Annotated in this window: 218 protein-coding genes, 2 tRNA genes, 11 pseudogenes and 1 riboswitch (2 of these 232 only partly in view); of the genes and pseudogenes, 57 read left to right on the top strand and 174 right to left on the bottom strand. The window is 40.2% G+C overall.

Annotated elements, in window-relative coordinates; translation table 11 throughout:
- Together DVW06_RS02430 and DVW06_RS02425 are read left to right on the top strand one after the other, a co-directional pair.
- On the top strand, positions 1 to 347 hold the end of the coding sequence (locus DVW06_RS02430; RefSeq protein WP_029486610.1) for a helix-turn-helix domain-containing protein. Its footprint begins 1,123 nt before the window's first position; 347 of the gene's 1,470 nt are visible here — the last part of the coding sequence; the start codon falls outside the window, past its left edge; its stop codon occupies positions 345 to 347.
- A 159-nt stretch (positions 348 to 506) separates the two neighbouring features.
- Positions 507 to 1,453 (top strand): annotated as a pseudogene (locus DVW06_RS02425) (L-lactate dehydrogenase).
- A 106-nt stretch (positions 1,454 to 1,559) separates the two neighbouring features.
- Here DVW06_RS02425 and DVW06_RS02420 read toward each other — a convergent pair.
- The 3 genes from DVW06_RS02420 to DVW06_RS02410 form a co-directional block, all read right to left on the bottom strand.
- On the bottom strand, positions 1,560 to 2,753 hold the full coding sequence (locus DVW06_RS02420) for a 3D domain-containing protein (protein WP_124019053.1): 1,194 nt from the start codon (positions 2,751 to 2,753) through the stop codon (positions 1,560 to 1,562).
- Positions 2,754 to 2,956: 203 nt separating this feature from the next.
- Positions 2,957 to 3,727, bottom strand: coding sequence for a putative ABC transporter permease (locus DVW06_RS02415; RefSeq protein WP_005470945.1), 771 nt, complete (start codon positions 3,725 to 3,727; stop codon positions 2,957 to 2,959).
- 144 nt (positions 3,728 to 3,871) lie between these two features.
- The gene (locus tag DVW06_RS02410; protein WP_225585844.1) at positions 3,872 to 4,258 is read right to left on the bottom strand and encodes a DUF7006 family protein; all 387 of its coding nucleotides are present in this window, start codon (positions 4,256 to 4,258) and stop codon (positions 3,872 to 3,874) included.
- A 368-nt stretch (positions 4,259 to 4,626) separates the two neighbouring features.
- Between DVW06_RS02410 and DVW06_RS02405 the strand changes: the two genes are divergently transcribed.
- Complete coding sequence (locus DVW06_RS02405) at positions 4,627 to 5,250, top strand: hypothetical protein (RefSeq protein ID WP_137264372.1); 624 nt, start codon at positions 4,627 to 4,629, stop codon at positions 5,248 to 5,250.
- Between the two features lie 218 nt (positions 5,251 to 5,468).
- Here the strand turns inward: DVW06_RS02405 and DVW06_RS02400 are convergent, their stop codons facing one another.
- The 3 genes and pseudogenes from DVW06_RS02400 to DVW06_RS02385 all read right to left on the bottom strand — a co-directional run bounded on the left by DVW06_RS02400 (position 5,469) and on the right by DVW06_RS02385 (position 9,777).
- Entirely contained in the window at positions 5,469 to 7,310 is a 1,842-nt protein-coding gene (locus tag DVW06_RS02400) for a glucosaminidase domain-containing protein (protein WP_137264371.1), read from the bottom strand.
- Between the two features lie 92 nt (positions 7,311 to 7,402).
- Positions 7,403 to 8,765, bottom strand: a pseudogene (locus DVW06_RS17365) (C40 family peptidase).
- 415 nt (positions 8,766 to 9,180) lie between these two features.
- Entirely contained in the window at positions 9,181 to 9,777 is a 597-nt protein-coding gene (locus tag DVW06_RS02385; protein ID WP_137264369.1) for a TetR/AcrR family transcriptional regulator, read from the bottom strand.
- Between the two features lie 103 nt (positions 9,778 to 9,880).
- On the opposite strand from DVW06_RS02385, the gene DVW06_RS02380 reads away from it, so the two are divergent.
- Positions 9,881 to 10,483, top strand: a complete 603-nt coding sequence (locus DVW06_RS02380; RefSeq protein WP_005470924.1) for an ECF transporter S component — start codon at positions 9,881 to 9,883, stop codon at positions 10,481 to 10,483.
- A 181-nt stretch (positions 10,484 to 10,664) separates the two neighbouring features.
- Here DVW06_RS02380 and DVW06_RS02375 read toward each other — a convergent pair whose 3' ends face one another.
- The 13 genes from DVW06_RS02375 to DVW06_RS02315 all read right to left on the bottom strand — a co-directional run bounded on the left by DVW06_RS02375 (position 10,665) and on the right by DVW06_RS02315 (position 25,911).
- Positions 10,665 to 11,024: a DUF1304 domain-containing protein gene (locus DVW06_RS02375; protein ID WP_003126026.1), complete on the bottom strand. Its 360-nt coding sequence runs from the start codon at positions 11,022 to 11,024 to the stop codon at positions 10,665 to 10,667.
- Positions 11,025 to 11,148: 124 nt separating this feature from the next.
- Positions 11,149 to 11,787, bottom strand: coding sequence for a nitroreductase family protein (locus tag DVW06_RS02370; protein WP_021150054.1), 639 nt, complete (start codon positions 11,785 to 11,787; stop codon positions 11,149 to 11,151).
- Between the two features lie 14 nt (positions 11,788 to 11,801).
- A complete protein-coding gene (locus tag DVW06_RS02365) occupies positions 11,802 to 12,203 on the bottom strand; it encodes a MarR family winged helix-turn-helix transcriptional regulator (protein ID WP_021150055.1) in 402 nt (133 codons plus the stop codon).
- Between the two features lie 144 nt (positions 12,204 to 12,347).
- Complete coding sequence (locus DVW06_RS02360) at positions 12,348 to 15,002, bottom strand: cation-translocating P-type ATPase (protein ID WP_029486600.1); 2,655 nt, start codon at positions 15,000 to 15,002, stop codon at positions 12,348 to 12,350.
- 807 nt (positions 15,003 to 15,809) lie between these two features.
- On the bottom strand, positions 15,810 to 16,754 hold the full coding sequence (locus tag DVW06_RS02355; RefSeq protein WP_137264368.1) for a cation diffusion facilitator family transporter: 945 nt from the start codon (positions 16,752 to 16,754) through the stop codon (positions 15,810 to 15,812).
- Between the two features lie 346 nt (positions 16,755 to 17,100).
- A complete protein-coding gene (locus DVW06_RS02350; RefSeq protein ID WP_225585845.1) occupies positions 17,101 to 17,562 on the bottom strand; it encodes an arginine repressor in 462 nt (153 codons plus the stop codon).
- A gap of 184 nt (positions 17,563 to 17,746) precedes the next feature.
- The gene (locus DVW06_RS02345) at positions 17,747 to 18,436 is read right to left on the bottom strand and encodes a Crp/Fnr family transcriptional regulator (RefSeq protein WP_227760601.1); all 690 of its coding nucleotides are present in this window, start codon (positions 18,434 to 18,436) and stop codon (positions 17,747 to 17,749) included.
- Positions 18,437 to 18,459: 23 nt separating this feature from the next.
- Positions 18,460 to 19,395: a carbamate kinase gene (arcC, locus tag DVW06_RS02340; RefSeq protein ID WP_137264367.1), complete on the bottom strand. Its 936-nt coding sequence runs from the start codon at positions 19,393 to 19,395 to the stop codon at positions 18,460 to 18,462.
- Positions 19,396 to 19,411: 16 nt separating this feature from the next.
- The gene (gene argF, locus DVW06_RS02335) at positions 19,412 to 20,434 is read right to left on the bottom strand and encodes an ornithine carbamoyltransferase (protein WP_171917423.1); all 1,023 of its coding nucleotides are present in this window, start codon (positions 20,432 to 20,434) and stop codon (positions 19,412 to 19,414) included.
- 51 nt (positions 20,435 to 20,485) lie between these two features.
- A complete protein-coding gene (gene arcA, locus DVW06_RS02330) occupies positions 20,486 to 21,709 on the bottom strand; it encodes an arginine deiminase (RefSeq protein WP_029486596.1) in 1,224 nt (407 codons plus the stop codon).
- 42 nt (positions 21,710 to 21,751) lie between these two features.
- Positions 21,752 to 22,867 (bottom strand): aminotransferase, encoded by a 1,116-nt coding sequence (locus DVW06_RS02325; RefSeq protein WP_021150069.1) that lies wholly within the window; start codon positions 22,865 to 22,867, stop codon positions 21,752 to 21,754.
- An 11-nt stretch (positions 22,868 to 22,878) separates the two neighbouring features.
- Positions 22,879 to 24,291: an arginine-ornithine antiporter gene (arcD, locus tag DVW06_RS02320; RefSeq protein ID WP_003126013.1), complete on the bottom strand. Its 1,413-nt coding sequence runs from the start codon at positions 24,289 to 24,291 to the stop codon at positions 22,879 to 22,881.
- A gap of 558 nt (positions 24,292 to 24,849) precedes the next feature.
- Entirely contained in the window at positions 24,850 to 25,911 is a 1,062-nt protein-coding gene (locus DVW06_RS02315) for an LCP family protein (RefSeq protein WP_137264366.1), read from the bottom strand.
- A gap of 414 nt (positions 25,912 to 26,325) precedes the next feature.
- Between DVW06_RS02315 and DVW06_RS02310 the strand changes: the two genes are divergently transcribed.
- Both DVW06_RS02310 and DVW06_RS02305 read left to right on the top strand, forming a co-directional pair.
- Positions 26,326 to 28,050, top strand: a complete 1,725-nt coding sequence (locus DVW06_RS02310) for an ABC transporter ATP-binding protein (RefSeq protein ID WP_003126011.1) — start codon at positions 26,326 to 26,328, stop codon at positions 28,048 to 28,050.
- On the top strand, positions 28,047 to 29,801 hold the full coding sequence (locus tag DVW06_RS02305; RefSeq protein ID WP_005470912.1) for an ABC transporter ATP-binding protein: 1,755 nt from the start codon (positions 28,047 to 28,049) through the stop codon (positions 29,799 to 29,801). Before DVW06_RS02310 ends, DVW06_RS02305 begins: the two co-directional genes overlap by 4 nt.
- A 78-nt stretch (positions 29,802 to 29,879) precedes the next feature.
- Here DVW06_RS02305 and DVW06_RS02300 read toward each other — a convergent pair whose 3' ends face one another.
- From DVW06_RS02300 to DVW06_RS02275, 6 genes and pseudogenes are all read right to left on the bottom strand, one after another.
- The gene (locus DVW06_RS02300; RefSeq protein WP_003126008.1) at positions 29,880 to 30,152 is read right to left on the bottom strand and encodes a GNAT family N-acetyltransferase; all 273 of its coding nucleotides are present in this window, start codon (positions 30,150 to 30,152) and stop codon (positions 29,880 to 29,882) included.
- A pseudogene (locus tag DVW06_RS02295) lies at positions 30,152 to 30,379 on the bottom strand ((4Fe-4S)-binding protein). The gene DVW06_RS02300 and the pseudogene DVW06_RS02295 overlap by 1 nt, the downstream one beginning before the upstream one ends.
- A 355-nt stretch (positions 30,380 to 30,734) precedes the next feature.
- Entirely contained in the window at positions 30,735 to 32,924 is a 2,190-nt protein-coding gene (locus tag DVW06_RS02290; RefSeq protein WP_131732058.1) for an alpha-galactosidase, read from the bottom strand.
- A gap of 25 nt (positions 32,925 to 32,949) precedes the next feature.
- Positions 32,950 to 33,771 (bottom strand): carbohydrate ABC transporter permease, encoded by an 822-nt coding sequence (locus DVW06_RS02285; protein WP_137264365.1) that lies wholly within the window; start codon positions 33,769 to 33,771, stop codon positions 32,950 to 32,952.
- Positions 33,768 to 34,643: a carbohydrate ABC transporter permease gene (locus tag DVW06_RS02280; RefSeq protein ID WP_021150076.1), complete on the bottom strand. Its 876-nt coding sequence runs from the start codon at positions 34,641 to 34,643 to the stop codon at positions 33,768 to 33,770. The genes DVW06_RS02285 and DVW06_RS02280 overlap by 4 nt, the downstream gene beginning before the upstream one ends.
- 154 nt (positions 34,644 to 34,797) lie before the next feature.
- Positions 34,798 to 36,084, bottom strand: coding sequence for an ABC transporter substrate-binding protein (locus DVW06_RS02275; protein WP_005470908.1), 1,287 nt, complete (start codon positions 36,082 to 36,084; stop codon positions 34,798 to 34,800).
- 168 nt (positions 36,085 to 36,252) lie between these two features.
- Here DVW06_RS02275 and DVW06_RS17360 point away from each other — a divergent pair, with 168 nt between their 5' ends.
- Genes DVW06_RS17360 through DVW06_RS02265 form a run of 3 tightly spaced genes read left to right on the top strand, consistent with a single transcriptional unit; the run spans position 36,253 to position 39,451 of the window.
- Positions 36,253 to 36,933, top strand: a complete 681-nt coding sequence (locus tag DVW06_RS17360) for a response regulator (protein ID WP_238696161.1) — start codon at positions 36,253 to 36,255, stop codon at positions 36,931 to 36,933.
- Complete coding sequence (locus tag DVW06_RS17355; protein ID WP_238696160.1) at positions 36,930 to 37,769, top strand: helix-turn-helix domain-containing protein; 840 nt, start codon at positions 36,930 to 36,932, stop codon at positions 37,767 to 37,769. The genes DVW06_RS17360 and DVW06_RS17355 overlap by 4 nt, the downstream gene beginning before the upstream one ends.
- Positions 37,766 to 39,451, top strand: a complete 1,686-nt coding sequence (locus tag DVW06_RS02265) for a sensor histidine kinase (RefSeq protein WP_003126001.1) — start codon at positions 37,766 to 37,768, stop codon at positions 39,449 to 39,451. The genes DVW06_RS17355 and DVW06_RS02265 overlap by 4 nt, the downstream gene beginning before the upstream one ends.
- Positions 39,452 to 39,697: 246 nt before the next feature.
- Here DVW06_RS02265 and DVW06_RS02260 read toward each other — a convergent pair whose 3' ends face one another.
- Entirely contained in the window at positions 39,698 to 40,744 is a 1,047-nt protein-coding gene (locus DVW06_RS02260; protein WP_005470903.1) for a hypothetical protein, read from the bottom strand.
- A gap of 777 nt (positions 40,745 to 41,521) precedes the next feature.
- Between DVW06_RS02260 and DVW06_RS02255 the strand changes: the two genes are divergently transcribed.
- On the top strand, positions 41,522 to 43,003 hold the full coding sequence (locus tag DVW06_RS02255; protein ID WP_238696159.1) for a helix-turn-helix domain-containing protein: 1,482 nt from the start codon (positions 41,522 to 41,524) through the stop codon (positions 43,001 to 43,003).
- Between the two features lie 457 nt (positions 43,004 to 43,460).
- On the top strand, positions 43,461 to 44,348 hold the full coding sequence (locus DVW06_RS02250) for an Rgg/GadR/MutR family transcriptional regulator (protein WP_042620363.1): 888 nt from the start codon (positions 43,461 to 43,463) through the stop codon (positions 44,346 to 44,348).
- Between the two features lie 104 nt (positions 44,349 to 44,452).
- Here DVW06_RS02250 and DVW06_RS02245 read toward each other — a convergent pair whose 3' ends face one another.
- The 4 genes from DVW06_RS02245 to DVW06_RS02230 all read right to left on the bottom strand — a co-directional run bounded on the left by DVW06_RS02245 (position 44,453) and on the right by DVW06_RS02230 (position 48,054).
- Positions 44,453 to 45,637, bottom strand: coding sequence for a glycoside hydrolase family 3 N-terminal domain-containing protein (locus DVW06_RS02245; RefSeq protein WP_137264363.1), 1,185 nt, complete (start codon positions 45,635 to 45,637; stop codon positions 44,453 to 44,455).
- Between the two features lie 152 nt (positions 45,638 to 45,789).
- Positions 45,790 to 46,320, bottom strand: coding sequence for a folate family ECF transporter S component (locus tag DVW06_RS02240; protein ID WP_029486579.1), 531 nt, complete (start codon positions 46,318 to 46,320; stop codon positions 45,790 to 45,792).
- Between the two features lie 26 nt (positions 46,321 to 46,346).
- A riboswitch (THF riboswitch) is annotated at positions 46,347 to 46,445 on the bottom strand.
- A 182-nt stretch (positions 46,446 to 46,627) separates the two neighbouring features.
- Entirely contained in the window at positions 46,628 to 46,810 is a 183-nt protein-coding gene (locus tag DVW06_RS02235) for a hypothetical protein (protein ID WP_003125992.1), read from the bottom strand.
- A 20-nt stretch (positions 46,811 to 46,830) separates the two neighbouring features.
- Positions 46,831 to 48,054, bottom strand: coding sequence for an MFS transporter (locus DVW06_RS02230; RefSeq protein WP_003125991.1), 1,224 nt, complete (start codon positions 48,052 to 48,054; stop codon positions 46,831 to 46,833).
- A gap of 258 nt (positions 48,055 to 48,312) precedes the next feature.
- Here DVW06_RS02230 and DVW06_RS02225 point away from each other — a divergent pair, with 258 nt between their 5' ends.
- Positions 48,313 to 48,969, top strand: coding sequence for a Crp/Fnr family transcriptional regulator (locus tag DVW06_RS02225; protein ID WP_003125990.1), 657 nt, complete (start codon positions 48,313 to 48,315; stop codon positions 48,967 to 48,969).
- Positions 48,970 to 49,037: 68 nt separating this feature from the next.
- On the opposite strand, the gene DVW06_RS02220 is transcribed toward DVW06_RS02225, so the two are convergent.
- The 14 genes from DVW06_RS02220 to DVW06_RS02155 all read right to left on the bottom strand — a co-directional run bounded on the left by DVW06_RS02220 (position 49,038) and on the right by DVW06_RS02155 (position 63,172).
- Positions 49,038 to 49,430: an OsmC family protein gene (locus DVW06_RS02220; protein WP_003125989.1), complete on the bottom strand. Its 393-nt coding sequence runs from the start codon at positions 49,428 to 49,430 to the stop codon at positions 49,038 to 49,040.
- Positions 49,420 to 50,316: an ATP-binding cassette domain-containing protein gene (locus DVW06_RS02215; protein WP_137264362.1), complete on the bottom strand. Its 897-nt coding sequence runs from the start codon at positions 50,314 to 50,316 to the stop codon at positions 49,420 to 49,422. The genes DVW06_RS02220 and DVW06_RS02215 overlap by 11 nt, the downstream gene beginning before the upstream one ends.
- The gene (locus DVW06_RS02210; protein WP_005470890.1) at positions 50,313 to 51,185 is read right to left on the bottom strand and encodes an ABC transporter ATP-binding protein; all 873 of its coding nucleotides are present in this window, start codon (positions 51,183 to 51,185) and stop codon (positions 50,313 to 50,315) included. The genes DVW06_RS02215 and DVW06_RS02210 overlap by 4 nt, the downstream gene beginning before the upstream one ends.
- A 5-nt stretch (positions 51,186 to 51,190) precedes the next feature.
- A complete protein-coding gene (locus DVW06_RS02205) occupies positions 51,191 to 52,021 on the bottom strand; it encodes an ABC transporter permease (protein WP_003125985.1) in 831 nt (276 codons plus the stop codon).
- Entirely contained in the window at positions 52,018 to 52,980 is a 963-nt protein-coding gene (locus DVW06_RS02200; RefSeq protein WP_005470889.1) for an ABC transporter permease, read from the bottom strand. Before DVW06_RS02200 ends, DVW06_RS02205 begins: the two co-directional genes overlap by 4 nt.
- A gap of 310 nt (positions 52,981 to 53,290) precedes the next feature.
- Positions 53,291 to 54,871, bottom strand: coding sequence for an ABC transporter substrate-binding protein (locus tag DVW06_RS02195; RefSeq protein WP_003125983.1), 1,581 nt, complete (start codon positions 54,869 to 54,871; stop codon positions 53,291 to 53,293).
- 15 nt (positions 54,872 to 54,886) lie between these two features.
- Positions 54,887 to 55,702: a MetQ/NlpA family ABC transporter substrate-binding protein gene (locus tag DVW06_RS02190; protein ID WP_003125982.1), complete on the bottom strand. Its 816-nt coding sequence runs from the start codon at positions 55,700 to 55,702 to the stop codon at positions 54,887 to 54,889.
- A 266-nt stretch (positions 55,703 to 55,968) separates the two neighbouring features.
- Entirely contained in the window at positions 55,969 to 57,060 is a 1,092-nt protein-coding gene (locus DVW06_RS02185) for an aminotransferase class I/II-fold pyridoxal phosphate-dependent enzyme (protein ID WP_005470887.1), read from the bottom strand.
- A 321-nt stretch (positions 57,061 to 57,381) separates the two neighbouring features.
- Entirely contained in the window at positions 57,382 to 58,335 is a 954-nt protein-coding gene (locus tag DVW06_RS02180) for a homoserine O-succinyltransferase (RefSeq protein ID WP_005470886.1), read from the bottom strand.
- Positions 58,336 to 59,079: 744 nt separating this feature from the next.
- Positions 59,080 to 59,850, bottom strand: coding sequence for a C39 family peptidase (locus tag DVW06_RS02175; protein ID WP_005470884.1), 771 nt, complete (start codon positions 59,848 to 59,850; stop codon positions 59,080 to 59,082).
- 215 nt (positions 59,851 to 60,065) lie between these two features.
- The gene (locus DVW06_RS02170; protein WP_003125974.1) at positions 60,066 to 60,680 is read right to left on the bottom strand and encodes a hypothetical protein; all 615 of its coding nucleotides are present in this window, start codon (positions 60,678 to 60,680) and stop codon (positions 60,066 to 60,068) included.
- A gap of 254 nt (positions 60,681 to 60,934) precedes the next feature.
- Positions 60,935 to 61,837, bottom strand: coding sequence for a 16S rRNA (adenine(1518)-N(6)/adenine(1519)-N(6))-dimethyltransferase RsmA (rsmA, locus tag DVW06_RS02165; protein ID WP_003125972.1), 903 nt, complete (start codon positions 61,835 to 61,837; stop codon positions 60,935 to 60,937).
- Positions 61,834 to 62,409, bottom strand: coding sequence for a ribonuclease M5 (gene rnmV / locus DVW06_RS02160; RefSeq protein ID WP_005470883.1), 576 nt, complete (start codon positions 62,407 to 62,409; stop codon positions 61,834 to 61,836). Before rnmV ends, rsmA begins: the two co-directional genes overlap by 4 nt.
- Positions 62,399 to 63,172 (bottom strand): TatD family hydrolase, encoded by a 774-nt coding sequence (locus tag DVW06_RS02155; protein ID WP_003125970.1) that lies wholly within the window; start codon positions 63,170 to 63,172, stop codon positions 62,399 to 62,401. Before DVW06_RS02155 ends, rnmV begins: the two co-directional genes overlap by 11 nt.
- A gap of 187 nt (positions 63,173 to 63,359) precedes the next feature.
- Between DVW06_RS02155 and DVW06_RS02150 the strand changes: the two genes are divergently transcribed.
- Positions 63,360 to 64,040 (top strand): hypothetical protein, encoded by a 681-nt coding sequence (locus tag DVW06_RS02150; RefSeq protein ID WP_005470882.1) that lies wholly within the window; start codon positions 63,360 to 63,362, stop codon positions 64,038 to 64,040.
- Between the two features lie 359 nt (positions 64,041 to 64,399).
- Positions 64,400 to 65,260 carry a metallophosphoesterase gene (locus DVW06_RS02145; RefSeq protein ID WP_005470881.1) on the top strand — a complete coding sequence of 287 codons (861 nt, stop codon included), beginning with the start codon at positions 64,400 to 64,402 and terminating at the stop codon, positions 65,258 to 65,260.
- A gap of 65 nt (positions 65,261 to 65,325) precedes the next feature.
- Here the strand turns inward: DVW06_RS02145 and DVW06_RS17640 are convergent, their stop codons facing one another.
- The 15 genes from DVW06_RS17640 to DVW06_RS02070 all read right to left on the bottom strand — a co-directional run bounded on the left by DVW06_RS17640 (position 65,326) and on the right by DVW06_RS02070 (position 85,282).
- A complete protein-coding gene (locus tag DVW06_RS17640) occupies positions 65,326 to 67,083 on the bottom strand; it encodes a metal ABC transporter solute-binding protein, Zn/Mn family (RefSeq protein WP_081842086.1) in 1,758 nt (585 codons plus the stop codon).
- Between the two features lies 1 nt (position 67,084).
- Positions 67,085 to 67,807, bottom strand: a complete 723-nt coding sequence (locus DVW06_RS02135) for a metal ABC transporter ATP-binding protein (RefSeq protein ID WP_137264361.1) — start codon at positions 67,805 to 67,807, stop codon at positions 67,085 to 67,087.
- Positions 67,808 to 68,148: 341 nt separating this feature from the next.
- Positions 68,149 to 69,114, bottom strand: a complete 966-nt coding sequence (locus DVW06_RS02130; protein WP_021150098.1) for a D-2-hydroxyacid dehydrogenase — start codon at positions 69,112 to 69,114, stop codon at positions 68,149 to 68,151.
- Positions 69,111 to 70,430, bottom strand: coding sequence for an APC family permease (locus DVW06_RS02125; RefSeq protein WP_003125964.1), 1,320 nt, complete (start codon positions 70,428 to 70,430; stop codon positions 69,111 to 69,113). Before DVW06_RS02125 ends, DVW06_RS02130 begins: the two co-directional genes overlap by 4 nt.
- A gap of 113 nt (positions 70,431 to 70,543) precedes the next feature.
- Positions 70,544 to 71,755, bottom strand: coding sequence for an MFS transporter (locus DVW06_RS02120; RefSeq protein WP_137264360.1), 1,212 nt, complete (start codon positions 71,753 to 71,755; stop codon positions 70,544 to 70,546).
- Positions 71,756 to 72,122: 367 nt separating this feature from the next.
- Positions 72,123 to 72,707, bottom strand: a complete 585-nt coding sequence (locus DVW06_RS02115) for a YczE/YyaS/YitT family protein (protein WP_021150101.1) — start codon at positions 72,705 to 72,707, stop codon at positions 72,123 to 72,125.
- Between the two features lie 107 nt (positions 72,708 to 72,814).
- Positions 72,815 to 74,305 carry a response regulator transcription factor gene (locus tag DVW06_RS02110; RefSeq protein ID WP_131732053.1) on the bottom strand — a complete coding sequence of 497 codons (1,491 nt, stop codon included), beginning with the start codon at positions 74,303 to 74,305 and terminating at the stop codon, positions 72,815 to 72,817.
- Positions 74,289 to 76,034 carry a sensor histidine kinase gene (locus DVW06_RS02105; protein WP_137264359.1) on the bottom strand — a complete coding sequence of 582 codons (1,746 nt, stop codon included), beginning with the start codon at positions 76,032 to 76,034 and terminating at the stop codon, positions 74,289 to 74,291. The genes DVW06_RS02110 and DVW06_RS02105 overlap by 17 nt, the downstream gene beginning before the upstream one ends.
- Entirely contained in the window at positions 76,027 to 76,647 is a 621-nt protein-coding gene (locus DVW06_RS02100) for a YesL family protein (protein WP_021150107.1), read from the bottom strand. Before DVW06_RS02100 ends, DVW06_RS02105 begins: the two co-directional genes overlap by 8 nt.
- Before the next feature lie 206 nt (positions 76,648 to 76,853).
- The gene (locus DVW06_RS02095) at positions 76,854 to 78,326 is read right to left on the bottom strand and encodes an ABC transporter substrate-binding protein (RefSeq protein ID WP_003125956.1); all 1,473 of its coding nucleotides are present in this window, start codon (positions 78,324 to 78,326) and stop codon (positions 76,854 to 76,856) included.
- A 22-nt stretch (positions 78,327 to 78,348) separates the two neighbouring features.
- The gene (locus tag DVW06_RS02090; RefSeq protein WP_003125954.1) at positions 78,349 to 79,269 is read right to left on the bottom strand and encodes a carbohydrate ABC transporter permease; all 921 of its coding nucleotides are present in this window, start codon (positions 79,267 to 79,269) and stop codon (positions 78,349 to 78,351) included.
- 13 nt (positions 79,270 to 79,282) lie between these two features.
- Positions 79,283 to 80,164: an ABC transporter permease gene (locus DVW06_RS02085; RefSeq protein WP_086269301.1), complete on the bottom strand. Its 882-nt coding sequence runs from the start codon at positions 80,162 to 80,164 to the stop codon at positions 79,283 to 79,285.
- A 248-nt stretch (positions 80,165 to 80,412) separates the two neighbouring features.
- Entirely contained in the window at positions 80,413 to 81,270 is an 858-nt protein-coding gene (locus DVW06_RS02080) for an ROK family protein (protein ID WP_005470873.1), read from the bottom strand.
- Between the two features lie 5 nt (positions 81,271 to 81,275).
- Positions 81,276 to 83,960, bottom strand: coding sequence for an alpha-mannosidase (locus tag DVW06_RS02075; protein WP_005470872.1), 2,685 nt, complete (start codon positions 83,958 to 83,960; stop codon positions 81,276 to 81,278).
- 32 nt (positions 83,961 to 83,992) lie between these two features.
- Complete coding sequence (locus DVW06_RS02070) at positions 83,993 to 85,282, bottom strand: glycoside hydrolase family 125 protein (RefSeq protein ID WP_003125950.1); 1,290 nt, start codon at positions 85,280 to 85,282, stop codon at positions 83,993 to 83,995.
- A gap of 154 nt (positions 85,283 to 85,436) precedes the next feature.
- On the opposite strand from DVW06_RS02070, the gene DVW06_RS02065 reads away from it, so the two are divergent.
- The 3 genes from DVW06_RS02065 to DVW06_RS17020 all read left to right on the top strand — a co-directional run bounded on the left by DVW06_RS02065 (position 85,437) and on the right by DVW06_RS17020 (position 88,937).
- On the top strand, positions 85,437 to 86,507 hold the full coding sequence (locus DVW06_RS02065; RefSeq protein ID WP_137264358.1) for a GntR family transcriptional regulator: 1,071 nt from the start codon (positions 85,437 to 85,439) through the stop codon (positions 86,505 to 86,507).
- 18 nt (positions 86,508 to 86,525) lie between these two features.
- The gene (locus DVW06_RS02060) at positions 86,526 to 88,703 is read left to right on the top strand and encodes a GH92 family glycosyl hydrolase (RefSeq protein WP_137264357.1); all 2,178 of its coding nucleotides are present in this window, start codon (positions 86,526 to 86,528) and stop codon (positions 88,701 to 88,703) included.
- Positions 88,704 to 88,781: 78 nt separating this feature from the next.
- Positions 88,782 to 88,937 carry a hypothetical protein gene (locus DVW06_RS17020; protein ID WP_021150114.1) on the top strand — a complete coding sequence of 52 codons (156 nt, stop codon included), beginning with the start codon at positions 88,782 to 88,784 and terminating at the stop codon, positions 88,935 to 88,937.
- Between the two features lie 23 nt (positions 88,938 to 88,960).
- On the opposite strand, the gene DVW06_RS02055 is transcribed toward DVW06_RS17020, so the two are convergent.
- Entirely contained in the window at positions 88,961 to 89,770 is an 810-nt protein-coding gene (locus DVW06_RS02055) for an HAD-IIB family hydrolase (protein WP_086269078.1), read from the bottom strand.
- A 166-nt stretch (positions 89,771 to 89,936) separates the two neighbouring features.
- On the opposite strand from DVW06_RS02055, the gene DVW06_RS02050 reads away from it, so the two are divergent.
- Entirely contained in the window at positions 89,937 to 90,932 is a 996-nt protein-coding gene (locus tag DVW06_RS02050) for an ROK family protein (protein ID WP_137264356.1), read from the top strand.
- Positions 90,933 to 91,041: 109 nt separating this feature from the next.
- On the opposite strand, the gene DVW06_RS02045 is transcribed toward DVW06_RS02050, so the two are convergent.
- Complete coding sequence (locus DVW06_RS02045; protein ID WP_003125943.1) at positions 91,042 to 91,422, bottom strand: VOC family protein; 381 nt, start codon at positions 91,420 to 91,422, stop codon at positions 91,042 to 91,044.
- Positions 91,423 to 91,708: 286 nt separating this feature from the next.
- Between DVW06_RS02045 and DVW06_RS17805 the strand changes: the two are divergent.
- The 4 genes and pseudogenes from DVW06_RS17805 to DVW06_RS02025 form a co-directional block, all read left to right on the top strand.
- A pseudogene (locus DVW06_RS17805) lies at positions 91,709 to 92,233 on the top strand (FAD/NAD(P)-binding protein); the annotation flags it as partial.
- Positions 92,234 to 93,617: 1,384 nt separating this feature from the next.
- Positions 93,618 to 94,556, top strand: a complete 939-nt coding sequence (locus tag DVW06_RS02035; protein WP_003125938.1) for an AAA family ATPase — start codon at positions 93,618 to 93,620, stop codon at positions 94,554 to 94,556.
- The gene (locus DVW06_RS02030; protein WP_005470861.1) at positions 94,556 to 95,584 is read left to right on the top strand and encodes a DUF58 domain-containing protein; all 1,029 of its coding nucleotides are present in this window, start codon (positions 94,556 to 94,558) and stop codon (positions 95,582 to 95,584) included. Before DVW06_RS02035 ends, DVW06_RS02030 begins: the two co-directional genes overlap by 1 nt.
- On the top strand, positions 95,581 to 97,734 hold the full coding sequence (locus DVW06_RS02025) for a DUF4129 domain-containing transglutaminase family protein (RefSeq protein ID WP_137264354.1): 2,154 nt from the start codon (positions 95,581 to 95,583) through the stop codon (positions 97,732 to 97,734). Before DVW06_RS02030 ends, DVW06_RS02025 begins: the two co-directional genes overlap by 4 nt.
- Before the next feature lie 96 nt (positions 97,735 to 97,830).
- Here DVW06_RS02025 and DVW06_RS02020 read toward each other — a convergent pair whose 3' ends face one another.
- Positions 97,831 to 100,488 (bottom strand): cation-translocating P-type ATPase, encoded by a 2,658-nt coding sequence (locus tag DVW06_RS02020; protein ID WP_040013690.1) that lies wholly within the window; start codon positions 100,486 to 100,488, stop codon positions 97,831 to 97,833.
- A gap of 348 nt (positions 100,489 to 100,836) precedes the next feature.
- On the opposite strand from DVW06_RS02020, the gene DVW06_RS02015 reads away from it, so the two are divergent.
- Positions 100,837 to 101,571, top strand: a complete 735-nt coding sequence (locus tag DVW06_RS02015; protein ID WP_003125932.1) for an NADPH-dependent oxidoreductase — start codon at positions 100,837 to 100,839, stop codon at positions 101,569 to 101,571.
- A gap of 419 nt (positions 101,572 to 101,990) precedes the next feature.
- Positions 101,991 to 102,275 (top strand): hypothetical protein, encoded by a 285-nt coding sequence (locus DVW06_RS17015; RefSeq protein ID WP_161569475.1) that lies wholly within the window; start codon positions 101,991 to 101,993, stop codon positions 102,273 to 102,275.
- Positions 102,276 to 102,672: 397 nt separating this feature from the next.
- Here DVW06_RS17015 and DVW06_RS02010 read toward each other — a convergent pair whose 3' ends face one another.
- From DVW06_RS02010 to DVW06_RS02000, 3 genes are all read right to left on the bottom strand, one after another.
- Complete coding sequence (locus DVW06_RS02010) at positions 102,673 to 103,365, bottom strand: DUF3800 domain-containing protein (RefSeq protein ID WP_010749288.1); 693 nt, start codon at positions 103,363 to 103,365, stop codon at positions 102,673 to 102,675.
- 733 nt (positions 103,366 to 104,098) lie between these two features.
- Positions 104,099 to 104,172 (bottom strand) — tRNA-Ile (locus DVW06_RS02005).
- Positions 104,173 to 104,437: 265 nt separating this feature from the next.
- Positions 104,438 to 104,689: a hypothetical protein gene (locus DVW06_RS02000; protein ID WP_113849468.1), complete on the bottom strand. Its 252-nt coding sequence runs from the start codon at positions 104,687 to 104,689 to the stop codon at positions 104,438 to 104,440.
- Positions 104,690 to 104,978: 289 nt separating this feature from the next.
- On the opposite strand from DVW06_RS02000, the gene DVW06_RS01995 reads away from it, so the two are divergent.
- The 4 genes from DVW06_RS01995 to DVW06_RS01980 all read left to right on the top strand — a co-directional run bounded on the left by DVW06_RS01995 (position 104,979) and on the right by DVW06_RS01980 (position 107,536).
- Positions 104,979 to 105,488, top strand: a complete 510-nt coding sequence (locus DVW06_RS01995) for a Panacea domain-containing protein (protein WP_113849467.1) — start codon at positions 104,979 to 104,981, stop codon at positions 105,486 to 105,488.
- A gap of 640 nt (positions 105,489 to 106,128) precedes the next feature.
- Positions 106,129 to 106,311, top strand: a complete 183-nt coding sequence (locus DVW06_RS01990) for a hypothetical protein (RefSeq protein ID WP_137264353.1) — start codon at positions 106,129 to 106,131, stop codon at positions 106,309 to 106,311.
- Between the two features lie 17 nt (positions 106,312 to 106,328).
- Positions 106,329 to 106,886: a GNAT family N-acetyltransferase gene (locus DVW06_RS01985; protein WP_137264352.1), complete on the top strand. Its 558-nt coding sequence runs from the start codon at positions 106,329 to 106,331 to the stop codon at positions 106,884 to 106,886.
- Between the two features lie 284 nt (positions 106,887 to 107,170).
- The gene (locus tag DVW06_RS01980) at positions 107,171 to 107,536 is read left to right on the top strand and encodes a transcriptional regulator, BlaI/MecI/CopY family protein (RefSeq protein WP_113849466.1); all 366 of its coding nucleotides are present in this window, start codon (positions 107,171 to 107,173) and stop codon (positions 107,534 to 107,536) included.
- 109 nt (positions 107,537 to 107,645) lie between these two features.
- On the opposite strand, the gene DVW06_RS01975 is transcribed toward DVW06_RS01980, so the two are convergent.
- The 25 genes from DVW06_RS01975 to DVW06_RS17010 all read right to left on the bottom strand — a co-directional run bounded on the left by DVW06_RS01975 (position 107,646) and on the right by DVW06_RS17010 (position 128,444).
- Positions 107,646 to 108,356 carry an NlpC/P60 family protein gene (locus DVW06_RS01975; RefSeq protein ID WP_238696158.1) on the bottom strand — a complete coding sequence of 237 codons (711 nt, stop codon included), beginning with the start codon at positions 108,354 to 108,356 and terminating at the stop codon, positions 107,646 to 107,648.
- Positions 108,328 to 108,666 carry a phage holin gene (locus DVW06_RS01970; protein WP_225585847.1) on the bottom strand — a complete coding sequence of 113 codons (339 nt, stop codon included), beginning with the start codon at positions 108,664 to 108,666 and terminating at the stop codon, positions 108,328 to 108,330. Before DVW06_RS01970 ends, DVW06_RS01975 begins: the two co-directional genes overlap by 29 nt.
- The gene (locus DVW06_RS01965) at positions 108,659 to 108,889 is read right to left on the bottom strand and encodes a hypothetical protein (RefSeq protein WP_113849465.1); all 231 of its coding nucleotides are present in this window, start codon (positions 108,887 to 108,889) and stop codon (positions 108,659 to 108,661) included. The genes DVW06_RS01970 and DVW06_RS01965 overlap by 8 nt, the downstream gene beginning before the upstream one ends.
- 33 nt (positions 108,890 to 108,922) lie before the next feature.
- Entirely contained in the window at positions 108,923 to 109,198 is a 276-nt protein-coding gene (locus DVW06_RS01960; protein WP_113849464.1) for a hypothetical protein, read from the bottom strand.
- 2 nt (positions 109,199 to 109,200) lie between these two features.
- Entirely contained in the window at positions 109,201 to 109,521 is a 321-nt protein-coding gene (locus DVW06_RS01955; RefSeq protein ID WP_113849463.1) for a hypothetical protein, read from the bottom strand.
- Between the two features lie 14 nt (positions 109,522 to 109,535).
- Positions 109,536 to 112,454, bottom strand: coding sequence for a phage tail protein (locus DVW06_RS01950; RefSeq protein WP_238696157.1), 2,919 nt, complete (start codon positions 112,452 to 112,454; stop codon positions 109,536 to 109,538).
- A gap of 18 nt (positions 112,455 to 112,472) precedes the next feature.
- Positions 112,473 to 113,318, bottom strand: coding sequence for a phage tail domain-containing protein (locus DVW06_RS01945; protein ID WP_137264351.1), 846 nt, complete (start codon positions 113,316 to 113,318; stop codon positions 112,473 to 112,475).
- A gap of 12 nt (positions 113,319 to 113,330) precedes the next feature.
- On the bottom strand, positions 113,331 to 117,014 hold the full coding sequence (locus tag DVW06_RS01940; protein WP_137264350.1) for a tape measure protein: 3,684 nt from the start codon (positions 117,012 to 117,014) through the stop codon (positions 113,331 to 113,333).
- 7 nt (positions 117,015 to 117,021) lie between these two features.
- Complete coding sequence (locus DVW06_RS01935; protein WP_113849460.1) at positions 117,022 to 117,291, bottom strand: hypothetical protein; 270 nt, start codon at positions 117,289 to 117,291, stop codon at positions 117,022 to 117,024.
- Between the two features lie 41 nt (positions 117,292 to 117,332).
- The gene (locus tag DVW06_RS01930; protein ID WP_113849459.1) at positions 117,333 to 117,806 is read right to left on the bottom strand and encodes a tail assembly chaperone; all 474 of its coding nucleotides are present in this window, start codon (positions 117,804 to 117,806) and stop codon (positions 117,333 to 117,335) included.
- 71 nt (positions 117,807 to 117,877) lie between these two features.
- Entirely contained in the window at positions 117,878 to 118,060 is a 183-nt protein-coding gene (locus DVW06_RS01925) for a hypothetical protein (protein WP_113849458.1), read from the bottom strand.
- 20 nt (positions 118,061 to 118,080) lie between these two features.
- Positions 118,081 to 118,722, bottom strand: a complete 642-nt coding sequence (locus tag DVW06_RS01920; RefSeq protein ID WP_113849457.1) for a phage major tail protein, TP901-1 family — start codon at positions 118,720 to 118,722, stop codon at positions 118,081 to 118,083.
- 14 nt (positions 118,723 to 118,736) lie between these two features.
- On the bottom strand, positions 118,737 to 119,075 hold the full coding sequence (locus DVW06_RS01915; RefSeq protein ID WP_113850293.1) for a hypothetical protein: 339 nt from the start codon (positions 119,073 to 119,075) through the stop codon (positions 118,737 to 118,739).
- 16 nt (positions 119,076 to 119,091) lie between these two features.
- Complete coding sequence (locus tag DVW06_RS01910) at positions 119,092 to 119,436, bottom strand: HK97 gp10 family phage protein (protein WP_137264349.1); 345 nt, start codon at positions 119,434 to 119,436, stop codon at positions 119,092 to 119,094.
- Complete coding sequence (locus DVW06_RS01905) at positions 119,433 to 119,714, bottom strand: hypothetical protein (RefSeq protein ID WP_113849455.1); 282 nt, start codon at positions 119,712 to 119,714, stop codon at positions 119,433 to 119,435. Before DVW06_RS01905 ends, DVW06_RS01910 begins: the two co-directional genes overlap by 4 nt.
- A complete protein-coding gene (locus DVW06_RS01900; RefSeq protein ID WP_113849454.1) occupies positions 119,711 to 120,082 on the bottom strand; it encodes a phage head-tail connector protein in 372 nt (123 codons plus the stop codon). Before DVW06_RS01900 ends, DVW06_RS01905 begins: the two co-directional genes overlap by 4 nt.
- Before the next feature lie 70 nt (positions 120,083 to 120,152).
- On the bottom strand, positions 120,153 to 121,088 hold the full coding sequence (locus DVW06_RS01895) for a phage capsid protein (protein ID WP_137264348.1): 936 nt from the start codon (positions 121,086 to 121,088) through the stop codon (positions 120,153 to 120,155).
- Between the two features lie 17 nt (positions 121,089 to 121,105).
- The gene (locus tag DVW06_RS01890; protein WP_113849452.1) at positions 121,106 to 121,720 is read right to left on the bottom strand and encodes a DUF4355 domain-containing protein; all 615 of its coding nucleotides are present in this window, start codon (positions 121,718 to 121,720) and stop codon (positions 121,106 to 121,108) included.
- A 126-nt stretch (positions 121,721 to 121,846) separates the two neighbouring features.
- Positions 121,847 to 122,785, bottom strand: coding sequence for a minor capsid protein (locus tag DVW06_RS01885; RefSeq protein ID WP_137264347.1), 939 nt, complete (start codon positions 122,783 to 122,785; stop codon positions 121,847 to 121,849).
- Positions 122,751 to 124,286, bottom strand: a complete 1,536-nt coding sequence (locus DVW06_RS01880) for a phage portal protein (RefSeq protein ID WP_113849451.1) — start codon at positions 124,284 to 124,286, stop codon at positions 122,751 to 122,753. Before DVW06_RS01880 ends, DVW06_RS01885 begins: the two co-directional genes overlap by 35 nt.
- Before the next feature lie 12 nt (positions 124,287 to 124,298).
- Positions 124,299 to 125,594: a PBSX family phage terminase large subunit gene (locus DVW06_RS01875; RefSeq protein WP_113849450.1), complete on the bottom strand. Its 1,296-nt coding sequence runs from the start codon at positions 125,592 to 125,594 to the stop codon at positions 124,299 to 124,301.
- On the bottom strand, positions 125,584 to 125,940 hold the full coding sequence (locus DVW06_RS01870; RefSeq protein ID WP_113849449.1) for a phBC6A51 family helix-turn-helix protein: 357 nt from the start codon (positions 125,938 to 125,940) through the stop codon (positions 125,584 to 125,586). Before DVW06_RS01870 ends, DVW06_RS01875 begins: the two co-directional genes overlap by 11 nt.
- 203 nt (positions 125,941 to 126,143) lie before the next feature.
- A complete protein-coding gene (locus tag DVW06_RS17340; RefSeq protein WP_221180308.1) occupies positions 126,144 to 126,230 on the bottom strand; it encodes a putative holin-like toxin in 87 nt (28 codons plus the stop codon).
- Positions 126,231 to 126,862: 632 nt separating this feature from the next.
- Positions 126,863 to 127,261, bottom strand: coding sequence for an ArpU family phage packaging/lysis transcriptional regulator (locus DVW06_RS01865; RefSeq protein WP_137264346.1), 399 nt, complete (start codon positions 127,259 to 127,261; stop codon positions 126,863 to 126,865).
- Between the two features lie 457 nt (positions 127,262 to 127,718).
- Complete coding sequence (locus DVW06_RS17010) at positions 127,719 to 128,444, bottom strand: ORF6C domain-containing protein (RefSeq protein WP_161569474.1); 726 nt, start codon at positions 128,442 to 128,444, stop codon at positions 127,719 to 127,721.
- A 186-nt stretch (positions 128,445 to 128,630) separates the two neighbouring features.
- On the opposite strand from DVW06_RS17010, the gene DVW06_RS01855 reads away from it, so the two are divergent.
- Positions 128,631 to 128,930 carry a hypothetical protein gene (locus DVW06_RS01855; RefSeq protein WP_113849447.1) on the top strand — a complete coding sequence of 100 codons (300 nt, stop codon included), beginning with the start codon at positions 128,631 to 128,633 and terminating at the stop codon, positions 128,928 to 128,930.
- A gap of 118 nt (positions 128,931 to 129,048) precedes the next feature.
- Here DVW06_RS01855 and DVW06_RS01850 read toward each other — a convergent pair whose 3' ends face one another.
- The 13 genes from DVW06_RS01850 to DVW06_RS17155 form a co-directional block, all read right to left on the bottom strand.
- Positions 129,049 to 129,372 carry a hypothetical protein gene (locus tag DVW06_RS01850; protein WP_137264345.1) on the bottom strand — a complete coding sequence of 108 codons (324 nt, stop codon included), beginning with the start codon at positions 129,370 to 129,372 and terminating at the stop codon, positions 129,049 to 129,051.
- Between the two features lie 42 nt (positions 129,373 to 129,414).
- Positions 129,415 to 129,648 carry a hypothetical protein gene (locus DVW06_RS01845; RefSeq protein ID WP_113849445.1) on the bottom strand — a complete coding sequence of 78 codons (234 nt, stop codon included), beginning with the start codon at positions 129,646 to 129,648 and terminating at the stop codon, positions 129,415 to 129,417.
- A gap of 184 nt (positions 129,649 to 129,832) precedes the next feature.
- Positions 129,833 to 130,198, bottom strand: coding sequence for a hypothetical protein (locus DVW06_RS01840; RefSeq protein WP_137264344.1), 366 nt, complete (start codon positions 130,196 to 130,198; stop codon positions 129,833 to 129,835).
- A complete protein-coding gene (locus DVW06_RS01835) occupies positions 130,195 to 130,488 on the bottom strand; it encodes a hypothetical protein (RefSeq protein ID WP_225585851.1) in 294 nt (97 codons plus the stop codon). The genes DVW06_RS01840 and DVW06_RS01835 overlap by 4 nt, the downstream gene beginning before the upstream one ends.
- The gene (locus DVW06_RS17160; RefSeq protein ID WP_238696156.1) at positions 130,478 to 131,383 is read right to left on the bottom strand and encodes a DNA replication protein DnaD; all 906 of its coding nucleotides are present in this window, start codon (positions 131,381 to 131,383) and stop codon (positions 130,478 to 130,480) included. The genes DVW06_RS01835 and DVW06_RS17160 overlap by 11 nt, the downstream gene beginning before the upstream one ends.
- A 13-nt stretch (positions 131,384 to 131,396) precedes the next feature.
- Entirely contained in the window at positions 131,397 to 132,188 is a 792-nt protein-coding gene (locus DVW06_RS01825; protein WP_137264343.1) for a PD-(D/E)XK nuclease-like domain-containing protein, read from the bottom strand.
- Entirely contained in the window at positions 132,160 to 133,053 is an 894-nt protein-coding gene (locus tag DVW06_RS01820; protein ID WP_225585853.1) for a hypothetical protein, read from the bottom strand. The genes DVW06_RS01825 and DVW06_RS01820 overlap by 29 nt, the downstream gene beginning before the upstream one ends.
- Positions 133,043 to 133,381 carry a hypothetical protein gene (locus DVW06_RS01815; RefSeq protein WP_238696155.1) on the bottom strand — a complete coding sequence of 113 codons (339 nt, stop codon included), beginning with the start codon at positions 133,379 to 133,381 and terminating at the stop codon, positions 133,043 to 133,045. Before DVW06_RS01815 ends, DVW06_RS01820 begins: the two co-directional genes overlap by 11 nt.
- Positions 133,381 to 133,719, bottom strand: coding sequence for a hypothetical protein (locus tag DVW06_RS01810; RefSeq protein ID WP_113849441.1), 339 nt, complete (start codon positions 133,717 to 133,719; stop codon positions 133,381 to 133,383). Before DVW06_RS01810 ends, DVW06_RS01815 begins: the two co-directional genes overlap by 1 nt.
- Before the next feature lie 86 nt (positions 133,720 to 133,805).
- Positions 133,806 to 134,549 carry a hypothetical protein gene (locus tag DVW06_RS01805; RefSeq protein ID WP_137264341.1) on the bottom strand — a complete coding sequence of 248 codons (744 nt, stop codon included), beginning with the start codon at positions 134,547 to 134,549 and terminating at the stop codon, positions 133,806 to 133,808.
- 12 nt (positions 134,550 to 134,561) lie between these two features.
- Positions 134,562 to 134,969: a hypothetical protein gene (locus tag DVW06_RS01800; protein WP_137264340.1), complete on the bottom strand. Its 408-nt coding sequence runs from the start codon at positions 134,967 to 134,969 to the stop codon at positions 134,562 to 134,564.
- A 61-nt stretch (positions 134,970 to 135,030) separates the two neighbouring features.
- Positions 135,031 to 135,228: a hypothetical protein gene (locus DVW06_RS01795; RefSeq protein ID WP_137264339.1), complete on the bottom strand. Its 198-nt coding sequence runs from the start codon at positions 135,226 to 135,228 to the stop codon at positions 135,031 to 135,033.
- Positions 135,225 to 135,374: a hypothetical protein gene (locus DVW06_RS17155; RefSeq protein WP_174784159.1), complete on the bottom strand. Its 150-nt coding sequence runs from the start codon at positions 135,372 to 135,374 to the stop codon at positions 135,225 to 135,227. Before DVW06_RS17155 ends, DVW06_RS01795 begins: the two co-directional genes overlap by 4 nt.
- A gap of 77 nt (positions 135,375 to 135,451) precedes the next feature.
- Between DVW06_RS17155 and DVW06_RS01790 the strand changes: the two genes are divergently transcribed.
- The 3 genes from DVW06_RS01790 to DVW06_RS01780 all read left to right on the top strand — a co-directional run bounded on the left by DVW06_RS01790 (position 135,452) and on the right by DVW06_RS01780 (position 136,463).
- Positions 135,452 to 135,727 (top strand): hypothetical protein, encoded by a 276-nt coding sequence (locus DVW06_RS01790; protein ID WP_113849438.1) that lies wholly within the window; start codon positions 135,452 to 135,454, stop codon positions 135,725 to 135,727.
- Between the two features lie 66 nt (positions 135,728 to 135,793).
- The gene (locus DVW06_RS01785; RefSeq protein ID WP_113849437.1) at positions 135,794 to 136,000 is read left to right on the top strand and encodes a hypothetical protein; all 207 of its coding nucleotides are present in this window, start codon (positions 135,794 to 135,796) and stop codon (positions 135,998 to 136,000) included.
- Positions 136,001 to 136,190: 190 nt separating this feature from the next.
- On the top strand, positions 136,191 to 136,463 hold the full coding sequence (locus DVW06_RS01780; RefSeq protein ID WP_113849436.1) for a hypothetical protein: 273 nt from the start codon (positions 136,191 to 136,193) through the stop codon (positions 136,461 to 136,463).
- On the opposite strand, the gene DVW06_RS17635 is transcribed toward DVW06_RS01780, so the two are convergent.
- The 3 genes from DVW06_RS17635 to DVW06_RS01765 all read right to left on the bottom strand — a co-directional run bounded on the left by DVW06_RS17635 (position 136,457) and on the right by DVW06_RS01765 (position 137,294).
- Positions 136,457 to 136,591, bottom strand: a complete 135-nt coding sequence (locus DVW06_RS17635; RefSeq protein WP_260276050.1) for a hypothetical protein — start codon at positions 136,589 to 136,591, stop codon at positions 136,457 to 136,459. The genes DVW06_RS01780 and DVW06_RS17635 overlap by 7 nt on opposite strands.
- 240 nt (positions 136,592 to 136,831) lie before the next feature.
- Positions 136,832 to 137,110, bottom strand: coding sequence for a hypothetical protein (locus DVW06_RS01770; protein WP_113849434.1), 279 nt, complete (start codon positions 137,108 to 137,110; stop codon positions 136,832 to 136,834).
- Positions 137,091 to 137,294, bottom strand: coding sequence for a helix-turn-helix domain-containing protein (locus DVW06_RS01765; RefSeq protein ID WP_113849433.1), 204 nt, complete (start codon positions 137,292 to 137,294; stop codon positions 137,091 to 137,093). Before DVW06_RS01765 ends, DVW06_RS01770 begins: the two co-directional genes overlap by 20 nt.
- Positions 137,295 to 137,552: 258 nt before the next feature.
- On the opposite strand from DVW06_RS01765, the gene DVW06_RS01760 reads away from it, so the two are divergent.
- The 3 genes from DVW06_RS01760 to DVW06_RS01750 all read left to right on the top strand — a co-directional run bounded on the left by DVW06_RS01760 (position 137,553) and on the right by DVW06_RS01750 (position 139,676).
- Positions 137,553 to 137,975 (top strand): helix-turn-helix domain-containing protein, encoded by a 423-nt coding sequence (locus DVW06_RS01760; RefSeq protein WP_137264337.1) that lies wholly within the window; start codon positions 137,553 to 137,555, stop codon positions 137,973 to 137,975.
- 26 nt (positions 137,976 to 138,001) lie between these two features.
- Positions 138,002 to 138,430, top strand: coding sequence for an ImmA/IrrE family metallo-endopeptidase (locus DVW06_RS01755; RefSeq protein WP_113849431.1), 429 nt, complete (start codon positions 138,002 to 138,004; stop codon positions 138,428 to 138,430).
- A gap of 64 nt (positions 138,431 to 138,494) precedes the next feature.
- The gene (locus tag DVW06_RS01750) at positions 138,495 to 139,676 is read left to right on the top strand and encodes a tyrosine-type recombinase/integrase (protein ID WP_137264336.1); all 1,182 of its coding nucleotides are present in this window, start codon (positions 138,495 to 138,497) and stop codon (positions 139,674 to 139,676) included.
- A 163-nt stretch (positions 139,677 to 139,839) separates the two neighbouring features.
- Here DVW06_RS01750 and pepV read toward each other — a convergent pair whose 3' ends face one another.
- Entirely contained in the window at positions 139,840 to 141,264 is a 1,425-nt protein-coding gene (pepV, locus tag DVW06_RS01745; protein WP_137264335.1) for a dipeptidase PepV, read from the bottom strand.
- Between the two features lie 170 nt (positions 141,265 to 141,434).
- Here pepV and DVW06_RS01740 point away from each other — a divergent pair, with 170 nt between their 5' ends.
- The gene (locus DVW06_RS01740) at positions 141,435 to 142,262 is read left to right on the top strand and encodes an NAD(P)H-hydrate dehydratase (RefSeq protein ID WP_003125930.1); all 828 of its coding nucleotides are present in this window, start codon (positions 141,435 to 141,437) and stop codon (positions 142,260 to 142,262) included.
- Positions 142,263 to 142,288: 26 nt separating this feature from the next.
- Here DVW06_RS01740 and DVW06_RS01735 read toward each other — a convergent pair.
- From DVW06_RS01735 to DVW06_RS01715, 5 genes and pseudogenes are all read right to left on the bottom strand, one after another.
- Positions 142,289 to 144,349, bottom strand: a pseudogene (locus DVW06_RS01735) (beta-galactosidase).
- Positions 144,350 to 144,353: 4 nt separating this feature from the next.
- A complete protein-coding gene (locus tag DVW06_RS01730; RefSeq protein ID WP_137264334.1) occupies positions 144,354 to 146,582 on the bottom strand; it encodes an alpha-galactosidase in 2,229 nt (742 codons plus the stop codon).
- Positions 146,579 to 147,061 carry a hypothetical protein gene (locus DVW06_RS01725; RefSeq protein ID WP_137264333.1) on the bottom strand — a complete coding sequence of 161 codons (483 nt, stop codon included), beginning with the start codon at positions 147,059 to 147,061 and terminating at the stop codon, positions 146,579 to 146,581. The genes DVW06_RS01730 and DVW06_RS01725 overlap by 4 nt, the downstream gene beginning before the upstream one ends.
- Positions 147,062 to 147,112: 51 nt before the next feature.
- Positions 147,113 to 148,449 (bottom strand): annotated as a pseudogene (locus tag DVW06_RS01720) (PTS sugar transporter subunit IIC).
- Positions 148,450 to 148,547: 98 nt separating this feature from the next.
- Entirely contained in the window at positions 148,548 to 149,585 is a 1,038-nt protein-coding gene (locus tag DVW06_RS01715) for a LacI family DNA-binding transcriptional regulator (protein ID WP_103299445.1), read from the bottom strand.
- A gap of 164 nt (positions 149,586 to 149,749) precedes the next feature.
- On the opposite strand from DVW06_RS01715, the gene DVW06_RS01710 reads away from it, so the two are divergent.
- Positions 149,750 to 150,934, top strand: a complete 1,185-nt coding sequence (locus DVW06_RS01710; RefSeq protein WP_137264332.1) for an amidohydrolase — start codon at positions 149,750 to 149,752, stop codon at positions 150,932 to 150,934.
- A 104-nt stretch (positions 150,935 to 151,038) separates the two neighbouring features.
- On the opposite strand, the gene DVW06_RS01705 is transcribed toward DVW06_RS01710, so the two are convergent.
- The 4 genes from DVW06_RS01705 to DVW06_RS01690 form a co-directional block, all read right to left on the bottom strand.
- The gene (locus tag DVW06_RS01705; RefSeq protein ID WP_005470839.1) at positions 151,039 to 151,662 is read right to left on the bottom strand and encodes a DUF624 domain-containing protein; all 624 of its coding nucleotides are present in this window, start codon (positions 151,660 to 151,662) and stop codon (positions 151,039 to 151,041) included.
- A complete protein-coding gene (locus tag DVW06_RS01700; RefSeq protein ID WP_021150133.1) occupies positions 151,659 to 152,516 on the bottom strand; it encodes a carbohydrate ABC transporter permease in 858 nt (285 codons plus the stop codon). The genes DVW06_RS01705 and DVW06_RS01700 overlap by 4 nt, the downstream gene beginning before the upstream one ends.
- Before the next feature lie 40 nt (positions 152,517 to 152,556).
- Positions 152,557 to 153,468 carry a carbohydrate ABC transporter permease gene (locus tag DVW06_RS01695; RefSeq protein WP_003125918.1) on the bottom strand — a complete coding sequence of 304 codons (912 nt, stop codon included), beginning with the start codon at positions 153,466 to 153,468 and terminating at the stop codon, positions 152,557 to 152,559.
- A gap of 122 nt (positions 153,469 to 153,590) precedes the next feature.
- A complete protein-coding gene (locus DVW06_RS01690) occupies positions 153,591 to 154,916 on the bottom strand; it encodes an ABC transporter substrate-binding protein (RefSeq protein ID WP_060813992.1) in 1,326 nt (441 codons plus the stop codon).
- Between the two features lie 294 nt (positions 154,917 to 155,210).
- Between DVW06_RS01690 and DVW06_RS01685 the strand changes: the two genes are divergently transcribed.
- Complete coding sequence (locus DVW06_RS01685) at positions 155,211 to 155,720, top strand: isochorismatase family cysteine hydrolase (RefSeq protein ID WP_005470828.1); 510 nt, start codon at positions 155,211 to 155,213, stop codon at positions 155,718 to 155,720.
- A 31-nt stretch (positions 155,721 to 155,751) separates the two neighbouring features.
- Here the strand turns inward: DVW06_RS01685 and DVW06_RS01680 are convergent, their stop codons facing one another.
- Positions 155,752 to 156,024 carry a hypothetical protein gene (locus DVW06_RS01680; protein ID WP_005470826.1) on the bottom strand — a complete coding sequence of 91 codons (273 nt, stop codon included), beginning with the start codon at positions 156,022 to 156,024 and terminating at the stop codon, positions 155,752 to 155,754.
- Positions 156,025 to 156,339: 315 nt separating this feature from the next.
- Between DVW06_RS01680 and DVW06_RS01675 the strand changes: the two genes are divergently transcribed.
- The 4 genes from DVW06_RS01675 to DVW06_RS01660 all read left to right on the top strand — a co-directional run bounded on the left by DVW06_RS01675 (position 156,340) and on the right by DVW06_RS01660 (position 159,187).
- The gene (locus DVW06_RS01675; protein WP_081131508.1) at positions 156,340 to 157,473 is read left to right on the top strand and encodes an alcohol dehydrogenase catalytic domain-containing protein; all 1,134 of its coding nucleotides are present in this window, start codon (positions 156,340 to 156,342) and stop codon (positions 157,471 to 157,473) included.
- A 25-nt stretch (positions 157,474 to 157,498) separates the two neighbouring features.
- Positions 157,499 to 157,834, top strand: coding sequence for a YrhK family protein (locus DVW06_RS01670; protein ID WP_003125913.1), 336 nt, complete (start codon positions 157,499 to 157,501; stop codon positions 157,832 to 157,834).
- A gap of 90 nt (positions 157,835 to 157,924) precedes the next feature.
- The gene (locus tag DVW06_RS01665; protein WP_003125912.1) at positions 157,925 to 158,140 is read left to right on the top strand and encodes a DUF378 domain-containing protein; all 216 of its coding nucleotides are present in this window, start codon (positions 157,925 to 157,927) and stop codon (positions 158,138 to 158,140) included.
- A gap of 213 nt (positions 158,141 to 158,353) precedes the next feature.
- A complete protein-coding gene (locus DVW06_RS01660) occupies positions 158,354 to 159,187 on the top strand; it encodes a hypothetical protein (protein ID WP_005470822.1) in 834 nt (277 codons plus the stop codon).
- Between the two features lie 165 nt (positions 159,188 to 159,352).
- Here the strand turns inward: DVW06_RS01660 and DVW06_RS01655 are convergent.
- The 10 genes and pseudogenes from DVW06_RS01655 to DVW06_RS01610 form a co-directional block, all read right to left on the bottom strand.
- Positions 159,353 to 160,206: pseudogene (locus DVW06_RS01655) on the bottom strand (formylglycine-generating enzyme family protein).
- A gap of 16 nt (positions 160,207 to 160,222) precedes the next feature.
- Positions 160,223 to 160,999: a sulfite exporter TauE/SafE family protein gene (locus tag DVW06_RS01650; protein WP_003125907.1), complete on the bottom strand. Its 777-nt coding sequence runs from the start codon at positions 160,997 to 160,999 to the stop codon at positions 160,223 to 160,225.
- A complete protein-coding gene (locus DVW06_RS01645) occupies positions 160,996 to 162,105 on the bottom strand; it encodes a radical SAM/SPASM domain-containing protein (protein ID WP_003125904.1) in 1,110 nt (369 codons plus the stop codon). The genes DVW06_RS01650 and DVW06_RS01645 overlap by 4 nt, the downstream gene beginning before the upstream one ends.
- Before the next feature lie 46 nt (positions 162,106 to 162,151).
- A complete protein-coding gene (locus DVW06_RS01640; RefSeq protein ID WP_029486546.1) occupies positions 162,152 to 163,624 on the bottom strand; it encodes a sulfatase-like hydrolase/transferase in 1,473 nt (490 codons plus the stop codon).
- Positions 163,625 to 163,668: 44 nt separating this feature from the next.
- Positions 163,669 to 165,563 (bottom strand): annotated as a pseudogene (locus DVW06_RS01635) (beta-glucoside-specific PTS transporter subunit IIABC).
- 99 nt (positions 165,564 to 165,662) lie between these two features.
- Positions 165,663 to 166,487, bottom strand: coding sequence for a PRD domain-containing protein (locus DVW06_RS01630; RefSeq protein ID WP_174784158.1), 825 nt, complete (start codon positions 166,485 to 166,487; stop codon positions 165,663 to 165,665).
- 202 nt (positions 166,488 to 166,689) lie between these two features.
- The gene (locus DVW06_RS01625; RefSeq protein ID WP_005470815.1) at positions 166,690 to 168,000 is read right to left on the bottom strand and encodes a DUF438 domain-containing protein; all 1,311 of its coding nucleotides are present in this window, start codon (positions 167,998 to 168,000) and stop codon (positions 166,690 to 166,692) included.
- Positions 167,997 to 168,230: a DUF1858 domain-containing protein gene (locus DVW06_RS01620; RefSeq protein WP_003125896.1), complete on the bottom strand. Its 234-nt coding sequence runs from the start codon at positions 168,228 to 168,230 to the stop codon at positions 167,997 to 167,999. The genes DVW06_RS01625 and DVW06_RS01620 overlap by 4 nt, the downstream gene beginning before the upstream one ends.
- Before the next feature lie 197 nt (positions 168,231 to 168,427).
- On the bottom strand, positions 168,428 to 169,156 hold the full coding sequence (locus tag DVW06_RS01615; RefSeq protein WP_137264330.1) for an ABC transporter permease: 729 nt from the start codon (positions 169,154 to 169,156) through the stop codon (positions 168,428 to 168,430).
- Positions 169,153 to 169,872 (bottom strand): ABC transporter ATP-binding protein, encoded by a 720-nt coding sequence (locus DVW06_RS01610; RefSeq protein ID WP_005470810.1) that lies wholly within the window; start codon positions 169,870 to 169,872, stop codon positions 169,153 to 169,155. Before DVW06_RS01610 ends, DVW06_RS01615 begins: the two co-directional genes overlap by 4 nt.
- A 95-nt stretch (positions 169,873 to 169,967) precedes the next feature.
- Between DVW06_RS01610 and DVW06_RS01605 the strand changes: the two genes are divergently transcribed.
- The 4 genes from DVW06_RS01605 (at position 169,968) to DVW06_RS01590 (ending at position 172,929) form a co-directional block, all read left to right on the top strand.
- A complete protein-coding gene (locus DVW06_RS01605; RefSeq protein ID WP_005470808.1) occupies positions 169,968 to 170,711 on the top strand; it encodes a polysaccharide deacetylase family protein in 744 nt (247 codons plus the stop codon).
- Between the two features lie 41 nt (positions 170,712 to 170,752).
- A complete protein-coding gene (locus DVW06_RS01600; RefSeq protein WP_086269064.1) occupies positions 170,753 to 171,730 on the top strand; it encodes an ABC transporter substrate-binding protein in 978 nt (325 codons plus the stop codon).
- A gap of 193 nt (positions 171,731 to 171,923) precedes the next feature.
- Positions 171,924 to 172,289, top strand: coding sequence for an arsenic metallochaperone ArsD family protein (locus tag DVW06_RS01595; RefSeq protein ID WP_003125889.1), 366 nt, complete (start codon positions 171,924 to 171,926; stop codon positions 172,287 to 172,289).
- Between the two features lie 100 nt (positions 172,290 to 172,389).
- Positions 172,390 to 172,929, top strand: a complete 540-nt coding sequence (locus tag DVW06_RS01590) for a serine acetyltransferase (RefSeq protein WP_005470804.1) — start codon at positions 172,390 to 172,392, stop codon at positions 172,927 to 172,929.
- Positions 172,930 to 172,933: 4 nt separating this feature from the next.
- On the opposite strand, the gene DVW06_RS01585 is transcribed toward DVW06_RS01590, so the two are convergent.
- Both DVW06_RS01585 and DVW06_RS01580 read right to left on the bottom strand, forming a co-directional pair.
- On the bottom strand, positions 172,934 to 173,548 hold the full coding sequence (locus tag DVW06_RS01585) for a CPBP family intramembrane glutamic endopeptidase (protein ID WP_081131522.1): 615 nt from the start codon (positions 173,546 to 173,548) through the stop codon (positions 172,934 to 172,936).
- Positions 173,549 to 173,768: 220 nt separating this feature from the next.
- On the bottom strand, positions 173,769 to 174,431 hold the full coding sequence (locus DVW06_RS01580; RefSeq protein ID WP_029486542.1) for a YczE/YyaS/YitT family protein: 663 nt from the start codon (positions 174,429 to 174,431) through the stop codon (positions 173,769 to 173,771).
- An 87-nt stretch (positions 174,432 to 174,518) separates the two neighbouring features.
- Here DVW06_RS01580 and DVW06_RS01575 point away from each other — a divergent pair, with 87 nt between their 5' ends.
- On the top strand, positions 174,519 to 175,178 hold the full coding sequence (locus tag DVW06_RS01575) for a cyclic nucleotide-binding domain-containing protein (RefSeq protein WP_029486541.1): 660 nt from the start codon (positions 174,519 to 174,521) through the stop codon (positions 175,176 to 175,178).
- A 52-nt stretch (positions 175,179 to 175,230) separates the two neighbouring features.
- On the opposite strand, the gene DVW06_RS01570 is transcribed toward DVW06_RS01575, so the two are convergent.
- From DVW06_RS01570 to pfkB, 24 genes and pseudogenes are all read right to left on the bottom strand, one after another.
- Positions 175,231 to 176,673 carry a glycoside hydrolase family 32 protein gene (locus DVW06_RS01570; protein ID WP_003125880.1) on the bottom strand — a complete coding sequence of 481 codons (1,443 nt, stop codon included), beginning with the start codon at positions 176,671 to 176,673 and terminating at the stop codon, positions 175,231 to 175,233.
- A 29-nt stretch (positions 176,674 to 176,702) separates the two neighbouring features.
- The gene (locus DVW06_RS01565) at positions 176,703 to 178,124 is read right to left on the bottom strand and encodes a PTS transporter subunit EIIC (RefSeq protein ID WP_002328679.1); all 1,422 of its coding nucleotides are present in this window, start codon (positions 178,122 to 178,124) and stop codon (positions 176,703 to 176,705) included.
- Between the two features lie 379 nt (positions 178,125 to 178,503).
- Positions 178,504 to 179,502 (bottom strand): LacI family DNA-binding transcriptional regulator, encoded by a 999-nt coding sequence (locus DVW06_RS01560; protein ID WP_137264329.1) that lies wholly within the window; start codon positions 179,500 to 179,502, stop codon positions 178,504 to 178,506.
- Positions 179,503 to 179,666: 164 nt separating this feature from the next.
- Positions 179,667 to 180,977, bottom strand: coding sequence for an NCS2 family permease (locus tag DVW06_RS01555; RefSeq protein WP_137264328.1), 1,311 nt, complete (start codon positions 180,975 to 180,977; stop codon positions 179,667 to 179,669).
- A 367-nt stretch (positions 180,978 to 181,344) separates the two neighbouring features.
- Entirely contained in the window at positions 181,345 to 181,944 is a 600-nt protein-coding gene (locus tag DVW06_RS01550; RefSeq protein ID WP_137264327.1) for an NUDIX hydrolase N-terminal domain-containing protein, read from the bottom strand.
- A 115-nt stretch (positions 181,945 to 182,059) separates the two neighbouring features.
- Entirely contained in the window at positions 182,060 to 183,106 is a 1,047-nt protein-coding gene (locus DVW06_RS01545; protein ID WP_003125870.1) for an FUSC family protein, read from the bottom strand.
- Between the two features lie 446 nt (positions 183,107 to 183,552).
- Positions 183,553 to 184,809 (bottom strand): NAD(P)H-dependent oxidoreductase, encoded by a 1,257-nt coding sequence (locus DVW06_RS01540; protein WP_137264326.1) that lies wholly within the window; start codon positions 184,807 to 184,809, stop codon positions 183,553 to 183,555.
- Between the two features lie 21 nt (positions 184,810 to 184,830).
- The gene (locus tag DVW06_RS01535) at positions 184,831 to 185,436 is read right to left on the bottom strand and encodes an NADPH-dependent FMN reductase (protein WP_021150173.1); all 606 of its coding nucleotides are present in this window, start codon (positions 185,434 to 185,436) and stop codon (positions 184,831 to 184,833) included.
- Between the two features lie 3 nt (positions 185,437 to 185,439).
- Positions 185,440 to 186,396, bottom strand: a complete 957-nt coding sequence (locus tag DVW06_RS01530; protein ID WP_003125867.1) for an FAD:protein FMN transferase — start codon at positions 186,394 to 186,396, stop codon at positions 185,440 to 185,442.
- Between the two features lie 256 nt (positions 186,397 to 186,652).
- Positions 186,653 to 187,501 carry a helix-turn-helix domain-containing protein gene (locus DVW06_RS01525; protein ID WP_021150175.1) on the bottom strand — a complete coding sequence of 283 codons (849 nt, stop codon included), beginning with the start codon at positions 187,499 to 187,501 and terminating at the stop codon, positions 186,653 to 186,655.
- Positions 187,502 to 187,633: 132 nt separating this feature from the next.
- Complete coding sequence (locus DVW06_RS01520) at positions 187,634 to 188,335, bottom strand: deoxynucleoside kinase (protein WP_081842106.1); 702 nt, start codon at positions 188,333 to 188,335, stop codon at positions 187,634 to 187,636.
- A gap of 769 nt (positions 188,336 to 189,104) precedes the next feature.
- Positions 189,105 to 190,328, bottom strand: a complete 1,224-nt coding sequence (locus tag DVW06_RS01515; protein ID WP_137264325.1) for an amidohydrolase family protein — start codon at positions 190,326 to 190,328, stop codon at positions 189,105 to 189,107.
- Between the two features lie 19 nt (positions 190,329 to 190,347).
- Positions 190,348 to 191,658 carry a citrate transporter gene (locus tag DVW06_RS01510; RefSeq protein ID WP_369915129.1) on the bottom strand — a complete coding sequence of 437 codons (1,311 nt, stop codon included), beginning with the start codon at positions 191,656 to 191,658 and terminating at the stop codon, positions 190,348 to 190,350.
- A 580-nt stretch (positions 191,659 to 192,238) separates the two neighbouring features.
- Complete coding sequence (gene msrA, locus DVW06_RS01505) at positions 192,239 to 193,048, bottom strand: peptide-methionine (S)-S-oxide reductase MsrA (protein WP_174784156.1); 810 nt, start codon at positions 193,046 to 193,048, stop codon at positions 192,239 to 192,241.
- A gap of 268 nt (positions 193,049 to 193,316) precedes the next feature.
- Positions 193,317 to 193,961: a glucose-6-phosphate 1-dehydrogenase family protein gene (locus DVW06_RS01500; protein ID WP_005470767.1), complete on the bottom strand. Its 645-nt coding sequence runs from the start codon at positions 193,959 to 193,961 to the stop codon at positions 193,317 to 193,319.
- Between the two features lie 30 nt (positions 193,962 to 193,991).
- Positions 193,992 to 194,732, bottom strand: a complete 741-nt coding sequence (gene truA, locus DVW06_RS01495) for a tRNA pseudouridine(38-40) synthase TruA (protein WP_003125859.1) — start codon at positions 194,730 to 194,732, stop codon at positions 193,992 to 193,994.
- A gap of 161 nt (positions 194,733 to 194,893) precedes the next feature.
- Positions 194,894 to 195,400, bottom strand: coding sequence for a DinB family protein (locus tag DVW06_RS01490; RefSeq protein WP_003125858.1), 507 nt, complete (start codon positions 195,398 to 195,400; stop codon positions 194,894 to 194,896).
- 95 nt (positions 195,401 to 195,495) lie between these two features.
- Positions 195,496 to 195,813 (bottom strand): carboxymuconolactone decarboxylase family protein, encoded by a 318-nt coding sequence (locus tag DVW06_RS01485; protein ID WP_005470766.1) that lies wholly within the window; start codon positions 195,811 to 195,813, stop codon positions 195,496 to 195,498.
- Between the two features lie 13 nt (positions 195,814 to 195,826).
- A pseudogene (locus DVW06_RS01480) lies at positions 195,827 to 196,240 on the bottom strand (cupin domain-containing protein).
- Between the two features lie 151 nt (positions 196,241 to 196,391).
- Positions 196,392 to 197,274: pseudogene (locus DVW06_RS17800) on the bottom strand (LysR family transcriptional regulator).
- Between the two features lie 236 nt (positions 197,275 to 197,510).
- Positions 197,511 to 198,479 (bottom strand): tagatose-bisphosphate aldolase, encoded by a 969-nt coding sequence (lacD, locus tag DVW06_RS01470; protein ID WP_137264324.1) that lies wholly within the window; start codon positions 198,477 to 198,479, stop codon positions 197,511 to 197,513.
- A gap of 19 nt (positions 198,480 to 198,498) precedes the next feature.
- The gene (locus DVW06_RS01465; RefSeq protein WP_029486533.1) at positions 198,499 to 198,954 is read right to left on the bottom strand and encodes a fructose PTS transporter subunit IIA; all 456 of its coding nucleotides are present in this window, start codon (positions 198,952 to 198,954) and stop codon (positions 198,499 to 198,501) included.
- Between the two features lie 15 nt (positions 198,955 to 198,969).
- On the bottom strand, positions 198,970 to 200,406 hold the full coding sequence (locus tag DVW06_RS01460; protein WP_005470752.1) for a PTS fructose transporter subunit IIC: 1,437 nt from the start codon (positions 200,404 to 200,406) through the stop codon (positions 198,970 to 198,972).
- 3 nt (positions 200,407 to 200,409) lie between these two features.
- Positions 200,410 to 201,339 (bottom strand): 1-phosphofructokinase, encoded by a 930-nt coding sequence (pfkB, locus tag DVW06_RS01455; protein ID WP_003125850.1) that lies wholly within the window; start codon positions 201,337 to 201,339, stop codon positions 200,410 to 200,412.
- Between the two features lie 163 nt (positions 201,340 to 201,502).
- Between pfkB and DVW06_RS01450 the strand changes: the two genes are divergently transcribed.
- Positions 201,503 to 202,261: a MurR/RpiR family transcriptional regulator gene (locus DVW06_RS01450; RefSeq protein WP_003125844.1), complete on the top strand. Its 759-nt coding sequence runs from the start codon at positions 201,503 to 201,505 to the stop codon at positions 202,259 to 202,261.
- Positions 202,262 to 202,441: 180 nt separating this feature from the next.
- Entirely contained in the window at positions 202,442 to 202,612 is a 171-nt protein-coding gene (locus DVW06_RS17335; RefSeq protein WP_003125842.1) for a hypothetical protein, read from the top strand.
- A 97-nt stretch (positions 202,613 to 202,709) separates the two neighbouring features.
- Here DVW06_RS17335 and DVW06_RS01445 read toward each other — a convergent pair whose 3' ends face one another.
- The 5 genes and pseudogenes from DVW06_RS01445 to DVW06_RS01425 form a co-directional block, all read right to left on the bottom strand.
- Entirely contained in the window at positions 202,710 to 203,468 is a 759-nt protein-coding gene (locus DVW06_RS01445) for a TIM44-like domain-containing protein (RefSeq protein WP_029486531.1), read from the bottom strand.
- A 96-nt stretch (positions 203,469 to 203,564) separates the two neighbouring features.
- The gene (locus DVW06_RS01440; RefSeq protein ID WP_117474431.1) at positions 203,565 to 204,248 is read right to left on the bottom strand and encodes a DUF4767 domain-containing protein; all 684 of its coding nucleotides are present in this window, start codon (positions 204,246 to 204,248) and stop codon (positions 203,565 to 203,567) included.
- Positions 204,249 to 204,708: 460 nt separating this feature from the next.
- Positions 204,709 to 206,187: pseudogene (locus DVW06_RS01435) on the bottom strand (glycoside hydrolase family 1 protein).
- A 27-nt stretch (positions 206,188 to 206,214) separates the two neighbouring features.
- On the bottom strand, positions 206,215 to 207,018 hold the full coding sequence (locus DVW06_RS01430; protein WP_123866645.1) for a glucose PTS transporter subunit IIA: 804 nt from the start codon (positions 207,016 to 207,018) through the stop codon (positions 206,215 to 206,217).
- Positions 207,011 to 208,087: a PTS transporter subunit EIIC gene (locus DVW06_RS01425; RefSeq protein ID WP_003125835.1), complete on the bottom strand. Its 1,077-nt coding sequence runs from the start codon at positions 208,085 to 208,087 to the stop codon at positions 207,011 to 207,013. The genes DVW06_RS01430 and DVW06_RS01425 overlap by 8 nt, the downstream gene beginning before the upstream one ends.
- A gap of 124 nt (positions 208,088 to 208,211) precedes the next feature.
- Between DVW06_RS01425 and DVW06_RS01420 the strand changes: the two genes are divergently transcribed.
- Positions 208,212 to 209,033 (top strand): MurR/RpiR family transcriptional regulator, encoded by an 822-nt coding sequence (locus DVW06_RS01420; protein ID WP_003125834.1) that lies wholly within the window; start codon positions 208,212 to 208,214, stop codon positions 209,031 to 209,033.
- Positions 209,034 to 209,315: 282 nt separating this feature from the next.
- Here DVW06_RS01420 and DVW06_RS01415 read toward each other — a convergent pair whose 3' ends face one another.
- Both DVW06_RS01415 and rlmH read right to left on the bottom strand, forming a co-directional pair.
- Positions 209,316 to 210,164, bottom strand: a complete 849-nt coding sequence (locus DVW06_RS01415; protein ID WP_003125833.1) for an LEM-3-like GIY-YIG domain-containing protein — start codon at positions 210,162 to 210,164, stop codon at positions 209,316 to 209,318.
- Positions 210,165 to 210,212: 48 nt separating this feature from the next.
- Positions 210,213 to 210,692: a 23S rRNA (pseudouridine(1915)-N(3))-methyltransferase RlmH gene (gene rlmH / locus DVW06_RS01410; RefSeq protein WP_003125832.1), complete on the bottom strand. Its 480-nt coding sequence runs from the start codon at positions 210,690 to 210,692 to the stop codon at positions 210,213 to 210,215.
- 279 nt (positions 210,693 to 210,971) lie between these two features.
- Between rlmH and DVW06_RS01405 the strand changes: the two genes are divergently transcribed.
- Positions 210,972 to 212,279 carry a S1C family serine protease gene (locus DVW06_RS01405; protein ID WP_005470737.1) on the top strand — a complete coding sequence of 436 codons (1,308 nt, stop codon included), beginning with the start codon at positions 210,972 to 210,974 and terminating at the stop codon, positions 212,277 to 212,279.
- Between the two features lie 54 nt (positions 212,280 to 212,333).
- Here the strand turns inward: DVW06_RS01405 and ytpR are convergent, their stop codons facing one another.
- From ytpR to pepA, 4 genes are all read right to left on the bottom strand, one after another.
- The gene (gene ytpR, locus DVW06_RS01400) at positions 212,334 to 212,945 is read right to left on the bottom strand and encodes a YtpR family tRNA-binding protein (RefSeq protein ID WP_003125829.1); all 612 of its coding nucleotides are present in this window, start codon (positions 212,943 to 212,945) and stop codon (positions 212,334 to 212,336) included.
- 211 nt (positions 212,946 to 213,156) lie between these two features.
- Positions 213,157 to 213,612, bottom strand: a complete 456-nt coding sequence (locus DVW06_RS01395; RefSeq protein WP_005470736.1) for a universal stress protein — start codon at positions 213,610 to 213,612, stop codon at positions 213,157 to 213,159.
- An 18-nt stretch (positions 213,613 to 213,630) separates the two neighbouring features.
- The gene (locus tag DVW06_RS01390; protein WP_003125825.1) at positions 213,631 to 213,945 is read right to left on the bottom strand and encodes a thioredoxin family protein; all 315 of its coding nucleotides are present in this window, start codon (positions 213,943 to 213,945) and stop codon (positions 213,631 to 213,633) included.
- Positions 213,946 to 214,162: 217 nt separating this feature from the next.
- Positions 214,163 to 215,239: a glutamyl aminopeptidase gene (gene pepA, locus DVW06_RS01385; protein ID WP_003125824.1), complete on the bottom strand. Its 1,077-nt coding sequence runs from the start codon at positions 215,237 to 215,239 to the stop codon at positions 214,163 to 214,165.
- Between the two features lie 193 nt (positions 215,240 to 215,432).
- Here pepA and DVW06_RS01380 point away from each other — a divergent pair, with 193 nt between their 5' ends.
- Positions 215,433 to 215,777 (top strand): PepSY domain-containing protein, encoded by a 345-nt coding sequence (locus DVW06_RS01380; protein ID WP_003125823.1) that lies wholly within the window; start codon positions 215,433 to 215,435, stop codon positions 215,775 to 215,777.
- Positions 215,778 to 215,894: 117 nt separating this feature from the next.
- On the opposite strand, the gene DVW06_RS01375 is transcribed toward DVW06_RS01380, so the two are convergent.
- From DVW06_RS01375 to DVW06_RS01360, 4 genes are all read right to left on the bottom strand, one after another.
- Positions 215,895 to 216,938 (bottom strand): hypothetical protein, encoded by a 1,044-nt coding sequence (locus tag DVW06_RS01375; RefSeq protein ID WP_003125821.1) that lies wholly within the window; start codon positions 216,936 to 216,938, stop codon positions 215,895 to 215,897.
- A gap of 132 nt (positions 216,939 to 217,070) precedes the next feature.
- A complete protein-coding gene (locus DVW06_RS01370; RefSeq protein WP_002292291.1) occupies positions 217,071 to 217,475 on the bottom strand; it encodes an organic hydroperoxide resistance protein in 405 nt (134 codons plus the stop codon).
- 199 nt (positions 217,476 to 217,674) lie between these two features.
- On the bottom strand, positions 217,675 to 217,923 hold the full coding sequence (locus DVW06_RS01365) for a GlsB/YeaQ/YmgE family stress response membrane protein (protein WP_002292290.1): 249 nt from the start codon (positions 217,921 to 217,923) through the stop codon (positions 217,675 to 217,677).
- A 634-nt stretch (positions 217,924 to 218,557) separates the two neighbouring features.
- The gene (locus tag DVW06_RS01360) at positions 218,558 to 219,505 is read right to left on the bottom strand and encodes a magnesium transporter CorA family protein (RefSeq protein ID WP_021150199.1); all 948 of its coding nucleotides are present in this window, start codon (positions 219,503 to 219,505) and stop codon (positions 218,558 to 218,560) included.
- A gap of 191 nt (positions 219,506 to 219,696) precedes the next feature.
- On the opposite strand from DVW06_RS01360, the gene DVW06_RS01355 reads away from it, so the two are divergent.
- Both DVW06_RS01355 and DVW06_RS01350 read left to right on the top strand, forming a co-directional pair.
- Positions 219,697 to 220,524, top strand: coding sequence for a manganese catalase family protein (locus DVW06_RS01355; protein WP_010723486.1), 828 nt, complete (start codon positions 219,697 to 219,699; stop codon positions 220,522 to 220,524).
- Positions 220,525 to 220,665: 141 nt separating this feature from the next.
- Positions 220,666 to 221,505, top strand: coding sequence for an aldo/keto reductase (locus DVW06_RS01350; protein WP_131732033.1), 840 nt, complete (start codon positions 220,666 to 220,668; stop codon positions 221,503 to 221,505).
- A gap of 251 nt (positions 221,506 to 221,756) precedes the next feature.
- Here DVW06_RS01350 and DVW06_RS01340 read toward each other — a convergent pair whose 3' ends face one another.
- Genes DVW06_RS01340 through DVW06_RS01320 form a run of 5 tightly spaced genes read right to left on the bottom strand, consistent with a single transcriptional unit; the run spans position 221,757 to position 226,108 of the window.
- A complete protein-coding gene (locus tag DVW06_RS01340) occupies positions 221,757 to 222,494 on the bottom strand; it encodes a sugar isomerase domain-containing protein (RefSeq protein WP_002301439.1) in 738 nt (245 codons plus the stop codon).
- A 1-nt stretch (position 222,495) separates the two neighbouring features.
- Positions 222,496 to 223,746: a PTS ascorbate transporter subunit IIC gene (locus DVW06_RS01335; RefSeq protein WP_003125789.1), complete on the bottom strand. Its 1,251-nt coding sequence runs from the start codon at positions 223,744 to 223,746 to the stop codon at positions 222,496 to 222,498.
- A 2-nt stretch (positions 223,747 to 223,748) separates the two neighbouring features.
- A complete protein-coding gene (locus DVW06_RS01330; protein WP_002301437.1) occupies positions 223,749 to 224,030 on the bottom strand; it encodes a PTS sugar transporter subunit IIB in 282 nt (93 codons plus the stop codon).
- Between the two features lie 12 nt (positions 224,031 to 224,042).
- Positions 224,043 to 224,474, bottom strand: a complete 432-nt coding sequence (locus DVW06_RS01325; RefSeq protein ID WP_002301435.1) for a PTS sugar transporter subunit IIA — start codon at positions 224,472 to 224,474, stop codon at positions 224,043 to 224,045.
- Positions 224,471 to 226,108, bottom strand: a complete 1,638-nt coding sequence (locus DVW06_RS01320) for a BglG family transcription antiterminator (protein WP_096710703.1) — start codon at positions 226,106 to 226,108, stop codon at positions 224,471 to 224,473. The genes DVW06_RS01325 and DVW06_RS01320 overlap by 4 nt, the downstream gene beginning before the upstream one ends.
- 213 nt (positions 226,109 to 226,321) lie before the next feature.
- Between DVW06_RS01320 and ypfJ the strand changes: the two genes are divergently transcribed.
- The 3 genes from ypfJ to DVW06_RS01305 all read left to right on the top strand — a co-directional run bounded on the left by ypfJ (position 226,322) and on the right by DVW06_RS01305 (position 229,039).
- Positions 226,322 to 227,215: a KPN_02809 family neutral zinc metallopeptidase gene (ypfJ, locus tag DVW06_RS01315; protein WP_002316719.1), complete on the top strand. Its 894-nt coding sequence runs from the start codon at positions 226,322 to 226,324 to the stop codon at positions 227,213 to 227,215.
- A 343-nt stretch (positions 227,216 to 227,558) separates the two neighbouring features.
- Positions 227,559 to 227,640, top strand: a tRNA-Leu gene (locus tag DVW06_RS01310).
- Between the two features lie 115 nt (positions 227,641 to 227,755).
- Positions 227,756 to 229,039 carry a cytochrome P450 gene (locus tag DVW06_RS01305; RefSeq protein ID WP_005470691.1) on the top strand — a complete coding sequence of 428 codons (1,284 nt, stop codon included), beginning with the start codon at positions 227,756 to 227,758 and terminating at the stop codon, positions 229,037 to 229,039.
- A 71-nt stretch (positions 229,040 to 229,110) separates the two neighbouring features.
- Here DVW06_RS01305 and DVW06_RS01300 read toward each other — a convergent pair whose 3' ends face one another.
- A protein-coding gene (locus tag DVW06_RS01300) for a peptide ABC transporter substrate-binding protein (protein WP_137264323.1) crosses the window boundary here: on the bottom strand, positions 229,111 to 230,686 show its 3' portion. 50 nt of this gene lie beyond the right edge of the window; the window shows 1,576 of its 1,626 coding nt (coding positions 51–1,626); the start codon falls outside the window, past its right edge; the stop codon is at positions 229,111 to 229,113.

Genomic DNA, 230,686 nt, shown 5'->3' with positions numbered 1-230,686 from the left:
ATTTAAGTGCCAGTCTGACGATCTATTTGGAATCTATCAAATCGCTTTATTGGCATACCAAAAAAAATGTTGCTTTCTTATTTGAAGGCTCATATATTCTCTGTCAGTATTTAAAAAGCAAATCGATGCATTACTTGCATAGCTCAAAAAACTTTTTCTTTCCTGATTCAAATGAATTGTCACCTGATTATTTAATGATGAATCACATTGATCTCGTGGTAACAAATTACACAGAATATGTTTCCGATTATGCTAATGACATTGATTGTTTGATTTTTAAAACTTTCCCTGACAAAAATGACTGGAATAAGCTAGCCAAATGTCTCAATCCTCATATGAATGCTTAAGAGCACTTCCGATTATGACAGGGGAAGTGCTCTTAAGCGTCTATTGCTTCCCTAATTATAAGACAGCAACGCCCCTGAGAACGTATCAATACTCTTTTTTCTGGTTCTTTGATACAGTTTAGGTGTATTTAAGTCGAATCAAATTTGGGAGGATCTTTCATGGAGAAAATCATTCTGATCGGAAATGGGGATGTAGGTTCGAGTTACAGTTTTGCATTAGTCGCTCAAGGGATTGGCAATGAAATTGGTATTATTGATTTAGATAAGGCAAAAGCAGCGGGTGACATTCAGGATTTAAATCATGGCTTGGCATATGTTGGTCCAAAAACACTATACGTTGCTGATTATGAGGATTGTCGAGATGCAAATCTTGTAGTGATCACCGCTGGTGCAGCACAGCTGCCCCATGAAACACGACTGGATTTGACGAAAAAGAATGCTCAGATCATGAAAAAGATCGTGAAATCTGTTATTGCTAGCGGTTTTCAAGGGATCTTCTTGATTGCTAGTAATCCAGTAGATGTTTTGACTCACTATGTCAAAAAAATCACTGGCTTTCCCGCTCACAAAGTGATTGGTTCTGGAACTTCTCTCGATAGTGCGCGCTTGATAGTGCGCGCTTGCGTAATGCGATTGGCGCGCAGTTGACCATTGATCCACGGGATATTCAGATTTACGTCTTAGGGGAACATGGTGATACCCAATTTCCAGTCTGGTCCCATGGCAATATTGGTGGCTTAAGTGTTCACGAGTGGCTGGAAAAACACCCAAGTTTTTCGGAGCAAGATCTCGGCCTGATTGCAGAAAAAGTGAAAAATGCCGCTTATGACATCATTGCTGCCAAAGGTTCGACACATTATGGGATAGCAATTTCGCTGGCTAGGATCACCCGCAGTATTTTAAAAGATGAACATGCAGTTCTGCCGGTTTCTGTACACTTAGAGGGACAGTATCAAGCAACCGATGTCTGTATTAGTTCCCCTCCAATCGTCAATAGTCAAGGCATTCGCGAAATTATTGAAATGCCTCTCAATGAGTCCGAGCAACAACAAATGTACGATTCCATCCAAACATTGAAAACGATGCAGGCACAGTTGCAGGAATGAAACGAGCTTTTCTAGATGATGCTTTTACCCACTAAATAAAAAAGCGTATCTTGTCCACCATCAATCATGAATGATGGTAGGATTACAAGATACGCTTTTTCGTTTATTAGTCTAGAATCGTTACTTTTACTTGACGTCGGCCCCATTGCAGACATTTGGCTACATTATCAAAGTGGACATCAATGATATTTCCTTTGATCGCGCCTCCTGTATCTAGCGCTAGCGCCACGCCATATCCTTCAACATTCACCAAGGTACCTAATGGGATCACACTTGGATCGACTGCGACCGCCATTGGATTGCTGCGAAGATCTGTTCCGCTGGCAGTCAGGTGGCTAGCACCTTTCTCTGCATAAGAATATGCGGTTGATTCCATGATCATTGTCTTGCCGCTGGAAGGTGTGCTGCTACCCGAATTGTTGGAGCTGTTATTCGAGTTGTTTGAACTATTATTCGTCGAACTGCTGCTCGTATTGCTTGAAGCTGAATTGCTGCTTGAACTGCTGTTTGATTGCGCGCTCTCACTTGAAGATGACGACTCTTGACTTGAGCTTTCACTCGCTGCTTTTGCCGCTGCCTTCGCTTCTTTTTCTTTAGCTTCTTGTTCGGCCGCTTCTTTGGCTGCTCTTTCTTTGGCTGCTTTTTCAGCAGCTATCCGAGCTTCTTCTGCTTCTTTGCTGGAAGCAATCTTTGCTAAGGTCGATTCGTTTTCTTTCAACTGTGTCTGCAAGTTGGCGATCTTACTATCCAACTCTTGCGCCTGTGCTTCCAAAGAGGATTGATCCTGCTGTAAGGATTCTTTGGTAGACTCGGCTTTTTCTTGCAGAGACTCTAATTTTTCTTTTTCAGATGTCAACGAGTCGATTTTTTCTTTTTCTAGATTTTGGAGCATTGTCATGGCGTAAGCCCGGTTGATGAAATCTTGGATATTGGAAGATTCCAACAAGACTGTCCAATCTCTAGTTACTCCACCGTTGACCTGAATGTCTTTCATTCGTTCTGCAACTACAGCTTCACGTTTTTCAATCGTTTCTTGAGTTGCCTTTATTTCTTCTTTGGTTTGTGCCAACGTTTCTTCATTGTTAGCGATTTGTGCTTTTAATGCTTCAACCTCGCTGTATTTATTATTGACATCGGTCAAAGCGATTTGTACTTCTGTACTGATTTGCTGACTTTGCTGCATGATGGCACTTTCTTTCTCCTTCAATGATTCCAGAGATTCAGCCTGCGCAAAAATCGGCGAAACGATACCTGCCGCAAAGACTGCGACGACCATGGTTCGTAATTTCTTTGCCTTCAAAAAAATTCCCTCACTTCTCACTATGGTTTCCAACGCTTATTATTATACAAATTCTTGCGTCAAGATATATTGCAACTCTTTTACAATTTATTACAATTTTTAGCCAAAGTGGGAGAAATAAGAGTCTATTAAAAAATAATTCACGTGAAAGTGGGAAATCAGAGCCTTGAAAAGGCTTTTTTTATTGTAATACTTTTGTAACATTACTCTCTCTTCTTACGTAATTCTTCCACAAACCGCCGTAAGTCTTGAACATTGGTAATCTCATTGATTTGCAGTTTTTGAAAGTTTTTTAAAAGTCTTCGCTGATGAAAATTCAGCTTCGGTAACGTTTCACGCAATTGCTGCCAATCGATTGGCAGTTCAGAAATACGTTCCTGCCAATTGTTTTTCTTTTGTTCCAAACTTTCTGATAAAGTGGCTTTCTGCTGTTCAATAGCACGGTCCAGTCGTTGAACCGTTCGTTGAAAAGCAGCAAGATTAGCCAATGTATAGCCCATATCCAACGACATCGCCATCAACAATCCAACAGGTAGATAAAAACTGAATCTTTCAGCCAACATTTGGACAATGATCAACATTTGCGGATGAACAATGCGGACGATCAAGACACAGCAAATGCCCCAAAAGATTGAAATTGGGACAGCCACGCGACCATTGATATTCAAAAAAACATTGTGGTAATCCCACCATGAAGCATGAAACAGTTTTTCTAATAAAAAGCTCGTCACGTACTCTAATAAGGTCACTAAAACAGCTGCTGCAAAAAAGAGCAGCAGCAATTGGTTATGTAACGGTCGCAGTAAATACAAGACACCTAAAATTCCAAAGCCATAAATAGGAGTGATCGGTCCTACCAAAAATCCTCGATAAACAAAATGTCTGGCTTTTATCGAGCAGTAAACCGTTTCCCACAGCCACCCCACAAAAGAATACAAGAAAAACAGCAAAACGATCTGAGTAAATTCAGTCATGGAAATCTCTCCTAACGAATGGTAAATAACTATTTTTGGAAAAGCATTATAAAAGAGCATTATAATAGTAGAAAACTTTTCTTTCTTATTCCAGTATACGCTTCGTTTGTCGTTAAAGAAAAGATTTGCGTTAATCTGATTTAGTCATCTGCCCTTTCCAAAAAGGATCGAGGGATGTCCTGTATCTGTTAAATTGTAACCGCACAATTCTTTTGTATAGGTGCTATGATCTAGTTCGATATTCTCGATGATTTCTTCCTCTGAAAAACCTTGGAAATCAAATTCGCTGATATAGCTTCGCAAAAGGACCAATTTGGCATCGAGTAAGATGATTTGTTGTACACTTGTCCAGAAATCTTCCTCAGATTCTTCGCGAACAATTCTTTCTACTTCTGCTTCCGTCACTTGCCAGTATCTATGGACCAATGGCAGACGTTCCTTCATCACTGCAAAATCAATATTCCCACGCATCTTTCGCAAATACTCTTTGACATCTGGATAAAACATCCACTCACCTCTGTTTTCTAGCATTTCCCTGCTTAGGAGACTATCAATGGATAATCGACAGCTAACAAAAAGTTCTGATTGCCAATGACAGCACAAGTGTACCTTTCCGACAATAATCATCCTGAGCAGCGAGGGATGCATTCACTTTTTATATAGCATAGCAAATGATTTGTGGGTTTTATAATCAATTTTTGCATCATGTAAGGAAAAATGTGTACAATCTCCTATACTATCCAGACTTAGCCAGCAGATAAACGAAACTTGAATTTTTAAAATTCGATAAACTACTTTCAATAGTGCTCATTTAGAAAGATTCTTCTATTGCCTTATTTACGAGCTTATTATAGGATAAATAAAATAAGTTTTTTAAAAAAACTAGAAGGAGTAAAAAAATGAAAAAGCACATGGTTTTAGGTTTAGTTGGGTTTGGGTTATTTTTAGCAGGATGTACAGAAAAACCATCGGGATCGGTTGATTCTTCCACAAAAGAAAAAGAGCGTACACAATTTTCTTCCACTGTAGGATCTTCTGAAACAGCCAGCACTGGCACTTCAGAAAATGTGATTCCTGTTGAGAAGCAGACGATCACTGGTGTAAGCGGTTATTCCTATTCGCTGGAACTGCCGACAAATTGGCAAACTGTAGCCGATTTTGAGTCACTAAATCCAGATAATGATTTTATGCTTTCTGATTCGTTACAAACAAAATTTCTGGCGGCTGTTGTGGAGTCTAAACAAGACTTTGCAGATTTCGACAGTTATCGTGCATTGGTTCAAGACAGTTTAGCATCGAATTTTGGTACCAACGCGACATTTTTACCGGTTCCTGGTACTCAAACCCAAATGGTTGATTTTGCTGCAACTGTAGAAGGGTTGAACATACATTACTTATATTATGTAACAGAAACCGACAATAATTATGTTCAATTATATGGTTGGACCTTAGCAAGTCTTTTTGATTCCTCAAAAGATGAACTAACAAAGATCATGGATAGTTTCCAAGAGAGCCCTCAATAAAGGCATGATTGCAGAACAGCCGTTGCTTTAAACTCAAACGAACAAAAGAAGGAGACCAACACAAAAATTGTGCGGTCTCCTTCCTTCGTTTGGAAATTATTTACATCTGATTTTTTTCTCATATTTCTTTTATCTGGCAGCTATTCGAATATTGCCCTCTTGTGCTTTCATCATTGTACTTTCATCTTAATGTTTCTATCTAGTGCCTATTATTAGGGTCATTTGCTGACGATCAATCGTTGTCCCACAAAAATCAATGAGCCGCTGATATTGTTCCATTGCATCAGCTGATTGATTGAGACCCCATAGCTCTGTGCAATCCCCCATAAGGTATCTCCTGATTTTACGGTATATGTCTTAGAACTAGAGGTACTGCTGACTTCTTTCACATAAGCACCACTGACCCAGCCTTTGCCTTCCACCCGGTACCAGGTACTGTTGCCATTAACACTGGTTCCTTGTTTTTGGGCCACTGCCTTGAAGGTCGTATTGTTCGCTAATGACCCCACTACACTGGCACTGGTTGATGGATTGGAACGGATATTCAAAACTGCGGTGGTTTTGAATTGCTTGTTGATGGTTTGCTCTGAATTATTACTGTTATTGTTGGACCCTGCCTCAGTAACATACGCGGCGCTGACCCAGCCTTTGCCTTCCACCCGATACCAAGTACTGTTGCCATTAACACTGGTTCCTTGTTTTTGGGCCACTGCCTTGAAGGTCGTATTATTGGCTAATGACCCTACGACACTGGCACTGGTTGAAGCATCTGAACGAATATTCAGCGCTGCCGTGGTTTTGAATTGCTTGTTGATCGTTTGTTCTGAATTATTGCTGTTATTGTTGGATCCTACTTCCGTCACATACGCAGCGCTGACCCAGCCTTTGCCTTCCACCCGATACCAAGTACTGTTGCCATTAACACTGGTTCCTTGTTTTTGGGCTACTGCTTTGAAGGTCGTATTATTGGCTAATGACCCCACTACACTGGCACTGGTTGAAGCATCTGAACGAATATTCAGCGCTGCCATGGTCTTGAATTGCTTATTGATCGTTTGTTCTGAATTATTGGTGTTGTTGCCATTCCCGCTGCCGCCACCGGTCGCGGAATCAAATTGTGTCAAATTGTAGGTTTCGATCAAATTATTCAGCTTGCCGGCATAAGTCGTATCTGTCGCATACCTTCCTTGAAGCCATTGTGTGGCATCACGATAGGAAGAGGTATTGGATTTCCAAGCCCCACTGTAAAAATAAACGCCTGGTGAAAAAGAAGTCGTTTTTAAGACATGGGCATTATCTTCAAATGATTCCTTTAAAGACGGATATTTGCGGAATTTTGCAACGATCTCATAAAGATTGCCGTTGCCATCATCTTCCATTGTTCGCATCTCAACATATTGACCATTGTATGAACCTTTGATCCCAAACATATTGTTTGCTTGCGTCGTAAGTGTGGATTGTCCCCATCCTGATTCAAGGATCGCTTGTGCTATCATGACGGAGGCATAAAGATCGTTGACACTTGCTACTTGTTGCGCCATTGGTCCTACTTGCTGGATGAAGGCTTGTTGTGTATTAGATCTTGCCATCACACGATCGATATTAGGCATAATCTTTGTTTCTAATGCAATTCGCTCTGCCTCTGACAACATTGGGATCTCACTTGACGATTCTGCAGAATCAGCGTCACTGGCAGGCTCCGTTCCTAGAGGTTCTTCTGAAGACTCGCTGGTTGCTGACTCACTTGATGATACTGTGGAATCTGTGTCCTCAGTCAACGATGTTTCGGTTCCAGTATCCTCGGTGGTTGTTGCTTGACTCGCTTGTGATTCATTTACTAAATCGTGTAAATCGGCTGTATCATCCGACGAAGCTACCGTAGGCTGTTCAACCACTTGTACACCCGTGTCATTCGATTCTTCAACAGAAGTTGCGAGCACACTAACCGGTACTAAATTCAGCGAACTAACGAGAGCGGTAGTGGTAGCTGCTCCTTTTCGGTACAATTGACTGCGTTTTTGCCGTTGCAACTCTTTGCGGATCTGTTTTCTGCTTTTCATTTTTCTCTCCTTCTACTAGCGCTGATTCATTCTGCCCATTGGGTTCAATGAGAATCAGTCCACTGGATCAAGTGTTTATAAAGATAAAATAATTAATTGACTCTAACTGCAAAGCTCGGAGTGTAGTATGCTGTATCCCCCACAGAAACTGTCTGTCCTAGACGAGGGGCATGAATGTACTGGTTGCCTCCTAAAGAGATGGCTACATGGTGGGTACTGCCGGCAGCACCCCAGAACAGTAAGTCACCAGCTTGCGCTTGACTAACAGAAATCATTGTACCAGCAGTTTCTTGCGGTACTGTCCAGCCACCGATATCTTTTCCGGTTACTTGTAAATAGACATAACGGGTAAATCCTGAACAGTCAAAACTATCTGGTCCTTTTGCTCCCCAGACATACGGCTTATTGAGATGATTGTAAGCTTCTGCTACGATCGCAGCTCCAACGTTCCCAATTGGCGCAGATGGTGTCGGAGGTGCAGGCTCAGAGCTAGGAGCAGGCTGAGGAGCAGGATTTCTGCTGCTTTCCGTACTTGCTGCCGTCGAAGAAGAATCTGGAGTAGTTACGGGGCTTGTTTCATTATTTGTTGGTGTTTCTTGGATATCCCCTTGAACATCAGTGGATTCTCCTTGAGCAGAACGTTCGGTTTCAGAAGAATCAGCTTCAAAAATCGAAGAATTTTCAGAAGACTCGGTAGTCGTTGGTATGAGCTGATCTTCAGCTGCTGCCTGCTGTCTTGCTGCGACCCGCTCTGATTCTTCTCTTATTCGAGTTTGTTCTGCCTCATAGGCTTCTTTTTGAGCGAGCAATGCTTCCTTTTCACTTTCTTTATTTGCCTGCCGTAAAGCAAGGTTTGTCTGCAAGACATTCAGATCTGCTTGCTTGGACGCCAGCTTCCTTTTTGGGCTTCCAGCTGGCCTTGCATTTGCTGCATTTCCGCCATTTTGGTTTCTGCTTCATTTTTCTTTGTCTTAACAGCTGCTTGGTCCGCTTGTTGCTGTTGGATCATCTGATTATTGGCATTGACGATCGTCGTCATTCCGTGGAACCGCTGAACAAAGTCACCGAAAGATTCGGAATCCAAAAGCACGGAAATAAAGCGATCACTTTTCCCATTGACTTGAGTGTCTCGTGCTTGATTCTGGATCGCTACTTGTCGTTTCTCGATCCGTGCTTCCAAATCAGTCACTTCTTTTTCTAAATCATTGATTTCATTCCCTAGTTTTTTCTGCTGAGCGATTAATTCAGCTGCTTGTTCATTGATGTCAGACACTTCATTTGTTAACTGATCTATTTGTGTCTGCACCGATTGATGCTGTTGTTTCAATTCAGCTACTTCGTTATTTTTTGCTGAATCAATTGATCGTAATCATCGGCGAACACGGCGGTTGGGATGACAGGACTTGTCAGCGCTATTGCACAAATGCACAAAGATGATGCAAGTTTCTTTTTCATTTTCTCCTCCAATTCGTCAATTTTGATCATCAAATTACATTTATTTGACATTTATCATTTTAACATACTCCTATTCACAACCCAATTGATTTCCCGTTTACATTTTCATTACAAGTGAAATCACTTGTTTTTTAATTCTCGATAGTTTCTTAAAAAACACTCAACCTTCCATTATGATCACTTTTCGAAAAGACATCTAAGTTAATGAGTTTATGAAATCAAGCAGTATCTGTAAGATACAAACCGTTCTTGATTTCAAAAAGATTACAAAGCCGTAGAAAAAAAGCCGTAGAAAAAAGCCGTAACAAAAGAATTCACTACAAAAAAGTCCAGAGATCGTTCGATCTCAATCGAACTTGAGAAAGGCTATTTCTCCATTTTTTGTATTATCTTCTATCACAGCTTCTAAAAACTTTTATTGGTACGGCAACAGTGTTCGCATCACTTGAATTTGATGATCGATTTGTTCTTCTTGAATATGACCCGTCAAAGCTAAAATACCCAGACCTTCTATAACAAACATATAGTTTTCCGCGATTGCTTCCAGATTCCGATCGGCAATCACACCTTGCGCGACCCCAACTTGAAAAATCTCTTGGATCGTGCGTTTCGTCTCAGTCAACTGCGTTTGCTGCAACGAACTCGTCTCAACTGACTTATGCGTATAATAATACTCATACGTCGCTCGCAGCATGCTGTCGGATATGCTATGAAGCAATCGGTATTTATGATCCTCAAAATATTTCGTCAAGATAGTCTCGAAAGAAGCATTTGCTTTGATCATTGCTCGAACTTCATTAAACCGTCGTTGCGAACGTTGTTGCAGCACTTCTAAGAAAATCGCATCCACCGATTGAAAGTACAGATAGATCCCGCCGCGACTGATGCCGCATTCTTCGATGATGTCTTGCATCTTCGCATCGATCAATCCTTTCTTGCTGAATACTACTTTGGCACTTTCCAAAATCGCTTCTCGTTTTTGCCGTTTTTTTTCTTCGATCGGCTTTTTCATGCTTCCACCTCACTTTATTAATGACACCTGTGTCATTTTATTGTATAATCATCCTAACATAAAAATGACACGAGTGTCATTCTATAAGAAAGGGTGTTTTCTCATGAACACAAAAAACAAAACGTATCGTTTAGTGATCCGTGCAATTCTAACCGCAATCATTATTTTACAAACGATGGTGCCTTTCCTTGGCTTTATTCCTATCGGCATCACTAGTCTGACGATCATTCATATCACGGTCATTGTTGCTGCCATTGTTTTAGGAACGAAAGATGGGATGTTTATCGGCTTGGTTTGGGGGATTTTCACGATTATTCGGGCATTCACTTCCCCTACGACCCCTTTGGATATCACAGTATTCACTAATCCGATCATCTCAGTCCTGCCAAGGGTCTTAGTAGGTCTCGTCGCTGGTATATTGTTTACTGGGCTCTATCGTAAAACAAAGAAAGTCGTCCTTGCTTCTATTGTTGCAGCCATCTTTGGTACCCTTACCAACACGGTTCTCGTGTTAACGTTGATGGGAACCCTGTACACTAGTTTGGTGGCCACTACCTATGGTGTTGATGCTTCCGCTTTGTTTGTCACATTAGGAGCTATTGCAGTGACTAACGGCGTTTCTGAAGTGATCACAGCAGTGATCCTGACACCAATATTAGTCAAAGCGCTTTTCGCAGCCACCAGTTTACGTCCAGAAAACCGCTGAGTAAAAGTCCGATTCTTTTAGGTTTGTATCGTTAGCTTTATCCTATCATTTTTTACGACAAGTGCAAACTTGTCCTCTCATTTAACAAATGAAATCAACAAAAAAACCTCTCACTAGCAACGGTTCCATCATTTAACGGAACCCGTAACTGTGAGAGGTCATTTTGATTATCTTTCAAAAATCAGAAAAAAGTTGCTATCAATGCAAGGATTGCTAAACCGCCTTGTGTCAATATAATTTTTTTGTCACTAGTGATGCTGCCATACAGAGCAACTAAAATGATATAAATCAAAATCAGGCGACTCAATTCGACAGGAGAAGCGGAAAGAAACACGCTATAGAGCAAGCCGATGCCGATTAACCCATTATAGATTCCTTGATTTTTGAACAATGTATTCAGTGAAGGGCGTTCTAATTCTTCTTTTGATAAATTGAAAACCCGTTGTGTTCTCTTTGAAGTAGTCGCAAAAGTTTCCAAATACATGATAAATAGAAATTCAAGTGCAACGAACATGATTAAACCTATAGTAATAGTGGACATTTTGCTTCCTCCTTTTTTAAATCTGGTTTTCTTTATTATAAAGTAAACCAAGCAATCTTCCGTCCTTCATGCTTCTAGCGAACACAAAGACAAACGGAAGACCACATAGAAAGTAAGAGTAGATTTATTTAAATGTCGTGATTTTTTCTGCATCCAAACGAATGGATTCATAGCCTAATTCTTCAGCTTTACCAATTGATAGAATCATAACTGGAACGTAGCGTTCTGGATCGACATCAAAAGCCTCTGCTAATTGGTCTGCTTCAAAGCCACCAATTGGATTCGTTTCGTAGCCATGGGCACGCGCGACTAACATCAGCTGCATTGCCGCTAAGCTGGCGTCAACTTTTACGATGGAGGTCATTTGATCTTTCGTGAAGCTCTTGTAGTAAGGAATGATCGTAGCCAATTGTTGGTCTCTGACTTCTGCCGGCATTTTTCCTGCTTCAACTGCTTGATTGTAAATTTCTTCCCCGTATTCATAACAAGCTAAATCACCAAAAATCAAGATCATGGCTGCCGATGTGTCGTTTTGGCGTGTGTTGAAGCGGATCAGTGGTTTTAGTTTTGCTTTTTGCTCAGCACTTTCAACAACAACGAAACGCCATGGTTGCATGTTAACAGATGAGGGGGCAGTCGTTGCTTCTTGAATCATCGTTAACATTTCCTCATGAGAGATTTTGACCGTCTCATCATAGACACGGACGGATTTTCTTCCAAAAGTGATAGCTGAAAAATCGTTGTTTACTCTATTGGTTGACATATTAGTAGCCTCTTTCATTTCATTAATTTATTCAACAACTGCAAAAACGCAGCTGCTTCTTCTTCGGTCAGCGATAGGGCGAATGCTTCCTTCTCTTGGTGTTTCTCGCAAGCAGACAGCTCTTGTTTGGCTTTAGGTGTTATTTCCACAAAGACTTCACGATTGTTGTCTTTGTTCCTTTCCCGCACTACATAATTCTTTTGTTCTAAAATTTTTAGATGTCTTGTAACTGCTGCACTATCGATCTTCAATTCAGTCTGTAAGTCAGATTGCGAACAACGTCCATTTTCTTTGATGAACATCATTAATTCATATCGGGTCAGACTGAACCCGGTGCTTTTTTCAAAAGTTGTCGTCAATTCTTGATTGGCAATTTTCAACTGATAAAGCAGGCGGCTGATTTCTCTTAGCTGCATGGAATACTCCTCTCTAACAATTGACTCATCAATCGTTGACTCGTCAATAATAACTTTTTTTCTTGCTTTTGTAAATAATTTCCTGCGATAGACAAAAAGCAAACAAAAAAACCAACATCATCGTTGGTTTTCTTGCTGTTTTTTTCACTTCAACTGAAAGGCTTTTTTTAATCCCATTACAACCAGTGTGGAAAGACTAGCCGCTAAGAAAATGATTCCCCATGTGCCAACTTGCAATGGTGAAGTCCCTAATAATTCATTCATGAAAGGGAGATAAACAGCTGACAACTGCAATCCCATCGAAAGGATCAGTGCGCCGATCAACGGTTTATTCTTGAAGAAAGACTTGTCTAATCCAAATCCGCTTTGCTTGCGAACATTAAAAATATGCATCAGTTGTGCGATCGCCATAAAGGTAAACGTAGCGGTCTGGGCATAAGCTAATTCATGATTTGTTTGTATCAAAAAACTAAAAAAACCAAATGCCGTCAATCCGATCACTATCCCGCTTAAAATAATTCGACCTAAGAATCGTTTATTGACCAAACTGTCTTCTTTGGAACGAGGCTGACGTTTCATCAGGTCCTCTTCTGCAGGTTCAAAGGCCAACGCCATCGCAGGAGCGATATCGATCACTAGATTCAAGAACAAAATATGCAGCGGTTGAATCGGCATGGGAAGAAGAAAAATGACACTTAGAAAGATTGTCACGATTTCGACCATATTACAAGAAAAAAGGAAAGAAACGTATTTTTTGATATTGTCAAAGATGATTCTTCCTTCTTTGATTGCGTCGACGATCGTCCCAAAGCGATCATCAGTCAAGATCATATCAGAAGATTCCTTAGCTACTTCCGTGCCGCGAATGCCCATCGCGATCCCAATATCGGCACCATTAAGAGCAGGAGCGTCATTCACGCCATCACCGGTCATCGACACGATCTCTCCTTCTTCCCGCAGTGCTTTGACTAGTTGAAGTTTATTTTCCGGCGAAACCCGAGCAAATACAGCGACTTCTTCGATCCGTTCATTAAACGCTTCTTTACCTGCCAAGGCGTCGATCTCTTTTCCCGTCATCGTCTTATCAAAATCGATCAAACCAATTTCTTGTGCGATCATGGAGGCAGTTTGCGGGTGATCACCTGTGATCATTTTGACACGAATCCCCGCTTCTTGAGCGACTTTGACAGCTTCTTTAACATCTGTTCGTGGGGGATCAATGATGCCAACAAAACCTTGGATCTCTAAATTATCCAATGATTCTGTCAGCTCAGACTCCGACAAACCACCCTGATAGTTACTGATTTGTGCCACCGCAATCACTCGTTGCCCGTTGGAAGCTAGTGTATGATTGATGTCGTTCAACTGCTCTTTCACAGACGGATCGACGGCAGCTTTCTCGATCAAAACATCCGGTGCACCTTTCATGATCAACGTTCGCTGTTCTTTTTCATAGACGGTGATCATAAATTTGTTTTCTGAGTCAAAAGGAAGCTCAGCGATTTTTTCAATGCCTTGATCCATCAGTGTTTGACGATCGATGCCTTCTTTTTTTCCTAATACAACAAACGCTCCATCGGTTGGATCTCCTAGGACCTCAAACTGGCCATCCGTTTCTTTCAAAGAAGCGGACGTACATAGTGCACCGTTTTCAATCATCGCTTGAAGTGCTGGCTCTTCATTAACTGAGATTTCTTGTCCTTCTTTATGGAAGCTCCCCGTCGGTTCGTACCCATTACCGGTTACAGTGTATTGCTCTCCATTACTTAGAATGATCTCAGCGATCGTCATCTGATTTTCTGTCAATGTCCCGGTTTTATCACTGGCAATGATACTCGTAGCGCCCAAAGTCTCAACCGCTGAGAGGGTTTTGACTAATGCTTTGTGTTCAGCCATGATCCGCATGCCGCGAGAAAGAGTAATGGTTGAGACAGCGGGCATCGCTTCTGGAATGGCTGCTACTGCAAGGATAATCGAGATATGCAGCATTTCTACCAAAGGCTGATCCGTTAGAAGACCTGCAATTAGGACCGTCACGGCGGCAAAGAGTGCCGCAATAATGATAGCTTTCCCTAATTTATCCAGCTCGATATCCAAAGGCGTTTTCGCGCTTTTGTTTCCAGTCAGCATATCGCTGATTTTTCCGACTTCCGTTTTCATCCCGGTGGCTGTAACGACGGCATAGCCATTTCCTCTTGTCACTGCTGTTCCTGCAAAAACAACATTGCGGCGATCACCTAAAGGGACGTCTTCATCATATTGTTCTGCCGCATTTTTTTCGACAGCTTCGGACTCGCCCGTCAATGCGGACTCAATACAGGCTAAATTGCGACTTTCCAGCAAACGTGCATCGGCAGCGATCGCATCACCTTCTGCCAAAACGAGAATATCCCCTGGAACGATCGCAGCAGATTCGACTTCCATCACTTGCCCATCACGAATCACTTTTGCGGTAGTGTAAATCATTTCCTGAAGGGAATCAATTGACTTCTGTGCACGCAACTCTGTCACAAAACCAGTCATCACGGCAATTACCACCGCAATCAACACAGCAATTCCTTCTATCGTTTCTCCCATCGCAAAAGAGAGCAATGCGGCGGCTAGTAATAAATAAACGATCAGATTATTTAAATTGTGCCATAACAATTTCCAAGGGGAGGTCGATTCTTGTTGCTGAATCGTATTTTCACCATAGGTATCTAGCGCCTCTTTTGCGCCTTGCTTACTAAGCCCTTTCGTCTGATCTGAATGAAAGTATTCAAGTGTTTCTGTCGGTGTTCGCTGATAAAAATTTTCCATCTATTCTCCTCCTTGTATAAGTATCTTCTATGTCTATAGCTCTGTTTTTATAGTGAGATTTTGTCCATGACAAATTATGGCTTCAAGTAAAGTTGTGTCACTTGTGCTTGGAGTCAGGGCGTATGATTGACAAAACGGAAAAATCAAGCAAGGATTGCTTCTTTCGTATGTTGTGAGGGTGTCTGTAATCTTGATCGAATGCGAATACAGATGGGAAAACGCCTCCACAAGTTTTTTACGAGTTGATTGGAACACAGCAATTGAAAATCATTGGTTTTAGAAAGGGAGATCTGGGTACTTCGTAAAAGGGTGTCTGCAGAAAAGGATGTTTACTTTGTGAAAAAAACTATCTTTCCATCTTTAAGTTATCATGGATTAAAAGACAGGTAAATTATTTTGCTTGAAAAATATCAATATCATTAAGATAAAGAACAAAATTTATGTAAATTTGAATTTAAAACAAAGAGAATCAAGATTTCCGATTTCTTTTCACAAATAAATCTGATAGAGCAATCCCTTTCCTTGTGAAATAAATAAAAAATAACAACTTTTTTTAATAAGAAATTTCTTTCGCTCGCGCTTTTCCACCTGAATTTATTCGTTTTAAGTCAACCCAATTCAATCCAAGTCAACCCAGAAAAAGAAGTGATCCTCTTGAAGAAATCAGCTTACCGCAAGTATTCATTTGAAATACTACGAACGTGTTTGAGAGTAGCAGAAGATCATTTAACCCCAAATATTTATCATCTAGAGGAAAACTAACCACTGCTTAGTAAAAAAACCAATTCCTTTGAGGTCTTCTTCCCCTCATGGAATCGGTTTTTTTACCTGTTCTTGCTGCTGTCTTTCTGTCTCTAAGTAAATATATGTTTTTTTCGGAGCTAATACCGTGCGAATTTCTTGTTCCAATTGATCGATCACCTCATAGTCACTCGAAGTTGCTTTAGGAGAAATCGTCAATTCAGCAACGATCAGTAATTCATCTGGACCTAAATGCAGAGTACGCAGGTCAATCACTTCAGCTACTTCCCTAGATGATAATACTTGACGAATTTTTTTCAGATCACTTTTCGAAGCACTCTCTCCGATCAATAAACTATAAAATTCTTTCCCTAAAAAACCAGCTACGATCACTAGAAGGACCCCACCAATGACGCCCCCTAAAGAATCAAAGATGGGGTTGTTGGTGATTGCTGTCAATAAAATACCCACCAATGCAATGCTCACACTGATCAATGCAAACAAGTCTTCTGTAAAGCCTAAAAGGATCTCGCTCTCTCGGCTTTCTTTCAAAAAAGCGATCAACGGCTGTTTATCCGTGTTTTGCTCTTTGATTTCTTGCCATCCACTTTGGACTGCTGAACTTTCAATAAAAAAACCAGCAAAAAGAATGGCTGCAACTAGTTGGATGTTCTCCACTTCGTGGGTAGGATCCAAAAGATCCTGACTTGCCTCCACGATTGCCAACAGGCCGCCACCGAAAAAGACCGTCATTGCCACAACCGTACTAAAAAAATAAGTCGCGCGCCCCTCACCAAATTGGTAAAGTTCACTTCGGCCGCGCCGTGCTCGTTTTTCGCCGATTGCTAGTAATCCCTGATTGAGACAATCAATGACACTATGAATACTTTCATTCATCAACACCGCACTGCCGCTGAAAAGAAATCCAATGATTTTGACCACTGCTGCAATAATATGCGTGACTAAGACAGTCCCTCGTGCCTGTCGTTTTTCTTGATCGGCCTCTTTCATTTTCTATGTCTCCGTTCTGTCCACTTTTATCAAGTGTTTCCTTCTGCTTATTTAAGAATAGCACCTTCCAATAGAGGAGGAAAACAATTGCGCTTAGCGCTGACGAGACCCAGAAATAGAATTTAACTTTTTTAATACAAAAAAAGAGACAAGTGAGCGTTGCATTCTCCTTCGAAAGCTGGCTACAAGTGAGAGGATTGCGACAGTAACTGTCATTCTCTGGCTTGTCGTTCCGAGTGAATCGCGTTGCTTTTTTGTCTCTGGTTGATTCTGTATTCATTTGTTCCATGCTTGTTCGTGCCGAGAGGCAATGGTGGTCAAGCATTGGTGATGGGCATCGTCGCCGCTAGTCGATATATTTTTCTAAATGATGAATCAACTGTGTGGCTTGCTCTTTAGATGGCGAGAGAATCAATAATACATCAAAGCCAGCCATCGTGGCAACAATCCCTTCAAGATCCATTTCATCTAGATAATTCGCAATAACATCTGCCCCATTGCTGACAGTATGGATCACTGTGATGAACTCCACTTGTTCAATTGATTTCAAGTATTCATTCATCGATAGCTTCAGCTTTTCGGTCACATCTGCTTCCGCCGTAGCAATCATCGTATACTTCGTTTTGCCTTCTTTCGTATAAGTTTTTGCGATATTCAACTCCCGCATATCTCTTGAAATGGTCGCTTGTGTGGAACACACGCCTTGTTCGTTCAATAAGCGCATCAATTCTTCTTGTGTCTCTACTTCTTGGTTGAGGATCAAACGCTTGATAATCGCTTGTCGCTGGTTTTTCTTCAAAATGATCACCTGCTTCTACTCTATCCATTATCTGCGGATACGTCATGTATCCGCATTCAAAAAATTATCACTGATGGACACTCGAGTCATTTAAAAGTAAGCGAGATCGATCATCCGTAAATCAGCTGCTTGCCACAGTAGTTGTTTGGAAAATCGATCCCACCCTTTAATGATTGTCGTCACAGTGCTTTTATTATTCATCTAATTGGAAAAACGCATCATCGATAAATATCAATTCTTTATATTGGTAGGAAATTTTTTTCTGATTGATCAATTGTTTCAGCACTTGACTAACCGTTTCTCTCGTCGTACCGCTGAATTTCGCAAGATCGTTGATCATGATCGGATAAGGAATATACCAAGACTCATCTAGCTTTCCATGCTTTTTCATAAGGATCGCTAGTGTATTGATGACACGATCATGGGCACTGGAAGTAATACAGTATTGCATTCTGGTCACTTGCTGTTCCAGTACTCGACCTTGTTTCTTAACGATCATTTTCAATAATTCTCGATCCGCTACCATCAATTGTTCCAAAACAGCAGTTGCCACATACGCGACTTCGATCTCTGTCACCGCAATGGCAGAAAAGTCATAACACGCTGCTTCAAAAAGGCCATTTACCGGAAACAGTTCACCTTCACTGATGAAATCCGTATAAAAGAAAGAATCGGTTTGATCATTTTTTTCGATACGAATCAGTCCGCTACATAGAACAAAAATACGATCACGCAAATCTCCATCGTTGAATAGAATCTGCCCTTTAGGAAAGGTTCGGTAATACATATTTTCTTCCAATCGTTCCCTGTTTTCTTGCGTCAGCACTTTTAGACAATCAAAATTGTCTTTTACGTATTCTCGCATGTTTCCACTAATATCCATCACTCCAATACTTTGTTTGCCAGTTAATCAGAAATGATACGAGTCCCTGTTTCGTGATCAAAATCAGCTAGATCTTCTAACGAGGTAATGATCACAACATTGTTTTTGCTAACCTGCACAAAATCCATCGCTGCTTGAACTTTTGGCAACATACTTCCTGGCGCAAAGTGACCTTCCTGGATGTATTGTTCCAGTTCTGTCAAATTGACTTGGTCTAACCATTGCTCATTGTCTTTTCCATAGTTTAAGGCAATTTTAGAGACACCTGTCAAAATAATCAACTCTTCAGCCTCCAAGACCTCTGCCAGTTTTTCTGAAGCAAAATCTTTGTCGATCACGGCTTCGACTCCTTGTCCTGATTCAGTAACGGGTATCCCTCCGCCACCTGCACAAATGACAATAAAATCGTTGTCGACCAATGCACGAATGCTGGCTTGGTCATGGATTGTGATCGGTTTCGGGCTGGCAACGACTTTGCGCCAACCGCGACCGGCATCTTCTTTAAAGATCGCATTGGTTTCTGTCATCATCTGCTGGGCTTGCTCTTCAGTCAAGAAAGGTCCTACTGGTTTTGTCGGATCGGCAAATGCTGGATCCTTTTCACTGACTACTACTTGAGTGACCAGCGTTGCTACCTTTGTTGGTAAGCCTTCTGCTGCTAATTCTTCTTCTAATGCATTCTGCAACCAATAACCGATACTTCCCTGAGTCATAGCCACACAGGTATCTAATGGCATCGCAGGATTTTTGGGAGAGTTTGCTGCTTGTTGCTGTAATAAGAGATTCCCAACTTGCGGTCCATTTCCATGGGTGATCACTACTTGGATCTCTTGTTTGATCAAAGATACTAAATGTTTGGCTGTTTGTCTAAGCGCCTGTTGCTGCCCTCTTGCGCTAGGATCATCGGTCAAGATCGCATTTCCACCTAATGCGATGACTACTGTTCTTTTATTCGTCATGGTATCCCTCGTCCTCTCACACTCTTGGAATAAATAGATTTCCTAAAGTAGCGGCCATGATTGCTTTGATCGAATGCATCCGATTTTCAGCCTCTTCAAATTGACGGCCATATTTGCTGCGGAAGACTTCATCAGTGATCTCCATTTCTTTGATCCCGAATTCTTCTTCGATTTTCTTTCCGTAGACAGTATTCGTATCATGGAAGGCAGGCAAGCAATGTAAAACAATCAAGCGGTCGTCTGGTGTACCTGTCGCTTTGATCAAATCCATATTGATTTGATAGTCTTTTAGCAAATTGACCCGTTCGGTGAACTTGTCTTCTTCACCCATTGATACCCACACGTCCGTATAAAGGACATTCGCACCACGAACACCTTCAGCAGTGTCATCTGTGATCATCAATTGGCTGCCAGATTCTTTGGCAAATTCATTGGCATAACGAACGACGTCGTCTTCTGGGAATAAGGATTTAGGTGCGCAGATTCGAACATTGACCCCAAGAATCGCACCAGTAACTAACAAGCTATTCGCCATATTGTTACGGCCATCTCCCACATACACCAACGTGATGTCTTTCAACGTGCCAAAGTTCTCTTTGATCGTCATGAAATCAGCGATCATTTGGGTTGGATGCCATTCATCTGTTAATCCGTTCCATACAGGAACACCAGAATACTTCGCTAAATCTTCGACGACTTGCTGGCTGAAGCCGCGGAATTCGATTCCGTCAAACATACTGCCTAACACTTTAGCGGTGTCTTCTACAGATTCTTTTTTACCTAGCTGAATGTCATTGGCGCCCAAGAATTCTGGGTGAGCACCTAGATCGATGGCAGCTGTCGTAAAGGCCGCCCGTGTCCGAGTCGATGTTTTTTCAAAGAGCAAGGCAATATTTTTTCCTTCTAAATAGCGGTGCGGGATATTTTTTTTCTTGAGCCCTTTTAAGTGAATCGAAAAGTCAATCAGATACTCGATTTCTTCTTTCGTAAAATCTTTTTCTGCTAATAAACTTCTTCCTTGAAATACTTGTTCCATTATTCATTCCTCCTATGATACCGTTAGTCTTTATTTTTGTAAATTTCAGGTTGCTCAAAGATCTTCTCTGATAAATGGCATGCTCATACAACGAGGGCCGCCACGTCCGCGAACGAGTTCACTTCCTGGGATGTAATTAAGTTTGACCCCTGCTTCGACTAGTTTTTCATTCGTAATCAAGTTCCGGTCATAGACGACTACTTCTCCTGGTGCAATCGTCAACGTGTTCGAACCATCATTCCATTGTTCTCTGGCAGCTGCTGTGATATCTCCACCTCCGCAACGAATGAGTTCCACTGCATCTAAATCAAGATAGCGGCAAAGAATCCGTTCCAATGTTTCTTTTTCTTCATAGATCTTGATTTGGTCATTTTGTTTGGAGATGGAATAAACCGTTAACTCGCCTTCGATTTCCGGATGGATAGTGAACTTGTCATAATCCACCATTGTAAAGACCGTATCCAAATGCATGAATTTACGCTCTTCACCGATATTGAAAGCTAGCACATGTTCAAAAGTCGGTTCTTTCTCAAATAATTTTTTCGCCAATTTTTCAATTGAAGCGACATCTGTACGTTGTGAAATCCCAACAGCTAACACTTTTGATGACAAGACTAATTCATCGCCACCTTCGATTCGTGTGGATTCATCCCGATTGTATAAAAGATGCTCGGCTTCTTTTTTGAAAATTGGATGATAGTTAAAGATATATTTGCCGTACAATGTTTCTCTTCGTCTCGTTTCTGAATACATTCGGTTCAAGGAAACACTATTTCCGATCGTAGCAAATGGATCGCGGGTAAAGTACAAGTTCGGCATTGGATCGATCAGAAACGGATACTGATCGTCTACAAGATCGGTCAGATTCTGATGGCCAGCGATCTTCATTTCATTTTTTCTCAATCCTGCCATCGTTCGGTCGATCAGTTCACGATTATCAGAGATCGATAGTAAATATTCTTCAATCACTTTGCGGGTGTTTTCACTTTGGATGTTTGCTTCCTGCAAGTACTCTGCAACAAATTGTTCCTTGAGTCCTGTAGAGGTCAAAGATTCAGCTGCTAAATCTTCCAAATAAAGCACATCAACCCCTTTATTTCGCAATGTTTCGGCAAAGAAATCATGTTCTTTTTGCGCTTGCTGTAAAAAAGGAATATCATCAAACAGCAATTGTTCCAAATAATCCGGCATTAAATTTTCCAATTCTTTTCCTGGACGATGAAGCATCACTTGTTTTAATCGTCCAATCTCTGAAAAAACGTGAATAGGTTCATTCATTTTTTCATCCTCCTCATTCCTATACAATTTGTTTCCCGTTTTCTATGAAACTTTTTTTAAATAGTCTGAGAGTAATCTCAAACCAGTTTCTAGCGTCTCTTTCTTACAGCAATAACCTAAGCGGGCGTGCCCTGGTACCCCAAAAGCTGTTCCCGGAACAAGCAAGACCCCAGTTTCTTCTAATAGATCCACACAGAATTGATAGTCCTCTTGTTGGATCTTCAACTTGATAAATGCCGTAGAAACATAATGGGGAACGATTAATTCCACTTTCGGTTCTTGGTCTACCCACTGCTTGACGATGGCAAGATTCTCTGCGACGATTTTCTTGTTTCGTGCGATAATCTGCTCTTTGTTTTCCAATACTTGAATCGCTATTTCATCAGCGATAACACCGCCACAAATCATCGTATAATCTCGGTATTTACGAAAATGTTCCGTGAGTTCTTCACTAGCGGCAGTCCAACCGATACGAATACCTGGCGTTGAGTAGGTTTTTGACAAAGAGTTGGTAGCAATTCCCTTCTCATAGCAATCGACGATGGAACAAAATGTGCCTTCTTCTGTTAATGGTGCATAGACTTCGTCTACTAAAATGTAGGCATCCGCTTCTTTAGCGATGGCGACAATCTGCTGTAATTGCTCTTGATCAAATAGCGTACCGGTGGGGTTATTCGCGTTATTTAAGCAGATCATTTTTGTTTCAGGTTTCACTTTGGCTTTCAAAACTGCTAGATCAAGCTGCCAGTTTGCTTGATTTAATTCAACAAAGTCTACTTCTGCCCCAAATGCTTTTGGCAAATCATAGAGTTGCTGATACGTTGGCCGCATGGAGACAACATGATCCCCGCTTTCGATCAAAGCGAATAGTGCCAGGAAATTTGCTCCTGTAGCTCCGTTTGTCTGTAAAATATTCGCTGGTGTCATGTGTTGGTATAATGAAGCGACGAGTTCTTTGAATCGATCCGATCCTTCGATCCAGCCATAATCTAAAGGCTGCTGCGCGACACGTTTCAAAAAATCTGTACTCGTTTTGCCACTGAAGGCCATGATTTCCTCTAGCGTCAGTGCTTCGATAGAACTTTGGGCAATGTCATAGGTTGCTTTTTTCTCCCAGATATTCAACCATTCCTCGACACCAAAATTAGCAATATCCATAATCAACCCCCTTATACTGAGATCATTCCAGTAGCGATTGCTACGATCGACAATACTGCTGCTAAACTGACCACAGCCATGACCATTTTTTGCCTATTGCTGATTTGATAGTTGTTCTCTTTACATGCCCGTAAGTAGAAATAGAATCCTGGTAAATAGGCGATGCTGCATAAGAGAACATAGGCAAAGCCTGCTAATGTGATCCCAATGATCTGAAAGGCCGTTGCGACTGCACCAATAAACAATTGTTTATTGTCTTTTTGCTGATAGGAATAAATCATTTGATAGATCCCCACGAGCAAGTAACAAATCAAAATCGCTGCGGTACACATTGAATAAGCAAATTGATACGCGTAATCGGTCACAAGGAACGTTAACAAGAACACGTTCGTCAATGCAGCAGTGATAAACAATGAATAACTTGGTGCTTGTTTTCGATTGACCTTGCCCCAACTTTTTGGCAGCATCCCATCGCGGGACATCAATAAGGTTGTTTCTACTGGTAACATCGTCCATGACAGCCAGCAACCAATGATGGAAATGATCAGACCGATATTGATAAAGGCTGCACCCCACTCTCCAACCATATAGCGCAAAATGTTGGCCATTGCTGGTTGTGGTAACGCCATCAATTCAGCTTGCGACATGACGCCGTATGGCAATAAGGAAGCTAGCACATAGATGACTAGTAAGGAAAGCAAACCGATGACTGATGCTTTTTGGGCATCCGACCGTTTTTCCGCACGATTGGCTAAAACACTTGCCCCTTCAATCCCAACAAAGACCCACATCATCACCATTAGACAACCTTTGATCTGTGACCAGAGACTGACAGAAGCACCACTTTGTAGTGAGCTGCTGACATTTCCCCAGAAATCTGCTGAGAAAATATCGACATGAAAACTAACCAGTGCGATAACCATAAATAAAAACAAAGGAACTAATTTACAGATCGTAACAATTGTGTTGATAAATGAAGCGCTCTCAATTCCGTTATTCACCAGAAAGGTCAATACCCAAATAAAAACACTTGCTAGTAAGATTGACGGAATGTTTTGTCCTCCCTTGAATGCGGGTATAAATTCACCAATTGCACTCATGAGCATTGTCGCAAAGGCGACGTTTCCCAGCCAGGCAGAGAGCCAATAGCCCCAGCCACTGATAAAACCTCCTAATTTCCCAAATGCCGCTTCTGCATACCCAAAAATACCGCCGTCTAAATCTGGTCGTTTGGCGCCTAAATTATTCAATGATAAAACTAATGCAAGAATGCCAATTCCGACGATGATCCAGGCGATGATTGCAGGTCCAGGAGCAGCGGACATCGCTAAGTCATTCGTGATACCGAAGATTCCACTACCAATGGATGAACTGACTACTAAGGCAATCAAGCCGATTTTACTGATTCCTCTTTTCTTTTCCATTGTTCTCCAACTTTCTTTAGTATTGTGTAGTAACTTGCATAAATCCCACTTGCAAAAAAAATCACAAAAAGCATTAAAACCAATCTAGCTAAATGAAATACTCTCTCGCCTCTTTCCTTTTATTTATTGATTTTTTCAGCTGAAATCAATCACTCTTCTTCCTGATAAATAACAATTATTTATCAGGTACATGTATATGATAACGAGTTAAAAACGCTTACATTGTAGTTCAGTTATCATTTCCAATGCCAAAAAATTGGCATTATTCATCCGTAATGAATAATCGCTTTTATCCTCTTTTTTTACCCATTTTTTTCTCCTCTAGCTCATAATCATTCAGATATTTTTTTCTAAGAATTTCATTAGAAAAATTGAATAGTGTCTATTTTTTGAAGAAAATCAATCAATTTCGAGCGAAAGAAAAAAGCAGCACACTACTCAAACATTCATGCATTTAATGTATACGGCCCCTTACAAGCGCTCTTACGGGGACAAAAAAAAGAAACGCCGCAGCGTTTCTTTTTTTATTATTTCCTATTATAAAAGAACATTACTTCATTAATAGTTGGTACTTGTCTCCGTAGTCGTCCCTTGATTTTCTGGTGTCATTTCATCTGATGTACCCAATGCTTTTAGCATATCATTACGGATCTCATTATAGGAGTAATCTTGAATATAAACGATTGATTGGCCATCATAAGATTCACCATCATACCATTCATAAGTATGTTTATCGATAGTAAAACCAGAAAGCATATTCCCAGCTAGTGAAACCAAGTCTTTAAACTTAAAGTTGGTATTGACATTGTCACTGACAGAGTCAAGAATCTCCTGATATTTTGTGACATTATTGATTTTCAATGCTTGACTAATGGCTGCTTCAATGACTTCTTGCTGCCGATTGCCACGGTCCACGTCAGTATCCATTTTACGGATTCGAGCAAAAATCAATGCTTGCTCTCCATTCAACGACTGTCGGCCCTTTGGAATCAGTGTTTTACCAGAATTGTCCGAAGTATACTTTTCATTAATGTCATAAGGAACATCTACGGTAACACCGCCGATTGCATCAATGATCTTCTCAAAACTTGTAAAATTGATATTGACATAATAATCAATTGGCAAGTTCAAATAGTTTTGCACCGTTTCAATCGTTGCATCTTCCTCACCAATCGCAAATGCACTATTGATTTTTGCCGTGTTGACGACCGTCCCGTTTCCGGTACCATCGTAGATATTTGTCCAAATATCTCGAGGTAAACTCACCATGTCGATCTTTTTATTTTCGCCATCATAGACCATATAGATCAAACTGTCTGCTCGAGTCGTATCCAGATGCTCTTTCTTTTCTCGTTCAGCATCATTGTCGACCCCCATTAACAGGATCCCAAATTTAGAATCAACATTTGCTGATTTCAATGAATTGTCTTTTTCTTTATTGGATTTGATCACAGCGGATTCTTTAAACATTTTATCCACAGAATTTTTTGCAGCATAATACGTATATCCTGCAAATAAAAAGACTCCTGCAATCGCAAAAAGTACGACGCCTCCTATGATTCGGCGCTTATTACGAGCTTTGCGGGCCCGCTGTTTGCTAAATTTCGACTTTCTATCCATAGTGCCTCCTTCATGTTTCCTACTTCACTCTCCCCGATTGTACCAGATTTTGTTTTCGGCGCCTATTTTTTTAAGATATTTTATATTTTTGCTGTGAATTTTTATGCTAATGCAAATTTGTTCGAAAAAATTTTCCTATGATTTTTCCTTGAAAAAATCTAAAAAGATCATAGCCAAGTAAAGTATCATACGCAGTATTTATCGTATAATTATCAAAAAACTTGAAAACTAATTGTTTGTTTCTGAAATAAAAATGAAACTTTCTTTTCTTTCTTGATTGCTCCCCCTCAGTTTGGAACTATGGTAAGATATGCTAGAAACGAAAGATTTTTTATTCGTAAATTCACAGTGGAGAATTCCTCTCCTGATGCATTTTTTCTTTCATTGACTATTTTATTTTTACAGGAGGTTTTTATGATTGGATTATTACGCTATGCCAAAGACTATCGTAAGCAGATCGTCTTAGGTCCTTTTTTTAAGTTTTTAGAAGCTGTGTTTGAACTGGTTTTGCCACTCCAAATGGCTGCACTCGTGGACCAGGGAATTCGCCAAAACAATTGGTCGAAAGTAGTTGAAATGACCCTCTGGATGATTGCGATGTCCGTCATCGGGATGATCTGTGCGGTCATCTGTCAATACTATGCAGCCACTGCTTCTCAAGGTTTTGGCACGGAATTACGTAATACATTAATGAAAAAAATCAATTTGTTGTCCCACAATGAATTGAATCTATTTGGAACAGATACGTTGATCACTCGAATGACCAATGATATCAACCAAATGCAAGTTGCATTGGCTATGTTGATCCGTTTAGTCGTCAGAGCACCTTTTTTGAGTATTGGTTCAGTGATCATGGCGTTTGTCATCGATTGGCAAGCGGGCTTGATTTTCTTATGTGTGCTACCACTTTTTTGTATCATTTTATTTTGGATCATTAGCAAGACAGTGCCATTATATAAGAAAGTCCAGATCCGCTTGGACGAACTAAATGAACTAGTCAGCCAAAATTTGAGCGGTATTCGCGTGATTCGTGCTTTTGCTCGATCAAAAACTGAGACCAAACGTTTTGACCAAGCCACAGATGATTTGACCAATGTCTATATTCGTGTGACCAATCTTTCTGCATTATTGACCCCGGCTACAACCATGATTATGAACTTAGGAATTATTGCACTCTTTTACTTTGGCGGTTTCAAAGTGAACATCGGAAACTTGGAACAGGGGGAAGTACTGGCGTTGGTCAATTATATGAACCAAATGCTGTTGGCACTGATCGTTGTATCGAATCTCGTCATCATTTTTACTCGCGCTGCTGCTTCGGCTTCACGGATCAATGAAGTTCTTGATACAGAACCGTCGATTGATGATAGTTTATCTGAGGTTTTTATGGATCAACAAAAACAGGCAGGTGCCCTTCGTTTCGAACATGTGGACTTTCGCTTTTCACCTAACTATGGCTTAGCATTAAAAAATATCGATTTTGAGATTGCTCCTGGCACAACCTTGGGCATCACTGGTCCAACTGGCAGTGGGAAATCGACATTAACGCAACTGATCCCGCGTTTTTATGACACAGCTGCTGGTAAAGTGATCGTTGATGGACAGGATGTACGCAAGTGGCCGCTGAAACAATTAAGACAAAAAATTGCCATGGTTCCTCAAACGGCTGTTCTGTTCACTGGTACGATTCGTGAAAACTTACAATGGGGAAAAAAAGATGCGACAGACGAGGAATGCTGGCAAGCATTAGAGATCGCCCAAAGTCGCGACTTCGTCGAAGCACTACCGCAAAAGTTGGATACGCCGATTTTTGAAGGAGGCAAGAACTTTTCTGGTGGGCAAAAACAACGCTTAACGATTGCTCGAGCAATTATTGCTAAACCTGATATATTGATTTTGGATGATTCATTAAGTGCGCTAGATTACCAAACAGATCTGGATCTGCGGATGGCTTTAAAAGAAAAAATTCGCGGAACGATTATCATCATTTCTCAGCGTGTTCGTTCGATTCAAGATGCACAGCAGATCTTAGTGTTAGATCAGGGAAATCTAGTCGCCAAAGGCACCCATGACGAGTTGATGATCACTTCCAAAGCTTATCAAGAAATTGTGGCATCTCAAGAGGAGGAAGAAGAATGAAAAAGAAATCATTTGATTGGTCTGCCTTCCGCCGCTACCTCCCCTATCTCGCTGTGTATGCCAAAGAAACTTGGACTGCTGTCGTTTTAGGGATCGCTGCTGGCATCTCAACGGTTTTTATGACTTATGAAATAGGTCAGGCTGTCGATAAAATGATTGGTCCTAGCAAGGTTCATTTCGAAGAACTTTATCGCATTCTCGCGTTGTTTGGCGGTGTAGTGATCGTTACTGTTGTCAGTCAATGGCTGATCCAACGATTAGGGAATCGAGTGGCCTATCTGTCTGTCGCTGATCTGCGCAAAGAAGGTTTTGCTCATTTAAATACACTACCCTTACGTTATTACGATCAAACGTCTCACGGGAATATCGTCAGTCGTTTTACCAATGACATGGATAATATCTCAATTGCGGTTGCTGCTGTCTTCAACCAATTATTCTCCGGTATCTCTGTCGTGCTGATTGCCTTGGTAGTTATGGTTAAGATGAGTGTGCCACTGACTCTCGTCGTTCTTGTTTCAACACCGATCATCTTTTTAGTCAATTGGATCGTGGCACGAACATCACAAGCAGATTTTGCGCGTCAACAAGAGATCGTCGGTGAAATTTCTGGATTCGTTACCGAAATGATCGGCAATCAAAAAATTGTCAAAGCATTTGAACGAGAAGCAATCAACCAAGAACAGTTTGAAATGATCAATGACGAATTAAACCTTCGTGGCCGAAAAGCACAGTTTTCTTCCTCGTTGACCAATCCGCTTTCCCGTTTTGTTGACCATCTTTCCTATCTGTCTGTCGGCTTCGTCGGTGGTTTATTGTACTTTTCAGGCTCGGGGCTGGTAACAGTTGGGATGATTTCAAGCTTTACGATCTATTCTAGCCAATTTTCAAAACCATTTATTGAACTGTCAGGCATCACCACTCAGATTCAGACTGCATTAGCTGGTTTGGCACGAACCTTCCAGTTATTGGATCAAGTGCCAGAAAGTGCGGATGACACAGCAACACAAGCGATGAAGGAAATCAAAGGTAAAATCGACTTTGAAAATGTGGCTTTTGCTTATGATCCAGGACAAAAACTGATCGAAAACTTTTCTTTTACAGCTGAACCAGGTGAAACGGTGGCAATTGTCGGAAAGACTGGTGCCGGTAAATCGACACTAGTCAATTTGCTGATGCGTTTCTACGATGTTGATCAAGGAACTATCCGAGTAGACGGCGTCGATATTCGTCAATTGCAGCGAACAGCGTTACGAAAGAGTTTTGGTATGGTCCTTCAAGACACGTGGCTGTTCGATGCTTCTTTAAGAGAGAATCTCCAATATGGCAATGACACGGCTACCGATGAAGAAATATACGATGCTTTAAAAAATGCATATATGTATGAATACGTTATGCGGTTACCAGATAAATTGGATACGCCGATTGGGCAACAAGGCATCAAGATTTCCGATGGGCAGCGGCAATTACTGACCATTGCTCGTACTATGATCAGTAATCCCCCGATGCTGATCCTCGATGAAGCCACCAGTTCAGTCGATACACTGACAGAAAAGAAAATTCAGGATGCCTTTTTGAAAATGATGGAAGGAAAAACCAGTTTCGTCATTGCCCACCGCTTATCAACGATCCGTGCAGCTGATAAAATTTTGGTTATGGATGCCGGACAAATCGTCGAACAAGGTACTCATGAAGAATTGTTAGCGGAAAAAGGGTATTATTACCGTCTCTACCATGCTCAATTTCAACATTAACAGTCACATGTTGATAGATTAACGCTAAAAGAAGTGGTTCCCTAAAAGAACCACTTCTTTTTTTAAAATTGAGAATTGTTATTTACTCCAAACATCGCTATATTCCGGTTTACGTTCAAACTCTTTTTTTGCAAATGGACAGAGTGGAATGATTGTTTTCTTTTCTGCGCGCGCTTTTTCTACCCCTTTTGCCACTAACTTTTCTGCCAGTCCTTGACCACGATAGGCTGGATCGACAAATGTATGATCAATGATCATTCGTTTTGTTCCTGCATTCGACCAAGTCATTTCGCCGATCTCTTTCTCGCCGTCTAATAAGGCAAAACGATTTTTTTCTTCCTTGATTTCCATTAGTTTTCTCCCCTTTGAATAAATTTTAATGCGCCGCTTGGACAAGATTGGTTCACTTGAGCAACTTGTTCTTTTTGAGCATTATCGGGAATGACCCACGGTCGACGTCCTACCTCAAAAACAGTTGGATTACCTCAAACACACTTCCCACTGTGAATACAAATGTCTTTGTGAGAATAAACATCGAATGCTGAGCCATGATATTTGCGATACCCATCAGCAAGCAACTGTTCCTCTGCGTGTTCTTTTAAGTGCTCTGTCGTTGTTTTCCCTCCGTCACTGCTTGACTTTTATTGACCCCCTTCATCATAAGCTAAATCAACAAAAAAATAAAACAATCGCCATTTATACGTAAAAGATTTAGCAGAAAAAACAACTCTAATAGAAAAAACTGCAACATAAGCACTTCAACAAACAAACGATCCGAAGATACATCGAATCCTCTCTTCAATCCGATCCTCGTCCCTAGTCACAGAGAGAAGAATTCTTTCTCAAGTCCAGTTTGGATCATTTCGTCTGCTTTTGCTTCTGTTACAGCTCTATTCGTTTGATTTCATTTGATAGTGATTACTGAAAAGAACCTTAGTCATTATTGATCGCTGTTAGATGAACCATTTGTGTTGCATAGTCGCCGGATAAAGCAGGATCAATATAGAAACCGATCTGCATCAATTCATCGCCGCCGATTTTATATCCCCCCATTTGATACACTGTATCTGCCGCTAATCCCGCCAATTTGAGAGTGATTAGCGGTGCAGATGCTTCGGCTAATACACGGAAATAGAAAACAATCGCTTCTTGTTTATCTTCAGAAACGTACATCCACGCAGTATCATTTCCTGCAAAAGGACTCAACAAGCGAATAAACGTGCCATATTGGAAGAGTTGTCGATGTTTTTTATAAAAGGCAACTTGCTCTTTGATGGCTGCTTTTTCTTCATCGGTCACTGTCGACAAATCCAGCTCATAGCCCAAGACACCAGACATTGCAACGTTTCCGCGGATCGCTAAGTCAGTGATCCGCTGTGTTTGATGGTTAGGCACTGCTGAAACATGCGAACCCATGCTAGAAGCCGGGTATGACAGGCTGGTTCCATATTGGATTTTCAAACGGGCTATCGCATCGGTATTATCACTCGTCCATATCTGCGGCATGTAATACAAGAAACCTGCATCAAAACGACCACCCCCGCCAGAACATCCTTCAAACAAAATAGTGGGATGAGCAGCTGTCAATCGTTCTAAAAAGTCATACAGACCTAAAATATAGCGATGGAACACCTCCCCTTGCTGGGTAGGATGTAACAACAATGAATAGACATCCGTCATGTTGCGATTCATGTCCCACTTAATATAATCAATGGGTACTTCGTTAAATAGAAGGGCTAACTGATCAAAAATATGTTTCCGAACATCTTCTCTAGAAAAGTCCAGTACAAACTGACTGCGACTTAATGCGGGAGAACGTCCAGGTACTTTTAAGGCCCACTCGGGGTGCTGACGATACAACTCGCTCACTTCTGAGATCATTTCCGGCTCTAACCAGAGACCGAATTTCAAACCCTTCTGATGGACTTTTTCCGCAAACCCTCGCAGACCAGAAGCTAACTTTCCTTCATTCTCATACCAGTCACCCAGAGAAGTCAAATCATTTTCTCGTGCACCAAACCAACCGTCATCCAAAACAAACAATTCAATTCCCAATGCCTTCGCTTCATCGACGATCTGCTCCAGTTTTTCTTCATCGAAATCAAAATAAGTGGCTTCCCAGTTATTGATCAACGTCGGACGTTCAGTCAGCTGATACTGTCCACGAATAAGATGACTATTATAAAAGCGATGATAGGTTTGTGACATTTGGTTGAGCCCTTGATTACTATAAACTGTAACCACTTCTGGTGATTGGAAGCTTTCCTGAGGTGGTACTGTCCAGGCAAATCGATAACTACTGATGCCCATGATGAGCCGCGTTTGATCATAAGGATCTTTTTCGATAATCGTTTCGTGATTGCCGCTATACAGTAAACTAACGCCATAACATTCTCCCGAGAATTCTGTTGTAGCGGGATCTGCCAAAATAACAAAAGGATTCTGTTGATGGCTGCTGGAACCTCGCTTGCTGTCCAATTTCTTGATACCTGTCTGAACTGGTTCTCGACTGATTTGCCGTTCTTTCGCCCATGCACCATTCAATTGGATCAAATCAAGCGGCCGGTTGGGAAAATCCAGTGATTGACTGGCTAGTTGATGGATAACGATTGGTTCAAGACCGTCATTTTTTAAGGCACTTGAACGAATGATTGCTGATGTATCAGTAAAAATACTATAATTCAAAACCAATTCAAGCGCGGCAACTTCATCTCGCAATATGATTTGCAACGTTTCGATTTCTTGCGGAGCACCGTGAGTTTGAGGCAACCCCGCAAGTGCTGGTTTGCCTTGACTGATTTCATGGCTTTGATAGATAAAATGCGCAATATGACTGCCATTTGGCAGTTGGATATCATATGCCGCTTCACGAAAATCACCGAACCCATTCCCAGGAAATTCCATCATCAGCGTATCCAGCGAGAATAAGCGATCCTTGCTGCCTGCTGGATTCGGCGAAAAAGAACGATCTAATCGCGGGTAACGATAATGGCCAGAATAATGGGTAATTTTCTTTCCAAAGTAGATATGCGCTAAATTTCCACCTTCTTCGATCTGCATCACATAACTGATTTTGTTGTTGCTTAAATGAAAAATTTGGTTTTTTTTATCAAAATGGATCATTTCATTTCCTCGTTTTCTCTTTTCTTTACTTCACAGAACCTAACATGCCTTGTACGAATTGTTTTTGTAATACGAAAAAGATAATCGCTGTTGGCAAAGTGGCGATCACGATCCCGCACATCATCATGCCGTAATCCAGTGTATAGGAAGCCCCCATCGCAGATAAAACCAACGGAACTGTCCGTTTATCCGGTGATTGCAAGGCAACTAATGGCCACAGGTAGTTGTTCCAGCTATTCATAAAGGTAATGATCGCTGCTGCTGCATACGTATTTTTAGCAGTAGGCATATAGACTCGGAAGAAAATACTTAACTCATTCAGCCCATCAATGCGAGCTGCTTCTACTAATTCTTTAGGGAAAGCTTTGATATTTTGGCGGAAAAAGAAAATCAGGAACGCTGTACAAACAGAAGGTAAAATGACCACTGCAAAAGTATTGATTCCGATTGGGGTTCCGCTAAGCTGACTAAACATGCGGTATAACGGAATCATCAAAGCCGCAAAAGGAACCATCATCGATAAGAGTAAAATATTGAAAATGCGATCTTTTGTTTTGGTTCGATAGATCTCAAACCCATAGCCCGCCATGGAAGAAAACAGCAACGCGAAGACGGTCGTAATGACCGCAATCACTGCAGAGTTGCCCAAAGCACAAGTAAAGTTCAGTTCAGAAGCAAATAAATTTTGGAAATTGATCACCAGCTGATCACCGATCATGATTTTTCCTGCCACAATGTCAAAGGTTTGATTGGTCATTCCCAATACCATCCAGACAAATGGAAAGACGGAAATAAAGGCCAAAAGACCTAAGAAAAGATACTTTAAGCTTAAAGAGAGTGTTTTCAATTTTCTTTCCCTCCTAATTTTGTTTGGATGACGGATAAGACCACAATAGCGATCACGATCACAAAGGATACTGCCGCCGCATAGCCAAAGTTCGGGGTGAATTTATAACTTAAATTATAAATGTACTGCGAGAGCGTGGTGGTTGCATTGGCAGGTCCCCCACCTGTAATATTTTGTACTTCGTCAAATAGTTGCAATGTTCCGATCGTTGAAGTAATTGTCGTGAATAAAATGATTGGCCGCAAATTAGGAATAGTTATCTTGAAAAGTTGATCCCATTTAGTCGCACCATCAATTTCAGCAGCTTCATAGATGCTAGGATCAATGTTTTGCATACCAGAAATAAAGAAAATCATATTATAGCCTGTCCAGCGCCAAGTAATGGCAAAAATAATCAAGACTTTTGCCCAGAAAGGATCCGTTAGCCATTGAATCGGCACCTCAATCAAATGAATTTGCATTAAAAAATTATTGACTAACCCATTCGCTGAGAATAAACTTTTCATGATCAACGAGTAAGAGACCAATGAAGTGATACAAGGTAAAAACAAGGCCGTTCGGAAAAGTCCTTTGAATTTTAATTTTTTGTCATTTAGTATGTTCGAGACGATCAAAGCCAAAAACAGCATGATCGGTACTTGGATCAATAAGTATAAAAATGTATTACCAAAAGCTTTCTTAAAGGTTGAGTCACTCAGCATCCGCTGATAGTTTCCCAAACCGTTGAATGACATCGTTGTCGGCGGTCCCGACTGGAAAGACGTAAAAAGAGCTGAAATCATAGGAACAAATACTAATAGTGTAATCAAGATCACAGGCAAAGAAATAAACGCGTTTCCATTCGCAAACCAATTTTTCGATTTATTTTTCATGGTGATTCCTCCTTCAAACGACACTATGGCACCAATCTAATGACTATACGAACGATTGCTGCTTAACAATCTCCTCTAATGGGAAATTATTGGTACCAGCAGCTATCGTTCGTATCTGATTTGTTGATTATGAAACCATAGCTAAATGATTTGCTTAGTTTGCGATTTGTGCTTCTACTTGTGTTTGTGCATCTTCTAGTACTTTATCGATATCTTCCCCATTGATTACTCGCTGCAAGCTTTCTGTCAATACAGATTCGATCGCATAAGTATGATTGCCGTAGTTGACGGCCGGGATCTCTTGTGACCATTGAGAGAAGTCTTGGAAAACTTTTTGTCCTCCATAAAAATCAAGTCCTGAAGTATATTCTTTTGTCTCTTCGGCAGCATTCATCGTTGAAACCAGCCCAATTTCAGTTGCCAATGTTCCCATCAATTCTTTATTTGAAGCAAACGTTTTCGCTAAAAAGTCTTTCGCATTCTCTTCACCAGCTACGCCTTTAATGACATACCATCCTGCTCCGCCAATACTTGATGCGTTCACTGAATTGCCACCAGCTAGTGCCGGAATCGGTGCAATCGCCCATTTGCCGCTTTGATCTTCAGCCCCTTGAATCGTACTAGAATACCAAGCGCCTGTTGGTGCTGCAGCAACATTTCCGGATTGGACTGCATTGACGCCGCCATCCCAATCAGAGACTTGTTCAACTAATCCTTCATTCAGTAGTGTCGCCAATACATTCAAGCCGGCTTTGAATGATTCGTTGTCTTTAATCGTTACTGTGGTGCCGTCTTCACCGGTATACCATTCACCAGCTGACTGCATGATGATCCGTGCCAATCCCAAATCGCTTGGATCCAGAGACATCATGGCATGTTCCGTTTTCTCCTTGACATCTTTGGCAATTTGAATAAAGTCATCCCAGGTAATATCTTGGAGATCAGCAGCTTCATATCCTGCATCTGCTAAATAATCTGTACGATAAAACAGCCCTGCTACCCCACTATCAAAAGGTACACCGTAGATCACATCATCGATTTTGTTGACGGCGAATTTGTAGCTGGAAAAGTCATCTTCATTGACAATATCAGTTAAGTCGCTGAAAGCATCCGGATAGGAAGATAAATAGCCTTGAATACGATAGTCTTCGATCAAAACGATATTTGGCAAGCCATCCGTATTGCCTGATGCTAGACTAGTGTTCAACTTTTGAACGATGTCATCCTGTGACATGGTCACTACTTCCACATCAACATCCTTGTTTTCGTAAACCTTTTTCGCTTCATTGACAGCTTTGATATTGAAAGTCTCATCCCAAGCCCAAACTGTAACCTTATCAGAAGAACCTCCAGTGTCACCAGTACTTTCGTTGTTGCTGCCACAAGCTGTCAATGTCAATACAGTAGCGGCAGTCACAAGTGATGCAAGCAATTTTTTCATTTTTCTCCCTCTTTCCTTTTAATTACATTTTTACTATACACTGGAGTTGTAAACGGATACAATACGCGTGGAAGAGCTTACTAAAATAGTCCAAAAATAGAAAATTTTTACTAATACCTTTCTTTTATGAAAGCGTTTATACTAGAATAAAGAAATAGGGGGGATACCATGCATCATTTACATACAGTCTTGCTTGTGGATGACGAGACCACTATTCGTGATGGTTTAAAACATATGATTCGTTGGGAGCAAGAAGGTTTTCGCTTGCTAGGAGATGCAGCAAACGGACAGGAGGCTCTAACCCTGATCCAGCAATTACAGCCAGAGATCGTGATCACAGATTTAAAAATGCCGCAAATGGACGGCATCCAATTAACAACCATCATTCAACAACAATACCCATCTATCCATTTTCTGGTATTGAGCAGTTATGATGATTTTCACTATGTCAGTCAGTCTTTTAAGAACGGTGCCATTGATTACTTGCTTAAGCCAACATTGACGCCTGCTTTGTTGCTGAAAGCCCTAAACACCATCCGCGAAAAAAAATCTGATACCCGCCAAATAACCGCTGAGGTCCCATTACAAGAATCTTTGAATCGCTATCTGGCTGGGTATGAAGAACCACTTACTCCTTTTGCTGACTATCTTGAAATAGCTATGAAACAGCAACTATGTTTTCTTTATACGAATGTCAGTTATTTTCGTTCTACTGAACAGCTTTTTCATGCATTGACAGAATTTTCGCAATCGAATACTCACTTAAAAACATTAGCGTTCAAGACCAGTAACAATGATGCAGGGCTATTGATCAGTTATTCAGCAGAATATGATTTTTTTCCTCTTTGAAAAAATGTTTGGACCAGTTGACCTATACCGAACCAAATGCCTTTTTTACCCTTGGCTGCTCATTTGAATCGATTGACGACTTACGCACAGCTTTTCTGACTCTCAAAGATAAAAGTCGGGAACAATCGTTTTTTTACAAACAGCAGCGGCTTGTTTTTGAGCATGAACTTTTTATGTACATGGAAAGTGATCGTTTTGATACAAAAAAATTTTTGCGGGCATTATTAGACAATAATTTCCTGTTGGGGATTACGCGTATCGAAGACTATTTCAATGAGATGATTCTATCAAATGTTGATCCGAACTTTCTAAAACAGCAGGCCAGCAGTATTTTTTATACGCTATTATCCCGGTTAGAAGAAGAATTTCCAACAGCCCCCCGCTTTAGTCGCTTACGAGCTGAATTTCTTCATGAGATCGGCCATGTCTTATATTTGGAGGATTTCTCCGATTTGTTGTTGTCAACGATCGATGAGATACGACTGCAACTGACAGCCCTCTCCCCTATGGATGAAGATGACTTACTGGTCTCGATCCAGCGCTTCATTCAAGACAATTATATGAAGAGCCTCTCACTATCTGAGTTGGCAGAAACGTTCCACTTTAGTTATACCTACTTGTCAGCTTTCCTTTCTTCAAAATTAAAAATGAGTTTCTCTGATTATCTAAAAAATACACGTCTAGAAAAAGCCAAAGAGTTGCTGACCCAATCTGAGTTGAATTTGTCAGAAATCAGTGAAGCAGTTGGTTATTCCGATATCAGCTATTTTTCTCGAATCTTTAAAAAAGAATTTCAAGTCACTCCTTCTAAGTATCGGCGGTTGAACCAATTATGAGAATCCAACAGTGGCTCAAAAAAAATGAATTGTTCAGCCGAATCTTTTTGTTTGTTGTGGTAGGAGTAATCAGTGTTTGTTTACTGACAGTGATCGTTATCTATGGACGGTCCAAAGATGCTTATGTGGCTTCGTATCAGAGCTCGAACCGCTTGCTTTTGGATAAGATCCAGGAAGATTATGAGCGCTTGAATGAGAATATCAATCGTATTTTTGATGTCGTCGATGAGAGCAAAGCCGTAGAAAATTATTTAAAAGGACAGCTAAATCAGGGAAGAACGATTTTAGAACTCAATGAACAGTTGAAAGATACTCGCTCGCTTTTTCAAACGATTCCTTCCAACTTGGTATTGATTGGAACGAACGGACGATCATTCTTTCAAAATGATGCTGTCCGAAACCAGTCGGTTGAAACTTTTTTGGCAAGTGAATTTACGCAGCAAATCAATGAAAATGAGGCTATTAGTCAATACTATTTTCTGGAGCAAGGGTTGAGCACTTCTACGAGCCATTCACCAGGACTGATGTATGTACGTAAGTTGATGAAAGATGATGCTTTATTCGGCTATGCATTGATTTTTTTGAAAGAATCTGATTTTTCTTCCATCTATCGGCAATTGTTAGACACAACGCTGCATACCATCTATGTGGTCAATGATCAGGGACAGATCTTATCCACTTCTGAAGAACAAAAATTAGGCACAGCTTTTGATTCAGCTATGATCGAAGTGAAAAATGATTCAGTGAATCAGATGCCTCTTTATTCTTATCAGTTTACTTTTTATGATCTGCTGGATGAATCGCATTTAGTACGCAACATGAATCTGATCAAGCCTGCCGTATGGATCGCTTTTCTCAGTATCTTGCTCTTTAGCCTGTTTGCTTTCTGGATCATTCGTACGATCACACAACCAATTTATCAGTTGATCGACAAATTACCGGCAGTCACACAGGGTGATTTCAGCAACAAGGTCTCGATCAACGGGACCTATGAAACACAGGAACTAGGACGTGCCTATAATTTGATGCTTGAGGATTTAGAATCGTATGTCGATCATTTGATGATTACTGAAGCGGAAAAACGCAAATTTGAAATCCGTTCCTTGCAAATGCAGATTCAACCTCATTTTGTTTACAATACACTCACCGCAATCAAATTTTTGATTTGGCAAAATGAACAGGAGAAAGCAACACAAGCCATCGATAGTTTCGTCCAATTGCTTCGCCATACCTTCAACCGCAAAGAGATCGTTCCATTAAAAGATGAACTCGCCATCGTAGAAGAATATCTAATCTTGATGAACGTTCGTTATGGTGACCGGATTCAATCAGCGATTTTCTCAGCAGAAGAATGTGAAAATTGTTTGGTTCCAAAAATGATCTTGCAGCCAATCATCGAAAATGCTTATCTGCATGCGTTTCCTGAAGAAGAGAAAGGTTACATTCAAATCTTCTCTCGTATCAGTAAATCAGGGCTAGTCATCGAAATCATTGATACAGGTATCGGCTTTGATGAAGCATCTTCGGTGATTAGGAACCAGACAAGCGAACATTATTCTGGTATCGGATTGGAGAATATCGATCAACGAATCAAATTACTCTACGGGGAAAAATATGGCCTGACAGTTGACTCTCGTGTCAATGAAGGAACGACTGTGCGCTTATTATTGCCAAAACAGTAAGTAACATAATTCTTAAAAGAGCCAAAAAAAATCCAGCCATTCGCACTCCGGCTATTTTTCTCAAATCTAAGAAAATAGCTTCCCCAGAGAGGCCATGGGTGGATTTCTTAATCTTAATCGCTTACGTTTTTTCCATTGGAGGCAATGACTTATTGCTATAAAAAACCAATCATCAATGAACCGGCTTCCATTGGAATCCTCCATTGATGATTGGTTACTCCCTATTTTTGTGGGTATCTTTTACTTTTAGATCCGATTTTCGTGATCCGCAGTTTTGACTAAGTTCGCACCGACCATGCCGCCGATTGATGTTAAAACTAGTCCTAAGACCATTGCTATAAAGCCCCATATGGATGCTTTAGCAGTAGCATCACTTATTTCATCAGCTTTTTTACGCGCATCTTTGACTGCTTGATCGATATCTTGTTTTGCTTGTTCAAGATTTTGCTGTGCTGTTTCAATTTGTTGTTGTGCTTCATCAGAAGCTTTTTGTAAGCCATTGACAATATTTTGTGTTGCTTCTTGTGCTTCTTGTTGATTTAAATCGGTATTTTTCGCAACCGCATTTGAAATGGCTTCTTCGTCAACAGAATCGCTGATTTTTGTTGCCCGATCTTTGAGCTTCGTTGAAAGATCATCGATGATTTCGTCAGCTTTATTTGGATCCGTAGCAATTTTCTTCCCTGCATCGGTAATATCGCTCGTTGCATCAGAAACTTGATCTTGCAAGTAGTTTGGCTGTAATTCAGGAACGTCAGTATCTTTTAATACATCGCGGACATCCGTTTCCAATTGATCTGTATTAATATCTCCCATATTCCCTGTGATCTCATCAAAGGCCTTTGATGCGACATCTGCTGTTCCCGATGCGACATTCCCTACGCCACTTCCGACAGCTGAAGCAATGTTGCCCAGTAATGAGCCGACAACAGAAAATGCCCCAATTGTTACATATGATAACATGACGATTGTAACGATCATACTGGTTGCCCAAGTAAGAAATCCATGTACCAAACCAACGCGTCTAGCTGCTACACCAGAAACAAATCCTGCTCCGAACAATGAAAGAATCAATGTCACAACAGTCCAAATCATCAAACCTGTTCCCACACCATCCAATGGGTTGTTTGAGGTAGGTTCCACCATGCCAAAGCCGATCGCTGAGCCGATTAATGAAAATGTCATAAATAATGCAATAAACGTCACGACTCCTGCGAAAATAGAGCCCCAAGATAAGTTATAACCTGCCTCCCGCTCATTTGCTCCTAAATAATCTCTAAATCCGTGTTTCATTTTACATCCTCCTTTTTTTCCTCTAAAACCAGTCTAACAACCCTACGTTTTTTTATCAATCAAGCCGACTTATCCCTCGCCCAGAAGTAAAAATACATTTGTTTTTCTATTCATCAGCACTAGCTTTTCAACTTATATTTATTAGGTTTTGTCACCATTTCTTGAAAGATAATAAAAATAATCGTTTTTGAAGAAACCCACGCCATTCTCAATTGTCTCCTAACCATTCTCACCCCTAAATGGACAACAATTTTTCAGATTATTTCCATGTAAACAAAAAAGCACAACTAACATCTCTCTTGTTCGCTAAGAATAATCGTCAAAAAGCTTTTGTACCGCCTTTTTCTAAGTTCAGCATGTAGGATTTCCTAAGGATCAGCATCGTCCATTTACTGAAATCACATAGATAAAAATAAGTACATGCACTTGTCACTGTTTTTTAACTTGTAGGAACAGGTATTATGTGTTATTTTAAAAACAAAAAATCTTCTTATATCGTTCGTTTATTAATTACGTACATATATTTAAAGACCGAATAATTATTCTATAGTGATTCTTTTACTCTAAAAAAACGCATAAAAAAAAAGTGAAAATCTGCTATTTTTGAATAGCGATTTTCTTCACATAAAATCCAATGATAATTTTACACCGAGATTATTTAATTACACAACACGACAAAAGAAGAACTTTTTTAATCAAAAATTGGTATCTCAAACTTACATTTTTGATTCATTATTAAATAATATTTATGATAATATTTTTAAAAGGAGGATGATTATGTTTGAAGATCTGTTACTCACCAATCATGCAAAGAAAAAATTAGCAATTTTGACTTATTTAAATGAGAATACCAATCAACCAATCAATATCAGTAAAATCGCCGAGCATCTGGGCTTGTCTTATCACGGGATAGCACCACTCATAGAGGAAATGCAACAAGAGTTTTCAGCGCTTTATCAAGTTTCGTTATGTGAAAAAGGTTTCAAGGTTCGTTCATTAGAAGAACCACTTTCCTATTCACTTTATCAGAAGTATTTGATTCAGGAAAGCCTTGCTTTCCAACTTCTACTTACATCGATCATGAACCCGGAAATGACCATCAATGATTTTTCAACCGTTCATTTTGTCAGTCATTCAACGATCACCCGGGCACTTAAACCATTGAATACTTATTTATTGGGAAAAGAAATCCATTTGAATGTTTCTCAGTTGAAACTGACTGGAAATGAAATCAATATCCGTTCATTTTACGTTCAAATTTTAACTTATTTAGAGAACTCACCATTAGAAGCGGATTACCTAACGGACTTCAGTGATCAAACGGTTTTGATCAACGAATTAGCATTACAAAAGTTTTCTCCTGTTAACCAACGACTGATCTTAGTCATTTTATTTGTATCCAAACTTCGTTTCGAACAAGGCTATTTGCTTAACCCAATCAATGGTTTTGAAAAATTATTTTCAAAGATGAACCATCCTCTAGAAAATTATTTTACGGCATTTATGACTGACGAAAAGCAAGTAACTTATCAGATCAATTATGTCAAAGGAATGCTGTTCTTTCTAGTCCGTTTCGCTGAGCCAACACCAGAAAGAGCTGCTCTACTTTGTGATTTCTATGAACAGATCAAAGAAGATGATCCTATTTTTCATGAGTTTATGGCTGATTTTAGTCACGTATTATTACCAGAAATCGTTGGGATCCCTTTTGATGAAGAAGTATTTTCTGAAATTCAAAAAGATAGCTTCATTATTCTGTATATTTTTTATGCAAACAATGGCCTATTGATTGATTTTTGGTCTCAAAATGAGTTGAATCTATCCTTTCAAAAGAAAGGATTTACAAATCTACAGAAAAAGATTCGTCCATTTTTGACAAAATACACTCGACGTGTTGGTTATGAATGGCTCAAAAAAGCCAAATCGCCAGTCCTAGACTATCTGACTTTTTTCATATATCCGTTTTATCAACAGCATCATTTACAAAAATTACAGGTGGGAATCATTCCTTCATTGAATTTATCAGCCATTCAGCAAATCAGTTTTTTACTGGATCACATTCAATTTGTGGACTATGATATCGTAAGAAACCACGAAAAAGACTTTGACTATTACATCGTTCCAGCAAATAGATTGTTGCCAGCAATTGAGTATCCTGCTTATGTCATGGAAGAAACTGAGACTCTAAAAGAGTTGTCGCCATTATTTGACGCTTTATGGGAGGAATATCTGACAATCAACGACTTTTCTATAAACTAAAAAACCAGTGGCTTCCTTTTTGGAATGCCACTGGTTTTCTGTCTATCATTCTTGATTTAACATAGAAAAAAGCAGAAATCGCTGTTTTCCTGCTTTTTCCTACTTCAAGTTCCTGTTTCCTCCTAAGATCGACAGCCTAGAATGCCTGCTAAGCAGGACTTTGGGGAGAGGTCAACGACCTTGGAGGAGCAAATAGTAAATTATTACTAGAAACCACCTATTTTTTGCGCTATCGAAATCTGAATTCAATCAGATTTACTGAACGAACGTTTAGCGTAAGAAAGAAAAAATGTTGATCATATTTTCAACAACTTCCCATGGAAATCCAAATAATTGAAACATTTTCTTTTCCTCCTTTAATTGACTTTCCTTTAGTTTAATTGGAAAATAGGACTATAGTTGATTTGGACTATTTTTTCGTCCACCTATTTTCTAGGTGCATTTAGGAGGTGCTTTTTTGGAAGCCAATCTATTACTGAAAAAGTTACGTACTGAACGTAATCTTTCCCAAAGAAAGTTAGCAGCCGATATATCTGAGCGGAGCACATTAGCTACTTTTGAACAAAAAGGGCATCGAATTGCTTTTGATATCCTTTACAAATACCTTGATCGCTTGAATGTGACTCTCGAAGAATTTGAATACCATTTGACAAATAATCAATTAAATGAAAAGAAGCAACTCTCGAAACAATTTCACAATGCTTATTACCAACATGATTTTGATCAGCTGGCCGTCTTGATCGAAGAATCTAAAACAACGTATCAGGAAACGCAAGACTTTTTCTATTATTTGCTTTATAGCCAATACTATTTGATCTTGAAGAAAAAGGGATACGTACATACTATCGATGAAACAGAAAGAATTGAAACCGTGATAAAAGGTTATCTCGACAAAATCGAAACTTGGGGAAGATTTGAAATCACCATTTTTGCAAATCTAATGTTTCTTTTTACAGACGAATATATTTTGTTTCAAATCGAGCAATTGAATAAGCAGGAGTTTTATAATAACTTGCTTAGTCTCAATTATCATATTTATTCTAAGCTGTTGACCAACGCTGCCTTTCTTTTCATTGACCGCAGTCAAATCGATCATCTTAAACAAATTTTGTTTTATATGACCAAAAATATTCCATTAGACAATGACCGGATTCGATTGATGATCCGCTATTTTGAAGGAATCATCGCGATTTTCCATGGTGAGATCGAAACTGGGAAACAAACAATTTCAAAGACTATTGAGATCCTAAACTTTTTAGGACAATCTGCCTATGCCGCTGAATTAACAGAATTAGCAACCAACGTCCTGTTGACCGTAGCGCCTTCTGAAGAACCTTTCTTATAATGTCGTTGTTCTCAAAATCAATGTAAGAAAAAAAAACGATCTGAATGCCTTTTTTCGGCCCCAATAAATGGTGACCGGAAACAGTGACTTTCAGATCGTTTTCTTTAATTGATTAATCCAAGGGAAGTTTTCCATTCAAGGACTCGTTTGACGGAAGCATCGATGGCTGCTTCCGGATAATTACCACTTCTGACAGCATCCACAATCACTGGGATCTGTTGCTGATAGGTAGATGACATCACTAAATCATTCCCTGCTTCTAATGCTCTCAGCCCTGCTTCTGATTGGGAAATAAAGTCTGCTAGGCCCGCCATATCCATGTCATCCGTCATGATTACTCCTTTGAAACCTAGCTGCTTCCTCAATAAATCATGGACAGGCTTCGAAATAGAGGCTGGTGCGCTGGCATCAATACTGGTAACAATATTATGTGAGACTAAAATACTGTCAGCTCCCGCTTTGATTCCAGCTTCAAAAGGCAAGAAATCATTCGTTTCCAACTCGTCTAACGAACGTTCATCTGTAACGATCTCTACATGAGAATCACGGTTATTGCCGTATCCGGGAAAATGCTTCAATGTTGAGCCAATCCGCTTCTCTTTCAAAACTGCAATGTTTCTACGAACAAATTCACTGGTTCCTTCGGCATCTAAGCCTATGGTTCGATCGTAGATAAAGGCATTCGGATCAGTCGCTACATCGGCGACCGGAAACAGACCGGTAGAAATGCCATATTCGTGGAAAATAGCTGCCTTTTGAGCAGTATCTTCTTCAATTGCTTGCCAGCCCCCTTGTTGGTAAAGTTGCTGAGGGGATAAAAATGGTGTTTGTACCAATGCAGGGTTGCGACTGATTCGAGTGACAGTTCCCCCTTCTTCGTCCATTCCGATCAGCAAAGGGATGGAACTGGCTTGCTGATAATCAGCAATCTTTTGCTTCAACGTCTCAGCTGTCTCATTCTCCGTATCACGTCCGAATAAGACATAGCCGCCTAAATGATAGGTTTGTATATCTTCGACTTGATTGATTTCAGGCACTCGTACAAAAAATAGTTGCCCGACTTTTTCTTCTAGACTCATTTGGTCAATCCGCTTATCAATCGTCGTTTCCTCCTCAGTTGATTGTTCGGGAATACTCGACTCGGTACTTAGAGAACTTGTTGACGTTGTTTGTGAAGCGTTTGTCGGTTCTTCCCCATTTGACTGTTGGTCCATCAGCCACTTCATTCCTCCTATAATGAGCAACAGAAGCAAAATAAAGCCACCCATAAGGATTCCTTTTTTATGCATAAATTCCTCCAGTTCATAAATTCCTCGTCTTATTTTACATCAGCCTATTTTAGCATGCCTTTTAAGGTAAAAAAAGCGAACACGACACACTCAAGTGTACTGTTCGCTTTATTGGATGTTTGTTTTTTATTCTTTTTTTGTTGCTAAAATGATTAGGTAAAACGCCGAGTCAAGCGTTTATAAGGCACTGCGCGCCCAACAAAGTAGATCAAAACTGTCTGAATAGGAAACATGATAACAGCTTTCATCAATCGAGCCGACCAAATTGCCCAGCTTGTTAATGGAATATTCAGCATCATTGCCAACCAGATCGGTGTCAAAATCAATGTGATCAGAAGGGTATTCAGCAAGACCACTGTTGCTGCCCGTTTCCAAGTTACTTCCTTTCTATAAAAAAAGTAACCGTAGATCAACCCACCTACGAATGCATTGATCGTAAATCCGAAGAAATAAGCGGATTTAGGGAATAAAATCATTCCTGCTATATCAGCGACCGAAGCCCCTACAGCAGTCCAGAATGGCCCAAAAAGCATCCCCATAATCAACTCAGGAACAAAAGTGAAGGTGAGTTTCAAATAGGCTGTTTCAAACCCCAAGATTTGCGACAAGACCACCATCAGGGCAATCAAAAGCCCCATGACCGCGATCATGTGTGCGTCGACTTTTCTTTTCATAACGAGCATCTCCTTTTAGAGCTGCTACAAATTCATGCAGCGAATGCGAAAATAAAACCGCGAACGAATCGTTCTTCGTCCAAAAGGCAACATCCCATCCTTTCGACACTTAACGCTTTATTTCCTACTCTGATTTATTTAGGTATCTCTACCCAGACAAACTATAGCACAGATTCTAGTGGTCTTCAATTTTAGTCCCTTTAATGACAGCTGTTTTTTAAGAATCGTTCGTTTTTTTGCCGTATCTTGGGCAAAAATTAAGGCAGAGCAGTAATGGAACCCAATACCACTGCTCTGCCACTTTGATTAACGTTGATCAGCCAATGATATTATCGTTGATCAACACACGCTTGATGTTTTTCAATTCGTGAGCAATCTCAACTTGCTCGATCGTCAAACGTTGATTTACTTCTTCCATCGAATGGATTTCTTTGTTCAATTCATTGACATTGTTTACCAAATTTTTCAGTGCTTCTAAAATCAATTGATTACTGTCCATTATTCCTACACTCCTTGTCTTTATTCTTCTCTCGAACGTTCTGAAATAGCGGCGCTTTCGACGACTTTTTTTGTTTTATAAAAGAATTTGTACAGTACAATAACAACGACCGGAATCACTCCGCAAATGATATAGATTTGAGAATAATTAAACATCCCCTTTAAGCTACCTAATGCATAAGGACCGACACCTAATCCTAAGTCTAGACCAATGAAATAAGTAGAAAGTGCAACACCGATCCGATGAGAATCGACTTCTTTTAGACATACGGCTTGTCCATTAGACATGAATGTACCATAGCCAAGTCCAACAAAACAGCCAGAAATCAACAGCATCAAGCTATTGCCAGTAATACTCAACAAGAACAATCCTAATGTCAAGAAGATAAAACTTGGATACATCACTGCATCTGCACCACGACGATCAAACAAGCGACCTGTCATTGGTCGAGTGAAGGTTACGGATAATGCATAAACAACAAAGAAGAATGCGCCTGCGGTTTCTAGGCCAAGGTTTCCGGCATAAATAGAAAGGAAACCTAATACACTGGAATAAGACAACCCAATCAAAAAGGCCAGACCTGAAATAAACAAGACTTTTGGCTCAACAAAACTGCTGAATGACCATTTCTTTAGTTCTGCTCGGTGTTCTGGTGTTAAGGAAATATTTTTCACTGGGAAAGCGAAACAAGCAATGGCTGTTACTATCGAAAGAGCAGTTGCTAATAGGATAATAAAATCAAAACCAAAAGAGGGTAACAGCAGCATTCCGATAAATGGACCGACAGCAGCTGCTAAACTCGTGCTTAATCCATAGTAGTTGATTCCTTCTCCATGTTTTGAAGAGGGAATGTACGCCGTAACAATTGCATTTGCCGCTGTAGACACTGCTCCATAGGCGAAACCATTCAAGAAACGGACACCATCCAAAATCATGATATTCGATGAAATCAAATAAGCCGCCGTAGTTATGACATAAAAAATCATTCCCCAACGTAAGATGGCTTTTCGTCCAACTAGCTCCAATACCTTACCAATATACAAGCGGGCAATCAATGTTCCTATAATATAGATCCCTGCTGCAAACCCAGCTTGTGCAGCGGAAGCCCCTAATTCTTGCGTAGCAAACTTTGCCGTGATGACGACAAAACAATAATAGACCAGAAAAACAATAAAATTAATCAATGTAATAGTAATAAAACCTTTGTTCCATAGTTTTTCTGTTTGTTGCTCCTGTTCTGACATGTTGTGTTTTGCTCCTTTTTTATTGTTTCTTTGTTTCATCATCCTCTTTCTCAGATGACAGGTCTAACTATACCTGATATTTCAAGAGCGCAAATTCGCTTTTGTTGCTGAAAAAACGCAAAAACATAATACATTAACATTTGTTATTGCTTTTTGAGTTAGAATGTTCTTTAATTAAAAAAGAATATTCACCCAGATTTGGCGAATGTGACTGTTCATTGAAAAGGAAACACTATAGGAATAAGAGGAGTGCTTTGTTTGGTAAAACAGCTATTAATGGACTATTTAGAACAAAATAATATTCCAGTAGTCATACGTAAAAAAAGAAGTTATTTGACGTATGAAGGAATCCCTGATCGTTATGTCTATATTTTGAAAAAAGGGATCATCAAGACAAGTGTCGTCACTCATGAGGGGCGTGAATTCAATTTGCGCTATATGAATGATTTCGATATTGTTTCTCTTTTTAAAGATGAATCTTCACAAGAAGTCGAAGCGCCCTTCAATGTGCGTGTCGAGTCAGAAGAAGCCGAATTATATAAGATCGTGCGCGATCAATTCTGGACAGATGTCAATCAAAATCGGGCGTTACAAGATTATGTCAAAGAGTACTATCGCAAAAATCTAATGTACTCCATGAAAAAAATGCAGCAAATGCTGATGAATGGCAAATTTGGTGCGGTCTGTACACAATTGAATGAATTATACGAAACCTTTGGGGTACCAGTGGGTGAAGGAACCTTGATTGATTTTGAGGTAACCAATGAGGAAATCGCCCGCTTTTGCGGTATCACTTCAGCAAGTAGTGTCAATCGAATGATGCAGCGGTTGAGAGAAAGCGGTGCTATCAAGACTCAAGACCGGAAACTGTTGGTTTTAGATATCGGGTCAATTCGCGAAAATATTATTTATTAAAAAAGGCAGCTAGTCGAATTTCTTTTGACTAGCTGCCTTTTTGTTTAACGTGTTTTGTGTTGTTTGAATTAAATGAAATGAACTGTTTCTGCTACCGTGATCGTTGGATCTAATGATTGGATGACTGGACAATTCGGAGAAACGAGTTTGAGACAGCGAATGGCTTTTTCTTGATATTCCGCTGAAATCCGCGCATAAAAATTGATCTGGATCGAAGAGATCGGCTCTGCTTTCTTCGTAGAATCTCTCGTATAACTGACTTCGATTTTTTCAATCTCAGCAGGCACATGAGAATTTTCCAAAACAGAAGTATACACATAACCGCCACAAGCTGCGGCTGCAGTTACAAGCATCTGAACCGGTGAGTATCCTAGTTCTCGAGCCAAGACCCAGTTGCCATTTTGCTGTGGTAATTCTAATTTATCTTTTCCTTTAACCAGTGTTAAGGTTTCAACTGCCATTTTTTTCTCTCCTTACATAATGTTCTTTTTCTACTTCTATCCATTCAAAAAGAGGACTTAAAGTGATCGTTTCTTGGATGTCTTTCTGATCCATTGCTGCTCGAGCCAGAATTGGATCAGCGATTGGTGCTGCTGCCAATAGTTTCTTTGTATAAGGATGCTGAGGGCTTTCAAAGAGTCGTTTTGTTGGCGCCAATTCAACCAATTTTCCTTGATACATGACTGCGGTGCGGTCACTGATATGACGGATCACGGATAAATCATGGGAAATAAATAAATAGGACAATGAAAATTCTTTTTGCAGCTTTAGAAGTAATTGAATGATCTGCGCTTGAATCGACACATCTAATGCAGAAGTTGGTTCATCACACAAGACAAAGGCTGGTCGATTAACGACTGCTCGAGCAATCCCGATCCGTTGACGTTGTCCACCACTGAAATTCCGAGGAAATTTATGGATGTCCTCTCCTTTGATTCCAACGATCGCAAGTATCTCTTTAGCCTTTGCTCGTGCAGTGTCTTTCGTTTCTTTCAGTAAAGGCTCCATCACTAACTCCAAAGCAGTCATTCGTGGATTCAACGCAGAATAAGGATCTTGAAAAATTACTTGCATCTGCTGATAGCGTTTCTTTTGTTCCTCTGGTGGCAAACTTGCCAGCTCTTGTCCCTCAAAAAAAACTTTGCCTGCAGATAAAGTTTCCAGATTCAAAATACTACGGCCTAATGTTGTTTTACCACTGCCTGATTCTCCTACAAGGCCTAGAGTTTCGCCCCGATGGATCGTCAAACTAACATTCTCTACTGCGCGCACTTCTGTCACTACCCCACGCCAGTTTTTGCTTCGAAACGTTTTGCTGGCCTCTTCGACTCGTATCAATTCCTTCAATTGCTTGCCCCTCCTTCCCAAACACGATGCGTCTCAGAGATTTCCCGAACGTGTAACACATCAGGAAGTTCTTCCTGATAGTCAAAGACAACTGTTTCTTCTTTATCCCCTAAGTGGGCGGCCTCGAGCAGTTGCTTCGTATAGAGATGCTGAGGTTGATAGAAAATTTCTTCAGTAGTCCCTTCCTCTACCACTCTTCCTTGGTACATCACCTTGATAAAATCACACATGCCAGCGACAACCCCAAAATCATGGGTCACCAGAACGACCGAAAGGTTCTCTGCTCGCTGCAATTGCTTGATCAATGCCAAGATCTGAGCTTGAATCGTTACATCTAATGCAGTCGTTGGTTCATCTGCAATCAGCAACTTCGGCTGTGCCAACAGTGCCATAGCGATCATGACCCGCTGCCGCATCCCCCCTGATAATTCATGGGGATACTGCTTCATCCGCTGTTCAGGAAGGGGGATCCCTACCTTGTTCAACTCCGCAATGGCAATTGTTTGCGCAGCTTTTTTTGACATCTTCTGATGTCTGCGAATGACTTCAATCAAGTGATACCCGATGGTTCGCAAAGGGTTCAATGATGTCATTGGATCTTGAAAAATCATGGCTAGCGGTAATTTGCTGCGATCAACAACTGGTTGGCCTTCAAAAACAAACGAGTCAAAGGAGTCGGAGATATTTTCTGGTAAGATCCCCATCACGCTTTTCATCGTCATACTCTTGCCACTGCCTGATTCACCGACGATCCCCACGACTTGTCCTTTAGGAATGACTAGGTCGATTTCTTTCAGCAGCTGCTGATCTCCTTGTTTTCTATGAAAAAACACGTTTAAGTTTTTCACCGTCAGTAATGGCTCTGTCATGCTTGCTACACCTCCCGCTGCAAGACACGTTTGATCATGTCCCCCAGATTATTAAATGAATAGATGGTAAAAATCACGAATAAGCCGGGCAGAATTGCCATATAAGGGGCTCGTTGCAAACTGCTTTGGGCATTTTGCAGCAAACTCCCCCAAGAAGCCATTGGCTGTTGGATTCCCATTCCCAAAAAACTCAACGCAGATTCTGTCATGATCGCTCCTGAGATGCTGGCAGAAGCTGCCACGATCAGCGTAGGTAAAACTGCTGGAAAAATATGGCGGAAAATAATACTAAAGGATGTCCGACCAATAAACTTACCATAGACAACATATTCTCTTTCTTTCGCAGCAAGTGTTTCTCCCCGAATCAGACGAGCGATATTCATCCACGAAAAGCCTCCAATTACAATAATGATCGTCGTCAATCCCGGACGCAGAAAGACACTTAAAACAATCACTAATACCAACCAAGGAATGGAAGACAAAACATCAACAAGACGCATCAAAAGACTGTCCACCCAACCACCAAAGTATCCAGCAGCTAAACCGACCATCGTGCCGATCAATGTCGCTGTAATCATCGCTAGTACTCCCACTAATAACGAGACCCGACCGCCGTAGACAACTCGAATGAAATAGTCTCGTCCAACTTCATCCGTTCCGAACAGATGGGCCCAGCTAGGTGCTTGGGACATATTGCTGACATCCGTCGCATTCGGATCGATTGGAATCAAAGGTGCCGCTAATGACAACAAAATCAGCAACGTCAAAAAGATAAAAGAAAAGGCGTAAACTGGAGAAGAGAAAATCGCCTTTCTGATTTTCTTCAATCGTTTCATGAACGATTCCCTCCTTTACGTATTCTTGGATCAACAATCGAATAAAGAACATCCGCCAATAGATTGCCTAAAATAACTAAGGTCGCTGACAGCAACATGATTGCCATGATAACGGGATAGTCCAAACTTTTCGTAGCACTCATCAAATAAGGACCGACCCCTGGCCAGCCATAGATGGTTTCTGTAATGATTGCTCCTGTGACCAGCATTGGCAGTGCCAAACCAATTTGCGTCACGATCGGGATCAACACATTGCGACTGATATGACGGCTAAAAATCTGCCATTTCGTAGCGTGAAATGCCTGCTGTACAACGACATAATCTTCTGATACTTGTTGCGTAGCTGAGGCGCGAATGTACCGAGTTAATTCTGGGAAAAAAGCGACCGTCAGTGTTGCATAAGGCAAAATAAAATGTTGCAGAAAATCGTTGAAATCTCCTTCTTTTCCAACAGTATACATCCCAATGATAGGAAACAGATTCAGCCGATACCCAAAAAGATAAATCAAAATCATTGCAAACCAGAATGTAGGCACCGCGATTCCTAAAGAAGCAATACCGTCGATCAGACGATCCCATACTTTTCCCTTGTTTGCTGCCGCCAACAGTCCGAGTAAAATTGCTAACAGCAATGCAGTCAGATACGCTGGCAGAACCAGTCGAATCGTATTAGGGATTCTGACCGCTAATTCTTGAGCGATACTGTTCTGGGATACTAATGAAAATCCCAAGTTCCCTGTAAGGATGTTTTTGATCCATAGAAAGTATTGCACTAGAAATGGTTGATCCAATCCATAGCGTTGCCGCAACAGATCAATTTGCTCTTGTGTCATATTTGGCGTTGTGATTGAATCGATCACATCATAAGGTGCGATATGAATCAGTGAAAAAACGATGAATGAAATAACGAATAGCAGAGGAATAGCCTGCAATACTCGCTTCATAATATATCGGAACATGGTTTCCCTTCTTTCTCTCAAAAAAAATCATGACAGAAGGCAGCTAGACAGATAACAAATCGCATGCACCAGAGGAGCAAGAACCTAAGTATTTCATCCAACTGATATCCGAAGAAACTTGAGATGGCTCCTGTCATACAAGAGCGGTTGTACCTTCAGCGTCTACCTCTATCTCAACCATTTCAGGCATTTTCATCTGGATGTTACTTAGGGCACAGCCCAACTTCTTGGTGCAGATCCGCCAACTTTAAAGAAGGCGAATCCGTCTATGTTTTCCGTCTTTCTTTGACTTCTGTCACAACCATTCATGTTACTTGATCGTCAATTTTGACATATCTTCAAATGTGTAGATTGGAATCAAGCCAGCTTCTTCTACATTGGCAATGCGATTGTTGACGGCTAAAATCTTTTTATTATCTACGATAGGATAGATTCGAGCATCATCAGCAATGGCTTGTTGCAGCTGGTCATATAACTCTTTCCGTTTTGTTTCATCTAACTCAACCGCTGCTTTAGCAAACAAATCATCGGTAGTATTGTTCTGTGTTTGGAAATAATTTGAGCTGCCATCCGTTTTGAAAAGCATACCATAAAGATCTGGATCATTTCCCATGATATAGCCGCCTAAAAATAAATTGTATTTTGTCGAACCGGCTTTTTTCAATTCTGTAAAGATCGCTGTTCCATCGCCGCCTTCCAATGAAACGTTGATACCTGCTTGCTGTAATTGTTGTTGAATCAATGTTGCCTGAATCGTTTGCGCAGGATCCGTTGAAGTAAATGCTAGATTCAGTTGGAGATTGGATACACCCGCTTCTTGCAAAAGTTCTTTGGCTTTTTCCACATTTGTTTCATATTTTTCCACGTCTTCGGTCGCGTAAGGATTGTTCGGTGGCAAGAAAGAATATGGCGTATCAAAATATTCATCACTCAAATACGCTGCCTGATTCATTTCATTTTTGTTCAAAGCATAAAGAACCGCTTGTCTTACTTTGACATCTTTGAGGGCATCAGAATGAGTATTCAATCCTAGATAACCAACCCGATTTTCAGTATACGGATATACTGAGATCATTGATTCATCCAAATCTTCAATATCAGAAGGCAAGACAACTGCCGCATCTACTTCGCCTTTTTGTAAAGCGACTTTAGCCGTATCAGTACTTTCAATGATCCGCAACGTCACATTTTTGATTGCTGCTTCGCCGCCGTAATAGTTTTCATTGGCTTCAAAAGTAAAATATTCGCCGCGCTTGTATTCCTTTAATTTGTAAGGCCCTGTTCCTACGGGGGTTTCAGGCAATTCGCTAACAGAAAAATCAGTCACATCTTTATAAATATGTTCAGGAATGATATACGTTTCAGTTGCGATATTATTTAATGCTGCTGCACTTGCAGAAGGTAAAACAAACTTCACTGTATAATCATCAACTTTTTCAATGCTGACCGGTTTTCCATCTACCCATAACGCATCTGCATTGCCGTTTTCTTTTTTCACTTTTTGTTCATAAGTAAAAACAACATCCTCTGCGGTAAAGGCTTCGCCATCTGACCATTTCACATCTTTTTTCAAATGAACCGTCAAGGACAAGCCATCCTCAGCTGGCTCAACCGAATCTGCTAGTGCATTTTGGGTTGTTCCATCCGCTTCAACAATCACTAAAGGAGAATAGATCATGTTGGTGACAGTCAGCCCCCAACGGTCACTCGTATTGATTGGATTCGTTGACGTTGGATCACCGCTGATCGCATAAGTGAACGTGTCTTTATCTCCTGCTTGAGTTGAAGTTTTTGTTGTTGAATCTTGTGTACTGGATGAGGAGCACGCAGCTAAGAATAAACCTATACTGATAATCGCTGTCCCAATCAATCCTTTTTTCCAATTTTTCATCGTTCTCCTACTTTCTTACCATACAGGTATACTTGATTTTTTTGTTACTTTATCAATAATTTCTTTGACTTCATCTGTTTGATAATACTTGATGATCGTCTGATACGTCTGATTTTCTTTTTCCTCCGCTCGGGCCGCGATCACATTGTAATACGGTTTGGACGAATCTGCGACAGGCTCTAAGAAAATCGCATCTTCTGTTGGCACAAATCCGGCATCAACAGCCATCCCATTGTTAATCAATGAAATATCGACATCCGTTATTGCTCGCGCGGTCTGATTGGCATCCAGCAACTTGAACGTCAGCTGCTTCGGGTTATCGGTGATATCATTCGTCGTTGGCAGCAGACCTTTTGATTGATCCAATGTGATCACCCCGGCCGTCTGCAGCAACAATAATGCGCGGCTCTCATTTGAAACGTTATTTGGTAACGCGACAGTAGCACCATCAGCCAATTCAGCAATGTCTTTGATTTTGTCTGAATAAATCCCCAGTGGATTGAGTGTGGTATAAGCAATCGTTGTATTGGAATATCCGCTTTCCTGATTGACATTATCCATAAAAATCTCTGTCAAGGCTGCGTGCAGATCAATCGAACCGTCCTCTAGTGCCAGGATGGGCTGACGATAATCAGTAAATTTAACGAGCTGTAGATTGATTTGCTCTTTTTCCAACAATTGTTCCTGAACATATTCCCAAGCTTCATTTTGCTCTCCAACAACCCCAAGCTTTACTGTAGTTGCCTCTGAGGCAGGTTTGCTGCAGCCTGCCAAAGCAAAAACCAATACGCCTAAAAATACGCTAACCCATTTTTTCCAACTTATTTTCATTTTTTTCTTCCCCTTTTTCCCCCTTTGAGCGAAGCCTACAGAAGCAACGATCCCTTTCTTGTGATTGTCGCAAATAGACGCAATGACTGGATAGAATACTTAGTACTTAACTACAACTTTACATTTCCTGCTGTAGTCAGTTGATCATCGGACTAACTATTCATATGTAGTGTAACTTTATCTTATACACCAAAAACTGTCAATAAAGAAACTCTAGTAAAGCCTTGCGCTATATCTTTCTATAGTACTCGCAAAAAGGGGTTTTTTTAGATGTAAGACAATGCCTGCTTAAGATCCGCAATCAAGTCCTGACTATTCTCGATCCCAATAGAGAGCCGCAAGAGATCCGGCGTCAAACCATAGGACTCCCGTAATTCTTTAGGGATATCTGCATGTGTCTGCGTCGTAGGATAAGTGATGAGACTTTCAACTCCGCCCAAACTTTCAGCAAATGTAAAAATTGAGAGTTCCTTCAAAAATGAACGGACTTTCACTGCCTCCTTTAACCGAAGACTGATCATACCTCCTACACCAGGATACAGTACGTCTTTGATTGCTGGCTGGCGTTTTAAAAACGCAGTGATTTCTTTTGCGTTTTGCTCTTGTCTTTCAAACCGTAACGGCAACGTTTTTAAACTGCGAATGAACAACCAACAGTCGAAGCTGCTTAAAGTTGGGCCAGTGGTATTGGCAAGATAGGTCAAGCGTTCACCAAGGGAGACTTCTTTTGCAATGATCACACCAGCCAAAATATCATTGTGACCTGTCAGGAACTTGGTCCCAGAATGAAGAACGAGGTCTGCGCCTAGTTCCAACGGTTTTTGTCTCAATGGTGTCAAAAAAGTATTGTCAACGATGAGTAAAGCATTGACTTGATGCGCGATCTCGGCGACCGCAGACACATCGATTTCTGTCATCAATGGATTTGTCGGAGTTTCTAAAAAGACCGCCGCAATCGTTGAACTGATTTGTTCTTCAAGTTCGTTTAGCGTATTGAAATAGTGAAAATAAGCAATCTGGCGCGCTTGTAACTCTTCAAAAAAACGATAACTACCCCCATATAAATCTCTTGATACGAGAAATTCACTGCCGCTTGGGAAAAGTTCAAAAATCAATGCGATCGCACTCATACCTGAGCTCGTGACGATTCCTCGAGCGCCATTTTCTAAGGTAGCCAGCCCGGATTCTAATAGCTCTCTCGTCGGGTTTTTGGTACGTGTATAATCATAACCAGTACTTTGACCTAATTCAGGATGCGCATAGGTGGTAGAGAGATAGATTGGTGCACTGACAGCTCCCGTCGCTTGATCCGAACGATTGCCTAGTTGTGCTAAAAAAGTCGTCATATCAACAGTCATAATCGTATTTTCCTTTCTTGGTTTAGTGTGCTCAATGAAGCGGGATAAAGTCGTTGTCGCAAAATTCTGACGATAGTAGTGAAACTAGTTGCCTTAACTGCCAAATTGTTCGTTGATGAGTAGAATGAAGCAATCATAGCCTTTTGTGAAACAATGAAGCAAAATGAGCTGTTTTGATCATTCGCTGTGGAAAACCTGACCATTGATGGAGGGTAGAAGTAAATGAGTACAGCAGTCACTGGTTTAAAACTAGCGGGCTTTTCAGATCAACCTTCTTTGTCTAGCGCTCTTTTGTTTCACTGAAAAAAACATTGACTAAAGTCACTGCCGCCTATGTCCGCCCTCCCATTCATTACCTATATAATAACCAGTACGCGTTGGCAGAATCTGTAAATCATAGGGCGTGCGCTGGTAGGTTTCGTGGATCCAGTTACTGAAAAACAAGGACGCATGCCCTCGCCAGCGATTGATGACCGTTCCTTGCTGGTCGGAAAAATAATTTTTGGGGAGTGCCGTTTTGAGCCCTTTGGCTTTATCTCGCAAATATTCTTCTTTCAACGTTTCTGTATAGTATTCCAAATGCCCTAAAAGAAAACTATTTTTATGGTCATGGGAAACTAAGAGTGCTGGACCGGTCTCTATTCCTGTAACAAGCACATTCAGAGGTGCAAGTGGCAGCTGCGCCTCATTGATCCCCGTATAACGAGAATGGGGCATCATGAAGGAATCATTAAACCCTCGTATCAGCGGATGAGCCTCGATCACTCGCTGTTCAAAAATACCAAAAAGTTTTTGCTTATGAAGCACTTTTTCGATACCATAATGATAGTACAGCCCAGCTTGTGCTCCCCAGCAGATATGCAATACCGATGTGCAATTTGTTTGACTCCAAGCCATGACTTCCTGAAGTTCCTGCCAATAATCAATCATTTCAAAAGGCATTTTTTCGACTGGTGCTCCTGTAATGATCAAGGCATCGAAACGTTCCTCACTGACTGCCTTAAATGCGACATAAAACTTGTCTAGATGAGTCGAGCTAGTATTTTTGCTTTCATGTTGCTGCATTTTCAATAATGTTACTTCGATTTGCAAAGGACTTTGGGACAAAAGCTGCAACAATTGATTTTCTGTAGTGATTTTTTGCGGCATCAAGTTGACGATCGCAATTTTCAAAGGGCGAATTTCTTGTTTGATAGCTCGCTCTTGTTGTAAAGCAAAAATGTTGTGCTTCAAAATAGCTGCTGCCGGTAATTCTTTGGGGATGATGATTGGCATCTTCTCACTCCTTTTTCAATCGACTCCTATGAACATTTACTTTTTATTACCTTATCGTTTCTCGTGGTTTCACCTATCGTTGCTTCTGAACATGGTTGGTTCAGTGTGACTTGCATGCCATGCTTTGCATGTCAGTCGCAGTGATTCGAGACGTGGTGACTACGTTCCCTTCGGTCGCCTAGTACTGTTCATCATCTGCTCTGCCATGCTTTGCATGTCAGTCGCAGTGATTCGGGACGTGGTGACTACGTTCCCTTCGGTCGCCTAGTACTGTTCATCATCTGCTCTGCCATGCTTTGCATGTCAGTCGCAGTGATTCGGGACGTGGTGACTACGTTCCCTTCGGTCGCCTAGTACTGTTCATCATCTGCTCTGCCATGCTTTGCATGTCAGTCGCAGTGATTCACAGCAAAAAGTCGTCCCTTTTATCGTTAATGTAACGATAAAAGGGACGACTGACTCGTGTTACCACCCTAATTCGTGCTGCCTTTGCAGGCGTGCACCTCAACAGTACCAATGATACTTGGCGCGTTATCGGGCGCATACCGTCTATTTGGCGTGAACCAAATAAAAACTCAGAGCTCATCTTCAACGCCTGTCTCATGTCTCCTTTTTCACCAACCGGAGTCTCTGTACCTTCAACGTAGCGCTTACTCTTCTCTTCAACGTTTCATCTCTATTTGTAATTTCTAAGAATTATAATCGTTCTTTCATTCAATGTCAATCCGCTTTTAAGACTTTGGCTTATTTCTTTGAAAGATAGAGATATTGTTGATCCATTTGTTCATAGATTTCTTGCAGATCATCTCGTGAGACTTCACGATCCTTGTAGCCATAAGGATCGTTGACATACATTTTGTCTCCATCTATTCCAGTAATAACAACGGAATGGATCAATGTCGTTTCGTAGATCATTCCCGATTGCGTCGGCCACTCAAAAAAATCAGCATTGGTTGGTACTTGCAATTCAAGGGTAGCAATCATCCAGATAGGCGTGCCCTGCTCCAAAACTTCAATAATCTCATCAAAAGATTTGTCTCGACCACTTACCACTTGATAGGAAGCCCCTACCATCTGGCTCGCAACTTTGGCGATTGGCTCTACCGCAACCCCCATTGCTCCATCGCCGCCATAAATATTCCCAACAAAACCTTCTCGTGGGTCTCCTCGATGAGTTTCATCTGCGTAAACAGGGACATAGTCTAATTTGGCAGCCAGCTCATTTTTATTTGTATCATACCCGTAGAAATTCAACAGCATGGATAAAGCAGTGACTTCACAGCCATTTCCTAAATATTCTGGATCAAATTGGCTTTCCAATGGTACATCTAATCGAATCACGGGCTCTTCTTTTTCTGCAGTCAGATCCAGTCCTGATATCGAAGTCACCGATTGTGCCGCTTGTTCTTGCTTCTTCACATAAGGAGTTGCTCCAGCTTTATCATAGAAAAGCCAGATAAAGAACAAACTAAAGGTGAGCAGACCTAAAAGCAAACTAATGCTTTTCTTTTTCATCAGTTTACTCCTTTCTTCTTTGACTATTATACCTTGAATGTCAAAGGAACGAAAAGAATTTATGTTTTAGAACCATAATTTAGGAAAACAATGCTTCTCAAAGCGTTGAATCCAATGATTTAGACCATCCCTAAATGAGCATAAAAAGAAGCTAAGAGAACATGGAGAAAGTTCCCCTAGCATTTACCATTACGCTTTGTATTTGTTGTCTAATTCTAAGAAAGGACTTGTTTCTTTTTTCCTAGTAATAGTTTTTTTGCGCTTGAAAAGGAACGAATATCGAACTGTTTGCTTAGTGCCCCGGCAACAAAATAGGCTAAGTTATAATCTATCAAACTATGGATCAAGCCACCGATACCCATCAAGACAAACAAGAAGTAGTAAAAATTGCCATCAAACGCGGTGCCTGGTACATTGCCGGTAAAATAGAAAACAGCTACAACAAGCATTTCCACAATAGAATGGATAAGGCCAATCACAAGATTAAAGGCTTGAAAACGAGCATTGAATAATGTTGGCTTGCCGTTCTTTAATAAAATACTTGGATTTTTTTGTAAATAAAATGCCCCGATCACGGCAAAAACAACGTGCGACAATGCCCGCAAAGCAATGATCGGCGGTAATGTGATAAAAAAGCCAAATGTGGTACCTAAAGCTACTGCTATCGCCATCCCTGGTGAAAAGAACATCGCCACAAACAATGGCACATGGCTAGCTAAAGTAAAGGAAGCCGGCCCGATGACGATCTTGGGCATCACCATTGGAATAACGATTCCCATACCAATCAAAAGTGCTGCAATCGTTAAATGACGTACTGAATGTTTCTTCATGAATAATTCCTCCTTCAATGTGTCTTGACACATTTATCTCGCTCATTGTAGCTTGAAAACACCAAGGTGTCAAGACACAAAAAAACAGGACGATGACCTAAGTATGAACAGACAAAAATACCTGAAGGAGATAAGGTAGCGAATTCTGTTAAAAGTGCCCCTTGAACCAACGATACGGTTGGAATAGGTCCTTTCCCCTTTCCTTCAGATATTCAGTTTGTTGCCTCACTTATGCCACAGCCCCTGCTGTTTCATTATTCATTTATTTCAAGTCCCTTTTTGTGCGCCAGCATTTCATTGCTCAAACGTGCGAATTCTGCTAATGACAATGTCTCTCCGCGACGAGTTGGATCAATTTCACTGGCAGCTAAACTCGCTTTAAGCCATTCTTTCGTTTTTTCATCTTTTCCATAGGAATTCTGCAGGTTATTCCACAACGTTTTCCGTCGTAATTGGAAGGCTGCCTTCGTCAACTTGAAGAATTCTTTTTCATCTGTTACTTCAACCGCAGGAGTTGCACGACGAGTCAGCTTCAAGATTGCGGAATCCACATTTGGTTGGGGCACAAAAACCGTCTTAGGGACAATGAAAGCAAGCTCTGCTTCCATGTAGTATTGGACAGCGATCGATAAAGAGCCATACGCTTTCGTTCCTGGAACAGCTGAAATACGGTCAGCCACTTCTTTTTGCATCATGACAACCATTTCTTGGATTGGTGCCTGTGATTCTAAGAAATGCATCATGATCGGCGTCGTAATATAGTAAGGAAGATTCGCTACGACTTTGATTGGCCGCTCATCGGTAAAAGCTTCTCTGATCATTGTAGACAAGTCTGCTTGTAAAACATCTTGATGAATCACTTGAATGTTCGAATAAGGAGCCAATGTATCTTGTAAAACTGGAATCAAACGGTCATCAATCTCAAAAGCCAGGACTTGACGCGCATGTTTCGCCAATTGCTCGGTCAGAGCGCCGATCCCCGGTCCGACTTCTATCACATTTGTTTGATCATCGATTGCAGCAGTCGCAACGATTTTGCGCAAAATATTAGGTTCAGTCAAGAAATTCTGCCCCAGGCTCTTTTTGAAGGTAAAGCCATGTTTTGCTAATATTTCTTTCGTTCTTGATGGGGTTGCAATATCCCTTTGTTCTTTCACAATTCTTCCTCCACTATCTTCATTGCTTCAGCCAATTCTGTTTCAGTAATCCGAAACATGGCAAGACGTTTTTCCAACTGTTTGGCATTCGTATAACCGATTCGTAAAACATCTCCGAGTTTTTCCCGTTTTGCTCGTGCTTGCTCACCAGCAATCAGCCCATAGCTTGCTAAAACTTGACGAGAAATTTTCTCACTCTCGTCTTCATCTTGCTGACTGACTGGCGTGACGACTTTGCGAAGTGCTTCTCTAAGCGCTTCATCACTAGCGTGTTCCACACCTAAACTGCCCTTTTTCTTTGGTGCAGCTTGGCTTCGAGGCAAAAAGGCATGTTGGGCAGCCGGGACAGCTTCCATTATGATTTTACGAATTTTTTCACCCGAAAAATCAGGGTCCGTAAAAACGATCACGCCACGAGTCTCTTGGGCATGTTCAATTTGACTTAAGATGGTTTCGTCAATCGCTGATCCGATCGTTTCAATCGTATCGACATCAAACACTTCTTGCAATCGGCGCGTATCGTCTTTCCCTTCGACGACAATGATCTCTTCGATTCTCCATCTATCCTTCATAAAGGTTGAACAACTTCTCAGCATTGATACACGTTTGCTTGGCGACTTCCTCAAAAGACATCTGACGCAGTTCCGCGATTTTTTCGACTACATAGCGGGTATACCCTGGTTCATTGCGTTTTCCTCGGTAAGGCATTGGTGCAAGATAAGGTGCATCAGTTTCGACTAATAGACGATCGATCGGAACCACTTGCGCAGCTTCTTGGACATCCAACGCCTTTTTGAAGGTCACTACACCACTAAATGAAATGTGCATACCTAGATCCAAAAAGCGCTTTGCCCATTCGCCATCACCACTGAAACTATGCATGATGCCGCCGATATCAGTGATTTTTTCTTCTTTTAAAATCTGGTACGTGTCTTCGATCGCTTCTCGGGTATGAATACTGATAGGTAAATGCATCTCTTTAGCGATCGCGATTTGCCGACGAAAGACAGCCGATTGTACCTCTTTTGGATCTTCCATCCAATGATAGTCCAGTCCAATTTCTCCTAAAGCTACAACTTTGGGTTGTGTCAGGCGCTCTTGGATGAATGCCTCAATCTCTTTTGTGTAAGATCCCGCTTCTGTTGGGTGCCATCCAATGATACTGTATATCCCATCATATTCTTGACTTAATGCCAATGACTTTTCAATCGTAGGTTGATCAAATCCGACAACTGCCATTTTCGTTACTCCTAGCTCGTGAGCTCTGGCAATCGTTTCGGGAATCTCTTCATTAAATTGTTCTGCATTTAAATGTGTATGTGAATCAAAAATCATAAAACTTCCTCCTTGTTTCCTCTATACTCTAGCATATTTTGCGGCTTTAAGAAACGAATCCTTCTTGTTTTTTCATTTGCTAAAGAAAGTTTTCAGCAATCAAGAAAAATCAGCCCAAAGGTGGAGGGAGAAAAAAAGCCAGTCGATTATAATAGACCTATGATCCATCAGATTCGGAGGTGAAAAGATGGAAAAATCAAAACCATTTACAAAATGTACTTTACGGCAACGCTATCACTATTATCGTCAGCAAAATGCTCATCAACAATTTAACGGGAATTTTCAACAAAACTTCCAAAAAGATTTCCCAAGTTTTGCTAACTGGCTTAAATTGCAGCAAAAGCCGATTGCCAAAGATCAAACAGCGACATTTTCTCACTGGTTCTTACTGATTCTATTTAGTTTAGTGACTGTAGCCACATTTACCCAACAGCTCTTATTTCTTTTATTTGTTTTTGTCATTGCAGCACTAGTCAAAGGTCCTGGAATGATTCTCTGGGGAGTTGTCTATTCGTTTCTAGTGACACTCTTTCCTCCTCTTGGTTTGTTGCTTTCAGCGCTTTTCTTTCTGCTCACTCTCAGGCAGTTGACAAGAAACTTGACCTTTATTTTTACAGCTGTGTACTTTTACAGCTACCCTTTCTTGATCACAGCGATTCATCATTTTACAACATTCGATGATCAATGGATCATGATTGCAGCGGTTATTTTTGCCTTGATCAGCGGGCATCTTTTGTTTAAGCGAAATTATCAGTTTGCCTCTAGTAAAGCAGTTGCTTGGCGACTGATCACCACTCCTTATGATTGTTTGACTGCATTGATTCCTTCAAAGAAAGGACGCCGATTACAACGACTGCGAAACAAATGATTTTTCGGAACCTAAAGCTTGATTCCACGCTGACATTGAAACTGATTTGCCAACATTTAAGATCCATGCCTAGTGGAAAAGGACGCGGACATGAACACTTAGACTTCCTACAAAGGGCTTCTGCAATGCAGGAGCCCTTCGCCTATTATTTAAGATGTGCTTGACTGCTGCTCTTGTTATCTAAGCTGGATATTTTCATCGTTAAACAAAAACAATGGAAAAAGTAAATTTGTTTTTTTATTTTTTGAAAATCAATAAAAAAAAGGAAAAAAATTTTTACTGAATGTCTTTTGTTTGATTGCTTTTTTGGGGTGAATCTACTATGCTATTAGTTAGCTAAACAAAAAAGGAGACCCGCTATGCTGACCTTCATTTTTATCTTTTCCTTCCTTGTGGGCTTGCTTTTTTACGCCTTTATTATTGAGCCGCGCCGATTAAAACAGCGGCATTATTTGATCAAAAAAGAAAAGCAAACGGTCCTTGATATTTCCAAAGCCTATGATCTTTATCAAAATGAACAGAATGTAGTAGTCGCACATATCAGTGATCTACACTTTTCTCGTTGGTTCAAACCGCAACGCATCAATCGTATCATCCGTTCCACGATCTTAAACAAACCTGATTTGATCATCATCACGGGTGACTTGATCGACAATTACCGTAAGTGGCCTCACCGTTCAACCAGCCGCCTCATTGAAAAGTTAAAGAAATTGAATGCGCCAATGGGGAAAATCGCTGTATTAGGAAATCATGATCATTTGAATGATGGGCAATATTTTGTGAATGAAGTGTATGAAAACGCCAATTTCACCTTGTTGGACAATGAATCTGTATTTGGTTCTGATGAGAAAACCTCGATGAATATCGTAGGGATCGATAGTGCGAGCAAAAGCGCCCACTACCATTACGAGCCAACCTTAGCAGAATGGCAGATTCTCTTGATCCATGAACCTGACTATGTCTCTCGAGTAGACAACATTCGTGACTATGATCTCGTTCTATCCGGTCACAGCCATGGAGGCCAGATTCGTGTGCCCTTTTATCGTGCGAAAACGAAAGGCGCCCTCAAATACACAGATGGTCTCTATCTTTTGGCCGCGAACACACTTCTAAGTGTGTCCAATGGTGTGGGGACCACGGCGATTCCAGCGCGCTTTGCTGTGCCGCCAGAAATCACATACTATCATCTCGTGCCCGCCGAAAAACATGCTGTAGCCTAAAACAAGCTCTTAAGTGATCCTCCTATCTCGTTTGGATAGTTAGGATACTTAAGAGCTTGTTTTCGTTATTGGCGTAATCCGTTATAGATCGTCTCCAAATTCCACTTCATCATCGCATAATAACTATCGCCATCTTGTCCAGGTTCAGCGATGGAGTCTGTAAAGACAGTGCCGTAGATCGGAATACCTGAATCCCGAGACACGCTTTGCATTGGGCGAGTATTAACGCTACTCTCGACAAACAATGAAGGAACTGCCGATGCTTGCAATTGGTCGACTAAATTCTTGATCTGAGCAGGCGTTCCTTCTTCTTCGGTGTTGATTTCCCAGATATAAGCGGATGGCACACCATAGGCCTTCGAAAAGTACTTAAAGGCGCCTTCACTTGTCACGATCAATTTCTTTTCTTCAGGAATTGAAGCAAAATTATCTTTCGCTTGTTGGTCTAATTCGGAAAGCTGCTGCAGATAGTGTTCCAAGTTTTCTTGATAGCCCCCCTGATTTGCAGGATCTTTCTTACTCAATTGTTGGGCGATATTTCGCGCATAGATCATCCCATTTTCCAAATTAAGCCATGCATGAGGATCTGCCTTTGTATGATCAGCATCATCCGATAGATACAGGACTTCTACGCCATCACTGACGGCAAAATAATCTTCACCCGCTTTTTTGTTGGCGTTGTTCATTAATTTAGTAAACCAGCCGTTGCCGCCCGTCTCTAAATTCAAGCCATTATAAAATAGAATGTCTGCATCAGTGGCTTTTTGGACATCTTCTGACAGTGGTTCATATTCATGAGGGTCACGCCCTATAGGAACGATGCTGTGGAGATTGATTTTGTCCCCGGCGATGTTTTTGGTCATATCTGCTAAAATCGAATTGGTCACTACAACATTTAATTTGTCATCAACGGTTGCCGCCTGCTCTGCTTGCTGATAAATCAAGAATCCTCCTGCAACAGCGGCAGCAGAAACCATTGCCGTGGTCAGCCAGCGTTTGGCAGGACTCGTTTGTTGTTTTGGTGAAAAGAGAAATCCTAAGACAAACAAAACAGCTGCAGTGAGGACAATGCTTGATCCGGCTGCAATATTAAAGGAATAACCGATAAATAACCCAATCACAGAAGAAGCACCGCCTAGAATCCCTGCAATCACCATCATATGGCTAAGGCGTTTTGTAAATAAATAAGCAGTTGCTGCTGGCGTAACCAGCAAAGCTACAATCAAGATCGTACCGACACTTTGCATCGCAGTAACGGAAACTAGTGTCAAAAGCAGCATCAACAAGTAATGATATACCTGTACATTCATTCCAAAAGCTTTCGCCATCATCGGATCAAAAGAAGTGATCAGCAATGGCCGAAAGAAGATCATAATCAGTGCAATGACCAGTAAAGCAATCGCAATCGTGACCCATTTATCCCCCTCTTGGACTGCGAGCACATTTCCGAATAAGATATGAAACAAATCCGTAGAACTGTTAGCTACGCCAATCAAGATCACTCCCAAAGCTAAAAAGGAGCTGAAGGTGATCCCGATCGCCGTATCACTTTTGATCAAACTATTGTTAGAAATATAGGTGATAATGATCGATGCAAGAACACCAAAGAAAATTGCTCCAACAAAAAAGTTCACCCCTAAAATATAGGATAATGCTACTCCGGGAAGTACGGCGTGAGAAATGGCATCTCCCATCAATGACATTCCCCGCAAAATAATAAAACAACCAATCACCCCTGCAACAACACCGATCGCTACGGCGGTGATCAAGGCATTTTGCAGAAAATGGTAATGAACTAATCCATCAATAAACTGACTAATCATCTTAAGCCCCTCCTTTCACGATGATCGTATCGCCGAATGTTTCTTTCAAATTTGTTTCAGTAAAAACAGTCGTCGTCGGACCATATGCGATTAAATGCTGATTCATCATCACTAGTTCATCGAAGTATTCAGTCACTTTGCCTAAATCATGATGAACAATAAAAATTGTCTTTCCTTGTTGGCGAAATTCACGCAGAAGTCCTACAATAATTGCTTCACTCATCGCATCGATTCCTACAAATGGTTCATCTAAAAAAATGAATTCCGCTTCTTGCAGTAATGTGCGAGCGATCAATACTCTTTGGAACTGACCGCCAGATAGTTCGCCGATCTGCCGTTCAGCAAAGTCAGCCATTTGGACAGACTCCAATACAGCGGCGACTTTCTGCCAATCTTTGGCCGTTATTCGTTGAAACAGAGAAAGCTGCGGATAGAGTCCTAATGACACCACTTCTTTTACTGTAATCGGAAATGTATAATCGACTGCAGTCTTTTGTTCCACGTAGGCTATCTTTTTTTGGAACTTATTGAGTGCCATTCCATTCGATGTGACATGTCCTTCAGAAGGGATCAGCTGCAGTGCAGCTTTGATGAAGGTAGATTTTCCCGCACCATTCGGTCCGATGATCCCTACAATGGCCGGCTTATCAACACAGAAAGATACTCCAGAGACAGCTTGATTTTTCCCATCATAGCTGGCGGAAATTTTTGAAAATGTGATCATAGTTTGCGCTCCTTTACATTTATGTTAAAGTATCGTTTATTTATTTTTTAGGCATGCCTAATTTATTTCCAATTATACCGATTCTCCTGTTGAATGCAAGGGATTTTTTACACAAATAAAATCCAATTAGAAAAAATAAAGTGTCCCTTCAACTACCTTGCCCCTAGCAGATCGTTTTATTCATTCGCCGTTACTTTTAGTGTGACCAAACAAAAAAAAGTTTCCACTCCTTTGAGGGAAACTTTTTAAAAGAAAACTTTCTAATCAGCATTCGCTGTTTTTTTCAAAATTTGTGATGAAGAATCAACCTGGAGTACCAATTGTCGGCAATATACTCGTCACTACTCAGACACTACGTTGACTGGTTGATTCTCTAAGAAATGCTTATAATTTGAGACAGCGATAGCTAGCAATCGTTGCCGGGTCTCTAATGGTGCCCACGCAATATGCGGCGTCAAATAGCAGTTAGGCGCATGCAACAATGGATTGTCAGCCGTGATTGGTTCTTTCGAAACGACATCAGCTGCCAGAGCAGCAACTTGTCCAGCTGACAACGCTTCTGCTACTGCTTGTTCATCTAGTAATCCACCGCGAGCAGTGTTGATCAAGATAACATCCTTTTTCATTTGAGACAATGCACGGGCGTCAATCATCCTCTCAGTATCGGGAAATTGCGGCACATGGAGACTGATCACATCTGCTTGTTGAAAGAGTCTCTCCAACGAAACTTGTTCTGCCCATTCAGCCTGCGGCGTTTTTGGTCGATGATTGTAATAGATGACCTTCATTTGAAACGCATGAGCAATTTCAGCGACTGCCTGAGCAATCGCACCATAGCCGATCAAACCGATCGTCTTGTTGGCAATTTCAGTCAGTGGCGTTTGCCAATAAGAGAAATCGGGACTGTTTTGCCAATCTCCTTGATGGACGGATTGGTTGTGCCGCCCTACTTGATTCGTTACCTCAAGTAATAAAGCAAATGTAGCTTGCGCTACTGAATTCGTACTATAGCTGGGAATATTTGTGACGGTAATCCCTTGAGATGCTGCAGCTTGTAAATCCACAACATTGTAGCCAGTTGCCAGCACGCCGATATAATCGATGTTAGGGCATGCTTGTAGTATTTCCTTTGTAAGGGGCGTTTTGTTCGTAAAAACAGCCGATGCTTTGCCGATTCGCTCAATGATCTCCTTCGTATCTGTATAGGAAGTGCGATCATAAATCGTGATTTCCCCTAATCCAGCTAATGGCTGCCAATCTAAATCTCCTGGATTCAACGCATAGCCATCTAAAACAACAATTTTCATTTTTTTGCTCCTCTCTGTTGGAAATAAAAGACTGGAATCCCTAAACAGGTGATCAAAATACCGATCAATGCAAGCACAGGGGCCGTAAGGATCGTCATTATTAAAATGAATCCGCCCCCTAAAAGAGCAATGATCGGTGTGATCGGGTACAACGGAACCTTGTATGGACGATTGAGCTCAGGTGCTTTTTTTCTTAACAAGATCACACCTACAAACAATAATACACTAAAAAACCACATCACAAAAATCAACATATCCGTTAAGAGATCAAAACTACCCAACAACATCATTAAACACGCAATTGCTAATTGGAAAAAAACCGCCGCATAAGGAGCCTTGGTTTTATTTGTCAATTTAACAAAGGTCGAACTGAATGGAACTTCATTCTCGAGTGCCATGGCATAAGGCACCCGCAATCCGGTCATCGTATACCCATTGAGTGCGCCATAAACTGAAATCAAAATACCAATCGTCACTAGTTTGCCCCCAAAATCACCAAATAACTGCAATGCGGTTTCTGAAGCACTATTTAAGTTTCCAGCAATCTGTTCTAAGGGCAATGTTTTCAAGAAAACAAGATTGATCAGGAGATAAACCAAGGTTACAAAACTTAATCCAAAGATAATCGCTTTCGGAAGATCTTTTTCCGGCCGCTTCATTTCACCAGCAATATTCCCAACACCTAACCAGCCATCATAAGCGAAGAGAGTCGCTAGTAATGCACTGCTGATTCCTGCAATGATCGAACCATCACTTGTTGTAGAAAAATTGATTACCGAGACTGACACTCGTCCTGGTGTCATCAATCCCACTAAAACGATCAATGCGATGGGAATCAATTTGATTGATAATGTAAATGACTGTACGCCTGCGGCGGTTTTTGTCCCTAATAGATTGAACAAACTAACACTGGTACCGGTGATCAACGATAGCGGCAAGAGATAACTTGCGGGCAAATGAAACAGATTCAAACACTGAGTGGCAAAAATAATACTCAACGCTGCTATATTGGCAGGGAAATAAATAATGCTTTGAGCCCATCCTAGCAAGAAAGAAGGCAATTTCCCGTAAATTCGTTCAATGTAGCGAATAGGACCACCAGTTTCTGGTATTGCTGTTGCTAGCTCCGCTACCGTTAGTCCGCCACAGATCGTCAAACAGCCCGCAATCAACCACACAAGCAATGTTAAGCCAGAGGATTGCGTATGTTGGACCACTGCAGCCGCTTTAAAGAACACCCCGGCTCCAATCACAGTTCCCATGACTGTCGAAAGTGCTCCGAAAAAAGTGATTTCTTTCTTTAGTTGACTCTTCAAATACTCACGCTCCTTTTTTTGACTAAATCAAAGTATAGCGGATAGATGCTTTGTTGGCTAGAGTGATTCGTTTGGACCACAAAAAAACAGCTGCTTTTCAACAGCTATCCCTCTTATTTATTTACTGTTGAAACCAAAACTTGTGTACGCCTTTGGTGCATTCGTTTCACTAAGAAAACTGCAAGCAACAAGATCAAAGGAAAGATCCCCGCTCCCAAAATTCCTTGCTGCAAACCTTTGTCGCTGCCTTCTGCCAACAAACCGACCAATGAAGGTCCCAATGAACAACCTAAATCACCCGCTAAGGCTAGGTAAGCAAACATTGCTGTACCTCCATTACGAATGTATTTTGTCGTTAAACTAAAAATTCCCGGCCACAATATACCGACAGCAAATCCACTCAATCCACAACCGATAAAGCCTAGAATTGGGACACTTGATAACCCGATCAGCAAATACGCCACCAAGCATAGCAATAAGCTTGCAAACATAAATTTCCGTAGATCGATACGTTCGCCAAATTTCCCATAATACAGACGAGCAAGTCCCATCATGATCGCAAACAACATTGGTCCCGCAAGATCACCGACCGTTTTGGACACACCAAGTCCTTGCTCTGCAAAAGTGGATGCCCATTGACTAACTGATTGTTCACTTGCCCCGGCACAGACCATCATGACTAGAAACAGCCAAAAGCTTTTCAATGAGAACAGTTCACGATTCTTCAGTCCTACTTCGCCTTCTGCTACGATTGGTGCTAATGGAACTTGAGTAAAAACAACCAAATTGACCAGCGGTAAAATAGCCCAGATCAATGTAAGAAATGGCCAACGAGCAATACCGAAGACAAAGAAAAAGAGTGTTGAGACTAAGACGACCCCAACATATCCCCAACAATAAAACGAATGCAGCATACTCATGGTTTTTTCTTTATTCGGGGTTGGACAAGCTTCGACGATTGGGCTCACTAATACTCCCAGAAGTCCGCCACCAATTGCATAGAGGAAGACTGCCGTCAATAAACCGGTAAAAGGGGTCGGAAAGATAAGTGGAAAAACAGCCAACCCAATCAATCCTACAGCCGCAAAAAAATGCGCCGCGACAATCGAGATACGATAACCAATCCGATCGACAAAAAAGATCGCTGCAAAGTCCACACCCAGCTGCGTTAGAAAATTAAATGTAACCAAAAGCGTGATTTGACTTAGCGGAATCTGATACTGTGTTTGAAATGTCAAAAATAATAAAGGTGCAAAGTTATTGATGATTGCTTGAACAATATACCCAGCAAAGCAAGCAATGATCGTTCGTTGATAATTTTTCATTTTTACCTCCTCCAGATTTGTTTAGTATAGCAAGAGAACTTTCACAATCGCCATGGAAAATGCTATTCAAATTGCTAGAGTATGTTCTCTTTTTTGGTGTATTATCAGTTGAAAATTGCTCCCTACTGGTATTGCAAGTCAGATCTCAATAAAGTTAGTGGTGATAAGTGCTAGTATCATAAAAAAAACGAATCTCCCCTGCCGATTTCAGCAATCTGGAAATATCGTTTTTTTTTTGAAACACAACGATTGAAGATCTCTACTGGCTGAAGATCCTTGGTCATTGTACTAATTCTGTCCAAAAGTTCTTTTATTTTGAATAAGTTGTCCGAAAAGGATTATACTTGCGCTTTTCAGAGACAGCAGATTAGTTGGAATGTGCTGCCAGCATTTTGACTGTGGCTTCAAAAATTGGTCCAATAAAGATGATACAGAGCAATGTACCGATACCGACATTGGCACCCAAACCAAAGCCAATCAAGACCATCGCTGCATCCAAGCCGATCCGGATCGTCTTTTGGGTCAGCTTCGTACGTTTATAAATCAGCGCAGTTAGTGCTTCTAATGCTGCTGATCCTTGATTTGAAGAGACATAGATCCCTGCCCCAACGCCGAACAAGATGGGGGCGATGAAAATCGCCAACCAAGAATAGAATGGCAAATGAACAAAAATCTTATCCATAACCGGCTCAAAAATCCCAATCAGCAAACCAAGACCGATCCCATTGATATAACTGCCGATTCCAAGCTCCTGGCGATCGAAAATAGCTACGATCAATAAGACGACCAGATTAAAACATAGACTGGCGATCCAAAACGGAACAGACACATGATTCAAGATTCCCAGCAAAAATGTACTGATCGTATCATACCCCTGATGGGCAGTGATCAGCAATGAAATTGCTAACGCAATCAAACACGTACCTAACAAGATTTGCCAAATTTTTTTCACGACATCACTCTCTTTTCCAATTTAGTTTTCTAGACTCTCTTAGTGTACCTTGCCGTTTCAGAGATTACTACTATTTCTTTTATCTGTCTAAAAAACCCTTCAAGCGGTCAATCCAGTGATTCGTAACTTTGCTCATACTTCTCTCGAAATTCTTTTGGCGTCAGACCATTCAATTTCTTGAACATCTTTGAAAAATAATTCGTATTATTGTATCCGATCACATCGGCAATCTCATTAATTGTTTGTCTCGTATGCAGCAGAAGCTGCTGAGCTTTTTTGATCCGAATAAAATTGACGTATTGATTAAAGCTTAATTCCGTTTCTTTTTTGAACACTTGCCCCAGATAGACTACACTAACATGCAGAGCTTCGGCAGCCGATTTAACCGTCAGCTCTTGCGTATAGTGCTCTTCAATCATGCCAACCGCTTTTTGAACAATCTCAGAATAACGCTTTTGCTGAGGCTGGTCTTTGGCCAACTGCAAAATCTCGTTGAAGAGCTGACGCAGTACCTGGATCGTATTCGATGCTCGAATCCGAGTGATGATCCGATCATAATTTTCTCTAGTCAAAGCAGGGAACTGGCGGTAAATATCATTGAATAATAGAAAGGCTACGTAACGGACATGCTCAGGGTCAGCCTGCATCCCCTCGAGACTTGAAAAGATTTTGTCTAATTCATCTTGAACGGTTTTTGTATCCCCGATCGTCAATGCTTTATTGAAAGAAAGAAAAGGTAGCGCTTCGTTGCGGTCTAAGATATCGACTTGAATGATTTGTTCATTAAGCAGCAAATCCGGGTAAAAGATCTGCAGTGATTGGACTTGCTTGATTTTCTCATACCCTTTGTATAAGTTTTCCCATTCATTGATCGTTTCACTGACCACCAATTGCCAATTTCCTGCTAGAATCGCTGACAGTTCTTTGAGCAGACACCAGAGACGTTGACGTTCACCATAAAAAACGATCAGCAACTGATTCTCTCCCAATCGTCCTGGCAGTAGCAATGGCTGTTCTTTTTCGACAAAAAAACGAAACCCATTTTCTAAGATTTCAGGTGTCCCTGTCAGCTGTAGAATCGTATAAGGCGGATGGATGGGTTGTGTGGACTGTTCCAATAATAAGTGGTACTCACTTTCATTTAATTCATCATTCAGCCAAAGCAACAAGCTGGATTCTCGATACAAGTCATTTTGTTCATCGATTCGTTGCTGATGTGCCAGTTCCTCCGCAATTGCCTGCACACTTTCATAGAGTTCGACCTTGTTGACTGGCTTAACGAGATAATTTCGGACTCCTAACTGCATGCCTTGCTTCACAAATGCAAATTCTTGGTAACCAGATAAGATGATGGAAAAAAAGGTATTGCCTTTTGCCTGTGCTTTAGCGATCATATCAATCCCATTCATTTCCGGCATGCGAATATCAGTGATCAGTAGATCAATGGCTTGTGTTTCTAAATATTCCAACGCTTCAGAAGCGCTTTTAGCTGTGTGAACGACTTCAAAGCCTAATTCTTGCCAAGGAATGATCATCTTTAGGCCTTCTAGAATCATGTACTCATCGTCCACAAACATGGCTTTATATAAACTCATCATTCAACATCTCCTCATCGATCGCAATGGAAATCTTGAATCCGTGATTTTTTTCAGATTCAACTTCCATCTGATAATGATCGCCAAACATCCCCCTTAATCGTTCATGAACATTTTTCATGCCTATGGATGTTTGTACGACGACTCGGTCATCTGCAAGCTCTTGGCGGATCATCGCTAATTGCTCTGGATCTGCTCCTTTTCCGTTGTCCCGTACTTGCAAAAGAATCTTGCCATTTTGTCGGAAGGCTTTGATACTGATGGCATTATCATTTCGCTGATAGTCGATTCCATGCACAAAATAATTTTCTACTAAAGGTTGCAAAGTGAACTTAGGCAAGAGCAGATGTTTCAGATCTTCTTCGATAGTTACGTGATAGGCGATTTTATCCGGATACCTCATTTGATACAAGTAAACGTATTTCTCACAAAACGTCACTTCTTCTGCCAATGTTTTGATCTTTTCCTGTGTCGTATTGTTGCGCAAAAGTGCCGAAAAAGCGTATACGACATCCGCTAATTCTTCCTGCTGGCGGCTCAATGCGTACATCCGAATGTATTCGAGTGTATTGTATAAGAAATGAGGATTGATCTGAGCCTGCAATGCCCGCATATCCGCATCCCGCTGCTTGATTTCCAGGGTATAGATGTCCTCAATGTAGTCATTGATACTGCCTGTCATTTGATTGATCGCCTCGGCGATTGTTTTTAATTCTTGTTGAACCCCCGTGGTATCAATACGCTCATTAAAATCTCCGTGACTGACTTTTTGGGTTGCTTGAACGATCTGTTTGACCTGCTGGGTGTAACGCTTGAACGTACGATGCAAAATCAATAGCAGCACAAAAAGAATCAACGTACCGCAACCAAAAATCAACAATGTATAATTTAGGACATCCCGCCAAATCGCTTGCTTATCTAGTAAAACCAGCGTGATTTCTCCGTTGATATTCCCTTGTTTTTTTATGTAAAAATCATGGGACAATTTCGGCACGATCTCTTTTTGATTATTGGCCATTGCTTGATCGATTTTGTCGATCATCGCCTGATTCAGATTCGGTGCATCTTTATAGAGACGCTGTCCACTGCTTGTGTATATGAAACTTTTGGTACCGTGTTCTCTATTTTCATCACTACGATTAGCTAATACGTTTTCTTCATTAAATACCACAAACACTTGTCCCATTGGTTGCGCAAAATTACTCGGTTGTGCGATCGATCGCGCAAAATATAGGCGATTTTTCAATTGGATCTGGTCGCCCCGCAGTTTCTCTCCGTAAGGTCTGTCTGGTGTAGCAACTAAATATTCTTTGCTTTCATCCAATTGAACGATGATTTCTTCAATGTCAGGATGACTGCTGATCAAACGGTAAAGGATATTTGGCAGATAAATATTTTGTCCTGATTGTCGAAACATATCATTACTATAGGAAAAATAATCGGCGATCGATAACTGTAAATAGTTGCGCAATGATTCAAAGGTGGCATCCGAACTGGTGAATTCTCCTAATACTTCAGAAACAATCGTATTACGCTCTTGGATATACGTATCTAAATACGTGCTTGTTGCATCGACGAGTCGATTACTCATCCGAAACCGATCCACACCCGTATAGACACTCAACCCTAACATGATCAAAATCGAAATCAGAATCAACAAGGCACTATAAAGTTGCATCAATTGATTGATCAGGAAGTCACGCTTGAAAAGGGCTAAGATTCGTTTATTCATATTGCAGTTTTCCATCGATCAATGCACGGTCTTTCCGGGAAGCGGAATGGACCCATAATAAGATCAAACTGAAGGTACCAAATAAAAACAATCCTTTCATGCTCCAAGTAAACACCAAAATACCTACGAGACCAAAAATGACTTTAGCGAAGGTGCCAAAATTTAGAAATAAACTGACAAATGCCAGTTTGATCGTATTCAATAAAGAGGTTTCATAAATTGATTCAAACAATAAACTATACAAATACAGTAAAACCAAGAGACCACTTACTACTACTAGCAAAAAGTCGATCATCAGCCACAGTAGTCCTTGGATCTGACTGGAGAGATACAAATTATACGCTGCGATCGCCAACAAACCGAAAAATAAATAAAAACGGGCGTTGGCTCGCCAAAAGTTTTGCTTCCAGCAGCGAAGGGCCTTCCTAAACGTTTGGTCCTCGTAAGATAAGCCCTCTTCTTCGATCAAATCACTGATGGTTTGAAATGCCGGACCAACCCCAAACAAAACTGCGCCCATCATTGTAAACAATACGAAGAAAAGATTCAGTTTAATGACCGCCCAAATCAGACGAAAGGCCTTTACTAATCCTCCACTTGTTGTCTCTTTCATTCTTCCTCATCCCCTCTTGGTATTTGCCCGTTTTATTATAGCGTTTTTTTGTCACTTCTCAAAATGCGAATCTTTACTTTTTCTGACGCTTATCGCCGCTTATTCTATCTTATTCTATTATGTACAACAAATGAGGAGTGACGAAATCATTCATCGGCTACTCCTCATCTGCTCCTACGCGCAGTTGCTCCGCTTATTTTAACTAATTATTTTCCAGATTCACGGTATTCGTCGAATTGTTTTTGCATTTCATCACGAACTTTGTCCCAACCAGCTGTTTTCAATTCTTCCACTAGTTTTGGCACATTTTCTTCTGGATCGATGGTCCCTGTTGCTAGACTTGCTTTATAACGATTCATGACATTGGCGATGTTGGTGATTTCAGTCTTCACACTATCTGTTTTAAAGTTGAAACCTAGAATTGGTGATTCTTCGGCTTTAGCAATGTTTTCGTCACGTTCTTTGATCATTTCATCAGTGATCGATTCTTGCGTATACAAGATCATATTGTTCCCAGTATTCCATGCCGCCATGTGAGTGTTTGGTTTGTAGCCATCCAACAATTTGATTTTGTTATCTTGCCCTTCCACTTTTTCCCATGCTTCTCCTTCAACACCCCAGACAAGTCCATTCAACAATTCAGGGTCGCTGTTTAACAAACCAAGGAATTCGACAGCTTTTTCTTTGTTTTTAGAAACATTTGCCACCACAAAGTTCGCCATTTGGGCTTGCCCTGTTGATTTCAATTGTTTGGTAAGCGGACGAGAAATCAATTCGTGACCGGCAGCATTGTTCAAAATTGTATCGCCGTAATCCATTGGTCCTTGGGTTTCTTCACGCATGAACCAAGTATTTCCTTCTAATGGATAGCCAGTGGTATTGGTTGCGGCATCTGTTGGGATCAATCCTTCTTTATACCATTTGTGCATCAATTTCAAGTTTGCCATTTGTTCGTCATCTTCATATGGGTTGATGATTTTTGTAGTGTCTCCGTCAAGTTTGACCGCAAATGGATAGTCTTTCCCCATGACATAGTCATAGTTTCCTGAAATGTTGAAGGTTTGACCAATTGCGAAGCTGGCAATATTCGGTTCCTTCTCATGGAATTTTTTCAAGGCATCTTCTGCATCAGCATAAGAATTGATATTGCTGATATCAATGTCGTATTTATCGAGATATTGTTTGTTGAATGTCAATACTTGTTGCGCATACACGTTTCCATTAACAGGAAAGGCATACAGCTTGCCATCGATGGTGTTGCCTTTGATATATGCTTCATCTAATTGATCATAAGCTTCCTTAGCATATTTTGGTGCGAGGTCGGTCAAATCCGCATATGCTCCTTTTTGGGCATTTGCCACAAAATTAGATGCAAAAGAGATATCATAGTTCTCGCCAGAAGAAATGATCGTACTCATTTTTTGATCCCAATCGCCCCAGCCAATGTACTGTAGGTCGATCCGTGCATTGATTTTTTCCTCGATCCGTTTGTTGGCGATCTCCATCAATTGATCAAAGTTCTCTGGTTTGTCCCCGACTTGATACATCAACAAAGTCGTTACGCCATCCGCACTATTAGAATCAGAATCCGACGACTCCCCGTTTGACCCGCAAGCAGCTAAGCTCAACAGCATTGCTGAAGCGAATCCTGCAAACATTGTTTTTTTCCACGATTTCATTTGTTTTCCTCCTATATCCTTATTATTCTTTGACACCGCCAATTGTCAAGCCACCCACGAAATATCGTTGGAAAAATGGGTAAGTAATGGCAATTGGTAATGTTGCTACTACAACGATTGCCATCCGAGCAGTCTCGTTTGGCAATGCGGCCAATCCACCTTGAACTTGAGCAGCCATACCGGTACTTTTAGCTAAATAATCCAAGTTCGATTGAATCCGCATCAATAGTGCTTGTAACGGCACTAGTGAATCCTTTTGAATGTATAACAATGCATTGAACCAATCATTCCAGTAACCAAGTGCCGCAAATAAACTGATCGTAGCGATTCCTGGAACCGCTAATGGTAAGACGATCGAGATGAAAATCTTCATTTCGCTGGCACCATCGATCCGAGCTGACTCAATAATACTGTCTGGCACAGTCTTCTTGAAGAAAGTCCGCATCACTAAAATATTGAAAGGACCTAATGCAATCGGTAAAATCAATGCCCAAATCGTATCTTTTAATTGAATCAAATTAACCATTACTAGGTAATTGGCTACCATTCCTGGGGCAAAAAGCATCGTTACCAATGCAAAGAGCGTAAAGAATCGCCGAAATGGGAAATTGGAACGAGAAATCACATAGGCATACAGTGAAGTCATCGTTGCATTGATGACTGTCCCGAAGACGGTGATAAAGACGGAGATCCCAAATGCTTGAAAAATCTTACTGCTCATGGCGCCACTAAAGAGATAGCTATAGGCGGCAAAAGAAAATTCACCGGGCCAAAAGCGGTAGCCATTCTCAGCTAGCGAGGTTTCACTCGTCAGAGAAATTGCAATTACAAATAAAAATGGTAAGACACAAGAAAAGGCAAATAGCGCCAAAACAATATTGAAAATCAGGTTGACCGTTGGATTAAAGGAACGGACTTCGACCTTTGCTACTTTCTTTTTCATTCGTCCATCCTCCTTAGAATAATGCTGAATCTGGTTCTAATTTACGTACCACTAAGTTGGCAGCTAAGAGCAAGCACATACCCACTACGGATTGATAAAGTCCGGCGGCAGCAGTCATGCCAAAGTCACCTGTGGCCGTCAAGCCGTTATAGATGTAGGTATCTAAAACGGAAGAAACTTGATACAATGCACCTGAGTTGCGAGGAACTTGGTAGAATAGACCAAAGTCGGCCCGGAAGATCCCACCAATATTCAAAATCAATAAGACAGAGATCATCGGCAATAATTGCGGCAGTGTCACGTTTTTGATTTGCTGCCATTTATTGGCCCCGTCCACCATTGCTGCTTCATAATAGGTTTGATCGATACCCATCACCGATGCGTAATAAATGATACTGTTGTAGCCCAAGCTCTTCCAGACGTTCATGAAAACAAAGATAAATGGCCACCATTTTGGATCGGCATACCAGTTGATTCCTTCACCACCCATGTTGGTGATCCATTGATTGATAATTCCCTTGTCAGGGCTCAAAAAGGCATAGACAAAATAGGAAATAACTACCCATGAAAGAAAATAAGGCAGCAATGACATGGTATGATACACTTTGACCAATCGCTTGTTCCGCAATTCACTCATCACGATCGCAAAGGCGATGGCAAAAAATAGATTGAATGCTAGAAACACGATATTGTAAAGCAATGTATTTCTAGTGATCAGCCAAGCATCATTTGATGCAAATAAAAATTTGAAATTATCAAACCCGACCCACGGGCTCTGTTGCAGACTGGCAAAAAATCCGTCTGGTGAAAGACGAAAATCTTTGAATGCAACGACATTGACAAATACTGGAATATAGAAAAAAAAGATGAACCAAATGACACCGGGAAGTGCCATTAAGATAAGTGCTTTAAATTGCCACACATTTTTCCAAAATCCCTTTTTCTTCACATTTGATCAACTCCTTCTGCTATAAGAATAACGCTTTCATTGTGAATAATTAAGGAACAAACTAAAGATAAAAAGAAACAAATTAAAGATTTTGTCTTTTCTATTATCTTTTGTATGATTTTCCCCATCGATCAAAAGACAATTTTTCTTCACAAAAAAACAAGCAGCACGTATTGCTGCTTGTTTTACTTTTTTTATTGGGCTTCTTTTCCTAATAACAGACTGCCAATAATGCCGCTTTTGTTCGGCAGCCCCCAAGCAACAATGTATTCTGTGACTGTCGGTGTTTCCATGTAACCAGCCATTTGCTCAGTAAACTGATCGTGGATTTTCGTCAAAAGATGCGGTTGGTTCATCACTCCGCCTCCTAATACAATTCGATCAGGGGCAACTGTCAAAGTGATATTCACAAGTGCTTGCCCAATATAAAAGGCTTGTAAATCCCAAATCTCATGATCTTTTGGCAAATGTTGTCCTTTGATACCTGTCCGTGCTTCCAGTGAGGGACCAGCTGCTAACCCTTCCAGACAATCTTTGTGATAGGGACAGGTGCCGACATAATCGTCCTGCGGATGCCGTTTCACAAAAGTGTGCCCAACTTCCGGATGACCTGCGCCTTGGAAGATTTCCTCATTGATTACGATTCCAGCTCCAATACCAGTGCCAATAGTTAGATACACGCAGCTGCGCATTCCTTGTGCTGCACCTTGTTTCAGTTCCCCAAAAGCCGCAGCATTGACATCTGTCGTCCAGGCAAAACGAGTGGCGGGATACCGTTTTTTCAAAGTCCCTAAAAAATCAAACTGCTGCCAGCCTTTTTTGGGTGTTGCTAAGATTTTGCCATACGTTTCTTGTTGAGGATCGATCCCAATCGGACCAAATGATCCTACCCCCATGGTGGCTAAGGTGTACTTATCAAAAAAAGCAAAAATAGCAGCCATCGTTTCCTCTGGTGTCGTCGTAGGTAGTGAGCACTCATCAATGATAGATCGTTCATCAGCGACCGCACAATTCATTTTTGTTCCACCGGCTTCAATTGCACCATAAAACATCTTTTTCACTCCTTCAAACCGATTGTTCGAATTTCATAAGCAGCCAGTGTTTCTCCAACTGATTGAGGCTGTTCTTCTTCCAACAAATTAAGCAGGCAACGATCTGTCTTTTCTTTCTTCGCGACAAAAGGTGTTGCTGTATCGGCAAGATTGTACCCTCTTAGAACGAGCAAGTCATCTTGGCGACGACGTTTAAGAGCCGTGATCGCCACTGTAGCGCCATTGGCTTCCACGAATTGTGACTGTTTTTCTAATAGACCTGAGTGGATGGCTGTTTGCCGGGCGATCCAAGGCACTTGAGCTGCTTGTGCTTGTCGATAGGTTTCGTAGCGTTCGTTGGCTTGAGCATGCAACTCAATCCCGTACTCAAACGTATGCTTACCGATACATTGCGCTTCTGGTGTTGGGAAATAGCCCCAATCGCCAAGTTCTCCTGTGCATCGTAACAATGTCAAACAAATTTTGTCTTCTACGATCTCGTATTCATTTAATCCAGTATTGGAAACTGTGACGCCGAAATCTTCCTCATGTAAATTAACAAATGCGTGTTGATGCTGCGGATTTGTCGGATTTTGCCAATGGCTAGAGACTTGATTCGGCCTTCTAACTGCTTCATAGATACTATCAGCTTCATGTTGATCCGTATGGATACCCGTAGGGAAAAGCGCCCGTAACCGGTGGTCTTTGCTTTGGTTGTTCACTGTCGTTTTAAAACTGATTCGTTTACTGTTGCAGTCCAAGCGAATTTCTGTTTCCAAGGTAAATGGCACTGTTTGTTGCGCCCTTTGTGCTTTACGGAAACGGAAATCGACGACTGCTTTTTGTTCTTCAAGTAATTGCTCATCAGCCGATACTGGAATTTGCATCATCTGCGTTACTTTAACGACGCCATAAAGAGCAGAATTTGCGATGACCTCAATTTGATGAGGAAAAGCTGTTGAGTAAATGGCGCGGTCCCCTTCAGGTTGTTTGAAAATATACTCATTGCCGATATCGCCAACATCTTCAAAAACCAATAAATCCGTCAATTCTTTCCCGGTTGCTTTTTCTTTGATGGTCAGACTGCCGTTTGAAGTGATCGTTGCTTGGACAAACGCGTTTTCTAAAACACGACCATCTGCTGAAACGATTTTTTCTGTCGTAGATGCTACTTGTGGCTTGTCAGCCTCAATCAGTGCAAAGGTCTGCCATGAAAATTCCGGCATTTGATCCACTTGGACTTGTACATTGACAAAACGCTTCATAAAAGGAATCCGAAAAGCGTCTTTCGGTAATTCATAGTCAAAAAGCACTTCTTCTTCGCTGATTTTTGCCGGTAAGATCTTTCCTTCAGAATCAATGATTTGGTAAGAACCTTTAGGCTGTTGCTGCAACTCTTGATATAACCGGCTAGGAAGCCCTTCTCGGAATGTTTTCCGGCTCAGTTCTACTTCCACTTCAACGATGCCCGAACGTGTCGTCCCTGAGGTATTAAAGACTACAAATGGTCGGCTTTCTTTTGGAAAAGCGGAAGTATCGATGACATTTAGCAACTGTGCTACTGCTTCATCAGCGACATATTTGCCGATTTCATTGGCTTTTTCAAACCGCGGCATCATCTCCCGATGCACTTCGTCCACCGAACAGCCACAAATACTGTCATGAGGATGATTTTGCATCAACAGTTTCCAAGCGTGGTCCAGCACATCGTGGGGATACTTCTTCGTTACCTCATACGCCATCGTTGCTAATGGTTCAGCCACATTTTCCAATTGACGTGAGACGCGCGTATTCCATTGTTTCAAATAAACCCGCGAGGAGGCCGTGTTGGCTAGCGTATACCAGCCGTCTGTCTCTTGACTTGTCAATTCGCCGCTCACGGTCCCAAGGTCTGCTGGCAAATCCGCTTGAACTGCTGCAAGGTATTCTGTGAACCCAGCATGCTTGAATTCATAATCAGGGAACAATTCATTCGCTAAGCGGATCGCTTCACTGATATTTTTTTGGACAGGCTGATGATCCACCCCATTCATCATCAAGTAATGATTTGTCGAACCAAATTTCTCAACATCTTGCAATTTTTGAGTCCAAAACTGGTGTGCTTCTTCCCGATCAACCGGAATCTCATTGCCATTGGAATACCAGTTGGCAAAAAGTAGACCAAAGATCTCACTGCCATCTGGACCTCGCCAATTCATTTCTGAGTATTGGGAGGTAAACTGATCATCCGGTAAAACTTCGTTATCAAACCCGATTGGCTTAACTCCTCGACCAAAAGCTGCACTGTGTAAGTTGGCTTGCTTCATCATTTGCGGTGTTTGGCCCATATTCCCGAATGTATCCGGGAAATAGCCCAGCATGACGGGTGTTCCCCATTTTTTGCTTTCAGCCATCCCAATCAACATGTTGCGGGTATTGGACTCTGAACTAATCAAAAAGTCATCTTGAAGAATATAAAAGGGACCAATTTGTAATTTTCCTTGATCGATTGCTCGTTTGACCGCTGCCCGCTTTTCCGGACGAACTTCCAAATAATCATCTAGGATAATGGTCTGACCATCTAAATGAAAACTGTGGAACTCAGGATCTTTCTCAAACAATTCCAATAGATCATCCATCAATTCAATCAAGCGCATATGGTGTTGCTCATAAGGCATATACCACTCACGATCCCAATGACTATGAGATACGATATAAATTTGTTTTTTCATTGTCTAACTCCTCTCGTTTTTGCCGGAGATGCTTATTTTTCTACTCGAATATCAAAGTAATCCATGACAAGCTCACAAAACATCATATTGGCCCATGAGAACCATTCCCGGGTATATTTCGTCGGATCATCCACATCGAATCCTTCATGCATCAAATGGGTGCCAGCATCGGTTGCAACTAATTGATTGAGGATTCGTTCTTTCTCCGCCTTATCTGGTGTCGTCATGCCTTCCATTGCCATCGCGATCGGCCACACATAGTTTTCTGGTGTATGAGAGCTTCCGATTCCCTTCGCATATTTTCCTTCATAGAAGTAAGGATTTTCGGAACTGAGCAACGTTTTGCGTGTGGCTAAATAGGTTTCATCTTGATCTGATCCGTAACCTAAATAAGGGGCGGCAACCAAATTCGGTACGTTGCTATCATCCATCACAGTGGCATTGCCTTGACCATCGACTTCATAGGCATAGATCGTTTGACCCGCTTGATTGGTGGTTTTGCCAAACGCATCGATCCCTGCTTGGATCTCTGATTGGAGCTGTTTTGCTTGAGTAACAATCGCTGGTTCATTCAAGATAGAACTAAAAATCTCAACAATGTAGCCTAAAACCACTACAGCAAACATATTCGAAGGAACCAGATAACCATAAGCACATGCATCGTCACTGGGACGAAATCCCGACCAGGTCATACCAGTTGGTACGACAGGCGCTCCTTTCCCGTCATTGATCAAGGTATCTTCTTTACGCCATGTTTCTCTCTCAAAGCGATAAGGAGATTCTTGATGATTTTGTTCCGTGGCAAAAACATGAAGGGCTTTTTTGATACCGCTCACAAAATCGTCATTAAACTGATCTGTTCTGCCAGTATTCTTATACAACAGGTACGCCAATTGAATGGGATAACACAAAGAATCGATCTCATATTTTCGTTCCCAGATCCAATCATTCATCTCTGTCAAATCGCTTTGATGCCCGGCGCCATTTGCTGCTTCATTAAAGGCATTGGCATAAGGGTCGATATTGATATAAAAAAATTGCTTCTTGACTAATCCGCTGATCATCGCTGCCAGCTCTTCATCTTCCTTGGCAATTACTAAATAAGGCCGTACCTGCGCGGTTGAGTCTCGCAACCACATCGCCGGAATGTCCCCTGTCAGTAGAAATGTTGTGCCATCTTCATGGCGTTTGACCGTTGTCAACAATGTGTTAGCAAAAGCAGCATTGAAGTTTTTTGCCCAATCCGCATGTTCACTTCCGCAACGTTCGGTTATTTCCTGCATAAAGTTTGCAACTGAATTTGGTATTTCTTGATAAGCCATTTGGTCACCATCCTAAATTTGATATATCATTTTACGAATTCAGTATAACGATGTTTCTCAGCATTGTCTAGTTCAATTTGACAAAACTCTATTTTCAATTTTGAACGAATATGCTATCCTGTGAATATGATATATCAAAAAAGGAGATCAACTCATGAAAGAACCATTATACAAAAAAATTTATCACGAATTGTATGAGCAGATTCAAAGCGGTGAGTTAGCTCCGGAAAGCCGTGTCCCTACTGAAAAGGAATTGTCAGAGAAATACCAAGTGAGTCGCATCACCTCCAAGCGAGCCTTAACTGAATTGGAACAAAATCAGCTGATCTATCGTATTCAAGGAAGTGGCAGTTTTGTTCGTAGACCAATCCAACCACAATCAAAGGGGAAAGTGCTGTTTATTTTACCCTTCGCGAATGACCTTTCCCTTGGCAATTTTACGGAAGGCATCTATCCAGTCATGCAGGAACAGGGATTCGAATTGATGCTGACACCTGTTGATTATCTGGAGCAAACCACGGCCGAAGCTTTGACAGAAGAATTTGACGGAATGATCTACTACGCTAACAACACGAATTCAAATTATGATCTGCTTTTCGAACTGGCTTCACAAGGGTTCCCTGTCGTCACACTTGATAAAGCACTGCATGAGTTCTCATTCCCAGCTGTTTTGGCAGACAACTTTGAAGGAGGACAGTTAGCGACTGAACATCTTTTGGCACAAGGTCATCAACGCATTGGCTATATTTTTGGTGAACGTCACCATCCACAGTCTGTCCGCCAACGTTATCTAGGCTATGTGGATCAATTAAAAAAGCAACAGTCGTCTTTTCGAACAAAACTTGATGATCCTCAGGCACTTTTGTCATCAGCTGTTAGTTATATTCAAGAGAATCAGTTGACTGGAGCTGTCTGCGAGAATGATCTTGTCGCCATCGAATTGATGCGCCAATTGAAACAAGTTGGGGTTCAGGTTCCAAAAGAGTTTGCTGTGATCGGCTTCGATGACATTCAAGCGGCTGCATTGGTGGATCCACCTCTCAGCACTGTAAAACAAAATTTTGCCGAGTTGGGTCGTTTGGCTGGTACAAAATTAGTACAGTTGATTCAGTCAACTGCTGCCGACTTATCTCCGCTCGCCAAAGAAGATGAGTGTGCAACAGCGAATCAGAAAGTCGCAGTCACTTTAGTTGTCAGAGATTCAACAATTGACCAAAAACAATGACATAAAGGAGCAAACAAAATGAAAGTAACAATGATCGATACGAGGCATGGGACAGATAATCAATACAGCTTTTCTCACGGCAACTGTCTCCCTTATACAGGGGTTCCGTTTGGCATGAACTATTTTGCCCCTCAAACAAGCGACCAACGTGGAAGTTGGTGGTTCCATCCTGAAGACCGTACGTTTCAAGGATTTCGACTGACCCATCAGCCAAGCCCTTGGATGGGCGATTTTAGTCACCTTACTTTTTTGCCTATTAATGGGAAGTTATCAGAAAATACACTATTTCATGCCCAAAGTTCCTATCGTCCAGAAGAAAGTGTCTTCAATCCAGCTTGTTTACAAGTGAAAAGCCAACGCTACCAACTCACTACAACATTGATCCCAAGCATGTACGGAGGCATTCTGGCTCTAGATGGTGCAGTGACTGATCCTGGCTTAGGAATCTCTTTGCCTGGGCGCTATCAGCTGCAGCAAGTCGACGAACAGACCGTCAAAGGACAGGTCATCAATTACTCTGGCTGTGAAGACAATGACTTTGCTTTTCACTTCATCTTGCGTTTTGAAACAGCTGTTCATGCGATTGAAGGGGAATTATCAGGAGAAAATGGCTTTGTGGTGATTCGTTTTGAAGAAAAAAATCAGCAAACGATCCGTTTGGGGACATCCTTTTTAAGTTCTCAGCAAGCCTTTCTGAATCTCAGCCGTGAGTTGGATCAAACAACAGCTGACTACTTGTCTAATGCGCAGCAATCATGGGAAAATTACTTGAATCGAATAGATATCAAGCACCACGATCCAAAACAAGTTTCAACTTTTTATCATAATTTTTATCGGTTGTTTTTATTCCCACAGACTTTTTATGAACGAGATCAATCTGGTCAAAAAATCCATTACGATACACTTGCCAAGACCATCAAACCAGGACCGCTTTATACAAACAATGGTTTCTGGGATACTTACAAAACAGTCTACCCACTCTTTTCTCTGATTGCGGTCGAGCAGCTAGAAGATATGTTGGAAGGATTTTTGAACAGCTTTAAAGAAAGCGGATTCTTGCCAAAATGGTTATCACCTGATGAGCGAGGGCTGATGCCAGGTACATTGATCGATGCTGTGATCGCTGATGCCTGCGTCAAAGGAATTCGACCTGACTTGATGCCAGAGTTCTTAACAGCTATGAAGAAAGCAGCCTCCATTCAGAGTCCAAATCCAAATTACGGCCGGCAAGGAACTGCCGATTACTTGAAATACGGCTATGTTCCTAGTGAGTACCATGAATCTGTCAATCATACCCTTGATTATTGTTACAGTGATTTTTGCATTGCCCAAGTGGCAAGTTCTCTGGCTGACCCTGAAGCAAGCTACTATCAGCAGCAAGCAAAAAACTATTTAGCGATCTTTGATTCAGAAACAGGCTTTATGCGAGCAAAAGACAAAGCCGGTGATTTTCGGACGGATTTTGATTCCTATCGTTGGGGTCGTGATTATGCAGAAGGGAGTGCGTGGCAAAGTAGCTTTGCTGTGTTCCATGATTTTGCTGGCCTGATCGCAGCTCATGGCGGCAAACAATCCTTTGAACAAAAACTGGTGGATTTGTGCAATCAAGCTCCCCATTATACTACCGAGGGCTACGGTTTTGAGATTCATGAAATGAGTGAAATGGCGGCTTTGGATTTTGGTCAGTTAGCTATCTCGAATCAGCCTAGTTTCCACTATCCTTATCTCTTTAGTTACATTGGCAAACCAGAAATGGCACAACCATTGATTAAACAATTGCTGACCCAATGTTTCGATGATTCTCCAAAAGGGTATCCTGGAGATGAGGACAATGGCAGCATGTCCGGTTGGTATGTTTTTAACGCATTAGGTTTCTATCCTGTCACTCCTGGTACCGGCGAATACGTTTTGGGGATGCCTTTGCTTGACGAAGCGACACTCTTTTTGTCGAATGGAAAAGAACTTAAAGTCCACAGCACGCCAAATCAGCCGCAGCAGCAATTTATCGACAATGTGACTCTAAATGGTAAACAACACTCTCGGTTGTTCTTTACTCATGATGAACTGATCGCTGGTTCGACGATCCGCTATACTCTAGGCATCGTTCCCCGCAGTAAGACTTGGTCAGCGGAAGCTTATCCTTATAGTCTGTCGCATAGTCAAGAGTCGAATGAAGACCATAATGAAAATCGGTAGGTACCTTTTTTAAAGAACGAGCAATACCGAAAGAAAAAAAGGTTGCGACATAAGGATCAACCAAACTAAACTATCTGAATGACAGTAATTGAATTGCGTGAGGTATTTCCCACTTATGGAGATACCCTGCTGACCGCCGGACAATTACAACAACCTTCAGATAGTCAGTTTGTTGAAGAACTTATGTTGCAGACCTTTTTTGCTGGTTGCTCTTTTGCAGCTATCAATCAATGAACCGATAGCCTAAATCGATTAGATCAATGATTAGATTCCTGTAACGCCAAAATCAGTTCAATGGTTCGCAGCACACCATTGTCATCATTGGAGCGGGTCACAAAAGCTGCAGCTTCCTTGATTTCCTCAAAAGCATTTTTCATTGCAAAGCTGTAGGTGCCAGCGGCCATTAATTCGCTGTCATTCAATCCATCCCCAAAGACCATCGTTTCTTGGGGACTCACTGCCAGCAAATTCTGTAATTGGGCTACTGTTGTCCCTTTATGGACACCTTGATTAGTGATATCGATCCACGCAGCTTCTGAAGCAACGATGTAGGCATCTGCTGCAAAAGAAGACAGCTGCTTGACGCTATCGAAACAACGTAACTTAGGATCATATACCGTCACTTTCACGAAGTCTTCTTGGATCTCACTATAACTGGTGACCGTTTTGACAACACGATAAGAACCTCGAACCCGGGCTGCCTTTTCTTCCGTTGTCGTTTCCTTGATATAAGCGGCTGTTGGGGTACAGGCAATGATCACATGGTCATCTGCTATTTTTTCTAATCGTTGGATCAAACGCTGCCCCAATGCATTTGGAAGTAAGGATTCAAACACATAGCCTCCTTGATGTTTGATTCGTGTGGCACTATCCCCTAATATCCAGATTTTCGCTGCTTGATCCCCAAACAGTTCTTCTACGCGCTCGCACTGCTTGCCAGTACAAGCGGCAAAGGCTATCCCTCTTTGTTCCATCATCTGGCTGACTTTATCAAAATAGGTTTGATCAAAGGCCCCCTGGCTATTTAAAAATGTTCCATCTAAATCTGTAATGATCAGTTTGATCATCTCATTCCACATCCTTCGCCGCGTCGCTGCCGCTCTATTTATTTAACTACCTTAATTAAATATACTTATTTAACTGAAAACCGTCAATCGCTTTAGGAACTTTCTTTACATTGCTGCGCTTCATCGCTATACTTAATAAACTAGGTTCACTAAAGGAGGCAATAACATGTCTGCCAATAAAAACTTGATTCGCCACCAGAATATTCAAGTCGTCTTAAAAGAATTGTTTCAAAAAGGGACCTCTTTTGCATCCGATCTGGTAAAAGAGACCGGCATCAGCATGGTGACGATCAATTCTTTATTAAAAGATCTTGTTTCAGAGGGAATGGTAACGAAAGGCAAGCTCGTTCAAAGAGAGATTGGGCGCCCAGCTATCGAATATTGCTTTAACTATAAGTACTCAAAATCATTGTTGCTCGCTTTGATAGAAGTAAATCGTCAATTGGAGTTGAGAAGCTACCACATCGATTTGAAAGGAACGATCTTAGCTGCGCAGCACCAAGCTTTTTCCGAGATCACACCGACAGCCTTTCAGAATCTTGTCCGACAATCTATCGAAGCTTTCGCTGATGTCGAACAGATCGCTGTGCTGTTGCCAGGAAAAATCAGTGAGGGTGTCGTGACTTCCAGCTGGTATGAAAAGTTTGATGGATGGGATCTTGACCAGTTATTCAAGGAGATTACGCCTATTCCTTGCTTTTATCAAAATGATGCCCATTTGCTGACCGTTGGCCATTGTATCGCCAAGCAGATTTCTCTCTCGGAAAACATCGTAGGTATTTATAATCCCGAAAACAGCATGCCAGGGATCACGTTGATCTTCAATGCTTCTCTGTTAGAAGGCCAAAATGCGCTTGCTGGAGAAGCAAAATACTTACCAGGCTTTATCGACAAAGGTGCTCCAAAAAGTACTCAAGAATTGGTGGCCCGCTTATCTGCTTTAGTGCCTTTTTATAATGCTGCTTTTGCTCCTGATTGCTTTGTTTTTGCCAGTACAGCAGCAATAGAAGAAGACTTGCTAGCGGCTATCACTCACGACCCTTTTATTACCAAACAGCCGAATCATCCTGTATATACCTTTGTTCACGACTTCGACCAAGCCATGATCTTGGGTATGCACTGGCTGCTTTTCCGCAATACCCCCTACGATCTATCTTGCTAAACCTTTCCGTTGGGCATTGGGAGTTGCGCCAAAAAAACGAACGAGTAGATCTCTCCTTTTTGCAGGCGAAAAGTTACGCCAAATCAGGGGATCACCGTTCGTTTTTTGTTTACGCAACAGTAATTTCGATCAAATTCCCTTCAGGATCTTGGATCACCGCTTCATAATAACCATCCCCTGTTGTGCGGGGACCGCTCAGCAGAGGAAAGCCATCTGAGACAAAACGTTGGGCATAAGCATCCACTTCCGCTTGGCTTTTCAGAGCCATCGCTAAGTGCGTGTAACCCAGTGTATCTGTTCCACCAGGGTGAAGGTGCTGCTTTGTCGTTAATTCGATACGACTGCCAGAATCAAAACGCAAAAAATAAGATTGAAACCCAGTCTTGGTGTTGTGATATTTTTCAGAACGTTGGGCACCAAAATACGTTTCATAAAATTCGGCCATTTTTTCTAGATCACGAACCCAAATGGCAATGTGTTCCACAAACATTGTATCCCTCTTTTCGCTTTTTTATGAAAAGAATCCACTTTACTTGTCCTTTAATCATGCACATCCAAATTCTTCTCTTATTCATTGTATCGAAGTTTCTTCTTTCCAGCAATTTTAGTCCTATCACAGAGCAATCCTCTTTCTTCTTATTTCCTCATATTTTAAGCCATTACTTGAATGGTTTTTCTGAAACCAGTCGCAATAGTTGCAGTTCCTCAAAAATTTCTCTAAAGTGAAAGAAAATAAGTCATCGATCAAAAAAGATTCTCCAGTTTGCGAAGGAGGAATGAAAATGAACATCGCAATCATCGGTGCTGGACCACGAGGACTGTCACTATGTGAAAGGTTGATTGCTCAAGCAAGTATCAATCAGCAGTCTCTATCTCTCACATTGATTGATCCCTATCCCCCTGGAGGCGCTATTTGGCAAACGAATCAACCGCAAAGTTTGCTACTCAATTCTGTGACCAGTCAAGTCACCCTTTTTACTGACGAAACGCTAGAAACTGGTGGCCCGATCAACCCCGGTCCCAGTCTTTACGAATGGGCAAAAAAAGACGGTAGGAATTTTGCTAAAAAAAATCAGCCCTCACTGGTATCAGAAATTGACAAGTTGGATCCTGACGGTCATTGTTCTCGCGCATTATACGGGCTGTATCAGAAATGGTTTTATCAGCAATTGATTGAAACATTGCCCCCATTCATCACATTCACGTATTTGCAGGAAAACGCCATTGGCCTAATACCGAAACAAACGCACTATTTACTAAAAACAGACAGGCACTCTCTTCAATCGGACCGAGTGATTCTAGCAGTTGGGCATCATCAAGTCTCGCTCACTGAAGAAGAAGATCGATTAAACGAATTCGCCCGCCAAAAAAGCTTTTTGTATTCTCCGCCTCAGAATGCAGCGGATGTCGATTTTAATAAAGTTAAAGGCGGAGAACACGTTATTCTCCGAGGTCTAGGATTGGCGTTCTTTGATTATGTCACCCGTTTGACCACTGATCGCGGCGGTGTCTTTATTGGTTCTGATCGCCTTCGCTACATTCCTTCTGGCAATGAACCAACAATCATTGCCGGATCAGGAAGAGGTTTGCCATACCACGCACGAGGAGCCAATCAGAAGCATCCAACAGAACAGATTCTGCCTCGCTTCTTGACAACGGAACGACTCCGCTCTTGGCAAGCGAAAGGGCAAGATCAGTCCACTGAGTTTTTCTTTTATTTGCAGAAAGAAATGGAACTTGTTTATTATCAACGCTGGCTGTCTCAAGAGTCTGAAGATGATCAAGCGGCTTTTACTGAACAATTTGTCCGCCAAAATGGCGCCGCCGATGTTTTGACAGACTTCCAAATTCCTCGCCAAAATTGGTTGGACTGGCGCTATATCTTCGATCCTTACAAAAGAAAAGAGAGCCAATCGATTCGCGACTTTCTGTTGACCTATCTTACTTGGGATGTTACAGAAGCGGCCAAAGGAAATTTAACAAGTCCGATCAGTAGTATGTTTGAATTGTTAAAAGATTTGCGTGATCCGGTTCGCTTTATGCTTGATCAGCAATTGTTTTCGCCAAAAGCATTAAAAGAAAAATTCTGGCAGTCTTTCGTTCCATTGAACGCCTTTTTATCGATTGGCCCCCCACTTCAGCGCATTCGTGAATTGATCGCACTGATCGAAGCGGATATCGTCACGATTCTTGGTCCAAAGATGATCGTTGAAGGAAGCGGCACCTTTGTGGCTTATTCAGCCAGCTATCCCCAACAACGATACGCCGCTAAGCAGGTATTGGAAGCTCGGATTCAATCGACGGATATTCGTCGTACCGCTAATCCATTGTTAAGACAATTACTAGCTGATGGCATTGCCAGTCCTCATAAGTTATACATTCCTAAGGAGGCTCCGTTTTACACAGGTGCCATTGCGCTTGATCCGGCCACAAGCCAGTTGCTTGATCCAAATGATCAGATTCAAGAAGGACTTTACTGTTTTGGTATCCCAACAGAAGGCATTCACTGGCTAACCGCCGCCACAGCACAACCGGGAACCAATGCTTTTAATTTACGACAAGCAGATCAGATTGCTGCCCATTGCTTGACTAGTTCTCTTCTTGGGGATAGGCGCTGCCTTCAATAAATTGCGATTGCAAATAAAAACCGATACAATAAAAGAAAAGGCTCAAGGAGGTTGAAAAATGGCAGATGAACTACAAAAGATCGATGCGTTGATCAATGAAGTCGAGAAAGTGATTTTAGGAAAACGTGATGTGATCCAATTAACTGTGGCGGCATTATTGGCAGGTGGTCACGTTTTGTTTGAAGATATTCCCGGAGTAGGGAAAACGATGCTAGTCAAATCATTGGCAAAAGCCATCCAAAGCGACTATAAGCGTGTTCAGTTTACCCCAGATCTTTTGCCCAATGATATCTTAGGTGTATCGATCTTCAATTCAGAAAACCAGCAATTTGAATTTCGACCGGGACCTATCTTTACTTCTGTGTTATTAGCAGATGAAATCAATCGCACAACACCTCGTACACAAGCAGCATTATTGGAAGCAATGTCTGAGAATCACGTGACCATCGATAATCAAACCTACGCGCTAAGCCCTCACTTCTTTGTGTTGGCGACTCAAAACCCAATCGAATATGAAGGAACCTATCCTTTGCCGGAAGCACAACTGGATCGTTTTTTGTTTCGATTACACATTGGCTACCCTGCTTTTCAAGATGAGCTTGCTTTACTGATTGGACAACGCCAGCAATCCCTCAATCAAATTCAGACAATATTGACCTCGCAGGAAGTTACCGCATTGAAACAAATGGTCGATCAAGTTTTCGTGGACAATCAAGTTGCTCGCTATGCGCTGCAGCTGGTCCAAGCTAGCCGCAACCATAATGCCATTGATTTAGGCATCAGCCCTCGTGGCGGCATTGCCTTTTTGAAAGGGGCAAAAGCATTGGCTTTGACCGAAGGAAGAACCTATGTGACACCGCAAGACTTGCAACGAATTTTGCCAGCCGTTTTTGGTCATCGCTTATTATTAAAAGGCGGGATTACTGCCAGCCAGGAAAGTCTCTCTGAGATCATGAAGCAAATGATCCAACGCGTTCCTGTACCAGTGAGGCGCTGATGATGAGCAAACAGCGGTTATTGGGAAAATATCTGGTATTTTTTGTTACTTATTTTCTTTTACTAAGCTATTGTATCGTTTTCAATAATGAAGCAGGTTGGAGTCTCCTCTTTTTTGTTACTTTATTGGTACTAGCAGACTTGTTATTCATTCTGCCTTCCCTTAATAAAATCCAAGTGACTCTTGAAGAATCGATCCAAACACAAATAAACAAAGAAACGCCTTTGCCGCTGCAAGTTTTCAAGTATCGGCCAACGCTGTTGCCAATCCCAAAGCTGTCTTTGCTCTTTCAAAATCAGGAACAGACGCTCACTTTTTATCGGGGCGAATCCATCCGCTTAGAGGTGCTGTGGCTTCCTACCGCTCGAGGAGCATATAATGGACTGCCATTGACCCTCACAAGTCAGGAACTTTGGGGATTCTTCAGAAAAAGGCGGCAAATGAAAATCCAACAAGAAATCCTCATTTTGCCAGAATATCGACCCGAGGTCCTATCCTTGATGACACTTTTTGAAAAAAAGCCGCGAAAATATACTTACGGGGAATCAAATTTCACCATTCGAAACTACCGTAACTATCAGCAAGGGGATTCATTAAAGCATATTGACTGGAAGCTCTCCAGTAAACAGCAAGAACTGATTTATCGAGAACACGAAACGGAACAACAACAGGAGTTGACTTTGTTGTTTTGGGGTGAATCTCACCCTGCTTTTGAAGACACATTGGCGATCTTCTTTTCGCTCCAAAATCTCTTGCTTAAAAAGATGCCTTTTCAGCAACTATTGATCGGCGAGGACCTGGATTCTCCTTATCAAATCCATGCTGGAGCTTTCGCAGCGATTCAGCCATTTATCACAGTCCCAGAACCATTGCCCAAAATCTCAGGGCGTCAGGTGATTATCATCACACCGGCTGTCTCGCAATCCTTAGAAGACTATCTGGAATCCTTGACGCCAAGCAACATGCTGCAAGTTTATACGTATCATGACCTGATCCAACGACTGTCGAACAAAGAGGTGTCTGAATGAATCCTTTGATCAAAAAAGCCATAATCGGAGCTCTGACTTACATTGCGATCATTTTGACGGTGCTGCCGTTTTTAGCAGTCTACCACTTGGGGCACCAAACTACGTTGCTTCTGTACGCCTTTCTGATTTGCTTTGTGAGTATTTTAAGTCCTCGTCTTCGCTACAGTCTGCCTTTTTACATCGTAGGTTGGTTTGTCACTCTTTACCGCTTTTTTCCTTATGGTGAAGGATTTTCCTTCACTTGGTTCCAAAGATATTTTTATGATTTGCAAACAGCTCTCAGCGAGATTCTGGCTGGCAAAGTCGGTTATATCACTGAACTTGTTGCAGTGACCATTATCGTCACCGGCATTCTTCTGTTTGCTGTGTTCTCGATCTACATCCAGCATTTTTATATTGTCTACGGTGCAATGTGTCTCTATCTGCTGACTGTCGTGATTTTTAATGATTTCAATCTAACGTGGCATTTGTTGGGGGTGTGTTTTTGCGGAGTTCTTTGCAGCCTGATCAAAACCCAACAGCTGAAAACAGTACGAGAATGGTCGTTCTGGCTGGGGCTCACCCTGCTATGTTCGTTGCTGTTGGTTGGAGCAACACTGCTGCCAAGAACCGCGATTCGCGATCGCTTGGTAGCAGCTACCACTGGTATACGCACACAAGCGAATCAACGCGGCTTTTATCAGTTTATCGAAGAACATGGTGCACCTAGCGGGTCCCGTACAGGCTTTAGCGAAAATGATCGGCAATTAGGCGGTCCCTTATTAGACGATGATACCGTGTTATTTACAGCCCAACAAGATACCCGCCATTATTGGCGAGTAGAAAGCAAAGATTTTTATTCTGGCAAGGGTTGGATCAACACGATACGGGAAGAAGATCTGCGAACAGTGCCTGATTCCCTGCGGATTGCAGATGATAATTATCAACAAGATTATCTTAAAGAAGAAACAGTCCAGCTTTATTTGCAGAATCAGGGAGATTATTTGCCATTACCTTATGGAAGCAATCACCTCACTATTGAAGAAGGAGCCTCTGGTTTTATTGTGGATGATGCGGTTCAACGAGTCGATCTAATGGAGCCGCAACAACAGATTGAAGTTTCACTGGCTTGGCAGCCAGCGGACTATGCCGCTGAAACATTGCAATCCTTGCCGCTGCAACAGCCAGATACTCCTGTTGACTATACACAATTACCTGAGAACCTTCCTGCACGGATTCGGCAGCTTGCGCGCTCAATCACAGAAGATCAAAGTACCATCTTCGAACAAGTCACAGCCATTGAAAATCACTTGAAAAATTCAATTGAATTCCGTTATTCAAAAACGGATGCCGTCTATCCAGCAGAAGAACAAGACTATGTCGATCAATTTTTGTTTGAATCAAAAGTTGGCTATTGTGATAATTTCTCGACTGCGATGGTGGTATTATTACGAACGCTCGATATTCCGGCGCGCTGGGTCAAGGGTTTTTCGCCAGGAGATGCTCAAACTGAAAATGGCCTGACAACATTTACCGTGAGAAACCGCAACGCGCATTCGTGGGCGGAAGTCTATTTTGCCGGTTTTGGCTGGGTACCGTTTGAGCCGACGCCGAACTTTCAAAATCCTGATCGTCCCGAATTGCAAACAACAACTGTCTCTTCTGAAGTATTACCTGAAACGAGCAGTTCTAGTCGCGAGTCTTCTACCAGCAGCAGTAGTGAGACCAGCAGTTCCACAACAACGACGACAACTGTTGCGCCAGCAGAAGAACACCTTTTCTCACCTGAAACATGGCAATGGATCCGTTCTTTTCTGCAAGGTATCGCATGCTTGGTTTTCTTGGGATTACTGTATCTTTTGCGCCGCTACTTTTTCCGAATTCGCATCTGGTTGATTGCTCGCTTTCGTTCCGAACCATTACCAACCGCCTATCCTGTCTTGATGAAACAAGCAGCAAAAGTTCTTTTCCATGCTGATTCGGAACCTCTTAGTGAGTACGCCAGCCGATTGGAAGCTGTTTATCCTATTTTCCACGGGAGTTTTATCCAACTGACGGCAACCTATGAAGATTATCTTTACGGTGGGAAACCAATAGACGGCCAACAACAGCTGATTCTTCATGTCGCCCAGCAAATCAGTCAATTAAAGAAAATCAATCAAGTCCATTAAATGAAAGCAAGAAAAAGAACCGAAGACGCAGTGCTGCATGCTGCGCCTTCGGTTCTTATTTTGTTCATCTGATTAGCGAAAACACTCCCGCAAGTATCATGAGTTCGTGTTGTTCCCTCGAGATTGTACCGCTAAAATAATCAGTTTTGTGATTTCCATCATCAAGACAGCACCAGCTGCCATAGCTATGCTTAACCCAACATGGTTCATTGTAAAGGTTTCTGGAATCGCAAAGACTTCCCGAATTCCAGGTAGCAATGTCACACTATAAAGCAGACCACAAACCACGATCGCCAGCCAAACCATTTTATTCGCAAACAATCCAGCTTGCCAAGCAGTCTCTGTATTGGAACGAGCAGGCAATGTTTGTAATGTACGGCTCCAGATCAAAGTTGAGAATGCCATTGCAACACCTAACTCCGGCGATTGATTCATCCCGATCCATTGCGCTATAATCACCACTGCCGCAATCAAGATCCCACGATAAGTAACTGAGATCAGCGTTTTACCAGAAAAGATGCCAGCATCAGGATTTCTAGGTTCTCTTTGCATGATAGTTGGTTCCGCTTTTTCCATCCCTAAAGCGATAGCAGGAAGCGAATCATTCACTAAGTTGATAAACAGCAATTGCAAGGCTGTAAATGGATTGTCCCAGCCCATTACTAAAGCAAACACAATGGCGATAATCGCGCCGAGGTTACCAGCAAAAAGATAAGAAATCGCCTTTTTGATATTATCAAACACATTGCGGCCAACTTCTACCGCTCGAATAATTGAAGCAAAGTTGTCATCTGTCAAGACCATTGCTGCTGCATCTTTTGCAACGTCCGTTCCTGTCCCCATCGCAATCCCGATATCCGCTTGCTTCAATGCTGGTGCATCATTTACGCCATCACCGGTCATAGCAGAGATTTTCCCTTTACCTTGCCATGCTCGCACAATGCGGATTTTATTCTCAGGAGAGACGCGGGCGTAGACAGTGATTTTCTCCAATTGATTCGTCAGTTCTTCTTCCGACAGTGCATCAAGCTCTGTACCAGTCAATGCTAAGTCACCTTCTTGCGCAATCCCGATCTCCTGAGCAATGGCCACAGCCGTCGTTTTGTGGTCACCAGTGATCATCACTGTTTTGATGCCAGCCGATTTCGCGTCTGCCACGGCTTGCTTGACTTCCTTCCGAGGGGGATCAATCATCGCCATCAAACCAACAAAGATCAACTCTTCTTCGAGACCTAAATGCAGTTCTTCGTCTTCAGACACTGTCAGCGGACGATAAGCAAAAGCCAAAACCCGCAGCGCTCGTTTAGAGAATTCTTCATTTTGATGCTGCAACTGATGTTTGATTTCCTCAGTCAGTGGAACGATTTCGTCATTGATAAGAACCTTTGTACTTCTTCCGATCACAATATCCGGTCCCCCTTTTGTCAAAAGGAGTTGTTCCGAATCAATGGTATGCAATGTGGACATCAATTTCCGATCGGAATCAAAAGGCAATTCTTGTAATCGCGGGTATTGTTGACGAATCTCACGATACGGTTGATTCAATTTTTCTGTATAATCAAGAAAGGCAATCTCTGTGGGATCTCCTAGTTTAGCTCCTTCGGGACTGATTGCCGCATCATTTGCAAGCACACTGATCTCGATCAAGCGACGTTCAGGCACTGTCCATTCAGCAGGATTCTCAGAAAATTCACCCGTCTGTCCATTTGGCAAATAAAAATCAACGACCGTCATTTTATTTTGGGTCAATGTTCCTGTTTTATCTGTACAAACGATACTAGTAGAACCTAGTGTTTCAACTGCCGGCAACTTACGAATGATCGCATGTTGACGAGCCATTTGTTTGGTACCGATCGATAAAACAATCGTAACGATCGATTGGAGTGCTTCAGGAATAGCAGCCACCGCAACAGCGACTGCAAACATAAAAGCGTTGACTAGATCGGCGGTCATATCGCCAGACCCATCACCTAAAAATAGCCGAGCAACTTGGACACCTAAAATAATCAAGGAAAGAACGAGGATCGCCAAGCTCAATTTTTTGCTGAAGCGATCCAGCCCGCGTTGTAATGGCGTCTTGTGTTCCACTGTGTTTTCTAATAAACCAGCGACTTGCCCGATTTCTGTCACATTTCCTGTGGCAGTCACAATGAAACGTCCACGGCCGTAAGTCACGATCGTTCCACTAAAGACCATGTTATCGCGGTCTCCAATAGGCGCTGTGCGGTCAATAACCCCAAGTTCTTTTTCAGCAGGTGTCGATTCACCGGTCAGCATTCCTTCATCGACTTTCAATGCCCCTTCTTCAATCAGACGGCCATCAGCAGGTACATAGTCCCCTGCTTCTAGAATAACGATATCACCCACTACCAATTCTTTTGCCGGTACCGTTTGTTCCTTTCCATCTCGGATGACATTTGCATTGGGTGCCGAGAGGCTTTTCAATGCATCTAACGATCCTTCTGCTTTTTTCGTTTGGATGACACTAACAACCGAATTCAGTAGCAAAACAGCAAAAATGACAATCGATTCAACATGGGCGCCCATGATCATCTGAACGATAGCCACGATCAGCAAAACGATCACCATCGCATCTTTGAAGGTTTCTAAAAAGAGTATCAAACTTGATTTTTTGGGAGCTTCTTTCAGCTGATTCAAGCCATTTTCTAAGCGCTTTGCCGCTTCTTGCTGGGACAATCCAGATGGACTGCTGTTTACCTCGTTCATAACCTCTGTGATTTCTTTTTGATACATTTCTTTTGCCAATGATTTCTCTCCTTCATAGTTGCTATCCCTTGCATGAGTCCTTTTTTAGAAAAAAAGAGACCTAAGACAAGTGGATGCTTGTCTTAGGTCTCACCATTTCATATAATACCAGAAAACTGTCGCCAGTTTACTTACTGTTGATATTATCGCAGCCGAAGCCACTGGTTACTCCCCTAAGGGTTTATCAGAATGTAGAATCATCATAACGAAATTTTTTGAAGATAGCAACCTTTATGCACAAATTTGTCTTTTCTCAGATATATTTTTTTGAAAAAAGCTTCTTTTTTCTGTTACACTAATCTACAGCGTAACAAGCGTGACAGAGGAGGAACAATAATGGAAACCATTGATTTTTTTACAAGTCACACATCGGTTAGAGACTTCCAAAAAAAGTCTTTATCAGCAGAAATGAAGCAACAACTTGTCAAAGTAGCACAAAGCGGTTCAAGTTCAAATTTCGTTCAAGCCTATTCAATCATCGAGATCAAAGATCCTAAAAGATTAGCAGAAATCGAGAAAATCGCCGGTGCTCCCCACTATATCACACAGACGGGTGTCTTTTATCTGTTCGTAGCAGATTTATATAAACACCATCAATTGTTGCAACAAGCAAATTTGCCTAGTGATGGGTTGTCGAATATGGAAGCCCTTCTAGTTGCTGTGGTAGATACCACGATTGCTGCTCAAAATATGGCAGCCTTTGCAGAAACCCAAGGTCTGGGAATCTGTTACATTGGCGGAATCCGGAATGACTTGTTCCGTATCACTGAACTCACGGAGCTGCCCCCGTATACACTGCCATTGTTTGGGTTGACTATCGGTTATCCCGCAACGAAAAATGAGCCGAAAGTTCGCTTACCGCAATCCGCTGTGTTAAGTGTCGACCACTATCAGCCCCTGACCGAAGACCTCGTTGCTCGCTACAATGAAACTACCGCGGACTACTATGCCCATCGGAGAAGCAATCAACAAAAAACGGATTGGCAAACCAAAATGACTGGCTTTTTCCAAGAACCTCGCCGTCCGGACGTAGAAAAATTTTTGAAAAGGCAAGGCTTTTTGACACAGTAAGTACGAAAACAAGCAGCTGCTCCTTGTTACCGGTCGCTAGACTGTCTCCATCAAAAAAACACCTCATGAAGAAGTTCTTCATGAGGTGTTTCGAGTTGTTTTATTTTGCCAAACGGTAGATAGCAAAACTATATAAACGTTAATAAATCAACGATTAAACCCAAAAATATTATTTTATCACACCAAAATCACACTAAATTTCCTGGACAAAATGCTTTTCATTTTTATGGATTGAAACAAACTATTTTTACCTTTACATCAATTGTGAATATTTAATAAAATAAAAGAAAAAATGAATTGAGGGATAAAAGTGAAAAAAATTAGTCGCTGGATTATTACTTTCAGTTTTATTTCTGAGCGCTTGTACTAACTCCGACTCAGCAGAAGAATCTAGAAATTACAGTGAGACAAATTCAATAGTGAAAAAAACTGACAATGAGGAACGATCCGAGGCTTCAATAATTGCAGAGAATGTTCTGAAAAAACACTATAAGATAGATAATTTGGAAGTTAATTTTATTAATGATACATTTAAAGTGTACCGTATGCCGTATGATAAAAACTCCGATACTGGTAAAGAGTACAAAAATGTTTATAGTGCAATCGGTAATTTTACTTATCAAGACAAAATTTATGATTTTGATATGCTCTATTCACTCACAGACAAAGATAGTTATGAAGTTTTGTATTTCTATCCCCTTTAGATGATTCTAAAAATACTATTAATAGACCACTAGAAAGTGATAAATAAAAACTCTTACTCTAACTGAGCAAGAGTTTTTATGTACCTTGTAGGACTCGAACCTACGACATTTTATTTCTAACCAATTTCTCTAATTAACTGAAGAAGACTTCCCTGTTCTATGGTCTAATGGAAAAACAAAACTTTTTGTTACAAGATTTTTAAATCTCAGGACAAATGTTGTTGACATAGTAAAAAACCACCCTTCCGGGTGGCCCATAGAGGTCGGCGTACTTAGATTACGCTTAATTACTATAATCGATTCCTCTCATGTACTCAGTATAGTTATTACTATCTGTAACTTAATATTAAACTACGTAACGTTCAAAAGCAAGTATTTTTTATTTTATGTTTAAAATCTAAGGTAGTCTTAAACATACATGATTGGGTATTGCTCGCATCTCGGGATTATTCACAATAAAAGAGGTCCATAATCTATTTGCCAAAATATCACTTGCTTGTACTAAATAGTTTGATTTTGAATCACAATATCTTACATGGATTTCAACTTTACCAAAAAATAGAGGTTCATAAAAAGTTCCGTAATTATAATTTATTATCCCATTTTTAAGCTCTTCATATACAGAATCTCTGAAATTATAATAACCATTAGTTGCGGTTGCTTGCTCGTCTACACAAATATTTATTAAGATATCTTCATTTGGATCAAGTAACCCTTTTGCAATAAAATCATTCAACCTAGCTTTTATTAACCTTTTTAAAACATAATCTTTATACCTATGGATCGAATTCTTCTCGTTCAAAATATTCTCATGAACTCTTTTAATATCAACAGTTAGACCCATACTATGCTCATTTTTCAATACACGATACAAATCGTACTTATACTTAGGCTCTAAAAAACAAGCTTTTAGCTCTCCTTCTATACTCACTTGTGCTCTGATTCGTTTTAAAGTCGAACAGTACAATCTTCTAGCTGATTCTTTACTTTCATTACCAATAAAAGCAAGACCCGCATAAACAAAATGACGACTATTGGCGTTTTTGTGTAAAACACCGGAGTCATCAAAAAACATATATACTTTTTGCATATGTATACTCCGTTCAGATTTATACCTAAATTTTACTATGTAATCATTAGAAAAACAATTAGATGTTGTATTTTAAATTTTATATAGCACATTTTCTTTAACACTAAGGTTACAGCCCGCTGTAGCGGTCTTTTTGTTTACAAAAAAAACAACCACTCCCGGGTAGGAGTGGCACAATTAGATAAAAAAGTTTTTTTATATGGTAAATTAATTATATGAGCGATCTAAAAATTTATTCAAACCTTTTGCTCAAAAATAACCCACCCTCAAGGAGAGTAGGCCTGAAAAAAGATATAAAATGAAATAGCCCCGGTTAAGGCTATGATTTCATTCTACAAGAACATAGTTTTTATTTCAACAAAAAATCCACCCTAGCTATAATAGAGTGGATCTCGAAAGAGTAAACGAAAAAAACACTTGGGTATGAATCTAGATTACATCTTTTATTAATTAAACTCAACCAATTTATGACGGTTTTCTAATCAATAATATCTATTACATTGAAATAATGCTAAAATAAAAAAATCGAAGAGTACTAGGCACACTTCCCCAAATATTACCGCCTAATACTCCTCGTAGAGTATTGCACGCACCTACTAATCTATAGGATAAACGTAATTACTACAAGTAAAGTAACTTTTGAATACAATAAAAAAAGCTTCCCGACTCATAATTTGAGTAAGGAAGCTTTTTTGCGTTCTCTTTCTGCTCGTATTGACTTTGTATTATACTATGTACCTTGTAGGACTCGAACCTACGACCGGACAGTTATGAGCCATCTGCTCTGATCAACTGAGCTAAAGGTACGAAACAACCCACTCAGAAGAGTGGGCTTCCCTGAAAGGAGATTAATGAAAAAATCTCAGCTGAGTATATTTTAAAACGTGAAATTATATTTTTCAATATCAGTTTTTTTAAAATATACGTTTTTTTATAGCTTTTAAAGAAACAATAATACCCACTCGTAGAGTGGGTAAACAGAGAGTTAATCAGAAAGGACTGGTACATAAATTTTAACTCGCACGTTTTATTCTTTCAATACATATTCGTATTAAAAATAACATGTTTTTTATTACATGTATTGTTCTACGTGTTCAATCTCTTTTTGGAGTTCTTTCTCATCATACTTTTCATATTTACCTGCTTCGTGCGCAATCTTTTTGATCTCATGCATTGCTTTTTTCTCTACAATCCATTTCTTCATACTATGTTTCTTCGCATCATCATTTAGAGAATCTAGTTCCTCTAAATCGCGGTCTAACTTGTTCAATACTTCTCCAATTTTGACCAATGCTTTTGCTTCTTTTTCTTCATAGTTTGACATAATTGACACACTCCTTAAGTATTTGGTAACTATAGTGTACTCCCGATGCTTTTTATTTGCAAATGAAATACTAGCACTTGTGAGGGTTTTCTTATGATGATTTTTACTGTATTTATGTCATGTTAGATAAATAAAAATGCCCACTCAGAAGTAGGATGGGGTGGAATTATTTTCTAGAAAGATTTACAAATATATTTTTTTGTATAACTTGCGTATTTTAATTTACTATTAGTCATATGATATATATAATAAAGGTGTGGAACACTTGTGAAACAAAGGAGGAATTGAAATGTCAAAAGTTATGGATGTTGCAAGCTTTCTTTTGCTGTCTTACAAACAAATTTACGGACATGACTTTGGCGATAGTGAATTAAAATTACAAAAATTAATGTATCTCGTTCAAAGACAACATTTAGCACTACAAAACGAGCCCCTTTTTGAAGAAAGTTTTAAAGGATGGATTTTAGGTCCTGTGCTTCCGGAGTTACGAAAATGTTTTCAACATAATACCATTCCAAATGAAATTCAGGGCGAATTGACAGTTGAGGAAAAATTCATTATCGAAAGTGTAATCTACGAATTCGGCAATATGACTGCTCGATCATTGGTAGATTTAACGCATGAGGAAACCTCTTGGAAAAATTCGAGGCAAGGTCTAGACGAAAATGAAAATGGCAATGTTGATATATCTATTGATGATATAAAGTTTGATGCAGCTAACATTAGAGTATACGATTATAACTATGATATGTATTTAGATGAATTTGATGAAATTCCTCACGAAAGGATTTTAACATAGGTGCGACGTCACGAAATTCCAGTAGGGACTATTTGTGCAAGCATGTTAAATATAGGCAATAAAAGTTGTATTAGACCTATTTTAGTTATAGGGAAAGAAGATATAGATGGTAAATGTGACTATACTTGTTTACCTATTTCAAGAGTAACTTGTTCAAATCGAATCAATCCAAATTACGATGTCGAAATAACTACTCATAACCATCCTAGACTAAACATGCAATATCCTAAACAATACATCAGAACTCACAAAGTGATGACATTGAATAGTTCAACTATGTACTGTAGTGCACCAGTTCATTTAGATTTAGAATATCCAGATACCTATAATCGTGTAATTGATTGCTATTTAACTTTTATCAATACTCTATTTTAAAATTATGTACAAGCCCGCCGAAGCGGGCTATTTGTTTATAAAAAATACCCACTCCAAAGAGTGGGCCTCCTTGAAAGGAGATTAATGAAAAAATTGTTTATTGGGTAATTAGATTTTAAAATACAAAATGAATTTTTTCAATATCGATCTTATCAAAAATCAGCGTTTTCAGTAAAATCAACAAGTAGTCTTTAGGCGATGAAAAATTATTGATTATTTTTTTTACCGATGATATTCTTAATACAATAGAAAGGGGAGAAATAATATGGCCAATACATCTATCAAATGTACAGAAATGGTTTTTACTGACTCTAAAAGCTATAACCGATTTATGGATAGTATTTTTGGCAAAGATAAACAATTTACAAATGAAAATGCAAAAAAAACAGCAAAAAGAGTGAATGCTATTAAAACACTCAATATCGATGGAAAATCTTACAAAATCTAAGAGGTTACTAAAATCATATGTTTATTGATAATGAAGTACAAATTAAGAAGCTTTCAAACATTGATGACGAAGAAAAAGCCTTAGTACAGGCTTTTTCTTGTGGAAAACCTCATATTGATGATTACTTGAAAAATGATGCTCTAGAAGATTTACTATTTGGCATTACAAAAACTTTTCTATTTTTTATGGAAATTAAAGGTAACAAACAATTAGTGGGGTATTTCACCTTAACAACTGATAGAGTTCTGGTTACTAATAAGTCAAACATACATAAAAATTTAAAAAAATGGGATAATCCTGTAAAACGACAGTCTATACCAGGAATTCAAATTCATCATTTTGCTGTAAAAAAAGAATTGCAAAAACAGAATTATGGTATCAATTTAATGTTTTATATTTTTTCGTTTATAAAATATACAATTTTGCCTCATGTTGGCTCATGCTTAATCACAGTTCAAAGTGAAAAAGATGTCCAGAATTTCTATAAAAAAATAGGATTTGAAAAAACTGGTGAAACTAGAGATTGTAACATTAGTATGGCCTACACAACTAATCAGCTTTTTATCGAAGATTAAAAGATATTCCCTTGAATATCTTTTTTTATTATGTACAAGCCCGCCGAAGCGGGCTATTTGTTTATAAAAAATACCCACTCTTCGGAGTGGGCGATTTTGAAAGAAGAATAAATGAACACTTTTTAGATACTCATATTTTAAAACACAAAATAAGTTTTTTCAATAGAAACTGGAATCGTTTTCTATAATTTTTTAATTTTTATTGAAAGGGAATTCATAGAATCAGCTATTAGGTGTATAATAAAAAATATTTTAAATCAATAAAAAGCTAAAGGTGGAATAGTATGTTAGAGTTAACAAAGTCAGAATATCAAATTTTAACTTATTTATTCAAGTTTGATCAGGCATTAACTAAGACAGAATTAGTAGAAAGAGTACCTGATTTAAACAGCAATACTACTGCTCTTGCGCTTGCCGGCTTATTAAAAAAAGGCTATTTAGAAGTAAATAAAGTAAAATACTCTCGCACTGTTTTAGCTAGAGCTTATGTACCTAGTTTTTCTATTGTTGAGTTTTTAAAAGAGCATTATGGAGAAAAAGCGATACAAAAATTGATCGCTTATACGATAAACTCGATAGAAGACAATGCGCGTTTAGATCAATTTCTACAGCTTATAAAAGAAAGAAAAAGGATTGTTAAAACCTATTAATTCTAACACAAATAAACTGTCTGAGTCATTTTAGAAAAAGTTATAAGTAAAAAGAACCACACCCTTTAAAAGAGTGTGGTTCTTTCATGTGGAAAAGTAAAAAAAAATTTTAGTAAAATCTTCCCCAACAGTCAATACGTCTTCCGTTTTTACTTCTTCCAGTCGCCATATAGCCATAACCATTTCCACGTTTTTGACGAATCCACACGTAACCATTCGGATCGATTTTATACGCATCGTAAATGATCACAGAACCAGCGCCTATTATCGCAATTTCTCGATCACTCGTTGATGGACCTTTTCGAAGTTTGATTGCTGCATTCAATTTAAAATGCCCCTTTTCCGTAATCCATCCTCCTGTGGCTTGCTTAGAGCTGGTTGTTGCGGCAACGTAACGCAAATAACAATTCCACGGATAGTTGTAATAGGAGCGGACATTGGTTTCCCATCCTGTCTGATCCCCACCGCGACCACCTGTGATTCGACCTCTCTCATCAATCGATGCTTGTGCCAATTTCCCACCGCCAATATACACTGCCACATGGTTTACATCGTTTAACAAGATATCTCCTGCTTGAGGTCGACCATTGTTTGCTATAACTTTCCAGCCACGTTTTGTCAGATTAGAGCGCATATTGCCGGTATATGTAGCTGATCCAGTGTCAAAGCCTGCTTCTTTCAATGCATGAATCACTAATGCAGAACAATCCGTTTCTCCACCATCTCGGAAATCTTGCCGATTGCTTTGGTCGTAGCCAAGGCTAACTGTTTGGCACCAATAGTTCATGCGTTCAATAAATTTTTTTATGCTTCCTCTCATTTTTATCTCTCCGTTCTGTAAACTCCTGTCCATCTCCAGAATCAATGATGTCTTTTTTGGGTTTATCATAGGTCATTGCCTGATCACTATCTGACAAGCCTTCTGTAGTAGGATCTTTAACAACACCAATCAATGCCAATAACAAAAAGATAGTATTAATAATTTGAGTTAATTGCTCATTTAAAACAGTGTAGTCCCACTGAATACCGAAAATGGACAAGATTTGTTGTAGTAATAAAAAAATCAGTCCTAAAAGACTGATCACAAATACTTTACTCTGAATTCTTACCTTCCAATTAATCTTATTCATGTTTTCTTCCTCCAATACTTTTAAAAATCGTTTTATTTTGTTCTTCTAATCGCGTAATTCGAATCTCATGATTATTCAATCGATTTACCGCATCTTTCAATTCCTGTAGGCTTTCCTCTAATTTTGAAAACACATGATGAAACTTCATCAAAGCAAAGAGAATACTTCCGATTAATCCTACTATGGCAATAAACTCGGTAATCGACAAACCAAATAAACGCATAGAATTCACCTCTTCTATAAAAAAGAACTCAGTCTATTGACTAAGTTCATCTGATTCTTCCAATTTTTCTTTTGTTAATTCTGTAGCTAATTGATCTTCTACTTCGTATACTTTATCTTGGAAAGCTTGAATATCTTTTCGACACTGTGTACGATTTTCACGATACTTTTTAGCATCTTGGATAGTTTGCGAAATATTCGTATTCCCCATACTTTCTGTAGAAACACTTGCAGAAAGATATACCACTGTTTTTTCATCAATGATTGATTGTCCAGATAAATTGACTGATTTTGTCACTTCTAATGCCATCTTTATTTCTCTCCTTCTTCTAATATAGGGTCAATTTTTCGTATTAGCTTTGCACTTACTTTTATATCAGTTAGTTCTTCAATTTTGATCATTGGAAATTCTACATCCATTTCTTGCCTATAAAGCTCTTGTAATTCCTTTTCTCGCACGCACTCTTCTTTTTGTAAAATAGGTTGTGCTGTTTCTCGAACAGAATGCGTAACAGTTCCGATCTCAGTGAGTGCACGATTTATTGTTAAACTCGTAGAAACATGCATCTCTTTCTCTGCTAATTCAACTAATCCTTCTTCTAAATTTAAAAGTTGTAGTACTGTTAATTTCATTTATCTATCTCCTTCTATAATCTTACTGTTTTATAAGAAGCCACCGTTCCACTACCTTGACCAGAAGTACGAATAGAAGTTGGCAGTTGTAATGTGCCTAATCCTTTTAATGCACGAACGATGTTTCTTATATCTTCCACAGGTAATACAACATTGTTATGCAAAAGATACAAATAACCGCTACCAAACATTACACCGCTTTTTCCGCTATCGTTTAATAGAGCAGAATAAAAGGTATTATTATAATTCACTACACCAAATCGTAAAAACTCTCTTGCACTAGGAATTCCTGGCTTAACTTTGATCATATGAACATCTGCATCCATATGAATTCCTGCTTTTCCTGAAAATTTCCCACGAGGATCAAGCATTAACATAGAAGTAAATGCACTATCATTTTGAGCTTTTCGATAAGACCAGGAGATATAATCCCCCTCATGCTCTAAGTTCATTGCAATCCCACGGATAGTTTCATTTCCTATTTTTGAATTTTCACCTATTCTTCCTATTTTTCTTGTTCCATGCCAAAATTCCATTCCTTCACTGGTTAACTTTCCACTTAATTGATTTTTATTGAAGAAACTTAGGTTGTAAGGATCTATCTTTAAATTTTGGCTATAATTATTAAAACCAACTTGAATTGCATTGACTGCTAACTTATCTGCAGTAATTGAGTTAGAACGAATTCGTTGATTATCCAAGAAACCACTGCTAATATTCGCCGCATCTATATTCGTAATTCGTGCTTTTGCTCCATTTAATTCTCCAAATGTAATTTTATCAGCAGATATATTCCCCAGCTTTGCATTTGTCACAGCTAAATCTTTAATTTTAGCTGTATCAATCGAAGCATTTGCTATTTTTCCTGTTGTAATTGCCAAATCTCTAATTTCAGCACTTCCGACAAGTAAATCTTTAATTTTAGCCATCGGAATAAATGCTTTTCCACTGAAATAAACCGTATCCGCATCTAAAAATATTTTATTATTTTGAATCAATGTTTTTCCAGCTTCTATATTTAGTCTAGCAATCACATCTCCTTTTTCTACCATTAGAGCAATGCGATCTGCTAGTTGTTGTTGCTCAGAGTGGTAGCCAGTGATCTGATCTAGAATTGTTTGTTTAACTTGGTTTTGTGTTTGTTCTAACTGACTGATCTGTGCTTTTGTACCGGACGAGTCTATCTTTAATTGACTGATAGATTGTTTGATAGTAGAAGCGTCTTGCTGCAATACACTAATCGTTTCTAATTGACCAGCTACTGTTTGCTTATATGTCCCAAATTGTGCAATCATTTCATCTGAAGAATATTTCACTAAGGAAATCTGTTCTTCCAAACCCATTTTAGACTTCATCAAAGAAGTATATTTTTGGTCTAATTGACCAGTTGTTGTCTTTAAAGCTTCAATATTTAGTTGTGCTTGATCGACTAATTGCTGCGCTTTAGTATTTCTTAAGTCTAAATCCTGAAATGCTAGATTGAAAGACTCTGCAAAACTATTCAGTGAGCTTTGTACTTCCTGACTAATTCTTTGATTCTCTATTCGATTACTTTCTATTTCTTGTTCACGCAGAATATTTTCTTTCTTCAGTTCAATTAAATCTGTTTCATACCGCTGAAAATCTTGACCCATCTCTAAAGACTTTCTTCGAATCTCTTCTCCTGTTCGTTTGGCATCTTCTCCAGCTAGTTTTGCTTGTTCAGCTAATCGTTTTGTTTCTTCTAACACGTCCTTATCTACCAAAGGCCACCATTCAGTGCCATTCCAAATATAGAGAACTTTTTCTTCCCCAATTTCTTTATACCAAATATCTCCTTTATGAAACTTATTTCCTGTAGGAATATTCGGACCATAATAAGTCATTGCTTTTCCATCTGCGGAAATCAAAGCAAAATTAGCTGCCCTAGTTGCCTGTTCAATGGAGTTTTCAATTTGACTCTTCCAAGAAGCATCTGAGATACGTGTCTGATCAATTAGATTTAAACGACCACATGAAATATCATGATCAATAATCCGTCCTTCTGTATCATAAGAAGTGGTATATGATAAAATCCTGACTTTTTCCTCAAAGCCAAGGTCCTGGTTAATCGCCATAATATAATCGCCTTCGTGCGGTTGATCATAGTCATAACCAGCTTTAGTTAAATCTTCCATATCAATATCTACTGAGATACCATAAGAAGATTCCACTTCCTTTTTTATTCGATCTAGTAAACTTACTGACTGCGTATATCGTTCGTCAATAATTGGATCTCCTTCAAGTTTTCCGTATATTTTAGAAAGAGGACTTAGATACTCTACTTCCAATCGTCCTCGTGAGGGAGTTTCTGGATCTTTAAAAGCACCGTAGCCTTTCATATAAGTAATAAAAGAACCGATATCTTTTTCTATATGAAGTTCATTGAGATTAAATCCTTTCTTAACAATGGTTGATAAATTTGTTCCTACTTTATCTAAAATTCGGACTACTCGCCCATTTACAGAAAATTCAACCCCAGTTGAAGAAACAAAATCTTTAAATAGAGCTAGACGGTTTTTTAAACCAAAATTTTCTTTTTCAAAAGCAGGAATATTTACTTCCAATCGATATTCATATCCACTATCTTTAAAAATATGTTGTAAATATCTTTCAGCTGTATTTGATCCATTCAACAATCGATGGACAACAGATTTCTGCATATCAAAAAAGAACTCGTGTACAGCATCAAATTCGACAACTATACGAGTTCCTTCATCTATTGGATTTAAATAAGTTAAACAATAGGTCTCATCTTCAAAGACTATACGCCAACCTCGACTGATACCATGTAATAAATGATCATTTGTATAAATTGTTCCGCTTAATGATTTCTCACCATTTACTCCTTTTGTTTTTTTACATTCAACAATAGCGGAGTATTGGTTCCCTTTTTCGTCAATAAAATGAATCACGCTATCATCTCCAATCTGTTACTTATACAACTCTACATAATTAAGTAATAGAATATTTCCTTGAATATTCGTCAATATTCTATTTTTCCCAGGAGATAAAACAAAATGCACATAATTTGTTTTATCATTTACATTTACATCATTTAGAGTAGTTTCTACTCCTTTTAATAATAAAATATCTCCTTCTTTTAATGGCGTAGATGACCGATAAGTATATTGATTAGAACCTATATAAAAATAAAAAATATTAGAACTTCCTGTTTGAACAGCAGATGAGGTTATTTGTATTGCCCATGGCCATTCTAATTGACTACACTTAGCTGTCCCTTGATAGTCTATCTGTTTTGTTTTTGTAATATCTAAAGTCTTTGGAATTGTCTCTCCAAATGGGAGTTCCGCCGTTCTTCCTTCAAAGGAAAATTTCATTCTTAAACCTGCAGTCGATAATCCAACAAAGGTATATGAAATTTCATTTTCTACAATTATTTTATAACGATACTTATAAGGCTGATGAGGAAGGGTAAGCAAATTTAAATCGCTTGTTTTCTGACCAGGTAATTCAAAATCATACATTCCAGCAGTGGGCAATAACTTGGTAATATAAAAAGGCTCATCATTGCTGATAAGCCCATTGATTTCGTCCTTCTTTTCTTCTAATGCATACGCATTTGGAACAACGAAAGTTCCTGAAACAACGATTCGTTTTTCTTTGTGTACTGCTCCGGAGAATATATAGCCACTTCGATTTGTTACTTCTCTTTTATTCGCAGTCACAGAAGGTGAACTGTCTTGAAAGTCAGTGACAAGTAGCCCGATAGAGGAAAGTCTCGTTTCAACTCCATCTTTTGTGATCAAAGCATCCATGATCTTCCCCCCTTAGTTAAAATAGTCGTTTTTATTTTTCTCACGTGCTTCTTTACGTTTCACTGTTGTATAAATCTTATCCCCAATAACCTCATTGTAGATATGAATTTCTTCTTGTCTAAGCTCTGATTCTGTAACATCACGATCCATTTCATCTGTAAATGCATGAAATTTTTTATTAGTAAACGTTGTATCTCCTACCATCACGGCTTCTGCTTGATAACGCTGTGCTTGAATAATGGAACCAAATTCATTCGCTTGTTTTTCAACAAAAGAGAACATGGACTGCATACCTAAACCAAGCCCTTTTCCTAACATTTCCCCCATCCATGTAGTGATTTTTGATGGTGAATGGATATCCAGAGCACTCTGTATGGTTCGAGCCACGTTATTCGCAATTGTATTAGCGGTTGAATAAATGGCCCCAGCAGAACTAGATAATCCATTAGCCAAACCTATACCAGCGTTATAGCCTACAATGTGTAATTGAGAAGATAAAACCGAAAATACTGACACGATTTGATAAGAGGCTTGAGTACTCACTTGGATCGATTGTGTCATACCAGATTGAAAAGAATTTCTAATCGTATTCATTCCATTCACAATGGTTTGTTGCAATTGATTCATTGTAGATTGAACCAATGACTTAAGCTGATTCATGTTATTTTGTGTAATAGTTGTCATCGATCGGAAAGAAGCAGAAACCTGTTTCTCCATCTGATTCGTTTCATTTGTGACATTTGAACTAGCACCACTCATCGAACCTGAGACCGTTTTTTCTAATCCCTGAATACTTGACGTACCGCTTGATAGCAGACTAGAAAAATCGGCACTTCCAGAAGTGCTTAATTGTCGAATATCTGAGGAACCTGCTTGTTGTAATGCTTGTGTTGCATTCGTCACATTGGCATTTAACGCCTGGGCATCCGAACTTCCTTGGCTAAGAATCGAACTAAAGTCTCCCAATGCTGAAGAACTAATATTCGAAGTAGCATTGGAGATATTTAATCCCATTTGATCAAAGCTTTCAGAAACACTGGAACTAAGTTCTCCTGTTTTGCTCTTCATTGATTCTGCAGTTTGAGAATACGTAGAAGTAACTTCTGCGGACTTTTCCTTCGATTTCCCAGTAATCGTATCCCATAAATTGCTGAAGCCGTTTTTGATGCCATCCCAAGCACCTTTCAGTACGTTTGGTATTGCTTCAATCACACCACTCGCTAACGATTTAACAATATCCCAACCTGCAGCTAAGATACTTGGTAGCATTTGTATAATCGTAGTTACCAATGATAGAACGATTTGAATACCAGTTGAAATGATATTCGGTAAATTTTGTACCAATCCAGAAACCAAAGCCTGTATAATTTGAACAGCAGCTTGCAAAATCATTGGAAGGTTTTGAACGATAAAGTTACACAAAGCTTGAACAATTTGAACTGCTCCGCTTAACAATTGGGGAATGCTATTCATAATCCCTTGTATCAAGGTCAAAATGGTACTCAAAGCAACTGGTAATAGTTGCGGCAATAATTGTGTTAAGCCATTAATCAAACTCAGTAGAATTTGAATTCCTGTTTGAATAATCTGTGGTAGGTTCGCAGTAATATTTCCCACAAATACCTGTAAAATCTGTTGCACTGAACTTACAATCTGTGGAATATTCGTGACAAGCCCATTGACTAGGTTTAATAGTAAATTCATCCCCATCACTATCAATTGTGGCAATGCGCTTGCTAATGATGTCAGTATAGTTGTAATAATTGTCAAAGCTGAACTAATTAAAGAAGGTAGATTTTGTGCTACGCCACCGACTAATGATCCAACAATATCGACACCAGCCTGAACAATGACTGGCAACATGGTTGCGATCGTATTGGCTAATTTACTGATCAGCTGTGTACCTCTAGTGAATAATTGTGGAATTTGTGACGTAATACCTTGAACAAATTTAGAAATTACTTCTGGACCTTTTGTGGTGACCATTTTTAACAAATCATCAATCTGTGTACCAAATTGTTTGTTTACTAAACCAAGCCCTGCAACAACTAACCCTAATATTGCGGCTGGTCCTACTGCAGCTAAAGCGACTTGCATAATCGTAGCCATTGCAGAGGTCATTCCACCTAATGCACCCATCCCTACACTTGCAGCAGAAGAAAGCCCACCACCAATCTTAGGGAATAGCCCAATTAAGCCAATAATATTTCTAGAAACTAAACCAAACGCTGACTTTAAAGGTCCGGATAAAACACCAGAAAAACCAATAAAACCAGCTGTTAATGACGCTAATACCGGTAAAGCACCACTTAGCGTTAACGCACCACCTAATAAACCGAGCACTGGCAAAATTCCAGATATCACACTTTGCATGTTCTTAAGTGCATCACCTGATAATTTCGTTCCATTGACAAAATGATCCAAAACAGCGACAACACTATCCATCGCTTTTTCTATTGGTGCCATATTAAAGCTATCAATTTTGTCGGTAATTTTACTAATAGCATTAATTCCTACTTGAGAAAGCTTGTCAAAAGAAGGCTGTAACTTATTGGTTAACGTTTCTTTTAACCCGTCCATCGCTTGGCCAACTGTTTTATACTCAGTCGCCATTTTACTAAACGTGTCGTTGGTTCCGACTTTTGTGATTGCATCAAAAAAGTCCTCTGTTTTGATTTTCCCGTCTTGTACAGCCGTAACCATTTCAGACGTTGATATTCCCATTTGTTTAGAAACAGCCGCAATCCCGGCAGGTGTTTGTTCTAACATCAGTTTAAAGTCTTGCCATTGAACGGTTGGTTTTGCGGCCATTTGTGTTGCTTGTTGACTCAATGTTTTCATTGCCTGAGTTGGATTTTCAGCCGCCGCGGCTAATCCACCAAATCCTTTAACCAACTGATCAGCACTCTTGATACCTACTGCCGCCAACTGACTATAGGTAGTTGCCATTTCGGAAGATGAATAAATCGTTTTAGTCGCAAAATCTTGCAACTCTTTTTTCACACCCGCAATTTCTTTTTTGCCCATACCAATATTTTCCATATTAGCGTTAAAGGTTTTCCAAGTCGCTGAACCCTGATTGAGATCACTTACTAGTCCAGTTATAGCACCTGAAATTATAGATATCCCTTTTTGTGCTATCGCGTAGGCAGCCCCGATTCCAATTACCTTTTTGATTAGTCCGCTAGTAGAATCAGTGACTTTATTAGACTTAGAAATCATGTTATTCAGTGCAGATGCTGCTTTCGTTCCAGCTTTGTTGAAAGCGTTAGTTAATCCACTACCAATCTTGGTACCAATTGAAGTTGCAGTTTTCACTATTCCATTCAAGCCTTTTGCAACTAGGCTCGAAGTATCTCCCGCAATTTTGGCTACTTTGTTAAACCCATTTTTTATGGGTTGAGGAATTTTTTCGCCAATAGAGGCAATCACTCGTTGAATTTGGCCACCAGCTGTACTAAAAGGAGCCACCATACTTGTTTTTAGACCTGCTAATTTAGATGGAATAGTTGAACTTAATTGCCCCATAATACTTCCAACCTTAGAAACGATACTATTCGTACTCTGGCTCATATTACTGACTACTTTATTCATCGTTGAATTTGTTACACTAAGGACTTCTGCCATTGCTTTTTTGTAATCGCTAGTATCTGCCCCAATTAATGCTTTGATTGCTCCTGTTATGTTTTCAGCCATTCTTTTCTCACCTCCGGTTTTTAAAGTGTTCTAACGCTTGCATCGCTTTTTCAAGCCGATGATGATTCTTGTTCATCTGTTTTTGATTACGTGTGAAAGCTTTTCGTATTTTATCTTCGGCTTTCTTTTTATTCAAAATTTTGTTCATTTGAGGTTTCTTCGCATTCAAGATATACCGCAAATTAAATCCAAAAATCGCATTTTGTTCTTGTTTGTCTAATTCACGTAAAGCCAAACCTTCGAGAATTGCTTCTAGTTCCCACAAATAACAATTCATAATCAAATCAATATCGGTTAAGCCATATCGCGCGCAATTGATTAGGAGATCTCTTTTTTGATTCGCTCGGACAGCTCCTTCAATTGCGTGATTTGAATTTTGTCCTCTTCTTTCTTCCGCGAAACCATCATTTCGATTACTTTCTCCATGTTCTCTAAGTACTTGCGGATCTTGCTCACGAAAAAACCAGATGCCAACATTTCTTGTTTCAGATCTTCAAAAATACGATCATAGGCTTCTTCTTCGCTTAGTCCGCTCTCTACAAATCCATGAACATACTCACTAATCGCTTCAATCGCGTCGTTTTCAGTAGCCTTACTATCAACTAACTGCAGCAAGTTCACCAAGGCATCATCTTCTTTTTCTAATACTTGAACAAAAAGAACCCCTGCACCATCGTTTTGAGACTTTCCTTCTTTATCTTTTGTTGCTAGCTTTTTATTTGCTTTGAAATTCAACATATAATTAAATTTAATTTTTTGCTCTTTTCCTTTTAAATTGATATCAAATGACATACTTGTTCCTCCTTAACCTAAAAAGAAATACGACAATCAAGTGATTGTCGTATCATGAATACAATACTTTATTATGCTGTGGTACGAAAAGCTGGAATATCTACTTTCTCAGACTCTTTCCCATCTCGTACGCGTACTGCTTGATAGGTTCCTTTTTTGACATCTATACTTGCAGTTAATCCCGTAATAGTTAGCGGACTAGATCCTTCCGATACTTTTTCTTTACCTTTATAAATTCTAAATGTATCTGCCATTTTTATTCCTCCATTCTATTTTAAGAAAGTTCAACTTTTGCGCCTGTATTTGTTGGCGTAACTTTTCCTACTTTAGGTGCTGCCACAGTCTGAATATGATCAAAATCTCCCGTAGTTTCTCCAGGGTTTTGATAATCATATAAAGCTTCAATTGCTGCAATATCAGCATTAGATAATGGGAACTCACCTTCTTGCAGTTTTCCAATGATATTTAACGTATAAGACGCTTCTACTAAGTCGTCACCGTCTTGAATCTCAACGTCATCTGGCATTCCATAGCCAAATTCAGCAGGATAAAGCTTCACATCTTCTAAACCATCTGCAGGTTTCGCTACAGATTCATCAATCACTACACGCCAAACTTTTACCGAATCTCCATTTTTCTTTGCATCTTTTACTACTTTGATGGATTCGTCATTCGGAATAAAGTATTGTGTCAATTCAATACTGTGTTCGTCTGTTGATTTAATGATAATACGTCCCATCTTGGTTTGTTCATCAATATTATCTCCACCATATGTTACACCACCTTCTGTTTGGAATGCTGGTAATAATGCTGGTGAGCCAATAGGTGCTTCTACTGATTGAATAAAGTACCAAACTTTTTTTGCTGTCACTGCTTTTCCTGTGAATTTTCTGACACCATTATTTATAGTAGTCATCGTTCATCCTCCTTTTAAATAATTAAATCTGAAATTCTAAAAATGATGTGATAAACTTCTCGTCCAATCGAATGATCAATCAGCACTTGATGAGTCATTCGTTTGTTTAAGGCAACTTTCGTTTGAAAAATCGACTCTTCGACCTTAGTTCGGCTGTCGATTGGATAAAACAAATCGATTTGTAAAGTTGTATCCACAATAGCCAAGCCAAACTTGGCACTACGTGAATCGTCTCCAGTATGAGAACCTATCACATAAAAAGGCTCCTTGATGCTTTCATCAGGGAGTTTAAAATATACGGGTATTTTTGTAACAATTAGTTTTTCTGATAGCTGTTTTAAATATTCTGTCATTGGAGAGTACATGAAATCATCCTCTCACTAATTTTGTTAATCGTTTTTGCAGTAATGGCCAATCGGCTCCAACAGCTGGGAAAAGAAACGGCTGCGCCCACATATAGCGTGTCCCATACTCCACAAAAATAGAATATTCTACAGGTGAAATCACTTCTGCTTGTTGAAATCCGATATTATTTGCATAAATATTATTAGATAACCATCCTGTATCCCATGGGGCAAGTTTCTTTGCGCGTTTTTCTACTCGCAAAGCAGATAATTTTATTTCCTTGTCTATTGCTTGGTCTAAAGCAGGACCTTTTCTACTGACTTCACGTATAAACTCTTTTAACCCTTGGATCTTCACGCTCTTACTCATGTGAGAATCACCACTGTAGAATTCCGATGCCACTTTGTCAGATAAACAGAACGTTGCACACCATCATATTCAATTTTTGAAAACCCTTTGTGGACCCCTTGAATGTATAATTTAAAAGCATTCTGATTGTACTTCCCGAAAATCCCGATTTGTTCATCACTCGACAATCCGATTTTGCCACATGGTTCAATAGCTTCCTTTTCCTCAATAGTATCATCGCCAAGATAACCAGGGACTTTTCTTTCGTAGGTTATCTTAACACGGTCATTGTAATTCAACCAATAAACCTCGTGATCCCTTTGCCAGCACGAATTGCGGGCTTAGTATATTCATCAAAAATGTCCAGATACTCATTTAGATAAGATGGCTCCCAAGAATAGGAACGTCCTTCCTCGCTATCTGCAGTAGCCCCTTCACTGTTTCGTTTATTAAAACGCTTGATAGCGACGTCTCTATGAATATAAATCAGATCGTTTGGAATAGTCTTGCGCTTCTCAATACCATTCTTTGTAGAAAATTGATTCAATACAGATAAAATCCGTTGCTCACTGTCTTCAATAATGAGCGTAAGCAACGAATCTTGAAATTGATCATGAATTCCAAGAAGTAATTTTATTTCCTGTAATAAAGATGTTTTTTCTGTCATAGAATCACCTATTTCATTTCAATTGTGGCCCCATCTTCAGTAGGTGTGACTTTACCTACTACTGGGGCCATTATTTTGGGCTTTCTTGTTCAATTGTTGCTTCCACAACACCTTTCGGAATTTCGGTAAATAATACTAACGCATTCATAAATAAGGATTCATAAGTCGCATTTCTCAAAGTTCGTCCACGTGTTGCAGAAATAAAACCTGTTTCATCTACAAAATCAACAAAAATATCTCCAAGATCAGATGCCTTCATATCCAGGTAAGCTAATACAATGTTGTCTACTGCAGTAGAATAAATTTTACCTTCTGGAATGGCATTTAGTACAACGACATTATTAGCACCTAAGAAGTTTTTTAATAAGGTCATTCCAAACACATTCGAAGCATCTGCAAGAACTTTGGTATCTCCTAAATAAGTAGCTACATCCATTGGATTAACAAAAGAAACAAAATCTGCACCGTCAAACTCTTCAAATGTATTTAATTTACCCCAAGAGGTTGCTAAAGCTTTTTGCAATCCTACACCAGTTACTTTTGTCGGCGAAGCACCTAAAAAAGTAACAAATTTAGATTTTAAACTTCCTTGAATTTGACGAAGTAAACGATTATCTGCTTTATCAATTGCTAAGGATGCTCCGTGACGTGCAATTGCTTCGGCAGAAACTGCTCGACGCCATTTATTGAAGGTAATAGCATAATCTTTATCCTTTGCTCGTGTTACTTTTGATAATGGAATCTCTTCTCCTTCACCCACAGATCCATCTTTTACATCTGTTTCCCATTTATAGGTTTGGATTTTCAAATCTTGAGATAAAGGCTCTATCCGTGTAACACCTAATAATGCAAGTAATTCTTTGATTCCTGCTTCAAAGCGATTAACAAAATCAATGGATTTGATTTCTCCCAAATCTGCCATTTTAGTCAGATTAGTTTCAGCTGCAAACATTTGTAAATCCATTTTTAATAATTTTTCTTTATTCGTCTTTGACATATTTTTCATTGAGTACTTCCTCCTTGTTAAAATAATTCGCGATTTTCGGCAATCATTCGTTGTCGTTCTTTTGTATCTTTAATTGCCATGATTTCTGCTTTAGTCATTTGACCACTTGTAGCACCAACTTTTGTTTTCTTTTTAGAAGACAATCGTTCATTGACTTTTGATTCTACCGCCTTATCCCATTCTGCACGGAACGCTTTTACATCTTCGAGAATTTCTTCTGCTGTCTCTCCCGTAATTCGATGGGCAAAATCTGCAGGAATTCCTTGAGCAGTAAGTTGTTTTCCTTTTTCAACAAACAACTGTTCTTTTCGAAAGTTTTCTTTCTCCTTTTCGAAATCTTCCCGTTCTTTATCAAATAAAGCTTTTTGTCGATCTTTTTCAGATAGTTTTGCCAAACGAGCCGCTTCATTTCGCTCTTTTTCTACTTTGGCTTCATACTCTTGTTCCCATTTACTCTTTTCCGCAGCCAACATTTTAGCAATATCTGAACGAGTAAATGTTTTTTCCTTTGGTTCTTCTTTTTGTTTGTCCTCAGATAGTGTAGAAGTATCTGCCGGCTCATTCTCTTGGCCACCTTCTGAATTTTCCGCAAACAATTGAAGATTTAAAGGCAACAATAACTTATTTTTCATGTGTATATTCCTCCAGTCATTACGTGACCAATCGAATCTCGTTTTACGGTCGGCACCGAAACAGCTTCAATTTATAACGCCCCGAGCAGTAGAGGGCATAATAAAAAGCCTAGAAAAAGCTAGACTTTACGTTTCATCTTCAACCCCAAGTTCACTATCATCTGGTACTATCCCAGTTCTACAGCCAACATGATAAGGTGGCGCTGTCACTCCTGGTTGGTATTCAGATAATAAATACGATTTATTTTCACGGTTCACTTGTAAACAAATATCCGTAGTTCGACTATCTACGTGTACATTATTTTTATATCTAGTTAAGCCAAATTCTTCAAAACGCTTAGCTGCAGAAAGGTTGATAACATTCGTCCCATCTGTCCGAACAATTGCTTCTGCCCGGCTTTTGGCCACATTGTACTTTTTCCGCAATTCACGAGCCATATCAGCCGGACCAGAGCCTCGTATAAATCCTTGGGTTAGAACTTTTTTCAAATCTTTTGCAAGAGCATCGACGTTTCTCCAAATGCTCTCGGAATAGTTTTTCCCATTAAATGGCATTTTTACGATTTGTTCTAAGACTGGCTTATTCAACGTACTTTGGGAATTGCCTCCTGCTATTTTTCGATAAGCATATTGAGCTACTTCTTTTAGATAACGATCAAATGATTGATGCAGTGCTCTGCTCATCTTACCTAGTTGCCATTCAAGATCAAGATATAATGCTTCAAGTCGGGTAACTTTACCAGCTCTATACTGTTCATTGAGCCGTTTTAAAAGTTCTGGATCCTTTTCAGCTTGCTTGAAATACTTCTCCGCATTCGCTCGATAATCCGATAAATCTACTCGCATAAGCCTTTTTTTTGCTTCCTGAATAGAGATTTTATTCTCCTTGGCATATTGTACATAGAAAGCGTAAATCTCTTTCTGCACGCTCTGACGGCTTTTTGTGTAAATGATTTGTAGTTCATCAAAGAAATCAATATCGGTCCGATCAGTATAAGCCATAATCTCGTCCATACGTTTGGACCAGTAGCTAGCTGATTTCTTCGTTACCTTCTTCTTGGTCATCCTCAATCACATCCACTCCAAGTCGCCTTGGTGCTGGTGTTTCTTCGGCTTCTTCTTTGATTCGAGCTAATTCCACATCAGGATCTACACCAGTTACCGTGGATAGGATTTCGAATAGTGTTTCATCAGATACTTGACCCACAAGCTGACTTGCCAATGCTACAATCTCACTATCTGACTTAGGAACATTCGCAGTGAAGATAACATTGGTATTATTGATTTGATCGTAAGCAATCGAATCATTTCCCTTAATTCGCCAGATATTCACAGCTAAACGCAAGCGTCGCATTAATCCTTTTTCAAATAATCGTTGTTGCATGACACGTCGATTATCAGCAGCCATTAGTTTGTACTTCATTGCTTCGCCCGATTGTGTCCCGCTAAAATTAGCATCTAAAGTATCCGGTGTGAATGTAAAACGTAGAATATCATTCACTAGACGTTGCTTATACGTTTCCGCACCTTCTGTATCATATTCTTTTACTAAATACTTCGCATCTGGAGTAGATCCGTTAGGATTAGGATTGTCGTCCATAATCATGATTCTTGCTCGTTTAAAGGCCAATGAAACGGCTAATTTTGAATTAGGAACGACATTTCCATCCTCGTCTAGGTCATTTGGTGCTGTTCCTGTATACGGATTTCCCGTAATCATTAAAATCGCATCCATGGCATCTTGTTGAAAATTTGCTAATTCAGATTGTGATAAATCATATGCATCGATGGAATCTAAAACCGGCTCATAAGCTCCTGTCCGATCTTCATTATTCGCAAATTCATTTATTGGAACACCATCAAATACATGGTCATCAGAATCATATAAATGTAGCCCTTTTTCTTCTTGATTACTATTGACATACATGTAAACCATGTCAGCAGTGTACACATTAACAAAATCTTTTCGGATCCCATCCCCATAGTCAAGAGTATAGTAATAGACACCAAATAAAGAATTGTTGTCTGTTGTATCGTCGTAGACAATAAAGGTCTGTTCTGGGTTTAGTTTAACTAATTTGACGTAGGCGCTTCCTGTTTCATCAAGCACAGTTGTTAACAATTCATACGCCCGACCGTAAATCGAAAGATCTGTTTTGATTAGGACATTATGGTAATCTTCATTATTTCGTTTAAAAAAATCATTGATCTGTTCTTGAATCATTTCGTCTTCATTTTTGTATTGTACAGGCTGACCAAGCATATAACCTTGTTCAAAAATAGTGATATACCGTGCAAAATCACTAGCTATACGATTATCAGCGGCAAACTCATCTGTTTTAGCTGGTTTGTATTTTATATTATTATCCGCCAAATAATACCGTTTTAATTCTAGCAGGCGTAGTACTTGTTCACTTTTATGGCGATTAATAAATTTGTCTAATTGATGAATCCAATTTTCTGTGGCAAATTCAATTGTTTCAAAATCTTCATGAGACATCCGAAAAATAGTATTCGCATTTTTATGGTATCGATGTTTCTGTAAAAAAGTAATTTCTTTGTCCATATTATTTCCTTTCTAGCCAAAGAAAAACTTGGCTACATTCATTCGTTCTTTCAAATCTTTTCTTACATACATATCATCAGCAAATGCATACCTTGTTGCATCAATCGTATGGTTATCCTTATCCTCTAAACGAGGTTTAGGATCCCCATCTTTATCTACTTGATAATCAATATTTTCAAATTCTCTGGCAATATTAGGCGTTCTCAATGGATCGATGCATATAAAATCAAGATCATCAAGCCATCCTTCACCATATTCGACGCTGTCAGGTCCTTTTTTCACACCATAAACACTGGTCATGAAATGTTCATTTCTTAATTCCGCTATGGATTTAGGTTCTGCAGAATCTGCATTAATTCGATCCGATTGATAGCCCTTTTCCCTCGCTAATTTTGCAAATTCGCGATTACTTATTTTTACACCATATATCTCATCAATTGCGTAAATCCCATTCTTTTTCTTGTCATAATGCCATCGAACAAATGCAAGCGGATCAGTTGCATAACCAAAATCCAAGCCATTTCGAATATTATCAAAGTTAGTTATCATATCATCTGTAATACAACCAGCCTCGACTCGTAAATTGTCAAATGGTACTATGCCAGATCCTATTGCTTTTCCTAGATATTCCCATTCATAACGTCTCAGGTTTCTACCTCTCACTGATTCTGCTTCTTCAATAAATGCTTTTGCTATGTATGGATTATTCCGATAAGTGGAATGATGAACAAACGTATTAGCTGGGTGAAAGCTCGTTTCATATTTTTTATTGACCCAACTCTGTTTTCGCTTTGGAGGATTATAGCTGTAAAAAAACTTATAAAAAAGACCGTCTGCCAGCTCCCCACGTAAAAGGGAGTTGGTAATGGTCGTTACATCCTCTTCTTTTTTAAATTCTGCTAATTCTTCTATCCACGCCATTGCAAATGGAAATCTACTGTCTTTTAAAGACTTAATTCGTTCTGGATTTTGTGCTCCGCGAAAAGCGATATAATTCCCTCTAGGTGTATAGGTAATCTTCATCGGGCTTTTATTGATCCGAAAGTAAGTTGACACATTCTGTTCTTCGATTGCCCATTTCAATTGCTCGAAAACTGAAAGCTCAATTGTATTGTCTACAAAACGAATGGCAACAGCATTAATCGGGTAGCGCATAATTAATTGAATCAAGATATGAGCGATGTCCGATGATTTTCCAGAACCACGTCCCCCTTTTTCAACAACATGCAAAATATTAGGATTGATCGCAGCTTTCCATGTATCGTGAAAAGCTTTAGGAAGAAATTCAGATAAATGCCTAACCGTCATCTGTATCACCTATATCGTCAATAAAAGTCGGTGGCTGTATGGTTGTCACTTCTTGTTTATTTACTGGAGCAAATCCGCCTCTATCTAAAATATCTTTGGCTGCATTAAATCGAACCATTTCAGATTTTGCATTTAGTAAATTTAACATTGTTTTCAATGCTTTCCCTGATGACTTGCTCATAATTACCTTCACATAATCATCATAAGCACTCGTAAAATCTTCGTCCTTCATCCAATTGTATAAAGTCTGCTCACTTATTTTTAGTTCTTGAGCGATTTCTTGTCGCTTCAAAGAACCTTCAAATAGTAATTGTATGGCCATTTCATGCTTCTTGGTCAGTTTCAAAAAATCGCCCCCAAACTAAAAAAAACTAAAACAAAAAAAGACCGCCGAAGCGATCTTGATTGATTTTCTATTTTCACATGATATAATAAACATAGAAAAAGGACGTGCTGCAAACACGCCCTAAGTAGAACCGTTAAAAAGACGGTGGCTTTCATCAGTTGATATTGTAACCATCTAATTACTGGCCAAAGTGGATTAGATGGTTACTTTTTTTGGTTTTTATTCTCTGTGATCAGCAACACTAACGTCGCAAAAGCAATCATCAGCGTTAATGCTTCAAATACAGACATGCCTACTCCCTTCTAGGGATAAAGCTATGAACCATAGGCATCACCCCTTTATTAAGAGATTAGCCACCATCTTTTCACTTTTCTACAAAATGTATTATATCGAAATTTTCTTTCTCAGACTAGATTAAATTGTGCCAAATCGCCTAGCCAATCTGGCACGTATTTAACAATACTAGGTTGCTCGCCACTTACTGTATCCGCAGTGTGGCTTATGTAACAAGTTTTCGCTGACTGGCAGTCGGGATAACCATAAACCCTATGTCACCAGCAAGGATTTGCACCTTGCATGAATGTCCATCTAAACAATTCTCGTCAATTGATGAAGAAATCCTCCACTGTTTACTCAGCGAGATGTAGTTTACTAGCGTCTACCTGTTCCGCCACAGTGACAAAAAAAGACGGCGAATGAAGATAAGGAGCATATCAACTCCTTTATTGTAATTTGCCGCCATTTGTCAAAGAAGAATAAGCGATAAGGAGATTGCCTCCTTTCGGTTTATGGAATATTGTGAGTAGTCCAATCACCGTCTCTCTTAATCTTTCCGACACTACTATAATAACACCTAAAATCGGACAATTTGCGCCAAATCTGCGCCAAAAACGCCAAATTTACGCCATTTACGCCAAAATTTTCATCGATAAGCAACGATTCCAAATACATCCGCAAATTCTAAGAGCGCTTCTGACTTCATGCGGTTCAATGTCCGTGTAGCTACTCCAAGATTATCGGCAATCTCGTCGTTTGTCATAATCTCTTTTACACAATAGGTGTAATACAGTACCTGTCGGCTCATCAAGCTCAATCGACTCAAAGCATATTCAATAGCTTGGATTTTTTCTTTTATTTCAATAGTTTGAACCAATGCATCTTCTAAATTATTTCCTCTAGTTGGTGCCTTCGGCATGTCATCAATGAACGGTGAGCGAAGATCGATCGGACTTCGATCAGCTTTCCGTTCTAAACTTCGATATTGTTTTAAAATAACTCTTGCATTCTCTTTCGTCTGTTTGATATCCGCCTCTTTAATCATTTCAAATCACTCCAAGATATGTTAAAATGAAAAAAGATTTTTGATACCATTCAATATTCTATGTACAGGCAGCCAGTGGTCGGCTGTCTTTTTTATAAAAAAACATTGACAATTTTATTTTATTTACTATTCTAAAAGAAAAGGCTAATTCTGGATCCTAAGTTCACTTTTTTCTGAACATTCATAGCTAAGATTTTGTTGCCTTTTTAGCCTTTTCGAATCCTTTGTAGTCCCTGAAACACCCAATCAACTATGGAGGGTTCGTTTTTATTTTCATTATAAAATAATATTGATTTTTTTATAAAACCGTTTATCCTAGTAAAAAAGGCTAGATTTTTATTGTGCCCAAAATCGTGTTTAATTTTCTTTCTATCAAAACATGTTCCACCTAGCCTTTTTTCGAACCTTCTAGTTATTGACAACTGACTGTAACCATTCTCCCTAGAAGGTTCGTTTTTTATGCTCTAAATAACTGGGATTGTCGATTCAATTGGTTAATTTCCATTCGCATGGCTGTTTCTGGAAGCCACTCAGCAATAAATATCAGCGCCTCCTCAAACTGTTTACAAGGCAACTCCCCATATCTAGGGATAGAAAAATATCGTTTAAACTCTGACCAAAAAGTAGCAAATACTTTCTTACTAATTGATTCATAGGCAGGGCTGTCTTTTCCTCCAAGTACTTCAATCACTTTTTGCTTCCCAGCTCGTTGAATATCTGCCTCTTGTTTTCCACTGATTCTCATGGTTTCTTTCAAAATAGAAACATCTTTCTCGATAGCGTCTACACGAACTGCTGTCTGTTCTCCAAATTGGTAAAATAACCTAAGCTGTTCTCTTGGATCATTCAATGTCTTTTTCAACTCTTTGCGGTACTCTTTTTCTACTTGAATGAAATATTGACGCGCTTGTTTGCCTTTTTCTGTTCGCTGAATCATTGAAATTTCTTTTGCCATGTCAATCGTCATCGCATGGTCGATAATTTTTCTTACCCCACCAAAGGCTGTATCGTCATGGACATTTTTGGCAATCACGGTAAAATCAACGTTTTCAGTGAATCCATATTCCGTCATACGTTCAAACCAGCGTGTATAAGGTGTTACCACTTCCAAAAATTCATATAGCTCTCTACCACTGACTAATTGCTCATTATTTTCATTTACAATAATTGGTATTAATCCCATTTTTCTTCTCCTTCTTTAGCTATTTATCGTTCACAGTCCCATTCATTTGGGCTTTCTTCAACAGCTTCCGCTTCTTCTTTTTGACTTTTGATAATCTAGCGTTGTTACCAATTCTGATACGGATTTAAATCTTTATGTTTCCTTTATATTAGATTTGATACAATCCTATGGAAAGGATTGATAAAAATGGATAGATACTCATTGAATTCAACCTATATCCCTCTTCTAATAACTGCCAAATCATGTTTAGAAAAAAGAGATTTTTATTTAGCTAATAAGAAAATCTTATCGGCTATACAAGCTTGTTTTGATAGACCAGAAGCTTATAACTTATTAGGAATATATTATGAGCTTCAGGGCAAAAGAAAAGAAGCAATAAAGTATTTTCGTATATCATATTTTTATGATCAATCATTCGTTCCGGCTTCAATTAACTTACAAAGAATTGTGGAAAATACAAATAAAGAAATAGATTTTGGTATCTAGTTATTCTTTTTTTGCAAAATTCTATTTTTTTACAAACTTTTTAATCACTCTGACTCGAGCGTTGAAACTTTAATAATCTAAAATTTAAAACTGACTTCTATCTAAATTAATTAGTTTATTATTTCGTCGGATTACAAACTGGTGGCTCGATCAAAGTCTGTGTTTTATAGTCGACCCATGTCTCATCTCCGAAATTTTGATAGATTGCCACTTCTTCTTCGCTTAGGAATCTAGCAACCATCTTTCGATGTGCAAAGCCAGCTGATACTGCGCCTTTGCCTGTTAGCTTCGGTTTGGTTTTCCAAATCGGATCGGTAGTGAAATACCTGCCACAATTCTTAACAAGATAGTCAACTGCTTCTCTTCCTGAATTGTGGATCTCAACGTCCATCACACCACCACGCATCATGTCGTAGTAATAAGTTATTGCTTGTTTTGCCATTTTCTTCCCCTTTCCAGTTGGTTATTTTGGTGGATTACTGACTTAAGCATCCAGCCACTCCATAATCCATTTATACAAATCTTTATCTCTATTCTCATTTGTAATACTAAAAATTTTATCGTTGAATCCTCTGAACTCTATCGCATAAATATCTCCAAATCTCATATCTATATGTGGAGTTACATACTTGATTGATTTGCCTTTACCAAATTTATGGAATTTATTGATGTGCACCAAAAGTTCTTTAAACTGATTTAAACTCATTGGTTTACGCATATTGCTCTCCTTAGTTTTGTATTTCTGTCAATTACTGACTCACAGTAATCTTCATTATTTTGAACACACCCTGTGCAACCATTGCTTGTTGTTCAATTTCTGAGTAGCTGTAGCCGTGCAGATACATCACCGCATGGCGACCTTTCCAATTCACATAATCGACTCTGTATTGTCTCAGGCCCATCTACATCACCTCTAACAAATCACGAACGACGCCTTTCGTTAATCCGAGCGATTTCTTCCATCGAGCTAAAGCATATGCGGTGATATTGAAAATATACTTGATCTCACGGTCTAGATAGCCCTGTTTTTTTAGCTGTATATAACTATTTACACTCAGTTCCTCCATCGTGCAGATCGCTCGATTACTAGACAACTGTTTTTCTTGCGTTCCCACTCGTTCTAGTGCTTTGCTCAGCCGTTGGACTTTCTCCACAATCTCTGGATCATTGTCCCAACCTTCTAAGTAGGTCAATTCACTGATTTTTTGACGTAAAAACCGTTTTTGATAGGTGGATCGAGACGATTGAGTTTTCTTTGCTTGCTTCATCCGGTCTTCTCCTTTCTTGCCATCAGTCCTCGATATAGCAACTTGGCTTCTTGCCACATAGATTCAGTAGTTCCGGCAGTGAGAAATTCGCCATAGTGCATCTTTGATACTTTGCCCAAGCTAATTCGAGTATGGCGATACATCACCATGAAGATTCGAAAGCGGACCTCTTCTGGCTGATCACTATCAAGGATTCGCTTAACATTTTCCATCAAGTTCTTGTGACTAGGGTCTAATGCAGTGTAGATTTGCTTAATTACAGTGATTCGGTTTAATTGATCAATTTCCAAATGGATCGTCCCCCGCTTCTTTTCGTAATCGTTCCATGATTTCCGCTTCTTTCCGGGCGTTGTATCCTTCTGGATCATCTAGCCATTCTGGGATAGGCTCTGTGCGCACTGGCTTGTAGGATAAGGCGCTATAACTTGTTCCCGCTTGTTTGTACTCCCTGTTGGCTTGTACCGCCATGGTGTCGTATTTTTCACGTAACTTGCGGGCAGATAAGATATTTGCTGACCAAAAATTATTTTTCTGACTCCAATCAATCATCCGGCTTACTTGGTCTTCGGTCCGCTTGTCGATCTCGATCATTTTCCGAATGTCATCCGCCCAACGTTGGAGGTTCGGTTCCTTGATTTCCTGATTCTGACAAATCTGTTTGAATAGCCGTTCTGCGAGTTGATAATAATTCGAGGCAGGGTCGTAAACGCGTGCTTTGCGTGTTTGCGACGATAATGTTTTATTCTTTATATTCTTATCATTCTTTATTTCTTTATCATTCTTGTTAGTTGTTAGCTGCTTGTTAGTTGCTTGTTGATTGCTTGTTAATTCCTTTGTTGAGTCAGATTCCCTAGATTGATAAATCTCCCAATTGACAATGGTTATAAGCCTATTTTTGTTTGTTGATTCGCTTGTTAGAAATTCATATTTTTCAAATCGTTTTAGAGCAGTTCTTACATTCTGTACAGAGATTCCTTTACCACATTTGCTTTTAATCTTTTCTAGTGACGTAATAAATTGACCAGGAATAGCCTTGTAAGGTTTACCTTGCCATTCCCATTCTTTTTTCTCATGATTCGCCATAGAAAGAAGTGTAATCAATATGACTTTTTGTTCTGGTGTAGATTCTTGCCATATTGGCTTTTCAAGTAATTGGCGGTAAATCTTTATCCATCCGCCGGTCATTTAAATCACCACCTTATCCCAATAAATCGCCGACTTCTACAAAACCTGTTAATGCCTTATGTTGACGACAGTATTCACATTTCCCACACATTTTTGGTGCTTCTTCTCCGTTTTTTACTCGTAAGATATGGGGAAGTTCCTGTTCCAATAATCGAAGTTCAAAATCAAACCGTCCTGGGTAGATGCTGATACCCGCAATATCAGGAGGGGATTCTTTCGTTACTGCAAAGATATAGGGTGTGATTTTCCTGTTATAGTTTTGTTCGAGTAAGTGTTTATAAACAGCCATTTGTAAAATATAGCCGTACTGTTCAACAAATGAAACATATCCACCATATTTCTTTGACCAGTATCTTTGATAGAGACTTCGAGTCGTTTTTAAATCAACAAGATAGCCTTTCTCTAGATTGAAACAATCAATTCTGGCTTTCCATTGCGTATTAAATAGCGTACCGGTTAAAATCAATTCCTTCTCCCCTTGATAAACAAAGCGGAAAAAATCATCATATTCTAACGCTTCAATCATATTGATTGCTTGAACAAATTCTGCACGCTCAGAACCATTCTTTTTGTAGATTGCACTTGCATTATCCTTTAAAAATTCTTGGTGTGCCTCAGAAGATTCAAAATAAGAATGGACATAGTTTCCAACTAACAAAGCCGTAGGATCGCTCTCTGGTGACCACTCTTCTTTTAAATTAGCCAAAGTAGCCGCTCCACATTCTTGAAATGATTTAAACTGGCTGACTGACATATATTGCCAGTCAGCTTCGTTGCTATAATAGTTCTTCTTGTTTAGGTCCATCGGTATCTACCGCCTTTGCTTCTTTCAACGGGTCTTTCTTTGTTTTAGAAAATTCTTGCTCTAATTTCGATGATTCTTTCTTTTCAGCGGTCGGAATCTCAAACCAATCCTCTACTTTACTCATACCATCTTTGATTGAGTTATAGATATTTGCTAAATCCACACCATTTTTTTCGGTAAAAGCAGTTGCTTTATAACCAAATCTGGCTTCAATCATTTCTTGAGTAACGTCAAGTTTTTCTTTAAACAATTTGAACATTTGATCCAGTCGCTCTTTTAACGGTTTGTCATTCGCCCCAGCCATCGTTTTGTTGCATTCTTCAACTGCGGATTCAATAATATCTCCCGGAATAACCCCCAAAATACACGCCCGCACACGCCGTGCACCATTGTTAGCCACTAACTCATAAATATCTCTTGGATCCTTTAAGAAAGTAACTCCTTTTTTTGTGTGGCGTTCATGTTTTACTGTGAATACTTTCTCTTGCCGTGTATTCGTTTCAAGGTCCCATGCATAAGCCATAGCAATTGATTCCCCGGGCAATTGTTGTAGTTCTTTAATACCAAAGGATAAATTTCCCCAATTTTGAGCGATTACTTCTGCCAATCGAATCGATGGACCACTGACCATTTGACCACCTCGCGGATAGTTATAAACTGCTGTTTTGGCTAAAGACTGTCGTTTGCATGCATCTAAAATTCGCCGTTCTGCATCAAATGGATTTCTTGGAAATTGCTTTGCCATGAAAATCTGACCTTTTACCTCTTCCACTTCTCGGCTAATTGCAGTAGTCATTAATCCGCTTTGTCCTTGTTGGTTTGTAACTGATTGTTGTTGAAAACTCGTTTCTAAATCATAACTCATTAAAAAGTTCCTCCTGTCTTTGCTTGAGCCAGTCTTTTCCGCTAACAATCCGTAGCTCTGGCATAATGATAGAATCTGCACCGAATTCCTCGATCATATCCAGGAAATTCTCATGGTGTAAGACGAATTTATTGCGTGTGCCACATTTATTCATTCGATAGCCGATAAACAGCCAATCCGATTCGTAAACTGTTGTACCGTTATCGTCTTCATTCCAGTGTGCAGATGGGTCTTCCACCTCTTGAATATCATCAGATAAGATGTTCGGGAACACGTGACTGGTTTCGTCTTGCATTAAGGTGTCGTAATTCGTTGCGATGTAATCCATCATTTAAATTCACCTCGCAAAGCACGTGAAATAATATCAAGCACATCGTTTGGGTTGTCTGTCACGAATGTATGCGTTTGTTTCGGAGTATTTTCCGTTTCGATGCCGTATAATTCTTTCAACATGCGGTGTTTCGGACAGTCGCAATCCAATTCGGTTAATTCTTCTTTTACATGGTTATATTGTTCAAGAGTAGCGATTGACACAAGTGATTCTGGACCTGCTTGCGCTAATGCCATTTCTCCTTCAGCATCAAGCACGGCTAAGGACAAGCCAACTTTTTCTTTGCGACATTCTTCTGCTAGTTCCTCAATTAATCTTTGAATTTTTTCGTTCATTTTGTTATACTCTCCTTGAATAGTTGATTGTGTGTTCACGCTAGCGGAAACTGGTGTGAACACTTTTTTGTTTTCTTTAATCGTTTTTACGCAATAATGGTTACTACTTCTTTTTTTAGCAATTCATCTAATTCACTATTCAAAAACTCATGAATATTCTCCATTGCTGTGTGTTTCCAAATACCACCATCGGCTTCAAACAAGGCACAGTTGCCGATTTTATCAATTCGAAATACAAAAGGACTTGAAGGCTGTTCGACTTCTAAAAATGTCCGATATGGACGTAAATCGGCAGGGCTTGGTACTTCTGCTTTTGTTAAAGTCGCCGCTCCTTCTTTGACTGTGACAGTTTGAGAAATTCCGTTATCAACCAAATCACCACCACCCTCAATCCGAATCGAGCTTGCACAAGCGAGTATTGCTTCTGCATCAAGGTCACGCTGAATAAGTGATTGAACGTTGATAATAAAATCTTCTGAGTTCATGAAACGTCTATATGGAAAAACATCTAACAATGCTGTCGCTTGGATCACACTTTCACGCTTGCGGTCTGTATCGAGAGAAGAATAGACAACTACCTTCGTTGGACTCTCTACGTGAACAAGCAGCTTTGTATCGCTCTCAAGTGTACGAATGTTCGATTTTAAATAGCCGACAAGACCTGATAATGAATTGACTGTCAGCGTTTCTGCACGTTTAATTGGGTCAAGTTCAGCCAGACGAGCTTTCGAAGTGTCATAAAATACTTTTTCGTCTTGCTCATAAATCACTTTTTGTCCTTCACGCAATTCCACTGCATATTCCAAAGCATCTTTTAAATGTTCCGTCATTTTCTTTCACTCCTAATTTGTTTTAAATTTTTTGATTTTGGCTGTTTCTTCAATTTCTTTGACAGGCGTTCCCTTGTCATCTTTCAATTCGGAATCTTCGGGATCAAAATACATTTGCCCTCTTTGTCCGCTTTTCAATTCATTCGCAAGAGGTTTTCCTTTTTCGTCTTGACCAATGATGACTTTTGATGTCAGTGAATCTCTAGCGACTAACTTAGATTTCACCTGATAATCAATGAGGATATCTTCTCGATATTCATCAGGAATAATCGTTAAATCAATGGTGATTTTTCGTTTCTTTGTTGGGTCTGTGTTGGGATCATGAATGTTATTGATTACCTGAGCCAATTCAAAATCGAATCGCTCTTGGAGACCTCCATCACTGATACCACTCAAAGGAACATTAATATTTTTTGACATTTTGATTTTTTCCTCCTGTCTGTGCTATACTTTTTTCGACATTTTCATTTTTTTGTGGAGCTTACACTGGCGGAAAACGGTGTAAGCTCTTTTGGTTTTCCAGTTCAAATAACGCCTCATCATAAATCATTAGTAACCACATGACGGCTGTTGGATAGCCGATTCTAACCCACATAGGTACTTGTCCTGTGATTAGTGCGCCTAATGCGAAAATCGTAAGGATGAATGCTGTACGCCGAACCCAGTAGATTTTTTTCATTCAAACTGCGCCTCCGTCAACTCGTAGTCTACTTTTTGTTGCGCTTGTTCAAATAACTTTTCTAAGTTATCTTCTGTCGCATACTGAATTATCTTTTCAGCATGTGGAAATACCGTTGTGATAAAATCTAGTTTTTCTTTTGACATTTTCTCTCCTCCATCTATTAGTTTTTAATATTTACGTCCCAAAATTAACTTATTATAATTAATGGGGAGGTGATTCTATGAAACAAATTCCTGTAATTGCTTATGATGTTCTTGCGGTTGCTGAATCTTTTGCTCCTAGAGATCATCCAAAAGCTGATACTTTCTTCCAGCATCCATATTTATTTTCCTATTCTCGCGAAGAAATTGAGAACGCTTTATTGTTCTTAACTGCAAAAAAACTTATTGATAGTGAAGTTGGTTATTTGCCGAATGGTAGATTTTATTGTCTCTTCATAAGTGTTTTGCCCGATGGATATGAGGTTTTAGAAAATAACTATTTCCAAAATTCATAACTATTTTGTCGTATAATTTCCTTATCAGGGTGACAGACTGAAATACCGATAAGGAGGGTAAATCTATTGTTAACAAATGAACAACGTGCGCATGATTTAGCAATCGCGTCGTTAGAAATAATGTACGATCAAGAAAAAACTAAATTGCTAAGTATTGCCAAAAACGAATCAAAACGCGGAAATGATATTACTGTAGATATCAATTTCGATCCATACACCGAGTACCAGAAGTTGTACAATTTGGTACTTAACGAAATCAACAAAGACTTTTAGACAGGTTTGCCAGCAATTGTCAAACCACCAATAAATTTTAGTTGCTCCTCGCTACTCCCAATAGCTTGAAGCAATTCTTTTACTTCCTCCGGCGTTGCTTCGATTGTAATTTTCATCCTCTCACCTCCTATTCTGGTTGTTTTAAAATTCACCTGTTGATAAAATAATTTTTAAAGCGAGGTGAAATATTTTGAAAAAATACTTAATATCTTTTTATTGGGAAACTGATACAAATAGCTCATTAGCAGTTTCTCTAAGAGCAAAACTGGAAAAATTATCACCGGACAAATGGGTTCATATTTTCCCGAACTTAATAGTCATTCAATCCGAACTAACAATTGACGAGCTTTATTCAAAACTTTTACCAGAAGCCGATAAAACTAAAGTAATCATTGTTAATTTCAATAACATCTTAACTAACACTCAAGTGAGTAATGAGCTGTTAAAAGAATACGATTATTGAGTAGAACAACGCTTGACATATTCTTTATAAGCTTTCATATAATCTTCCTTTGAGACTGGCGGATATTTGAAACTAAGCCCTTCAAATATGCTTCTAGTCTCTTTTAATTCTTTTTTACTCTTATTCATCCTCTCACCTCACTTCCAGTTGAAGATTAAGCCTATTTTGATATAGCATCTCTTGATACTGCTTGAGTTCTCTTTTAGCAATTTCAATCTGTCTATCACTTAATACGCTTTTCTTATCATGTAATAAAGAATGCAACTCATTTACCTTCTCCTCGATTAACTTAATGATTAAAAGATCATGATTCAAAATGAATAACACCCTTCAATACTTCTTTATCGATAACACTCTGTCCGGGAGTCTCATCTAATTAATTTATGCTTGTGTAAATATTCAAATACTTCTTTTTTATTCCAACATTCAGTGTTTCCTTTTATGTGATAAGGAAATCCATCAAGGTAACGAAACGATTTGTCAAAAGTATCTGGGTCGCAACCGATAGCAGCTGAAATCTCTTTTCTATTTAGAAGAAATTTTTCTTCGTCGTTAATTTCATCTAAAATTTCATGAATAGCTTTCGTCAGTACAGACTTCAACATTTCTTTGAATGAATTAACGAAGTCAGTTGCAAACAGGTTCATGGTCAACCACTCCTAAATCAATATCTAGTAATTCTTCGATTTGTTTTAATCGTTTAGTAGGTGTTCGGTTTTCTGCCAAGATGTCTTGAAGATAAGCCATTGAGATACCCATTTGACGAGCCAATTCTCGTTGGCTCCATTTCTTCTGAATAAGCGCAATTTTTACTTCCTGTTTTAATGTCATTTCTATCACCTCTATTCGAAAATTGACTCTTTTTATTTTCTTTTTCTATTGACAAAAAGAGTCAATATGCTATTATGTAAGCATACAAAATACAGCACGCAAAAAACGAGCTTTACTAATGTCTGGGGAGACTATTTAGTCATTGCTTGCAGGTTTTGTGTGTCGTAAATATCTTGCTTACAAAACATAGTATAAAGGCCTATTGACTCTTTGTAAATAGCTTTTAGACTCTTTCTTGAGCAAAAAAGGAGAAATTTTATGGGTATCGTTGACAGAGTCAAAGTTTTAGCAGCTGAAAAGAAAATAACTTTAGCAGAGCTAGAAAGAAAATTAAATTTTGCCAATAGTTCTATTAGACGATGGGACGAACGAACACCTGGTGTTGATAAAATTCAAAAAGTTGCAGATTATTTCGATGTTTCAGCTGATTACTTATTGGGAAGAACTGAGAAGCGCCGTTACTACGATCTCACTGAAAAAGATGAAAGAGATATCCAAAAAGAATTAGAACTGATTATCGAAGATATGAAAAATTCCGATGCAATTGCTTTCTCAAAAGATACTGAAGAACTCTCTCCCGAAGCTCGAGCTGCAATTCTTTCTTCCATTGAAGAATCTTTGCGAATCGGGAAGGCACTCGCGAAGAAAAAGTATACTCCTAAAAAATATCGTGATAAGTAAAGTAACAATTAGGGGAGGATTTTCGTATGCTTTTATCCGATGTGCCTGCTGCAATCAATAAATTAATACTACAGCATGGGACAAACGATCCTTTTAAAATAGCAAAAAAGAGAGGGATTTTTATTCTCTATGGCTATTTTGGTGAGGAAGTATATGGATTTTATACCAAAAATCATCGCAGTAAGTTCATACATTTGAATGCCGAACTATCTTATTCTAAATCTCTTTTTGTCTGTGCTCACGAATTGTTCCATGCTATTTTTCATCAAAATGAGAATACTGCACATATGTCTGCGGATAGCTTCTCATCCACTTCAAAAATAGAAGCACAAGCTAATTGTGGCGCAACTCATTTATTGATTAATGGTTTACATCTAACCGAACTCTATGAACCAACAAAACGAGATATCCTTAATTACTATGGTCTTCCACTTGAAATGGAAAGATATTTATAATTTAAAGGAGGTGATGGTCGAAAATTCTCTAGAGCATTCTGTCCGGGAGCAAAAGGAGAATAAAATGGCTAAATATAAAAAAACAAAATACCCAAACATTCTTATTTATGAGATAAAAGCTGGCACTCGTTACCGTATACGAAAAAAAATACGTATAGCTGGTAAAGAAGATATTATTGATGAATCTGGCTTTAAAACTGTTGCACATGCTAAAGCCAGATTAAGAGAAATTGAAGAGAGTATTGATAAATCAGAAATAGATTATATTCGGTCTCAAAAATTAACTGTTACAGAATACTATAAAGAATATGCAAATCGCAAAACTAGAACTCATGTCTGGTCCGTTGAATCAAGATACAGTAACGATTCCCTTTTTAAAAATCATATTGAACCTACATTCGGTAATATGCCATTAAACAAAATAAAACGAGATAGTTACGAAATTTTTATCAATCAAAAACTTGAAAAATTGAGACGACGATCTGTTCAATCAATCCATGTTATGTTCATGGCCTTACTGAATGATGCTGTTTACAATGGTGTTCTCGAACGTAATAGATTACAACGTATAATTATTGGTAGTGGCACTCTTCCTGAGAAAAATAAACGTATATCTCTCCAAGAGTATCAACAATGGATGGAAATGGCAGAGAAAATATTGACAAAATACGAGTTTTCCATGGTTTATCTTTGTGTATTTGGCCTACGTCGAGGTGAAGTGTGTGGTCTTCGATTATATTCGATCCGATACAGTGACCATCCAGAATTAGCAACGCTACACATTACGGATAGTCGCACACAGCGAACGCAAAAATACGGTAAAGGTGGGCTTAAAACATCAAGTAGCCACAGATACATTGTTTTAGACAAAAAAGGTACAGAAGCAGTTGAATGTATCATTCATGAAGCGAAAGAAATAAAAAAAGATTACGGACAAATTTTACACCAAGATGATTTTCTCTTGCTCAATCCTACAACTTGCAATCCATTTGTCCCTAGTCAATTAAATCGATTATTTGATAAAGTTTCAAAAAGCTGTAATATAAAAATTTCTCCACACACGTTGAGACACTTTTTCGCAACTCAAGCCGCAATAGCTGGTGTTCCTAAAGAACACGCTGCAGCTTATTTAGGTCATAAAAATAAAACTATGACTGAGTACTATACACATATTCAAAATGAGACTGCTACCGAAGTTATCAATATAGTATCAAAACAGCTGAATAGTAGTAATTATGGATACTAAAAATAGCGGTGTGATTTTTGGTGATATTTCGAAAAATATCACACCAAAATCACACCGCTATTTCTATATTCAACTTTTTCAATCATCTTTTCAAAATCAACTTTATTGAATTATCAACTTTTATCGATGAATGAAAAAGAGTAAAAACGATTAAATCATTTATCTAACGTGCCAAACGGTAGATGGCATCTGCATAAATCACTGCCGCGTTGAATAGATCATCCAAGCTCATAAATTCGTTTGCTTGGTGCATCGTATCTGTGTAGCCTGGGAACATCGCCCCATATGCGACACCACGTTTTAATAAACGGCCATAAGTGCCACCGCCAATGATTTGTTCATAGCCTTTTTGACCAGTATGTTCTTCATAAACTTCAAGCAATGTTTTCACCAATGGATCATCAATCGGCACATAGTGAGGCTCCATGTTGCGCTCGTTCCGAGTCACTGTTGCGCCTTCCATGCCAACGGTTTTTTCAATGCCGATTTCCAGACCTTCTGCAGTTACCCCTTGAGGGTAGCGGAAATTCAAGGCAATAAAGTTGTCTGCTTGAACACCTGATTGATTAGCTTTAAAAGCAAACAAACCAGCATTCATGGTTAGTTTACCCATTTTTTCATCTTCATGCGCCACGCCTAATTTTTCACCATAAAAATCTTCATGGACATAAGCTGCCGCCGTATGGATAAATTGTCTTGCGCCGCCGCCAAAGGCAAAGTTGTCTAAAAAGACTGCCAAGAAAGTTCCCGCATTGATCCCAGACTGAGGACTTGCACCATGGGCGCCTTTACCGACTAGTTCAATGGTAATTTCTTCATTTTCTGTTTCGATGGTGCCAGTCACTGGTTGACCTTCGACATAATCAAAAAAAGCTTTTTCCATTTCTAATGCAGCTTCTGTAGATGGGGCAGTCAATTTTGCAACCGCAGTTCCTGGTACCATGTTTTCCCGCAAACCAGCAGTGAATTGTTGCAGTTGATAAGCACCTTCGTTATTTCCTTGGAAATGAAGCCCTAATGTTACATTCCCTTTTTCGCCATTGATGATTGGGAATTCCGCATCGGGAGAGAAACCAAAATCAGGTTTTTCTTCATGCTCGAAATAGTAATCCATATCACCCCAGCCGCTTTCTTCATCAGATCCTACGACAAAGCGGATTTTTTTAGATAATGGCAAGCCTAACTCTTTAATGATCTTCATTCCGTAATAAGCAGCCATTGAAGGACCTTTATCATCGGAAGATCCGCGAGCATAAATTTTATTGTCTTTGATCACAGGATCGTAGGGATCTGTCGCCCAACCGTCACCAGCAGGGACAACATCCATGTGGCCGAAGATCCCTAATGTTTCGTCTCCTTCACCAAATTCGATATGTCCAGCATAGTTATCGACATTTTTCACAGCGAAACCATCACGTTCCCCATAAGCCAACATGTGCAGCAAGGCATCACGAGGTCCAGGTCCAAACGGAGCATCTGCCGTTACCTTGTCATCTTCTCGTTCACTTTTTACTTTCAAAAGATCAATCAAGTCATTTAGCAAATCGTCTTTACGCGCTTCGACTTCTTTTTTCCAATCGATTGTCATACGATTCCCTCCAATTCTTTTCTCGCCTTTTATGATAACACTCTTAGCTGAAAAAAGGAAAAAAAATTGTGTATTTTCAGACGATATCTTTCATAAAACGAGTATAATAAAAGCAATAGGTTTATTCTAGAAAATGAGCTCAGTGAAAGAAGCAGAAAAGGAGTCATTGTATGAAGCAACTGGAGCAAACTATTTTAGCAGCAGTGATTCGCAAACGCCCCGTCGAAAGTCACAAAGGGACCTTTGGCCGTGCCGTAGTGATTGGCGGTAACCAGCAGTACGGAGGCGCAATCTTGATGGCGGCACAAGCCAGTGTTTATGGCGGAACTGGACTAACCACGGTGATCTCCGATCCTGTCAATCGTACGGCGCTACATGCGCGACTGCCAGAAGCGATGTTCGTCTCTTGGGACCAGACTGAGCTTATCAGCACGGTCACTGAATCTGCGGATGTCCTATTGATTGGCCCAGGCATGGGGGAAGGCAAAACCTGTTTCAATCTGTTGCAAACAGTCGTCGCTGCACAAAAAAGCCATCAATGGCTAGTTGTTGATGGGTCAGCGATCAATTTAGCTGCGAAATACCCATTGACTTTTCCTTACCCCAGTCACGTCGTATTTACCCCTCATCAAATGGAGTGGCAACGATTAAGCGGCATTGAGATCAGTGAGCAAACACCGGAGAAAAACACAGCCTTCCAAAAAAAATTAGCCAGTATCGTGGTCTTAAAAAGCCATCGCACCCAGATTTATGGCACAGAAATCGTCGAAAACCCATTAGGAACGCCAGCTATGGCCACTGGCGGCACCGGGGATACCTTAGCCGGGATCATTACCAGTTTTTTGGCACAATTTGATCGAACCGAAGAAACGGTCCACGCAGCGGTTTATCTCCACAGTTTGATTGGCGAACATTTAGCTACCGAGAACTATGTTGTCTTGCCGACACAGATCAGTGAAGCATTGCCTAAATTTATGAAGGACCATTCGTTGGGCTGATTGGCGTAACGAATGGTCCTTTTTTCTTAGTGTACTTCAGAGGGGTGATATACGATCCTGACTTCATAGGGTGCCAACGTGATTGCTCCTACTAGATGTTCATTGGTTTCCAGATCGGTTACTGGCTGCTTCAATACTAGTTGCTGTTCTTCCTCTGAAAAATTCATAATAAATGAATAGTCTCGTTGCGTCCCAACTCGCGTTTGAATCGACACCTCAGGAAGTGCTTCAGCAATCGCTGTTCTTCTCAATCCCAACTTTTCAATCAACTTTTGATAAAAAGCAGCTAAGAAATCACTGTTCGTTCGGGCAGCCAAATAATACGAAGCCCCTGCACCGAATGGCTTCTTCGTAACCGCAGGCGTGCCTTGATAGAAATCTGTCTGATAATGGCTTAAAACTTCTGCATTCAACACGTCAATGATTGCTGAATAGTCTTTGGTGACAAATCGCTGATCTTGAAAATCAATCTGATTGTGTTCGTCTTCTAAAAGTGTTTCAAGCTCTAATACCTCAATGCCAAAGAGCGCCTTTAATGGTTGAGGCAATCCGCCAATATAAAGCAAATCTGTTTCATTGACCATTCCTGTGAAATAGCTGGATACTAGTATTCCACCCTTTTCAACATAGCTCGTTAATTTTAGCATCGTTTTTTCTGTCATCATATATAGCATTGGCGCAATGACTAATTGATAATCAGAAAAATCCTGCTCAGGAGTCAGAATATCAACCGGAATGTCTTGTTCCCAGAAAACCTGATAATGCTCTTGCAACGTTTGGGGATAACGTCTCGTAGGATGGCCGAATCCTCCCCCGCGCTTCAACGCCCAATTGCTTTCCCAGTCAAAGAGAATCGCCACTTCTTTCTTGCGAGTGGTTCCTTTGATTTCACTGATTTTTTCGAGACGAGCGCCATATTCAGCAACTTCTTTAAACACTCGATTGTTTGTGGAATCATCATGACTGACAACGGCGCCATGAAATTTCTCCGAATTGCCACGAGATTGGCGCTACTGGAAATACAAGGTACTATCTGACCCATGAGCTAACTGCTGCATACTACTTAAAATATGGACCCCGGGGCGCTTCGATTTGTTGTATTGGTGCCAATTGACATAACTTGGGGTACATTCCATAACTAAAAAGGGTTGTTTCTTCAAAGACCAATACTGATCATGGACATAGGCAGACTTCATAGCGGTTGTAGCGATTGCTTCAAAGCGATTGTTCCAATCGGGATAACTATCCCAACTAACCACATCCACATACTGAGAAAACTTGCCATAGTCGATTCCTTCCAGAGGAATGAAATCCTGTGTGGCATGACCTTCCGCCATAAAATTCGTCGTTACTGGGATATCAGGGGTTCGTTCCCGAATAGGGACAATCTCATTCAAATAAAAATCAATGGTCTGATCAGTGACGAATCGTTTCCAATCCAGATCCATCCCATGAACTTTATATTCTCCTAAAGGTGATGGTGGCAAGACTTGTTCCCAATCGGAATAGCGATTGCCCCAGAAACTCATCCACCCCGCATGATTCAATGCTTCTAGGTTTTTGTACTTTTTCTTTAACCAGTCACGCCAATTTTCTTGGCAGTATTCGCAAAAACATTCACCCGAATACTCATTGGACATGTGCCACATGGCTAGTGCCGGATGGTCGCCATAGCGTTCAGCTAATTTTGTGTTGATCTGCCGCACTTTTTCGCGATAAATTGGTGAAGAATAGCAATGATTATGGCGAAAGCCATGGGTATGTTTTTGTCCATACGCATTGGTGCGATTGACTTCCGGATATTTCTGACTCAACCACTGGGGACGACCACCGCTGGGGGTAGCCAAAATGACATTGCCCCCCATAGCATGGATCGCATCAAACTGTTCATCAAGCCAGTCAAACTGATAGACCCCTTCTGTTGGCTCCAAAGCGCTCCAAGCAAACACCCCAAGTGTGACCGTATTGACGTGGGCTTTTTGCATATACGCCAAATCCTTCTTTAGGATTTCCGGATAATCAAGCCACTGATCGGGATTATAGTCCCCACCATGCAGGAACCGCTGATCAAAGAAATAATTCGTCATCTTTTTACTCCTTTTTGATTGCTTTGATTTGATAAACAAATGACTGGAAATCTCCTGTTACTTGCGCCGTTTGGTGATTGACAGCATTGAATAAGTACGGTTTGCGCAGTCCAATTTGCTTCAGAACCTTGCCAGACAACTGCTCATTCTCCAGCAGATAGCTTCGATCCAGATCAATGAACGGTACCGGTATAAAAGCTTCCGCTGCAGGATTTGCTTCAGCAAGAATCCGAAAATAGGCAATCAGTGCTTCCTCTTGATGAGAGACTCCCCATACAACTTCATTTTTTTGGCTCAAATCGGTCATCCGATAGAAGGCGCCATAAGTCAGAAGTTGTCGATGAGCTTTATAGAAAATGATTTGTTCTTTGATTGCTTGTTTTTCAGCTGCTGATAAACTGAAAAGATCCAACTCGTAGCCTAATGGGCCAAACATAGCCACCGATTGTCGAAATGCCAGTGACGTATTGCGCCCCACTTGATGATTGGGACAAGCGGAGACATGATTGCTGAATGAAGACATCGGATAGCCAAGTAATGTGCCGGTTTGAATTTGTAGTCGTTCCACGGCATCGCTGTCGTCACTCGGCCAAATCTGAGGACTGTAAAACAAGATCCCTAAATCATAACGACCGCCGCCGCCAGCACAGCCTTCGATCAAAATCTCCGGAAATTCTGTTAATATTTTCTGATAAAGGGCATAGACCCCTAAAATATAGCGATGAAAGAATTCTGTTTGGGGAATCCCTTCATCTGCTAAATAAGGTGAATAAGCTTCTGTGATATTCCGATTCATGTCCCACTTGATATAATCAAGATCCGTTTCGACGATGACTTTTTTGATCGCAGCAAAGATCGCCTCCACGACTGCCGGATTGGCAAAATCTAAGACATACTGGCCGCGTCCCACAGAGATGCGTTCATAAGGATGCCGGACCACCCAATCGGGATGTTTTTGATAAAGCTGGCTGTCAGGAGAGACCATTTCCGGTTCAAACCAAACGCCTAACTGCAACCCTAGATCGTGGATTTGTTTTGCAAAATGACCGATGCCATTAGGAAATTTCGCTGGATCTGGCACCCAATCCCCTAAAGAACTGCGATCGTTGTCTCTTTTACCAAACCAGCCATCATCTAAGACGAAGCATTCCATTCCTAATGCCTGACTTTCTGCTGCTAATGCTACTAATTTCTCTTGGTCAAAATCAAAATAAGTTGCTTCCCAATTATTGAAGACAATCGGCCGCGGCCGTTTTTGCCAATAAGGGGCAATCACGTGCTTTTCAATAAACGCAGCAGACTCTTGCCCTAACCCATTCAACCCTTCATCAGTAAATGTCAAAATACATTCTGGGGCTTCAAAGACTGCATCTTGCTGCAATGTCCAAGAAAACTGTTCGGGATGAATCCCCAGCATCAAGCGGACATTGTCCCACTCATCCATCTCGACTTGAGCGAGAAAATTCCCTGAATAAATCAGATTTGCTCCATAGACACGTCCCTGATCATTGGTGGCATTGGCAGCCTTCAGTGCCACGAAGGGATTGTGCTGATGCCCAGAGGCCCCTTTTAAAGACCCCACTCGAATGGTTCCTTGCGTCAATGGTGTGGCTTTGATTTGGCGTTCCTTTAGCCAAGCACCAGAAAGGTGAACAAATTCAAATTGCTGATTTCTTAATTCCAGTACCCCGCTCATCAACGAAGAAAGTTGTTTTTTCTCAGCGCCAAGATTGGTGATCCGCTGATTGCGCGCAATCGTGCCTAAACCAGCAAAAATAGTGTAGGTGATTTCCATTTTCAATTGCCGCTGCTCATCGATCAACATTATTCGCAGGCTTTGGCTTTCTGTTTTTTCGGCAAAACTCGCCGGTTTGGCCAGCTCTCGTTCCTTTCCTGCGAAAGTTTCGACTTCTGCGACTTTAAAATCCACATACAAAGGAACGTCTTCTGCAAAAATAGTAACGGCTCCTTCTCGAAAGTCAGAAGAACCATAGGTTGGCAACTCTTGAAAGCGATCTGCTAACGTAAACAGGCCATCATTTTCAAAAAATTTGACTGTGCCGGCAGATTTATTTTCTTTTTTGGTTAAATAGTCCATGTCATTGGCACTCAAATGCCCCAAAGATGGACCAAAGTAAAGATGACCTAATTGTCGATTTGGTAAAACATGCATCACATAACTAATCTTTTCATTGTATAAATGAAAAAGCGTATCGGTTATTATCTCAATCATTTTTTTCCTCTAATTTCAACTTTATTCTCGTCTATTTCATTATATTTCTGGCATGCAGTTTCCAAATACTGCATGCGTTTTTTGACCCCTTTGTTAAAAAAGAACTTATAGAATAATGCTGCCAGCATGAAACTATACGTATTGCGGGAACGATCAAAAGAATTCTGTTCCGAATACGTAACCTCAATCTTTTCTGCTCCACTAGGAACAAAGCGATACCTTTGACAGATTTTTCCTTGTTCATAGGCTGTTATCAAAGCAATCTCATCTTGCGCGATTTTTTTGACTTTCATCACCGCTGGCACCAGCGTGGCCGCTGATTTTGTGCGAATCATCAAATCAATTTGACTGTTCTCGCCGAAAGGTTCTTCTGCTCCTTTTGAGCGAAAGAATGCCGCTTGTTGCGCGATCATCACTTGATAGAATCGTTCCGGCGTTGTACGCATCTGATAAGTATAGGTCAATGTATCTGTTCGTATCTTCGATCCTCCATTTTTCAGTTGCTATGCTGACAGAACGGAATACTAAGCTTAGCTTTCTTTGATTCTTTCGTCGATGGCAGGGCCAGTTTGTGCGAGCGCTTCTTTGGCTAGCTCTTCTTTTTCTTCTTTCAAATAGCCACGATCCATCACGATTAGGAATGGCACCCAAATCAATGTCATCACAGCAACAGTTACCAATTGTAGAATGGCACCTGCTACAGAGCCAGTTCCCAGCCAGCCAGATAAGAAGACCGGTGTCGTCCAGACTACCGTTGCTCCGATTGGGCGAGGCACAAGACCAGCAGCGATTGCAAAATAAGAAATCGTCGTACTAGCAAGCGGGGCCAAAATCCACGGAACAAAAGCAATCGGGTTCAATACGATCGGCAACCCAAATGTCATTGGCTCTGACACATTGAAAACAGATGGTGCAATGACTGTCTTCATCAGCTTCTTCATCCGAATCGAACGAGCAATAAAAAATGCCATCGTAATCGAGATCCCTAATTGCATTCCTTGGTTTACAAAAACGCCCATGAAGGTTGTATTGATGATATGAGGCAATTGTTCTGCACCTGCTTTATAGGCTTCGTAGTTTTCAATCGCCAATGCATTCATGATCGGATCAATCACGGCGTTAACAACCAGTGTGCCATGGATCCCAAACCACCAGAAGAATTGGGTGAATAAAACGGCAATCAAGACTGCAGGCAACGTGCCCCCAAGCCCATTAATGGTTTCTGTAAGATTTCGTAGACAAAGTCGACCGCATTGCCCCATGACGTGAATGTAAACAAGTAACGGATCAAATTAAATAAAAACAATGGCGCAGCACCTGGAATGATAGCAAGGAAAGACTCAGCGATCATCGGCGGAACCGATTCAGGCATTTTGATCGTTAACCCAGAAGCACTGATCTTGCAATAAATTTGTGTAGCGATAATCGCTGTGATGATCCCAACGAACATCCCTTCCGCACCTAATTTTGAAAGGGGAATCACTGTTCCCAGGTCATCGGAAGAACCGTAGGGCAAAAGCATTAAGAAAGAGGACAATGAGATTGCTCCGGCAAAAAGTTTTGGCTGGCCATATTTTCCTGCCAATTGATAGCCGATCCCGAAAACAACAAAAATCGCTGTGATACTCATGGTTGCGTTCCCGATAGGACCAAAGAAATCATTCAAAAAGGTCATCAGTCCTGCGGGCAGTTTCTCAGATAAGCCAAAGGTAGCGGGTAAATTTTGAATAATGATCATGATTGAAGCAAACATTGTCGCGGGAAAAGCAACCATAAATCCATCACGCAGACTCAATAAATACTTATTATTGGCAATGATTTGGGCAAAAGGAACCATCTTCTCTGCTAATTTATCAATAAATTTCATAACTAATCTCCTTTAATTTGCCTGTAAACGTTTACTACAATCAGTATAATCGTTTAGTTAATGTTTACACAACTCTAAAATAAAAAAAAGATCATTTTTCATGATCTTTTTTTATCGGCAATCGATTCTCTTAATATCAATTCACTTTTACAAATCACTCGGACTGGCATTGTTCGAACGCCCAATAATTTGTTTTTCGCCAGCTCTACACTCATTTGCCCCATTTCTTCCGCTTTCATTTTGACTGAAGAAAGCGCTGGTGTCATAAACTGGGCCATTTGAATATCATCAAAACTAACCACTGATATATCTTCTGGGATCTTCAATCCGTGTTCATTTAATGCTTTATAGACCCCCACTGCCATGGGATCACTAGCAACGATGATGGCTGTCGGCCGTGGGGTCATCTCGGCGATTTTTCTGCCAAAAGCTAATCCAGTCTCTGGAGACCATTTTCCTTGAAAAACATGACTGTATTCTTCCAGCTTGTTCATCAGCATCCAATTTTTGTAATTCTCTGCACGAATTTCTTGTTCATCATAAACGACTTCTCCTGTGATCGTTACCCGACTGGAAACACCACCAATAAATGCTATGTTCTCATGTCCTTTTGCTTTTAAGATATCCAAAATTTGATGGGTCTTTCGAGCAAAATCAGTTTGTATGCAATCATAGGCGTCGTTTTCACTATAATTATCTACCAAAATAATATGTTGATTGTACCGGCTGATTTCTTGCAATGCCTCTTGCGTCATTTCCCCAATGATGATGACAGCACCATACTTTGCCAGTTGAGTCAGATCTTTGTCTTGGTCTCGCATCGAGAAGACACGAACCGTTTTTAAACGCCATTTGGCTGCCTCTTTCTCTATTCCATTACGAATCATCATAAAATAAGGATCATTACGCTCCGATTCACTGTTATGCCGTGTAATGATTGCTATCGTATTTTTATCGCCAGCTTCTCGCGAACTCGACAAGCTCTTGTCTTTTGAATAATTCAGCTGGTTGGCGATCTCGATCACCCGTTTGCGGGTATTTTCGTTGATACTAAATGTTTCATCATTGTTTAAGATTCGCGACACACTTGCGACGGAAACCCCTGCCAATTTTGCAATATCCCTCATACTTGCCATTCTGCCACCCCGTTGTTTACTGTTTACTAAATATCTTTTTAAGAATAGAGAGAAACAGCGATTTTGTCAATCCCTACTTGTTACGCAAGAAAACAGGTTAGGTTATCGCGTGCAGAAAAATAGTTGCTTCGTGTATGATAAAAGTAGAAATAGGAGGGATTCAGATGAATATCACAACAACACTTATGCAGCAATTGGAAAAAGACGAAGGGGAAATGATTGCGATTCGGCGGCACTTGCATCAACACCCAGAGCTTTCATTTCAGGAAAAAGTAACCGCCGCTTATATCAAAGCCTACTATGAAAAACTAGACTGCCAAATCACAGAATGTGGCGACGGCTATGGCCTGATCGTTGATATCATCGGTGAGCAATGTGGAAAACAGCTGGCTTTACGGGCCGACTTTGATGCTCTGGCTGTAGAAGAAGACAATCAGCTGCCTTTTCGATCTCAGGTTCCTGGTGTGATGCATGCTTGTGGTCATGATGGGCATACGGCCTATTTAATGGTTTTGGCTAAGAATTTGATTACCTTAAAAGACCAGTTAAAAGGAAGCATCCGCATCATCCACCAACCAGCTGAAGAAGTATCTCCTGGCGGTGCCAAAGGCATGATTGCCGACGGTTGTTTAACAGATATTGATCATGTACTTGGCGTCCATGTGATGTCTTCAATGGAAACAGGCAAGATTGGCTACCACTCTGGCGAAACCCAAACTGGACGGGCAAATTTCACTTTGACCATTCGTGGCAAAGGTGGTCATGCTTCCATGCCGCAACTAGCAAATGATGCCATCGTAGCAGGCAGTTATTTCGTTACTCAACTACAGACGATCGTTTCTCGTCGGATCGATCCTTTTGACACAGCAAGTCTAACGATTGGTTCTTTTGACGGGAGTGGTTCCTTTAATGCAATCAAAGAGACTGTGACCCTAAAGGGAGATGTTCGTGTGATGAAAGAAACCACACGTCAAACGATTCACCAACAGATCCAGCGAATGGCAGATGGTCTAGCACAAACTTTTGCGGTTGAAACCAGTCTTGAATATGATGACAATTATCCGGTTCTTTATAATGATCCAGCTTTTACAATACAAGTGATTGATTCCCTCAAAGAAGCTCACTTACCTGAAGTGAAGGAGATCTTTGATTGCGGTCCTCAAGATCCCTCTGAAGACTTCGCCTACTATGCACAAGAACGACCTAGTCTTTTCTTTTATATCGGTTGTATGACAGAAGATCATCTCAATCATCCTCACCACAGTCCTGATTTCATGATGAATGAAGACTGTCTCTTGATTGCAGCCAAAGCGGTCGGTACCGCTACAATTGCTTATTTAATGGATTAGCTCCTAATCAATGCAGTTAAAAAGAGTAGTCATAAGTTCCCAAAACGGCGGTCCCCATCATGCAGGGTATCGTATCGTTTTGTCTCAACTTATGTCTACTCTTTTTAATGAGAGATCTGGATTGAAGTAATCGAAGCAGGACAGATAATTAACTGAATCAAACAACAACCACTCATTCCCACCAAAAATAAGTACGCCGGACCGAAGAAGCCAAAAAACAACAATAGCGTAATCGTCCAAAAAAGATGGAGCAACACTCGTTTAGGTGAGCGACCGGCTTGATAAAAAGCATAAAAGAAGCTGACTTGCTGCTTCTTTTCGCCCATTAAAAGCGTCTGATAGAAAAAAATCAAGCTACAGATCATGAAGATCACGATCAGCATCGTGGCCATGACTTGAAAAAGCGGTTGTGGAAATCGACTAAGAATGGAATGATCAATCAAAAGAAAAAGACTATAAAAGCTGAATACAATATCTTTCTTTTTATTCAGTTGCCACAGCTCAGAAAATTTCGTAAAGAAAATCGTCGTCGTTTTCTCTTGTTCTGCCCTCTCTTGAGTGTCTTTGATCTGCTTAATCGCCGCAATCATACTTCTTGTCGCTGTTGCCACTGTAAAAAAAGGCAATGAGCAAACCAACCACAAAAATTGTAGAAGAATCAATTTGGGCATCCAATTGATCCAAGTGATCAGACCATTGAATAAACGCTGCGGATCTATCTTTCTCATCCTTTGGTTCCTCCCGTCAGATCCATTCCCTCAATAAAGTAGCGTTGTGCAAAAAAGAATAATAGGATCGTTGGTAATAAGACCAGTGTTGCACCCGCCATCAAATAGTTCCACTGTGTCGTTGATTGATTTTGGAAAACTTGCAAACCGATTTGGAGTGTATATTTTTCTTGATTTTGAATATACAGCAATGGTCCTAAGAAGTCATTCCAAGCACCATTGAATGAATTGATGGCAATCGTGATCAGTGCAGGTTTGGTTAAAGGAATCATCAGATGGCTCCAGATATATAGATGATTGGCGCCATCCATTTTTGCCGCTTCAATCAGTTCATTATTGATCGATAAGTAAAATTGCCGCATCAGAAAGATATTGAAGGCATTCCCAAAAAATGAGGGAATGATCAGCGGCAGATACGTCCCTACCCAGCCGATTTTAGAAAACAGCACGTATTGTGGAATCATCGTCACAAATCCTGGAATCATCATTGTTGAAAGGACCAGAGAAAAAATCAGGTTTTTCCCTGGAAAATCCAACTTGGCAAATCCATAAGCGATAAATGAGTTTGAAAGCACGTTGCCGAACACAACTAACACCGTGATAAACAAGGTGTTCTTTGCATATTGCCAAAAAGGAAACGCATTGATCGTATCAAGATAATTTGAGAAATTGATTTCTTCTGGAAAAAACGTTGGTGGATAACGGACGATCTCTTCCATTGGCTTTAATGAGGTGAATACCATCCACAGCAACGGAATGATCAGAACGATGCCAATCACAGTCATCACTAAATAACTCGTTAACTTTTTGATCCGCTGCTGTTGAGAATTGCTCTTTATTTTGTACATCTGCATACAGTCAGCCCTCCTGAGATAGTGTACTTTGTTGAAGCCATCAGTTTTGTCCTCCTGCATAGTGGACCCAACGAGGAGCTAATTTCAGATTGATAAATGTTAAAACTAATACGATTAAGAAAAGGATCATCGACATCGCCATTGCATACCCCATATCAAAAGCTACAAACGCTTTGTTCCACATATGGAGATTATAGAACAAGAGCGAATTGGCAGGTCCACCAGTGCCGTTTTTCGTCATAACATAGGCTTCTTGGAAGATTTGGAAAGAACCGATTGTCGACGTAATGACATCATAAAAAATAATTGGTGTAATCAATGGAATCGTAATATGTTTAAACTTAGCCCACATACCAGCACCATCGATCTCTGCTGATTCATAAAGCGTTCCGGGGATGTTCTGCAATGTCGCCAAGTACAGCAGCATCGCCCCCCCAGAGCTCCAAATTTTCATTAGGATCAATGCCGGTTTGGTCCATTCAGGATCAAACAGCCAGGCCGGACCTTTGATGTTGAACCAGCTTAAAAAAGTATTAATCAAACCAGCGGAAGGCGACAGCAGCTGCATCCATAACACATATACTGCCACACCGGATAAAATCGCTGGCAAATAAAAAGTCGTCCGAAAAAAGCTGATTCCTCTAATCTTTTGATTCAATAATGTAGCTAGAAAGACACTGAATAAGGTCGTCAGTGGGACATTAAAGAGTACAAAATAAATTGTATTATAAAGTGATTTCCAAAAAAGTGCATCTTGCGTAAACATTCGTTTGAAGTTTCCAAAACCAATAAAATTCATTTTTGACGTTAGATTGTAATCCGTAAAGCTGCCGATAAACGAGAATAACATAGGGCCCAGCATGAACACCATGAAACCAATCAAAAACGGCGCTACAAACAAATATCCCCAGAGGGCATCTTGTCTTTTGCTTCTCGATCGTTTCTTTTTCATAATTCCCCTCCTTTAGTAAAGTGTTTTCTGCCATCTTTTTTCAGCAAAATAGCAAGGATGCAATGAGAACAGTAACGATAGAAAAGGGAATGCGGCTAGCCACAACTCCCTATCTCAATCTATTATTTATTTTGTTCTACAAGATCTTCCACTGCTTTTTGAGCATCTGCTAATCCTTCTGCTGGTTTTTTATTCCCTAGCAGAATTTGATCAATTTGTTCATTGACTAAACTGCTGAAATCTGGTGCATCCAATGGTACCGGAGTGATTACTGTATTAGCAAAATTCTCATCTGCCATTTGATAGATCATTTGACCTTTTTCATCTAAATGATCATTTTTGACAAGATTTTCATTTGCTGTTCGGTTAGCCATAATATCAAAGCTCTTTTCACCAAATTTTTCTTGAACTTCTGGGGTTGAAAGATACTCGATAAACTTGTAGGACGCTTCGGGATTTTTGGCTCCTTGAGGAACTTCTAAGACAAAGCCGCCACCCCATGACCAGTGACCAGAACCTTTTTCTTTTTCTGGAATCTGGATGACGCCAAAATCAAAGTCATCTGGCGCATTTTCCATCAAGCTAGAGTAATAATTGATATTCTGTGCCCGCATGGCCACCAAACCAGAAATAAATGGATCTGCTACACCGGAGCCAAACTCAGCTTCTAAACGATTGATCGTATCTTGCCCATAATAATCTTGCCAATCAAGAATCCAATCCAGAGCCTCCACTTTATTTTCTGTGTCAATCGAAACCTTTTCATCTTTGTCAAACCAACTAACACCGTTATCAGCGTTCAATGCCCAAACATCCGCGCCAAGGTTCCACAAAGGATAGAATCCGATACGCTCAAAATCATCGCCTTTTTTGACATCTAATTTGTGTGCAACAGTTTCAAGTTCGTCCCATGTTTGGGGTAACTGATCTTCACTGATCCCTGCTTCTTTGAAAATTTGTTTGTTATAAAAAATCACTTGGGTATCGGTATTGAAAGGAATTGCATAAGGGTCTCCTTCATATTCTACCGTATCCCATAATTGAGGATAAAATTCATCAGACATGCCATCTTTAACGTACTCGCTCAAGTTCGTTGCTTGCTGTGCTTCTGCACGCTGCGCGACTGAATTGATGTCTTGAACAATAACATCCGGTGGATTTCCTGCAGTGATTGCCGAGAGAGACTTCGTCCAAATATCTCCCCAAGGCTGGTAACTATATTTCACTTCGATTTCATCTTGTGACTGATTAAAATCGTCAATGATCTCTTCGATGACTTCTTGGCGAGCCCCCGATCCCCAAAAAGACCAAAAATCTAATGTTATTTTCCCATCACTTGTCTGTTTTCCCGATGCGTCAGTATTTTTGTCTTCCGAATTACTGCCGCAAGCCGCTGTCACCAATGCGGTCGAAAACAGCAACAGCCCTATTGATAGTGCCTTTTTCATCTTTTATCCCTGCTTTCATTTTTATCATTATTTTATAATGTTGTAATTTTAAAATATCATGACTCTTAGTAATGAGCAAACAATAAGCATTGTTTTTTTATCAAAAAAAATAACGAATTTCATAGCCGGAGATTTTTTGTAGCGTTTTCTTTGAAATCTTATTTATTTTCAGGCATGATAGTTTTAGAGGATTTTTCTTAAGCTATTGTTCTCTTTTTTCATTTTTTTATCACTTAAGAAAGAACAATGAAAATAAAACTACGTTTTATGAAAAAAAGAAAGAAGGAATCGTCAATGTTAGTTGTTATTGATATGCAGAATCAGATTCGTGATGAAAATAGTCAATCATTTATTTCTGACAGCCCTGCTTTGATCACGCGAATCGCAAAACGGCTTCAACAAGCTCGTGCAGAAGGTGAATATATCCTTTTTACAAGAGATATCCCGATTGATTGTAAAGATACTCCTGATGAAGAACAAGAAGCGTTACAGATCGTTCCTGAACTGCAACCGTTGCCGAATGAAAAGGTAATAAAAAAATATTACTTTAGTATCCCACCTGAAGTTCTCTTGGAAATCAAGGAGCAACTTTTCAATGATAAAAATGAACAAAAACATATCGAAGTGACCGGAGTAGAAACCAACATCTGCGTGTTGTCTAATACGATCGAGATTCAGAGTGCTTTTCCAGAAGCCGATTTTCTCATTAATCAACAGCTAGTTTCAGGTAGAAACCATGAGTCTTCTGGATTGAAAATCTTACAAGACTTCAATGTCGAAGTGGTTGATCGGACAGATAACTAAAAAAGAAACGCCAACCACAGGCGTTTCTTTTTTAGTTATTATGCAGTAATTCTTGCGGTATCTCGATGCGGACATCATTTGTTGTCTGACATGCAGGACAGACAAAGGTGCCTTCGATCGCATCTTTTACTTCACCATAATCATAATGAATAGCGATTTCATCTGAGTGTAACTCGTTTTCTTCTAGAGGCGGAACTGTTTTCAGCTTCCCATCTACATCTTCTTGCAGATGAACAATCAATTTGCCATCATAATTTTCCTTGCAATTCACACAAGATGCTTTTCCACGAATCGTAATATCCATGTTTTTCTCCTCTTTTCTACTTTTATGTGAGTCCTCATTGGGGATACGCTTCGATGGATGAGCCCATCGATCCTGTTTTCGATCCACCTTTATAGTGTCACGCTTGTTTAGTTAAATCAACTATTCTGTTTTCAACTGTCTTGCCGATCGCAAAAAATTCGGCTGGTAAACCTTGAGCGTTTCTTTTGTCAAAAGCATTTTTTCCCGGCACAATTATTAAGAACACGAATTTTTTGTCATCCCAAAAGAAGAAATGGCAGTCAATCACACGACCAGGAACCTTTCCCGTCACATCTCATAAAAGGAGGAACAAGTATGCGTGCAGTAACATGGCAAGGAAAAGAAAAAATGGAAGTTCGAAATGTGAGTGATCCGACGATCATTGAACCAACAGATGCGATTATTCGAATTACAGCAACAGCGATCTGCGGCTCTGATCTTCATTTGTATCATCACGGTGGTGCAGTACTAGAAGAAGGGTACGTTGTTGGTCATGAACCAATGGGGATCGTTGAAGAAGTCGGCAGTCAAGTTCAAAAATTGAAGAAAGGGGACCGTGTTGTCATCCCTTTTAATATTGGCTGTGGACATTGTCATTTTTGTCAAAATGAGATGGAGAGCCAATGTGATAACTCTTCTGATCAACTTTATGGTGGCCTCTTTGGCTTTGGTAAGCTGAATGGCAATCATTGGGGTGGACAAGCAGAATTCTTACGGGTTCCCTTTGCTGATTTCACTTCGTTTGTCGTTCCAGATACCGCGATCCCGGATGAAAAAGTGCTTTTTCTATCAGACATTTTGCCAACTGCCTACTGGAGTGTCCAAAATGCGGGTGTCAAACAAGGCGATACCGTCATTATTCTTGGCTCAGGACCTGTAGGACTTTTTGCCCAAAAGTTCGCCGTTATGGCTGGTGCGAAACGAGTGATTGCGGTCGATCCAGTTGCCCATCGACTGGAAAAGGCGCAAAGCTACAATCAGGTAGAGACCTTCCAATTGGATGACCTTGCGACAAGCGCTGATGATTTGTATGAATTAACAAAAGGCGGCGCCGATGTCATCATCGATTGCGTCGGTATGGATGGTTTAGAACCCGTCAAAGAAAAAGCCAAAAATTTGGTCAGCTTGCAAAGTGGTACGATTTCACCGATCCAAATGGCGGCGAAAGCGGTCAAAAAATTTGGTACCGTGCAAATTACTGGTGTCTATATGACTCCAGCATCGTCCTACCCTTTACAAGAGTTTTTCATGCGCAATGTGGCAGTGAAACATGGACAAGCACCCGTTATCCACTTAATGCCAAAAATTTATGAAATGATCCAAAAAGAGGAGATCGACCCAACACCGATCATCACTCATACCATGCCTTTAGAAGAAGCCGCTGCGGCTTATGACATTTTTGACAAAAAAGAAGATAACAACATCAAAGTGGTATTAAAGCCAAATTAACGCAAAGAAAGGATGATCGCCCTCAGTGCCAAAAATCAAACGAAATGAACATCAGATCGAACTTGGTAAAGACGAAGACGTCATTATTAAAGGACGCCGTTTTCATGTCTATTTCAAAAACCGGTATCTGCTGATTTCCCTAACGAATGATATTTTGACTGGTTTATTTTATATTTTCGGAAGTATCGTGTCCTTGACAGATCTGCCTGCGATCTATGGAACTATCGCCTATCTGATAGGAGCAATCTTCTTAACGATCCGACCATTGTTGAAGATCGTCCGTCATGTATTTATTTACAATGAACGGAAACAAAATGGAGAGAAAGAAAAGAATATCGAAGTATCCGATGATGGTGAATAAACAGTGACGATTTTCTTCAAGCAGTATTTTTCCCAAAACAAAACACATGCTATATACTATAAATATGCACAAAGAAAGGAGAATTCTAAAATGAAAGTATTAGACAGTATAGCTTTAGCGCTACTTATCGTTGGCGGCCTAAACTGGTTATTGGTTGGATTATTTGAATTTGACTTGGTTGCAACAATTGCGGGCGGATCAACTACATTATTCGCTAAAATCATTTACGTAATTGTCGGTATCTGCGCGATTTATTGCTTGAAGTTCTTTGTTGGTATTGCTCGTCAAGACAACGTGAACCGATAATCATTGATAAATAAAAAGCAAGAAACGAATGATCTGATCCATAGTTGCTCTACTTTCTATGGATCAGATCTTTTTGTTTGCATTGCCTTTTGTCTCTTTTTTTATTTGTTGTATAATTAGTGTCAACAGCGAATTAAAAAATTTAGATAAATAGATTTTGGCTGGACTAGGAATAGCAGCTCATTCACAATGAACCGACAAAGGAAGTGACCCATGACTGATAAAAAACGTAACTCCAAGCTTCTCCCTTCTCTGCTTTTTTATTTCATCCTCCTGCTCATCATTGCAGGAATCTTAGGGATCGTTGTACTGACGAACATCAATATTGCCGAAAACTGGTTTGGACTGGATGAGTACACAGTTGTAGAAACTCGCGACCAAGTGATCGGCTATCTTCCGCTACTCTGGTACTTCGTTATAGCACTAATGATAGTCTTGGCATTATTTTTTGGTATCAGAAAAAGAAAAAGGGCTTTGTTCTATTGGATCGGCACATTGGTCATTCTCCCTAGCATCTTGTTAGCATTTGGTGCTTTAACAACCTTGCTACCCTTCGACCGAAATTTTTTTAGAGAAGAAGCCTCTGCTTCCGCGATCATGGCTGAATTAACCGACAAAAAAGCGCTGAAAGATCAAGAGGTTCAGCTCATCAGTTATAGCTATCACATTCGGAACATTCCTTTGAAAAGCGGCGTCTATGCAGTCGCGCGAATCATCAACCCTACCACTAAACTACAAGATGAATACTGGTATTATTCGACAAATCTTTTACAAAAATGGCAGAAAGACAGTGATACGATCGAGTTACCTATTCAAGAGACCATTGCTTATAATGAAATCGATTGGGGCGTTATTCCCAAGGTTATCAAAGAAACGGAAAAACGGGTTGCGAAATTAGACCATTATTATCCCGGAGTTAGTATCGTGATCTTAAATGGTTCTCAAGGCAAATGGACTTGGACGGTCGGTGTCGATGATATTCGGGGACATACTGCACTGAATCTGGTTTATGATCTTTCAGGAAATTATCTTTCTCAATGGGATTAATCGGTCAATACAGGCCCTACTTCCATCATTTATTAAGACAGCAATTAAACAAAAAACTATCTAAGCGATCACTGATTGTTCCTATCAAAGGACGACTTGCTAAAAAAAGCAATGAGACAATCAAGATTTTTTAGATAGTTTTTTTATTATTATTCACAGATACGCCTAGCTTTTGGCACAGCGAAAGCCTAAATTATTGGCCGCAGACATCCCGGAGTTTCCATTGCGGGCTGCGATCCGATAACGTTTGCAGTAAGATTCATGACACAAGAACGACCCTCCCCGTGTCGCATACATGGCATCATCCACCTGCTGAAATCGTTGCTCAAAAAATGGCTGTCCCATGAACGAAATTGTTCCAATGGTATCCTTGCGGGATTGCTGCACCATTCCCACACATTGCCAATGACTTGATAAAGTCCATAGCCATTCGGCTCATAAAACCGAGCAGGTGCAGTACTCGCAAAGCCGTCTGCCTTCGTATTTGCTTTGGGAAACGCGCCTTGCCAGATGTTGCAGTGATAGTCTTCTCCAGCTAAAAAATCTGTCCCCCATGGATATAAGTCATTCTCTGTACCACCTTTCGCGGCAATCTCCCATTCAGCTTCTGTTGGCAGCCGCTTATCTGCCCAGCGGCAAAATGCCAACGCATCATTTCGCGAGACTTGGACGACTGGATGATCCATCCGTTGCTCAATCGATGAGTCCGGACCTTCAGGATGTCGCCAGTCTGCTCTCGCAACCGCATACCACCAACTCATATTGGGGATCAGTTGGCTCCTCTGTTTCGTCTTTTCGGAAAGAAAATAATGAAAGACAAACGACCAGCCAAACTGTTCTGCTTCCGTCACATAGCCTGTTGCTGCAATAAATGCTTCAAACATCTGATTGGTAACAGTCGTTTCATCGATTTCAAAAGAGGCCATCTCAACTTGGATCTTGGGACCTTCTTGGTCCTCTTCAAAGCCAGCTTTTGTATCCGTGCCAATTCGATACGTTCCAGCAGGAATCTTGATCATCCCATCTGCCTTCTTTCTATAATAATTGATAGCCGTTATAAAGATTGATGGTTAGCACCAAGAGGATGACTGTCTGGAAGACCAGCGTCACTTTTTGTGGTGAGAGGACAGTGCTGACTTTTGCCCCTAACAAACCGCCAACAATCGCGGCTGGAATCACAAACCACAAAATCTTTAAGTCATAGAGGCCAAATCCAGTGGTCCCAGCAATCGTCACGATTTTCGCCAATTGAGAGAAAAAAATCGTACAAATCGAATAGACTGTCGCTTCTTTGATTGGCAAAGCAAACATCAGCATCAGCAAAGAAACATTGATCGGTCCGCCGCCGATTCCTAGAAGACTGGCTAGAAAACCAAGGACTAAACCACAGAAGCAATACCAGAAGTTATTTTTCAGTTGGAATCCGGGCCAGTCATATTTGGTATAAAAGAAAGCAAACAACAAGGTCACGACGGTCAAAAAGATCTGCACCATCTGTACATGGTCTTCATTCTGGAAAAACAGCAACAGCTGATCAAAAGCGACATTGCCCAAGACACCGCCTAAGATGGCGCCTCCTGAAACCCAAAGGACGATTTGCCAATTGATCTTATGTCCGCTAGCCAACTGTCTTGCGGTAGAAACCAGCGACATAGTAAAGACTGCTACGGCAGAATAAAACGAGATGGCCGCAACAGAATGGGCGCCGATAAAATCAAAAATGGGTTTGATCAGAACGCCCCCCCCCATGCCTGAAACGGCACCAACCGTATTCGCCAACACGATCACTATAAAATAAATGAACCCAATCACACACTTACCCCCTGTAACAAACCTAAAATCCGATTGATCTGCGGCACAAATTCCTGCAAGAGTTGCTGATAACCGCAATAGTCCCCATCCACATAGATGGCATCTTTCATTCGTTTGCAGCCGCCACGACACATTTTTTGAAACGGGCAACTCAGACATTTCTTTGGCATTTCGGGCCGTTGACACACAAACGTTTTTGCAATGTCCTGTTCAAATAACTGACGCAAGGTCTGTTCTTGAATATACCCCATTCGATAGTCATCTAACACATAGAAATCACAAGGATAAACACTGCCATCTGCTTCAATGACATATTGCACTTGACAGTTTCCTAAGATCCCGCAGGCGGTGAATTGTTGCTTGACCAATAAATTCAAAAGATCATCAAAAAGCTTGATACTCACATAATGCCCCTCCGCTAATTCTTGCAGCCATAACTGCAAAAGCTGGTGGTAAAATCCCGCAAAACGTTTTGGTGTGAGGGCATAGCTATTTCTTTCTTTCGCATCTAAATCATCTAAACAAGGAATAAACTGGACAAAATCGATTTTTTGTTCTTTTAGAAAGCGAAAGACTTTCTTAGCCTCTTTAGCCAATGGATTGGTCAGGACACAAAGCACATTGTAGCCAATCTCAAAGTGGTCAAACAGCTGCTTTGTTTGCAGCACTCGCTGAAAAGTTCCTCTTCCTTTCGGATCGACCCGATGCAAATCATGGTAGAGCGGATGGCCATCGATCGAGAGACCGACCAAAAAATCATGTTCTTTCAAAAAAGCACACCATTTTTCATTGATCATGGTCCCGTTCGTTTGAATCGCATAATGGACCTGTACCTGCTTTTGCTGTTGATCCACTAGTTGGGTCACTTTTCGAAAATAATTGAGGCCCGCCATCGTTGGCTCTCCACCTTGAAACGCTAATGTCAATTGATCACCGTCTTCTAAGTCTGCATAAATATTTTCGATCATTTTATCTGTTACTTCTTCTTTCATTTTGCCAAACGAGCGGACTTCCCGCAAGGAACTGACATTGGCATAAAAGCAGTAGCTGCAGCGAAGATTGCAAAGGGAAGATGCGGGTTTGATCAATACTGAAATATGTTTCATGGTAGAAGCCTCGATTCTAAATAACTTTTTGAAGTTGCTAATTTATTTAATTTCTTAATCCCAAACGAATATATTCACTTTCTGGCACTTCAATTCGATCCATGATTTTTATTAATTTCTGGATCATCCTTTCTTCAACGTCAGGATTATCCAGTGGAGTCAACTGTTGCGGATCCTCCTCCAAGTCAAATAGCAAATGGCCAACTGAATAAGAATCAATGTATGTGGAGACTTCAATTTCTGTATAAGGATACTGATTTGTGAAGCGATTTCCCTTTCTTTGCTTCATGGTATCTAATGCTTCCTTATTGATGAACCCCCTTAACATCGCGTAATTCAATGTTTGGATAGTGATTGGGCCGTTGGAAGGATCAACAGACGCACGCATATACACGTACTTCCCATCATAAATATTGACATGACCGCCATTTGTTCCAAAAATGATTTCATCATGTAAAACAGTCTCCTTAGACTTTAGAGCTGGCAATAATGATTTACCATCCATATCCAATTCATTCGCAATACCAAAATAATCTAATAAAGTTGCAGGAATATCGATCGTTTGGCTTAAAACAGAAGTATGGGTATCCACTTCAGCATTTGGGTAACTGATAAAAAATGGCAAATGGATAATTTCTTCATACATAGGAGCAACATTCTTTCCTAACCAATCATGCTCACCAAGAAGAAAACCATGATCCGTATTAATAATCACCAACGTATCCTGCCACATTTGATTCGTCTCTAGAAAATCAATGACTTTTCCGAGATGATGGTCACACATTGCTATCAATGCAGCATATTCGTTTTGTAATTCAATTAAATCATCGGAAGAAATGTCATCTGTAACCCGACCATACTTTGGCCAAAAATAAGGTGACTCATTTGGACAGTCCTCATAAAGTTTACGATATTTTTCTGGAACAAAAAAGGGTTCATGAGGGTCAAAGCATTCTATTTGCAAAAACCAATTATCTTCTTTTTTATATTCTTCCAAGAAATCAAGTCCAGCTTGAATTGTTTGAACACTCGACATCTCATTTTCATCAACTTGTCTTGTGCGGTTCGCAAAATGCTGTTCAACTGAAATGCCTTGCTTATTCAAAGGATTTATTTCTGCATGGCCTTCAGCAAATTTCCTAGGTACCCAGCGATCACCTTCCTGCCCGCGAAACCCCTCCCAAGTAGAATAGCGATTATGATAGGTTGCCCCTCCATCCTCAAAATAGTGAGAATGGTCGGTCACTAGGTGACAGTAGATGCCATTTTGTTGTAGCACATCAAAAATGGAATGATCAAAAGGCTCCAATTGCCCCCACATGCGATGCATAAAGTTATATCTTCCTGTATGAAGTTCACGACGTGCTGGCATACAAGGCATACTTCCCCCATAAAAATTATCGAAAGTAACCGTTTTTTCCCTTAAGCGATCGAAATTTGGTGTTTGGATCCAATCATTTCCATAATTTGACAGAAAATCTTTTGACAACGTATCAAACATTAGCATGATAGCGCGCATATTTTCCCTTCCCTTCTTTACTATCGTATCATATAGAACACAACTTAATGAATCACTTGAATGACTTCATTAACAATATCTGGGATAACATCCAAATAAGTATCAGTATTTGTTACAACAACCGGTGTGATGATCGAGTAGCCTTTGGATTGAATTTTTTCTTTATCAAATCGAATCAACAGCTCGCCTTTCCTTACTTGCTGTCCTTGTTTTACGTAGGAAGTAAAGAAATCGCCTTTTAAGTTAACAGTATCCATTCCGACATGAATCAACAATTCAATGCCATTCGTAGATTTTAAACCGATCGCATGATTCGTTGGGAACAATGTTTCTACAGTAGCATCGAATGGCGCATAGATCTCTCCATTGCTTGGAACAATCGCTACACCTTTTCCTAATAACCCAGAAGAAAAAGCTTCATCTTCAACATCAGCCAATGTCAGTAAATCTCCTTTGATAGGCATCTCAATCTTTGTTTCCGTCATTAAATAATTATCTATTGCTATCTCTTGCTCTTCCTCTGATTCAGCTTCTTCTCGATCTTCAGTAGGATCATACATGAATGTAATAGTTAAAACAAACGATAGTGCAAATGCCACACTAATTGCAAGTGCATAGCCATAAAAACCACTGCCAATTCCATCACTAGGACTAATATAATTTGGAAGACTAAAAACGCCCATTCCTCCCATGATAAATGATTTTGTCCCAAAGAACCCCATGATCAGACCACCTATGGAAGAAGAAATCAAAGTTGCAATGAATGGTTTCTTACGGGGTAACGTTACCCCGTAAAGGGAGGGTTCAGAGACACCGAAAAGACTAGAAATAAAAGCGGGTATACCGATCGCACGAACAGAATTATTTTTGGATTTAATGATAACCGCTAATACTGCTCCAGCAGTAGCAAATGGAGTTGCTTGTCCTAAAACCATTACAGGATCGTATCCTAATACACCAATATTGTTGATAGCAATCGGGATAATCCCCCAGTGAAGACCAAACATGACAAGAACTTGCCAGATTGCACCCACCGCTATACCAGCAACAATCGGGCTAAACTGATAAATACTTAACACAGCAGCCCCTAAAATATTTCCAATCCATGTGGCTATTGGGCCAATCACGATAAATGTTAAAGGAACCATCAATAAAACTGTTAGAAATGGCACTAAAAAGCTACGTAAAACGCTCGGAATTAATTTGGTAATCACTTTCTCCAATTTCGCTCCAAAGAAAGTTGCAATCACAATTGGGATAACGCTAGAACTATAACTCATCAGAATAACTGGCATACCCAAAAAAGTTACATAAACAGGTGACTCAAAAATCGTACCATTAAATAAGGTATAAAGAGGTTCTGTATTAGCAGTTAACCCTGACAAGGCCGGATAGACCATTGCCGCACCGATAGCCATACCAACAAATTGCTTCAGACCAAATTTCTTTGCTGCGGTATAACCAAGAAAAATTGGAAAGAAATAGAAGAAGCAGTCACCAGCGGCTTGCAAGATGGCATAGGTTCCAGAAGTATTTTCAATCCAACCAAGAGAAACAAAGAGAACGTTTATCCTTTGATCATTCCAGTAGCTGCCAGTAACCCTAATACAGGTGTGAAAATACCAGAAATAATATCTATAAAAGCATCCAAAGGTCCTTTCTTCTCCTTTTTTTCTTCCGAGGCTTCGTTTGATAACCCAGCATAGTCAATAAACTCTTGATAAACTTCTGGTACGTGGTTTCCGATGACTACTTGATATTGTCCACCACTTTGTACTACTGTAACTACACCTTTCGTTTTTTTCAATGCTCCAGTATCTGCAATTGATTCATCTTTTAAATTGAAACGTAAACGAGTAATACAGTGAGTGAGACCGGCAATATTTTCTTTTCCACCCACATTTTTCAATATTTCCTCAACTAAATCTTTGTATGCCATTTTATTCATCCCCTTATTCATAATCAAAAAGGCAAGACAAATAATTATTCCCAACAAAGGAATAATTATCAGTCTTGCCTGCTTTACCAGTAACAACCTCTATTCGTTCTCTATTAATTTTTGAATGTGTAGCGATAAGTATAACTTTTCATCATCACTTAGAGAGACTTTCAGATACTGCTCAACCAAAATCATCGTTTTGTAAGCTGCTGGGTATTGACTCTGAATGTGCTCCAGCAATGGATTTTGCTTATTCATCTTAGTCCGGGTAGTCAATCGTTGGAAGAAAAAGCGCAAATGAGTGATAAAGCGATCAAACGCAAGCGAATCTTCATTGATTTGAATTTTATTAGATAGACGAATAAGTGAAATAATATCTCTAATTTTCTTTGCAATTAGCTGGACATCTTCAGGTTGATCGATCTCATCTGTCAGCTGAGCATTGATCAAATGCATTGCAATATTCCCTTCTTCTTCTTCTTCGAACTGGATACCCGTTTTTTCATTAATTAAAAATAGTGCTTTTTTCCCTATCTCAAATTCTTTGGGATAAAACTTCTTAATTTCCCATGAAAGGCGGTTATAAATACTCATTCCCTGTTTGTGTAATTTAATCAAATGATATAAATGATCGGTTAAGGATACATATAATGTTTCACTTAACTCATGCTCTAGATCATTTTTAGCTAATCGAATAATATCATCAGCTAAGGAAACGTACTTTGCCGGGATTGATTCCATTAATGTCAAAAAACGTTCAGAAGCTTTGTTTTTATGCAATACAAATACTTTCTCTATTTTCGTCTCGTCTGCTGCTTGTCCCGGTTTCATTTTAAAGCCCAGCCCGGTGCCGATCCAAATAAAATCTTTGCCATCTTTTCCGACCAAAACCGCATTATTATTTAGAATCTTTTTGATCTTCAAGATGTTTCTCACCTCCTTAAAATGAAAAAAGGCTATACCTCAATACATGTGTAGGATCCATACACACGTACGAAGGTATAGCCTGCATTATCAGTAACTACCCATTTGATTGTTTATACTATACTATTTATTTGATTTTCGTGCAAGCGTTTTTATCATTTTTTTCTGCTTGCATGTGTTTTGTTGAGTAAATACTCCATTCCTACTCCTCATCCAGTAACCGACTTTGTCCTTCGATCTTTTGGATCTCTGTGATGTCTTGCGTGACTTCCAGACAGCCTAGATATTTCCCCGTTGGATTTTTCAACGCAAAATAGCGAATATAGATTTTTCGTCCCCGCATGTCAATCCAGAAATCAGCTGTTTCTCTTTTGTCTGACCGAAAATCGTCTAAGATTTTTTGAACGATGTGCATACTTTTAGGTGGGTGGCAATTCACTACTTCTCGACCAATCACTGAATTTGTCCGGGGGAAGACTCGACTCTTCCCTTCAGAATAAAAACGTACCCGATCTTCATTGTCCACAAACGTCAAATCGACTGGCAATGTTTGGAACATAGCAATCAATTGTTCCAGCTGCAAGGAACCGGTGGGAAATTGAACGGTTTGGTTCGTGGGAGCAGTCGTTGTCACTGGCGGTTCAGCGAATTCTCCAAACCCAAGTCCCGCGGCAATACCAGCTGTGGTTTCTTGGGCCTGTTTGATGGCCAATTGACGAGCTGGCTCCCGTTCCAATTCTTTCTCCAGTGACTCTTGGCTTGGTTTCCAAGGCAATGGTTCAGGAATATAAGCAAACCCAATGTCAAAGCTATCTTCCGCGATCCGTTGCCAATCCGCTAAACTGAAGACATCCAATGTCATAGGAACCATGATTTCTTCTTCTTTAAAAATCATTTCTTCAATTTCAGATTTTACTGCCTGCCATTTTTCAGCAAGAGGATTATATGCTGCTTTGTCAGTTGCCAAATACTGGTTCAACTCTTTGATCATCTCGCGAATATCATCGTCGACTCCCCACATGACTTTCGGCGGAGCAGAGATTCCATACTTCTCCATATATGAAAAGATCAGCGTTTCTTTTCTTGCATAATGTTTGTCGATCTGTAACAGATCCTGCAGTGCTGCTTGCAGACGTCCTTTTTGTGACCAGTCCCCTTTTTTGATTTTCTTGAGCAATCCATCGATTTCGTCCGTCAATAACGATTGCAGGACTTGGTTTTCTAGCTTGAGGGTATGGACTGGATGACCAGGTTGTCCATATTCTTCATTTGAATGATGGATCTCGTTGATCGATCCCTTAAATACAGCCGCATGAATATTGCATAGACGTTGGATCTCCGAAGGGTCTAAACCGCTTTGAATCAATGCTTTTTCTGCCGAGGTGATCTCAGTGACATCTACGCCGTCAAATTCTTCATTGAATAAGCGTTTGGCTTCTTCAAAAGAACCGCCTTGATGAAGCAAGCTCAAAATTTCGACGATTCGTTCTTGCCGTTGTTCCTTCGTTCTCATTTGTCGACTCCTTTCACAAGAAAACCTTGATTTTCAAAAGATTGAATGATTTTTTCCAAAGGTATCTTTTTCATTTGTGCGCCTTTCGGAATCGTCATATAGCGACCGGCAGTTTGGAGCATGCCGGGTTTATTGATGGCAGTAAAGCCAAGTTTGCTCATAATATCTTTGATTTCCGGATGTTCCGATACTAAATCAAAGAGATTTTTTGAGAAATCTGCTTCTTTCATTCTTATCCTTCCTTCTACTGAGAATAATTCTCAATCAACTGCATATATTATATACGAAATTGCTCACAATTACACGATCATTTCCAAATTTATCTCCCCTCACTTGGCACAAAAAGAAAAGAACCACTTCTCGACCTCTGCGAGCGAATGATTCTTTAATAGCAAGATGAAACTCTTGATTTAGTGATAGAAAATAATCAGCTGCGATAGCGACACACGCGATTCTCTAATCCATCCACCACACCAAAGAAGAAAAAGCCCATCAATGCAATCACAACAATGCCTGACAGCATTTGCTCATAATCCATTTTAGACCAAGCACTCAAAATCAAGTACCCGACGCCATAAGTCGTATTATAGTTTTCCGCAAAGAACAAGGAGGCAAGCGAGATACCAATACTTACCCGCATGCTGGCAAACAATGCCGGCATGATTGCTGGCAAAATCAAGAAACGGATCTGATGCAGCGGGTTTTGCGTGTAATTTTGCATCACTTGAAAGTAAGTTGCTGGGATTTCTTTTACCCCATCTCGAATCGAAACCACAACTTGAATCACGATCACCGAAAAAATCAGGATCACCTTTGAAACATTCCCTAAACCAAAAAAAATCATGAAAACTGGTAGAAAAGCGACCTTTGGAATCGGATATAAGAAATAGAGCAGAGGATCAACGATTGCTGCTATTTTTGTTCTTCCGAGAAAAATCCCTAAAGGTATACCGATCAGCAACGCAAAAAATAGTGAGATCAGGACACGAATCACACTGGCCCCTGCATGTAACCCTAATTCTGCACGCAATTGCCAAAATCGTTGGAAAGTTTGATAAGGGTCCGGCAGCGAATGGTTATCCGCTAACAAGCTGATTCCCCACCATAACAATAAAAACGACAGTGCCCCCCACAAAAAAGAACGTCCGGCTTTCATCTGACTTCTCCTCTCATCTTCTTTTTCAATGCCAATGAAAAAGCATAAAAGTCCATCGTCTCACGGCGGTTAGCTTGGTGGAAAACTGGGTTTTTGATCTGATGTATTTGATGTTCTTGAACCAATAGGATCGTCTCGCCAAGGTAAGCCGCTTCTTCTGTATCATGGGTCACTACGACTAAACCGTTCGCAAGTCGTTGTTGCTCAGATAAAATCAGATTTTGCGTACGTTCTTTGGTTTCCTGATCCAAAGACGATGTCGGCTCATCTAACAGTAAAAATGCTGGACTGGTCACTAATCCTCTTGCCATTGCCACTCGCTGTTTTTGGCCGCCACTCAGTTGACTAGGGAAACGCGCTTTGAAAGAATCTAGTTCTAACGCTTGTAAGCACGTTTCGACTAACTTTTCTCTTTGGTTTTTGGGGACTTTTTGGATTTGAAGAGGCATTTCTACCGCTTGATAAACTGTCTGCCACGGAAACAGACGTAAGTCTTGAAAAACCAATTCGATCTCAGAAGGATGGCTATCGCCATAATCGATATGACCTGATTGCGGCAGCTGCCACCCTTTCAACAATGAGAGCAGGGTGCTTTTACCAACCCCTGATTTTCCCAAGACGACGTATGTATGGCCCTTATCTAAGGTTAAATCTAGATTGTTAAAGATTAAGCGATCTTGAAATGAAAATGCGACTGATTCTAAATGAATCGCCATAAATTGGCTCCTTCTTTCTAAAAAATTGTTGTTCCCTCTTTCACATTCTATGCTATACTGATTGTTGCGAAAAAAAATAGAAAGGGATGCATTTGATGTTCCGCACACTTGTGTTTCATGAAATACGACCAGACAATGAGTTAAGTGAGCAACCAAGACCAATCGAAGTTGCCGATGGCTATCAAGATGCTCTTCCATTGCCGTTATTCAATAGCTGTTCTCATTTTAAACAACAAATCGACTTTTTGAAAGCAGAAAAATATCATACCCTTACTTTGAAGGAAGTCAAAGACTACTATCTTCAAAAGAAAGCTTTACCAGAAAAAGCGGTTTTGTTGACGTTTGATGATTGCTACCAATCCATGAGGGAATATGCCTACCCGTTATTGAAAGAGGCCGGCTTCAAAGCGACCGCTTTTGTTGTCAGCGGTTGGTTGTTTGCTGAACCGAGCCCTTATAAGCCGGCTGTTTCCAAAACACTCAGTCGCTCGGAATTGAACGAAATGAGTGATGTTTTTGAATACGCCAATCATACGACTCACTTCCATGAACGAAAAGGAATGATGGGCCGCTCAATGTGGGAACCGGCTGAAAAATTTGCGGCTGATTTAGATTGCTGCAATCAAACTGTAGCGATACAAGATGTTTTTGCTTATCCCTTTGGTTTCTATGATCAACAGACGATCAAAACACTAGAAGCGAAAGGTTTTGTCTTGTCATTCACGACGATTCCAGGGTTCAACACCCTAGAAACCCCACGCATGGAACTACGAAGAGACATTATTCCCTTCTCATTGGATAAGACATCTTTTGAACAATTATTCAAAAAGACCCATTAAGAACATCCCTTCAAGGAATAAATAAGAAAGAGGAACGAAAAATGAAAAAAACGATTTTATTTACTTGCTTATCATTATTGGCTTTAGGAGTTGCTGCTTGCGGAAACAATTCAGATTCCACTTCAGAAACTAAGACAACTGACACCTCTGCGACAACTGCTGAAGTGACCGATCAAACGTTGAATGTGGGGATTTTACCAGCAGAATCTGCGATTCCAATTATTCTGGCCAAAGAAGAAGGCTATTTTAAAGATTTAGGTCTAAATGTAGAAATCAAATCTTTTACTTCTCCAAATGATCGCAATGTTGCCGTACAAGCCAAAGAATTGGACGCAACTATCAGTGATGTGATGACAGAAGCGACGTTTAAGCAAAATGGCATTGACATGACAATCACTTCGGACATTCTAGAAGACTTTAAAGTCTTAGCTTCGCCAAATTCAGGCATCTCTGAAATGAAAGGATTGGCTGATAAAAAAATTACCCTTGTACCGAACTTCATTTTAGAATACATCATGGACCAGTTTGCTGCTGAAAATGATTTTACTTATCAAATCGTTGACATTGCTTCTTTTGCGGCTCGTTCTGAGGCACTATTAAGCGATCAAGTTGATGGTGCTGTCTACACAGAACCGCAAGCGAGTATGTTAGCCGCTCAAGGTGCAATTGTTTTGGGCAGTTCCAAAGAAGCTGGCATCAAAGGTGGTACCTTGCAATTTATGACTGATGTGGTAAAAGATCGACCACAAGATGTTGCCGCATTTTATCAAGCTTACGATCAAGCCATCGATTATATGAACAGACACAAAGCTTCTGAATATGCTGATATCTTAGCCGACTATCAGTTCCCAGATGCCATGAGTACTTACTTAGATAGCCAAAAAGAAGACTATCCTTATGCTGCCAAAGTCCCACAGGACCAACTAGACAAAATCGTGGCTTGGACTAAAGACAAAGGACAAATTGATCAAGCTTACACTTATGATGAATTGACTGATTTTAGTTTCTTAGCGAACTAATTCCTGATCACTTATTACACAAAACCAATACTCGAATCCATCAAAGCCAGTGCTGTGATAGATTCGAGTGTTTTTTATCCAGCCATTATTTGACGGATGCTCGGTCACCGAGTATCATTCACTAAAGGGTTGTGAGCGATGAAAACTACTTTATCTGTTCGTTTCACTACATAAGAAAGGGAGAAAATATACCATGCCCAAAATTGATCTTTATTTACTGCAAAAGCCAGAAGAGACACAATTTTATGACTATTTACCTCAATCGGAGTCTTGGCACAGCGCCTATAAACAACTTCATGGTGAATCCTTGGTGATTCATTCTTCTGTTTTGACTGAAAGCATTCTGCCTTTCATTACTCACCCACTTGTATTGGAACTTCTAGAGCAAGAAGATCTCGCGTGCTTGCCTTTAGTTTTTGCAGAAAACAACCTTTATTGTAAGGGGCGTCTTCCTACGCTCACCGAATGGGAAGAATTGACACACGTTGGTATTTCGATTCAGGAATTAGATGAATCACCGAGCGCCACGAAAACAGCGGTCTATCATGATCTTATATGATGGGGAAAACTATCTGCTAAACTGTCGTTGGTAAGCCTTCTCCTGATGAAAGATTCGGTCTTTATAGCTATAAAAAACAACTATGAATGAGAGTGAAATTATGGAAACGATGACTTTTGAAGAATTAATCCAAATCAACTGTTTTTCTGAAGAAAAAGAAGAACGAAAGAAAGCAGCTGAATTATTAGAATATCGTTATGGCTGCGAGATTCGTTGTGGTGAGATGGACAAAAGTGTCCGCTTTGCTCACCATGCTCGCGGCTGTACGATCATTGCTGCGAAACTTTGCGCCAATGTTGTGATTTTCCAGAATGTAACGATTGGTTCAAATCAGCGGTTTAACCGGAAAAAGAATGCCTGGGAAAATCTGGGCACACCTATTTTAGCAGAAAATGTAATCGTTGCAGATGGTGCCAAAATTCTTGGCCCAGTCATCATCGGTGAAAATTCTGTGATTGGAGCAGGCGCCATTATTACCAAAGACATTCCTGCCAATAGTGTAGCCTTTGGCGTCAATCAGTACAAACCAAAAAATCCCGACTTCGATCTTATCATCAATGACCAAAATATCCCTGGAGAAGAGATCATGCGGATCAACGCAGAACGCGTAGCCGCATTTAATCAGCAAAATCAACGCTAGCAGATCATCCGATTATCGCTAGCAAGACAACCAAGGAATTATAAACGATATGAGCAAACACAGACTCCCATGGATTTTTGTTGCGCAAATAGACGATTGTCAGCCAAAATCCAATAATAAAGTAAGGGTATAACAAAAAAATATTACCATTAGCATTAACAATATGGGCCCACGAAAACAACAAAAGACTGCACAATGTCGTAACAATTCTCAGCCATCTTTTTCTACCAGTATAAATAAGCGTATAGCGATAGAACATTTCTTCGAACAATGGGCCTACTACTAATGCCCCCAATAGTAAAGGAACGGTTCTCTGAGACGATGGATAATAAAAAGTCATTGATTGTTCACCTGGAAAGATAATCTGGTTGAAGAAAACCGTTGTTAAAAGAATCGCTACAAATGTCAGCAAGCCTATTTTTATCAATGAGAGAACCTTCAGTTCTTTTAAACGATCCAACAAATCCCTATAAAAAAGGATAACAAAGAAACAAAGCAACACTAGCTTGGCGCCCAACTCATGATAGCCCATTAAAAATTTCGCATAGGAAGAAGGAATTCCATGTATGGCTATTCCTTTCCAGATAACAAAAGCCAAAAGAAAAAGCAGTTTCTTCAAGTCTTCACCCCTTTTTGAGTAGTTTCACTAGAATTGCATGGTGCTTCGCTTCACAATTAACCTCTATCAGGATTCTTCTCGTTCCGTTCTTTCTCATGATTCTCTTTGGGTAGTTTTTAGATCATTCTCAGCATTTTTTTACTCACACTACAATTATACACTATGAAAAGGAATCAAAAAAACATTCATCCGAAAGAATGAATGTTAATCAGACATTTTTTTACTGAACAATGTCATTGACTGATTGGTTTTTTAGGAAGAACAGAAATGACCGTTCTCGCGACCAAGAGATAGCACCAGATAACAAGAATAAGCTAATGGCCGTTCCTTCCCTCACAACCAAAGGAAATGAAAAAGCTGTAGAAAGGCCGATTGAGATTATGACACACAGCACATCAACACTATACCGATATTGTTTGAAGGAAAAGCGACTTCTATCAGCCATCAGCTGACAAAAATTTTCAATAGGAAATTTCAAGTGATTGAGTCGCAACACTTGTCCCGTAGCGAGTCCTGAAATCAATGTCCCAATGATAAAACATGTGACTTGTGCCAAATAGTTTGGCACTATCAGTTTTGGCAGTAAGCCATATAAAATACCATTGACTAAATTGCCAAAGAAAAGCAATGCTGCCATCATAATCAAATAGTTGATCCATTTCCGATAACAGCTTTTTTGACTGTGGTCCAGAAACCAACAAGTGACTAAGAAGAGCAGATTGATGGCTGTCGTAATGGTTCCGACCTTGATACCTGTGATTGTGGATAGTGAGACATTCAATGAATTAAAGCTGCTTACACCAACAGCTGCTTTGATTGTCAAGCTGATCCCTAATGCGCTGATACCATAGAAAAACAGTGACCAAAAGAGGGTTCGTTTCATAAGAGATCTCCTTTCATTTGCTCCTCCTCCATTATGTGGTATGCTAAGAAAAACAACTAGGAGATTTCTCCTAGAAAGAGAGAAAAAATGAAACGAACCCTTTATCCTGTTGCCAAAAAGTTTCATCAATTGGACTTGCCTTTTTCCACTGGAACATTAGAACAGTCCTCTGTTTACGAGTTTTCTCACAACGAGATCATACAAGAAGAAGCCGGGACACTGACTCACTTGTACGTGATCCTTGAAGGAAAAGCAAAGATTATCAAGTCTCAAGCCAATGGCAAACGATCGATTTTACAATTTTTGCATTCCGGTGATTTCATCGGAGATCTGACCTTAGTGTCCGCTGAAAAAACGACCAAAGAAGTTTTAGCGATCGGTCCAACTGTTTGCTTGGCGCTTCCTATCGATCATGCCAAGCAAGTATTGATGCAAGACATTGATTTTGTCAAAATGATCAGTCAATATATTGGCGATAAATTAATTAGACGGATGGAACATTTCTCCATCAATCAGACTTACCAATTGAATTATCGTTTGGCGCTGCTGCTCTTGGAAGTAGCTGTAGCGGGAATTTATCAAGAAAAACTCACAGAAACAGCAGAATACCTTGGTGTCAGTTATCGGCACTTGACCTACACGTTAAAAACATTCAAAGAAAACGATTGTGTCTATCGTGAATCTAGGGGTTATCGCATCAATGAAGCAAACCTTAAGCAATTGATTCGATCGATGCAAAGCGAATAGACACGCTCTTTTCCTTCTATCACGCTTCTTTGCTGATTGCGCATGCTATTTGCTAATTTGAGAATGGCCACAGTTGAATAGCCAAACTGCCAGTCCCTGAGAAGACGATTTGGTCTTGCTCTTTTTGCGGATAAAGTCTGGAAGTAAAGGTATACTCTCCATTGTTTATGAACACTTCCATCGATGAAGTGTCCATAAACAGTTGGATCTGTCGTAATTCTGATAGTTGAATGCTTCTTTTTTTGCGTCCATAGCCGGAAGGCCCATGAGAAAGAGTAAAAATATGGCCATCATAAGAGAGAATCGTGTCTTGGCGCAAGAGAAGCTGCAGTTTTTTTGTCTGTTGGGTTAGCTCTACCTGCAGTTCGTAGACCTCTCCAGCTAATTTTGGAGCAGTAAAGCTATCCTTTAACTCGACATTCCAGAAGAAAGGCTTTCCACGTAATTTTTGATATTCTGGCAATGGTTGTTGGATCAATCGTTGCCCATTGAAACTCAGTTCTCGCGGCAATGTCGCCGCATGCTGCCATCCTCGAGTAACAGTGGGATTCGAGTATTCAGGACTTGTGTCCCCTAGTCCCATCCAGCCCCATAACAATCTGCGCCCTTTTTGATCCAAGAACGTTTGCGGAGCATAAAAATCAAACCCTCGATCCAATTCCACGAAATCCGATGTTGGCTTAAATTTCAAATTTTTCCAATCTACTTCCCCTAATAAGTAGCCAGACTGGTATAAATTATTGAAAGCATAAGCTTGCGGATCTACTCCCTGTGGTGAAAAAAGTAAAATATCTTGTCCGTCAAGTTGAAAGAAATCGGGACATTCCCACATATAACCAAGGGAATAATCATCCCCTAAAAATATCCCTTGATAGGTCCATTGTGAAAGATCCTCTGACTGATAGATCAAAATCTTTCCTTCACTTTCCCGAGTTCGAGCCCCTAAGATCATATAGTAACGGCCCTCTTTTTCAAATACTTTTGGATCACGGATATGATCGGTAAACCCTGCAGGATATGCTTCATGCGGGATCACTACTTCTTGTTTTTCAATCGAATATCCATCACTAATCACATGGACCGTATTTTGTTCTCTGCCACTAAAAGTATAATCATGGTCCCCTTCGTTTTTCACATTTCCTGTATAAAAGAAATGGATCTGATCATCCTTTACAATCGCACTGCCAGAAAATACACCATTTCGATCATACGAATGTTCTGGTGAAAGAAAAATTGCTTCTTCTTTGAAATCTACCAAATTGGTTGACGTTTTATGTCCCCAATGGGGTGCTTCTTTTCCTGCAGGATTTTGAGGAACATATTGATGGTAGAAATGATAAACCCCATTAAACTGACAAAGCCCATTGGGATCATTCATCCACCCAGTTTCCGGCATTAAATGAAAGTACAGTCGCCAGTTATCCTGAGCGATCTTTGCTTTTAGTTCCGATTGTTGTTCCAGCTCTTGCCAGGCTTCTTTTGCACACAAATCCATCCACCACTTTCTTCTCTACAATTTTTCCATTAATTCTCGGTTGCGCTTAACGTTTGAAGGTCATCCTCAATCGTTGTTTCTTCATTCAATTCATCGGAAATCTTTCTCCGCTGCAGTTGGACGCAGGCAAAGCCCACACTAAACGCAATGAGGATCACTGCAATGTATTTCAACATGGCGCCGAAATCTCCTGTATACAACAACAAACCAGGAATAAATGTAATGCCCATTCCTGTTGCTGCCAATTGAAAAACATACGTCATCAAGCCGCCGATGGCCCCCCCAACCATGCCAGAAGCAAAAATACGCAAGGACCGAAGATTGATCCCAAACAATAATGGTTCCGTGATCCCAAACAAGGTTGGTACAGCTGCACTAATGGCATTCGAGCGTTTGACTTTGTTTCGGTAAAGAAAAGCAGCTGCGATTGCTGCCCCAAATTGTCCTGCCATACTCGCTGTTCCTAGAACTTGCAAGACATTCTCTCCTGAAGTATTTAATAAACCAAGTTCGATGATGCTCAATGAATGATGCAAACCGGTGATAACAATCAATTGCTGAACCGCTGCATATAAGATATAGCCAATACCAAAAGGCGCTTGTACGAGGTAAACAATGCCGTTGATCACTGCTTTTTCTGCAACTTGCAAAATGGGACCTAATGCAAATAAAACTAATGTCAGCGTCACTACGATAGTCAGAAATGGGGTGACGACTAAATCCATCATTTGTGGAACAAATTTTCTAAATCCTTTTTCTAATTTGGAAACAAGCCAACCAACAATAATTGCGGGGAAAATCGAACCTTGATACCCTGAAATAGAAAGACCGAATAAATGAAGCGGCTGTGCATCGCCACTAGCAACTGCCCAAGCATTGGGTAACTGAGGAGCTACCATCATCAAACCAACAACGATCCCGATGATCGGATTACCGCCAAATTTTTTGGTGGCACTATAAGCAATCAATACAGGTAAGAAAGCAAAGGCTGTATCTGTCAGCATTTCAAAGAGCGCATACCAGTCCGCACTAAAAGGAACCCCTAATTCAACTAGCAGACCACGGATCCCCATCAAAAGTCCAGTTGTAACTAATGCCGGAATCAATGGCACCAACACATCAGAAAGAGTACGAACAACTTTCTGAACAGGCGTCAGATTGGAATAAACATCTTCTTTAAAGGCTGTCTGCTGCTCACCATCTTTACCCATTGTTTGAGCAAAAGCCTCATAAACTTCATTTACTTTTCCAGTCCCAAAAATAAACTGATGCTGTCCTGTATTAAAGAAATAACCTTTGCTTTCAGAAATGTTTTCTGCCTTCTTTTTGTCTAGCAACGCATCATTTTTCAAAATAATGCGTAGTCGAGTGGCACAATGCTCATAATTTTTAACGTTTTCCTTACCACCCACTGCTTGGAGCAACTGATCAATGATTTTCTGATCTTTCATTTTAATTTTCCTCCATTTCAACTCACTTTATTTTGTGGAACCGGTTCTACAAGAAGGATAACAGAAACCGTTTGCAAAATCAACCCGTTTTATCAAAAAAAGACTGTGACAAAGTCATCATCCAACAAGTTAAACCGAATCATATGCTATTGCGATAGATTCCTCGGACTTTTGCGACGAGGAGCCACTGCACCGCAGGAGCAATAATAGAGACTGTGACAAAGTCATCATCCAACAAGTTAAACCGAATCATATGCTATTGCGATAGATTCCTCGGACTTTTGCGACGAGGAGCCACTGCACCGCAGGAGCAATAATAGTTAAGGTTCGGATAGTGTTACTTGTCGGAGACTTATGGCACAGTCCCTTTCACGAATCATTATGGTATTTGTTCTATGGGAATCGTTGATTGTTTGATCACCAGTTGATTCGGTAACTTAATCAATTCTGGCACTTGAACTTTTTGGATCAACTTCTGGATCGTTTCCACCGCATCGACACCTAACTGGTGGTAAGGATAGTGAGTGGTCGTGATCGTCGGAAAGACATAATCCGTCGAATCATATCCACCGAAGCCGCTAAGGGAGAAATCCTCCGGCACTCGCAAGCCTAACTCATGCGCGGCTTTCAATACGGCAACAGCAATGTTGTCTGTGGCACAGGCTAAATAGGTCGCTTGATTCTCTTTTAGAAATAAGCGAGCTTTTTGATAGGTTTCACTTCTGGAAAAAGACGTTTCGATGAAAGATAATTTGGTCCCTTCCATTTGAGCGATCACATCCGTAAAGCCTTTTTTTCTCAAGATCCCTACTGCTTCGTCTTTTTCAGTCACTCCGATAAACAAAAAAGACCGATGGCCGAGTTCAATTGCATACTCTGCCAGTTTCTCTCCCGCACGATAATCATCATGGACAATCGAATGGACTCCTTGTAAGTGTTGACCCAACATCAGTACAGGAACGGTCAATTGCTGCAAGACTTGTGCTAGCTCACTCGTGATCTCTCTAGCCAGCATAATGATACCAGCAACCTTTTGCTTGACCAGCATCTCAATATTTTCTAATTCGCGTTCTTCATTTTGATTAGAATTCGTGATTAACAATTGATACCCATTCTTTCGAGCTGTTTCATCGATCCCTTCTAACACACTGTTGGTGGAAGGAGAATCCAGCCTAGGAATGATCACTCCCAACAGTTTTGTGTCTTGTGCTTTTAAACTGCGGGCAAACGTATTGGGCCGATAGCCGGTCTCTTCAATAATTGCATCAATTTTTTTACGTGTTTGCTCGCTAACATAGCCATTATTCAAATAGCGGGAAACGGTGCTTTTCGCAACGCCTGCTTTTTCAGCGATATCTTTAATCGTTACCGTTACCATAGTCACCCTACTTTGCTTTTTCTTTTATTATACCAAGAACTGAAACAAAAATAAGCACTGATTCTCTTTCGGATGCCATTCACTTCATCAAAAGATAGGAAGCCACAAAAAAAGATGCTTGCTACTCATGAAAGAGCTAGCAAGCATCCGTTTATTTCTCGTGATCAAACGTTCAAGATCCACATAAAACCAATAAAGACAAAGAATAACACATACATGATCGGTGAAACTTCTTTACCACGTTTGGCCGCAATCATTGTGATTGGATAGAAAATGAAACCTAGCGCGATCCCGTCAGAAATACTATAAGTCAAAGGCATGCCTAATAAAATCAGAAAAGAAGGAATCGCGATTTCCATTTCATGCCATTTGATTTCTTTTAGTGATTGCGCCATCAGTACTCCGACAATAATCAATGCTGGTGCTGTAACCTGAGAGGTCACTACTGATAAAAGCGGAGAAAAGAATAGACCAAACAAAAAGAAAATACCTGTGGTCACAGCTGTTAGTCCAGAACGACCGCCGACAGCGATCCCTGCTGAAGATTCCACATATGCGCCTACTGGAGAAGTTCCTAGTAATGATCCTGCCAACATCGCTGTCGAATCTGACGCTAATGCTTTCCCCACTCGAGGCATCTTATTGTCTTTCATGAAACCTGCTTGATTGGCTAAACCAACTAACGTACCGGCAGTATCAAAGAAAGTGACTAGTAAGAATGTTAGGACAACGACCCACATTTGCAATGTGTTGATGTCACCGACATGCTTCAATGCGACTAAAAAAGTCGACGACATACTAGGTGCTGCCGAAACGATCGAACTTGGTGCGTGGATCAAACCTGTCACTAAACCAAGAATGGTCGTCGCTGCCATCCCAATGAAAATCCCGCCAGGTACTCGACGAACCATCAACACAGCCGTAATGACCATGCCAAAGATCGTTAACCATGTCGTACCTACACTCAATGATCCTAAGGCAACTAACGTTGAATCGTCGGAAACAATGATCCCACCTTCACTAAGACCAAGGAAAGCAATGAACAAGCCTATCCCACCAGAAATAGCATATTTCAAGTCGGAAGGAATCGCATCAATGATCATTTCACGAAGTTTAAAAATCGTGATTGCAATAAAAATCAGCGAAGCGACAAAAACACCGGCTAGTGCCGTTTGCCAAGGCACACCCATCCCGATACAGACTGAATAAGAAAAGAACGCGTTGATTCCTAACGCAGGAGCTGTCGCAATCGGGTATTTTGCCAAGACTCCCATCAAAATACATCCGAGGGCACTTGCTAATGCTGTGGCTGTAAAGACCGCTCCCTCATCCATACCAGAAGCACCAAGGACCATTGGATTGACAAAAAGAATATAGGCCATTGAAATAAATGTCGTGAATCCAGCCAAGAGTTCCCGCTTGATGGTCGTGTTGAGCTCATCAAGCCCAAAATAAGAGTGAAGCACATTTTTCATTTTTTGAATCCTCCATTATTCAAATAGGCGCGATTATTTTCCCTCTGAATCCTTAATAAAACAACGAAATCAATGATATACCAACTTTTCCTCCAAGTAAATAAACTTTTCTAAAAATTTCAGAACTATTTTCATTTTCATTTAAGATGCTAAAACCGCTTATTTCCCATACACAGTGCCTCATACTCGTTATGCTTCGATTGTACCACTTGAATAGTAAAAACAAAAAAAGTCTGTACTGTCAGAAACAAAAATAGGCAGCCAAAGAACGATCATCTTTTCCGCAGAAAAGCCAATCCTACCTGACAGAAAGATCCTATCAGGATTTCTTTTGCTGACCTATTGGTTAAACTGTTTTTGTGAATGATCAATCCACAAAATTTTGCTCTTCCTCAATCAAAATCTTTAATTGTTCTGCTGTCGTTCGTTTCATTGACAACGGCGGCAACTCTTCCAACGTAAAAAAGCCACTGGCAGAGGTTTCACTGTTCGTCACAAAAGAACCTTCTTTGATCGAACAGGCAAAAACTAATTTATAATATTGAAACAATTGTGGAATGTCTTTGCGCAGATTAGTATCAAATACTGCACAAAGTTTGTCAACTTCAACAACTAATCCTGTCTCTTCCAACACTTCTTTTATAACGTTTTCTTTGGGTGAGAAACCGACTTCTGCATAGCCACCCGGTAAAGACCACTCTTTTGTATGAATGTCTTCCACTAATAAGACTTTGTTATCCTGACGAATCAATGCTCGAACATCAACTTTTGGTGTTGGATACCCCTCATTGGCATCTAGCACAAGTTTAAGCGTATCGGTTGTTTCTTTCGTCGATCGGCTCATCAATTTCACTAGAATTTCTTTCATTTCGACATAACGCTCTTGATCATAAATATCCTTGCCATAATAGATCCCAGCATCAGCGATTGCTAGCAATCGCTGATACTTCTCAAAAATCTCCTGCATCTGCTCCCCTCGCTTTGTGCTCTGTCATTCTCTCTTTATGATAAAGCAAATCCTGGCAGATAGAAAGCCAGACAGCACTAATTTCTAAAGTCAGCTAGCATTATTCAACAAGCAATCATTCTTTGCGATAGATCATGCTTTGCTGGATTTGCTTTAACGCAAAATCCATGAGAAAAATCAATCCCATAGCCAATAAACTACCGATCAATGTTCCCGAGAAACGCCAAGGAATCAGATGGAGTGGTACAAAACTACTGCCGATAGTCATCAAAAGCAGCACTTGCGGATTGGTAAAAAAGTTGGCGATCGTATAATTGACAGGCATGAAATATTCCGTCAATACATTCAATACAATCAAAATAGCAGCTTTTGCTTCTAATGGTAAATCCAGTGCCATGAGTAAGAAACCTAATAAGAGCCCAACTATTCCTCCTAGCACACGACCGATTGTTCTTTTTTTGATGTTTTCCATATGTTCGCCAGCGAGTACCGCGGCTGCAGAAATCAAGATCCAATAACCATTGCTTGCTCTCAACAGATATCCACTATAAGTAGCAATAAATAAAATCATCGAAAAATGCATCGCTTTTAGGATTATTTCCGGTTGGTGGTAAAGAGCGACATAATACTTATCTTTGAGAGAAAGCTGCTGAAAGCGATCTTTGGGTAAATGAAAAGGCAGCCTTTCTGCAGCGGAGATCAGCAACCCAGCCGCCAGAGAACCTACGATTCCATAAAGAAGATAGGAGCTTTGATGAAGAATCGCCAGTAAAGCAGCTGTCACATTCTGTGTTTGATGGTGAAAATTGAATCCCGTTGCGTAGAGCATCAGTACAAAGAAATAATCTGGTTTTGGCAAGCGGTAGATTTTGGAAAGTAAAAAAGCCGTGAAGGATAAGCAGCCGATAATAAACGGTGCACTCCAAGGAATCAATGAAGTAATCGCCCCTAAAATAAAAGCACTCAACAATGCAAAACCGTGGATCAGGATTGCTTTTATATTGTAACTGAAGGAACGGTGCTGAAAAGCCAAATAAGAAAAAGCTCCCATGGCTCCAACAGAACAAATCATGGGGTCTTTGGAAAGAATCCCAGTAATCAAAGGAACGCCCATTGCGATGCCAGAGCCCAATGGACGTAATAGTTTGGTAGTTAAATTCATGACATTCCTCCTCTAGCCCCTATTGGGAGCGACATCTTTTATAAGTGGTTGTTTGGGAAAAAATTAGTATGTAAATGATCAGAAGAAAACAAGATCTTCAATGAAAAACACGGCATAACTGATGAAGCAAGCTATAGAAGATGAAAGATTTTTAACAATGGAAAAACAAGCAGCGACTTTCTAGCAGAGAAGCAACGGCCTCCCTATCAATTATAGGAATGAAAATCGAAATATGCAAATTTTTCAAGAAAGTTTCGTGAATCACTTGATCTCAGTTAATCTATCAGAAAAGACGATGCTCTCTCATTGCCGTCAATTATGCGGTTCAAGTGATATAAAAAAGATCAAAACTATTCTGGAGCAAACAAGAAGTTGCACTCAGTAAGTTTTGATCGAATCATTTTATTCCTCTATCTCCTTTAGGATAGGAAAAATTTAGTCCTCTTTTATTTTACAGATGCACTAGAAACAGCATCGACTACGACAGCCTCTGACGCACCAGTTGTCGTAGCTGACTCTGCGTTATCTTCGTGGACAGAAGCACTGGTAACAGCATCTGAGTTCTCGTGAACAGAAGCGCTAGAGACAGCATCTTCGTTTCCCACCAATTTTTGACCGGTTTGTTGCAGATACCATTCAATGATTGGTTTGAAATCTAGAATATACTCGTTGATACCTGCATATTCGCCATTTTCATTATGCATGGCTTGGTAATTGTGGACAATGTATTTCTCTGGAACCTGTTTTGGTACATGAACCCGAACAGCATCTGTAGCGCCGCTGCGCAATTGTTGGATCACCCATTCCACATTTTTATATGATTTTTCAGGGTGACAGTTTGCTAATGGATTGCCCACCTGACCGGGAACACGAGCTGCCAACATTTCATGGGCTTCTTGACGCAAGTTATAATACAAGAATTGATTATTGCTATCCGCAAAGGTCAACTCCATCGGCATTGAATCTAAAAAATAATTGATTTGATCGACGGTCAATAATCCACGATTTAACTGAACATAAGTATTTCCAGAAACGGCCCCTACTGCTTCTGCAGCTTTCTCAAGCCATTGATCATCAGACATATCAACGCCTTCCACCGTTGTAGCGATCTTCCCAGTCGCATGTAAATCTTCTGGTGGCAATTGTTTAGGTCCAGCTAATGCAGAGACTACGTTAATAAATTTGACGAAGCTTGCTAACGTGCTGCCTAAAAAATCAATTGTTCGTTGATCGATCAGATTCCCATCTTCATCAAAAGCTTCTTTTGACTTTCCTAGTAAAAACTCATTCCCCGGCATCACAAGTGCATTGACTCCTGGGGCATCCAAGATTTGACGCAAATGCAACTGTGATCTGGAAGTTCCTTGATCATAATACGAAGCACCCACGACCATTACTGGCTTATTTTCAAGAGGATGAATCTTAAATGAAAGCCATTCCAAGACACTTTTCAGGCCTGCTGGTACTGTATGATTGTGCTCTGGTGTAGCAATGATTACGCCATCGGCTAAAATGATTTTTCGATTTAGTTGCTGGATCTCTGGACTGTTCGTTTGATCATCATCTTGATTGAATAATGGCAAATCTTTGATTTCGACCAGTTCCAAAGTAAAAAGTTCGGTGAATTGTTTTTTGATGAATGTTAATAATTTTCGATTGGTTGAAACTTCTGCTGTTGATCCGACGATACCGATTAATTTCATCTTTTCTATCTCCTATCGCAATTAAATGGTTTCCCAAGAAAAATTTTCTGCTTCACGTTTATTGGCTTGATGGGCATGTTGTAACTGACTTGTGATCGTCACAAACAAGAGAAAATCACTGAATAGTTCCCGCAATTTTGTTACTTGCTCTTCATCTTTCAGGCGTCCTTGTTCATCAAAAGCTTGCAATGAGTGCCCCAAAAGAAATTCTGAACTTGGCATGATCCGTGCTTTTAATTCCGGTGAATCTAAAATCTGCCGCAAATGAGCCTGTGCTCTGGAAGACCCTAGTGTGCCATACGACGCCCCTGTGATCATAACGGGCTTATCAACAAAAGGAAAAATACCATAAGAAAGCCAATTCAAGGCATTGATCAGCGAAGCTGGAACGGCGTGGTCATATTCTGGGGTACTGATGATCACGCCATCAGCAGCTTCAATTTTTTCTGCAATCCTTCTGACTGCTTCCGGCAACTCATGGTCTTCCGGCTTATTGAATAAGGGAAGACCGGCGATTTCGACAAGTTCGATCTCCGCTTCACTAGCAAAAAAGTTTTTCATGAAGTTTAACAAATCGCGATTCGTTGATCGTGATGAGTTGGTTCCTACTAAGCCTATAAATTTCATTTTTTATTCTTCCTTTCCAAAATAATTTTCTTTGATCCCTGACGTGTGGCAGACCCGATTCTCCCTTGTGACAAAGATTCCTTCGATTCCGGTCTGAGCTTTCAATTGATCCACCACTTGAACGATCGGTTTACCAAATAAACGAGTTGTCCAGATTTCTCCTTCCAACGATGACTTAGAAACAATGGTCAGACTCGCTAAGTCACTTTTGGTTGGAAAGCCTGTTTTTGGATCAATGATGTGATGATAAACGGATGCTCCTTGCTGTAAATAGCGTTCATAGATACCAGAAGTCACAAGAGAGGCATTCTTGACTTTGATGATCTCCAATGATTGCTGCCTTGTTCCTTGGGGGTCTCTTATACCTATACGCCAAAAACCATCCTGATGTTTTGGAGACGCGCCATAGGTCACGATATTACCACCTAAATTGATCAAAGCATAAACAGCATGGTTCTGATGACAGTACATTCGTAATTTATCAGCAATGTAGCCCTTAGCTAATGAACCGAGGTCTAGCAGCATTCCCTGTTTTTCCAAGAAGACACTTTGCTCTTCCTCATTCAGACGAATTTGTTGCGGGTCTGTCAATGGCAATAGTGCAGTTACTTCTGAGGGTGTGAGGACTTTTGCATCCGTAAATCCGATCCGCCATCTTTGGACAAGAGGACCAATCGCAATATTCAAGTGACTGTCTGCTGCGCAACTATGATATTTGCCGATTTTGATTAGCTCATAAAGTTCTGGATCGACGACCACAGGATGTTGACCAGCTGCGTGATTCACCGCCATCAATTCTGAGTGGGGATCGTTTGCGCTAAATCGTGTTTCATATTCATGCAGCAGGCGTTCTAATTCTGATAGCAACCACATTGGATCGTTATGGGCAACTTGTAATGTGATGGTTGTACCCATTCGATGAATGACCCTTGTTTCTTCTCGAAAAAAGTTTTCACCCATTTGTATCCCTTCTTTGATTCCAAAAATCAAACGACTCGCTAGCGAACCATCATTTTTGTTAGTATTTTCACAATCAGAGAATACTCCTTTAAAACATTTTTGTCAATATTATTATATATTTTTTTATATACAAAGCCGCGCTAATTTTATATAAAAAAAGAACAACCTTCGATCTTTCGTTGCTAGATCAAAGGTTGTTCCCTATAAAACGGATCAAAAATAACGACTCATTTTCATTTGCTTTAGTCATGCATCATTATAGCTGTTTTTTCATCTGATTTAACTCATTGATCAACAGCCGATTTTTGTTGATTTTTGCAAACGCAAGTGCATCTTGTATCAATTCTAGAATGACAGAAGCTGGTTCGCCGGCAGCTTGGGCATTTTTGGCCAACTGTGCAGCTGCACGGGCCAGATAATAGGTCAAATGATTCTCTGAGCAAATGGCGATCGCATAATTTAATAGTGCGTTGCTGGTTTCAAGATCATTCGTTTGCGCGTAAAAAACCCCGCAATGGAAAACGATATTCAAAACGCGCCAGATGTCTTCCGTTGTTTGGATGGGATACGTATAAATTTCGCTAAATACTTTATCGAAATATACTTCCGCTTTTTCCAACTCAGCTTCACGCGCATAAGCGATGCCGATCCCCGTGTAGGCCAGCAGTTGAAATACTGTGTCGGTCGTCTTTGACATCAGCAATTGATCAAAATGGAACAAGACATCCGTGAACGGCGCCTGGTTAAAAACCATCTCGAATCCTTTAAGATAATAATAACGAGCTCTTAAATCGGCGTCTTTGATCGTTTTGGGATCGATTTTCTCCAAAATTTGAGCCAATTGTTCAAATTCACTGGTAATCAGCGAAAATTCAGCTTTTTCTAGTTGTTCATCTAGTTGTGAATTCACCACATTGATTGAAGAAAAAAGATCCACTAAAGGCAGATTGATTCGATTGCATAACTTGATCAATATTTTCAAGGAAGGGACTTGTCCATTATTTTCAAACCTGCTCAGAGTTGCTTGTGTGCAAATACCCTCTGAAAGTTCTTTTTGTGACATCCCAACAGCCTTTCGTGCTGCAATAAATTTCTCTACATTCAATTGCCTTTCCCCTCTCTGCTTCAACTTTGGCAGCCATTCAGTATCGATATGATTTTAGCATGTTTTTTTGAAAACAGGCACCCTCTTTTGATTTTATTTTTCACTTGTGAAGGGGAAGACTCTATGGAACAATCACTTTTCTGAGAAATCGCCTTTTACGACAGCCCGCTGGGTTTGATAGCTTCCTTTCTCTTTTCCTGTACGTATCTCGGCTAGCTTTGTTTCGATCATTTTCATAATTTTGTTCAAGTTTTGAGGGTCTGCTACAAAATCTAGTTCATCCCCATCGATCTGCATTTTCGGACAGACATCAAAATTTTCATACCAAGCATCATAACGTTCGTTCAACAATTTGTAGTAATCATACAAACTTGGATCATTTGCCACCTGTTCATACGAACGTCCTCGCTTACCGATCCGATCGATCATAGTCTCCAAAGAAACTTTGATGTGGATCATCAAGTCTGGTTGTTTCATTGGGGCGGAGTCTTCCAACTCACGCAGCATCGTGTTCAATAAATTGTCGTATTGCTCGACTTCCATTGGTGAGATCCTTCCAAGATCTGCATTCAAATGAAACATCATGCTGTCTTCATAAATCGAACGGTCGATCACATTGTCATCGTGAGACAAGGCTTCCCGCATTGCAAGAAAACTTTTATTCAAAAAAAAGATTTGCAACAAAAAAGCATATCTTTCTGGATTTGAGTAGAACAATGGTAACACATCGTTGTCCTCAACATTTTCATAAAATGGTTTTGAAGCCATTTCCTTCGATAAAAAATCGGTCAAACTACTTTTACCTGCTCCAATCGTTCCTGCTATCAATAACACATGCATCCATCCTTCTTACTAAAATATCGTTGAGCCATCCTTGTCTCGCTTTTTCCCTCACTGATAAACCTAACACTGAAGCTGATTCAAAACGTAGGCGTATCTTTACATGGCATTTGGTTAGCAGCAAAATACTCATAAAAGACCTTGTTTACTGATTTCTCTTTGATAACAAAAGATTTCTCGCGACTAATGTCTCAGTGGCAACCTCTCTAGTGTATCAAATCCAGCAGGTATTACAAGATTGAAGGTCCTTTTCCCAATAACGGGCACTCTTCTGCTAACAGGTTGTCGTCTAAACTCGTGCGTTTCTCAGAGTCGTAATGGCGGATTCTTTATGCTTGTTTGCCTCACTTCGACACAAATCCCTGCTAAACGATTATGACAAAAACAGCGCTCCTTCCAAACTTCAAGATCCATTTTACCTAATCTTTAAAAAAAGTAAATACAATATATAGTGAACAGAGTGTAAGAAAAAGATTAAAAAATACTATATATTGTGAAGTAATGGTATCTAAAGGAAGGAAATATTCAGTCACTGCAGCTGATTTTGTTATTCATCCTTTCCCCCAAAAAACACAACACCTGCTCTCCTATCAGAAAAAAGAGCAGGTATTGTGTTTAGAATGTTGCTATTCCACTTCAATGGATCAGCAATCAGTCGTTTTTGTCCCCTTGAATCAAAAAACAAACTCTAGCTAGGATATATCCTTTGTGTCAGTGAACTGATTTGCGCCCCTTTCCACTAAAGAATATCTTTCCATGATCCTTAACGTAAGATTTCGATCGTTTTCTCGATTTTAACCGTTACACGACCGTTCTTGATCACATAAACCCGTTCGGGAATATCAATCAATGCATTGCTTTTCGACTTTGTATCTAACAATACAAGATCGGCTTTTTTACCAACAGCTAATCCATAATCAGCTAGTTTCAACGCTTTCGCCGTGTTGGTAGTGATCATCGGTAAAACCGTCGGCAAGTCGGCAGCCCCACCTAAGTGGGCAACTGGAACAGCTAGCATCGCAATCTGAATCAAGTCCCCATTCCCATAAGGTGTGAAGGCATTGCGGATGTTGTTGCTTCCTAAGCAGATATTTACACCACCATCTCTTAATTTGCGAATCGGAGTGACTGCACGACGCACATTATAAGGATCGTTTCTCGCCCCTAAATGAAGATCGGTGGCAGGCAATGGCATGACATTGATTTGTGCTTCCGCCATCAATGAGATGACTTCTGCTAATTTTTCAGGCGGCATCGCATGCAACGCGGTCAAATGACCTACGGAGACACGCCCGTGATAGCCTTCTTTAATGGTCTTCTCACACAGATAAACAATTGATGTCTCATCCGCTTCATCGGCGAAATCTTGATGGAGATCAATGTCTTTATCAAACTGTTTGGCAATCGAAAAAACCAAATCAATATGCTCATTGGCTGGTGCATCATTATAAGGAATTCCCCCTACAACGTCGGCACCTTTTTCCATTGCTTCGATCATCATCTTATCAGTACCAGGCGCCTTGAAGATTCCTTCTTGGGGAAATGCGACAACTTGCATATCAATCAAATCCTTGTATTCTTCTTTTAATCGCATGATTGTATCAAAGCCCGTAAATCTTTGGGCTGGATCAAACTCTGCATGAGTCCGCACAGCTGTCGTACCATGAACGATCAGCATCTCAAGTGCTTGTTTTGCCCGTTGGTATATGTCTTCCTCTGTGAAAGTTGGCTTTAATTTTGCAGTAACCGCGATAGCTTCTTGCAATGTGCCGGAATTGTTGGGTTCACGGTCAGCGATCAATGCTTTATCCAAATGAATATGGCTTTCTACAAGACCGGGAATCAGCACTCGTCCATTGGCTTCGATGGTCTCATTTGCAACTGTTTCGATGGATGGTGCGATCTCGACGATTTTGCCAGCAGTAATGCCAACGTCTTTTAACTCTTCTCCATCCTCGATTCTTGCTTGTTTAATTAGTAGATCCATTTCTTTTCCTCCCTCTTACTTACCCAAAAATCAAACCAATGAACAACAATATAATTGAAGCAAGACTTAGCCATTTCACATTTCCTTTGACCACATCCAAAATGGGGATTTGGAATCCTGAAGATAATGCTTGCATCGTGATGTTGACGAAACTCATTTGACTGCCTAAGCCCACGCCCATTGTGACAAAACCTAAAGCAATCGGTGGGAATCCTAGGGAAACGGCGACTGGCAAAACAAGTGTCAACACTGAGCCCACATACGCTCCAGCAGGAATGCCAATCAAGACTCCGGTTAAAATCGCCACAGGTACTACAACAAATTCCGGTGCATTTTGAGCTACCCCAGCAATGACGGCAAACGTTCCTGTTTGCGCAATGATATTGATGAATGCCAAGAAGATTCCCACTTGAAAAAGACGAGTCAGAATATACGTTGATCCATCTACCATTGCTTCCACCGATTGATTCATTGAAAAATCAGTACATAAGTAAATCAATGCTAATGTGATCACCATATAAACAAGCGGTGTGAAGAAAACAAAACCAATCAACTCATTGACTAGCGGGCCGAATATAACTGCAAAAAGCAAGAAAATCGCTGGTAATGTGATTTTGAACAACTCGCCATTACTTTTTGTTTCATATTCATTTTCTGCAGAAGCTTTAAAGCCGATGTGCCGGCGCTTCGTTCCCCAAAAAGCCAAAGCGATAGCTAACACGACAAACAACAACCAAAAAGGACGCATCTCAACAACATAAGAAGAAACGCTAAAGCCGCCCAGTTTGGAAACAATACTTGATTCTAAGGAGGCAGGAGAAGTTGTAAACGAGACAGCTGCCGCTAGCGACATGGCTGCAATCAATTCTGGAACCACTCCCACTGCTGCAAAAGCCAGTGGTGCGATCACCATTGCACTGCCGCCGCCAATACCAGACATATAAGTAGCTGCTGCAAGCAAAATGACAATAAATGCAGAAACATATTCTACCTTGCCTTTTGTTCCTCGTTTAGCCAAAGTCAAAGCTGCCGTATAGCTTCCCGCTTTGAAAACAGCCATTGCCACAGCAGAATTGATGATGGGGACAGTGATACTCAACATCGTTGGCACAGCTTCCAGCAGTTGCGTATTGGCTTCTGCTAAACTGATACCTCCGATGATCATTGCTAGTATACCAGCAACCAGTCCAGCAATGATCATATCTACCTTTCTAAATAAAAGAACTAAAACCAAGACCAATGGAACTAAAACCAAAATAGCTTTAAATCCTGTTGGTGCAACGATTTGGTCAATTGCTTCTTCAGCATGTACAGCAATGCCATAAAACATTCCTACAAACATAGCAGCAAGCAAAAAAACCCATTTTTTAAATGTTTTCATTTTTCCACGTCCTTTTTTGGATAAAAATAAATGCATTGAAAAAAACGAATGATTCAGTCTATTACGTAACTAGCAAAATAGGTTATTCCATTTAGAGAAACTCAAACGGGGCCTGCTTTCTCCTTTTATAAAACAATTACTGCCGATTACCTATTGAAATCAAAATGAGATCACTCTTAAAAAACTACCCCTTTCACTACTTGCTATTCAGCTACAAGTTCTCTGAGCCACTCCTCCCTAAGAATCATTCCCTGCACTGTCCACTACTAATAAACGGCCACAAGATGCCGTTGGTGAATCCTTTGAAGTTGTCGGACATACAAATACACCGCTTTTTTGTGGGAATGATTCTTCCTTTTCTCCTTTTCTGCCTATCTTCCTGTTTTCTATTTTACGCGAATGTGAATCCGCTTTCTTTGGACGTTATTCTAAAAAAAACGATCTTTTTTTAGCCGATTGTCTAAATCATTTGCATCAAAGTGAAACAAAAGCGGCTGTTCTGCCTATTCTGACCAGCCACTTTTATCAATTATCTGGTTCCACTGAAGAATCGCTTAATCCGCTGATAGACCAGCAATTGTTTGCGGGCACGTTGAATCCGGCGATACCGATGAGGATTTTTTTGGTAAAACCCTTGATGGTAATTCTCGGCTGGCCAGAAAGTCGTGGTTGGTCTAATCTCTGTGATGATTGGTTTTGCATAATGACCTGCCCTTTGCAGCTGTTCTTTTGACGCTTCAGCAATCGCTTGTTGCTGCGGATCTCCGACAAAAATGATTGGTCGGTACTGCTTTCCCCGATCTTGAAACTGTCCACCAGCATCTGTGGGATCCGTCAACTGCCAATACAATGAGACTAGCTCCTCATACGTAATCAACAGATTGTCAAAAATGATTTCCACTGCTTCTACATGTCCGCTTAACCCGCTACTGACTTGATCGTACGTGGGATGCGGGATATTCCCGCCGGTATATCCTGAAAGAACAGAAGTGATCCCTATTTTCTGTTCAAAAGGCTCCACCATACACCAAAAACAACCCCCCGCAAAAATGGCTGTTTCTTGATGACTCCAGTCAGTGATTTGATGTGTCTTTGTTTTTTGAGTTGTTTGAGTTGTTTCTATCCCTCTTAACTGATCATAAAAATCCTGTAAATCCGGTGTCAAGTTGCCTCGAAGTGCCAATGGTCGCAAAGCAGCTTCCAACTCTGATAGGACATTTTTTTGTTCTTGTCCGGATTCTAACCGATCTCGGGCTGCCAACAACTGGGATCGTTCCCAATCTCTTGTCCCTGGATTGATGATCAAATTGTAAAGCTGTCTTAATCGTTCCTCGTCCATCCTTCTCATCCTCTCTGCCAGCAAAACTTTGAAGTGTTCCATCCTCTTGCAATTACTTGAAATGATTTATATGCAAATTACCATATTTCCTTCATCTGGCCTACTGATTCGCTTTCTGACCAAAGAAAAAATTCTCTAAATGACAAAAAAACCGAACAAATAGCGGTACAGACCATCAACATAGGAGGGTCTGAAATTCCTGTAGAACAGAAATCAGCTATCGTTCAGTTCGAGGTATTTTGCTGTTTGGTTATCTTAAGAGCATTGTTTATCTTGTTAGTGAAAAATACAATGGACTTAATTCTTCTAATGCTTCAGTCGTCAATCTCTCAACATCTTCGATGCTCTCTGATGGAAACCAAAGTTTGCCGATTTGAAAACTGCGTCCTTGCAGCTTTTCTTCAAGTTGTCTTTGTTTTTGCGGCTCTGAGAGGTATACAGCTAATGGGCAATGATCTTCTAGTTCATGTTCCACCTGTGGCCAAATATAATAATCAGCCAAATTTTTGTCTTTGCTCCATTCTTCAATCTGCCAGCGTAAGTCATTATAGGCTGCTAAACTCCCTGAACGTTGGCCACTTTTGTAATGTTGGAACATGAAATAGACTTGATATTGCTTTTGATTGATCAATGCAGCTAGGCAGGCATTTTGATTCGGATGTGCCTCATTCCGATAAGCACACCAAAAATGACTGCGCAAATTCCAACCATTCGTCCAACTCTCAACTTTCGGTTGAAGGTCTGCTGATACATTGGTTGCGACAGTCATTTGGATATGTTTCCATTTTTGCCAGCTCATCTGATAATCCTCTTTCAGCCGCTGAATTGTTTCTGGTGGGTAGATGTCTTTGATTTGTTTAAAGGCAAATACCTCACGATCGAATAAATCAAAATCTGCCTTAGCAAATTCCATAATGTCACCTTACTTTTAAGCTCTATTTTTTTAGTGGTAGTAAACAGCATCTAGGAACAATCCTTGGGAAGGCACTGTCTCTCCGGCTGCTTTTCGGACTTGATTCGTAAATATCTCATCGATCGCCGAAATGTCCATTGTACCCGCACCAATCTCTAAAATCGTCCCGGTGATGATCCGTACCATTTTATAAAGAAAGCCATCTCCTTTAAAGCGAAAACGCAGCATATCTCCTTCTCTTGTGAGTGAGAGTTCCTCGATTGTACGAGTAGTGGATTTTTTGGTCTTTTTTAATGCAGAAAAGCCAATAAAATCATGAGTGCCAATAAACTTCTCACAAGCTGCTTGCATTTTGTCCCAATCAAGCTCTTGCGGACAATGAAAACTCCGATGACGTTCAAATACGGTTGGAATCGGACTATTCCAAACATAATAACTGTATTGTTTGCCGGTCGCATTGTAACGGGCATGGAACCGTTCAGAGGCTTCTGCGACCTCTTTGATGACGATGTCTTGAGGTAGGTAGCGATTCAGGAATTGCAACATTTTTTCGGGGGACAAATCGCTTGCTGTCTTGAAATTGGCTACTTGTCCTCTCGCATGCGTCCCTGCATCTGTACGTCCAGACCCGATGATTTCGATTTTTTCATTTGTCATTTGTGTCAAAATACTTTCAATTTTCTCTTGGATCGTTCGATCAGAATCGCCTAAACGTTGCCACCCCAGATAGCGCTTGCCATCATATTCAATCGTAAGTTTAATATTTCTCATTTATTTTAATTGCTCCTGTCATCAATGATTTACCCCAAAAAAACGGGTTCCCTTGCTTATCATAAGGGAACCCGTCACCGGTGTAAATGCTCTAAAGAAGATTTTAGCGATATTTCAAGAAAACAGCCAAAGATTCAAATTTCTGATGTCATTAAAAACTTTTATTTCCCAATCACTAATCTCCTTGTATAGACTGCTTGGCCCGAATGCATGACTGCATCATCGACGATGGAGACGATCCGAGCTTGTCGTGTCACAGCTGGCGTCCAGTTCTCATCAATCACTTCTGATAAGCTAGTTTCATCGATAGACTGAAGGTAATTAACTGCTAACTCGACACTAGCAGAAAGATAATCCACTAATAGTTCTTTTTGATTAACAATTACCTTGGCGGCTTCTTCTGGTGTATGACGCCAATCTTCTGTATCGTCAGGCAAATCCAAAGCAAATCGCTTCGTCCAGTCCGCTAGCCAAAGTGGTTCTTGATCCGCTAATGCGGAAATCTGCAGATCGATTTCGCGAGCGGTATGCCAGATCAGCCAAGTGACTGACTTAATCAGTGGCTCCGGCATCGTGTTCGCTTCCGCGATACTCATTTGCGCCAACGTTTCTTCAAATCGTTCTTGGGCCCGTTGCAATGTCTCGATCGTCAATTGTGTTTCCTTCATGATACTCCTCCTCTTTAGTAAGTGCTTATCTTTACTCTACTACAGAAAAAGGGAGAAACCAATGAATCAACCTGCTGGTAAAAAGGACTGAAAAATTATTCTTCCGCATAAATTTCTTTGGCTAAATTGAATGCCGACCATGCTTTAGGCCATCCGGCATAGAAAGCCAAGTGTGTGATCAATTCAACGATCTCTGCTTGAGTCACACCATTTTCTTTGGCGATTCGTAAATGAGCTTCTAATTGAGGCACACCTTGTGTCAAAAGGCTGGCAACAGTGATCAAACTGCGATCTCTGGCGGACAATTCTTGTTCTCTAGACCACACTTCTCCGAATAATACGTCATCATTCAATGCCGCAAACTGAGGGGCGAAGTCACCCAATCGTTCGCTTCCTGCTGTTTGTTTTTTCATTCTCATTGCCCCCTTATTTTTGTAACTGCTGATAGTCTTCCTCCGCCACAGCTTCGAGCCATTCAGGCGTTCCGGCAGTAATAGCCAGATGTTCAAACCAGCTATCTTTTGCTGCGCCATGCCAATGCTTGATGCCATCATGGGTGACGACAATATCTCCTGCTGTCAAAAATTGGGCTGGTTTTCCTTCTTCTTGATACCAGCCTTCACCACCAGTAATCAGCAAAATCTGATAACCATCATGATGAATATGTCAATTATTGCAGCAACCTGGCTCAAAAGTTACATTCCCAACGCCAACATTGACCGAGGGGTCTGCAACTAAAGTGTTTAAATAACTTTGTCCAACAAAGTATTGGGCATACGCTTCATTTTTTGCGCCACTTGGGAAAATCACGCCATCTTTTACCTCTTCAAATTTTGCCATTGCTTGTCTCCTCCTTGCATACCTCTTTGTCTGATACCATTGTGCCATTTTGTCAGCTTTCACAATCAATAAAGCGGCAATCCTTTCAATAACTTACAAGTTCATGTTACTGCTTGATCCACATAACGTCCAATACTTGTTAAGCTGATTTCTATGCTTGCAAAGCATGCTTGAATTTCTTCAAAAATGTTTGGACTGTCGGCGCCAAAATCGTCTCTTTCCTCCATACCAGAACACAGTTCGTTTCCAGAGGTGGCGAAAAGGGGATGAATTTTATTTGGTTTTCTCGATGATGAATCGCTCCAGCAATTGCTAAAGCAGCACCAACATTGTTTTCGACCAATAAAAGCACATTAAAAATCAAATTGTATCTCCCAACGATTGTCAACTCTTCTTCAACGAATCCCCCCCACGTGCAAAACATTTCCAAAACTTCTTTACGACTCGAACAAATCAACGGTGTGGTGAGGATGTCTGCAGGTGAGATACTGCTTTGATCAGCCAACGGGTGTTCATTTGCAACAAACAGCCCCCAGACTTCTTTCTTAGGCAATGGTCAGCCGATTGTATTGATCCGTCGTTGCAGGATCAATCAAAATCGCCACATCAAGCAAGCCTTTATCAAGTTTTTCCAGAATATCATTACTAGTTCCGCTAAAAATAGTAAAAGACACTTGGGGGTGATCAGTAACCATTTCTTCGATGATTTGTGTGAGCAAATAGGAGTTTTCTGCTTCCACACAACCAATCGCAATTTGTCCATTCAGAATCGTCTCCTGATAATTGAACAATTCTTGTTCTGTTTTCTGATTCAATTCAAGAATTTCTTCTGCGCGCTTTTTTAAAAACAGACCTGCTTCTGTTAAATAAAGTTTCTTATTTTGGCGCACAAACAATTCTGTGTGCAAACGCTCTTCAAACTCTCGAATTTGTCTGCTTAAAGTGGGTTGCGTAATGTTCAGCTTTTTAGCTGCTTGGGTAATATTTTGTTCCTCGGCTATTGCTAGAAAATACTTTAATACACGAGTTTCCATCGAAAACTCCTTTCTTCTATGACACAACATTTTTCCTACTGTTATCTCAGATTTTCGGGAAAAGAACGCATCCTTATTTATCTGTAACAACGAATACTAGCTTTATTCTACCACCTAACTAGAAATTCTTGACCGCTATTCGTTTGGTTCATCCAAACAAAAAGGCCCTTCATTCACTGAAGAGAACGAAGGAACCGATAGAATTGAATTTCAGTTGTTTCTAAAGGACGTTTTTATTACAAGCGAATCGGTGTAGCAGTCTTTTGCAGAACATTGTTTAGCGCTTCAATATTTGTACGTCCTTGGGTCTGCAGCCACTCTTTCGCCGCACCTTCTCCCTGAGTCACAAAAGGCTCTACACCGTTTGCCCAGGTTGCTCGTCCACAAAGTACGCCATTGAATTTTGAGCCGGATGTTTTGGCAAATTGCAGTGTTTCTTGGAACAATTCAGCTGAAACCCCTGCACTCAAGAAAATATAGGGCAGATCCGTTGCTTCCGCTTGCTCTTTGAAATAAACCGCCGCTTCTTCTTTAGTATAAGCAGCTTCCTCCGCATAGCCCTCTACATAGTTCATATTCACAGGGACTTCCACTTTCAAGACATCAACGCCATAGTATGCTTGCGAAAATTCTCGCATCATATCATTTACTTTATGAGGTTTTTTCAAAGCATATTCTTTCGAAGTGGTATCTGGGATAGCAGCATCATAAGAAACCAGTTCTAAGAAAAATGGTAGATTTTCAGCAAGGCATTCCGAACCAATCCGTTCGATAAATGCCTTCTTTTGATCATTGATCTCGTCAAGTTCGTCCACATCATAATAGAGCAAAAACTTACAAGCATCCGCGCCATTTTCTTTTAGCCGTTTCACAGACCAGTTGGACAAAAGATCAGGCAAACGACCCGGAGTTGAAGCATCATAACCGGTTTTCTCGTAGGCTAACAATAATCCAGCTTGTTCATCCCGAACTTGGGCTGCTGGCAATCCATACTCTGGATCTAGTAAAATTGCTGAGGCATAGGGCGTCAACTCGGCTGACACGATTTTTTTGAAGGCACTGATTTGCTCTGTCGTGACTGAATGGTCTTGGAATCTGCCAATCATTTTTTTCAAAGCCCCTCGTTGATCAATGGCTAAAGCACTAATAATGCCATTTTCATTACATAGCTGTTGGATATATGCTTGCTTATTTGATAATGTCATGCTTTCACTACTTCCTTTTTTAGTTTTCTGCCAGTTTTCCATTTAAAATTTCGGCAATTTCATCAGGAGACTGTGCTTGCTTCAAACAATTTGTCACCTCTTTATGCATCAAAAGCCGTGCCACTTGAGACAATAGTTTCAAATGTGTCGTTCCCGCTTCTGAATCAGGTATAAAAAGAGCAATAATAAAATCAGTTCCTTCCCCATCCAAACTTTTCCAATCGATTTTGCTATTTAATTGGACGATGATGACATTGGCTTCTTCGATACTGTGATCTTTCGCATGAGGGATAGCAAATCCATCCATCATCCCCGTTGTACTCTCCTCTTCTCTTGTTAGCAATTTTCTATAAACAGCAGCTTGATCACTGCTGATGCCTAGAATAACTGCTTGTGCTGCAAGGAAGGTCATTATTTCGTCTTGTGTCACAAAATCTCGCTTCATAAAAATGTGGTCTGTTTTGATCAACGTCATTTGTCTTCCTCTTTTCTATTCTTTCGCTGTTTCTTTCCATTCATCAGCTGAAACTTCTGCTTCACGTTTTTGTACACTGCGTTTTTGGATGAACCCTAAAATCACTCCACCTATGATCGAGCCAAGTAAAATCGAACCTACCCAAGCAATTTTCCCCGTGACAACCGGCAATACTAAGAAGCCGCCATGAGGAGCAGGAACTTGGACTCCAAACATATAGGTCAAAACCGCTGCGATCGATGAACCCAACATCATCGTAGGCAGAACACGCAGAGGATCTTTGGCTGCAAATGGAATCGCCCCTTCAGTAATATGCGTTGATCCTAAAATAAAGTTGACTAGCCCTGCATTGCGGTCGTTCGTATCAAAATATTTCCCAAAAAATAAGACAGCAAATCCCGTAATCAATGGTGGCGCGATACATGCCGCAGAAACACCTGCCATAAAGGTATGGTTTCCTTGAGCTAACAATGCCGTTCCCGTAACGTAAGCGGCTTTATTGACGGGACCGCCCATATCAAATGCGGACATACAGCCAACAATGATGCCTAAAATCAATGGATTCGAATTCTGGAATCCTGCCAAGAAATCCATCATACCTTGATTGATCGCCTCCATCGGGCTTGCTAACAAAGACATCACCACACCAATGACTAAAACACCAATCACTGGATATAAGAAAATAGCCTTCAATCCATCTAATTGTTTCGGTAATCCTTTCATGACTTTTTGCAAGAACAGAATAAAGTACCCAGCTAAGAATCCAGCAAAGATCCCGCCTAGAAAACCAGCGCCACCAGCATTGGCCAACAGGCCGCCGACAAATCCCACCACCAAACCAGGTCGTTTAGCAATCCCTTCAGCAATGTAAGCCGCTAAAATAGGGACCATCATTCCCATTGCTGTATCCCCAATTCCTTTTAACATCGCTGATGTCGGATTATAGGTGGGATCATTAGGATCAAAAGAGTAGACACCCCAGATTGCGAATGAGACGGCGATGATCACGCCCCCTGCTACGACAAATGGCAGCATATGAGAAACACCATTCATCAGATTTTTATAAATACTATGTCCGATTCCGGCAGCCATTCCCCCATCTGCTTGCTCCAATGCATCGACCGTCTTGTTTTCTGCAATCAGCGACCCTCTCAATGCTTCTTCAATTAGCTGATCGGCATCTTTGATTCCTTTGCTGACCGGAACATTGATCACGCGTTTTCCCGCAAAACGTTCCGCTTGGACATCTTTATCTGCAGCAATAATGACCGCATCTGCATTTTTTATCTCTTCTGGCGTTAACTGGTTTTCTATCCCCACTTGTCCATGAGTCTCTACTTTAATAGCTATTCCTTTGCGTTTGGCGGCTTGTTCCAACGCTTCTTGTGCCATATAGGTATGGGCGATCCCAGTGGGACAGCCCGTTGCAGCAACAATCTTGTAAGTGGTCATTTTTTATTCGCTCCTTCTTTTGATTTCAATTTGTTCTTCCAACTCTGCAACATCCGAAAAATCAGTTAGTCCCTTACGAAAAGCGGTTGAACTTCCAGCAGCTAATCCTTTCTTCAAATTGACATCCAGCGGCTCACCTGTTAAATACCCTGCAAGAAATGTTCCTAACAACGTGTCTCCAGCACATGCTGTATTCACTACTTTGCCTTTAGGAGAGTTTCCAGAGTAGACCGTATCTTTTGTCAAGAGAAGGCCGCCTTCTCCTCCTAAAGAGAGCAGCACATGTTGCGCACCACTAGCCACCAATCGTTTGGCGTAGTCGATATAGCCTTTGCGATCATTGATTTCGGTCTGATACCATGCTTGCAGCTCTTCTTCATTGGGCTTTAACAAGAAAGGCTGATAAGGCAGACATTCCAACACCTCTGAATAACTTGAATCAATAATCAGATTCACTTGCTTTTCAAAGCAAATACGACTGATTGCTATAAGAATTTTGGGCGAGACACCTTGTGGCATACTCCCAGATATACAGAGATAGTCACCAGCTTGCAGATGTCTAATTTGTTCTAGCAAAAGATTGATCTGCTTTTTTGAAATTTCAGGTCCCTTATTCACAAGTTTGTACTCCTTATTATCGCGATTTACATGCGTAAAAACGTTGATTCGCGTAAATCCCGGAACGGGAATAAAATCGGTCTGAATCGCTTGTTGATGCAAGTAGTCCTCAATATAATTACCAGTAAAACCAGCTTTGAACCCTAATGCTGTACTATCGATACCAAGTTTTTTCATGATCAATGAGACATTGACCCCTTTTCCATTGGCTTGGATATCATCATCCTTTGTGCGATTCACTTGAAATGGTTTCATCTCATCTGTTTCGATAAAAAGATCGATCGCTAGATTTAACGTACATGTATAAACAGCCATTTGCGCCCCTCCTTTCCTACAAACCTATTATGGATCACTACTTGATGTAAATGTTTTCATAAATAAACAAAACCGCTGAAAACTTTTACAAGAAATACTTCATGACCTTGAAGTAGGTGAATCTTTCGATTTACAATAAAGACTAGCTGAAGGGAGGCAGAACATGGATACAAAATTAAGTGAGTCAGAGCAATACCTGTGGGATTTTATCCAAAGTCATATCCTTGAGATTCCGTCTTGCTCCATTATAAAATTAAGTGAATATGCAAACGTTTCAACGGCGACTGTTGTTCGTACCATGAAGAAAAAAGGATACGAGGGGTTTACTGCTTTCAAGCATTCACTAAAAGAAAAAGATAATACCAATATCAATTTTGCAGCGCTTGATAAGGTGGACGAAGGGATAAAGACGGCGATTCTAAAGAATGAACAAGAAGTGATCCGCACGATCAATATGGTGGAAAGCGGCAATATCGAAGACGCGATCCAACGAATCAAAGCTGCTAGACGAATCATGATTTTTGCTCGTGGATTTTCTGAACTGATTGCTCAAGAAATGATGGTCAAATTTCAGCTTACTGGCAAATACTGTGAGATGCATACCGATCCCAACATCATTAAGAACATCAGTAAGAAACTATCAAAGGAAGATATCGTGATCTTCGTTTCTTTAAATGGTGAAACCAAAGAATTGATCACCGCAGCTGAAAACTGTTATGAAGCGGAGATCGGTACCATTCTGCTGACAGCCAATCGGCACTCTAGCTTAATGGCGCATATCGAAATTCCTTTTGTTGGCTTCAAATCAGAAGGCTCCTTCTTTCCAGACTATGAAGTTCGTTCAAGACTGCCCCTCTCGATCCTTGCTAGAATCTTGCTCGACGCATATGCGCTGCGGACTGCAGAATCAAAGAGGCACTGATATCTTGAGAAAATCATAACCGGTAAGGAAACTGTAGTTGATTTGAGATTTTTCAAAATGAAATGATTCACGCTGAACGCATTGTTTTTGCAGTTATTCATATAGAATTCGATACTCGTCAAACGATGGGGTTCTTTGATTTTTATCCAGTTAAATTTGCTTATATTTTTTTGTCAAAAAATGATCATCCGAAAAAAAATCTTTCGATTTGATAAAGCGGTTCGTAACCGTCTATCTGATCGAAAGATTTTTTTGAACTGTTTGCGTATAGAAATGCTTCCTTTATTTCGCCTCCTGATTATCGTCGGTACGAAACGTCAGGCATTAGGAGTCAGCAACTTTACTGGATAACTTAACTCGAATAACTAAAACCTAAAACTTAGTAGAATGTTTCATCGTATGCATGCATTTAACCCAACAACTACGACTATCACCAGCCCGCTCTTGCTTAATCCAAATCAATTGGTTGAATAAAATCAACCTGCCATTTCCCCTCTTTCTCAGAATAGTTAAAATACCATAGTTGAGAAAAAGATTGTTTTCGATGTTTCTTTCCTGAGAGGATCTGCTTACTCACCCGGTCTTCCACATAATCGCAACAACTGAAATCAATTCGAATGGAGAAGCTGTCTGCACGAAGTTGTCGATAATTCTCCACTTGATGTAGGATGACTTTCTTTGTATGATTTTTTATACCATCCTCTTTATTCTGTTGCAATACTTGACTGTGTTCCAACAATAGTTTTTCAGTATAGTGTCTGCTGGATTTTTCAAGTGCTTCTTGATCCCAAGCGGTTTGGATCGCAAAAAAAGTCTGTTGGATTTCGTCAAGCAGTTTTTTCTTTTCCTTTTTATTACCAGGAATTTGAGCGAATAAATCATTCCTTCTGGTTCGTTGGTCTTTTTTTCGTTTAACTAAAGAGAGAATCGCGGCTCCGCCTACTGACGCCCCAACCAAAACATAATTTTCTATAACTGATGATGAACCATAGGGGCTATAATATCCATACCCTCGTCTTCCCCAAGAAGCTCTGGAATAATGATCCGAATAGTCATCAACTGTTGTGACACCGCCAAAGCCGCCACCGGATCCGCCACGACTGGTCGAACCACCGCCGTGTCCCCCAGCAACTGCCATTCCCTGCACTGGCAGAGCAAATAAAAAGAATAAACTAAGTAAAAAAGCCATAAAGTAGTGTTTCTTCATTGGATACCCTCTTTTGTCTGACTCAGAAAGCCCGACAATTTTTTCAAAATCTTTTTCATGCCATTCAGTTCCAAGTGTTCTTCATCTTAGCACTGTTTAACGATTGGCAAGCTGAATAAATGCATTTTTTAATGATTCATTCGCTGTCTCTTTAAAATACAGATAATTGTTTTGATTTCCTTGATTTTGTTGTGTGATTAGAACTTTTGGCTGCTTTTGCTGGAAGCCAAAGAAATAGAGATGCCCTCCAGCTGGTGTAGCATGGTCGATGTCCGAATAGATTGCCACAATCTGAAAATCGGCTTGTCCCTCACCATTTTCTGACCACTCCACCGAGACGGGCGTTTGATTAATGACGGTTGTCCATTTACCATCAAAAATATCTTGAGGTACTTGGAGACCATAGTAATTCGCTTGCACATGGTCGTCATAGCTTCGATATTGCTGCCCCATTTCTTGTCCCCAACTCTGCATAAACGTCGCAAGCTCTGCAGACTTGGAAGCATCCCACAAAACGTGTGTCACCGGTTGACTTGCTTGTGCAGTATTCGTGGAAGCTTGTGGTTGTGCGCTTTGCTCATTTGACGATTGTTGTTCAGATGATTCAGTGGTCCTGCTTTTAGACGCTTCGGTACTCGTAGCGTTAGCTGTTTTGGTTGAAATTGATTGAGACGTGCTTGACTCCGTTGTCACGACTTTTTCTGTAGAAGATGTTTCCTCTGTTTTATTTGCGGAACAGCCAGCCAAAAAAAGCAGTAGACCCATCGTTGTTACTAGCATTTTTTTTCATTTATTAAACCACCCTTAAGGAGTATTCAGTGTACATATAGTAGCAGACCATATACTAAATGCTTACTAAATTTTTGCGAAGTTTTTTCTCACAACTTCCTCATACATGAGATTGATAAATAACATTACATGGCATTGCTATGGATTTAGAACTGCGAAGGTTACTTTTAGGACCATAAAAATAAAAAAACAGTTTAGTGTAGTTGTTTTGAAAACATTGAATCCTTTGCGCTTTTCTTCGCAAGTTTGCTTAAATATTTCAACTAATGACAAAATGCTCGTTTGTTCCCTAAGAGTTGCGGTTCGCCTTTTTTGATGCCTTTGGTCGACTAGCTATTTTTCCCAGCTTTGCAATAAAATAGTCCAACCATCGAATCAAGATGATTGGACCTTTTGACGCAAGTTGCCTTTCCAAACAACTTTGCTCTCAATTTTTTTTGATGTTTAATCCTTAATTATTTTCTTTAACCAAAGAAGCTCCATTAGTCGCAATCACCTGTTTGTACCAGTAAAAGCTATCCTTTTTAAACCGATCATAGGTTCCGTTCCCTTCATCATCCGCATCCACATAGATAAATCCATATCGTTTTGACATTTGAGAAGTCGATGCACTTACTAAGTCAATACATCCCCACGTAGTATAACCCATTACTTCAACGCCTTTTCTGATGGCTTCATTGACCGCTTTAAAATGGTCTTCAAAATACTTTATGCGATAATCATCATGCACTTTTCCATCTTCAAACGCATCAAAAGCACCAATCCCGCTCTCAACAATGAACAGAGGCATTCTATAACGATCGTACATGTCGATTAATGCAATTTTCAATCCTGTTGGATCTACTTGCCAACCCCAATCACTTGTATCAAGATAAGGATTCTTCACACTGGTGACTAAATTTCCGCCAACTTTTTCCCGATCTTCTTCATCTTCTGTTTTAATCATAGACATATAATAACTAAAAGAGACAAAATCCACTGTGTGTTGCTGAATGATCTCCTCATCCCCTTCCACCATTTCAATGGAAAAATTGTTCTCTTGCCAGTAATTTTTGACAAAAGTCGGATACGTTCCAAAAACCTGCACATCAGAAAAAAAGTAGTTCTCCCGATTATGTTGTTGGGCTAGCATCACGTCCACTGGATTTGAGGTTAACGGATAAGCTAAAGCTCTTGTAACCATGCACCCCACCTGCGCATTAGGAATGATTTGATGGGCATATTTAGTCGCTAGGGAACTAGCTACAAACTGATGATGTAGCGCTTGATAAATGGCCTCTTCAGCTTCTTTTTTTGTTTTGTACTTTTCTTCCACCACTCCCATCGTAGTGAAGGGGTGTCTAAAGACGCTATCGATTTCATTGAAAGTCAGCCAATAGTTTACATACTTTCCGAAATGTTCAAAGCAAGTTTTGCTAAATCGTACAAACATGTCGATCACTTCTCGGGAAACCCAGCCGTCATATTCATTGACTAAATATAATGGCATTTCATAATGAGACAATGTGACTAGAGGTTCAATCCCATTCTTCTTCATCTCTTTAAATAAGCTTACGTAAAAATCGATTCCAGCTTGATTGGGTTCACTTTCAATCCCATTGGGGTATAATCTTGTCCATGCAATAGATACCCTTAAGCATTTCAGTCCCATTTCTTTAATTAATGCCAGGTCTTCTTTGTAACGATGATAAAAATCGATTCCTCGTCTTTTCGGAAATAACTTATCGTTTTTTGACTACATGGCTTCCTCGATTTGTTCAGGAGACACGTGCCATTGACTGATATAATCTGTCCTATCTACATCAGGTTTGTACATTGCGACATCTGCTACCGACATCCCTTTTCCATCAACGTTCCAAGCCCCTTCTACTTGATTCGCCGCAATTGCTCCGCCCCAAAGAAAGTTCTTGGGAAAATAGCTTTTATTCATTCGATTACCTCTTTCAGATTGTTGTTTTTATGCTATTATTTCTGTTTGTATCGTTTTTTTGCCAGTGAAAGTTTGGATGATTTTACCCTTAGAGTCGATAATGTCTACCTCATCAAGATCATCCAAATTGGTTACTACAAGGATCGTGGTTGGATCATAGCCTTCAGACTGGATGCCTTCAATATCCACACTTCCGATTCTTTGCCCCTTTTGGATGTCATCGCCTGCTTTAACAGCTAAATCAAAATAGTTGCCGTTTAATTCAACGGTATTGATGCCAATATGAATCAATACTTCTACACCAGATGTTGACTTTAATCCAATCGCATGTTTTGTAGGAAAAACCAGTTCGACCTTTCCACTAAATGGTGCTTTAATTACGCCATCAGTTGGTATTGCAGCAAATCCGTCACCCATCGTTTTTTCTGAAAACACTGGATCGTTGACTTTTTCTAACTCAATCACTTCCCCATCCAATGGTAAACTGATTGTATTGACTTGACCTTCTGTTTCATCATTACTTGATGAAGATTCTTCTCCCAGTCCAAAAGCAAAAGTTAAAATTGCTGACAGGAAGAAAGCAAGAGCGATTCCGATGAGGTAATAAACAAAGGTATCACCCAAAAAGGCTGGTAACGTTGTTAATGCTGGAAAAACATAGACAATCGCCTTTGTCTGCATTGCTCCCATGAAAGCTCCAGCAATTCCACCTGCGATTGTTTGGGCAATCAATGGTTTTTTATATTTTACCGACAAGCCATAGACGATGGGTTCAGTTATCCCACCAAGTAAAGCTGGTACAATCGCAGATAGCGAGAGCACTTTAAACATTTTTATCTTTGCTTCTTAAAAATACGCCTAACGCCACACCTGCACTTGCAAAAGTGGCAGCCGCAACCATTGGTCGAATAACGTCATAACCATAGACTGCAAGATTATTGATCATGATTGGCACAACACCCCAATGAATGCCAATCATTACCAAGAAAGTCCATCCTGCCCCAATAATCAAACCAGCCAGTAACCCACTGCGGTCACTGATAAAGTTCATAGCGCTTCCAATCCCATCCCCTAATGTAACGCCGATTGGTCCAACAACTAACACAGTTAGCGGAACCATAATAAGAAGGGCAACCATTGGCAACAAAAAAATTTCTAAACTCTTTGGAATCATTCGCTTTAGCAGCGTTTCTAACTTTGAATAGAGGTAAATGGAAATAATCGCAGGAATGACAGTTCCAGAATACCCTATTAAAATTGCTGGAATACCTAAGAAATCAACCGTCACACCATTTTCTGTGACTAATGCTGTGAAATTAGGCTCTAAAAGTGCTGCTACAATTGCTAATGAAATAAATTGATTTGTTCTAAACACTCTGGCCGCACTAAAAGCCAAAAATAACGGTAAGAAGAAAAATACACTATTGCCGGCTGCTGAAAGAATCTTATAGGTACTTCCATCTGCTGACATAAAATGATAGGTCGTTAAAACCACTAACAAGGCTTTAATCATTCCTGCCCCAGCTAAAGGCATAATAATCGGATTAAAAATGGAAGACAGTGTATTAAAGAAGCGGATGAAGATATTTCCAGATCGGTCATCATCTAATGCTTCCGACTCGTCTGATCCCAAGGCGCTTTTAATGTCATAGTTAGCCATGATCGTTTTATAGACATCTTCCACTTCATTTCCAATAACGACTTGGTACTGATTATTTGCTTCGACGACGGACAAGACACCGGAAATCTTCTTAATTTCATCGGTATTTTTTTGTGCAATACTTTCATCTTTTAACTTGAATCTCAATCTAGTGATACAGTGATAAAGACTAATGATATTCTCTGTTCCACCAACATAATCAATAATACTTTTGGAAAGAGCACTATAATTTTTCCCCATTGTTACAACTCCTATCAATTTTGTTTATGTTTGTTATAATACATGTGTAATATACAATTTTTTCAACATATTAAATAAAAATTTCGTTTTTTGGAAACTCTTTCACAGATAGGAGCTAGTATTTATGGGACCCTTAATTATTAGACTATTGACTGTTCTTAACAATGAAACAACTTCTTCTACCTACTACCATATCGCTCAGACACTTTTGAATAACTATAGCATTATCGATAAATCAAGTATCTCTGATATAGCTACTTTATGCACTGTCTCTAAATCAACCATTTCAAAATTTGCTCGTTCCATCGGATTTGAAGATTATTATGAATTAAAAAAATCCTCAACCTTTGCTGAAAATAAATACCATTTCGACTTAAATTACATTTCAAATATTATCAATCCAATTGAAAAAAATGGTTATGATGATTATTTAGATGCCATCATTAAAGATATTAGTGCGTTCAAACAGCAAAGCAACATGAGAAGTATTGATGAGTTAGCAAAATGTCTGACTACCTATAATAAAGTAGGTGCTTTTGGACTGCTATTTTCCGAATCAGCAGCCATTGATTTTCAATACAAATTGGCTTATGCGGGAAAGTTTATTATTACTTATCAAAGTGATCTCAAACAAATCGAATTCATAGAACAAGCCGATGAAGAGACACTATTGATTATTTTTTCTAACTCTGGCGGTTTTTTACAGCGACAACAACTTAGAGATGATATACCCTACAGAAATGTATTTGAAAACACAAAAGCCAAGATTTTCGTAATCACAGCAAATGAAGAGGTTCGTAACTATCGTTTCGTTCATGATGTTATTCTTTTCCCTCATGAGACTATTTTTCAAACCCATTCTTTTATCTATCAAATCATTATGGATATCATCGTTAGTAAATATCGACAGTATCTTGAACCTCCAACAATCTCTCACAAACAATAATAACCTACGAATGAAATTGACAAAAGAACTGCTAGTGATGAGAAACCTATCACTAGCAGTTCTTTTTGAGGTTTTATTTTTTAATTAGGAAGAAGTAGTCATCTACCATTATTAGCAAATATGCCGGCAATACTTTTCCAATGTATTTCTTCTCAATTGCAACTTCCATCTAACTATTGTCTATAAGGTTTTCTTTCTTAGAAAAATCAATTATCAGCATTTTTGTTATTTAAGTTATCCCGTCATATCATTTTAGTGTTGGGCTTTTCTTGAAACACTTTTCTAATGATTAATATATGCAATTGCACTTCCACTACCAAATTTAATCTCCGGCAACGATCGTTTGTATAAATTCAGCTCTCTTAACGTATCATCTCTTTGAGAGAGTGCACGAAACGCATAGCGTGTCCGTCCGTTTTCGTTTTTCTTCGATCCTGAATATTGAGAGGAGACTTTATATGCAGCAACAACCGCATTATCTGCTCCAGTATTAATCGCTATAATGTAGCGAATCCGATGAATTTTATCACGACCAATTACCCAATTACCTAGCGTACGAGATTTTAAATTATGATCATCACGAAATTTGTCGTCAATCGGATATTCATCTGACTCATCTTTACAAAGTTCAAAAGCATCTCTCACTTTTACTGCTAAGACCAACTCATCCGTTGCTATTTGATTTACAGATATGGGTTGAAATCCATATCGCTCTTCTACCTCTTCCACTAGCATTGGCTTAGAACCATGTCCTTTTACTAAATTCGTCAAAGAGAGTCCTTGAATCAGTTGAGCATAATTAATCAACGCATTTTCACTAGCGTAAGCTTCATTCTCAGTTAATCCATAGCTAAGTATATAACTCAATGGTTGCAGATTCATTCCGTTTATTTCTTGGATAGTTTTTATTTTTAATGTTCTAGCTGATTCATCTTCTTCAAAATAATCAGATTGACTTAACATACTTAGAGCCGCTTGACGATGTGCAAAAATACGGTTACCTTTGCCTTTCCCAATATAAAAAGTCTGGTTGTTTCTAGGATCAACCAAACAATAAACATAGTAAGGATGTTGCTCATCTTTTTGCAACGCAGCTAATGTAGATGCAGAAAAATGGTTAAGTTCACTCATTTGTTACTCCTCTGTTTTACTATTTTTTCTTTCGTGGAGAAAACACCCTCACTTATGATAAGGCGCGCCTGTATTGATGCGAAAAGCACGATAGATTTGTTCGACTAGAATCAGTTTCATCAACTGATGGGGATAGGTCATTTTGCCGAAAGAGATTTGGGTGTTGCTGCGCTGCATCACTTCTTGGCTGAGACCTAAGGAGCCGCCGATTACGAAGACTAGTTGGCTTTTGCCTTGGATTCCTAATTGCTCGATCTGCTGGGCAAAAGCTTCACTGGTGGGATTTTTGCCTTCAATCGCTAATGCAAAGACGTATTCCTGGTCTTTGATCTTTGCCAAGATTTTCTTACCTTCTTTTTCTTTCACTTGAAGCATTTCAGCTTCACTCATACTTTCTGGAGCTTTTTCATCAGGAACTTCCACGAATTGGATTTTACAATAAGCGCCTAATCGTTTCACGTATTCATTGATGCCTTGAATCAGATATTTCTCTTTTAATTTGCCTACTGTGACGATTTTAATATTCATGACCACTCACCTTCCGCTATCATTATAATGGAATTTCTTTTCAGAATATATGTCGCGTACCAATTTTTTCTTCTATAGTACCATTGATACCACGAATCGTTTCAAGTGACTCTTTTCTTACTAAAAAAATGATTGGTAGTCTAAAAAAAGAAATTTCATTGTTTTGGTCTAAATCCTCCCTATCTTCTTCATATTTTTTTCAAAATCTCTTAGTAGACTATTGTCAGAAAGAAAGAATATAATAAATACATACAAACAATTCAATAGGGGGAATAACAAATGGTACGAAAAAATGTGACACCAGGAAGAAAACCTTCTTCCGGCTTATTAAAAAAATTAGGTATTGGCATTCTTGGCGGAGTAGTTGGTGGTTTGTTGACCTTCGGCGGACTTTATCTGGCGATGGGCTCTTCTTTGACTTCACCTGTAACGACCGCAACCAGCGGTGTTCAAGATAACAATGGACAAACGAAAGTCTCCAATGTTAAATATGACGTCAACAGCGATGTAACAAAAGCAGTCGAAAAAGTGCAAGGAGCAGTCGTTTCGATCATCAACTTGCAACAAAATAATGCGAATGGCCTCGAAGGGTTATTTGGCTCTGGTCAGCAAGGTGGTCAAGGATCAGGGACTGAGAATTCAGGCGATGACAGTTCACTAGAAGCTTCTTCTGAAGGAAGTGGCGTGATTTATAAAGTAGATGGTGACAAAGCGTATATCGTTACGAATAACCACGTAGTAGAAGGACAAGATGGTTTGGAAGTCGTTCTCTCTGATGGCACAAAAGTCAAAGCTGAATTAGTCGGAACAGACGCTTACACTGACCTTGCTGTTTTACGCATCTCTTCTGATAAAGTAGACACGGTTGCTTCTTTCGGCGATTCTGATTCACTAAAAGTTGGCGAACCAGCAATTGCGATTGGTTCTCCATTAGGATCTAGCTTTGCAAATTCTGTAACGCAAGGGATTGTTTCTTCTCTGAATCGTCAAGTAACGAATCAAAATGAATCTGGTGAAGCAGTCAGCATCAATGCGATTCAAACAGATGCAGCGATCAACCCAGGAAACTCTGGTGGTCCACTGATCAACGTTGAAGGACAAGTGATCGGAATCAACTCTAGCAAGATCGCCAGCACTTCTGAATCAACATCAAGTGTCAGCGTAGAAGGAATGGGCTTCGCGATCCCAAGTAACGACGTTGTCGATATTATCAACCAATTAGAAAAAGACGGCAAAGTTGTTCGTCCAGCATTGGGTATTCGAACAATCAACTTAAGCTCAATCACTTCGCAACAACAAGAACAAATCTTGAAAGTACCATCTTCTGTCACTGACGGAGTAGTCGTATACTCAGTAAATAACGCGACACCAGCTGAACAAGCAGGATTGAAACAATACGATGTCATCACGAAAATCGATGATACCGACATCAGCACAACCACAGATCTACAATCTGCACTGTACAAGCACAAAGTCGGTGATACGATCACAGTGACGTTCTACCGCGGCAAAGAAGAAAAAACAGCCAAAGTCGTTCTATCTGTAGATACTTCGATCAATGAACAATCGACTGACAGCAGCAACTAAATTCAAGTCAAAAAAAGATCTGCCACACAAACAGGACGTGGCAGATCTTTTTTATTATTTTCCAACTGGAAAAGCTTCACCAACAACGGCATCTTGTGGTAATTCAAGAATTCCTTTTTTCAATGGTGCATTTGCTAAGTGCAGTTCACGAGCAGAACAGATCATGCCGTAGCTATCGACGCCACGAAGCGTTCCTGGCCAGATCAATAACCCATCCGGCATCATTGCCCCTGGTTTAGCAACAACGACTTTCAATCCTTTGCGAATATTGGCAGCACCACAAACGATTTGCAGGACCTCGCCTTCTCCGACTTCTGTTTCCGTTACAGATAAATGATCACTATCTGGATGTGGTTCACATGTTTTGACATAACCCACAACGATTTTCGGCTCTAAATCAATTGCCAATTGCTCCGTAAAGCCAGCTTCTGTGATCAATCGGTTCAAAGTTTCCACTTGTTGTTTCGTCAAAACTACTTGTCCGTTTCCTTCAATGGCAACTGTATCAGAAATGTGAAAGAAGTTCCAACCTACGATCGTACCTTCTTCATTTTTGATTTGAGCGACATTTCCTTTTCGTACAGCCGTTTGTTCCAGCCCTTTATCATCTGCTGTGATCACGATCAAAGTATCGCCCACATATTCTTTGTTGTATGAAAAAATCACTTGTCTTCCTCCTCTTACTTATTCCGCCCATAATCTTAACAAATTTTTGTCTGTTCGTCATGGGAATTTTCTTAGTTTACAATCGCTGCACTTCCCAATCCATAAAAAAACTGCGACAGAAATCAGACCAACAGGCAGCTAGTGAATGAAAAAGCACTCGCTTGCTCTTTTTTCCTGTCTCTGTATCTTCTGTCACAGCTTTGTCTTTTGCTTATTCTTCGCTAGGAGAGACAACCAACACATCACATTTCGCTTCGCGAATAATATAACTCGCTACACTCCCGGTGATAAACCGCTCAACTGCATTCAGTCCGGATTGGCCTACCATGATCAAATCAATCCCATATTTTTCTGGTAACTGTTTGGCCATTGCTTCTTTCGCAGAGCCGTAAGCAATGATCCCTTCGATCAAATCAAAATTAACGGATTTACCATATTGTTTACAGGATTCGATTAATTCTTGGGCAGTATCCTTTTCCTGCTCAATGATCGTTGTATCTAAAGGAGCATATCCCATCATCGTGGGGATCTGCTGATCGATGATATTCGCTACATAGACTTTCCCCTGATTGCGTCGTGCCACTTCAACTGCTTTTTTGAACGCTTCATTGGCTTGGTCGGAGCCATCGACACCTACTAAAATATTTTGATATCTTTGCCCACTCATGTTTTTCACCTCGAAAGTTTAATTTAGACTTGATAAGAAAGATTCGATTTCTGCTTTTGTTTTTCGATCTTTGTTGACTAAACGACCAAGTTCTTTGCCGTCTTCGATCACTACAAGACTTGGAATTCCAAAGATATTCCATTCCACAGCCACATCCATATAAGCATCACGATCAACTTCAACAAATTGAAATTCAGGGAAATCTGCTTCGATCTCAGGCAATTGCGGTTTAATATAACGGCAATCCCCACACCAGTCTGCTGTAAAAAAGAAGACATTCTTTCCTTTTTCGACATATGTTGCCAATTCTTCTAAATTTTTTGGAACAATCACACGCTCACCACTTTCTTTTCTCTAATCAAATTATACACCTTTTAAAACAGGGAACCAACTCACAAGCAAAAGAGCTGTGAACACGCCCATGCTAGTCACTGAAAACAGCACCCTCGTTGTCCCATTTCCTGATTATCGTAAACAGTTACAATAACAGATCAAAAATTGAACCAAATAGGTCTGATCTAGCGTTGAGTCGTATCACAGCTCTTAATTTTTATTTTCCTTCTACAATTGTAGCAACTGTTGATTTATCCAAACCTTTCAAGACTTGGATCACCATTTCTCTCGCAGCATCAAAGTCAGCGATGCTGAATAGTGTTTGATGGGTATGGATATAACGTCCTGGTACACCAATCACAGAACTTGGAATTCCTTCATTGGCCATATGAGCTGCACCAGCATCCGTACCGCCTTTAGACACAAAGTATTGGTAAGGGATATTGTTTGTTTCTGCTGTGTCCAGCAAGAATTCTTTCATCCGAGGCAACATGATCATTCCTGGATCATAGATACGCATCAGTGTACCTTCACCTAAATGCCCAAAAGTCCCATTCTTCGTCACTGTATCATCAGCTGGTGAACAGTCAACAGCGAAGAATAGATCTGGTTGGAATTTCGTGACAGAAGGTTTTGAACCACGTAAGCCAACTTCTTCTTGCACATTGGCACCAGCAATCAATGTATGACCCAGTTGTTCTTCTTTCAATGCTTCCAATGCTTCTAATACAACCGTACAGCCATAACGATTATCCCAAGCTTTTGAAATAATGTTTTTGCCATTCGCTGTCTTGATTGTTTCTACTTGAGGTACGATGGTGTCACCTGGTCGTACGCCAAAACTTTCCGCTTCTTCTTTAGAATCAAAACCAGCATCGAACAGAATGTCCGTTACTTCTACTGCTTTTTGTCCAGCTGTTCCACGTAGTAAATGTGGGGGCACTGATGAAGAAATACATGGATAGTTGCCTTTCGCAGTTTTTAAAGTGAAGCGTTGTGCTGAAACGACATAAGGGTTCCAACCGCCAAGAGGTGTCACTTTAAATAACCCGCGTTCGGTGATTTGTGTCAACATGAATCCAACTTCGTCCATATGAGCAGCTAGCATCACGCGTGGTGCATCTGCATCTGAATGATGACGTAATCCGAAGATCCCGCCAAGTCCATCTTGTTGGATTTCGTCCACTAATGGAGTCATCGCTTCCCGCATATAGGCCCGAACATCCTGTTCAAATCCACTAGTTCCTTGCAATTCTGTTAATTCTTTGATTCGTTGAAACGTTTTTTCTTCCATACTTTTTTCGGCTTGAATCGAAACAAGCCTTCCCTCCTCTTGCAAATCTATATTTATTATAACGCAAATTACTCATTCTGGTTCTTTTCTTATAGAAAAATTCTAAACTATGGTAAAATAATCTAAACAGACAAAAGGATTTCCGTTTATTCCTTAACAGGATAGGAGAAGTCTTCAAGGAGGCACAACATTTATGATCAATGAACGTCCATTCAATTATTTTAAAAACGGCCTGGCCATCGGCGTGGGTGTCGGTTTTGCAGGCGGGATCTTCTCGACATTATGGATGAAGAAAAAACAATCGATGAATGCAGATGACGTCCTCGATCAAATCAAAGCAGCATTTTTAAAAGAAGGTCCGATCGAAGGTTCCTGGATCAATTTTGAGAAGCAACCCCTTCGTAAATTTGCAGTGACATCTCAAGGATATACCGGCGGTATTACTCGAACCGAAGACGGACAACTGATCACTTACGAATTTTTAGCAGATGCGAAAACAGGAACTGTTTTGGATATTCAACGATCGATCATTGATTAATACGCATTGCTATACAACAGACGCTCAATGATTCAAACTCATAAAATAGTCGAACATCGCTAGATGATTTTTCTTGTCGTTCTTTATGAACAACAGTGATCATCTTGAGTTGTCCGACTATTTTTTAGTTGCGGCAATCTTTTTGGGACGTTTATTTGCATGAAGCAACGTTGCTAAGTCTAGTAATAAAACATTGGCTAACACAGGATTGGCTTTCTCGCGATACGCTGCGGCGCCACTTTCAAACAATACTGCTAGACGATCTTCTAAAACAACGATTTGTTCCAAATACGGTGGAAATTTGATTCGTTTTAGGATCCGGCTAGGAGAGTCCCGCTCGGACACTAAGAGTTCCGAGGTATAAGGACCATAAGAACGACTGGCTAAGAGATAATGGCCATAAAAAGCCACACCTTGAATCTTATCAGATGTTTTTCTGCTCATTGTCACGGTTGGTTGGATTTTGTCTTTGCGGCGAATTGCTGTTTTCTTTTCAGCTATCGTCGGCAATAGATAGAAAGTCAACTGTCCTTCACCTTTTAGTGTGAAGTTGCCAGATACCAGTTGATCATTGTTTTGAGTCAAATACGATGCTTGTGGAATCTCTAAGAGATCAGTTGTCAGCCAATAAGCGATTGGCTGTCCCGTCTCTTCAGATGTATCTGCTAAGATATCGATCAAACGTAAAGCGGCTACTCGTCCAGTAGCAGATCCTGTGATTGTCAACCATAAAAGTTCCCGTTTTGTATCATATACTAAGCCCCCTACATGTGGCCGTTTAGGTAAAATCAGCAGTTTGATCGGCTGTCCTGTTTCTCTATCCAGTACATGAATAATAGAATGATGCTGATGGTCATAGCAGTAGGCAGAAATAAACACAAAATCTTGAGAAAAAGCCAACCCTTGCGGCGTCATCCATTGACAAACCTCATTTTCGCCGGTTTCCGGCACCACCATTCTTGTTTCTGTTAATCCAGGAATGTTATATTGTTTTGCTTCAGCCTTTTCCCAAGCTGCTTGAACAATAGGATACCGTTTTAACTTTTTTTCAATATCCTGATGTATCCGTTGCTGCTTCCAATGCTTAAACTTTAGGACATAGTAAACAAGGAGGCCAATGACCAGCAACACTAAAATCATTATTGCTACCCGCTGAGTCATTTGTTTGCCTCCTTGTTCTATTCGATCAATCGTACATATACCGCTATTAATTACAGTATCTACATGTTTCTTTTACTAGCGTTTCTTTATAGGATCTTTCATAATCTCATTTATAGTAACATTAAGAATCCCTTATTCTACTATAGTCACTTCCACATCAATATTGCCTCTTGTTGCTTTAGAGTATGGGCAAAATGCGTGGGCTTCTTCTGCGATTTTCTCTGCTTGGTCCTTCTCAAGTCCTGGCAAAGAAACTTCTAAAACAACCCCGATTTGGTAGCCCCCATCTTCTAATTGAAATAAAGATACCCGTGCTTTGACTTCAGAATCAGACTCAAGATTATTTTCTTCCAGCATGTGTTGAACCGCGCCGTTGAAGCAAGATGCGTATCCAGCCGCAAATAGTTGTTCCGGATTTGTCCCTTCACTATGGATTCCTGGGCGGTCGATCTTCATGTGCATACTTCCGTTTGGTGCCTCGACCTCGCCATCACGGCCTCCACGATTGATCATTGCTGTTTCGTACATTTTTTTCATTGAGATCATCCTTTCTTTCGTCTTTCTATATTAAGTGTAACGAGTATTTTTTAATCTGACAAAGGTAATGCTTGCATTCGACGACATCAGTTAGACAACATCGATGATCAGTGATAGAAGCAGTTTGTCTATACAAAAAGAGAAGCAGCGAAAAGCTGCTCCTTAAGATAATAGGTAAAATTGCTGATATATTTGACGATTAACCTCTTGAACGTCCCAAGAAAAATGATACTACAGCAACAACGATGATCGCACCAATGATAGAAGGAATCAAAGCCATTCCTGCTAATTGAGGACCCCAGCTACCTAACAATGCTTGTCCAATTGCTGAACCAACTAAACCTGCAACGATGTTAGCGATCCATCCCATTGATCCACCTTTATTTGTAATTGCTCCGGCAATCAAACCGATAATAGCTCCTACGATTAATACCCATAACCAATGCATAATTTTCTCCTTCTTTCTGTGAAATATTTATTACACATATTATGTTACGCTTCTTCTTAAAAATACACAAAAATTTTGCTCTTAGAAAAACAAAAAAAATTTAAAACGTTGTTATATTAAGGATAAATCAACTTTTTTGGAATCGTTAACACTCACTGCAAGAGGTCAAAAAAACTGCCGCAGCTCTTTGAAATCGTTTTGATCAGCAAAAAGTTATTTTCTGATAAAGGGTACCTAGACTATGTACGATTTTCTTTCATTGTCTGCTTTCAACCGTCATCTTCCCTATGAATAAAAGCAATCAAAGAAACCAGATTGTCGTACACACCTCATTCACTACATCCTTCTGATGAAACATCAAAACAATTGGCATTCCTTTGATTCTGCCTTTTGTATTTGAAACCTGCTTCCCCTCACTATGTAAAAGGATTATGAGAAAAAGCAGCGATAGAAGTGAGCGTATGCAATAGCGAGTAAAGTAAAAAATAAATTGTTCGGATTGTACCCCGGCCTTTCTTCTTAATATTTTTCATTTCTCGCTTCTCCCCTCTGCTTATTGGACAGTCTTCGCGATTGTGAAGTCACGAAAAAAAGCAACTTTGCCCAGCGTTCAATGCTAGACAAAGTTGCTTTTTTATTTTGTTTTTGAAAAGTCTTTCTTTGAAAGATAGACAGCAGTAAGGATGCCTACTAAGACAGCTAACCCAAAGACTAGAATCGTTCCTATCGTGTTATCCTTCCCAGGCAGTCCGCCAGTGTTGATCCCCCAAAGTCCAGCAATTAATGATGGCACTGCAACCACTAATGCTGCTGAATCTAAATATTTCATCAAATGGTTCAAATTATTGTCCATCATATCCGAGAATAGACCACCGATGGTTTCCAATAAATCGCGATAGATCGTGACAAGCTTGTTGGCAAATTTCTGTCGCAGTTTAATGTCGTAAACTAACGATTCATTATCTAGTTTGTCTAAAAACTCTTTTCGTTCCATCAAGTGATTCACTGTAAGATTCTGATCTTTCAATGTGTGATCCAAATAAACCATATCTCGTTCTGTGTCTGCCAGATTAAATAGTTCATTATTTTCGGTTGTTTTACGGGCAGCCGCATCCAATTGGTCGATTTGCTTTTTAATCTCTTTCAACCCATTGATAAAGTGGGTATAGATCATTAATGTGGCAAAAGCAATGATATCCTCAAAATGTCGAAGCTCATTTCCATGTTTCTCGATCAATCGCTCAACGAGATTCGATTCTCTAGAGACATAGGTGATCATCAATCCTTTGGAAAGAATAAATGTGACAGGTTCAAGGCGTTTTTCAATGCGTTCTTGATGATTTGAAGAAAGATCGATCAATGTATAAAGAAACGGATTGTTTAATTTAGTGTCTCGTAAATGTTCTAATCGAGAAACTTCCTCTGGTTCATCGGAGCCAATAAAAATATCTTCCGGTAAATCAAAAAGTGTCAGCAGCTCTTTTTTTTCTTCTTCATTTCCATGTTTGACTACCAACCAATTATAGTCTTCTTCGGATGATTCTCTGATTTGGTTCTGTTCGATTTTATAGTACGAATACATTTTGCCTCTCTCCTTTAACTCCTTCACTTCTCTTCAACTATCTAATGGCGACTGCTTTTTGTCAAGAAAAAGCGCTATTTCAACGGTTTTTATTAATACGGAAATAAAGCAAGCGTTTGATTAGACCATTCTAAATAAACGTGAGAGAATATTTTTGGGCCCAATAAAAATCATTTTAGAGGAGGACAACTATATTTCTACATCAGAAAGAACTACAGTTCGAAGCAAAACCAGACAAACCAAATCCATTAATTGCGAAGTATCTTCAAGAATTGATCGGTGGCCAGTATGGCGAAATGAGTGTAGCAATGCAGTATCTCTTCCAAGGTTGGAGCTGCCGTGGAGAAGAAAAGTACAAAGATATGTTGATGGACATTGCGACAGAAGAAATTGGACACGTTGAAATGCTTGCTACAATGGTTGCTCGTTTATTAGAAGGTGCACCGGTAGAAGATCAAGAAGCCGCAATGAAAAAAGACCCAGCAATTGGCGCAATTATCTCTGGAATGAATCCACAACATGCGATCGTTGCTGGCTTAGGACCACGTCCAGCTGACAGTGTCGGTAATCCATGGAGTGGCGCTTACATCATTGCCAGCGGTAATTTACTGGCAGACTTCCGTGCCAATTTAAATGCAGAATCACAAGGACGATTACAAGTCGCTCGAATCTATGAAATGATTGATGACCGTGGAGTTAAAGACCTCTTATCCGTGCTATTAGCTCGGGACAGCTATCACCAAAACCTTTGGGCACAAGCTGTCAAAGAACTTGAAGAAAAAGAGGGTACAATCTTAGTACCGAGCACTTTCCCTCGTAATGAAGAACGGTTAGACATCGCCTATGACTTTTACAATTTCTCTGAAGGAGATCAAAGTAAAGAAGGCTCTTGGGCAAAAGGAAAAGCACTTGATGGCGAAGGTGAATACCAATGGCTTTCTACACCTAAAGTTGAAGGCAAAGCGCCAAAACTAGATCCTGTCACACCAAAAATGTATGGCACGCCACCTGAAAAATAAATTGATCGAAACGAATAAAAAGAGCAATGATTCCATTCACAAGAAATCATTGCTCTTTTCTTGTCTTATTGAGCAAGTTGGTTACCTTAAAGCTAAAAAAGCGTTAGAGTAGAATGTATAAGAAAAAGGAGGAATCATTATATGAAAGCACCTTTACTTACACTAAATGACGGCAATATGCGCCCAGCCGTGGGCATCGGTACCTATCAAATTCGCGGTGGCGAAGGCTTAAGCCAGTTGCAAGCAGCGATTGCAGATGGCTATCGTTTGATTGATTCGTCAACGAACTATGACAATGAAGGAATCGTCGGTAAAGCGATTCGCCGATCCGGTGTCCCTCGTTCTGAGTTTTATATCACCTCAAAATTACCAGGAAAATATCATGGATATGATGATGCACTGACCAGTATTCAAGAATCGCTGGCGCGCATGGGATTAGATTACTTTGACGCCTTTTTGATCCACTGGCCACTGCCTAAACGCGGCAAGTACATTGAAGCGTGGCAGGCGTTAGTGACTGCGCAAAAATTAGGTTTGATTCGTTCTATTGGTGTATCTAACTTTGAACCTGAACATTTAGATGCCATTATTGAGGCAACTGGTGTCACTCCAGCCATCAATCAAATCGAGATCCATCCTTACTGGGTCCAAGAACAAATGGTAGCAGAAAACAGAAAACGTGGGATCATTACTGAAGCATGGAGTCCATTAGGCCGCGGCAGCGCGGCGCTCAAAGAATCCATCATCACTGATCTAACAAATAAATATCAAAAATCTGCGGGTCAAGTCATCTTACGCTGGCACGTCGATCGCGGGATTCTACCACTACCAAAATCCCGAAACCTGAGCCATCAGCGAGAAAACTTAGCTATTTTTGACTTTGAACTGACTGAAGAAGAAATCAATGCAATCAATCGCTTGAACAAAGAAGATGGACGTATTGAAGGTCAAGATCCGAATGTATATGAAGAATTTGAGTAAAGTGAGACAGCACAAAGCTCCTGAGGGATTTCATAGGCTCACATCAATTATAGGAATTGGAATGGTCACAAAAAAAGAACTGCGAGATGACTTGCCCCAATTGAATTCCTTAGATCTACTAGCAGCAAGGCTCTACTGAAGTCTTGCTGCTATTTTATGAGAAGTAAAAACTTCTGACACGATCAGTTTTCATTTGGATTATGCTTTTCTCACAGTTCTTTTTCTGAGTTAAAACTTCTGTACAATCAGCGTTACAACTGATAATGAATGGCTTCTTTGTATTGTTCAAACAATGATTGGTTCAATTCATCGCCGCCATCCATATTTGCGGAATAAAAGATGGGCGGATAATCGATTCCTGCTTGTTTCAATTGTTGGCAAACTTCGACGATAATGGTATTAAGGATCGTAGCGCCAATCACCGTTGAAGTAGGCCCCACTTTTTGATCCATCCCCTTAATCTGACAACCTGCATCACCAATTTCTCCATGATTATCGATTACAAGATCAGCGACTTCAAACAGACGAAGGCCCGAAGAATGGCGGCTAGTGACTGATTGCGAATACGTTTTGTTTGTTAAAGCGATAATTTTGACGCCTTTTTCTTTTGCCGCTAGTGCTAAATCGATTATGACAGGATTACGACCTGAAACTGAGTGTAAAATCAGCACGTCTCCTTCTTTGAACGGCTGGATTTCCGCTAATGCGGTGCCGTAGCCTTCTAGTCGTTCCATTTTGCTAGTAAAGGTGATGGGACTGCGATCCAACATCAGTTCTCGTCCAAAGATCGCATTGATCGTCATCATCCCTCCCGCGCGATAGTACATTTCTTCTGCCAAGATCCCCGCATGACTAGCCCCAAAAATATAAATCGAATGCTTTTCTAGATTTGCTGTAGTCAAGAGACGAATTGCCTCATCGATTGCATGCTGTTCCTTTTTTTCAACGGTTTCTAGTAATGCATGAATTTTATCAACATATTGATACATATTAAATTCCCCCAAATAGACTGCCGAGACCACGACCAATGATTCCCCAAAGTGATAAGTCATTGCCACCAAAGATCAGAATCCAGTTTTGAATCGTTGTGCTGAATAGAACGGCAGATACACCAACTAACAAGACCATCACAAATGATGCGGCAATGGTACCAATGACTGCGCCACGCAAGCCGCCTTGTCCTTCTCCAATAACTGCTGCGCCGCCACATTCAAAGAAACTGGTGATAACTAATGGTACGATCAAGATTCCAAAAACATTCGTCGTATTGACAATGATCACAAGGATCGTTGAGGTGATCATAGCTACGATAAAACCAATAATCACGGCATTCGGACGATAATTGAATAGGATCGGTACATCAAAAGCTGGTTTGGCTCCAGGGACGACTTTTTCAGCAATCCCTTGGAAAGCTGGAATAATTTGGTTGATCAATAGGCGGACCCCATAAAGCATGATCAAGAGTCCTGCGCCAAAGTTCAAGCCTGCTTGAACAGCAAACATGACCAGATTCCCACCTTCTGGGACAAGAACTGGTGCGATAATTCCTACAACAATATTCATCAAAAACATCACCAAGGCACCTGTAATGGAAATCTCACGGAAAAAGGACAGGTTTTCTGGCACTTTTAAATCTTCTGTCGATTTTTCTTTGTTTCCTACTCGTTTTGCCACGAAGCCGGACACCATCGATAAGATCCCTGTAGGATGTCCAATCAAGAACGAATCATCGCCAGTGGCATCCCAAACATATTTCCGCATGATCCAAGGCATAAATGACCAATAACAAGCAGATAAAACAGCTCCTAAAATCAATAATGGAATCCCCGACATTCCACCTTCAACCCCACCAGCAACGATCACAAATGGGAACCACCATAACATATGACCCGTCAAGAAAATCGTCTTAACTGGTGTAAAACGAGCAATCAATAAGTGCAAGATCAATCCAAAAAACATAGCTAACCCAACAGTTCCCCCGTATTCTGCTGTGAAGGTCACATCAGAAAGACCATCGGCTACTTGAACCCCCAACTGTGTCTGAACCGCTGTGTTGATTGGTGCGATCGTTCCCGTCAGCATATTGACCCCTGCGGTCAATGCTACCATCCCAAAGGCTGCTGTCAACGAGCCTTTCACCACTTCGGCAAAAGGTTTTCGTTGCACGATCAACCCGATCATTGCAATCAGTCCGAGCAATACTGGCGGATTCTTTAAAATATGATCTGTGACAAAACTCATGATTATCCCTCTCTTTCAGCTAAAAACTTTTCCATTTGCATTTTGACTTCAGCGACATCCATATATTTTTTGATGGGATAGACAGGTGCTTTGACGGAAGCTTGCAAATCATTCAATAATTCGTGGCTTGTAAAATAAACATCTGCAGGAGTTGCTTTTGCAGTAGACAAATCCGTATTCTCAGCAGTCGCCTTCAGCCCCAGCTCCTTAATCACCTTATCGATCGTCATCTTTAACACCATTGAACTTCCAACACCAAATCCACACACAGCTAAAATTTTCATCTTCTTTTCCTCCTATTGGAATAATTGGCAAATCTGTTCTTTGTCACCATTCAAAATAAGTTGATACTTTTCCTGATCCATAAACACTTCCATGATTTCCTGCAAACTTTCCAAATGACTTTGATTGTCTTTTGCAGCTAAAACAAGGAAAATACGGACCGACTTGCCAGCTAAATCGATTTCGTTTTTAGTCACTAGCAAACTCATCCCTTGATGAAAGACACCTTCCCCCGGACGAGCATGCATCAATGCAAAGTAATCAGCCAATACCATATACGGGCCATTCTCCTCAACGCTATGGATCATATTAGCGACATATTGTTGATCGATGGCTTTTTCATTTAATAGCGGCTGACTCGCCAATTGAACTGCTTCTTGCCAAGTGAGGATTTGATTCGTGGTCTCGATATGATCCTCAGGCAGTAATTTTTTTAAATTGATCATGATTTTACCTCCAACATTTTTGAAATGAACCATTCTTTGTCTTCGATCCCTTGCATGATCAACTTCATGACAGGTTCTACTTCTTGGGCCTCATCTTCTCGTATCATTAGTAACACGATGATATCGACTTTTTGGTTGCCCCAATCAACAGGACGATCCAAAATCAATACAGAAAAGGTCGTTTTTGAAACAAACTCAGGATTGCCATGAGGTATGGCAAAACCGTTATCTAAATAGGTCGACTGCAATGCTTCTCGTTCTAAGACGGAACGCTGAAAGTCCGTACGCTGATTTTCCGACGAAAAGTCATTTTGACTGATCAGAAAATCCAGTGCTTGTTCTTTGGTCTCAAATCGTTCAAAATAAATCTTCGGTGCAATCAACATCCGTGTATCTTGCAGGATTTTCACCTTATCCGCAATCGGTTCATTATCAATAATCAAATCGATATAGTGATTCATGATCCGCTTCATGTCTCGATTGGTCACCATCGGCGAGATGCGGACGACTGGTTTGGAAACATCAGGTAAATCGATCGTGGAAATAATGAAATCGATGGCAGAAATATCCATCTCTTTGAGCTTAGCGACAGAAGCGGTTTCAATACTATCGACATTAGGCAATATTCGACGAATCTTGGCAGAAATAAATGAACTGGTGCCAACACCGTTCGGACAAACAAAGACGATTTTATTCAATTGCCGCATCCGTTCTACTGCAGCTTGAAAGTGAATCGAAACAAACCCGATTTCATCCTCAGATATTCCAATATGGTAGGCCTTTAGAAAGTCGTTCAAAGAGAACCAAACGACCCCATACAACGCCGGATAATGCTGTTTGATCTCATCTAGCAATGGATTGACTACAGTAGTTTGGGCCTCAATGCGTAAAAACAGCTGGTACAAATGAATCGTCAAATCTTCTTCTAAGCGACTATCCTGTGTCAAATCGATCTGGATGCCTTCACTGACTTTCTGAATCAGATTTCTGACTTTCCCTCGAAAAGAGAACGGAATCGATTCGTTCTTCATAAAAAAACGTAAGCCACTACCTACAATGAGATAGGTTAGGTACTGAACTTCTTTCGATGAAAAATGGTAGATTTCTTGTTCTTCAATTTCTTTCAACAATTCATAAATCAACGGATACTTGTCAAATTCCAAAAACAATTTTCCAAATTGGCGCTTCTCTTCTATATCCAGCTGATTTGCCTGATTCGAGCGCTCGACAATCAGCAAGATCGAAACAACGATGCTTTGGATGTAGCTTTCTGGGATCTCCATTTGCTTTTCGATGATCGAATGGCGAAAAGCCGCATTTATCTTTTCAAATAATGACACATTTGTCAGAACAGAAAGGTTCTCCCCATGCTCCACAGTAAGGAGAATGAATCGCTTCAACATTCGTTGGATTTGTGACTCGCTTCCTTGAAAATAAGTGCCTGAATTATCAAAACGCAACAGTAAATTTTCTTTGACAAACAGTGTTTTTAGATAAGCGATATCCTTGGCGATACTGCTCCTAGAAACATAATACTCATCAGAAAGTTGCTGGTAACTCAAGTGCTCCCCATTGATCAGCCGCTTAAAAATTTGCATGCGTCGGTCTTCGATCAAAGAATAATTGTTTTTCATTTGCTCACCCTCTACCTTTATTCTAGTGATACCTTAACAAATATGAAGACCAATTGTTAGATTAAAAAATGATTAAAAGGTGTGCACACCCTTTCCCTTGATAGCAATATCGGTCGTTTGTTCCGCAAAATCGCTTCAAGCAAGCCAAACTTTTCTCATCTTCCTCGTTTTCTCTTATAATAAATGTAAACAGTCAAATGAGGAGGAAACAAAATGAAATGGCGTGGGGGTAGACAAAGTTCCAATGTGGAAGACCGCTCTGGTCGTTCCGCAGGTTCAGGAGGAAAAATAATGGCCGGCGGTGGTATCGGTACGATTGTTATCGCAGTCCTCTTTTTTCTATTCAGTGGGGGTGATTTAAACTCCGTCACAGATATTTTAGGAGGCGGACAAGCCGCTAATTATCAAACAGAAAATGTGGCTTCAGACGAGTATACAGAGGAAAAAGAATTCTCCGCTGTCGTCTTCGGCCATTTGGAAGATTATTGGAATGGTGTTTTTGAAGCAGAACAGACTACGTATCAAGATCCTAAACTGGTTTTATTTACAGGAAGTGTTCAATCGGCTTGTGGGAATGCAACTTCTCAAGTTGGTCCCTTTTATTGCCCTGCCGATCAAAATGTTTATCTGGATCTCAGCTTTGCAACAGAACTTTCTCAAAAGTATGGGGCCAGCGGAGATTTTGCCATGGCCTATGTCATTGCTCATGAAGTTGGTCATCACGTACAAAACGAACTTGGTATTACACAGCAACTCGATAAGATCCGCCAACAGGTTTCTGAAAAAGAATACAATCAATATAGTGTTCGATTGGAACTACAAGCGGATTATTTAGCCGGTACATTTGCCAAGTATCTACAAGGAAAAACTTATAACGGCCAACCGATTTTAGAAGCTGGTGATATCGAAGAGGCTATCACAGCTGCTAATGCCATTGGTGATGATACGTTACAAAAGGAATACCAAGGATATGTCGTACCAGATAGTTTTACTCATGGGACTTCAAAACAACGAGTTGAATGGTTCAACCGGGGGTTCAAATATGGTGATTTGGAGCATGGAGACACCTTCAATGAAAAAAACCTTGATTTGGTCTACGGATCGTAACAAAAACGTTCCTTTTTAGTCACTCTTTTTTCACATTTGGGCGGTATAGTTTATTCATACCAACAAACCCTAACTTTTTCATTTTACTCCTTGCCTGCCAGTCCCCGCTGGCAGGCCCTTTTTTTTCATGGTGCTATTTTAGTTTTTTTTTAACCTTTGGCCTGTTTTTTTCTTTAAAACGCTAAGGGTTGATCACAATTTTTTCATATTTTCCGGTTACTATATAAATAACCCAACAAACAACCCAACTTTTTCATTTTTTACTCCTTGTCTGTCAGTCCCCGCTGACAGACTTATTTTTTTTCTTGCCAAAATTCTCAAAATGCGCTAAGGTTATTTATGCGCGGAAGTGGCGGAATGGCAGACGCGCACGCTTCAGGCGCGTGTGAGTATATCTCGTGTGGGTTCAACTCCCATCTTCCGCATTTTGAGCAGATCATCTTGGATGATCTGCTCTTTTTTATGTGTTTCTTTTGTCTAAATAAAGAAAAAAGCTTAAGCTAGAAGTATATCAATAGGAAAAAGACAGGAGGAAATCCAATGAAAGAAGTACCAACAGCGAAAATCAAATTAACTGAGGTCAAAGAACTCTTTGATGCTGGTTATGAAATCTTAGGAGAATTACGGTCTGAGGTGAATGCCCCAGTCGTTAGAGCTAAATTTCTGAATCAAGAAGTGATTGCCATTTATGGAAAAGAAGCAGCAAAAATTTTTTATGATCCACGAAACTTTAAACGTGAAGGAGCAATGCCTAAACTCGTCCGTTCAACCTTGTTAGGGGAAGAGGGGGTTCAAACTTTAGACGGGGAACAACATCACCATCGGAAAAACTACTTTATGGACTTGATGACACCTGAGAGAATGACCGATTACCATGATTTGTTGGAACGAAACCTTTCTCATGAACTGGATAAACAATCCGGTACCTTTGAGCTTTTTTCACTCACAAAAAATGTTCTATTCAAAACGATTTGTGAATGGTCAGGAATCAATCTAGCACCACTGTCTCAATCAGAGATCAGTGAGTTAGCTGATTATCAAGTTGCTATGTTCAGCGGGACTGTCACCTCCCCTGTCGCCCATTTAAGAGGCGTCGAAGATCGTAAAAAATCTGAGAAATGGGCTCAAGGATTGATTGAAGAAGCTCGTCAACATCCTGTTGCTGGCAAAGAATCATTAGCACTCTATACTTTCGCTACTGCCACTGATCTTGAAGGTAATTTACTGCCGATCGAAGTTGCAGCCGTCGATCTGTTAAATATCATCCGCCCTACGGTTGCTTTAACCGTTTGGATCGCTTTGATGGGACATGCCCTTTTTAGTACAACGACTATCTACCAAGCACTTAAACAAAACTTTTCGGAGTTACAGGATTCATTTATTCAAGAATTACGCCGCTTTTATCCTTTCTTTCCAATGATGCCTGCCATTAGCTTGCAAGATGTTGTCGTCGATGGTTATCTGATCCCTAAGGACAGCTGGGTCGTCCAAGATATTTATGGTACGAATCATGATCCGAGAACCTTTGATCAGCCAGATGACTTCAAAGTGGATCGCTTTGTCGGACGTACACAAGCCATTTCCTATGAGGAAGAATATGAAATGATCGCACAAGGAGGCGGTGATTTCCGCAAAATGCACCGCTGTGCTGGTGAATGGATTACCTTGCATACGTTGCGCGTGTTCAGTGATTTACTGGTCAACCACTATCAGTTTGAAGTTCCTGAACAAGATTGGAAGATTCCAATGAATCACTTTCCAACCTATCCAGAAAGTAAAGTTCTCTTATTTAAAGAAGCTGCAATGACCACAGAAAATGAGTAACTACTGATCGTTGTTATTAAGTGCAGCTCACAAAAACGCAGCCCAAGCAAGCTTAGGGCTGCGTTTTTTGCTTACTTCTCTACAGATGCCGTACGGAAATAAAAATAGGCACCGTATGCGGGAAATTGGATATCTTTGATCGTTGACCTGATCATATAATTTGATGCACTCTGATATAGAGGAACTTGAGCTGCATCTTCTGCTAACAGAATTGATTCTGCTGATTTGTAATCTTCAAATACTTTATCTGGATCATTGGCATCCACGGTACGTGCGTTTTCTGTCAATGCCGTATAGTCCTCGTTGACATATCCACCGTAATTGTAAGAAGAACCTTTTTTATATAAATTGAAATAAGAGTCCAAGTCACTGCTGCCAGCAATCCAACCAGAAATCGACAACTCATATTGACCATCTGCTCGTGATTGATTCAAATTCGTTCGTGGTTGTTTATTGATTGTAATCGTCAAACCAGGCAAATGATCTTGAAGCTGATTTTGCAGATATTCACCGATTTTTTGTCCATGATCATCATCTGTTACCAATAAAGTCAGTTCAATTTTGTCACCGATAGCTGATTGTGCTTGGCTCCATTCTGCTTGTGCTTTGTTACTATCGTATTCATTGTAGTCCCCACTATAAGTGCGAAAATCTTCATTGGTATTCGGATTGGCATAAAGCCCACTGGGAATAAGGCCATTCAATACGCTTGCTCCATCGTTCAACACATCATTCACGAGACTCTCTTTGTCAATCGCCAAAGCGATGGCTTTACGAAGGTGGACATTTGCCAATGGTTTATTTGCCTGTTTATTAAAATCTAAAAAATAGTTGGCAATATCCTTTTGAGTGACTAAGGAGTCATTATTTTGGTACTGTTGCACATAGAGTCCGCTGATTTTTTGCAGATCCAACTCCCCGCTTTCAAACAACTGGATTCCAGTATTCTCCTCTTTGATCGTGGAACCTTTGATTTTATCCAACTTAACTACCGCTTGATCGTAATACTCAGGATTTTTGGCAAGCGTCCATTCTGCACCGGTCTGTTGCCAGTCTTTCAGAATGAAAGGTTCCGTATAGAGCAAGTCTTCACTTGTTTTCCCATATGCCGTCCCTTTTTCTTCAACATAAGACTGTCTTTGAGGCGCTAACCAGCCAATCGACACCACCGATAAAAAAGAAGGTTGCGGCTGTTCCAAATGGACGACAAAGGTCTTTTCATCCGGTGTTTCTAAGCCAATCGTCGCAATGTCTGCTTTCCCTTCGCGAATATCTTGACTGTTGACGACATTGTCTAAAAGATACGCATTTGGCCCCATGGTTTTAGGATCGACCAGTTTCTTCCAAGCATAAGCAAAATCTGCTGCTTGCACTTGCTGCCCATCACTCCATTTGGCTTCTTCCTTTAGTTTAAAGGTATATGTCTTGCCATCTTCACTGATGACTGCTTCCTCCGCCAAACCGGGAACTGGCTGACTCTTTTCATCAAAACGATACAACCCTTCAAAAAGATGCTGGATAACGGTAAACGTAACTTTATCCGTTGTTTGCGTCGTATCTAATGTTGTCAACTCTGCCGGTAAGCTGACTGAAATCTCTTGAACTTCTGGATCTGTCTCCTTTGCGGACGATCCAGTCGTGCTACAT

Origin of the sequence: Enterococcus sp. ARL09-542, from assembly GCF_005234805.1 — a bacterium.
Taxonomy (GTDB): domain Bacteria; phylum Bacillota; class Bacilli; order Lactobacillales; family Enterococcaceae; genus Enterococcus_D; species Enterococcus_D gallinarum.
This window is presented reverse-complemented; position numbering and strand designations above follow the sequence as displayed.

What these genes read in the sequence shown, in the direction of transcription:
- DVW06_RS02415 (WP_005470945.1), bottom strand. Translation starts at nt 3,727, where the DNA reads ATGACTGAATTTACTCAGATCGTTTTGCTGTTTTTCTTGTATTCTTTT.
- DVW06_RS02410 (WP_225585844.1), bottom strand. Translation starts at nt 4,258, where the DNA reads ATGCTAGAAAACAGAGGTGAGTGGATGTTTTATCCAGATGTCAAAGAG.
- DVW06_RS02405 (WP_137264372.1), top strand. Translation starts at nt 4,627, where the DNA reads ATGAAAAAGCACATGGTTTTAGGTTTAGTTGGGTTTGGGTTATTTTTA.
- DVW06_RS02400 (WP_137264371.1), bottom strand. Translation starts at nt 7,310, where the DNA reads ATGAAAAGCAGAAAACAGATCCGCAAAGAGTTGCAACGGCAAAAACGC.
- DVW06_RS02385 (WP_137264369.1), bottom strand. Translation starts at nt 9,777, where the DNA reads ATGAAAAAGCCGATCGAAGAAAAAAAACGGCAAAAACGAGAAGCGATT.
- DVW06_RS02380 (WP_005470924.1), top strand. Translation starts at nt 9,881, where the DNA reads ATGAACACAAAAAACAAAACGTATCGTTTAGTGATCCGTGCAATTCTA.
- DVW06_RS02375 (WP_003126026.1), bottom strand. Translation starts at nt 11,024, where the DNA reads ATGTCCACTATTACTATAGGTTTAATCATGTTCGTTGCACTTGAATTT.
- DVW06_RS02370 (WP_021150054.1), bottom strand. Translation starts at nt 11,787, where the DNA reads ATGTCAACCAATAGAGTAAACAACGATTTTTCAGCTATCACTTTTGGA.
- DVW06_RS02365 (WP_021150055.1), bottom strand. Translation starts at nt 12,203, where the DNA reads ATGCAGCTAAGAGAAATCAGCCGCCTGCTTTATCAGTTGAAAATTGCC.
- DVW06_RS02360 (WP_029486600.1), bottom strand. Translation starts at nt 15,002, where the DNA reads ATGGAAAATTTTTATCAGCGAACACCGACAGAAACACTTGAATACTTT.
- DVW06_RS02355 (WP_137264368.1), bottom strand. Translation starts at nt 16,754, where the DNA reads ATGAAAGAGGCCGATCAAGAAAAACGACAGGCACGAGGGACTGTCTTA.
- DVW06_RS02345 (WP_227760601.1), bottom strand. Translation starts at nt 18,436, where the DNA reads ATGGATATTAGTGGAAACATGCGAGAATACGTAAAAGACAATTTTGAT.
- arcC (WP_137264367.1), bottom strand. Translation starts at nt 19,395, where the DNA reads ATGACGAATAAAAGAACAGTAGTCATCGCATTAGGTGGAAATGCGATC.
- arcA (WP_029486596.1), bottom strand. Translation starts at nt 21,709, where the DNA reads ATGAATGAACCTATTCACGTTTTTTCAGAGATTGGACGATTAAAACAA.
- DVW06_RS02325 (WP_021150069.1), bottom strand. Translation starts at nt 22,867, where the DNA reads ATGGATATTGCTAATTTTGGTGTCGAGGAATGGTTGAATATCTGGGAG.
- arcD (WP_003126013.1), bottom strand. Translation starts at nt 24,291, where the DNA reads ATGGAAAAGAAAAGAGGAATCAGTAAAATCGGCTTGATTGCCTTAGTA.
- DVW06_RS02315 (WP_137264366.1), bottom strand. Translation starts at nt 25,911, where the DNA reads ATGGATAGAAAGTCGAAATTTAGCAAACAGCGGGCCCGCAAAGCTCGT.
- DVW06_RS02310 (WP_003126011.1), top strand. Translation starts at nt 26,326, where the DNA reads ATGATTGGATTATTACGCTATGCCAAAGACTATCGTAAGCAGATCGTC.
- DVW06_RS02305 (WP_005470912.1), top strand. Translation starts at nt 28,047, where the DNA reads ATGAAAAAGAAATCATTTGATTGGTCTGCCTTCCGCCGCTACCTCCCC.
- DVW06_RS02300 (WP_003126008.1), bottom strand. Translation starts at nt 30,152, where the DNA reads ATGGAAATCAAGGAAGAAAAAAATCGTTTTGCCTTATTAGACGGCGAG.
- DVW06_RS02290 (WP_131732058.1), bottom strand. Translation starts at nt 32,924, where the DNA reads ATGATCCATTTTGATAAAAAAAACCAAATTTTTCATTTAAGCAACAAC.
- DVW06_RS02280 (WP_021150076.1), bottom strand. Translation starts at nt 34,643, where the DNA reads ATGAAAAATAAATCGAAAAATTGGTTTGCGAATGGAAACGCGTTTATT.
- DVW06_RS02275 (WP_005470908.1), bottom strand. Translation starts at nt 36,084, where the DNA reads ATGAAAAAATTGCTTGCATCACTTGTGACTGCCGCTACTGTATTGACA.
- DVW06_RS17360 (WP_238696161.1), top strand. Translation starts at nt 36,253, where the DNA reads ATGCATCATTTACATACAGTCTTGCTTGTGGATGACGAGACCACTATT.
- DVW06_RS02265 (WP_003126001.1), top strand. Translation starts at nt 37,766, where the DNA reads ATGAGAATCCAACAGTGGCTCAAAAAAAATGAATTGTTCAGCCGAATC.
- DVW06_RS02260 (WP_005470903.1), bottom strand. Translation starts at nt 40,744, where the DNA reads ATGAAACACGGATTTAGAGATTATTTAGGAGCAAATGAGCGGGAGGCA.
- DVW06_RS02255 (WP_238696159.1), top strand. Translation starts at nt 41,522, where the DNA reads ATGTTTGAAGATCTGTTACTCACCAATCATGCAAAGAAAAAATTAGCA.
- DVW06_RS02245 (WP_137264363.1), bottom strand. Translation starts at nt 45,637, where the DNA reads ATGCATAAAAAAGGAATCCTTATGGGTGGCTTTATTTTGCTTCTGTTG.
- DVW06_RS02240 (WP_029486579.1), bottom strand. Translation starts at nt 46,320, where the DNA reads ATGCTCGTTATGAAAAGAAAAGTCGACGCACACATGATCGCGGTCATG.
- DVW06_RS02235 (WP_003125992.1), bottom strand. Translation starts at nt 46,810, where the DNA reads ATGGACAGTAATCAATTGATTTTAGAAGCACTGAAAAATTTGGTAAAC.
- DVW06_RS02230 (WP_003125991.1), bottom strand. Translation starts at nt 48,054, where the DNA reads ATGTCAGAACAGGAGCAACAAACAGAAAAACTATGGAACAAAGGTTTT.
- DVW06_RS02220 (WP_003125989.1), bottom strand. Translation starts at nt 49,430, where the DNA reads ATGGCAGTTGAAACCTTAACACTGGTTAAAGGAAAAGATAAATTAGAA.
- DVW06_RS02210 (WP_005470890.1), bottom strand. Translation starts at nt 51,185, where the DNA reads ATGACAGAGCCATTACTGACGGTGAAAAACTTAAACGTGTTTTTTCAT.
- DVW06_RS02205 (WP_003125985.1), bottom strand. Translation starts at nt 52,021, where the DNA reads ATGAAACGATTGAAGAAAATCAGAAAGGCGATTTTCTCTTCTCCAGTT.
- DVW06_RS02200 (WP_005470889.1), bottom strand. Translation starts at nt 52,980, where the DNA reads ATGTTCCGATATATTATGAAGCGAGTATTGCAGGCTATTCCTCTGCTA.
- DVW06_RS02195 (WP_003125983.1), bottom strand. Translation starts at nt 54,871, where the DNA reads ATGAAAAATTGGAAAAAAGGATTGATTGGGACAGCGATTATCAGTATA.
- DVW06_RS02190 (WP_003125982.1), bottom strand. Translation starts at nt 55,702, where the DNA reads ATGAAAATAAGTTGGAAAAAATGGGTTAGCGTATTTTTAGGCGTATTG.
- DVW06_RS02185 (WP_005470887.1), bottom strand. Translation starts at nt 57,060, where the DNA reads ATGACTGTTGATATGACGACTTTTTTAGCACAACTAGGCAATCGTTCG.
- DVW06_RS02180 (WP_005470886.1), bottom strand. Translation starts at nt 58,335, where the DNA reads ATGCCAATCATCATCCCCAAAGAATTACCGGCAGCAGCTATTTTGAAG.
- DVW06_RS02175 (WP_005470884.1), bottom strand. Translation starts at nt 59,850, where the DNA reads ATGAAAAAGAAAAGCATTAGTTTGCTTTTAGGTCTGCTCACCTTTAGT.
- DVW06_RS02170 (WP_003125974.1), bottom strand. Translation starts at nt 60,680, where the DNA reads ATGAAGAAACATTCAGTACGTCATTTAACGATTGCAGCACTTTTGATT.
- rnmV (WP_005470883.1), bottom strand. Translation starts at nt 62,409, where the DNA reads ATGAAGGATAGATGGAGAATCGAAGAGATCATTGTCGTCGAAGGGAAA.
- DVW06_RS02155 (WP_003125970.1), bottom strand. Translation starts at nt 63,172, where the DNA reads ATGATTTTTGATTCACATACACATTTAAATGCAGAACAATTTAATGAA.
- DVW06_RS02150 (WP_005470882.1), top strand. Translation starts at nt 63,360, where the DNA reads ATGGAAAAATCAAAACCATTTACAAAATGTACTTTACGGCAACGCTAT.
- DVW06_RS02145 (WP_005470881.1), top strand. Translation starts at nt 64,400, where the DNA reads ATGCTGACCTTCATTTTTATCTTTTCCTTCCTTGTGGGCTTGCTTTTT.
- DVW06_RS17640 (WP_081842086.1), bottom strand. Translation starts at nt 67,083, where the DNA reads ATGATTAGTCAGTTTATTGATGGATTAGTTCATTACCATTTTCTGCAA.
- DVW06_RS02135 (WP_137264361.1), bottom strand. Translation starts at nt 67,807, where the DNA reads ATGATCACATTTTCAAAAATTTCCGCCAGCTATGATGGGAAAAATCAA.
- DVW06_RS02130 (WP_021150098.1), bottom strand. Translation starts at nt 69,114, where the DNA reads ATGAAAATTGTTGTTTTAGATGGCTATGCGTTGAATCCAGGAGATTTA.
- DVW06_RS02120 (WP_137264360.1), bottom strand. Translation starts at nt 71,755, where the DNA reads ATGAAAAATTATCAACGAACGATCATTGCTTGCTTTGCTGGGTATATT.
- DVW06_RS02110 (WP_131732053.1), bottom strand. Translation starts at nt 74,305, where the DNA reads ATGATGAGTTTATATAAAGCCATGTTTGTGGACGATGAGTACATGATT.
- DVW06_RS02105 (WP_137264359.1), bottom strand. Translation starts at nt 76,034, where the DNA reads ATGAATAAACGAATCTTAGCCCTTTTCAAGCGTGACTTCCTGATCAAT.
- DVW06_RS02100 (WP_021150107.1), bottom strand. Translation starts at nt 76,647, where the DNA reads ATGAAAGAGACAACAAGTGGAGGATTAGTAAAGGCCTTTCGTCTGATT.
- DVW06_RS02095 (WP_003125956.1), bottom strand. Translation starts at nt 78,326, where the DNA reads ATGAAATCGTGGAAAAAAACAATGTTTGCAGGATTCGCTTCAGCAATG.
- DVW06_RS02090 (WP_003125954.1), bottom strand. Translation starts at nt 79,269, where the DNA reads ATGAAAAAGAAAGTAGCAAAGGTCGAAGTCCGTTCCTTTAATCCAACG.
- DVW06_RS02085 (WP_086269301.1), bottom strand. Translation starts at nt 80,164, where the DNA reads ATGGCACTTCCCGGTGTCATTTGGTTCATCTTTTTTTTCTATATTCCA.
- DVW06_RS02080 (WP_005470873.1), bottom strand. Translation starts at nt 81,270, where the DNA reads ATGTTTTATGGTGCAATTGAAGCCGGTGGAACAAAAATGAATTGTGCG.
- DVW06_RS02075 (WP_005470872.1), bottom strand. Translation starts at nt 83,960, where the DNA reads ATGAAAAAACAAATTTATATCGTATCTCATAGTCATTGGGATCGTGAG.
- DVW06_RS02070 (WP_003125950.1), bottom strand. Translation starts at nt 85,282, where the DNA reads ATGGCTTATCAAGAAATACCAAATTCAGTTGCAAACTTTATGCAGGAA.
- DVW06_RS02065 (WP_137264358.1), top strand. Translation starts at nt 85,437, where the DNA reads ATGAAAGAACCATTATACAAAAAAATTTATCACGAATTGTATGAGCAG.
- DVW06_RS02060 (WP_137264357.1), top strand. Translation starts at nt 86,526, where the DNA reads ATGAAAGTAACAATGATCGATACGAGGCATGGGACAGATAATCAATAC.
- DVW06_RS17020 (WP_021150114.1), top strand. Translation starts at nt 88,782, where the DNA reads ATGACAGTAATTGAATTGCGTGAGGTATTTCCCACTTATGGAGATACC.
- DVW06_RS02055 (WP_086269078.1), bottom strand. Translation starts at nt 89,770, where the DNA reads ATGATCAAACTGATCATTACAGATTTAGATGGAACATTTTTAAATAGC.
- DVW06_RS02050 (WP_137264356.1), top strand. Translation starts at nt 89,937, where the DNA reads ATGTCTGCCAATAAAAACTTGATTCGCCACCAGAATATTCAAGTCGTC.
- DVW06_RS02045 (WP_003125943.1), bottom strand. Translation starts at nt 91,422, where the DNA reads ATGTTTGTGGAACACATTGCCATTTGGGTTCGTGATCTAGAAAAAATG.
- DVW06_RS02035 (WP_003125938.1), top strand. Translation starts at nt 93,618, where the DNA reads ATGGCAGATGAACTACAAAAGATCGATGCGTTGATCAATGAAGTCGAG.
- DVW06_RS02030 (WP_005470861.1), top strand. Translation starts at nt 94,556, where the DNA reads ATGATGAGCAAACAGCGGTTATTGGGAAAATATCTGGTATTTTTTGTT.
- DVW06_RS02025 (WP_137264354.1), top strand. Translation starts at nt 95,581, where the DNA reads ATGAATCCTTTGATCAAAAAAGCCATAATCGGAGCTCTGACTTACATT.
- DVW06_RS02020 (WP_040013690.1), bottom strand. Translation starts at nt 100,488, where the DNA reads ATGTATCAAAAAGAAATCACAGAGGTTATGAACGAGGTAAACAGCAGT.
- DVW06_RS02015 (WP_003125932.1), top strand. Translation starts at nt 100,837, where the DNA reads ATGGAAACCATTGATTTTTTTACAAGTCACACATCGGTTAGAGACTTC.
- DVW06_RS02010 (WP_010749288.1), bottom strand. Translation starts at nt 103,365, where the DNA reads ATGCAAAAAGTATATATGTTTTTTGATGACTCCGGTGTTTTACACAAA.
- DVW06_RS02000 (WP_113849468.1), bottom strand. Translation starts at nt 104,689, where the DNA reads ATGTCAAACTATGAAGAAAAAGAAGCAAAAGCATTGGTCAAAATTGGA.
- DVW06_RS01995 (WP_113849467.1), top strand. Translation starts at nt 104,979, where the DNA reads ATGTCAAAAGTTATGGATGTTGCAAGCTTTCTTTTGCTGTCTTACAAA.
- DVW06_RS01990 (WP_137264353.1), top strand. Translation starts at nt 106,129, where the DNA reads ATGGCCAATACATCTATCAAATGTACAGAAATGGTTTTTACTGACTCT.
- DVW06_RS01985 (WP_137264352.1), top strand. Translation starts at nt 106,329, where the DNA reads ATGTTTATTGATAATGAAGTACAAATTAAGAAGCTTTCAAACATTGAT.
- DVW06_RS01980 (WP_113849466.1), top strand. Translation starts at nt 107,171, where the DNA reads ATGTTAGAGTTAACAAAGTCAGAATATCAAATTTTAACTTATTTATTC.
- DVW06_RS01975 (WP_238696158.1), bottom strand. Translation starts at nt 108,356, where the DNA reads ATGAGAGGAAGCATAAAAAAATTTATTGAACGCATGAACTATTGGTGC.
- DVW06_RS01970 (WP_225585847.1), bottom strand. Translation starts at nt 108,666, where the DNA reads ATGAATAAGATTAATTGGAAGGTAAGAATTCAGAGTAAAGTATTTGTG.
- DVW06_RS01965 (WP_113849465.1), bottom strand. Translation starts at nt 108,889, where the DNA reads ATGCGTTTATTTGGTTTGTCGATTACCGAGTTTATTGCCATAGTAGGA.
- DVW06_RS01960 (WP_113849464.1), bottom strand. Translation starts at nt 109,198, where the DNA reads ATGGCATTAGAAGTGACAAAATCAGTCAATTTATCTGGACAATCAATC.
- DVW06_RS01955 (WP_113849463.1), bottom strand. Translation starts at nt 109,521, where the DNA reads ATGAAATTAACAGTACTACAACTTTTAAATTTAGAAGAAGGATTAGTT.
- DVW06_RS01945 (WP_137264351.1), bottom strand. Translation starts at nt 113,318, where the DNA reads ATGGATGCTTTGATCACAAAAGATGGAGTTGAAACGAGACTTTCCTCT.
- DVW06_RS01940 (WP_137264350.1), bottom strand. Translation starts at nt 117,014, where the DNA reads ATGGCTGAAAACATAACAGGAGCAATCAAAGCATTAATTGGGGCAGAT.
- DVW06_RS01935 (WP_113849460.1), bottom strand. Translation starts at nt 117,291, where the DNA reads ATGAATTGTTATTTGTGGGAACTAGAAGCAATTCTCGAAGGTTTGGCT.
- DVW06_RS01930 (WP_113849459.1), bottom strand. Translation starts at nt 117,806, where the DNA reads ATGTCATTTGATATCAATTTAAAAGGAAAAGAGCAAAAAATTAAATTT.
- DVW06_RS01925 (WP_113849458.1), bottom strand. Translation starts at nt 118,060, where the DNA reads ATGGCAGATACATTTAGAATTTATAAAGGTAAAGAAAAAGTATCGGAA.
- DVW06_RS01920 (WP_113849457.1), bottom strand. Translation starts at nt 118,722, where the DNA reads ATGACTACTATAAATAATGGTGTCAGAAAATTCACAGGAAAAGCAGTG.
- DVW06_RS01915 (WP_113850293.1), bottom strand. Translation starts at nt 119,075, where the DNA reads ATGACAGAATATTTAAAACAGCTATCAGAAAAACTAATTGTTACAAAA.
- DVW06_RS01910 (WP_137264349.1), bottom strand. Translation starts at nt 119,436, where the DNA reads ATGAGTAAGAGCGTGAAGATCCAAGGGTTAAAAGAGTTTATACGTGAA.
- DVW06_RS01900 (WP_113849454.1), bottom strand. Translation starts at nt 120,082, where the DNA reads ATGACAGAAAAAACATCTTTATTACAGGAAATAAAATTACTTCTTGGA.
- DVW06_RS01895 (WP_137264348.1), bottom strand. Translation starts at nt 121,088, where the DNA reads ATGAAAAATATGTCAAAGACGAATAAAGAAAAATTATTAAAAATGGAT.
- DVW06_RS01890 (WP_113849452.1), bottom strand. Translation starts at nt 121,720, where the DNA reads ATGAAAAATAAGTTATTGTTGCCTTTAAATCTTCAATTGTTTGCGGAA.
- DVW06_RS01885 (WP_137264347.1), bottom strand. Translation starts at nt 122,785, where the DNA reads ATGACCAAGAAGAAGGTAACGAAGAAATCAGCTAGCTACTGGTCCAAA.
- DVW06_RS01880 (WP_113849451.1), bottom strand. Translation starts at nt 124,286, where the DNA reads ATGGACAAAGAAATTACTTTTTTACAGAAACATCGATACCATAAAAAT.
- DVW06_RS01875 (WP_113849450.1), bottom strand. Translation starts at nt 125,594, where the DNA reads ATGACGGTTAGGCATTTATCTGAATTTCTTCCTAAAGCTTTTCACGAT.
- DVW06_RS17340 (WP_221180308.1), bottom strand. Translation starts at nt 126,230, where the DNA reads ATGTCTGTATTTGAAGCATTAACGCTGATGATTGCTTTTGCGACGTTA.
- DVW06_RS01865 (WP_137264346.1), bottom strand. Translation starts at nt 127,261, where the DNA reads ATGATTAAAGAGGCGGATATCAAACAGACGAAAGAGAATGCAAGAGTT.
- DVW06_RS17010 (WP_161569474.1), bottom strand. Translation starts at nt 128,444, where the DNA reads ATGGGATTAATACCAATTATTGTAAATGAAAATAATGAGCAATTAGTC.
- DVW06_RS01855 (WP_113849447.1), top strand. Translation starts at nt 128,631, where the DNA reads ATGGATAGATACTCATTGAATTCAACCTATATCCCTCTTCTAATAACT.
- DVW06_RS01850 (WP_137264345.1), bottom strand. Translation starts at nt 129,372, where the DNA reads ATGGCAAAACAAGCAATAACTTATTACTACGACATGATGCGTGGTGGT.
- DVW06_RS01845 (WP_113849445.1), bottom strand. Translation starts at nt 129,648, where the DNA reads ATGCGTAAACCAATGAGTTTAAATCAGTTTAAAGAACTTTTGGTGCAC.
- DVW06_RS01840 (WP_137264344.1), bottom strand. Translation starts at nt 130,198, where the DNA reads ATGAAGCAAGCAAAGAAAACTCAATCGTCTCGATCCACCTATCAAAAA.
- DVW06_RS17160 (WP_238696156.1), bottom strand. Translation starts at nt 131,383, where the DNA reads ATGACCGGCGGATGGATAAAGATTTACCGCCAATTACTTGAAAAGCCA.
- DVW06_RS01825 (WP_137264343.1), bottom strand. Translation starts at nt 132,188, where the DNA reads ATGGACCTAAACAAGAAGAACTATTATAGCAACGAAGCTGACTGGCAA.
- DVW06_RS01820 (WP_225585853.1), bottom strand. Translation starts at nt 133,053, where the DNA reads ATGAGTTATGATTTAGAAACGAGTTTTCAACAACAATCAGTTACAAAC.
- DVW06_RS01815 (WP_238696155.1), bottom strand. Translation starts at nt 133,381, where the DNA reads ATGGATTACATCGCAACGAATTACGACACCTTAATGCAAGACGAAACC.
- DVW06_RS01810 (WP_113849441.1), bottom strand. Translation starts at nt 133,719, where the DNA reads ATGAACGAAAAAATTCAAAGATTAATTGAGGAACTAGCAGAAGAATGT.
- DVW06_RS01805 (WP_137264341.1), bottom strand. Translation starts at nt 134,549, where the DNA reads ATGACGGAACATTTAAAAGATGCTTTGGAATATGCAGTGGAATTGCGT.
- DVW06_RS01800 (WP_137264340.1), bottom strand. Translation starts at nt 134,969, where the DNA reads ATGTCAAAAAATATTAATGTTCCTTTGAGTGGTATCAGTGATGGAGGT.
- DVW06_RS01795 (WP_137264339.1), bottom strand. Translation starts at nt 135,228, where the DNA reads ATGAAAAAAATCTACTGGGTTCGGCGTACAGCATTCATCCTTACGATT.
- DVW06_RS17155 (WP_174784159.1), bottom strand. Translation starts at nt 135,374, where the DNA reads ATGTCAAAAGAAAAACTAGATTTTATCACAACGGTATTTCCACATGCT.
- DVW06_RS01790 (WP_113849438.1), top strand. Translation starts at nt 135,452, where the DNA reads ATGAAACAAATTCCTGTAATTGCTTATGATGTTCTTGCGGTTGCTGAA.
- DVW06_RS17635 (WP_260276050.1), bottom strand. Translation starts at nt 136,591, where the DNA reads ATGAATAAGAGTAAAAAAGAATTAAAAGAGACTAGAAGCATATTTGAA.
- DVW06_RS01770 (WP_113849434.1), bottom strand. Translation starts at nt 137,110, where the DNA reads ATGAACCTGTTTGCAACTGACTTCGTTAATTCATTCAAAGAAATGTTG.
- DVW06_RS01765 (WP_113849433.1), bottom strand. Translation starts at nt 137,294, where the DNA reads ATGACATTAAAACAGGAAGTAAAAATTGCGCTTATTCAGAAGAAATGG.
- DVW06_RS01760 (WP_137264337.1), top strand. Translation starts at nt 137,553, where the DNA reads ATGGGTATCGTTGACAGAGTCAAAGTTTTAGCAGCTGAAAAGAAAATA.
- DVW06_RS01755 (WP_113849431.1), top strand. Translation starts at nt 138,002, where the DNA reads ATGCTTTTATCCGATGTGCCTGCTGCAATCAATAAATTAATACTACAG.
- DVW06_RS01750 (WP_137264336.1), top strand. Translation starts at nt 138,495, where the DNA reads ATGGCTAAATATAAAAAAACAAAATACCCAAACATTCTTATTTATGAG.
- pepV (WP_137264335.1), bottom strand. Translation starts at nt 141,264, where the DNA reads ATGACAATCGATTGGAAAAAAGAAGTCGAAGCGCGTAAAGACGATTTG.
- DVW06_RS01740 (WP_003125930.1), top strand. Translation starts at nt 141,435, where the DNA reads ATGAAGCAACTGGAGCAAACTATTTTAGCAGCAGTGATTCGCAAACGC.
- DVW06_RS01730 (WP_137264334.1), bottom strand. Translation starts at nt 146,582, where the DNA reads ATGATTGAGATAATAACCGATACGCTTTTTCATTTATACAATGAAAAG.
- DVW06_RS01715 (WP_103299445.1), bottom strand. Translation starts at nt 149,585, where the DNA reads ATGGCAAGTATGAGGGATATTGCAAAATTGGCAGGGGTTTCCGTCGCA.
- DVW06_RS01710 (WP_137264332.1), top strand. Translation starts at nt 149,750, where the DNA reads ATGAATATCACAACAACACTTATGCAGCAATTGGAAAAAGACGAAGGG.
- DVW06_RS01705 (WP_005470839.1), bottom strand. Translation starts at nt 151,662, where the DNA reads ATGAGAAAGATAGATCCGCAGCGTTTATTCAATGGTCTGATCACTTGG.
- DVW06_RS01700 (WP_021150133.1), bottom strand. Translation starts at nt 152,516, where the DNA reads ATGCAGATGTACAAAATAAAGAGCAATTCTCAACAGCAGCGGATCAAA.
- DVW06_RS01695 (WP_003125918.1), bottom strand. Translation starts at nt 153,468, where the DNA reads ATGAAAAAGAAACGATCGAGAAGCAAAAGACAAGATGCCCTCTGGGGA.
- DVW06_RS01690 (WP_060813992.1), bottom strand. Translation starts at nt 154,916, where the DNA reads ATGAAAAAGGCACTATCAATAGGGCTGTTGCTGTTTTCGACCGCATTG.
- DVW06_RS01685 (WP_005470828.1), top strand. Translation starts at nt 155,211, where the DNA reads ATGTTAGTTGTTATTGATATGCAGAATCAGATTCGTGATGAAAATAGT.
- DVW06_RS01680 (WP_005470826.1), bottom strand. Translation starts at nt 156,024, where the DNA reads ATGGATATTACGATTCGTGGAAAAGCATCTTGTGTGAATTGCAAGGAA.
- DVW06_RS01675 (WP_081131508.1), top strand. Translation starts at nt 156,340, where the DNA reads ATGCGTGCAGTAACATGGCAAGGAAAAGAAAAAATGGAAGTTCGAAAT.
- DVW06_RS01665 (WP_003125912.1), top strand. Translation starts at nt 157,925, where the DNA reads ATGAAAGTATTAGACAGTATAGCTTTAGCGCTACTTATCGTTGGCGGC.
- DVW06_RS01660 (WP_005470822.1), top strand. Translation starts at nt 158,354, where the DNA reads ATGACTGATAAAAAACGTAACTCCAAGCTTCTCCCTTCTCTGCTTTTT.
- DVW06_RS01645 (WP_003125904.1), bottom strand. Translation starts at nt 162,105, where the DNA reads ATGAAACATATTTCAGTATTGATCAAACCCGCATCTTCCCTTTGCAAT.
- DVW06_RS01640 (WP_029486546.1), bottom strand. Translation starts at nt 163,624, where the DNA reads ATGCGCGCTATCATGCTAATGTTTGATACGTTGTCAAAAGATTTTCTG.
- DVW06_RS01625 (WP_005470815.1), bottom strand. Translation starts at nt 168,000, where the DNA reads ATGAGAACGAAGGAACAACGGCAAGAACGAATCGTCGAAATTTTGAGC.
- DVW06_RS01620 (WP_003125896.1), bottom strand. Translation starts at nt 168,230, where the DNA reads ATGAAAGAAGCAGATTTCTCAAAAAATCTCTTTGATTTAGTATCGGAA.
- DVW06_RS01615 (WP_137264330.1), bottom strand. Translation starts at nt 169,156, where the DNA reads ATGAAAGCCGGACGTTCTTTTTTGTGGGGGGCACTGTCGTTTTTATTG.
- DVW06_RS01610 (WP_005470810.1), bottom strand. Translation starts at nt 169,872, where the DNA reads ATGGCGATTCATTTAGAATCAGTCGCATTTTCATTTCAAGATCGCTTA.
- DVW06_RS01605 (WP_005470808.1), top strand. Translation starts at nt 169,968, where the DNA reads ATGTTCCGCACACTTGTGTTTCATGAAATACGACCAGACAATGAGTTA.
- DVW06_RS01600 (WP_086269064.1), top strand. Translation starts at nt 170,753, where the DNA reads ATGAAAAAAACGATTTTATTTACTTGCTTATCATTATTGGCTTTAGGA.
- DVW06_RS01595 (WP_003125889.1), top strand. Translation starts at nt 171,924, where the DNA reads ATGCCCAAAATTGATCTTTATTTACTGCAAAAGCCAGAAGAGACACAA.
- DVW06_RS01590 (WP_005470804.1), top strand. Translation starts at nt 172,390, where the DNA reads ATGGAAACGATGACTTTTGAAGAATTAATCCAAATCAACTGTTTTTCT.
- DVW06_RS01580 (WP_029486542.1), bottom strand. Translation starts at nt 174,431, where the DNA reads ATGAAACGAACCCTCTTTTGGTCACTGTTTTTCTATGGTATCAGCGCA.
- DVW06_RS01575 (WP_029486541.1), top strand. Translation starts at nt 174,519, where the DNA reads ATGAAACGAACCCTTTATCCTGTTGCCAAAAAGTTTCATCAATTGGAC.
- DVW06_RS01570 (WP_003125880.1), bottom strand. Translation starts at nt 176,673, where the DNA reads ATGGATTTGTGTGCAAAAGAAGCCTGGCAAGAGCTGGAACAACAATCG.
- DVW06_RS01565 (WP_002328679.1), bottom strand. Translation starts at nt 178,124, where the DNA reads ATGAAAGATCAGAAAATCATTGATCAGTTGCTCCAAGCAGTGGGTGGT.
- DVW06_RS01560 (WP_137264329.1), bottom strand. Translation starts at nt 179,502, where the DNA reads ATGGTAACGGTAACGATTAAAGATATCGCTGAAAAAGCAGGCGTTGCG.
- DVW06_RS01555 (WP_137264328.1), bottom strand. Translation starts at nt 180,977, where the DNA reads ATGAAAAATGTGCTTCACTCTTATTTTGGGCTTGATGAGCTCAACACG.
- DVW06_RS01550 (WP_137264327.1), bottom strand. Translation starts at nt 181,944, where the DNA reads ATGCAGGAGATTTTTGAGAAGTATCAGCGATTGCTAGCAATCGCTGAT.
- DVW06_RS01545 (WP_003125870.1), bottom strand. Translation starts at nt 183,106, where the DNA reads ATGAATTTAACTACCAAACTATTACGTCCATTGGGCTCTGGCATCGCA.
- DVW06_RS01540 (WP_137264326.1), bottom strand. Translation starts at nt 184,809, where the DNA reads ATGAAATTAATCGGTATCGTCGGATCAACAGCAGAAGTTTCAACCAAT.
- DVW06_RS01535 (WP_021150173.1), bottom strand. Translation starts at nt 185,436, where the DNA reads ATGAAATTTATAGGCTTAGTAGGAACCAACTCATCACGATCAACGAAT.
- DVW06_RS01530 (WP_003125867.1), bottom strand. Translation starts at nt 186,396, where the DNA reads ATGGGTGAAAACTTTTTTCGAGAAGAAACAAGGGTCATTCATCGAATG.
- DVW06_RS01515 (WP_137264325.1), bottom strand. Translation starts at nt 190,328, where the DNA reads ATGGATCTACTAATTAAACAAGCAAGAATCGAGGATGGAGAAGAGTTA.
- DVW06_RS01510 (WP_369915129.1), bottom strand. Translation starts at nt 191,658, where the DNA reads ATGTTTTATGGCATTGCTGTACATGCTGAAGAAGCAATTGACCAAATC.
- msrA (WP_174784156.1), bottom strand. Translation starts at nt 193,048, where the DNA reads ATGGACGAGGAACGATTAAGACAGCTTTACAATTTGATCATCAATCCA.
- DVW06_RS01500 (WP_005470767.1), bottom strand. Translation starts at nt 193,961, where the DNA reads ATGGAATTTGCTAAGGCAGATTTTGATTTATTCGATCGTGAGGTATTT.
- truA (WP_003125859.1), bottom strand. Translation starts at nt 194,732, where the DNA reads ATGAGAAATATTAAACTTACGATTGAATATGATGGCAAGCGCTATCTG.
- DVW06_RS01490 (WP_003125858.1), bottom strand. Translation starts at nt 195,400, where the DNA reads ATGAAGGAAACACAATTGACGATCGAGACATTGCAACGGGCCCAAGAA.
- DVW06_RS01485 (WP_005470766.1), bottom strand. Translation starts at nt 195,813, where the DNA reads ATGAAAAAACAAACAGCAGGAAGCGAACGATTGGGTGACTTCGCCCCT.
- lacD (WP_137264324.1), bottom strand. Translation starts at nt 198,479, where the DNA reads ATGACATTATCAAATAAGCAAGCATATATCCAACAGCTATGTAATGAA.
- DVW06_RS01465 (WP_029486533.1), bottom strand. Translation starts at nt 198,954, where the DNA reads ATGACGTTGATCAAAACAGACCACATTTTTATGAAGCGAGATTTTGTG.
- DVW06_RS01460 (WP_005470752.1), bottom strand. Translation starts at nt 200,406, where the DNA reads ATGACCACTTACAAGATTGTTGCTGCAACGGGCTGTCCCACTGGGATC.
- pfkB (WP_003125850.1), bottom strand. Translation starts at nt 201,339, where the DNA reads ATGGCTGTTTATACATGTACGTTAAATCTAGCGATCGATCTTTTTATC.
- DVW06_RS01450 (WP_003125844.1), top strand. Translation starts at nt 201,503, where the DNA reads ATGGATACAAAATTAAGTGAGTCAGAGCAATACCTGTGGGATTTTATC.
- DVW06_RS17335 (WP_003125842.1), top strand. Translation starts at nt 202,442, where the DNA reads ATGATCATCCGAAAAAAAATCTTTCGATTTGATAAAGCGGTTCGTAAC.
- DVW06_RS01445 (WP_029486531.1), bottom strand. Translation starts at nt 203,468, where the DNA reads ATGAAGAAACACTACTTTATGGCTTTTTTACTTAGTTTATTCTTTTTA.
- DVW06_RS01440 (WP_117474431.1), bottom strand. Translation starts at nt 204,248, where the DNA reads ATGCTAGTAACAACGATGGGTCTACTGCTTTTTTTGGCTGGCTGTTCC.
- DVW06_RS01430 (WP_123866645.1), bottom strand. Translation starts at nt 207,018, where the DNA reads ATGTTTAAAGTGCTCTCGCTATCTGCGATTGTACCAGCTTTACTTGGT.
- DVW06_RS01425 (WP_003125835.1), bottom strand. Translation starts at nt 208,087, where the DNA reads ATGGGGAAAAATTATAGTGCTCTTTCCAAAAGTATTATTGATTATGTT.
- DVW06_RS01420 (WP_003125834.1), top strand. Translation starts at nt 208,212, where the DNA reads ATGGGACCCTTAATTATTAGACTATTGACTGTTCTTAACAATGAAACA.
- DVW06_RS01415 (WP_003125833.1), bottom strand. Translation starts at nt 210,164, where the DNA reads ATGAGTGAACTTAACCATTTTTCTGCATCTACATTAGCTGCGTTGCAA.
- rlmH (WP_003125832.1), bottom strand. Translation starts at nt 210,692, where the DNA reads ATGAATATTAAAATCGTCACAGTAGGCAAATTAAAAGAGAAATATCTG.
- DVW06_RS01405 (WP_005470737.1), top strand. Translation starts at nt 210,972, where the DNA reads ATGGTACGAAAAAATGTGACACCAGGAAGAAAACCTTCTTCCGGCTTA.
- DVW06_RS01395 (WP_005470736.1), bottom strand. Translation starts at nt 213,612, where the DNA reads ATGAGTGGGCAAAGATATCAAAATATTTTAGTAGGTGTCGATGGCTCC.
- pepA (WP_003125824.1), bottom strand. Translation starts at nt 215,239, where the DNA reads ATGGAAGAAAAAACGTTTCAACGAATCAAAGAATTAACAGAATTGCAA.
- DVW06_RS01380 (WP_003125823.1), top strand. Translation starts at nt 215,433, where the DNA reads ATGATCAATGAACGTCCATTCAATTATTTTAAAAACGGCCTGGCCATC.
- DVW06_RS01375 (WP_003125821.1), bottom strand. Translation starts at nt 216,938, where the DNA reads ATGACTCAGCGGGTAGCAATAATGATTTTAGTGTTGCTGGTCATTGGC.
- DVW06_RS01370 (WP_002292291.1), bottom strand. Translation starts at nt 217,475, where the DNA reads ATGAAAAAAATGTACGAAACAGCAATGATCAATCGTGGAGGCCGTGAT.
- DVW06_RS01365 (WP_002292290.1), bottom strand. Translation starts at nt 217,923, where the DNA reads ATGCATTGGTTATGGGTATTAATCGTAGGAGCTATTATCGGTTTGATT.
- DVW06_RS01360 (WP_021150199.1), bottom strand. Translation starts at nt 219,505, where the DNA reads ATGTATTCGTACTATAAAATCGAACAGAACCAAATCAGAGAATCATCC.
- DVW06_RS01350 (WP_131732033.1), top strand. Translation starts at nt 220,666, where the DNA reads ATGAAAGCACCTTTACTTACACTAAATGACGGCAATATGCGCCCAGCC.
- DVW06_RS01340 (WP_002301439.1), bottom strand. Translation starts at nt 222,494, where the DNA reads ATGTATCAATATGTTGATAAAATTCATGCATTACTAGAAACCGTTGAA.
- DVW06_RS01335 (WP_003125789.1), bottom strand. Translation starts at nt 223,746, where the DNA reads ATGAGTTTTGTCACAGATCATATTTTAAAGAATCCGCCAGTATTGCTC.
- DVW06_RS01330 (WP_002301437.1), bottom strand. Translation starts at nt 224,030, where the DNA reads ATGAAAATTTTAGCTGTGTGTGGATTTGGTGTTGGAAGTTCAATGGTG.
- DVW06_RS01325 (WP_002301435.1), bottom strand. Translation starts at nt 224,474, where the DNA reads ATGATCAATTTAAAAAAATTACTGCCTGAGGATCATATCGAGACCACG.
- DVW06_RS01320 (WP_096710703.1), bottom strand. Translation starts at nt 226,108, where the DNA reads ATGAAAAACAATTATTCTTTGATCGAAGACCGACGCATGCAAATTTTT.
- ypfJ (WP_002316719.1), top strand. Translation starts at nt 226,322, where the DNA reads ATGAAATGGCGTGGGGGTAGACAAAGTTCCAATGTGGAAGACCGCTCT.
- DVW06_RS01305 (WP_005470691.1), top strand. Translation starts at nt 227,756, where the DNA reads ATGAAAGAAGTACCAACAGCGAAAATCAAATTAACTGAGGTCAAAGAA.